We start from the raw sequence: 230,686 nt of genomic DNA on the forward strand, positions 1-230,686 counted from the left end.
AATAATCCCGCACGACCCACCATTATGTCGTAAGCAGTACCGCATTACAGCGGGTCGTTAGCTCAGTTGGTAGAGCAGTTGACTTTTAATCAATTGGTCGCAGGTTCGAATCCCGCACGACCCACCATTATTCTCTCAATCAATCTCTTCTCTCTTCTCTCTTCTCTCTTCTCTCTTCTCTCTTCTCTCTTCTCTCTTGTTCATCTTGCTCAAAAGTCTTTTTATCCTCTTCTTATTCTCAAGATAAACCCTATAATCTTCTAATATCTCCTCTACCACTCAAATTCTCACTTCATTTTTAACTCTATTAAACATTTTTGCCATTATCAGACAAAAACGAGCGACTTTCTGCTGAATATTGAGTATTTTGTTTAGGATAAAAAACAAACCAATCTTGCTGGCAGCCTGAAGTATTCAATGGCTCCACAATCACTGGCAATAGAGATGTGAGCGATGAGCGAAACTTTTGATGTGAATGCGGCTATTTATCCTTTCCCACCGCGGCCTGTCCCGCTGGATGTGGATCAAAAAGCCTTTTACCGGGCGAAAATCAAAACACTGCTAAAGCAGCGCGATGCCGTGTTAGTCGCTCACTACTATACCGACCCCGAGATTCAGGCTTTAGCCGAGGAAACTGGCGGCTGTGTTGCTGATTCCCTTGAAATGGCAAGATTTGGCAATAACCACCCAGCATCGACCTTGCTAGTCGCTGGCGTGCGTTTTATGGGGGAAACTGCCAAAATACTGAATCCAGAAAAACAAGTATTAATGCCGACTCTCAATGCTGAATGTTCCTTGGATTTAGGTTGCCCGGCTGATGAGTTTGCCGCATTTTGCGACAGCCATCCTGATCGCACCGTTGTGGTGTATGCCAATACTTCGGCAGCGGTAAAAGCCAGAGCGGATTGGGTGGTCACCTCCAGTATTGCCGTTGAGTTGATTGAGCATCTGGATAGTTTGGGCGAGAAAATAATCTGGGCGCCCGATCGCCATCTTGGCAGCTACGTACAGAAGAAGAGTGGTGCAGATGTACTGTGCTGGCAGGGGGCGTGTATCGTCCATGACGAATTTAAAACCCAAGCACTGGCCCGGATGAAGGCATTACATCCCGATGCTGCTGTATTGGTTCACCCAGAGTCACCACAGGCCGTTGTCGACATGGCCGATGCTGTTGGCTCGACCAGTCAATTGATTCAGGCGGCAAGAACACTGCCACAGAAAAAGCTGATTGTGGCAACTGACCGGGGTATTTTTTACAAGATGCAGCAGGCCTGCCCGGATAAAGAGTTATTTGAAGCACCGACTGCCGGTGAAGGAGCAACATGCCGAAGCTGCGCACATTGCCCATGGATGGCGATGAATGGCCTCAAAGCGATTGCTGAGGGGCTGGAGCAGGGTGGTGTGATGCATGAGATACATGTTGATGAAGAATTGCGTCAGCAGGCACTGATTCCCTTGAATCGCATGTTGGATTTTGCCAACCAACTCAAATTACAGATTAAAGGCAATGCCTGATAGTAAAGAGCACGTAATAACCTTAATACTCCGCTAATGACACCCAAAGATCTTGGCGTTGCAGGACGGCAGCGAATTATCCTGTAGCTTCAAGTACGAAGGGTAGTAGACAAAAGGACTGCCAGATGGATTTCTTCAGTACAAGCAACATATTGGTGCATATTCCGCTGGGGGCGGGGGGCTATGACCTTTCTTGGATAGAGGCCATTGGGACACTATTTGGGTTGTTGTGTATCTGGTTTGCCAGCAAAGAAAAAATCATCAACTATTTGTTTGGTTTGATTAACGTGACACTGTTCGCGGTGATTTTCTTCCAGATCCAGCTTTATGCCAGTTTATTACTCCAGTTGTTCTTCTTCGTGGCCAATATTTATGGTTGGTATGCCTGGAGCAAACAAACACCCGATAACCAGGCTGAATTGAAAATTAGGTGGTTGTCCTTGCCGAAAGCATTGGCCTGGGGAGCGGTTTGTGTTGCCGGTATCGCCTTGATGACACTGCATATTGATACGGTTTTTGCCTGGCTTACCCGTGCGGCGGTGACGGTAATGCAAAGCTTGGGTGCTAATGTGCAAATGCCCGAATTGCAGCCAGATGCCTTCCCATTCTGGGACTCCACCATGATGGTCTTATCGATTGTGGCGATGATCCTGATGACGCGCAAATATGTTGAAAACTGGCTGATTTGGGTGGTGATTGATGTTATCAGTGTGGCAATTTTCGCCTATCAAGGTGTCTATGCCATGGCGCTGGAATATGTATTACTGACGTTGATTGCGCTGAATGGCTCTTGGCTGTGGATCAAGAGTGCGGCGCGGAATCATTCACGCCCACTGTCCAACCAAAGTTAGCAATATCTCAGTTCAATAGATTTTGCTTGAAAGTATTGTCAGGCGAGCTTCTGTCAGTGGTTAGCCACCGCAGAATACTCGCCTGATTGGCTTTCACCTTCAATGATGGTGATGGTGGTGCCCCTCGGTGCTGATGGTCTGATTGATGGCACAATCTGGGGCTCTACAGTGCTGATATTCCATCTGAATGGTGGCGTGGCCAATATTGTAATGGTGCAGTAAGTAATGCTGGATACGTTGCAATAGCTCATCATTATCTTGTGGCGGGATCACTTGTACATGCAGTGTCATGAGCCGCTGATCGCCGACTTGCCATAAATGGATGTGATGGGCATCCCGCACTTCATATATATTGGTGCATAAGTCTTTGCGCAGTTTGTTGATATCAATTTCTTGTGGCGCGCCTTCCAAGAGTTCGTGAAAACTCTCTTTCAACAACCGCCAGGCACTGCGCAGCACCAGGACGGAGACCAAGACCGAGAGAATCGGGTCAATTGGTGTCCAGCCGGTGGTGAGGATAACCCCCGCCGCGACAATAGCTCCTACAGAGCCTAATAAGTCGCCAAGTACGTGTAAGGCTGCGGCTCGCACATTGATATTTTTTTCTTCCTCTCCCCTATGAAGTATCCAGAAGCAGAAAATATTCGCGAATAACCCGAAGATGGCGATGATTAACATCGGAATTCCCATGACTTCATGGGGAGAAAAGAAGCGACGAACGGCTTCCCAAACAATCAATACCACGATCAATAATAATGCTGCCGCATTAACAAAAGCCGCCAGAGTCGTCAGGCGTAAATAGCCAAAGGTATGGCGAGAATCAGGTTTTCTCTGTGAGAAGTGCACAGCCATCAATGCGATAAAGAGTGCGGCAGAATCTGTCAGCATATGCCCGGCATCAGCCAATAGGGCCAATGAGCCAGATAGCCAGCCTCCAATCGCCTCTACCACCATAAATACCGTGGTGACAGCGAAGGCGACCAGCAACCGCTGACTATTGCTGTTCTGCGGGAAAAACGATGATGCAGCCATATTTATCCTTTGACCATATTTCATAAAGCGCGAGCACAGAACCAGAACTCCTTGGTATATGTTAACTCTGATAGGATTTCATTCAAAGATTGATAAGCATTATAGATTAATGCCAGGTTACTGTTTTTCTGTGCTGATACTCGAATGCGATAAAGTAGATTTACAGCGGTCAATTCACCCGCTAGATTGGTTTAGTTAGATTGCTTAAAATAATGGTTGTGCGATGACCGTCAGAGACTTAATGGAAGAGCTATGAATTACCTGAATGATGACCTACGGATTAATGAAATTAAGGAACTCCTGCCACCTGTTGCTTTGTTAGAGAAGTTTCCGGCCAGTCATAATGCCGCTGAAACTGTCGCCAAGAGTCGCACTGCTATTCACAACATTTTGCGCGCTCAAGATGACCGCCTGCTGGTGGTGATTGGCCCATGCTCGATTCATGACACTCAGGCAGCAAAAGAGTATGCAGCTCGTTTACTGACGCTGCGTGAAGAGCTGCAAGGTGAGCTGGAAGTGGTGATGCGGGTATATTTTGAAAAACCGCGTACTACGGTAGGTTGGAAAGGTCTGATTAACGATCCGCATATGGATGGTAGTTACGATATCAATGATGGTTTGCGTATTGCACGTAAGTTGCTGTTAGACATCAATGATAGTGGATTACCGGCCGCGGGTGAGTTCTTGGATATGATTACCCCGCAATATTTGGCTGACTTGATGAGTTGGGGAGCTATCGGTGCTCGGACGACGGAATCTCAGGTTCACCGTGAGCTGGCTTCTGGCCTGTCTTGTCCGGTGGGTTTCAAAAATGGCACCGATGGCACCATTAAAGTGGCTATTGATGCGATCAATGCTGCCAGTGCACCGCACTGTTTCCTGTCAGTAACCAAATGGGGTCACTCGGCGATTGTTAATACCGCGGGTAACGATGATTGCCATATCATTCTGCGCGGCGGCAAAGAGCCAAACTACAGCAGCGCGCATGTTGCTGAAGTCAAAGCAGGGCTGAGCAAAGCAGGTCTGGAACCACAAATTATGATTGATTTCAGCCATGCCAACAGCAGCAAGCAGTTTAAAAAGCAGATGGAAGTGGGGACCGACGTGTGCCGTCAGATTGCTCAAGGCGAAAAGTCTATTATGGGCGTGATGATCGAAAGTCATCTGGTGGAAGGTAACCAGAATCTGGAAAGTGGCGAGCCACTGACCTACGGCAAGAGCGTCACTGATGCCTGTATTGGCTGGGAAGATACCGAAGTATTGCTGCGTCAGTTGTCGAACGCGGTGAAAGCTCGTCGTCAGTAAGCTCTCGTGCGAGTTATTTAACCTGACCGACAAAGAGAAACCCCCGACATTAATGATGTACGGGGGTTTTTTACGGGTGCTAATCAGCAATAATTACTTAGCTTTACCCTGATTGGCAACAGCAGCGGCTTTCGCGGCGATCTCTTCTGCGTTACCCAAATAGTAGTGCTTGATTGGTTTGAAGTTTTCATCAAACTCATACACCAATGGCACGCCTGTTGGGATGTTCAACTCAAGAATTTCTTCTTCGTTCAGGTTATCCAGATATTTTACCAAAGCACGTAGAGAGTTACCGTGGGCGGCGATAATGACACGCTCACCACTGGCAATACGTGGTTTGATAACTTCTTCCCAGTAAGGGATAACACGTTCAATAGTCAACGCCAGGCTTTCAGTGGTTGGCAGCTCAGCATCGGTTAATTTTGCATAACGTGGATCATGGCCAGGGAAGCGCTCATCGCTTTTCTCCAGCGCAGGAGGCGTGATAGCAAAACCACGACGCCACAATTTAACTTGGTCATCACCGTATTTTGCGGCAGTCTCTGATTTATCCAGACCTTGCAGAGCGCCATAATGACGTTCATTCAGTTTCCAGGTTTTTTCGGTTGGCAACCAAGCTTGGTCCAACTCATCGAGAATGCTCCACAGAGTGTGGATTGCGCGTTTCAGTACTGAGGTGTAGGCGAAATCAAAAGTGAAACCTTCATCTTTCAACAGCTGACCAGCGGCTTTTGCTTCAGTACGGCCTTTTTCAGACAAATCAACATCATACCAGCCAGTGAAGCGGTTTTCGTTGTTCCATTGACTCTCGCCGTGACGTACCAGAACCAGCTTTGTTACTGCCATAGTTCGAACTCCTCAAATAACTAATTTATTCAATGATAACTATTATCATTATATTGCGGGATTGCCGCAGACAGCAATCGTTTGTGTTTAACCATAGCCAATTTTTTATCGTAAGGTAAGGCCGCAGGTCAAATCGATTTAATTGCATCCGAGTGTTTTCGCCAATGTACCTTCTTGGGACTTAATTATTTGGGCGATATCGGTGGGCAAGTTTGGCCAGATAGTCAGCTGGGGATTTGTTTTTGCTTCGATGGTATTAACGGTAACTTGATAATCGCAAAAATTAGCAGATTTACCGGTATTCTGATCCATCAGAAATGCAGCATACTGGCCTTTATCTGGGGATGTACCGATAAAAATGATCTTCCAGTACCCACTAGGGATCGCAACAGATGGTTTCGCTGGCAGTGTTCCTATATTGCGTTCAAATAGCGGGCCGGTTACTGAGTAAACCGCTGTAACATTCAAATCGTTAGCCAACGCGCGTTCCTTATCTTCGAGCTTAGCCCATGCACCTTGGTTTAAGATTGCTTTTTGTGGGGTAATATTTGATAAATAATTAAGCGCCTTCGAATCCACGTTGCCAGCGAGTGAGCTAAGTGGAGCCTGATGCCCACGATCAACGGCCAATTTTTGATTAGCACTGGTATAATCTGCCGGTGCTAGTGTGTCTGAACTTGGCAAGTCGGGGTCTTGTGCCCATTGGCGTTTGTGTTTACTCGCCTGACTATTTTTTGTGACTTTATAGGCTACCCAATTTGCAAATTTGGTATCACTGTTATTATTAAGCGTATATACATTACGGATAATTGTTTGACTACTGCCACCGGTTGGGCAGCCGACAAGACAATTATCAATAGCCGCAGTAGCCAAAATTTGTTCTGAAACAACAGGCGCTGATAGTGTGGTTTTGGGCGCTGTAGATTGATCTGTTGCTGTACATGCAGTCAATAAAATAACAGGTAAAAGTTTAATTATATTCAGTTTCATTATTTATTCCTTTTGCTAATTTAATTTCATGGATAAAATTAAATGAAATATATATTGTAAATATGAAAATGGTTATAAAAATAATTAAAAACTTATAACAACTTTGTAATTATATAAGGCCAGTAATGGCGATGTTTAAAATTCAATGTGTATAATCTACTTAAATAAAACTGATGTCCGTTTCTTTATAAAAGTAAATATATTGTTTTTTCACTTTATTCCTGAGAAGACTTTATTAACGGCCTCATCACTATTTAGTTTAATTAATGATGCGTGAAGCTCACTGCAAATATAAGTGATATATTCATATTCAATAGTATCTGTTAATGTAGATAAAAGACTCCAATTAATCACTATGGGTTGCAATGTTGGCTGGAAGCCTGTGGCAAAATCGCTGTTTTTATCTGTGTTGACTGAGGTTAACACAACAGCCTCTACACCAAAAAACTTGGTTAATTTGTGAAGCGTTTGTCTGGATATAGGTTTTCCACATTCAGCCCTTTTTAGTGTTGCGATGGATACATAGCACTTTAAGCTCAAACTTTGCTCAGAGAGCCTCTCTTGGCTCAATTTTTTTTTAATCTTAGGCGTTTAAGTTCTGTAGCATTTATCTGTACACCACTGTTTGACATATCACTAACCTCAACCAATAAATTTAATGAAAAATAATCTATTCATGTCCCTCGGTAGAGTAGTTTAAATAAAGTATTCCCATAAAAACTATAATACTAAAGGGGTGCATGAATAGATTAATGTAATAATTTAAATATAACAATGAATATACTCAATAAAATATTCAACTATATTGGATGAAATTCCATTTTCTTTTAACTTAACTAAGTGGATGAAAATATAAGGTGCACAATTTAATAATTGCGCACCTTAATTATTAGCCTAATACACCTGCAAGCGCACCCTGACCCGCTTTTTTCAGAACACTCAATACTGAGTCCCAAAATGCTGGGTTAACACCGGCCATTTTTGCTTCGGCAATACGATTAGAACGATTGACACTTTGAGCTTGGATTGGAAGTTTCATATTTATTTCCTTCATATTTTTATGTGGTGGTGAATTTAATCACCGGATTATCGCCGTCGGATGACGACAAATATTTAAATAGGGAGTGCGTTAGTCTTAATAGACATACCAACTGCGTAATGTTCCGATTGTTACTGGCATAATATCGCTTACATCGATTGTGTAGCGATATAACTTGCGGGCAGTAGTTAATCTTTCTTTAGGGTTGAAGAATTCTAAGACCACATCCCAACAGTCTGAGTCAGGACGACTTACTGGGCTTACCGCTGCACTTATCGTATTAAGAAATAGGGATTCCTTATAGGCATCGTCAAAAACTTCACGCATTTGGTAGGCATTGGTTGCCGCATAATTAATTGCACGTTCATGGGAGTCATAACCGCGATTACGTAATTCGTAGTAAATACGGTTAATAAAGTTCATCAATTCATCTGTTTTTGATGTAGCTAGGGTATCTTTCCCCATGACTAATTCGGCTAAGTCACGAGATTTCCAATTGAACATGCCGCGTAATACCGGGCTAACGGTTGGAATGACTTGTCCATTAAAGAGGCGTGTTTCCCCAGTAATTATTCCTGATACGGAAACACGTTCCACTCCCTCTTCTTCTTGATCATTCAAGAAGTTAACTATTCGTGCATATTCCAATACGGCAAACTGTGAATCGGGTTTTATGGCATAAACAGGAATACCATCAACTTTTAATACCCAAATTAAGGCATCGGATTGTTCAATATTGTCCCCTGCGACCAGATGTTTTGCCATCTGTTGCGGATCAAAAGGATGACCTTGCCCATTACCCATAACCTGAGTGAAATAATCTAATCGAGCTTCCGTACCAAAGTCATAACCGATGGTTCCAATCAAAAAAACCTTTTCCTGACTACGAACATGGCGCGCATCAAAGTCAGCCTGTGGTTTCACTCTATTTATGGGAGAATGAACATAGTTATTGGCTGCTGAATCATTAATTTTTGGCAAAGTTAAACTCGAGCTTTGTGGCTGAGTAGATAAGTTTGACTCGTTAAAGATATAACTCTCATTTTCTTCAGTTGCGGGAGTTATTATGCTTTCTGGTGCAGGGTATAAATCAGTTGATGATGGGATAATAATGCTATCTTCAGTTGACATAATGGCATTCCTATTTTGTGGGTAGAGTATTAACTCTTGTTGTACTCGCTGGAGCAACGATGAAATATTAAGGCGATGTAACGTGAATATCTGACGATCTAAAGCCGGTGACTGCAATTTCGTTGCGGTTTCAAATAACAATTTACTTACCACCTCTGCAGCCTGAATATTTCCATGCAATGATAGCGCTCGCATAATTAATGCTGAAAATCCGGTGATAATAGGTGCGGCAAAACTACTACCAGAAACTAGAGAAATATTGCTATCTGTTATAGCTACGGGTATTGATATCCCAGGTGCTAACAACATTTTTTTACGTAGTTTATGACCAAAATTATTAAATTTGGCTGGATATCCATCTTTATCACAAGCACCGACGGCTAATACTGAATCTAAAGAGGCAGGTAATGACTCCTGGTTAACACCTTCATTTCCTACTGCTGAAATAATCAGTATTCCAGCTTGCTGGCAACGATTTACCGCCTTCCGTAAGTCATCAGAGCCACGACCATTTACCGACAATGATGAGCCACTAATATTAATAATATGGCACCCTTGCAGGCGAGCTTCATTAATTGCTTTGGCAAGTGTTAACTCGGAACATCCCTGTAATTTCCCCTGTGAGTCCTCATGGAATACGGGAATATTGTAAACTTCAATATTTTCAGCAATCCCTACACTTTTTCCTCCTACAATGCTGCATACAGCAGTACCGTGTGTAGTTTGTTTTTCCTCACTCACATATGAATAGTAAATATTCATATGGTTTAGTAGCGGATGGTTTTTTTCTATTAAACCATCGATAATTCCGACTTTAATATTTTTTCCTGACTGACCTAAATTCTTAAGAGTGTTAAGATTAGATTCGTCTAAGAAAATGTCATTGTTTGTATTTTTAGCCCCGGTCATTTAAAGCCTCAAATGTTTTTCTTTGCGTTGATAATAATCCTAACTTAATATTTTATTTATGTAGTATCAGTTTGGTATCAGTTTAATAATTTATATTTGATTGATATCTAAGTGGTTTTCAATAAATGAGAGTGCTTTATACATTAGTAATTTTTACTTTTTATGACTGGCAAGGATAAATATCGAGGTCACAGGCTGGAGTTACTAAGAACAAGCAACAAAAAACGGGGGTAGTAAAATGATATATGGAGCACTAAAGGTTCCATATATATCCATCATCTTTCAAGCTATAGCGGTATTGGTTGTCATCACACACCCAATTCATTGAGTTATCTCAACTCCTTGGGTGTGTTCTGTTGCCGTATACAACTCGAACTCTATCGGGTATAGATAAATGCGTGGTTATTACAGGGAGTTAAGCCGCTTTTTTCAGGCAAGTGCTCATAAAGGTTTTGCGGGCATCACCTTTTAACTCTTTGGTGGCCGCTTCCCCGTTACAGCTCTTCATTTTTTGCTGCTGCGGTGTCAGCGCTTTTTCATCAGGATGAACCTGTGCTTTTAGGCACTGACTCATGAATTTCTTCCGGTCATCACCTTTTAGTGATTGAGTTGTCGCTTGCTGATTACAATCGGTCATTTTTTTCTGCTGGGCAGCTTGCGCGGGTGAGGGCATTTTAGCCGTCTCTGCTGCCATCACATTGGCACTCAGCAATAATCCGGCAGCGAGCAACCATAGGGGAGTTAGACGCATATGAGTTCCTTTTATTGGGGCACTGTTTATATAAGGAAAGTTGGATTCTGCAAGGCGTCTGTGCGGCTGCCTGACAGATGCTGTTAAGCGTAGTCGGCAGCCGTAAATAAAAACAGTTATAACGCAATAAAGTGATAAACGGTGGTTGCGTGGTAGGTTTTCCCCGGTTTTAGCCAACAATCGGGTTGCGGCCATTCAGGGTGGTTGGGGCTATCGGGCAGAAATTCACTTTCCAATGCGACGCCGGTGTAGCTGGCGTAAGTTCCGCCATCGCGTGAGGGGGTACCACCCAAGAAATTGCCGCTATACAACTGCAATGCCGGTGCAGTGGTATAAACACTCATCTGGACCTGATTATCTGATGACCACAAATGAGCTGCCGGGCTCTCGGTGGCACCACAGGTACGATGCAGCAGATAGGCATGGTCATAACCTTTCACCCGTTGCTGGCAGCGGTCTTGCAGGAAGTCGCGAGCTAAGGTTTTCGCTTGGCGAAAATCCATGCCCGTTTTTTCCACGTTAGCCAACCCTCCGGTCGGAATTCCGTCACTATCAACGGGCAAGTATCTGTCGGCAAACAACTGCAACCGGTGTGTCCGCACATCATGTCCTTCACCATCAAGGTTAAAGTAAGCATGATTGGTCAGATTCACCGGGCAGGTTTTGTCGGTCTGTGCCTGATAGTGGATTTCTAATCGGTTATCTTCGGTTAAGAGATATTGGACTTCGGCAGTGAGATTACCAGGGAAACCCTGGTCGCCATCAGGAGAATACAGTTGATAAGTGACCTGTTTTTCATCCTGTTTAACCTTTTTCCAGCGCCGGGCATGGAACCCTTCAAGGCCACCATGCAGTTGGTTAACGCCTTGATTGGGAATCAGATGAAGGATTTCGCCGTCCACCGTGATTTGTGCATTAGCAATGCGATTAGCATAGCGGCCAACGGTTGCCCCAAGATAGGCCGCTTGATGCAGATAGTCAGTGGGGGTCTGGCAGCCCAGCAGTAACTCGCGTTTTTCTCCCCCTTTGAGTGGCAATATTGCAGACAGCCAGGTTGCGCCCCAATCCATCAGCGTCACACTCATGCCTGCTTTATTATACAATTCGGTCAATTCAAAGGGGTGACCATCCGGTGCTAACTGGTCAACACTGCTTAATGATGCAGCGCCGTTTTTCAGCATAAACCCGCTCCTTGTGAAGCCTGACAGACGTAGAAGGTTTCTGTTCGCCCGTCGCTGTACTTCGGATATTCCCGCGCCACAGCAGCACGAACTTGTTCGACCAGCGACGTTGGCATTAGTGCGACAATACAACCACCAAAACCACCGCCAGTCATTCGAACACCACCTTGCTCCCCAATAACGGATTTCACAATATCTACCAAGTGGTCGATCGGCGGAACTGTGATCTCAAAATCATCACGCATTGAAATATGAGACTCGTGCATCAGTTGCCCCATCAATTTCAAATCTCCGCGCGCCAGTGCATCTGCCGCAGCCAGAGTACGTTCATTTTCAGTAATAACATGGCGAGCGCGTTTAGCTACCACGGGATCGAGCTCATCTTGAATAGAGAAAAACAGGTTAGGATCAACATCGCGTAACGCTTTTACACCAAAGAAACGGGCTGCAGTTTCACATTGCTGGCGACGGGTGTTGTACTCGCTATCAACTAGACCTCGCTTCACATTGGAGTTAATAATGACCACCGCCACATTGTCTGGCATAGGTACTGCGCGAGTTTCAAGGGTGCGACAGTCAATGAGTAGTGCGTGGCCTTGCTCGCCCAGTGCTGAAATCAACTGATCCATAATGCCGCAGTTGCAGCCGACAAATTGGTTCTCAGCCTCTTGCCCATTCAGCGCCAACTCTACGCCACTCAGGGGAAGTTGGTAGAGCGATTGTAACGCCTGACCCACCGCCACTTCTAAGGAGGCGGAAGAGCTTAAACCGGCTCCTTGTGGCACATTGCCACTGATCACCAGATCAGCACCGCCAAAATCGGCATGGCGTAATTGCAAATGTTTGACCACGCCACGCACATAATCGGCCCAACGGTACTCTGGATGCGGGACGATGGGCGCATCGAGCGAGAATATATCTTGCTGATTCTCATAATCAGCCGCAATAACACGAATCTGGCGGTCATCACGTTTGCCGCAACTGATTACGGTTTCATAATCAATGGCGCAAGGTAGGACAAAACCATCATTGTAGTCCGTATGTTCGCCAATGAGATTGACGCGACCCGGCGCTTTAATGGTGATCTCAGGTTCATGATGAAACTGTTGACGGAAAATGGCTTGGGTATGCTGCTTTAAACTCATTAGTTGACTCCAGCTTCTCGATAATGAACATCACTTACTGCCCGCAGGTGTTCAGCCGCCTGTTCTGCTGTAAGGTCTCGCTGGGTTTCAGCCAGCATTTCATAGCCCACCATAAATTTCCGTACCGATGCCGAGCGCAGCAGTGGCGGATAAAAATGTGCGTGTAACTGCCAATGCGTATTGTCATCCGAGTTATAAGGTGCGCCGTGCCATCCCATTGAATAAGGGAATGAGCATGAGAACAAATTGTCGTAGCGGCTGGTCAGTTTTTTCAATGCAATAGCCAGATTGCCGCGTTGTTCAGTGGACAATGCCTCTAGCCGCAGGACATGAGTTTTTGGCAGCAGCAAAGTTTCAAATGGCCATGCCGCCCAGTAGGGCACTACCGCCAGCCAGTGTTCGGTTTCAACCACGACTCGGCTCCCGTCGCGGCGCTCACGATCAACATAGTCGAGCAGCATCGGTGATTGATGCTGCTGAAAATATTGCTGTTGCAAGCGGTCTTCGCGCGCGGCTTCATTCGGTAAGAAGCTATTCGCCCATATTTGCCCATGAGGATGCGGATTTGAGCAACCCATTGCCGCGCCTTTATTTTCAAACACTTGTACCCATGGATAGGTTTTACCCAATTCGGCACTTTGCTGTTGCCAGGTTTGGATGACGTGCTCCAACGCCGGTACTGTCAGTTGCGGCAAGGTTTTGCTGTGATCCGGTGAGAAACAGATGACTCGGCTGGTACCACGCGCACTTTGACTGCGCATCAGTGGGTCATGACTTTGCGGTGCATCAGGCGTGTCGGGCATCAGTGCCGCAAAGTCATTGGTAAACACATAGGTTGACGGGTAGTCAGGGTTCACATCACCGGTCACTCGTGTATTGCCTGGGCATAAGAAGCAATCAGGGTCATGTGCCGGTAAATTCTCGGTGGCTGGCGCTTCCTGCTGGCCTTGCCAGGGGCGTTTGGCTCGATGTGGCGATACCAGCACCCACTGATCGCTCAGCGGGTTATATCTGCGATGTGGATGATCCACAGGGTTAAAATCAGTCATAAAAATACCTTAATCGGGATAGCCCTGAGGATTATTGGATTGCCAGCGCCAGGTATCTGCCGCCATTTCATCAAGTGAGCGACTGACCCGCCAATCCAGTTGTTCTGCCGCCTTGGTGGGATCTGCCCAATAAGCCGGGAGGTCGCCCTCACGACGTGGGGCAAAATGGTAGGCTAGCGGTTTGCCGCAAGCTTTGCTGAATGCCTCGACCACTTGTAAAACACTGTGACCGACGCCAGCACCAAGATTGAAAATATGTACCCTGGGCTGATTATGTAGCTTTTTCATGGCAGCAACATGGCCGTCAGCTAAATCAACCACATGAATATAATCACGCACCCCAGTGCCATCTGGCGTTGGATAGTCATTGCCGAAGATGGACAAAGATTCACGACGGCCCACCGCCACTTGTGCAATAAATGGCATCAGGTTATTCGGGATACCCTGTGGGTCTTCCCCCATCAACCCCGACGGATGTGCGCCAACCGGATTGAAATAGCGTAAAATGGTCATATTCCACTGTGGATCAGACAGTTGCACATCTTGCAAAATTTGCTCAACCATCAATTTGCTCTGGCCATATGGGCTAGAAGGTGTGCCAGTCGGGAAACTTTCAACATAAGGAATCTGTGGTTGATCACCATAGACCGTAGCAGAAGAGCTAAAGATAAAGTTTTTGACTTGCGCGGCGCGCATGGCCTCCAACAATACTAAGGTGCCATAAACATTATTATCGTAATATTCCAATGGTTTACTGACCGATTCACCCACCGCCTTTAAACCCGCGAAATGAATGACGGCATGAATAGGATGAGTGGCAAATATTTTGTCGAGCAGTGCGCGATCGCGAACATCCCCCTGATAAAGTTCAGGAGTGTAGCCGGTCAAACGGTTGATCCGAGCTAATACGCTGGATTTGCTGTTGCAAAGGTTGTCGAGGATCACTGGCTTATAGCCAGCTTCAATCAATTGCACACAGGTATGGCTACCAATGTAACCGCTACCACCTGTTACCAGAACGTACATAAAAGACTCCTCGAATGACTTTTGTTTAAGAAATATAGCATGCCATTATGTGAGAAAAGGTGATCTGCGCTCAATAATGGAATCGTTTACAGTTAAATTATTTCTAGCTTAATCTCTGTGAGAGCCTAAAGACAGGGGAATGAATAAGGATAGGTAAAAAAGCGTAGAAATCTCAGGCATGACAATGATAACTGAAGTGGTAGCGTTCTCATCCATCAATTTAGCAGGAATGTCCTATCCCCTGCGTCCTTGGCACTACAGAGTTGTTAGCTGCTCTTACTCACCCGAATCACTGACTTGAGTCAGCTCATCGGGATGAGTTCGTTGGCTGCCTAGCTGTAGCACCAATGACTTTGGGGATATCTTCGTCCTTGTCGCCAGAGTTGTTAGCTGCTCTTACTCACCCGAATCACTGACTTGAGTCGGATCATTAAAGATTAATGCGCCACATAAAGTGGATAGGTAAAGAACAGCAGATGCATCAGGTTCAGGCCGAAATGGAATGCGACGGCAACCCACAAACGGCCACTCCACAACCACGCCAGACCATAAATCACCCCAGCGAGTGCCGCGAACACCATTAACAGCGGGCCTCCAGCAACATGCGCGGCGCCAAAGAGTAACGCGGTGAGCAGCAGTGCCGGATAGTTCCCAATACATTGGCTTAAACGCTGTTGCAAATAACCACGGAAAAGTGCTTCTTCAGCCAGACAAACAAAGAAAACATTGGCGATAACAAAAGAGCCAAACCATGCCGGAGTGTGCATCTCAATTTTCAAGCCACCTAAGGCGACGGCCAGCAGAAGTAAAGCCGGCACGCTGACTATCAAGCTAATCCAGCCAAGTTTACTGACTGATAGCTGCTTTTTGGCGACAAACAATGTCGGTAGGCATGCGAGCAGGATAAAGGGCACCAGTGCCTTATCCAAATTGTAATACATGCTAAAGGCCGCACTGAGTGGCCCGACATTCACTTTATCCAATACTTTTAGATTGTTAAATCCGGGTACCAGATGCAGGAATAAGGCAATGGCAGCTAACACCAAGAGCAATTCTAGGCCAGCGGCCAACCATTTTCGTTGGCGATATTTTTTCAGCAGTAGGGCAACAATCAACGTTAGCAGTAAGAATGCTGCTGATGGCAGTGTCAGAACACCATGATAAAGCGCCATCGATAAGGAAAGAGCCAAGAGAAACAGGGAGAGTACCCGGTTAATTGATAAGAAAAGCAGTGATGCAGCTAGTACGCCCCACATAAGTCATCCCTTTACTATTAAGTCCATATTCTAAGCCAGCTAATATAAAGCGCTTATCCATCGTCAGCATCAATCATGGCTGACAGTGGGAATAGTAGCATAGGCTAATGCCAATGACTCTCAGCTCAGTTGAGAAAAACTCTCATTGTTTTCCAGAATAATATAATGATATATATTTTTAAGTCATATTTAATGATGGCATTCTTCTTGCTGGTAGCGATAAATGTCGCCATCAGGAACAAAAGTTAAACGATGGGTAATACAGTGCGGCGCATCTTCTGCATGGTGCGAGACAAACAACAGTTGAGTGTCACCTTCGCCAATCATCACATCAATAAAACGCCGTACTAACAAACGGTTAAGCGGGTCTAAACCTTGCAATGGCTCATCAAGAATCAATAACGCAGGGTGCTTAACCAGCGCTCTGGCGATCAATGCCAGCCGTTGTTGGCCCCAGGATAAACTATGGAAAGGCTGGTCTGCCGTGTTGGCAGAAAAGCCAAGCAAAGCAAGCCATTGATCAGCAAGCTGTTGTTGTCGATCAGATACCGCCTGATAAATACCAATAGAGTCAAAGAAACCCGATAAAATCACCGTGCGCAGGTTAGTACTGACCCGATAATCCAAATGCAGGCTGCTGCTGACATAACCGATATGGCGCTTGATATCCCAGATGGTTTCACCACTTCCCCGGCGGCGGCCAAATAAGGTCAGGTCATTGCTATAACCTTGCGGATGGTCGCCGGTAATTAGACTGAGTAAGGTTGATTTCCCCGCACCATTCTGGCCGATAATCTGCCAGTGTTCGCCGGGGTTAACCTGCCAGTTCAGATGGTGCAAAATAGGGCGGTCATTGTACTCGACAACCCCATTACGTAAAATAATCAGGGGATTATCTTGAGGTAAGCGAACTTGCTGCTGTGGGTCTTCGGCTTCTGGTAGCTGTAGCCCATCAAGATTTTCACTGTGCGCGAGTTGAGCAATTAGAGCTTCGGACAGGATCTGCTGGCGCGGGCCGGTGTGGGTTAAGTGGCAATCTGCCAGCACGCCGACCTGCTGCACAAAATCAGGAATATCATCAAAACGGTTAAGCACTAAAACCAGCGTGACACCTTGCGCTGAAAGAGTAGACAACATTTCTGCCAACTGAGCGCGAGCGGAGACATCCAGACCATCAAAGGGTTCATCCAGAATCAGCAAGTCGGGTTGTGGCATCAATGCTTGGCACAACAAAGTCTTGCGCGTTTCACCGGTAGAGAGATATTTAAAACGGCGTGACAGTAAGTGACTAATGCCAAATTGAGCCGCCAGTTGCTGACACCGTACTAAATTGCTTACTTCTTCCTGAATAATTTCAGCTGTTGTGCGCCCGGTATCGTCTTCATCAGCACTGAGTAAATCGGTGTTATTACGCTGCCATTCTTCACTGACCAACTGCTGAAGTTGCTCGAATGATAAACGTATAGCATGGTTGAAATTACTCTGGCGGGTGCCAGTCAGCAGGGTTAGTTCCCCTGATAACGCTTTGGCGAGCGCTGATTTCCCACTGCCGTTGGCTCCGACAAATGCCCAACTATCGCCAGATTGTCCCTTATCACCAGAAAGAATACGTAACTCAGGTAAAGTGAGTGTCCGGGTGTCACTCAGGCGAAAACAACCTTGCGATATTTGCAATTCAGACATCATCTTTCCCATATTTTGCAACACAATAATAGTGTTAGGGATATGCGGAAAGGCAAAAAAAGTCAACAGGTAAATATCCTGTTAACATTAAGTATTTTTAGCTGATTGGCTAGCAAAGTGTTGCGATAATAACCCTATCTGCATTGAACTGCGCAATAACATTACTGCCAACGCGCAGATTCAGTTTATGCAATTCACTGTTGTTTTGTGTCGAACAAATATGGGCTCCCCCCGTCAGGACCACGATAACTTCGCTATGTTCATTACCCGGCTCAATACTGGCAACTTTTCCGGGCAGGGAGTTATCTGCAGCTCCCGCCAGTGCTTGGTCTGTGATCAGCTTTATCCACGGTGCCTTGATCAGGGCCAACACTTCCTTACCTGCGGAAAGCTGGAGCCGATCGGCACTTTGTTGGGTTAGGGCGGCAGATAAACGGGTTTTACCATCAGATAGCAGAATATTGATATGCTGCTGAACTTGCTGATGGTCGCGCTCAATCACAGTACCGAAAAATTGATTCCGGGCACTTGTTTGCAGTGAAAAACGTGAAATGGCGGCCAGTAAGCTGTCCAGCGGCATGGAATCATCTTGCAGAGTATCAAAGGCCTTCTGCTGGATTTTTTCAAGCAAATCATAAAGCTGAATCAAGCGCTCACCATAGCGTGTCAGAGAGGCACCGCCACCGCCTTTGCCGCCAGTTGAGCGTTCAACTAGGGTGTCTTCGGCCAATGTATTCATTTCATTAATGGCGTCCCAGGCACTTTTATAGCTAATCCCAGCCAGTTTTGCCCCCTGACTGATAGAGCCTGTGTTCTGTATTTGTTTCAGTAATGAAATGCGTCGAGGATCGGCAAACAGTCGCTGCTGAAGTTTTAGAGTGAGTAGGATTTCGGCCTGCATATTTTTTGCTCCAGCGGGAAACGGTTATTGTGACTTAACGGCCTGTGTATATCCAATCAACGGCAAGTACGCGAGATTGAGTCATAAACCGCACGTTTGGCAGGTTACATTCTTTTATTGTTGGTTAAAATAACCGAGCTCATTCATTGCTGATATAATTTACAGTGAATACATAATGTTTATTGTGATAACGTGGGTTATCGCTGTTTAAGTAGTAAACTGAGAGGCTGGCATGTTAGAACTATTGAAAAGTCTGCTCTTTGCTGTGGTCATGGTTCCCGTGGTGATGGCAGTGATTTTGGGCTTAATCTATGGGCTGGGTGAAGTGTTTAACGTCATTTCCAAAACCGGCCATAGTAAAGAACGTTCCTAATTAATTAGGTCTGCAGTATCCGATTTCTGAATGCCTGGCGCACAAACGCTGGGCATTTTCGTCTCTGTGTTTCATTTCTTCATACGATTTCCATAACTCAAGAAAGCTCACATCTTGCCGATAAACTGCATGACCTGCCGATAATGTTGCGTTATATTTCAAAGTATATAACGATGTCATTAACCCGGAGAACAACATGAAGAATCAATACGGAAAAGTGAGTAAGTGGATAGCAAGTGCAGCATTGCTGGCAACTTTTTCCGGCACGACGATGGCTGCCGAAAACATGACGGTTTTTGCGGCGGCTTCGCTGACCAATGCGCTACAAGACATCGCCGAGCAGTATAAAAAAGAGAAGCAGGTTGATGTAGTTTCTTCCTTTGCCTCATCTTCAACCTTGGCTCGTCAGATTGAGCAGGGTGCACCCGCGGATCTGTTTATTTCAGCTGACCAGCAATGGATGGATTATGCGATTGATAAGCAACAAATAGTTGCTAATACGCGCTATACTTTGCTAGGTAACGAACTCGTCTTGATTGCACCGCTAGACAGTAAAATTGATAAAATTGAAATTGATAAAAAAACTGACTGGAAGACATTGCTGGACGGCGGCCGTTTGGCTGTCGGCGATCCTGACCACGTCCCAGCTGGGATTTATGCCAAAGAAGCACTACAGAGTTTAGGTGCTTGGGAAACACTCGCGCCGGTAATGGCTCGTGCTGATAACGTACGTAATGCCATGACACTGGTTGAGCGCTCAGAAGCACCATTGGGTATTGTTTATGGTTCAGATGCTGTAGCCAGTAAGAAAGTGAAAGTTGTTGGGATATTCCCGGAAGCAAGTCATAAACCGGTTGAATACCCAATGGCAATTGTTAAGGGCCATGAAAATCCTACCGTTACTGCTTTCTATGATTATCTGAAAACCCCAGCAGCGGCCGTTATTTTCAAAAATTATGGATTTACCCCACGCTAATGATATTGAGCGAGTATGAGTGGCAGGCAATTATTCTTAGCCTGAAGGTTTCTGGTGTTGCTGTGGTATGGAGCCTGCCATTAGGTATTCTGATGGCATGGATTCTAGTGCGCTGCCGCTTCCCCGGTAAGTCTTTGTTAGATAGCATTATTCATTTGCCATTGGTATTGCCCCCAGTGGTCATCGGCTATTTGTTACTGGTGAGTATGGGCCGGCGCGGCTTTATTGGTGAATGGCTGTATAGCTGGTTTGGTATTAACTTCAGTTTCAGTTGGCGCGGTGCAGCGCTAGCCTCGGCGGTGGTGGCTTTCCCGCTAATGGTCAGGGCCATTCGTCTGGCGTTGGAGGCTGTTGATACCCGCCTGGAGCTTGCGGCACGAACCTTAGGCGCAAGCCCGTGGCGGGTGTTTTTCACCATTACGCTGCCACTCTCTTTACCGGGGGTCATTGCCGGTACCGTATTGTCGTTTGCCCGTTCACTGGGCGAATTTGGTGCGACCATCACCTTCGTGTCGAACATTCCCGGTGAAACGCGCACCATTCCATTGGCGATGTATACCTTGATTCAAACACCGGGAGCGGAGGCCGCTGCGGGGCGTCTGTGTGTTATTGCAATTATTCTTTCACTGGTTTCTCTGCTGTTGTCTGAGTGGCTGGCTCGTTGGGGCAAAAAACGCATGGGGGCACCATGCTAGAGTTAGATTTCAGTCAACAACTGGGTGACTTGCATTTGCAAGTGTCCACTAATTTACCGGCACAGGGTATCACCGCGATTTTTGGTTTGTCTGGCGCGGGTAAGACCTCGTTAATCAATGTGATTGGTGGCCTGACCCGCCCACAGCAAGGCAAAGTGGTGCTTAATGGTCGGGTGTTGGTGGATGCAGAACGGCAGATTTATCTGCCACCGGAAAAGCGGCGAGTGGGTTACGTGTTTCAGGATGCCCGTCTGTTTCCCCATTATAGTGTGATCGGCAATTTGCAGTACGGTATGAACCCGTCAATGCGCGGGCAGTTTGATACTATCGTGGGGTTGTTGGGAATCGAGCCACTGTTACGGCGTTTTCCATTAACACTTTCTGGTGGTGAAAAGCAGCGAGTGGCGATTGGCCGTGCATTGTTGACAGCACCGGAGCTGTTGCTGATGGATGAACCATTAGCTTCACTGGACTTGCCGCGCAAGCGGGAGTTGCTGCCTTATCTGGAGCGGCTGGGGAAAGATGTTAATACCCCCATTCTGTATGTCAGCCACAGCATGGATGAGATTTTGCGCTTGGCTGATCGAGTGGTGGTGATGGATGCCGGTAAAGTTCGGGCTGTCGGCGAGTTAGAAGAAGTGTGGGCCAGTAGTGCATTACGTCCGTGGTTGCAGCGCGAAGAACCCAGCAGCGTATTACGGGTGAGTGTGATTGGTCACCATGACCGTTATGCAATGACGGCACTGGCTTTAGGCGATCAGCGTTTATGGGTAGGTAAGCTGGATGCCCAAGAGGGTGACTCAATGCGTATCCGCATCAATGCTGCGGATGTTTCATTGGTATTACAGCCGCCACAAAATAGCAGTATCCGTAATATCTTGCCGGTAAAAATAGCTGAGTGTCTTGAGGTTGATGGGCAGATTGATGTCAAACTTGCGATTGGCGATCAATGGCTGTGGGCGCGAATTACGCCATGGGCTAGAGATGAGCTAGGGCTGAAACCCGGCCAATGGGTCTATGCGCAGATAAAAAGTGTGTCGTTTAATCGCCAGAACTAGCCTTGACATCCACGTGGCCGAAGAAACAAAAAAGCGCCTTTAATTGAGGCGCTTTTTATCGCTAACTCACAGAATATATTGGCGAATGACAGCGGCAATACCCGGTTGCTCGTTATCCGCAATCACTAAGTCAGCTCGCTGCTTAATGGCATCGTCGCTGTTACCCATCGCGACACCCAAGCCTGCACTTTCCAACATACTTAAGTCGTTAAAGTTGTCACCAAAAGCAATCACATCTTTCATACTCATTCCTTGAGTCTCAACCCACTGTTGTAGGCGATTCCCTTTGCTATTCCCCGCCTGAGCAATATCCACCTGATCGTGCCATGACCATTCACAAGCCAGCCCCATTTCATTTTCTACCATGGTAGCAAAAGCTTTTAGCTGCTTAATATCGGCATGGGATGTGGCAAACTTCCAGATGGCAGTGGCACTGTGGGCGGCATCCAGCAAGCTATCGACATGCAGAAGCGTCGGGCGTTGTGCTGGCGGCAATGACTCAGCCCAGCTAAGGGAACGCATAACATGCCCACTGGTTTGCTGATAAAGCATGGCATCATCCACATACATCAGCCCATGAATATGGGTTTGTTCCAGCAGTTGCAAGACCTGAACCGCCTGCTGAGGTTGTAACGGATTGGCATCCAACACTTTCTTAGCATGATAATCATAAATGTAGGTGCCGTTACAACAGATAGCAGGAGTGTCGAGCTGTAGCGCCTGATAGAACGGATGAATCGCCACATGATGGCGGCCAGTGACCACCACCACTTTCACGCCTTCAGCACGAGCTTGCGCTAATGCAGATAAGGACTCCGGCAGAATACGTTTCTTGCTATCTAACAGTGTGCCGTCCAGATCCAATGCAATTATACGGTATGTCATAGTGACCCTAATTCTAAGTATGAAAATAATATGTTTGAATAGTATTTTCTGATAATACACCGGATAGAGGGCTGATTAAACCAGCTCAGCACGGGTTGATATCGTGAGCATCTTCCTAAAAAGCGGGCAACGCTGTTCTCTTGATACTCAGATAATATAGGAAAGCCTTTAAATATGATTAAGTTTCAGGGAACTATTATAAATAAACCATAAATGACATATCAGAATTTTTAATGAATTTTTTAGATGATCTTAATCAACTAATCGTCATTTTTGTTGAGAGTCGTAATGCGTAAAGTTAAGTCAATTTATTGAATTTAAATTAAATAAATTTAAATTAATTTATTTGTAGGAATATTCATACGAGTTGTGGTTATGGGTTCTTACATAATTATCTTGTCAGTTAGTGATATGTTTATTTTGAAAATATAAAGATTTATGTTTTTTTAGAAAAATAAACATATGGAAGTTCTAATAAGAATTTCACAAAAATTAAAATATTTAGATTGTTTTAAATTTTGCACTGAATAACCAGGACATTAATATGAAAAATTCACCAGCTAGAATTTTTAAAAAGAAAAGAATAACGATTATCATTTCACTAGCGATGGGCTTATTTAGTGCCCAAAGTTTTGCTGGATGTAATTTAACCATATGTACCGACTATACTTTTTGGGAAAATGGGATTTTTGGAGACAATTACTCTATTACCAATACATTAGATTTAGTCTCCAGTCCGACTAATGCCGTTGTCGGGTTATATAAGAACCAGGCCGGTGAGATGAAATTTGGTAATAATCTGTACATCCATGTATCGGGTAACAAAGCGGATGCAATACAAGTAAAATCAGGAGCGCCTGCGAATAATCCGGCCATCATTACTGTTGGAAATGGTGCCACTATTTATGCATTAGGGGCTTCGGGTGACGGCATCAATGCCGGTAACAATAACGGGTCAAGCCTAATTACCTTGGGTAGTGATGCGGCAATCTTCGCTAAATATGGTATTGGTGTACGTGCCAACCTCACCAATACCGCAGGGCAATATAATAATATTGTCTTGGGCGACAGGGCTGTCATCACAACCGAAGGCTCTGGGGCGAACTCTATGGATGGTTTGGGTTACGGTGTTTATGCGGGTAACCGTGAAATAGGGGATTCTGGGCAAACAGGATCGGCCAGTGTGACTCTCGGTAAAGATAGCTCAATTAAAACTTCTGGTAATGCAGCGGATGGTGTTTTTGCCAATAAAAGTGGTGTGGTGAATTTAGGTGATGGCACCAGTGTGGTAACCACGGGTAATAATGCCAACGGTTTAAAAGCCAGTGTCGGGAGTTTAACTAATACCCGTGGCGGTATCATTAATATACTGGGTGGCCTGGCAATTAACGCGAGTGGCACTAATTCGAATGCCATGTACGCGACAGGTGTGGGTTCAGAAATAAAGTCTTATGATGCGGTTAATAATCAATCAACTACCGGTATTTTTCATATTGATGGCAATATTCTGGCAGAGAAAGGCGGCTTAATTGACTTGAGCCTTGCTGAAGGTTCTGTTTTTAATGGAGCAACTAAAAGTCTTGGTAGTACCAGCAACAATAATGGCACCATTAATTTGGCAATGAGTGGTAATTCCAGTATCTGGAATATGTCAGGTGATTCAAGTTTGACCACCTTGAATTTAGCCAATGGTGCCATTGTTAATTATGTTGATAACAGTCCTACCTTTAAAACGCTGACGGTAACCGGCAATTATCACAGTGATGGCGGCTATATCTATTTTAATACCGCGCTGAATGACGACGCTTCTGAAACCGATAAACTCTTAATCGAGGGCAATACCTCAGGAACCACTTACGTCGTAGTGAGAAATGCGGGTGGGATGGGTAATGAAACCCTAGAAGGTATTGAGTTAATTCGAGTCAATGGCGATTCTGATGGAGACTTTATCCAATCAGGGCGTATTGTCGCTGGCGCTTATGACTACAGCCTGAATCGTGGGCAGGATAGCAGTTTAGGCCGCAGCCATAATGGTAATAGCAGCCACTGGTATTTAACTAATGCTGCTGCACCGATTGATCCACCAGATCCTACTGACCCACCAGATCCTACTGACCCACCAGATCCTACTGACCCAACAGATCCGGGTGTGGATGAGCCAGGGCAGAAAGTTGAGCGCCCGGAAGCCAGCGGTTACTCCGCCAACCTGGCCGCCGCAAATAATATGTTTGTCACTCGTTTGCATGACCGTTTGGGAGAAACTCAATATATCGATGCCTTAACCGGTGAGCAGAAAGTCACTAGCTTGTGGATGCGTAATGAGGGCGGGCATACTCGTTCCAGAGACAGTCATGATCAACTCGGTACCCAGAGTAATCGCTATGTGCTGCAACTGGGGGGCGATATTGCTCAGTGGAGCAATAATGATTTAGACCGTTTCCATCTGGGTATCATGGGCGGCTATGGTAACAGCAAAAGCCGGACCGAATCCCGCTTATCGGGTTACAGTGCTCGCTCTTCTGTAGAGGGTTATAGCCTTGGGATATATGGCACTTGGTATGCCAATGAAGCCGACAAATCAGGCTTATATGTAGATAGCTGGGCGCAATACAGTTGGTTTAATAACACCGTTAATGGTCAGGATCTGGCCAGTGAAAGCTATAAATCTAGCGGTGTTACCGCCTCTATCGAGACCGGTTATACCGTTAAAGTAGGCGAAAGCCTGAACAGCAGTTACTTTATCCAGCCGAAAGCTCAGGTGGTGTGGATGGGCGTGAAAGCTGATTCTCATAAAGAAGATAATGGCACCAACGTTTCAGGTATTGGTGATGGAAATATCCAAACCCGCCTTGGGGTGAAAGCTTTTATGCAGGGTTACAGCAGCCAGGATAAAGGCAAGGAACGGGTATTCCAGCCATTTGTTGAAGCTAACTGGATCCACAATACCAAAGATTTTGGCACTGTAATGGATAATGTCACTGTCAAACAAGCGGGGGCCGCCAATATCGCTGAACTGAAACTGGGCGTCGAGGGTCAGCTCAGTAAGCGGCTTAATTTGTGGGGTAATGTTGGCCAGCAGATTGGCAATAAAGGCTACAGCGACACCAGCGCGATGTTGGGCGTGAAATACAACTTCTGATCATCTTAATTTAAGGGAGCAATCATCACGATTGCTCCTTTTTTTCGTCTATTTTCTCCTCTCTTTCATTATTAACTCCCCTGAGTGCGGATAAAAAAGCAGGATAAGTTTAATCAGCACGATGGCAGGCTGTTGTTATGTCTGTTCAGTCAGGTAAGCTAGGCTAAAATGATCAGTTAATGAAAAATATTTGGCGACGGGATTCTTTGGCTACAAAAGACAAGTTTTCCCGGACAGCGTTGCCCAACAGGCTCGACTAAGGAGTAAAGATGAAGCAAGTGGTTTACGTGGCAAGTCCAGACAGTCAGCAGATTCACGTCTGGCAATTAGATTCTGCTGGTAAATTAACCTTACTGCAAACAGTGGACGTGCCAGGTCAGGTGCAGCCAATGACAATCAACCCGAACCAGCGCCATCTCTATGTTGGGGTTCGTCCTGATTTTGGTATTGTCAGCTACAACATTAGTGATGAAGGGACTTTGACCGCCGCCGGTATGGCACCTCTGCCGGGTAGCCCGACCCACATTGGCACTGATTTACAAGGTCGTTTCCTGTTCTCTGCTTCTTATAGTTTCAACTGCGTCAGCATCAGTCCTATTGACGAGCATGGTGTGGTACAAGCACCTATTCAGCAATTAGATGGTCTGCCAGCACCTCACTCGGCAAATATTGACCCAACTAATCAGATTCTGTTGGTGCCTTGCCTGAAAGAAGACAAAGTGCGGTTATTTGATTTGAGTGTTGATGGCAAATTGACGCCACATGCGCAGGCGGATATCACGGTTGCCGCAGGGGCTGGCCCACGTCATATGGCTTTCCATCCCAACCATCAGGTTGCTTATTGCGTGAATGAGCTCAATAGCTCGGTCGATGTCTACCAAATCACGAATAATGGGCAGAATTATCAGTTAATCCAAACACTGGATGCAATGCCTGCTGATTTCACGGACACCCGTTGGGCGGCAGATATTCATATCACGCCAAATGGACGTCATCTCTATATCAGCGACCGTACTGCCAGCTTGCTGGGTATTTTCAGTGTCTCTGATGATGGGCGTGAGATTGCTCTGGTAGGGCATCATCCTACTGAAGCACAGCCGCGCGGCTTTAATATTGACCACAGTGGCAACTTCCTGATCGCATCCGGTCAAAAATCTGATCACATTGAAGTCTATCGTATCGACCAGAACCGTGGCCAACTGACCACCTTGGGCCGCTATCCGGTAGGTAAAGGCCCAATGTGGGTGAGTATCGGTATGCCAAAAGCGTAAAAAATAACGTCATATTGGTGACAATGTTACCAGACGGGGAAATGTACCTAATGGGTCGTAACGGCGTGAGCCGTCGGAGTGCCCATCGGTGCAGTTGCCCCGTCAGTCTCGGACTCTTTGCAGCCATATTTTTAGCGCTGACCTACCGCCGCAGTCACGGCATCAGTGAGCCGGGCTAGCGCCTGTGGTGAGATAATATAAGGCGGCATCAGGTAAATAAGCTTACCAAAGGGCCGGATCCACACCCCGTGTTTGACAAAGCCGCGCTGCAGATGGGCGACGTTAACTGCTTCTTTCATTTCAACGACGCCGATAGCCCCCAATACCCGCACATCAGCGACCGCTCTGTGTGTTGCCAGTGGCAGTAATGCTTGCTGTAATTGACTTTCTATCGCTGCAACCTGCTGTTGCCAGTGATTCTCAGCCAACAAACTCAGGCTGGCAGAGGCGACAGCACAAGCCAGTGGATTGGCCATAAATGTTGGCCCGTGCATAAAGCACCCGGCAGCACCGTTACTGATAGTTTCTGCCACATTTCGGGTTGTCAAAGTGGCTGATAACGTCAGATAGCCGCCAGTCAGCGCCTTACCCAGACAGAGAATATCCGGCACCACCTCGGCATGTTCACAAGCAAACAGCTTGCCGGTACGACCAAAACCGGTAGCGATTTCATCGGCGATCAACAAAATATTATGTTGATCGCATAATGCCCGAACCTCACGCAGATAAGCGGGGTGATAGATGCGCATTCCGCCCGCACCTTGCACTATTGGCTCCAAAATCACGGCTGCAATCTCGCTGGAGTGCTGGGTTATCATCGCGGCAAAATCCGTGATGTCTTCAGGGTTCCAAGGCTGGTCAAATCGGCATTGTGGCGCGGTAGCAAATAGATTTTCGGCCAGATAACCCCGATACAAACTGTGCATTGAATTCTGTGGGTCACAAACCGACATCGCACCAAAGGTGTCGCCGTGGTAACCATGACGTAGCGTTAAAATTCGCGACCGGGGTTCCCCTTTTGCTTGCCAATATTGCAATGCCATTTTCAGCGCCACTTCTACCGCCACCGAGCCAGAATCTGCTAAAAACACACATTCCAGCACAGCAGGAGTGATATCGACTAACTGCTTACAGAGTTTGACTGCCGGTGGATGGGTTATGCCGCCAAACATGACATGCGACATCGTATCCAACTGCTGGTGTGCAGCCTGGTTGAGTGCTGGGTGATTGTAACCATGAATGGCGGCCCACCATGACGACATACCATCAATCAAGCGCCGCCCATCTGCCAGTTGTAACTCAACCCCCTCGGCGGCCACTACCGGATAGCAGGGGAGCGGGTCAGTCATTGAGGTGTAGGGATGCCAGATATGGCGTTGGTCAAAAGCCAGGTCAGAAGGTGTCATGGAGATCTGTTGTAAACCAAATTGATGCAAGAATGGTTGACAGTATATCGAGTTTATTTACACTGACGACACTTTTTTCTCTTCCTTGGAGAAGCCGTAATGGCAAATTATATTCGCTGGACAGTGGGGCAAGCCCAGGCCCTGTTTGAAAAACCGTTGTTGGACTTACTGTTTGAAGCACAGCAAATCCATCGTCAGCATTTTGATCCGCGCCAGGTGCAAGTGAGCACACTGTTGTCGATTAAAACCGGTGCTTGCCCAGAAGATTGCAAATATTGCCCGCAAAGTTCCCGCTATAAAACCGGGCTGGAAAGTGAGCGACTCATGCAGGTTGAGCAAGTATTGGAGTCAGCGAAAAAAGCCAAAGCCGCCGGTTCGACCCGCTTTTGCATGGGGGCTGCCTGGAAAAATCCCCATGAGCGCGATATGCCTTATCTGGAAAAAATGGTGGAAGGTGTCAAAGCGATGGGCATGGAAACTTGCATGACGCTCGGTACACTGGATAAGCAACAAGCTCATCGTCTGGCAGACGCCGGGCTGGACTATTACAACCATAATCTGGACACCTCGCCAGAGTTCTACGGCAGTATTGTTACCACCCGCAGTTATCAGGAGCGGCTCGATACGCTCAGCGAAGTCCGTGATGCCGGTATCAAAGTGTGCTCTGGAGGGATTGTCGGGTTAGGGGAAACAGTACGTGACCGCGCCGGATTATTGGTTGAACTGGCGAACTTACCGAAGCCGCCGGAAAGTGTGCCGATCAATATGCTGGTGAAAGTGAAAGGCACGCCGCTGGAAAATAACGAGGATGTGGATGCCTTTGAGTTCATTCGTACTATTGCGGTAGCCCGAATCATGATGCCAACCTCTTATGTGCGGCTTTCCGCCGGGCGTGAGCAAATGAATGAGCAGACTCAGGCCATGTGCTTTATGGCGGGGGCTAACTCCATCTTCTACGGCTGCAAACTACTGACCACACCCAATCCGGAAGAAGATAAAGATTTGCAGTTGTTCCGCAAGTTGGGGCTGAACCCGCAACAGACAGCAACGGATAAAGGTGATCACGAGCAGCAGCAAGTGTTGACCGAGCAATTATTGCATGCTGACAGTGCTCAATTTTATAACGCGGCAGTCTGATGAGTTGGCAAAACAAGATAGAAAGTGGTCTGCAACAGCGGCGCGAGGCCTCGGCTTATCGTGCTCGTCAAGTGAATGACCGCGCCAATGGGCGTTGGCTGCAATTAGCTGGGCAAGGTTATCTTAACTTTTCCAGCAATGATTATTTGGGGCTCAGTCAGGATCCCGATGTGATTTCTGCCTGGCAGCAAGGGGCATCGCGCTATGGTGTGGGTAGCGGCGGCTCCGGCCATGTCACCGGCTATAGTCAGCCACATGCTCAACTGGAACAGCAGCTTGCTGACTGGTTGGGTTATCCACGCGCCTTATTATTTATCTCCGGTTATGCTGCGAATCAAGGGGTTCTGGCGGCCTTAGCTGGCGCAGATGACCGAATCTTGGCGGATAAACTCAGTCATGCTTCTTTGCTGGAAGCGGCAGCGCACTCTCCCGCCCAATTGCGACGTTTCGCCCATAATCAAGCCGATTCACTACAAAACCTGCTCAATAAGCCCTGTTCTGGGCAAACTTTGGTGATTACCGAGGGGGTTTTTAGTATGGATGGCGACAGTGCACCATTGGCTGCTTTGCAGCAACACACTGCTGCTGCCGGGAGTTGGTTATTAGTCGACGATGCACATGGTATTGGCGTCCGCGGTGATGCGGGTCGCGGCAGTTGTTGGGATCAAGGGGTTAAACCTGAACTGCTAGTGGTCACTTTTGGTAAAGCATTTGGCCTAAGTGGCGCGGCAGTGTTGTGTCAGGAACCGGTGGCCGAATACTTGCTGCAATATGCACGTCACCTGATTTACAGCACGGCGATGCCGCCGGCTCAGGCCTGTGCCTTACAAGCCGCATTAGTACGTATTCAACAAGGTGATGATTTACGCCAGCAACTCCAACAGCGTATTGCACAATTTCGTCGCGGTGCAGCCGAGTTACCACTGCAATTAGGGGTATCTGAAACGGCCATTCAGCCACTGTTGGTGGGGGATAATCAGCAAACTTTAGCATTGGCAGAGCAACTGCGAGCTGCGGGTCTATGGGTGACGGCTATCCGCCCACCGACGGTTCCACCGGGGGGAGCCAGGTTGCGTATTACTTTGAGTGCCGCTCACCAAAGTGATGATATTGACCGATTATTGGAGGTGCTTCATGGCATATGCCACTGAAAATTTGCACTCGATGTGGGTCAATAAACCAAAAGCGAATAAATCAATAATCAATAAACCGGCGATTGCTGCGGCATTCAGTCGGGCGGCGGGTAGCTACGATACCGCGGCTGACTTGCAGCGCGAAGCGGGTGATATTTTGCTGGCATTGGGGGCGCAACATCCTGGTAGGTCAGTGCTGGATGCCGGGTGTGGTACCGGTCATTTTAGCCGCCGGTGGCGCGAGCTGGGCAAACATGTCATTGCACTGGATCTGGCGGCGGGCATGCTCGTGCATGCTCGGCAACAGCAGGCGGCTGACGACTATCTGCTGGGTGATATTGAATATATTCCACTACCGGATCACTGCGTTGATATCTGTTTTAGCAATTTAGTGGTGCAGTGGTGCGCTGATTTGCCGCTGGCGCTGGCTGAACTGCATCGGGTCACTCGACCGGGAGGCGTGATTTTATTTTCTACTCTGGCAAGTGGCTCTCTTGATGAGTTGGGGCAGGCGTGGCAGCAGGTTGATGGTAAACGGCATGTGAACGATTTTCTTTCATTTCAGCATATTAGCGCTGCTTGTCAAGGGTATCGACATACTTTGACACCGCAGTTACACCAACAGCAGTTTCCTGATGTCATCACACTTATGCGCTCGCTACAGGGCATTGGCGCCACGCATTTGCATCAGGGGCGTGAGGCGGGGTTAAGTGGTCGCCAACGCCTGATGGCGCTGCAACGAGCTTATAGCACGCAATCTGGCTACTACCCGCTAAGTTACCATCTAGTTTATGGGGTTATTTATCGTGACTAAACGTTGGTTTATTACCGGCACGGATACTGATGTCGGTAAAACTGTTGCTAGCTGTGCATTACTGCAAGCCGCGGCACTGATGGGCTACCATACCGCAGGGTATAAACCGGTGGCATCGGGTAGCCAGATGACGGCTGATGGTTTACGCAATAGTGATGCTTTGGCATTACAGGCTAATAGCACCGAAGTGTTGAGTTATTCGCAGGTCAATCCGCTGACCTTGCTAGAAGCGACCTCACCACATATAGCTAGCCTCAGTGAAGGGTGCGAGATTCATTTGTCTACTTTATCGCAAGGCTTACGACAGCTTGAACAAACCGCGGATTGGGTACTGGTTGAAGGGGCTGGGGGATGGTTTACACCGCTTTCGCCACAAGCGACTTTTGCCGATTGGGTACAGCAGGAGCAATTGCCGGTCATTATGGTTGTTGGGGTAAAGCTGGGGTGCATTAATCATGCTTTACTGACGGCTTTGGCTATCCAGCAGGCAGGGTTGACTCTGGCAGGGTGGGTGGCTAATGAGGTTATCCCTGCCGGGTCGCGGCAAACTGAATATTTGGCAACATTGATACGGATGATAAACGCGCCATTACTGGGGGTTATCCCGCATCTGACAGATCTTGTTGCATCTCCAGTAACGGAGCTCCGTGATCTGGGGTGTTATTTGGATTTGAGCTTACTGACGAGCGAAAAGATAAGTTCTGTGAATTGAAGGTGAGATGAGTTAAAGGTAATAGAGAAAATAGGGGCTAATTGAGACGATTAGCCCTTTAATATAGGAACGGATCCACCAGTGCGAAGAGCGCTGTAAGCCATATCAACTGGCCAAATGCTCAATAATCATATTCTCGTCCAATTGATCTAATGTCCCTTGTGCCACATTTCTCCCTCCTGCCATTAGGCAGAACCTGTCGGCAACGTGTTGAATAAAAGGTAACCGGTGCTCAACCAGTAATATTGTCATACCCAGGCTACGGCTGAGTTGGTACAAGATATTGCCGATATCTTCACTGAGTGGCGGTAATGTACCGCTTCCCGGTTCATCAAGAATAAGCAGCTCTGGCTCGGCAACCAGTGCTCTGGCGATAGCCAACTGTTGTTGCTGATTCCGAGTGAGTTCCCCGCCGCGCTGGCTGCGTTTGTCATATAACAGGGGGAATAAATCAAAAACCCAACCGGGAATATGATGTGATTTATGTCGCCCTGCTAACACGGCGATCAGCATATTTTCCTCGACACTCAATTGAGAGAAGATTTGCTGTCCTTGTGGCACATAGCCAATGCCTAGCGCATTGCGCCCCTCCACCGGCTGTTGTAGCAAGTTCTGTGGCGGTTCATGGTTAGGCTGCCAGATCATGGTGCCACTCTTAATTGGCAGGTGCCCCATGATGCAATTAATTAACGTGGTTTTACCTACGCCGTTGCGGCCAATCAGGCAAGTACATTGGCCACGAGGAAGCTCCAGATTGATATCCCATAAGATATGATTCTGGCCATAGTATTGATTTACAGCGGTTAAACTCAGCATCAGTGCTTCTCCTCAGTCGATCTCAGTAGTTCACAGGTATCCCGGTGTTCTGTAACGGCTAGTGAAGGATTAACCAGCAAATCTGCATACTTGATAGCGGCAGTACAGCATAAAACACCACGTCTCTAGCGGATGGTTGTTAGTGTAAATTGAGGTAAAGTTGGCTAATTGAGGCATAAAATGGCTTCAACCGGCTATTTTTACCCCTTATCATCCCGCTTATAGGGAATTCTTAGCCAAAAGACGCTATGCACTGCTTTAGCGCATTTCCCTTTTATTACTCTGTTTCCCAGAAATATAAAGCAACTCTTGGGCCAAGTTGCCTTGGCCCCAGTCAAAATGTGTATGTTAACGGACTGTAAATGGTTTTAACGCAATAGGGTCTCTTAAAACGGCTAAGGCGATAGCAGGAAACAGCGGTGAACAGTACTTCGTTGCACTTAAGCAGTGCTATAACGAAAATAATGGTGCAGCAAAAATAGAATCGTCAAAAGTGGTTGAGTGGCAGTACATGAAGACCAACTTTATAGAATTAGCAAATAGTATGCTTAGTACTTATTGAAATATGCGGTGAAATAAAAATGTAAAAAAAACACTAAAAAAGCCAGTTTGTTTATATTTCTTCGTTAAGCGGTGCTTTTCGCCAACACGCGGCCTTCATGGGCTTGGATGAGTTATCCACCATTCCTGTGGATAACCTTGTGCATTAGCGATAGAAAACTAATGACAAGCGAGAGCGGACGCGGCTTTGGCTCCTGTTGTCTGGATTCTCTACTTTTTAATAATTATGTTATTTATCAATTAATTAATTAAAATCAAGCGTTCGGAAATTATAACTTTGATGGATGGATGATCTTTAATCAATTAACCATCAATAATGTGTTTATGTTAATGCTTGGGGATAAAAACGCTTTTAGAGTGCAAATGTAAGTAACATGTCACTGTAACGATGCAAGCAAGGTTGCTGTTGAGCAAATTAAGACATTTTAGTGTTTGAAGCTGGTTTTATATCCAGTATCATGGCGGTGGCAAAAATCTATGGGGCTTTCATAATTAGCCTCCTGACAGTGTGCATTTCTCGGGCGGGTAGCAAATTCATGAGTAAACCATTCAAACTACATTCTGAGTTTAAACCAGCAGGTGATCAGCCTGAGGCCATTCGTAAACTGGAAGAAGGGCTGGAAAATGGTTTGGCCCATCAGACACTGTTGGGGGTTACGGGGTCGGGCAAAACCTTTACAGTGGCGAATGTGATTGCCGACTTGAATCGTCCAACAATGGTATTAGCGCCGAATAAAACATTGGCGGCCCAACTTTATGGCGAGATGAAAGAGTTCTTTCCCGAGAATGCGGTGGAATATTTTGTCTCCTACTATGATTACTATCAGCCCGAAGCCTATGTCCCAAGTTCTGATACCTTTATCGAGAAAGACTCCTCGGTAAACGAGCATATCGAGCAGATGCGGCTCTCTGCGACCAAAGCATTATTGGAGCGGCGGGATGTGGTGGTGGTAGCCTCGGTCTCTGCTATTTATGGCTTGGGTGACCCTGATTTATACCTGAAAATGATGCTACATCTGACCAAGGGGATGATTATTGATCAACGCTCAATTTTGCGTCGCTTATCAGAGCTGCAATACAGCCGTAATGATCAGGTATTTCAGCGCGGTACTTTCCGTGTACGCGGTGAGGTGATTGATATCTTCCCCGCAGAGTCTGATGAGTGGGCGCTGCGGGTTGAGTTGTTTGATGAAGAGGTTGAACGGCTATCAATATTTGACCCGTTAACAGGCCAGTTACAGCATGAAGTTCCACGTTTTACTGTTTATCCTAAGACTCACTATGTTACCCCGCGAGAGCGTATTTTGCAGGCGATGGAGGAGATCAAAGTTGAGCTGGCAGAGCGGCGTAAAGTGTTGCTTGCCAATAATAAGTTGTTGGAAGAACAGCGGCTTACCCAGCGAACTCAGTTTGACCTTGAAATGATGAATGAGCTGGGCTATTGCTCTGGCATTGAAAACTACTCGCGCTATCTTTCTGGCCGTGGGCCGGGTGAAGCGCCACCAACACTATTCGACTATCTGCCAGCCGACGGTTTGCTGATTGTTGATGAGTCCCACGTCACGATTCCGCAAATCGGCGGTATGTACAAAGGTGACCGGTCGCGTAAAGAAACATTGGTGGAATATGGTTTTCGGCTGCCATCAGCGTTGGACAACCGTCCAATGCGCTTTGAAGAATTTGAGGCATTAGCCCCTCAGACTATCTATGTTTCAGCGACTCCGGGCAAATATGAGCTAGAGAAATCCGGTGGTGAGGTTGTTGATCAGGTGGTTCGTCCGACTGGCTTACTTGATCCACTGATTGAAGTTCGCCCGGTCGCAACACAGGTGGATGATTTGCTATCCGAAATCCGCATTCGTGCCGCGATTAACGAGCGCGTATTGGTCACCACATTGACCAAACGTATGGCCGAAGACTTGACGGAGTATCTGGAGGAGCATGGTGCCCGTGTACGTTATCTGCATTCCGATATTGATACCGTTGAGCGAGTAGAGATTATTCGTGATTTACGTTTGGGTGAATTTGATGTGCTGGTAGGCATCAACTTGCTGCGAGAAGGGCTGGATATGCCAGAGGTTTCACTGGTTGCCATTTTGGATGCTGATAAAGAAGGTTTCTTGCGCTCTGAACGTTCCTTAATTCAGACAATTGGTCGTGCGGCACGCAATCTCAATGGTAAAGCGATTCTCTACGGCGACAGAATCACGGCCTCGATGGAAAAAGCCATTGGCGAAACCGAGCGGCGGCGGGCAAAACAGCAAGCTTACAATGAAGAGCGCGGCATTATTCCACAGGGGCTCAACAAGAAGATTGGCGATATTCTGCAACTGGGCCAGCCTTCTATGCGGGGTAAAGGCAAAGGGCGGGGTGGTAAAGTGGCCGATACCAATAACTACCAATCACTGCCGCCTAAAGCGCTTGATCAGAAAATCCGTGAGCTTGAAGCGAAAATGTACACTCACGCACAGAATCTTGAGTTTGAACAAGCAGCTGAATTGCGTGACCAGGTTCATCAGTTGCGCCAGCAGTTTATTGCAATATCTTGATGGTCAGCGGCTCACTTTGTGAGTCCGCAGAATGATGGATATGAAAAATTAAGAATTTCTGCTTGTCGCATCAACCGAACCTGATTAAGGTGTGCGGCTGATAAAATCGTCATCGAATAATGCGCGAGATAAATAATGAGCGACCACTTATCCAAAGATCCATTGCACGGTATTACATTGGAGCAGTTACTGACCAAGTTGGTGGAGCACTATGGTTGGGAAGAACTGGCATACCGCATCCAGATCAACTGTTTCATTAGCGATCCCAGCATTAAATCTAGCCTGAAATTTTTACGCCGCACGCCATGGGCGCGGGCCAAAGTAGAAGCGTTATACATCCATATGAATAACAATGCAGCTCTGCAAGAACAGGCCAAAAAGTAATCTTTTTAGCTCATCGATGCCGAAGCTGTGCTTGCGCCACCAAGTTGTTGCAATGTCGTTTCCAGAGCCTGACGCAGTAATTCGCGGTCATGGCGGTAAGGGATATCTTTGGCTTCCAGGGGTTGCTGGACGATAATCCTGTCCGTTACACCTCTGATATCAATACGCGGGCTTACGATTGCCGCATCAATAATTTTTCGGCCAATTTTACTTTCCATTATTGCCAGTTTTTCGTGTAACGACAACGCTGCCGCCGCCACACTGAGCTCACGTCCCAGATTACCAATATAAATCATGCTGGCAGAACTACGTCGCAAGGCTTGAGTTAAATCATCCAGCAGTAACAGTGGCATTAGACTGGTTAAAAAACTGCCCGGTCCTATCAAAATAACATCGGCCTGGCTAATAGCCTCAACCGCTTCCTTTGTTGCGTGGACATGGGGCGACAGCAGCATCTCTTGCGGCATATGTGCCAATTGATCAATATTCACTTCACCGTAAACCGGATGCCCTTCATGATCAATTGCCAGTAAGTCTACCGGTTGCTCTGACATCGGGATCAACCAGGCATCCACTTTCAGCAAGCTGCGCACCAGATTGATGGCTTCAATAGGCCGAATGCTAAGATGGTCCAGCGCTTTGAGCATTAAATTGCCTAGATTATGACCGGCTAACTCGCCATTACCGGTAAAACGGTATTCAAACATGGCGGAGGCTACGCTGGGTTCAGTTATCAATTGATTCAGGCAGTTTCGGGTGTCCCCCCAGGCAATACCGCCCTCCGAACGGCGTATACGGCCGGTCGAACCGCCATTATCGGTCGTGGTCACAATTCCGGTGAGACGAGAGCCTAAAGGGGAAAGAGCAGACATTACCCTTCCCAGACCATGGCCCCCACCTAATGCAACCACTCGATCGAGATCCGCTAACGTGCGATTTCGCATATTTTTCCTGTCTGTCTAAATAGTATCGCCTGGCTCTAATAGCGTAGCTAATAGTGAAATTGCTGCATAAGTTAACGGATTTGCCGTTAAAACGCGATAAAAGCCATGATTTTCGTGATTTTAAACAAAGTATTGGGTGCGGATTGAAATAAGCTCAATAACAGTGATTTTTGTTTCATAAGTCGCTGTATATTAAAATATATAACGTAAAAACAGTGATTGGCTATCTGGTCGTTTTAGCGTTAGAATCTCTAGGAAAAGTGAGGTTTTTAGCGACTGAGTGTCGCGATAATTTTTACTTTTTAACCATGGTTCAGTAAGTTGTTGGAAAGACAGTTACTGAACATAAACTCCTAGCCTTAGTGTCTACGTTGTTGTGTTTTTCTAACAATATGATGCTCTGGCCGTGGCTTTAAGCCACCAGGGTGCGAGGTAGAAATGCCTGCATCTCCCGTATTTGGAAAGGTGTTATGGTACAACTGACTGATGCGTTTGCGCGCAAGTTCTATTATTTGCGCCTATCAATTACCGATGTGTGCAATTTTCGTTGCACTTATTGCCTGCCCGATGGCTATCGCCCGGACGGATTAAAAAGTTTTCTAAGCCTTGATGAGATAAGCCGCATCAGCCGCGCTTTTGCTTTGCTGGGTACAGAAAAGATCCGTCTGACCGGTGGTGAGCCCTCCATGCGCCGCGATTTTACCGATATTATTGCCACAATCCGGCAAAATCCTGCGATCCGTACCTTGGCAGTGACTACCAATGGCTACCGTTTAGCGCGTGATGCTGCCCAATGGCGAGAGGCCGGACTGACGGCAATCAATGTCAGTGTTGATAGCCTTGATCCCCGGCAGTTCCATACCATTACCGGGCAAGATAAATTTCATCAGGTCATGCAAGGCATCGATGCGGCTTTTGATGCCGGTTTTGAGAAAGTCAAAATCAATGCTGTGCTGATGCGGGATGTTAATGATCGCAATCTAAGTGCATTCCTTCACTGGATAAAATCCAGACCTATCCAACTGCGATTTATCGAACTGATGGAGACCGGTGAGGGGGGCAATCTATTTCGTAAACACCATGTTTCCGGTGACACTATTCGCCAGCAATTACTCCAGCAAGGTTGGCAACAGCAAGATCGCGCGCGCAGTGATGGTCCCGCTCAGGTATTCCATCACCCAGACTATCTGGGGGAAGTGGGGCTGATCATGCCTTATGAGAAAAACTTCTGTGCCAGTTGTAACCGTCTACGTGTTTCAGCATTGGGAAATCTGCATCTGTGTTTATTTGGCGAGCAAGGCATTACATTGCGCGATCTGTTAAGCAGTGATGACCAGCAACATGAGTTGATGGCGCGGATTCAGAGTGCATTGCAAACCAAGAAACAAACCCATTTCTTGCATCAAGGTAATAGCGGCATTACGCAGAATTTATCTTTTATTGGTGGCTGATAGCTTACATCGGTAAGCGATTCGGGTGTACGAGGGCAGTTAACCTCTGCAACGTCAAGCGTGAGGAGAAATTCCCAAAGTTATTGGCGTTACAGGTAGGCCGCAAGCGAATAAATCCCGATGAGCTTACATCGGTAAGTGATTCGGGTGCATGAGTGCAGCTAACACCCCTGCAACGTCAAGAACGAAGGGAATAGGAATATTATGACCCAACTAACGCACATTAATGCCGCTGGCGAAGCCCATATGGTGGATGTTTCTACCAAAGCTGAAACCGTACGCGAAGCGCGTGCGGAAGCTTTTGTTGAAATGCACGCCGCGACATTGGCGATGATTATTGATGGCAGCCATCATAAGGGCGATGTGTTTGCCACTGCCCGAATTGCCGGGATTCAGGCGGCCAAACGAACCTGGGAATTGATCCCATTGTGCCACCCTCTACTGCTGACCAAAGTGGAAGTTCAACTGGAAGCACAGCCAGAGCATAACCGAGTCCGTATTGAGTCCTGCTGCCGTCTAACCGGTAAAACTGGGGTAGAGATGGAAGCTCTGACAGCGGCGTCTGTTGCCGCGCTGACAATTTATGATATGTGCAAAGCGGTACAAAAAGACATGATAATTGGCCCGGTTCGCCTGTTAGCAAAAAGTGGCGGCAAATCCGGTGATTTTAAGGTGAATTCATGATTGAGATTCTATTTTTTGCTCAAGTTCGTGAGCTGGTAGGTACTGACCGTCTGCAATTGGCTGCGGAATTTCCAACAGTCGATGCTCTGCGACAATCCCTGAGTCAACGGGGGGAGCGCTGGCAGTTGGCGCTAGAAGAGGGCAAATTACTCACTGCGGTGAATCAATCGTTGGTTAATGCGCAGCACCCACTGGTTGCGGGCGATGAAGTGGCTTTCTTCCCACCGGTCACTGGGGGCTGATGATGGAGAATACCCGTATTCGTGTTGGACCTGAGTTATTCAATGTTGGTGATGAATATAATTGGTTGTCGCAATGTGATGAAGACGGTGCAGTGGTGACCTTTACGGGCAAAGTTCGTAATCATAACCTGGGTGCTAATGTTAGTGCTTTGACACTGGAGCATTACCCAGGAATGACAGAAAAAGCGCTGGGTGAAATTATTGGCGAAGCGCGCAGCCGCTGGCCATTACAGCGCGTTTCTGTTATCCATCGGGTGGGGCCGCTATTCCCCGGCGATGAGATTGTCTTTGTCGGTGTGACCAGTGCTCACCGCAGCATGGCCTTTGAGTCGGCAGAATTTATTATGGACTATCTGAAAACGCGGGCACCTTTCTGGAAACGGGAAGCGACTACCGAGGGCGAGCGTTGGGTCGAATCACGGGACAGCGACCATACTGCTGCCAAGCGTTGGTAAACTGTACGTAAACCCGTGTAAAGATTGCTCCTAAATGCCTATTTTTACTCCCTTGTTTACTGTATTTCTGTGGTACCCTTAAAGAGTCGGTGGGTTGTCAGTAGATAGCCTGTTTCATTATTTTATGCATAAGGTAACTACCATGGATCGCTATCCACGCTCTAATGGTTCAATTGTCGAACGTGCCAACTCTGGCATTCAGGCATATATGGCGCAGGTATACGGCTGGATGACCTGTGGTCTGTTATTAACGGCGGTTGTCGCTTGGTACGCAGCGAATACTCCTGCGGTACTTAACTTTATCTTTTCCAGCCAGATCACCTTTTTTGGACTGATTATTGTTCAGTTGGGTCTGGTATTTGTTATTTCTGGGATGGTAAATCGCCTCAGCGGTACGATGGCAACCAGCTTGTTTATGCTGTATTCGGCATTAACCGGGCTGACTATCTCTAGTATTTTCATCATGTATACCAGTTCCTCTATTGCCAGCACATTCTTGATTGCTGCTGGTATGTTTGGTGCCATGAGTTTCTACGGCTATACCACCAAACGTGATTTAAGTGGTATGGGCAGCATGTTGTTTATGGGCCTGATCGGTATTGTGTTGGCCTCTATTGTTAATATTTGGCTGAAGAGCACGGCGCTTATGTGGGCAGTGACCTACATCGGTGTGTTGGTGTTTGTCGGTTTGACTGCTTACGATACCCAGAAGTTGAAAAATATGGGTGCGCAGTTAGATGCCAATGATAAAGATGGGTTCCGTAAATACTCCATCGTGGGTGCATTGACCCTGTATCTTGATTTCATTAACTTGTTCCTGATGCTGCTGCGGATTTTCGGCAACCGTCGTTAATTTTACCTCTATAAGGGGTACGATAAGGCAGATTTGCCCACCGTACGCTGCTTAAATTAGGTTGTGTAGTTTGAAATGATAAAGGACACCAAATTGGTGTCCTTTTTGTTTTTTGGCATTGAGGTCGGGTTTGGGCTGGAATGGGGTTAGTAATGTGATTTGGTTGATATTTCACGCTACCTAATTTCCAATGTTGCTACCGAGTAAGCTGGCCCTTCTGCACCCAAGCAAACCGGTTATAAATCTTTAAGCTATTTTCCGTCTGAACATGCCATATGCAACACTTCCCGTGGTGGCGGTAATAACCAGCAGCGGCCATAAGCTGTGCCAGATAATATCGAAGCTGGCATCCTTGAGATAAATCTGTTTAGTGATGTCAGTAAAGTGGCGGATGGGATTGATCCAAGTGATATTTTGCAGCCAGATTGGCATGTTCTCCACCGGTGAGACATAACCCGAAAGCAGAATCGCGGGCATCATAAACACAAACACGCCGATGAATGCTTGCTGCTGAGTTGAACATAACGATGAAATCAGTAAACCAAAACCGACTAAAGAGAGGCCATAGAGCAGCATGGTGCCGTAAAATAGCGCCAGCGAACCCGCAAAGGGAATTTGGTAGAAAAATATACCGATAAACAACACGATAGTGGCTTGGAAGGTGGCAACAATCAGTGCAGGCACCGCTTTGCCGATAAAAATTTGCCAGGTAGTTAACGGAGAAACTAATAGCTGTTCCAGCGTACCTTGTTCCCGTTCACGCGCCACAGATAACGACGTTACGATCAGCACGCCAATCGTAGTAATCATCGCAATCAATGATGGCACAACAAACCATTTGTAGTTCAAATTTGGGTTATACCAATTGCGGATAACTAACTCACTGTTGTTGGGTTTGATTTGGCCGCTAGTCAGTTCCAGTTGGTAATCTTGTACAATCTGTTGAATGTAATTTGCGGCTATCTGGGCACTGTTAGAATTACGTCCATCCAGCACCAGCTGCAATTGCGTAGTTTTGCCATTGGCTAAATCAGCACTGAACTGCTCTGGGAAGCGGATCAGCAGCAGCGCTTTCTGGTTATCAATAACTGGCCGGATCTCTTGTGGGCTGTGTAGCAGCAGTACATGAGAGAATGCTTCAGCTTTGGCAAAACGTTGGGTGAGTTCTACTGAGGCTTTACCACTGTCTTCACTGTAAATGGCGATGGTGGCATTGGTAACTTCCAACGTGGCAGCGAATGGGAATAAGATCACCTGCAATATCACTGGCATGATTAATATTGCACGGGTCTGCGGTTCACGTAGCAGCGATTGCAACTCTTTAATAATCAATGTATAGAGGCGATGAAACATATTTTACTCTCTTCCTTTAATCTAACCTGCGATGTGTTTTCCACGCCGTCAGACCAATAAATACCGCGGCGGAGGCTACCAGGAACAGCAAGTTAATCACCAGAACGGTACCGATATTTCCCGCCAGAAATAGGGTTTGCAGGCTGCTGACGAAATAGCGGGCAGGAATGATATAAGTCACGGCGCGCACAATTGCGGGCATGCTATCAATTTCAAAAATAAAGCCCGAAAGCATGACCGCCGGTAAGAATGCTGCATTCAGCGCTATCATGGCGGCATTGAACTGATTACGTGTGATAGTCGAAATCAGCAGCCCCATCCCCAGTGTGCTGGCTAAAAATAGGCTGGTTATGACAAATAATATCCACAATGAACCGCGATAAGGCACGCCGAGGATAAACACCGACACTGCCATACAGAGCGTCATGGCAACCATACCAAGGACGTAATAGGGAATTAGCTTTGATAACAGCAATTCACTGCGTGTGACCTGAGTTGATAGCAGTGCCTCCATCGTGCCGCGTTCCCATTCACGGGCAATCACCAGTGACGTCAGGATAGCCCCAATTACCGTCATAATAATGGTGATGGCCCCAGGAATGATAAAATGACGGCTGATGGCGGCAGGGTTAAACCAATAACGGACCTGGATTTCAATCAGCGGATCATTGGTTTGCCCCAAATTTTGCGCCTGTTGCTGCTGCCAGATTTGCCATACTCCTTGGGCATAACCCTGCACAAAGTTAGCGGTATTAGGCTCACTGCCGTCAGTAATCACTTGAATCGGTGCTTTGCTCTCTGGCCGTGCGAGTTGCTCGGCAAAATCATTAGGGATCACAATCAATCCGCGGATTTTACCGGCTTGCATTGCCTGAATCAGAGCTTGACGGTTATTACTGATTTGCGGGGAAATATATGGCGAGCTGGCAAATGCGTTGGCCAAGTCTTGTGCCGGTTTGCTCTGTTGTTCCATTAAAATGCCGACATGCAGTTTGCTGGAATCCAGGTTAATACCATAGCCAAAAATAAACAGTAACAACAATGGGATAACAAAAGCGATCAACCCGCTGCTGGGGTCACGCAAAATCTGCCGGGTCTCTTTACGGCATAAGGCACGCAGGCGACGCCACGAAAATCCGGTGTCCTGATAAACCTCGCCCTCATTTTCCGCTAGTTTATTGACGGGCAATTTATCGATAGGTAATCGCGACGGCTCGGTCATGGCTGTTGCTCCTCATCACTTTGTTGGTCATAGCGTTGAACCAACCCGATAAATGCTTCTTCCATGGATGGGTTAAGATTTTCATCAGTGGCGACTTGCTGCTTGAGCTCATCTGGCGTGCCAGCAGCAATAATTTTACCTCGATAAACCAGTCCGATACGGTCACAGTATTCGGCCTCATCCATAAAGTGGGTGGTGACCATCACAGTCACCCCTTTATCTACCATCCCATTGATATGCAGCCAGAACTCACGGCGAGTGAGTGGGTCAACCCCCGACGTGGGCTCATCAAGAAACAGAATGTCTGGCTCATGCATTAAAGCGCAGGCCAGCGCCAGTCGCTGTTTAAACCCCAGAGGTAGGGAGTCCGGTGTTTGCTTGAGAATGGGGGTGAAATTAAAGGCCGACGTCATATCTGCTATTTTATCGCGCTGGATTTTACCTTGCAGGCCATAAACACCGGAGAAAAATTTCAAATTCTGTTCAACGGTCAGGTTGCCATACAGCGAGAATTTCTGCGCCATATAACCCAAATGTTGCCGTGCTTTACCTGAGCTGGTCTTCAGATCCATATCCAATACTAATGCTTTACCCGAGCTTGGTACCAGCAAGCCACACATCATTTTAAACGTCGTTGATTTACCCGCGCCATTCGGCCCAAGTAAGCCAAATATTTCACCGCGTTTTACCTGAAAGTTGACATGATCAGTGGCGGCGAAATCACCAAATTTCTTGGTTAACTCTTGGGCCTCAATCACCGTCTCATCATGACTGCCTGCAACTTTAGGCATTATTTTTGCCAGTGCGGATTCACTGGCAGGGCCGCCGCCTAAGAGATCGATAAAGGCATCTTCAAAACGCGGCTCCGCCTCCATCACTTCGGCATTGGGCTGATTTAATAGGGACTGAACTTGGCTGTGATCTACATCTGGCTTGAGGATCAGCCGCACATATTTCCCCTGAATCACCCCATCACTCACTTGAGGTAGCGTCAAAGCATGCTGCAACAGTTTGCGGTTGGTTCCTGTTTGGGCTGCAACCAAAATCGTTCGGCCACTCATGCGCTGAGTCAGGTTTTGCGGCGCGCCGCTATATAGCAATTTACCTTCGTTGAGCAGCAATACTTCGCGGCACTGTTCTGCTTCATCAAGATAGGATGTGCTCCACAAGATAAGCATGCCGTCACTGGCCAACTCATGCACCATGCGCCATAACTCCCGGCGTGAGATAGGGTCAACCCCCACACCTGGTTCATCCAATAGTAACACTTTGGGTTGGCCAACCAAGGTACAGGCCAATCCTAACTTCTGTTTCATCCCCCCGGAGAGCTTGCCTGCTAGCCGCTCGGTAAAGCGGGTCAAATCCGTAAACGTTAGCAACCGCTCAAAGGTTTGGCGGCGTTCTTCACCCGTCACACCACGCAGATCAGCATACAGCGTCAGATTCTCCATTACTGTTAAATCTTCATATAAACCAAACTTTTGCGGCATGTATCCAAGAATTGAATGTAACTGGCGATCATTTTCCAATGGGTCCAGACCGACGACGGTCATCTTGCCGTGGCTGGGTTTTAGCAAGCCTGCCAACATGCGTAATAATGTGGTTTTACCGGCACCATCCGGCCCAACCAAACCGGTGACCGCACCACTGCGGATCTCCGTCGTTAGGCTAGCAACGGCAGGATTCTCCAGTCCGGGGAAGGATTTTTCGACTCCTTCCAAAGTAATAAGATGCTGGATTCCATTCATAACTCATGCCGCCTTAAGGTTGTGCAAAACGGACGGTGACTGGCATACCTTGTCGCAGTGACTCATCTGCATCCGTGATGATAATGCGCAAGCGATAAACCAGGTCGGTACGTAAGTCCGGAGTTTCCACACTTTTCGGGGTAAATTCGGCAGTCGGCGATACGAAGCCGATTTTGCCGTGATAAGGCTTGTTTGGGCGACCATCGGTAAAGATCTCAACTTCCGTGCCTGGAATGGCTTGGTTGAGGTGAGGTTCACTCACATAAGCGCGAACCCAGACCGGATCGGTCAGCGAGAGGGTAAAGACGGTATTGCTGGCAGATAAAATGGTGCCAGGTTCAACCGCGCGAGTGAGCACGGTACCTGAGGATGGGGAAAGCAGGGTTGTGTCTTGTAGATTCAGTTGAGCCTGCGCCAGCTCGGCTTCGCTCTGAGCCAGATTGGCCTCGGCCTGAGCAATTTCCTGTGGGCGATTACCACTTAAATATTGCGCTAGCTTATCTTTTGATGCCTGTAGATTTGCCTGCGCTTGATTCCGTGCGGTACGGGCATTCTCTAACTCGTTGGCGGAGGTCGCTTTATTTGCCCATAACCCTTGCTGGCGTTTGAGGAAGCTATCAGCATAACTGAATGCGGCTTCGCGCTGAGAAACCTCTGATTTGACTTGAGCAATCTCTTCTTCCCGATACCCGGCTTTCAGTAAAGCCAGCTGCGCTTGGGCACTTTGCACATTAGCCTGAGCCTGCTTGAGGGCGTTGAGATAAGGGCCATCATCCAGTTTACCCAGTTCTTGCCCCGGCTGAATTTTATCCCCTTCATCGACTGACAGCGACGCCAGACGGCCAGCCACTCGAAAGCCCAAATTTACGGTACGGATATCAACATTGCCGTACAACGTCAACGATGCATCATGCTGCTGACGATAATAACTCCATCCGTAACCTATCGCCGCTAATAACGCGACAATCACGACGGCCACTATAATCTTCTTGCGATTCATAATGCTCCCTATCTGTTACTGATATTGATGCCATCACTCTAATGTTTTGGCCCGCAGCCCGTAGAGAAGCAGGTCAATATGTTCGATAAGTACTTGATTAATTAACTCACTTTCAGCTTTACCAATATCCAGCCATCCCGCTTGTCGGCGGATCGTCTCACGGCCCATACGAAAAGCCAGAACTTCGCCGATTAATGCATGAGTATGAAGAATGGTTTTTGTGGCATTAGCATCAGCGCCAATAAATGCGGCCAGTAGTTGATTCAGTTTTTGGTGCAATGGCGCAATAACCTGGGTATGTATAAGCAGGTATGCATCACTGGGAGAGAGCTGCTCGCGTGCCATTATTTTGCTGATATTCAGCGTTTCTGGTTGCGTCATTAAATGACTGAATTCTAGTAATCCACGGCGGATATAATGTAGCTGTTGTTCTGGATTTTGCTCTTGGGGGGGGAGCTGGAGAAACTGATCAATCTCCTGAGCCAGTGGCGCGAAGGCCTGCTTAATAAAATCCGCAATCTGTTGCGCGACAGCCAGATATAAACCTTCTTTGGAATTGAAATAGTAGGTAATTGCGGCAATATTCTGCTCTGCCCGCTGGGCAATTTCGCGGGTGGTTGCTCCTTTCAGGCCCTGCTCGCCGAACAGTTCGGTCGCGGCTTGTATTAACTGCTGACGGGCTTGTTCACCACGGGGCGTGGTCGGTATTGGTGGTGCTGAAGAATGAGACATAGGCTCCATATCCAATGAATATCATTTTCGTTAATATTAAATAGATAGCCAAATAATTAATCAATCATATGATTAACTTTAGGTCACTGTCATGGGTATGTAAAGTTACGGTGAGCAGAAGCCCTTTTTTTGTGATCTGAAGCGGGTTAATCATCAGTAATAAATCATTATTCCTGATGATTACGCTAATAAAAATCTTAAGAAACGTGTAAATATCCCTTTTCTTGCTAAACATCTGCTATAATCAGCCGCAATGGTGCACTGCAGTTTGTGCCAATCCTCGTGGTAATGCCTCAATTCATACCTCGTCTGATAATCTTCCCTTGAAACTGCACCTGACGATATCGTCGGGATTGGGAAGATCTGGAGCTTTTCGTAATATGTCATTTGATTCTCTCGGCCTAAACGCCGACATCCTGCGTGCTGTTGAAGAGCAGGGCTATCTTGTGCCGACGCCAATTCAGCGTCAGGCAATCCCTGTGGTACTGGAAGGCCGTGATTTAATGGCCAGTGCGCAAACCGGTACCGGTAAAACCGCTGGTTTCACCTTGCCGCTGTTGCAACTACTGAGTCAGAACCAACAGCCAATTAAAGGCCGTCGTCCGGTACGTGCGTTGATTTTGACGCCAACCCGCGAGCTGGCTGCGCAGATTGACGAAAACGTACAGAGTTACAGCAAATACCTGAAGCTGCGTTCGCTGGTGGTATTTGGTGGCGTTAGCATTAACCCACAGATGATGAAATTGCGTGGTGGTGTTGATATCTTGGTCGCAACCCCTGGCCGTCTGCTGGATCTGGAACACCAGAATGCTGTTGATCTGTCCAAGATTGAGATTTTGGTATTGGACGAAGCTGACCGCATGCTGGATATGGGCTTTATTCACGATATCCGTCGTGTCTTGGCAAAACTGCCAGCCAAACGCCAGAATCTGCTGTTCTCTGCGACTTTCTCTGATGAAATTAAAGGCTTGGCTAGCAAATTGTTGCACAATCCTGCTTCAGTTGAAGTGGCTCGTCGTAACACAGCTTCTGAGCAAATTGCACAAAGTGTTCATTTTGTAGATAAAAACCGCAAACGCGAATTATTGTCTCAGATGATTGGCGAAGGTAATTGGCAGCAAGTCTTGGTGTTTAACCGCACCAAGCACGGCGCTAACCATTTAGCTGAGCAATTGAATAAAGACGGCATTACTGCTGCAGCAATTCACGGTAATAAGAGCCAAGGGGCGCGTACTCGTGCACTGGCTGATTTTAAAGACGGCAAAATTCGCGTATTGGTTGCGACTGATATCGCCGCTCGTGGTTTGGACATCGATCAGTTACCTCATGTAGTTAACTATGAGTTGCCAAACGTACCGGAAGATTACGTGCACCGTATTGGTCGTACTGGCCGCGCCGAACGTACCGGTGAAGCGATCTCTTTGGTTTGTGTTGATGAACACAAACTGCTGCGTGATATTGAGCGTTTGTTGAAACGTGAAATTCCACGTATCGCACTGGATGGCTATGAGCCGGACCCAAGCATTAAAGCAGATCCGATTCAAAATGGCCGTCAAGGCCGTGGTGCGCAACGTCCAGGTATGGGCCGTGGTAGCAACGCAGGTCGTCCGCAAAATGGTGGTGGTGCAGCCAGTCGCGGTGATAGCCGTAACAGCCGCCCACGCAGCCAGGCTGACGGCCAACGTCGCCCGGCAGGCCCATCTTCACGTGGTCGTAGCCGTAATCCCGGCGAATAAGTCATAAAGTATTCGCTGATGAAACCGCTTCTTTGGAGGCGGTTTTTTTTCATTTGAATCTCCTGATGACAGGGTTTTCTCTTGTTTTAAGCCTCGCTTCACCCGTATCATTGCCGGTCTTTTTTATCATTATACTGTATGGAATTTATTGCCATTGGGCGGGGATGTTATGGCGCGGATAAGAGGTCAAGGTAATTAGCATGCGGGTAATACTGGCACCGATGGAAGGTGTATTAGACTCACTGGTGCGTGAACTTCTCAGTGAAGTAAATGATTATGATCTTTGCATCACCGAATTTCTACGGGTGGTCGATCAACTATTGCCAGCAAAATCCTTCTACCGACTATGCCCTGAGCTTCACCAACAGAGCCGGACGTCATCTGGTACTCCGGTGCGTATCCAATTGTTAGGCCAGTACCCACAATGGCTGGCAGAAAACGCTGCTCGTGCTGTCGAACTAGGATCTTACGGCGTAGATTTAAACTGCGGCTGCCCGTCAAAACTGGTTAACGGCAGTGGGGGTGGGGCTACCTTGCTCAAAGACCCTGAATTGATTTATCAAGGTGCTAAAGCCATGCGCGAAGCGGTACCGGCTCATCTGCCCGTTACAGTAAAAATTCGGTTAGGCTGGGATTCTGGTGATCGGCAATTTGAGATTGCCGATGCGGTACAGCAAGCCGGTGCCACTGAGTTGGCAGTACATGGTCGTACGAAAGATGATGGTTATCAGGCGGACCGCATCAATTGGCCGGCAATCGGCGAGATCCGTCAGCGCCTGACGATACCAGTAATTGCCAATGGTGAGATTTGGGATTACCACAGTGCCCAACAGTGCATGAAAGTGACTGGCTGTGATGCCGTGATGCTTGGGCGGGGGGCACTCAATGTGCCAAATCTAAGCCGAGTTGTGAAGTATAACGAACCACGCATGGCGTGGCCGGAAGTGGTCAAACTGCTACAAAAATATGTGCAGTTAGAGAAACAGGGTGATACCGGCTTGTATCATGTTGCCCGCATCAAACAGTGGTTAGGTTATTTACGTAAAGAATATGCCGAAGCAACTGACTTATTTAGTGAAATCCGTGCATTAAAAACCTCGAAAGATATTGCGCTGGCTATTTTGCGAGTGTGAATTCACTACTCTTTATTGTGAACCATAAAAATCCTAACCCTAAATATACCTTAAACAAGAATGGTTATTCTTTTGATTTGATTTAAGTATCGCGTTTATAGTGTGCTCGCATTTTAAATGCAGTATCTCGTTAGGCGAGGCTCCTATACAAACACAGGTTACTGATCTGACGACGTCCAGAGACGCCCAAGGTTAGGACAGGTTATATCGGATTAAGGTATAACCCAAAGTAACTTCTGAGAAATCAGATACGTTGTATAGTGCTAAAACTTAGACACGGAGATAGCCATAGAGCACTCTCTAATCTGGTTACGCCCCTATGTGAGGACTGTTTAGTTGATTAATAACAGTAATAGGGTCATTTATGAGTTCACATTTCGACTTAGCATTGCAAAAGCAGCATCCATTCAATCCAGGTGAAGATAAAGAATCTACTTTAGGCGCTTATATGAGCGATGCCTATATTACGGTATCGGCTGATATGTCAGTCGCTGAAGCTAAAGCCTATTTCTTGCAAAATATCTCAGATAATGAAATACCGACACAATTGTTGGTGACAAATAATAATCAGCATTTGCTTGGGTTACTCTCGGTTAAGAATTTGCTGACGGAAGAGCAGCAAGATATAAAAATCTTTCAGATTATTAATCAGAGCTATTTCTTCGTATCTCCAGATCAAGACCGTCATGAAGCAGTAGGCTTATTGGCCAAATGTGGCTTAGATATTGTTCCAGTATTAAATCACGGCAAATTAATGGGAGTATTACGGGCACAAGAGATTGCTGAATTGATTGAGGATGAAAACACGGAAGATGCTCAACGGCAGGGGGCAAGCATGCCTCTTGATGAGCCTTATTTACAAACCAGCCCTGTGACATTATGGCGCAAGCGAGTGGTTTGGCTATTACTGCTATTTGTCGCAGAAGCTTATACCGGCACAGTATTAAAAGCTTTTGAGGAACAACTGGAAGCAGCCATCGCCTTAGCATTCTTTATCCCCCTATTAATAGGGACTGGCGGTAACAGTGGTACACAAATTACCTCGACCTTGGTGCGGGCCATGGCACTTGGAGAAGTCAGCCTGCGTAATATTGGTGCCGTAATGCGCAAAGAAGTTTCCACTTCTCTTATGGTGGCAACGACCATTGGTCTGGCCGCTTGGATCCGTGCCTGGTTCCTGGGCGTGGGGATGGAAGTGACTATCGTGGTAAGCTTAACGGTAGTCGCAATCACGGTGTGGAGTGCCATCGTCTCTTCCATTATTCCGATGGTATTAAAGCGCTTATCTATAGACCCTGCTGTGGTTTCAGCGCCATTCATTGCTACCTTTATTGATGGCACCGGTCTGATTATTTACTTTGAAATAGCTCAGTTAGTGATGACTGATTTAGCATAATGTAGATAATAAGGCGCTGTAAGCGCCTTTTTTAATGCCTATCCCACAAACTATTTTCTTTTGCGGCCAATAAATTTGGCGATACCCAGTAGAAAAATTGCTCCCACAAGAATCAATAATGCATCGACCCAGAAGGTCAGTGAGGCTAGATTTTCATCATGAATATCAGCTAAACCTGCGGCGACTAAAAATACTCCGAAGAGAATACCAAAAATTGTTGTTCCCATATAAACACCTATAAATTAGTTTTATCTAAAAATTTATGTTGGCAATTATAGGATAATATTTAATCGGTGGCTTTTCTTTCTTTGATAAATGTTTACTAATGGGTAGCAATTAGGCAGCTTTAATCTTTGTAACAATCATTTTGAGAATGAATGGTGCGTAGTGTATTACTGTAATTTATAATGCGCCGGATCAATCACAATGGCTCCCGACAACCTATTTAAGCTGACCAACATGAATGTAAAAATTCGATTTTCACTATTAAGTTTCTTGCTTTTATCTACCTGTATCAGTGTCGTTCCTTTAGCTTCGGCCAGTGGTACGTCCGGTGAAGTTAAAGGGAAAGCCCCTCTGGAGTTGGCGTCGGGTAGTGCGATGGTGATTGATTTACAAACAAATAAAGTTATTTATTCCAATAATGCGGATGAGGTGGTGCCGATTGCATCAATCACCAAATTAATGACTGCCATGGTGGTATTGGATGCCAAATTGCCTCTTGATGAGATTATTTCAGTCGATATTCATCAAACTAAAGAGATGAAAGGGGTCTATTCCCGGGTGCGGGTAAACAGTGAGATCAGCCGTAAAGATATGTTACTGCTAGCGCTTATGTCGTCGGAAAATCGTGCTGCGGCAAGCTTGGCTCACCATTATCCCGGCGGCTATAACGCATTTATTAAAGCAATGAATGCGAAAGCTAAATCATTGGGAATGACTAAAACTCGCTATGTGGAGCCAACAGGTTTGTCGATTGGTAATGTCTCGACGGCTCGTGACCTGACCAAATTACTGGTAGCAACCAAACAATATCCCTTGATTGGTCAGTTGAGTACCACAACCGAGAAAATGGCTACTTTCCGTGATCCTAACTATACCCTGCCATTTCGTAATACTAACCATTTGGTTTATAACGACAAATGGAATATCCAGTTAACTAAAACCGGCTTTACCAATCAAGCTGGGCACTGTCTGGCAATGCGTACTGTTATTGGCCATCGTCCGGTAGCACTGGTTGTTTTGGATGCTTTTGGCAAATATACCCATTTCGCGGATGCAAACCGCCTGCGTAGTTGGATAGAGACCGGTAAGGCTGCACCTATTCCGGGTGCTGCGAAAAGTTATCGTCAGCAAAAAGACACTCAAGGGCGCTTGGCTCAGGTGTCAGAATAAGAGCATTAATCGAATAGCAGAATTTACTGATGGCCTGTAAATTCTGCTGAGTAGTGCTGGGCTGGTTGTACTCACTTCACATAATAGTATTAAAAAATCAGTTTAAACACGCCAGTAATGGTTAGTAGCCCGACAATAAAAATTATCGCAATAATCCACAGTATTATTTTCATTTTATCTCCCAGATTCCAAAGCAAACATCGATATTTGCCAGTAGTACCAACCTCTGTTGGTGTCAGACTATGACTATAGTTTGTCTGACAGAATTCAGGCGATTTTCCGCTGGAATTAGGATAATGCTTAGAGTATTGCGCTATTGGCAATTCTATGTACGACATAGTTATTTTTTCTGCCAACCTTTCAGTTTTGAGGTTTTGCCAATTCCGGGATTAAAACTGTTGGTTGGGTCTATCTGCCGATAAAACGCTTTTAATGCGGGTTTTGCGATATAGAGATGCCCGACATTATGCTCGGCTGGGTACTCCGCCCCTTTGTCATTCAGCAGTGCCAGCATCTTCTCTTTTAGTGCGTGTGTATCGATACCTTTCTTCACGATATAGTCTTGATGGAAGACATGGCATAAGAAATGCCCATAGTAGAGTTTAGCAACCATGCATTGGTCTATTTCTGGCGGCAAGGTCTCAAACCACTGTTCTTCGTTACGGCGCAAAGCAATATCCAACGCCAATATATCTTCTACTTTATCGGCATGAACGGCGTGATAACGTACAGCAGCACCTGCTGCGGCAAAGCGGTGTAAAAATGCTTTTTTGCCTTCGTCAGCCGTACAAGTAATAAAGTTACCTTCCGCAGTAGCAAAAAAATCTTTCAGGAATTGCTGCGCTTCAGGAATGCCTCCACCGGACATTTTTAGCATCAAATGGTGTTCATATTTACTGCGGTAAGTCTTCAGGCGTTTTGGTAAATGATTGGGTAGAACCTGACTGACACCTTGCATTATCCGGTCAGTCAAATGGTCGATGAGAAAAGGTACTTTGCTTAAGCGAGCATCAATTTTACCTTTTAAAGTAAAGAAGCGAGGCATGTTATTGGTGCCCATATTGTTGATCATCACAAATGTATCCTTGCCATACACTTCCGCGATATCAAAAATATCGCGATGCATATATTCGCCCGCGACAGGCAAATGCTTGAAGTCACGCAAAATAGCTCGGCGTAATTGTGTTAATACTTGAGTTTGATTGGTTCCGATATAAAAGACTTGTTGCTGTTTCTCGCTAGGGAAGGTATCCAGTCGAACTGCAAAGACGGCTAATTTACCGGCACACCCCGAGGCTTCAAATAGGCGTCTTGGGTCGGCATTAAAACGGGAGGGAGTGGGGGCATCAATATCTCTCACCCGGGTAGCATATTCATGGTCAGAAGCTTGCTGTGTACCTTGGTCAATATCACTGTCACGATATTGACCGCGATCCAGTCGTTGCAAAATTTCTTCCGGCGTATTACCTAGATTGATGCCCAAGTGATTGATGAGTTGTAACTCTCCTTGCGCATCAATTTGCGCGAACAATGCCATCTCGGTGTATGCCGGCCCTCTTTGAACCAATGAACCTCCCGAATTATTACAAATACCGCCCACAACGGAAGCGCCAATACACGAAGAGCCAATCACTGAGTGGGGCTCACGGTCATAAGGTTTTAAACGTTTTTCCAATTGGTTCAGAGTACTGCCGGGGAAACCAATCACTTGCTTACCGTCATTCAGCAATTGAATTTGATTCAGGCGCAAGGTATTCAATATGACAATGGGTCGGTCATAATCATCCCCACTAGGGGTAGAACCCTCTGTTAGCCCGGTATTTGCCGCTTGCATGATAACAATAGTATCGGCGGCCACGCAGGCCTGTAGTAACTGCCATTGCTGCAATAAAGTAGACGGAAATACTACCGCAAGGGCAGAGCCGGCCCCTGAACGAAAACCGGTACGGTAACGCTCGGTTTGCCGTTCGCCAGTGAGCAAGTAGCGGACCCCCACAATATGTCGCAACTGGGTCAGTAAGGTTTGCGTTTTTTCATCACTGAATTGATTCATTCGTGCAGCTCCCTTTCATTGCATTTACTTTTATAGTGTTGGTCGCACCTACGTTCAGGGCTCTATGACACTGTTATTATGGTGCAATGATGTAACCATGAGGGGAGGCAGGCTTTCTTAATAAATCCTTTGTTTTGTGAAAAACCTCACATTATCACCCCTTAAATCTCACCTAATTTTCGTCATTCAGTGGTTTAAACATTACTAACACTAATGATTAAATGAAAGACACGCAGCCGATGGGATAGATATTGTATTTAATGGATAGATAATAATCTTGATCATTGCATGATGAGGTATAGGATCGAGCGTAATAAAATCACTGATTAGTAAGGCATTTTATGAGTGAACATTTTGTTGGTAAATATGAGGTGGAGCTGAAGTTCCATGTATCGAACATTTCTCAATTACATGAGCAGTTAGCAATACATCAAGCCACAGTATTTGCTAGCAATAATCATGAAAAAGATATCTATCTAGAAGCTAACGGTGGTGATTTAGCTGCGAAACAGATCAGCATGGTTTTGCGGGAAATGCACCCCTCTGGTATTCGTTTATGGATAGTCAAAGGGCCGGGAACGGAGCGATGTGAAGCCAGTAAAATTGAAGATATTGGCAAGGTACAAAGTATGTTAGCAACACTAGGGTATCAGCCAGCATTTATACTAGAAAAACAGCGCAGTATTTATTTTGTCGGGAAATTTCACGTTACGGTTGATAACCTGGCGGAAATCGGTGATTTTGCTGAAATAGCCATCATGACTGATGATGCCACTATTCTTGATAGCCTAAAGACGGAATGCCGGGATTTAGCTGATAAGCTCGGATTATTGCCAGCACAACAAGAAAGCCGTTCATACCGGCAGTTACTCGGTTTTTAGCGCTGATGCCGCCGCATTGGCCGCGATCTATCCCACGGCCATGCAGGTTTACTTTTTCATCAAAGATTTCAAATTGGCAAATGGGTTATGGGTGGCAACTCCTTGATCATTCTGCGCATCATCACCGGCAATTACCGTCGAGCCATAAAGGTCTGCTTCGGTATATTTAGAATGTTCGTGATCATGGCAAAAAAGGCACAACATCTCCCAATTGCTGCCATCTTCTGGATTATTGCTGTGATCGTGGTCAATATGGTGAACCGTCAACTCTCGGAGGTTAGAATAGACAAATTCACGTGAACATTTACCGCAAACCCACGGAAAAATCTTCAGTGCTTTCTCTCTATAACCACTTTCCAGACGGGCGTAATTCTTCGGTATATATGCCATAGGTGAACCTTCAATTCTGCAATAAATAATTGTCTTATTTTAGCGTGAAAGTCGGCACTAGACTATCAACTGTTTGTTATTAATACTCAGATGATATCCGATCATTTAAAGCAATAGTCGCAGGAACACATTGAATCAATTATAGAAATACATAGTCCAGTTATTCCTAGTGATGTTAAGAATTTTTGAGACTTTTGCTGATGATTTAAAGGGATAACTCGTTTTACACTATCGTTATGTTTTAGTATCAGCATGTTTTACATTATCCAATAGACAGTTATTAGCATGAGATTATACGTATCCCGCTAATAGACTTATTTTACGGCAGGCAATGCAGTGTGTTTAACCTAAAATCCTTTGCCGAAACAGTTGAGGCGATATGAAAGAATCTGAGGTGCTGGCTGAAGTCAGTAATGAAAACCAAACATTAATCGCCGTGGTGCAACAAGACCAGCGGGTGGTGTACTTCTATATTTATCCGCAAGAGGCATTTGAAGAACGTTTTCCGGTGCGTGCTTGCTGGGTGAGAAATCTGGTTGCGGCCCCTTTATTGGCAGATAATGCTGCCCTTGAACAAGGATTGGCTCCGCGATTAGCCGCAGAGTTTTGTCGTAATGTGGCCGGTGAAGCTGAACTTGATGCACAATTTATTACCATAGTCTGGTCAGAAAGTGATGATGGCGCTGCATTATGGTACCAGGGGCAACTGCTGGCGATTATTCCTGGCTGGAGTTTGTATATTGATCACTCGGTTTGTTATTCAGCCAGTTGTATTAAAGATAACCCCCTGACTTTACCTTTGGGTTCAGCCTCAACCAATGCCCAATATGCTCAGGCGCAGAAGACACGTCAATTCTGGCGGACTTGGCAACAAGAGGAAGGTAATCCTTGGCCTGCATTACAGGCGGAATATATTCAGTGCTACGAACAACACTTTGGCCCGTCACTGAAATATTACGCCATCGACCAAGGAACGTGGCCGCCAATGGCAATATCTCAGCATGAAAAGGATGGAATATACTATTTTCTGACATTGGGTGTCAGTATTCGTCCGCAACCTTGGGTTGAAATATTGTTCAATGATGATGCGGCAAAATATCGACGTCTTGAAATGGCCATAGCCATTGATAGTCAATATGTGAATGAGGACAACGCTATCCACATGGCAAGTTCGCTGGCTGGATTTGCGCATGTTCCTTGGAACAAAATAACCTGGTTAGGGGAAGGCCACACGTTGGAGTCGTCCGTGGCTCCTAAAGGGTATGAAGGCTATATTTTATCATCAGAGCTTTATGCTGATGCAGACACTCTTATATTGCCTCTCCAGCAGGATGATCCTGTCAATATATATTGGGCTAGCCCCGTTTTTGCCAGTGAAAGGGAGGCTGCGCATGCGGTGCCAAATGGTGGATATGATTTGCTAAAAAAACTACAGAAAAATGGGGTAAACCATATTTTCACACCACGCGAACCTATTATTTAATTTTGTGCTGAACATTGCTGGTCTGATTTGCAGATTTTGTTATTCAGGTCTTAACTTAATAATGACAGAGGTTTTGAGTCAGTAAACTTGAAACCACAATGTTCGCTTGAGATGCTGTGGCTTGCTGTATAGTCAAATCAGCTGTTAGTGAAAATTAATTTTATGGAGGTTTTATGGGCATACTATCTTGGATTATTTTTGGTCTGATTGCCGGTATTTTGGCTAAATGGATTATGCCAGGAGAGGATGGTGGTGGTTTTATTATGACTATAATCCTTGGTGTGGTAGGTGCTCTGGTTGGGGGCTATATTAGTACCTTCTTTGGTATGGGCAAAGTTGATGGGTTTAACATTGGTAGCTTTGTCGTGGCAGTCATCGGTTCACTGGTCGTACTGTTTGTCTACAGAAAATTAAGAAGTTAGACTCAATTGATATGCTTATTACCATGATTTTAACAGCCATCGGTAAAGCCAATAAGCATTAATCAAGAAAACATCTCCTCAGCAAGATACTGTTCTAATAAAATATCAGAAAGGTGGCTATTTTTTGTCACCTTTCTCTCATAAAACCATCATCAATATGCAATAGAAATATTCGTTAATAGCTCATGACTACAGGCAATCTGAGAGACATGACATGGGCCAGGCATTGCGTAAATTCACTGTGGCTGATTATCCAGCTGCGGTGCAAGAACCACGTAAGAAGGTACTTGCCGTTAAAGGTTTAGTTAAAGCATACAAATCACAACACCGAGTGTTGGATGATATCAACTTTGAGCTTCATGCCGGTGAATTTGTAGCGATAATTGGCCGTTCTGGTGCTGGAAAATCCACATTACTGCATGTTTTAAATGGCACCATTCCCAGTAGCGCCGGTGAGATCATTAATTACCATGATAATGGTGATACGCAGAATATTGCTGAATTGACAACAAAACAGATGAGAAAGTGGCGCGCTCAATGCGGCATGATTTTTCAGGATTTCTGCTTAGTTCCACGTCTTGATGTTATTACCAATGTTTTATTAGGCCGTCTTAGTTATACCTCGACAGTGAAATCATTTTTTAAAATATTTGCTGAGCAGGATAGAGCCAGAGCCATTGAATTACTGCAATGGCTCAATATGCTACCTCATGCTTTGCAGCGTGCAGAGAATCTCTCTGGTGGCCAAATGCAGCGTGTTGCTATTTGTCGCGCCATGATGCAAAACCCAAAAATATTATTAGCTGATGAGCCGGTCGCTTCTTTGGATCCAAAGAATACCACCCGAATAATGAATACATTACAGAAAATAAGCGAAAATGATATTGCGGTGGTCGTCAACTTACACTCTGTCGAACTAGTCAAAGATTATTGTACGAGAGTTATAGGTATTGCTCATGGACAAATTGTTTTTGATGGACACCCATCAATGCTGAATGACACTATTATTCAAGAAATTTATAGTGATGAATCATCTGATATTTTGCATTAATTCCCATTTATCCCTCTACCAGAATAGGTTAATTTAATGAAGAAAGTACTTTGTTTTACCTCATTAGTGGCAAGTATGATGGTATTTAATGCCACAGCAGCGGATGCACCAAAAGAAATTAATCTGGGTATTCTTGGTGGGCAGAATGCGACACAGCAAATTGGCGATAATATGTGTGTCAAAGAATTTTTGGATAAAGAATTAAACGTAAAAACAAATCTGCATAATGCATCTGACTACTCCGGGGTTATTCAAGGATTATTGGGCGGGAAGATTGACTTAGTATTAAGTATGTCCCCCTCTTCCTTTGCTTCTGTATATATTAAAGATCCTAAAGCTGTTGATATCGTAGGTATTGCGATTGACGATACAGACAAATCACGCGGTTATCACTCAGTGGTAGTGGTAAAGGCCGATAGTCCTTATCAGAAAATTGAAGACTTGAAGGGTAAAGCATTTGGTTTTGCTGATCCGGACTCAACTTCAGGATTTTTGATCCCGAACCAAAGCTTCAAACAGAAATTGGGTGGAACACCAGACAATAAATATAACGATTTCTTCTCCAGCGTGACATTCTCCGGTGGTCATGAACAAGATATTCTGGGTGTTATAAACGGTCAATTTGATGGCGCAGTGACTTGGGCCTCTATGATCGGTGATTATAATACAGGTTATACCAGCGGTGCATTCACGCGTATGATCCGTATGGATCACCCAGATTTAATGAAACAAATTCGTATTATCTGGCAGTCACCACTGATTCCGAATGGCCCTATTTTGGTCCGTAGTGCATTGCCTGCTGAATTTAAAGCGCAGCTAGTGGCCGCAGTTAAAAAACTGGATAAAGAAGAACACGGTTGTTTCATTAAAGCGGTGGGTGGCAAACAGCATATCGGTGAAACATCATTGAGTGAGTATCAAACTATTATTGATATGAAGCGTGAGTTAACCAAAGGCGGCCGTTAAGTCGGTTCTGCAGATAAAATATACCCTGCGCATTCGAAGTTGCAGGGTATCGCTCTGGCTAGCTGGAGCTATTGCTTTGAGGTGGTAGCTAATTTTGAACACAGACTTTAACCATTACTATCAGCGGATTCGCACTAAGCAAAAACGTGAAACGTTGATTTGGTCATTGACGCTGGCAATTATCTATCTTGGCGCTGGCAGTATTGCTGAGTTTAATTTACATACTGTATTTATTTCTATTCCGAATTTTTTTGATTATCTGGCCGAAACTATACCTGTGCTCCATTGGCATAATTTGTTTGCAGATGGTCATACGGAGGGTTCTTTTGCTTATTGGGGTTATCGCTTACCCATTCAATTACCGTTGATTTGGGAGACTCTGCAATTAGCATTAGCCTCGACAATCTTGTCAGTTATCATTGCCATTATTTTTGCCTTTTTGGCTGCAAATAATACCCAAAGCCCTGCTTGGTTGCGATTATCAATCCGCACATTTGTTGCGTTTTTACGTACTATGCCGGAATTAGCCTGGGCGGTGATGTTTGTCATGGCGTTTGGTATTGGGGCTATTCCTGGTTTTTTAGCTTTGGCGTTACACACTATTGGCAGCTTAACCAAGCTGTTTTATGAATCACTGGAAACCGCATCGGATAAACCGGTGCGCGGCTTGGCAGCTTGTGGGGCTGGAAAATTACAGCGAATGCGTTTTGCGCTGTGGCCACAGGTAAAACCCATATTTCTCTCTTATAGCTTTATGCGTCTGGAAATTAACTTTCGCCAATCGACAATTTTAGGGTTGGTGGGTGCCGGGGGTATTGGGCAAGAGTTAATGACCTCAATAAAACTCGATCGCTATGATCAGGTCAGCATGACATTGTTGCTGATTATTATTGTGGTCTCATTGTTGGATTACACATCCGGTAAATTACGCAAGCGAGTTGTGGAAGGAACTTCATAATGTTGACTCATCATCTAACCGCAGGTCAGCTATCAACGCTAAAACAACAGCATCCACAAATTTTCTTACAACAAAAACATTATATTAGATGGGTCACAATGATTGGTGTTGGTGTTTTTTTGTATTACCTTTTTTTCTTCAAAACTTTTGGGGTTCCGTGGCAAACATTTGCTAATGGCAGCCAGCAAATAAGCCGCTATTTTTTGCGTATGTTTGTTTGGCATGATTTTATTAATTGGCCATTTAAATATTATTTTAGTCAGATTTTTATTACCTTAGCAATTGTTTTTGCCGGGACACTCACGGCCACATGCATTGCTTTACCCCTATCATTTCTGGCAGCACGAAATGTGATGTCAACGCCAAGTTTACGTATTATTTCATTTGTAGTGCGCCGTTTTCTGGATATTTTCCGTGGAATAGACATGGCTATTTGGGGACTGATTTTTGTTCGAGCTGTGGGAATGGGGCCGCTTGCCGGGGTGCTAGCGATTATCATGCAAGATATGGGGTTACTGGGTAAACTCTATGCCGAAGGGCATGAAGCCGTAGATAAGTCACCTAATCGTGGCCTTACTGCCATGGGAGCCAATGCCTTACAGAAGCAGCGTTTTGGTATTTTTACTCAATCTTTTCCAACCTTTTTGGCTCTAAGCCTTTATCAAATTGAATCTAATACTCGCTCAGCTGCGGTGTTGGGTTTTGTCGGAGCAGGGGGGATTGGTTTAGTATATGCCGAGAATATGAGGCTATGGAACTGGGACGTAGTGATGTTTATTACATTAATAATGGTGGTTATTGTGATGGTCATGGATAAAATCTCCGCAACATTACGGCGGAAATATATTCTAGGTGAGGAAATTTCACTTTATCATCCAACCAATAATATTAATTCTAAAGCTTAATGTATCTCTTTATTTTAATGCTATATATTCTAGCCATTATTAAATAAAAATAACACGAACTTTTTTTAGCTTTTATTTTTACTATGTTGCCTGTTTTTATCACAAACCAGATTTGCATTGAGAAGATCGGCGTTGATCTATACAATACTGCCCGCTAGACGTTAAAGAAGCGTTTTGTTTTTCTTGCGATATTCGCACACGTCTAATCTACATAATAGGAATAGGGCAGTAATATGATCAACAACGATGTGCTTCGTAGTGTTCGCTATATGCTTAACGTTAACGATACCAAGATAACAGAAATCATTAAGCTGGCTGATTTTGAAGTGAACAATGCGGATGTCGTTAATTTTCTTAAGAAAGAAGATGAAGCCGGTTATCAGGATTGCCCTGATCTGGTGATGGCACATTTCCTTAATGGCCTGATTTTCTTTCGGCGTGGTAAAGATGACAAGTTCCCGGCACCCGCGGTAGAGCCAGTCATTACTAACAATATCGTGCTCAAAAAACTGCGTGTTGCATTTGAGTTGAAGGACACCGACATGCACGATGTGTTTAATGCTGTTGAATTTCCAGTGTCTAAACCTGAGCTAAATGCCTTGTTCCGTAAAGAAGGGAGCAAAAATTTCCGCCCTTGCGGTGATCAGGTGCTGCGTTATTTCCTAAAAGGTCTGACATTGCGGATACGTGGTCCTAAAAAGTAAAATTAAATATACCGGTCATCTCTCAAATTACAACTGTGTTGGCTGTTCGTTGAAATCTTTTGGGGATGTGTCGGCATAGCTGAGCAATATAAAAACAGGAATGGCAATTGGCTATTCCTGTTTTTCGTTAATTAGCCGCATAATCACTGTTAACTTCTGAATTAACCCATTCCAGCTTGTTCATCGTAGTACCTTATTTCTCCCCTCTGTTGCACTATATATGCTCGTATGTTGCGCATTAATGGTGCAGACAATTAGGTTATATATCCGGCTATTTAACCAAAATATCTATAATCTTCAATTAAATTAATAATATATAAAACTGGCATGGCGATTGCGCAGAGTAAATCCAATCTTGTGTGTTTTACTCAACGACCAGAGGTTAACGCTATGCAACATCGTAACTTAGTTAAGGTTTTTGCACTTTCGGCTTCGGTTATCAGTATGGGAGTGGCATTTGGCTCATTGGCTGCTGATACCATTAAAGTCGGTATTTTGCACTCGTTGTCCGGCACTATGGCTATCTCTGAAACACCATTGAAAGATATGGCTTTGATGAGCATCGATGATATCAATGCTCATGGTGGTGTATTGGGTAAAAAACTGGAGCCGGTTATTGTTGACCCGGCATCTAACTGGCCGTTATTTGCCGAAAAAGCACGGCAATTATTAACACAAGATAAAGTTGCTGTTGTATTCGGGGCTTGGACTTCGGTTTCACGTAAATCAGTACTGCCAGTATTTGAAGAATTAAATGGCTTACTGTTCTATCCGGTGCAATACGAAGGTGAAGAAATGTCGCCGAATGTTTTCTATACCGGAGCAGCACCAAACCAACAAGCTATTCCTGCAGTAGAATATTTATTAAGTGAAGATGGCGGTGCAGCGAAACGCTTTATTTTGTTGGGCACTGATTATGTCTATCCGCGAACCACGAATAAAATTCTGCGCGCCTTCCTGCATACCAAAGGTATTCAAGACAAAGATATTGAGGAGATTTATACCCCATTTGGTTATAGCGATTACCAAACTATCGTTGGCAATATTAAGAAATTCTCCGCTGATGGAAAAACAGCGGTTATTTCTACCATCAACGGTGATTCAAATGTTCCTTTCTATAAAGAATTAGCCAATCAGGGTATTAAAGCGACCGATGTACCGGTCATTGCTTTCTCTGTCGGCGAAGAAGAGTTACGTGGCATTGATACCAAGCCATTGGTGGGGAATCTTGCCGCCTGGAATTATTTCCAATCAGTAGATAATCCGACTAACAAGAAATTCGTTGAACAATGGAAAGCTTATGCCAAAGCACACAACTTGCCGAATGCGGATACCGCAGTGACCAATGACCCGATGGAGGCGACTTGGGTTGGCATGCATATGTGGGCTCAAGCGGCAGAGAAAGCCAAATCAATCGATGCTGATAAAGTTCGTGCTGCTATGGCCGGTCAGACATATCCGGCACCATCAGGTTTTACGTTAACCATGGATAAAACTAATCACCATTTACATAAACCGGTGATGATTGGCGAAATTGAAGCTAACGGGCAGTTCAATGTGGTGTGGCAAACCGACGCTCCCATCCGCGCACAGCCGTGGAGTCCATTCATCGCAGGCAATGACAAAAAGCCGGACCATCCCGTTAAAAGCACTCAGTAAGGGTAACTCTCCGAAGCCGGGTTTAGCTGGCTTCGGAACCTTTTCGCCAAATATCAGTAATGTGTGGGCCTATGAAATCATTAATTTCTGTTTGGGGTAACACAGCTCATTATCTGCTTCGGCTGTTGATTGGTTTATTAATGGGTACGTCAGCACTGGCAACCGCAGGGCCAGCCCACGACTTTGTTGCAGCCAATCGTTCACAGCAAGCCACTATGTTGCAGCAATGGGCAACAGAACCAGATGCTAGCCGGCTACCATTATTGCAGGCGCTGAAACAAGAAGTGTTGGTTGTTGATGGTGCAGGGCAAGCTTTCGTCCAAAATAATCAGGTTTTCACACCGCTAGACGGTAAATTACCACCCACGGATACACCGAAAAAAATCTGGCTCAATAACCGCTTACGTATTCTCATTGCTAATGCATTGGCGGCCCAACGGTTAGTCAGTGAAGATGAATCAGTGCGTTTGCAAGCGGCTCTGGAATTACAGCAACAGGCGCAAAGCGATCAACTGCCGTTGCTGAATCAGCGCCTGAAATTGGAGACTGACCATAAAGTTAAAGAGGCATTGAATATTGCGCTGGCTAATTTACAGCTCACCGACAGCAATCCTATGGTGCGGTTGAATGCAGTGCAATTACTGGGGCAATCTGGTTCCCCCCAAACCCAGTCACGATTACAAAACTTAACGGATATTCATGTAGAGCCTGATGAGCATGTGCGTGCCGCAGCCGCCAGTAGTTTAAAGCAGGTGCAAAACCGGCTAATGGTGGGGGATATTATCGGGCAGGTATTCAGTGGGCTATCACTGGGTTCAATCTTATTGTTGGCGGCACTAGGGTTAGCTATTACTTATGGTTTATTGGGTGTCATCAACATGGCTCACGGTGAAATGCTTATGCTGGGAGCTTACTCTGCTTATTTGGTGCAATCCTTATTTCAACACGTTGCCCCGCACTGGCTGGCTCTCTATCCCTTGATTGCTTTACCTGTCGCTTTCTTTATTACCGCTGGAATTGGTATGGCTTTAGAGCGAACCGTAATTCGGCATCTCTATGGTCGGCCATTAGAAACACTGCTGGCGACTTGGGGTATCAGCCTCATGTTGATCCAGAGTGTGCGGATGATTTTTGGTGCCCAAAATTTAGAAGTTGCTAACCCCGCATGGCTGTCTGGCGGAGTACAGATTTTACCGAGTTTGGTTTTACCGTGGAATCGCATTGCGGTTATTGCTTTCGTCGTGATTGTGTTGCTGCTCACATGGTTGCTACTAAATAAAACGCGTCTCGGATTACAGGTGCGCGCCGTGACTCAGAATCGTGCAATGGCCGCTTGTTGCGGGGTGGCAACAGGAAGAGTTGATATGTTGGCATTTGGACTGGGTTCTGGCATTGCCGGTTTAGGTGGTGTTGCTTTATCGCAACTGGGGAATGTCGGCCCGGAATTAGGGCAGGGATATATCATCGACTCTTTCTTGGTGGTAGTGCTCGGCGGTGTTGGGCAACTGGCTGGCAGTGTTGTTGCTGCGTTGGGATTGGGTATGTTGAATAAAATTCTGGAACCGCAGATTGGCGCAGTACTAGGCAAGATATTGATTTTAGTGCTGATCATTTTGTTTATTCAAAAACGTCCCCAGGGTCTGTTTGCCCTTAAGGGCAGGGTGAGTGACTAATGAATCAACCTCTGACCATAGCCTTGACGCAGAAAGCTCCCACTCTCAGCTTATCGCTGGGTGCTTTTGTGGTTATTTTACTGATTATTCTGCCTTTTCTGGCATTGCTGCCAGTAGATAGTCCCTTAGCAATCTCGACATATACCTTAACCCTGATGGGTAAAATTCTGTGCTATGCGGTAGTCGCAATTGCGTTAGATCTGGTGTGGGGTTATGCCGGATTACTGTCACTGGGCCATGGTTTATTTTTCGCGCTCGGTGGTTATGCCATGGGGATGTATTTGATGCGTCAGGCGGCTGGTGATGGTTTGCCTGCTTTCATGTCTTTCTTGTCATGGAACGAGTTGCCATGGTTTTGGAGTGGCAGTCAATATTTTGTCTGGGCATTATGTCTGATTGTATTAGTACCAGGTTTGTTGGCTTTTATTTTTGGCTACTTTGCTTTTCGCTCAAAAATAAAAGGCGTCTATTTTTCCATCATGACACAGGCACTAACCTATGCGGGAATGCTGCTGTTCTTCCGCAATGAAACCGGTTTTGGTGGCAACAATGGCTTTACTGGTTTTACTACCTTGCTAGGTTTCCCTGTATCGGCAACATCTACTCGTATCGCTCTCTTTCTTGCCACACTCGTACTGCTAATCGCCAGTTTAGTACTGGGTTTTGCATTAGCACGGACCAAGTTTGGCCGGGTATTGACGGCGGTACGTGATGCTGAAAATAGGCTGACATTTTGTGGTTATGATCCTAAAGGTTTCAAGCTGTTTGTCTGGACACTCTCTGCCGTGCTTTGCGCTTTAGCCGGTGCGTTATATGTGCCACAGGTTGGTATTATCAATCCCAGTGAAATGTCGCCAACGAACTCTATTGAGGCCGCAATTTGGGTAGCACTTGGTGGGCGCGGGACGCTGATTGGCCCGGTTCTGGGGGCGGGAATCGTCAATGGTGCAAAAAGTTGGTTCACTATGGCAATGCCGGAATATTGGCAATTCTTCCTCGGCTTAATATTTATTCTGGTTACCTTGTTCTTGCCTAAAGGTGTTATTGGGTTATTGCGGCGGGGGAAAGATAAATGAGCCGATTTCAAATTACTGAACAACTGATTTATCCCGAATTCATCGATCAAGAGCCGAGTGTTATCCAGCACGCGGCGGACAAGTATCGCCAACAGCGGGATCCCGTACTGACACTGGAAGATATCAATGTCAGTTTTGATGGTTTTCATGCACTACGAAATCTTTCATTGCAAATCGGGGTAGGAGAATTACGTTGTGTTATTGGCCCGAATGGTGCCGGTAAAACGACATTAATGGACGTTATCACCGGTAAAACGCGCCCGCAGAGCGGCAAAATGATGTATGACCAGCATCATGATCTCTTGACGATGAATACGATTGAAATTGCGCAAGCAGGAATTGGCCGGAAATTTCAAAAACCAACGGTATTTGAAGCATTAACTGTCTTTGAAAATCTTGAATTGGCACAGAAAAACACCAAAACGGTTTGGGCAAGTTTGCGCGCCAGATTGAATAGTGAACAGCGGGACCAAATTGATGAAACACTTGCTATGTTGCGTTTAAGTGATATGCGACAGAGGCCCGCGGGTTTGCTCTCTCATGGTCAAAAGCAGTTTCTTGAAATTGGTATGTTGTTAGTACAAGACCCGCACCTATTGTTATTGGATGAACCCGCTGCAGGCATGACGGATGCTGAAACCGCTTATACCGCGGAGCTATTTAATCAATTGGCTGGCAAACATTCATTGATGGTAGTGGAACATGATATGGGATTTGTCGAGACGATTGCCGATCATGTTACCGTGTTGCATCAAGGGCAAGTGCTGGCTGAAGGTTCGTTGGCAGAAGTGCAGGCTAATGAGCAAGTTATCGAAGTTTATTTAGGTCGTTGAGTCATTCAAACTCTCCTCATTGGGGGACAAAACTGCGGTGAAATATGGCTTGATTTAGAATGAGTTAGTCAACGAGATGGCTCTTACGACTAATATTTATCTGGATAATTTAAGGGCAATATATGCTTCAAGTTAATGAACTCGACCAATACTATGGGGGCAGTCATATCTTGCGCGGCTTGTCATTTGAGGCTGCGGTAGGTGAGGTGACCTGTTTATTAGGCCGAAATGGTGTTGGTAAAACGACGTTGCTCAAGTGTTTGATGGGGTTGGTGCCAGTTAAGAATGGCAGCATTACTTGGGAAGGTAAGAATATTAGTCACCAGTCGTCGCATCTGCGGGTAAAAGGCGGTATCGCCTATGTGCCGCAAGGGCGAGAAATATTTCCTCGTTTAACAGTAGAAGAGAATATCCTGTTAGGGCTTTCGCGTTTTCCTGGCTCACAAAGTAAAGCGGTGCCAGAGCATATTTATCAACTCTTTCCTGTATTACAGGAGATGAAGTACCGCCGTGGTGGGGATTTATCCGGCGGGCAACAGCAGCAACTGGCAATTGGTCGGGCTTTGGCTTGCCAACCGCGTTTGTTAATTCTTGATGAACCTACAGAGGGAATTCAACCCTCAGTTATTAAAGAGATTGGGTTAGTCATCAAAAAACTGGCCGCACAAGGGGATATGGCTATCTTGCTGGTCGAGCAATTCTATGATTTTGCGGCAGAATTGGCGGATAACTATTTAGTGATGTCTCGCGGAAAAATTATCCAGCGAGGACTGGGCGCCGATATGGAGCTTGACGGCGTCCGTGGCCTGGTCGCCATTTAAACTATAAGTTAATTGAAGATATAAGTTATGTTATGGCAGCTGAGTACTGTCAATAGGCAGCGAATCAGAGGCACCCCATTCAGCCCAAGAGCCATCATACAATGATACCGACGATGCATTTGCTTCTGTTAGTCCCAGAGCAACTACTGCGGCGGTAACGCCAGAACCACAACTGGTAATGATGGGTTTGGTTAAGTCGACACCATGGACTGCAAAAATGCTTGCCAATGCTTGTGGTGATTTCAGATTGCCATTTTCGACCATGCTCCCCCAGGGAATATTAATACTGCCTGGAATACGGCCTAAACGTAGGCCTGGGCGAGGTTCGGGTTCTTGTGCCTTAAATCTTCCCGTAGGGCGCGCATCTATAATCTGTATTTCTTTATTTCCTAGAGCCACTAAAACCTGATTAACGTTTTTGACCGCAGCGGTATTGAATGTTGCATTGAATGTCTGCGGTATGGGATTCACAGGTCCACTCTCTAATGCGAATCCTGCTTGCTGCCATCCACCGATACCACTGGCCAATATACGTACGTTTTTTGCACCAAATGTACGAAATGTCCACCAAACTCGTGGCGCAGAAAATAGGTTTCCGTCATCGTAAATGATCAAGGTATGCTGCTCATTGACCCCTAATTGACCAACCATTTCGCTGAAGGCTTGAGGAGATGGCAACATATGAGGTAAATCGGTGCTGTGATCTGCTATTGCGTCAATATCAAAATAAACCGCTCCGGGAATATGCCCCTGCTCAAATTCAGCTCGAATATCTCTCTTAGGTATCAATCCCGGTGGGGACATTCTGGCATCCAGAATAATGATTTTGTCATCATGAATATTTTCGGCCAGCCACTGTGGTGTTACCAAGAAAGGTGAGTTCATAGAAAATTACCTGTCGAAATTATAAAGGAGCGACTCAGTGAGTGCTTCATCGTGGCACTTACTATATAACGAAATTACAGTATTTAAACCTCGAGTTATTAGCGATGCGTAATGCTTCGCAAATTCTGAAATTTATTATTCACTACGTTACATAAAGAAAATAAATAATTTATTACATCCATTTTGGCTCTTAGCAATGTGAGCTAAGTACTGAGATTTATGCTTTGTTTATGCAAATTTTCATGGGCCCAACAATAATTTTCGTAGCATCTCGCAAAAAGAGTTTTTCATTCCATTATTGCCTTGATGATGAAATTTTAATTTCGTATAACCGTTGACAAGCAAAGTCCATAGCGGGGACTTCATCTTAAACTGGCAAGGGGAATAGAATGCAAAAGGTTCGAATTGGCCTCATTGGTACCGGTTATATCGGTCGCTGTCATGCCATTGCTTACGCACAGGTTGCGACTGTTTTTCCTTTAAAGGGGTCGCCAGTATTAGAAATGTTGGCTGAAGTAACACCTGAATTGGCTCAGTTGCGGGCCACAGAGTTTGGTTTCTCCCGTTCCACTGCCAATTGGCGCGAGTTGGTTGCTGACCCAGATATTGATGTGGTGGATATATGTGCGCCAAATTTCTTACATAAAGAAATGGCATTAGCCGCCATTAGCCACGGTAAACATGTTTATTCAGAGAAACCGTTGGCACTTAATGCCGCAGATGCCAAAGAGATGGTTGAAGCAGCAAGGGCAAAGGGCGTAAAAACCCTGGTAGGGTTCAATTATATGAAAAACCCGACCAGCCAATTGGCGCGTGAGATTATTACGAATGGCGAGATTGGTGATGTTGTACATTTTTACGGTACACATAATGAAGATTATCTTGCTGATCCGCGGACACCATTAGATTGGCACTGTACTAAAGCACAGGCGGGACTTGGAGCATTAGGGGATTTGGCCGCACACATTGTCAATATGGCTCATTATCTGGTGGGTGATATTCTCAGCGTATGTGGCGATATGCAGACTGTCATAAAGCAGCGCCCTGACCCACAAAACCCATCAGTGCTGCGAGCTGTGGAGAATGAGGATCAGGCCAGTGCGCTGGTACGTTTCGCTAATGGTGCGATGGGAACAATAGAAACATCACGTATTGCTTGTGGCCGCAAAATGGGGCTGACATATGTGGTCACGGGAACGAAAGGTACAATCAGCTATTCTCAGGAGCGTATGGCGGAATTACAGCTCTATCGCCATGATGACCCTCAGTCCAGGCAAGGGTTTAAAACATTGCTTACCGGGCCGCAACACCCAGATTATGCTGCTTTCTGTATCAGTGCAGGGCATGGCATTGGATTTAATGATCAAAAAACAGTTGAGATCCGCGATTTGATTAACGGAATTGCAGCTGGAGATCGCATGTGGCCGGACTTCGAAGAGGGCTGGAACGTTTCCAAAGTATTAGATGCTATTGCTGTTTCAGCCCAAGAGCTGCGTTGGGTAGAGGTTTAGATAGACAGTTTTTAGATATACAAAGCGCTTTAAGTTAGTTAGCAGTAGATATTATTAAGCTGATACTGGCCCGAATTATGCCAAGAATGAGTCTTAATATGCCTACTGCTGATAGCAAAATTAGCCACTACGTGGCGGGGGCTTCTTATTATCTTAATGAACAGCAACGGGCACGAGTAAAACAGCTATCTCGTTCTTGGATGTGGCGTCTGGAGCTGCCTACCTGGGCACTGATTGGGGTTATTTACACTGGTTGGTTTGCTTGCGTCATCTATTGGCAACAATTAGGTACAGTATTGGGTAGCGTGTTACTAATCTTGTTGAGCACGTGGTACATGTCGCTACAGCATGAGTTGATTCACGGTCACCCAACTCGTTGGCGGTGGGTAAATCAGCTATTGGGAACTTTGCCGCTAGCGATATGGTATCCCTATGGCCTCTATCGTGACTCTCATATCCAACATCATAAGAATGAGGACTTAACGCATCCGGAAAAAGATCCAGAGTGCTATTACTACACAGCAGAACAGTGGCGACATTTTCCCTCACTGTTCAAAAGCATCATTCGAATCAGTAATACCTTTATTGGCCGATTAGTTGTGGGGCCAGCATTGGATATCATCGATACTATCCGCAGTGCAAGCCGCGCTTTTATTACTGGAGATCGTCCAGCCATCATCATGTGGTTAGTCCATTTTGGACTACTTAGCTTATTGCTGTACTGGATGGTGGGGTATGGTATCTCTGTAATGTTCACTATTTTAGTGATTGGTTATTCGGCACTTAGCCTGACTAAGGTAAGATCATTTTTTGAACATCGTGCAGCAGAGAATAGTGCGGCACGTTCAACGTTGAATGAAGCTGCATGGCCTTGGCGTCTACTATTTCTAAACCTCAATTATCATCTGGTCCATCATGATTTACCTACTTTGCCATGGTATGGTTTGCGCCAGATTTATCTGGAAAGTCGTGTTCAATATCAGCATCGAAGCGAGCAATTTGTCGTAAACGGCTATACTCAATGGCTTGAGACATTTGCTTTTACTGCCTTAGAAATTGAAATTCACCCTTTTTACGAGAGTGAAAATAAAACGCCAATAAGCGAACTCCTCCATAAGAGGGGTAACCGCGCTGATAGACAGACTGACTCTTCTCAAGTCGCGCGTTAGTGCAATAAAACGTAGCACTCATTCTGACGACAAAACCTACAAGCACTTTTCAGTTACTCACAATTTACTGTTGTTATATACAGCTATTTGTGTAATCTTAATTGAAGATTTTGCTGAAAAAAACATTTTAAATACTTAGCTATCATACTGTTATACATAAAATAGAGTATTTTATTAAGCTGATGTGTTGTAAATAATATATTTAATATCAATTGGTTATTTGGTTTGTTTTGGACTAAATCTAATATGGTTACTGATTTGTTAATGACTGAGAATTACACCGCTTGCTGAGATTCATGTTTTACAGACATTAGCGATTTAACTTTTTTCTAACCCTTGGGCACATAGAGGTAAAACATGGCAAAGACCTTAACCCGTAGCCGAGTTTTTGCGTTGGCAGCAATAATGCTGGCTATAACTGGTGGTGTCTCTCAAGCGGCAGATACCGTCCGTGTTGGCTCAAAAATTGATACTGAAGGCTCATTATTGGGCAACATTATTGTGCAGGTTCTTGATGCTAATGGGATTAAAACAACCAATAAATCACAGTTAGGTACTACCAAAGTGGTGCGTGGCGCTATCACTGCTGGGGAGATCGATATTTACCCTGAATATACCGGTAATGGTGCCTTTTTCTTCTCTGATGAAAAAGATCCTGCCTGGAAGAATGCCAAAGCAGGCTATGAAAAAGTAAAAGCATTGGATTATGAGAAGAATAAACTGGTATGGCTTTCACCAGCCCCGGCAAATAATACCTGGACTATTGCGGTGCGTCAGGATTTAGCTAAAACCAATAGTTTGAAAACATTGGATGATTTAGGCAAGTGGATTAATACAGGAGGTAAGTTCAAACTGGCCGCTTCGGCAGAGTTTATTGAACGACCCGATGCTTTACCTGCTTTCCAACAAGCATATGGTTTTAAATTGAATCAAGATCAGTTGTTATCGTTAGCGGGTGGGGACACCGCAGTAACAATTAAAGCTGCTGCAGAACAAACTTCCGGTGTTAATGCAGCCATGGCTTATGGTACTGATGGTCCGGTAGCTGCTTTGGGATTACAGACACTGGAAGATACGAAAGGCGTGCAGCCTATTTATGCACCAACGCCAATAATCCGCGAGGCCACGCTTAAAGCACATCCAAACATACCTGCTTTACTTGACCCGGTATTTGCCACACTCGATGGTCCAACGTTACAAAAACTAAATGCCCGTATCGCGGTAGAGGGGCAGGATGCAAAAAAAGTTGCAGCCAATTATCTGAAAGAAAAAGGGTTCGTTAAAGGATAGCGATGAATATTCGAGTGGTGCTATAACATTCTGCTTTATAGCGCCATCAAATAAACAGGTAATCGGCTATGGCGACAAAGATTATCTGTCATGGAGATGGATTTTTATGACTGTAAGAAACAGAGTCCTACTGGTACTGGCGATATTGTTAGTTTTATCGGGGATAGGGCTTTCTTTTGTCAGTCATGCGCCTAATCGGTTGATCTCAGGGCAGGGGATCTCCTTGTTATCGCTAATAATAGGACCGGTTTGGTGGATGTTATTTCCTATATTGATACTGTTTATCTTTGTTTTTTGTAAACAAAGTGCGGTGTTGTATTGGTTTACAGTATTAGTGGCTGAAGTATTGTTATTCGCTCTGCTACTGCTGGCAGGTACAGCAGCGAGCCAACTTGCTGGGAGTGACGATAGTCTTGCTCGTACATCGCTTGGCGGCGGATTTTGGCTGATGAGTGGGATGTGCATATTGATTGCTGTCGATAGCTTGTCTCATGCCGTTGTAAACCCGGTTTGGCGCAGTTTGGCGAATGTCTTGCTGGTTCTACCGGTTGTGATATTGCTGGTGGCTGGGCAACTCGATCAATTATCTTTGATGAAAGAGTACGTAAATCGGCAAGATGTGTTTGATGATGCATTATGGCAACACCTGCAGATTCTGCTGACAACGCTGATACCCGCCGTAATTTTGGGCATATCCCTCGGTTTATTCTGTTTTCGTTCTCATCGCTTTCAAGGCGCTATTTTCTCAACGTTGAATATTATTCAAACCATTCCATCAATTGCCTTATTTGGGCTGCTCATAGCACCTCTGGCGGGGTTAGCTACGGCCATTCCGTGGTTGGCTGAGCATGGCGTTAGTGGTATTGGGTTAGCTCCGGCAATTGTCGCGTTGGTGCTATATGCCCTATTACCGCTAGTGCGCAATGTGGTTGCTGGCTTAGAAGCGGTTCCTGACAGTGTTGTTGAGTCGGCCCGAGGTATGGGGATGACCCGCAGTCAATTATTCTTTCGGGTGCAAATACCCATTGCAATGCCACTGATCTTATCCGGTATCCGTATTATTGCAGTGCAGACAGTAGGGCTGGCTGTTGTTGCCGCATTGATTGGTGCCGGTGGATTGGGGGCAATAGTGTTTCAAGGTCTGCTTAGCAGTGCTTTGGATTTAGTACTGTTGGGTGTCATACCCGTGATAGTGATGGCGGTAGTCGTTGATTCGCTGTTTAAATTCATCATTATTTTTATGGATACTTCACACCGATGATTCATTTCCATCAGGTCAGTAAATATTTTGCCGGTAAACGGGCAGTAGATAACCTCTCGCTACAAATTGCGAAAGGGGAGTTTACTGTACTGATTGGTACTTCTGGTTCAGGAAAGTCGACCACACTAAAAATGATTAATCGGCTTATCGAGCATGATGAGGGGAAGATCCATTTTGCTGGTGAAGAAATCCGTAATTATAAGCCAGAAGATTTGCGACGGCGGATGGGTTATGCCATCCAATCTATAGGTCTGTTTCCTCACTGGACGGTTGAGCGCAATATTGCCACTGTGCCACAGTTGCTGAAATGGCATCCGGATCGCATCCGCCAGCGAGTTATTGAGCTGTTAGAGTTGTTGCATCTGGATCCAGAGCAATTTCTACATCGTTACCCTCATCAATTGTCTGGGGGGCAGCAGCAGCGGGTTGGTGTTGCCCGAGCTTTAGCCGCAGACCCCGAAGTATTGTTGATGGATGAGCCCTTTGGAGCATTAGATCCAGTGACTCGCTCGGCATTGCAATTCGAAATTACGCGTATTCACCAACTGTCTGGCCGGACTATTGTGCTGGTCACTCATGATATTGATGAGGCTTTAAGTCTGGCTGATCGCATAGTTTTGATGGATGAGGGGAGAGTTATCCAGCAAGGAACACCTCTTGAAATGTTAACTCAGCCAGCGAATGGCTTTGTTCGTGATTTCTTTGGCCGAAGTGATCTCGGTATTAAATTGTTATCACTTGGGTGGGCCGAGCAACGAGTCAGGCGTGGTGAGACTCTGGTAGGGCAGCCAATACTGGCTACGACCAGCCTGCGTGAGGCTCTTTCCCTGTTCGTTTCCCGCCAGACAGATAAATTGCCAGTGGCTGATGAACACGGGCAGTCATTGGGGGTGCTCTATTTTGCTGATCTCATTGCGGATACAGATAAGGGGGGAGTGTGAAACTGACTGCGACCAAAACCAAGGGTCTCAATAGTGCCTATTCAGGGCGAGTAAAGTCAGGCCTATTGTCTTGCTTAAAAGACCCTCTTTACTGGGCATTACTATTATTGGTCGGTTTGGTTTTTGGAATGACTTCCCTGCAAGGTCTTTTCTCAACATTATTCCCTGATCTCGATCGGCCTATTTATCTGCAAGATACCTTTTGGTCACTGGTCATTGCCCATGTTTTGTTGGTGTTCATTTCCAGTGTTATCGCCATCTTTATTGGCGTAAGTGCGGGTATCGCGGTGACTCGCCCAGCAGGAAAAGAGTTTCGCTCAGTTGTGGAAACAGTTGTTGCGATGGGGCAGACATTTCCACCGGTTGCAGTACTCGCTATTGCTGTACCGGTTATGGGGTTTAGTGAAAAACCGGCCATTATTGCTTTAGTACTCTATGGCTTACTACCTATTTTGCAAGGGTCTATTACCGGTATTGAATCAGTTTCCCGAGATATCCGCGAGGTCGCCCAAGGCGTAGGAATGAGTACCAGGCAGATTTTGTGGCGGGTCGAATTACCATTAGCGGCACCAGTGATTGTGGCGGGTATTCGAACATCCGTCATTATTAATATTGGTACTGCTGCTATTGCTTCAACGGTAGGAACAAAAACCTTAGGCTCTCCAATTATTATTGGGCTCAGTGGTTTCAATACGGCTTACGTGATTCAAGGTGCAGCTGTCGTCGCCTTATTGGCGATTATTACGGATATGATTTTTTCCCGCTGGAATAGGCGATTATTACGCTGGCGGGAATTACAGTCTCTCCCGGTAGTTAAAAATGATTGAGTAAAAAACAATTGAGTTAAAAAAACGGATGCTTTGGGTTTCTGGTGTTATTCATAGTGGGTATTTATGCTAATTTCACTCCCCATGTATGGTGTTCTGCCGCAAGATGCACAGACCTATTGGCAACTATTATCTCGGCAATTGCACTGTTATGGCGTGGTTGGAATATGCGAGCAACTGGTTTGGCCCTCGAATTTACTACAACATTGGCGAGATCCTAATCTACTTCTGAGTCAGACTTGCGGTTTTCCTCTGGTGACTTTATTAGAACAACAAGTGCAATTGGTTGGTGTATTCAGCTACCAATCACCTTATTGTTCAGGAGAGTATTACCGCAGTTTAGTGGTCGTTCGTGAGGATGAAGAAGGTCAGAAACTGGCCGATTTTCGTGGTCGGAGAGTTGCCTATAACAGTATCGACTCACAATCTGGCTACAATGCATTACGTGCCTTAATCGCCCCGTTGGCAGTTAACGGGCGTTTCTTTTCTTATGGAATTGCCTCAGGTGGGCATTATCGTTCAATCGACATGATTAAACAGCATCAGGCCGACATCGCCGCAATAGATTGTGTGAGCTTCGCATTGCTACAACGAGCTAACCCTTCAGCTGTTGCTGGGTTAAAAATTATCTCGCAAACAGAGGCCGCTCCTGGCTTGCCACTCATTACCTCGTTATCGACATCTGAGGAACAGCTCCTCCTAATACGTCAGGCTATCAGTGCCACAGTCAATTCTCCGGTAGCTATTGCTGCTAAAAATCCGCTACTGATCACCGGCTTCAGTGTGTTGCCTTGGTCAGCCTATGACGTAATTAAGCGGATGCAAACAAAGGCTTTTGCACTTGGCGTCACGACACTTTAAGACCAATGGAGGGCTGTGTGACAAGACATTTACTGATATGAAAATCAATAAAACGGATAAATTACAAGCAGCGGCATTGGGTTATCCCCTATCCGCCGGGTATTCCAATGGTGATGACTGGCGAAAGTTTTGGTCGTGATGATGAACTCAAGTTGTTGTCTATTCGCGGCCTCGCGTGTTGAGGTCTGTATTGCCCAAGTTTGAGAATATTTTGGAAGGAACCGAACAGAAGAATAGGCGATACTATACTTGGGCTCTGAAACAATAGTTCTTGGCAGAATATAAATACTTATTAATGAAACCGATGAGTGCATAAATTGGTCGTGAAGCTCCGACTTATGCACTTTTCGCAAATCATTTTTGCCGCTTATAATATTAATCTCGCCGCTTATAGCAATTTGAAACGGCTAGGAATTTATAGCAGCGATGCTGCAGTTGGTTGCGCGCTTATGGTGATTCCTGACCATTGTTGGACAAACCCGCAGGGCCAATATCAGACAATGGGCTGGATTCAGTGGTTTCAGTTTCATGCGGGGTGGTTGAACGAGTATAAATGTTCAGCCCAGCCAGAAAAACGCCGCCTAACGAACTCAGAGCCATTACCGCAATCAGGATAATGAGTGCCTTTCTCAGCATAATTATTTTCACTTTTTATCTAAACAGCGTGAATTATAGCCCGTTCAGTCAATGAAACAACCATGTTGCATTCTTGCTATGTAGAGATTAACGAGTTTTAAACAGAAATTTCCCCAGAGTGACCAATACCACAGCAGAAACTATGACGGCTAATGCACAAAACTCAGTGGTTGATAAACTCTCGCCAGCAAAGCCAATACCTAGCAATACGGCGACCACCGGGTTTACATAGGCGTAACTGGTGGCTACAGCGGGGCGAACATTTTTTAGTAAAAACATATAAGCGCTGATGGCGAGCATAGACCCGAAAACGATCAGATAAAGTAATGAGAGTATCCCTCCCATTGACGGCATCTGGTTCAGCTCTTCACCACTGAGTGTGCTGGCAAGCAATAGAACCACCCCTGCAACCAGCATCTGCGCCGCTCCGGACATCGCCCCACTGGGTAACGCCAGACGTGAACTCCAGACTGAGCCAAATGCCCAACTAGCTGAAGCCAGTAATATCAGCATTGCACCTACTGGGTTGCCTAATAGGTTACTGCCGGTGTTAAGTAATATGATACCAACCAACCCGAGAGCAATCCCCGCCCATTCTAGTTTTGTGTTGCGCATACCCCATAACATACTGAAACACAAAGTGAATAGTGGAACGGTTGCCACCATCACTGCGGCAATACCAGAAGGAACATGCTGGTGTTCAGCGACGGTGACCAGCCCATTACCGATAGCCAATAATAAGATACCGATAGCACTGGCACCCATCCATTGCCGTAATGTGGGTAAGGCGTGACCACGAATAGCAAGGAAGCTGAACAGCAATATCCCGGCAATTAAGTAACGTAATCCAGCCATCATCAAAGGGGGCCAGCTTTCGACCCCGATACGAATGACCAGATAAGTTGAACCCCAGACAAAGTATAAGGTGAACAATGAACCGACTAGCAACCACAGGTTACGACTATTTTGCTTCAGCATAGTTATTCAATAGGAAAGGAGCGATAAAACACAGATGCACCAGTAAACATGAGAATAGTGATCGTTAGCAAAGCTTTTTATTATTTTTTTTCATTTTGATTTTTTGACTAAATTTTGCGCTAAAACAGAGAGTTATTCTTTCTAATGGCAATAGTTAGGTTAATAAACAGTGACAAACCCTATGCTTATCGGGAAAGCTAAAAGTGCGTGAGGCATGATGCATAAAATGATTGTGGTTATCAGACAAGGTAGAGGATTTATGAGGGCTTTATCAATGGACAGCCAGCCATATATTCACACGGTGAGTCTGGCACTGTCTTACTTTGTGCTGGCGATGTTGCTACTTCTCTGTGGGAGGCCGGCGGCCAATGCCACACAGAGTGACTATGCTTTCTTATCTGCCCGTGCATTGCTGCATAATCAGCAGGTCATAGCGCAAGAGAAAGAGATGAAGCAAGAGTCGATACCGACAGAAACTTGGCAAGCTTATCAGCAGCTATTGCAGCAGGCAGATAAAATGCTGAAACGGCCCGACTTTAGTGTGATGGATAAAAATAGCCTGCCACCCAGTGGCTCTAAACATGATTATCTTAGTCTGGGGGCTTACTGGTGGCCGGATAACCAAAAAAGTGATGGGTTACCTTGGATACGTAAAGATGGGCAGATTAATCCTGCCAGCAAAAATGCAGAAAGTGATGGCGTGCGTTTGGCTGATTTCACTGCTCAGGTACAAACACTGACATTGGCTTGGTATTTTTCCGGCCAACAGAAGTATGCAGATAAAGCCATCAGCCTAATTAGAACCTGGTTTATTGCTCCGCAAACCCGGATGAACCCGAATCTCAATTTTGCGCAAGGTGTGCCGGGGATTGCTGCCGGGCGAGGAGCCGGAGTTTTGGATGGACGCTACTTTGCCACCCGCATTGTCGATTCACTGATTATGTTACAGCAGAATAAGCACTGGACGATGCAAGATGAAAAGCAGATGCAGCAGTGGATGACTGATTATCTGGCGTGGTTGCGTCACAGTCCGGCAGGTAAAAAAGAGGCTGCAGCACAGAATAACCATGGTAACTGGTATGCGGTGCAAGTGGCAGGAATAGCCTGGTATCTACAACAACCGCAAGTGGTGGTTGAGATGGCTCAATTGCTGAAAACCAAGTTGGACACTCAATTAGCGCCGGATGGTTCACAACCTTTGGAACTGGCACGGACCCGCTCTTTCCATTACAGCTATTTTAGTTTGCAGGCGGCTATACTGATGGCCCAACTGGCAGATAAGGTCCATGTTGACTTATGGCATTATCAAACTCCTCAAGGCAGTGGTTTGATTAAAGCGCTTGATTTTATGGCCCCTTTTTCTGATGAGCACAAAGAATGGCCCTATCACAGCCTCGATAACATGGGTGTCCGGCTAGTGCCACTTATGGTTAAGGCTGATAAAGCGCTAGGTGAGAATCGCTATCAACACTGGATTCAACAAGCTGATTTTTCACAGAAAATGGGTAAAACAGGTGCCAAACGAAATGGTACAGAAGCAGAAGCGTTGCGCGATGTTGGGTTATTGTCAGTTCCTACTAATAAATAACTATATTATTTATAAAAAATAAAACCGGGAGTTATCTCCCGGCAAAAAATAAAAAATGGCTACACCTAATAAAATTGACAAGTTACGATGAAGTATTCAAATAATGAGGATAATATCGATGTATATTACTTAGAATTGATAAACCAGCCCGACAGCAACAACGTTGTCTGTATTTAACTTCAGCTTGTTATCATCATTAAGTTGGTTGATTTTATAATCAACATAGGTAGACATATTTTTATTGAAGTAATAATAAGCGCCAATATCAACATATTTAACTAAATCTGCATCACCAATGCCTTCGATATCTTTACCTTTAGACTGAATATAAGCCAAAGAAGGTTTTAAACCAAAATCGAACAGATATTGTGCGACTAACTCAACGTTTTGAGTTTTATTAGCAAAACCACTCACGCTGGTCGACACATTATTAATCACTGCAGTACCAGAAATAGGTGTCATATTACGGGTTTCAGCATAGGTTGCCCCCAAATAAACACCGTTATCATCATATTTCAGACCGGTAGTCCAGGCATCTGCTTTATCACCTTTACCAAAGTTACCGTTCTTCTGAGCAGTAGTACGGTTAGATGAAGAATAGGCCGCACCCGCACTCACACCGGCACCAATTTCATAACTGGAAGACAAACCGAAGCCGTCGCCATTTTGTTTGGCGGCATCTGCACGGCCATTGGCGCTATCAGACTCGCTGCCATTCTTACCTTGGTATTGCAGAGAAAATTTCAGGCCATCAACTAAACCGAAGAAATCTGTATTGCGGTAAGTGGCCACGCCAGTTGTACGGCCAGTCAAGAAGTTATCGGTTCTGGTGTAGCTGTCATTACCGAACTCTGGCAACATATCAGTCCAAGCGGCGATATCATATAGCACGCCATAGTTACGACCATAATCGATTGAACCTAACTTTCCATAACGTAAACCAGCAAACGCTAGGCGTGTTTTATTATCTTTTGTTTCTTGGCTTTCTGCATAGTTAGCCGCAATGTTATATTCCCACTGACCGTAACCGGTCAATTGGTCAGTAATTTGGGTCGCACCTTTAAAACCAAAGCGAACGTAAGATTTATCACCATCACTTTTATTATTATCAGAGAAGTAATGCAGTGCTTTTACTTTTCCATATAAATCAAGTTTGTTACCGTCTTTATTATAAATTTCTGCTGCATGTGAGGTGGTGGCAACTAATAAAGCGGGTACCAAGATCGCCAGAATATTACGTTTCATATTTTTGCCCTGTTTCTCTTATTAAAAAAGACGCGAGTAGTAGAATTTTTTGCTGTATTCAATATCTATCTGAATTCATCCAGCGCAGAATTTTTACCGCATCTGTGTGATACATTTATGACAAATCATAAATAACTGCGACATTACGTAAATTTCATCCCACTGCCATTGGCGCAAGAGGAAAATTTCAGCTATTGCATTGGTGCTTTCGGGCTGACGTGAGCGTTGTGGTGTGGGACAATAGGGCAACATTCAGTTTAGATAAGATATGCATGGCGTTGTCCCCGGCAGTAAAAGAACAAATTAGTCAGTGGTATAAGGCGCTTTCGCAGCAGATTCCGGATTTTATTCCTCGCGCACCACAGCGTCAGATGATCGCCGAAGTAGCGAAAACGCTGGCGGGCGATGCGGGTCGTCATTTGGCTATTGAAGCGCCGACGGGTGTTGGCAAAACACTGTCTTATCTGATCCCCGGCATTGCCGTTGGCCGCGCAGAGAGTAAGCCGCTGGTGGTTAGCACGGCAAACGTGGCACTACAGGATCAGATTTACAGCAAAGATTTGCCGCTGCTGAAGAAAATTATTCCTGACCTCAAGTTCACCGGTGCTTTTGGGCGCGGGCGGTATGTTTGTCCGCGTAATCTGGCGGCAATGTGCACGGATGTGTCCGGCCAAGGGGATTTATCACTGTTTCTTGGTGATGAGCTTGCCCCGGTTAATGGTGAAGAGCAGGCGACTTGTCTAACACTTTCTAAGTCATTAAATAACCATTCCTGGGACGGGCTGCGCGACCATCATAAGTTATCGCTCAGTGACAGTTTATGGGCCAAATTGAGTACGGATAAAGCCAACTGCCTTGGGCGTAATTGCCACTATTTTCGTGAGTGTCCGTTCTTTATTGCTCGCAAAGAGATTGAAAGTGCCGATGTGGTAGTCGCCAACCATGCATTAGTGATGGCGGCACTGGAAACAGAGTCGGTACTGCCCAATCCGAAAGAGTTGCTGTTAGTCCTAGATGAAGGCCACCATTTACCGGATGTTGCACGGGATGCATTGGAAATTGAAGGTGAAATTACCGCCGTTTTTGCCAATATGCAGCTAGATATGATTGTGCGTCTGGTGGACCAATGCATGGTGCAATACCGGCCTAAAAATCCGCCGGGCTTATCGAATCCTGAACGTTTGAAAGATCATTGCGAACAGTTGCGCGAGCTGATGTTGAGTGTCGAGCTACAAGTCAGTCAGCTGTTACCTGCTGATGGTAGCCCTGCGGTGTACCGTTTTGAAATGGGTGAATTGCCGGGTAGTTTGACGGAAGATTGCGCTAAATTATTCAAACTGACGGATGCTTTGCGTGGTTTAGCCGAGTTTGTGCTCAATGATTTGAGTGAGCAGACCGGCAAGCACGATATTGTGCGGCTGCATCGTGCCATTTTGCAGATGAGCCGATCGTTGGGCTATCTGGAGGCAATGAGTAAACTCTGGCGGTTAGCGGCAATGGCAAAAGCCTCAAATGCACCGATTTCCAAGTGGGTAACCCGTGATTATCGCGAAAACCAAACACATCTCTATTTTCACTGCGTGGGAATTCGCGTTAGTGATCAGCTCGATAAAATGTTATGGCGCAAAGTCCCCCATGTGATTGTGACCTCAGCCACCTTACGTTCGCTCAATAGTTTTGCACGTTTACAGGAACTCAGTGGCTTGAGTGAAAAAGCCGGTGATCGGTTTGAAACATTGTCATCACCGTTTAATCATATCGAGCAAGGGAAGCTCATTATTCCCAAAATGCGCCACGAGCCGACCATGGCGCATGAAGCTGAACATTTGGCTGAAATGGCGCAATTCTTCCGCGCGCAACACGCCAGCGGGCGACATAAAGGCATGTTGATTCTGTTTAGCAGCCATCGGGCGATGCAAACTTTCCTCAGTCATGTCACGGATCTGCGGTTGATGTTATTGGTTCAAGGGGATCAACCGCGCTATCGGCTGGTCGAAGAGCACCGTAAACGAGTGAATAGTGGTACCGCCAGCGTCTTGATTGGTTTGCAATCCTTTGCCGAAGGGTTAGATCTGAAAGGTGAATTGTTGACTCAGGTTCATATTCATAAGATTTCATTCCCGCCTATCGACAGCCCAGTGATCCTGACGGAAGGTGAATGGCTAAAGTCACTGAATCGTTACCCATTTGAAGTGCAAAGCTTACCAAGCGCTTCGTTCAACTTAATTCAGCAGGTTGGGCGCTTGATTCGCAGTAATGCCTGCTATGGTGAAATTGTTATTTATGACCGGCGTTTATTGACCAAGGGTTATGGTTCGCGCTTATTAGCAGCGCTACCGGTTTTCCCTATTGAACAGCCGGATATGCCTGAGGGCGCGATAGCTCCGGCTAAAATCGTCAAGGCACCCGCTAAAACTGGAGTGAAAAAAGGGCGGCGCAAGCGGGCTGTTTAATCACAGCTGTTAACGAATCATCCAGTTAAAACAGTATTTGATCTGAAATCTTTCCCGATAAGCATAAATTCAGTGACTAAGATTATATAAGCCGTTGGTGAGCTGAACCTAACAAGTCAAGCCAAGCAGTACCTCCGGCGTAAATTGCTGGTTATTGGTTGGCGGTAACGCTGACTGTTATCGATATGTTTAACGGGCAGGGTGAAGCAGAATGAAACAGCTAATGGCAGAGTTTATTGGCACTTTCTGGCTGGTGTTAGGCGGGTGTGGTAGTGCGGTATTGGCTGCAATGTTCCCGGTAGCAGGTATTGGATTTCTCGGTGTGGCGTTGGCGTTCGGGCTAACTGTTGTCACCATGGCTTACGCCTTGGGGCATATATCGGGTGCGCATTTTAACCCAGCGGTGTCTCTCGGTTTATGGGTCGGAGGTCGTTTCTCCGGCGCACAATTAGTTCCCTATATTGTGGCGCAGGTACTGGGAGGATTGGCGGGGGCGGCCATTTTGTATTTAATCGCCAGTGGCAAAGCGGGTTTCGATGTCAGCGCCGGGTTTGCCAGCAATGGTTTTGGTGTACGCTCACCGGGGGGGTATAGCTTGCAAGCCGTATTAGTGGCGGAAGTCGTTTTAACCATGGGTTTTGTCATGGTTATTATGGGCGCGACGGATAAAGGTTCGCATCCCGCCGCTGCGCCACTTGCTATCGGGCTATGCCTTACACTGATTCATCTGATCAGTATTCCAGTCGATAATACCTCGGTAAATCCGGCGCGCAGTACCGGTGTGGCTATTTTTGCCGGTGGTATTGCCTTGCAGCAACTATGGGTATTTTGGTTGGCACCTCTGGTCGGAGGGGCCTTAGGCGGTGCTATTTACCGAGTGCTATTTAGCCCTCCGGAAGAATTGAATCGCCCATAGTGATATACAGGTCACTGCTGTGGTTCCACCGTTGTGACCTATTTCCCTCGACAATTTATGGCCAATCCCATCAATCCCGCCTGACTAAAAGGCTACGGGTTGCCATTGATGCACTGGTTGAAGCTTTTACCCCGCAGATTTCCTGGCAATAAATCCTTCTTACAGTTATGACTATCAGTGATAAAGTTTAAGCATATTTAGCCTGATTTATATTTACCGAATACCGACAGGGGAAACACCGCACCATGGATTTCAGCAAAATTATCAAAGAGATTGGGCGTGGTAAGAATCATGCCCGCGATCTGGATCAGGCGACGGCCTATGAACTGTATAAAGCGATGTTGGCAGGGCAGGTACCGGCATTGGAGTTGGGTGGTATCCTGATTGCATTGCGCATTAAAGGTGAGTCTGAACAGGAAATCTTAGGTTTCTATCAGGCGATGCAAGAGCAGGTTATGTCACTGCGAGCGCCGCAGGGGCGTCCATTACCGGTAGTGATCCCCAGCTACAATGGGGCCCGCAAACAAGCTAACCTGACCCCGCTACTGGCATTGCTGCTTTCCCGTCTTGGCCTGCCGGTGGTGGTGCATGGGGTAACCGAGGATAGTAGCCGGGTGACCAGTGCCGAGATTTTCCAGCAACTGAATATCCCATGGTCACTCGACTCCGTTGCGGCCCAACAGCGTCTAAACCAAGGTTTGCCGGTGTTTATCCCGGTATCGGCATTATCAGCTCAATTAGATGCACAGTTACAACAACGCTGGCGTATGGGTGTCAGAAATAGCAGTCATACGCTGGCAAAACTGGCAAGCCCCTTTATTCATGATAAAGCGCTACGTCTGGCCAGTGTTTCTCACCCTGAGTACATGCAAAAAGTGGGGGGGTTCTTCCAGACGATCAACGCGCCAGCTCTGTTACAGCAAGGCACTGAAGGGGAGGTTTATGCCAATCCATTACGTTGCCCACCTATTCATTATATTAATAATGGTGAACAGCAAATTTTATTGGATCGCCAACCAGAACCGGCTGAGCTTGTATTACCTGATTCGAAAGATGCGGCGGTAACGGCCGGTTGGGTTGCTAGCTGTCTGGCGGGTGAGTTGCCGATCCCTGATGCTATCCAAAAGCAGCTGGCATGTTGTTTGGTGGCAATCGGGCAGGCAGAAACGGTTGAGCACGCATTGCAACAGATTAAAATCGCCTGAATATTCAGCTCAGCATCACGAGCAATATAATAGATAAATAACCTGTAGTTATTATATTGGGTTATTTATCTATTTTTTTACTGTTCTAAAACGTGCTGAAAATTTTTCAAAATTCTGCTTTTCAGTATGAGATTTTCTATTTTTATATCTCCCAGCGTATTTTCCTCAATAAAATAATTTCTTCTAACGATACCCCAGCGAATCAGTGTTTATGACCAATAAATATATTTTTCACCCTGTTAATTGAGAATTTAAAGGGTATTTGCTTTTTTAATCAATTAAGTCGGTTTTTTGCCTCATTTTTATGTGTTTTCACCTCAAAATAATCGGTATTTGTTGTCTGTACTGACAGTGCTAGACTGAAAAAATGCTATTGATTTTCTTACCCGAATATTGCTGAAAAGGAATGCTATGCAACAGGCTTTGAACTACTTTAATGCTCTGAACAAAGATTATCTGGCAGTCCATCAAGCCAAAGAAGATCTTTTCTGGCAGAGCTATATGGGGCTGGGTGGTGTTGATATTGCACAGCAATTCTCTGCGGCAGAAACGGCCTACAAACGTTTTATCGCCCAAAGTCATCGCCTAAAAGAGTTGCGAGACTTGATAACCTCTCTGGAAAGTCAGCCTGCTGGCACAGAGCGCGATGTATTGGTACATGGGTTACAGGGGTGGTACCGCTTTTTTGATTGTAATGCTATTGAAGATCCCAACACACAAGCTCTGCTTGATGAGATTATTGCTGCTGAATCAGATCTTTATCAGCGGCGTAAAACTTTTACCCTGACACATCTCAATACTGCTGGTGAGCGGGTTGCTGCTTCGTTAGGTGAACTTTTGACCAACCAGGGCACGAATGAAAACGCCGAATGTCGCCACAGCTCACATTTGGCTCTGCGTGAGCTGGAACAATGGCTATTGCATAATGGTTTACCGGAGTTAATCAATTTACGTAATCGGTTTGCGCGGCAAATGGGTTATCGCAATTACTTTGATTACAAGGTAAATAAAACCGAGCGTATGACGCCAGAGCAGTTGTTTACTATTTTGGACCGCTTTGAAGAGCAGACGCGTGACGCCAACCAGCGCAGCTTGCAGCAATTAGCCGCAGAAAAAGGCCCGGAGACACTGGAACCGTGGAATATTCGCTATGCCAGCAGTGGTGATGTTACCCGCCAATTAGACCCTTATTTCCCATTTTCTGAGTCACTTGATCGCTGGATCAATAGCTTTAAACGGCTGCATATTGGTTTTCGTGGCGCACAGATGAATTTGGATCTGTTGGTTCGGCCGGGGAAATACGAAAATGGCTTTATGCATGGCCCGATCCCCCCTTTTGTCGACCAAGGGAAATGGATACCAGCGCGGATCAACTTCACTAGTTTGGCCAAACCCGACCAGGTCGGAAGTGGTGCCTCAGGGCTGAATACCTTATTTCATGAAGGTGGGCACGCGGCGCATTTCGCCAATATTGTGCAAAACGCACCCTGTTTCTCACAAGAATTTCCGCCCACATCCATGGCTTATGCCGAAACCCAATCTATGTTCTGCGATAGCCTGCTCGACGATGCCGATTGGCTAAAACGTTATGCCAAAAACAGTGCCGATGAACCCGTTCCTGATGCCTTGATTCAAGAAAGTATTCAGGCACGGCAACCGATGCGTGCTTTTAATGAGCGACATATCTTGTTGGTTCCTTATTTTGAATGGCAGCTTTATCAGTGGGATGATGCACAGCGCACGCCGCAGGCCATGACGCAATTAGCCAGAGATATTGAGTTAAAAATTCTAGGGGTGAGTGGTAGCCCACGGCCGACATTGGCTATTCCTCACTTATTATCGATGGAGTCAGCGTGCTCCTATCAAGGATATTTGCTGGCACTGATGGCCGTTGAGCAGACAAGAGCATTCTTCCTTAAACGTGATGGTTATTTAACGGATAACCCGGCCATCGGCCCGAGTCTGGCCCAACATTATTGGCGGCCCGGCAACAGTGTCAGCCATGACGAGACATTGCGCAGTCTGACTGGAGAGGGTTTTAACCCAGATTATCTGGCAAAAGTGTGTAATCAAACAGTTGAAGAGGCCTGGCTGGTGGCACAGAACACTATTGAACAGGCCGCTACGCGACCGCAACCCGCGGCAGACTTTGACTTAAATGTCACTTTGCGGATAGTAGATGGCGATAAACTGTTGGCTGATAATCAGCAGGGTGATGAGGCGATGTGCCGTGCATTTGCTAAAGCAATAAATGCACTGCTTGATTAAATGCGAGTTTGGTATTTTGTAAGCAAAAAAAGCCCATCAAGCACTGATTAACACAGTACTGATGGGCTTTTTCTTTTTCAGCAGTGATGCTGGCAGGGTGAAGAGGTTAATGCTGCTAACACTGCTGTAAATTCAAAGAGTAAAAAGAAATTAGTTATAAATAACCGCAGTACCGTGCATCAAGTTATTACCTGTTGCTGAAGTGATGGTGAAGGCTTTAGCACCGGCAGCATCTGCTTTTTCTGCCAGTTGCGCTTTCAGACTGCTCAAATCAGTTACACCACCAACAGAGACCACACCGACTTGTTCCAATTTAGCTGCATCTTGGCTGTTAACGTATTCTGCGGCAAAACTACCGAAAGACAAAGTAGAGAGGGCGATAACTGCAACAAAATTTTTGATGTTTTTCATGGTATATTCCTATTCGGTTTTAAGGTTGAAAGGGCACTCCCTTTCGATAAAAGCTATATTACACCCTTGTTGTAATTTTAAAACCGGATAGAATTGAGTAAATTATTCAATATATTTGAATGTTTATTGTCGAGGCTGTATCCCTTCGGGTCGCAGTAAGTCAAAGCGTAAATCATCGCAGACTTGGTAATAAGTGCTGGGGCCGCCGCCACGTAAAATGGGTTGTGCCGCCATTGCTTGATAAATCCCCTCGGCATTAATTAATTCACGATGAATATGTACGGCAATCACTTCGCCTAGCACTAGCCAGTTATCAATCGTTACCCCTGCGGCATTCTTAAGCTGTATACATTGCGTCAATTTACATTCGAAATTTACCGGGCTTTCTGCCACACAATCGACATTGACGCGGTGAGCCACCCTCGGTGTCAAGCCAGCAAATAGAAATTCATCTTGCTCCACAGGCAGGGTGGCCGAGCTGTTATTCATGGCCATCGCCAGTGGGCGGGTAGCCAAATTCCAGACAAACTCGCCAGTCTCGACGATATTGGCGACACTATCCTTCCAGCCACTACTGGAAAAACCAATAATCGGTGGGCGGTCACTAAAACAATTAAAAAAACTATAGGGAGCGAGATTACGTTGTCCCGCACGATTCACAGAAGATATCCATCCAATGGGACGTGGGCCAATAATGGATTTCAGAGGATCATGAGCCATGCCATGACCAGTAGCGGGTTCGTAGTAATAATAATTTTCAGTACTCATACATTCCTACCATTGCACAATGGTCACATGAGGCCAAAACCGGCTAATTCGTCAGCTATTTTGGCTAGAAATAAATGGGCTAGCGGCGAGCCGTCTCTTTAGCTGCCCGCCCGCTGAACGTTAATTTATGCTATCTTACGCGCCAGAAAATGCCTACCAGAGAGTCAGTACGATGGAAAACAAAAAAGTATTCCCGAAAGAAAAAAGTGGATTGCACCCTAGAAATCGTCATCGCTCGCGTTATGACTTTGACGCACTTTCAGTGAGTTGCCCAGAATTAATCCCTTTTTTGGCCCCAACTGCCTACGGTGATATTTCTATCGATTTCGCTGATCCTTTAGCAGTGAAAATGTTAAACAAAGCCCTGTTAAAACATTTTTATGGCATTGAATATTGGGATATTCCAGCTGACTTCTTGTGCCCGCCAATTCCGGGGCGGGCTGATTATGTGCATCATTTGGCCGATTTATTAGCCAGTTGTAATAATGGCGTGATCCCGCAGGGCAAAAATATTGCGTTGCTGGATATCGGTGTCGGGGCTAACTGTATTTACCCCATTATTGGTCAGCGAGAATATGGCTGGCGCTTTACCGGGACTGACATTGATTCGCAAGCACTTAGCGCGGCAAAAATGGTGGTCTCCATGAACCCGACACTGAAAAATACCTTGCGGCTTAAGCACCAGAAAGACCCAAAAGCTATCTTTGAGGGAATTCTGGCATTAAATGAACGCTACGATGCCACCTTGTGTAATCCGCCGTTTCATGGCTCTGCAGAAGAGGCCGCAGCTACCACTCGCCGCAAGCTGCACAAATTAGGTAAAGGCGAAGTCGCGTTCAAGCCTGTGCAAAACTTTGGTGGTAAAAATAGTGAGCTATGGTGTGAGGGGGGTGAAGAAGGATTCGTTAGCCGCATGGTGGTGGAAAGCGCAACCAAGGCGAAGAACTGCTTCTGGTTTACCTCATTGATTTCCAAGAAAACCACCTTGCCCGCTATTTATCATGCTCTGCGTTATGCGAATGCAGTAGAAGTTCGAACCATTGATATGGCTCAGGGGCAGAAAGTGAGCCGATTTGTTGCGTGGACATTCCTGACGCCAGAAGAGCAAGCCGCTTGGAAAGCTGAGCGTTGGACCCTGCGCCCTTGACTGTGCAGCGGTGCTGGCTGCACTCGCTTAGTTGAATAATTTACTTATGTAAGTTTATGACTTGCTGCCGACTTACTTTAGGCTAAGCTGATTAAGATAACTCTTAGTCAGGCAGGATAAGCTGGCAAGTCATAGTGATAGTTTAATTTTTAGTTGGCTTTTAATTTCATTAATTCATATACCTCATCGTCCAGGGTGAAGAATAAACCCCAAAGAGCTCTAAAGACTCTTTGGGGTTTATTTGGTACGCATGTTGATAAGCATATTGCTAATTAGCGGCTCTATCATTCGCCATAAGGACTGACTTATGTTGTTTAACTTCAGCTCATCTCATGCCTCTCCGCGCGCAGAACTCACATCAATTGATAATGCTGTCCCTATGATTATTTTTAAGCCCGATGGAACAGTAAAACATGCTAATTCATTATTTTTACAGGCTATGGGATATCAGCAAGATGAGGTAGTCGGCAAACATCATAAATTATTTTGTGAACCGCATTATGTGCTGAGTGATGCCTATCGCCGTCATTGGCAATTACTCAATGAAGGGCGGCCGATTACCGATAATATTAAGCGTATTCGTAAAGATGGCAGCATTATTTGGTTGCAGGGAACCTACACTCCAGTCCTTGATAGTCAAGGTCGAGTGGTTGAGATAATCAAACTTGCCAGTGATGTTACCGAGCGAATTTTACAATCTCAGGAACATCAGAGTTTGCTCGCGGCACTTAATCGTTCAATGGGGATGATTACCTTTACTCCGCAAGGCACGATTTTAGATGCCAATGATAACCTGCTAAAAGTTATTGGTTATTCCTTGGCTGATATTCAGCATAAACCCCATCAGATGTTATGTACTGCTGAATTTGCTCACTCGGATGAATACCGTAAGCATTGGCAACGTTTAGCTCGAGGGGAGTTTATTATCGGGCGTTTTGAACGGGTAAACAGCCGTGGTGAACGAGTATGGTTGGAGGCGAGTTATAACCCGATTATGGATAACGAGGGGCAAATATTTAAAGTTGTCAAAATTGCTCAGGATATTACGCCACTAATGTTGCAACAGGAGTATGAGGAAAACCTGATCCGTGATGTGCATCATTTGTCATTAACCACCGACCGCTCAGCATCACAGGGAGCCGAGATTGTTCAGCAGGCGGTGCGAGGTATGCAGGAAGTCGAGTCTATTGCCCGTGAAACATCTGATGTGGTCAGTGACTTAGGCCGCTGTTCGAAAGAGATTGGCACCATTGTAGAAGCTATTCGCAAAATCTCTTCGCAAACTAACTTACTGGCGATTAATGCTTCGATTGAAGCCGCTCATGCCGGTGAGCATGGTAAAGGTTTTTCTGTGGTAGCAAGCGAGGTGCGCATGCTGGCTGAGAGGTCACGTAAGGCGGCGACGGAAATCGAGCACATGACAAAGACGATTCAAAATGGCGTCATGGCGGCCATTAAAGGTATGGATGTTTGTCTTGAACATGCGGGGGGCGGGGTAACACTAACGCAAGATGCCGGTGAGGTCATCAATCAGGTCAATATTGGGATGCAAGATGTTGTGAAGTTGATGGCGGCATTTGCTCAGGTGAAGAATCAGCAGAGCCTGATATGACAGGGTGGATGCCGACAAAATAAAACACTGGCGTGTACCTCAGCGTACCCGCCAGTGTTGTTTTACAACTCACCCCCCATTAAGACACGTGTTGCAGGAATTCCCGTAAACGTTCGCTGGGTGGATTAGAAATCAAGCTATCCGGGTCACCATCTTGTGCCACTCGGCCTTTATCAATAAAGATCAGGCGAGAGGCGACTTTCTGTGCGAAACCAACTTCATGGGTCACGATGACCATGGTCATGCCTTCTTCGGCCAAATCTTTCATTACCCCCAAGACTTCATGACGTAATTCCGGATCCAGCGCAGAGGTGGGCTCATCAAATAGCATCAGCTTCGGTTTTACCGCCAGTGCACGGGCGATAGCGACACGCTGCTGTTGGCCACCAGAGAGCTCCGCCGGGTAATGATGTGCGCGCTCTTCCAGCCCGACCTTGGTTAATAACTCCATGGCGAGTTTATTGGCCGCTTCTTTAGAAGCCTTACGCACCCGGATCGGGCCAAATGCCACGTTTTCCAGTGCTGTCAGATGCGGGAACAGATAAAACTGCTGGAACACCATCCCCGCTTCTTGGCGAATCAGGCGTTCATCAACTTTGGGGTCATTCACATCCAGACCATCGACAATCAATTGACCGCTGGTAATAACTTCCAGCTTATTGATACAACGCAGTAGGGTCGATTTGCCCGAACCGGAAGGACCAATAATCACCACCACTTCTCCCTTGGTGATATTCAGATTGATGTCGTGGAGCACCTGGGTTTTACCAAAGTGTTTGGAGACGTTTTTAAATTCAATCATATGATTTTCAGTTTTCTTTCTAACCGGCGCAGAACAAAGCTCAGAGCCAAGGTAATTATCAGGTAGATCACCGCCACCGCACTCCATATCTCCATGGCGCGGAAGTTACCGGCAATAATTTCCTGACCCTGACGAGTCAGTTCGGCCACGCCAATCACAATAAACAGTGAGGTGTCTTTGATGCTGACGATCCATTGGTTACCTAATGGTGGCAACATGCGGCGCAAAGCCAAAGGTGCAATCACATAACGCAAGGTATCGCGCTTGGATAAACCCAGCGCCAGACCAGCTTCACGGAAGCCATTATGGATTGATAGCACGGCACCACGGGTGATTTCCGCGATATAGGCACCTGAGTTAATAATGATCGTCACAACGGCTGCTGAGAAGGGGTCGATGCGCACGGGCATCATCATCGGCAATGCAAAGTAGATGAACATTACCTGCACCACAATGGGCGTGCCACGGATCAGCTCAATAAAGACTAATGCGATATTTCTGCTCAGCCAACCGCCATAGGCGCGGGCAAAACCTGCTATAACCCCAATAATCAGGCCGCCAAGCAACCCCAGGACCGAAATCCATAGGGTTAACTTGGCGCCTTCAAGCAGGATTGGGATGGCGGGCCAAATAGCGCTCCATTCAAACTGCATGGATATTCTCCTGGTCTAAAAACGGCAAAAATAAATTACTTAGGTTCTACGCCGAACCATTTTTTATAGATTGCAGCGTAAGTGCCGTCTTCTTTCAGAGACTTCAGTGCAGCATTAACTTTTTCGCGCAGATCGCTGCCTTGTGGGAAGGCTACACCGTACTGTTGAGCTTTAATGGACTCGCCCACCGCTTTGAACTGACCATTACCGGCCGTTTTGATGAAGTAAAGGATGTTTGGCGTGTCATGCAAAACGGCATCAGCACGGCCAGTACCTAACTCCAGATAGGCGTTATCGATATTCGGGAATTGGCGTAGGTCTTTGGTTTTAATGTTAGCTTTAGCGTAATCAACAGAACCGGTGCCGCTTTTTACTGCCAGCACTTTGCCCGCCAAGTCTGCTTCACCTTTGATGTCGTTATTATCCGCTTTTACCATTACCAGCAGGCCGCTGTTGTAATAGCCATCAGAGAAATCGACTGCTTTTTTACGTTCGTCGGTGATAGTGATGCCAGCCAGTGCCAGATCAACGTTTTTGGTTTGCAACGCAGGAATGATGCCACTGAAATCCATAGGTTTCAGGGTGTACTTCAGATCCAGTTTTTTCGCGATGGCATCCCATAAATCGATATCGAAACCGACATATTTATCCCCTTGTTTGAACTCAAAAGGAACGAAAGCGGTGTCTGTTGCAACAATTAGTTCTTTCTCTGCGGCGTGGGAGCTAACGGCAAAGGCCAGCGTGAGTGCGGCCAATGAAACTTTGACAAGTGACTTCATAAGTGGGAGTTCCTTTGTGCTTTTGTGGATATACCCTTGGTTCTTGGTATCGCAGTCAATCTGCAATGCCAATAGCTTGAGGCATGGAGATCCATTTTTATATTTCAGGATGCAATATGAAAAGATCGTGCCAGAAATGCAAGTTATTTAAAAACAAAGAGATTTCTCAAAGTAATTTGCAAGCGAATACTTAGCCAACACTTATTGCACCAATGTGACCCACCAAAATAGTGCATGGCTGTCATTTTGGTGCAACTCATCTATTATTTACTTATTATTAACTCGGTAGGCAATAATAAACAATCGCTAATCAACATTAATGTAACAGTATTGTTAACTGCATCGGATTTTTGTGCGAAAAGGGTGCAGCGAGGGAGCTATCTGAGTTGACTATCTTTGCTACCACGGCGGTTATAGCCGGCATGGTTCGCTTGATGTTTATCTAATTCATTTTGGCAGGTTAGACAATATTTAACGCCAGCCAGTGCTTTACGCCGGGCTTCTGGAATTGTTTGCCCACACTCCAGGCAATATATTTCGCTCTCACCTTTGCCAAGAGCTTGTCGGGCGCGCTGGACTGCGTCTTCAAGGGTGGAGTCAATTTGATCTTGTACTGCGCCGTCTCCGGCCCATCCACTTGCCATATGACCTCCATGAACAGAGCCGGATCATGACCGGCCCTGTCTCGATTCTATCACTTCGAATCTACCGGGTAATGGGTAGGGAATTACTCAATATTAGCTTCGATAAACCACAGGAATTTATCCAGATCACGGGATGCGGCAGTGAACATATCGGCGCTATCTTCGTCTTTAACTTCAGATATTGCTTTGCGGATAAAGTTTGCGACGACCCCATAGCGATCTGCTAACTCTTTCAGGTGCTCTTGCACACTATGAATATTGGTCGGATAGCTCTTCAGTGGTGTTCTGTCCGTCACTAACTGGGCAGTACCCAGCGCAACCCCGCCTAATTGTACGGCGCGTTCTGCAAAGGTATCCAAGTGATCATTAATGGCAGCGCGGAAGCCATCCAACATCTCATGGACTGCAATAAAATTGGCACCGCGCATATTCCAGTGAGCTTGTTTGGTGATAAGCGATAAGTCGATAAACTGAATGACCATCTCGTTTAGCAGTTTAATCGTCAGCGCTTTAGTATGCTCATCAACGTCATTACGTGTGTAGATGAGTTCGGAAGATTTTGCTTTTACCAGTTTTGCTGTACTCATAATAGGTATCCCTTTATTGAGTTGATTGCCAATTCCTTCATCGGCAATAAGTATAACAAAGATATTTAACTTTGTAGGTTAGATAGTGCCTATCAATTAAATAGCTCATTTCAGAGAGTGTTTGAAAATGTAATTTTGTGTTTCTTTACTAAAATAGAACCGTCGCTCTTGTTGTGTTTAATCGGTAATGTCTATCTATTTGATTTGTAAATATTTTATTATTTAAGTGGCTTTAGGTTATTTATGATGGTTATTTTATACTGAAGATAAGCTGAAGGCGTTGTTAATTAATAAATTGGGGTGATGAATTGTCAATAACTAACAAAGTAATGATATGAAGATTTAATAGTTTCCTTCTGGACTATTTTGTTGCTATTTTATCAATATGTTATGCCGGTTAACTTATTTAACCAGCATACTTAAGCGGCTATTATGTCGCGCGGGCAACAATAAACAAGCGTGGAAACGCGAGTAAGCGCCGACCATCCACTTGCTGCGGGTACTTGGCATCAATGATGGCTAGATAATCCTGTAAAAAATCCAATCGCATAGCCTCAGAAAGTGGCTCAAGGAAAGGCCGCAAGCCGGTCGATCGCAGCCAATCCACAATCGCCTGTGCCGAGGGCATCGGGTGGTAATAGGTAGTGCGCCAGATATCGACCTGCTCAGCATGTGGTGCCAGCAAATCATAATATTGATTGGCGGTGAGCACTTTTGCCCGAATCGCCCCCGCCTCTCGTAGTGTTTGTTGCCACGGGCCGTTTTCTGCTACCTCACGCATGGCTCTATGGCTGGGTTCATCCAGGTTATCGGGCATTTGAACCGCCAGGATGCCACCGGGCGAAAGTTTGGCAAATAAAGAGGGGAAGAGTTGCTGGTGGTCGGTTAACCACTGCAATGATGCATTGGCATAAATGAGATCTTGTGGCTGTGAAGGTTGCCATTGGCGGATATCTGCTGCGAGAAAAATGCAATCAGGTAGGCGTTGCTGTGCACTGAGCAACATGGCACTTGAGTTATCAACGCCGACCAACTGACTGTGGGGAAATCGCTGGTGCAGCAATTGAGTGGAGTTACCCGGCCCGCAGCCTAAATCAGTGATACGTTGCGGTGCATCAGCAGCAATATGTGCCAGCAGATCATGAGCAGGGCGAGTGCGTTCGGCTTCAAATTGGCGGTATAAATCAGGATCCCAGTCTTGCATGCATGGCCTCCGGTAGCGAAAAAGTGGAGTAATGGGGGAGTCACCGCCGCTATCACTCCCATAACCTCATGTCTTAACACGGTAAAGAGCAAGAATATTTTACAGATTCTGTAATGGCCCGCTAAACAATACCGCTCCAGTTGGTTGACCAGTAGGTGATCCGCCGTGAGGCTCCAGACTGATTGCCAGTAATGAGTTCCCACTTAATTGATTTTCAGCTAGCGTCAGTTGTGTTGAGCCATGGGTATTGAGTAAACCCAGAGAATGAGGTTTTTCACCCGCAGGAATGCTCCATAATTCAAGGCTATTGTTGTCGCTTACCGCAATAGGGTTCAGTGGAGTGAGTGTCAAACTGCGGGTCGATTTCTCAAGACTGACAACCCATTGACCACTTTGCTGACTATTTGACAACACCGCCACCGGTATGGCCGCCGGGGGTTCTACCAACAAACGTGGTATCACTAGCATGGCCGCAAGACCAGCGGCTACAGCCCAGCCGACATAAGACCAACGGTTTCGTTTGATATGGCGTACATTTATCGGTGGTAATTGTAATTCCAGCCGTTTCCAAACGCGCTCAGGTGGTTCTAATGGAGCTAGCTGGTTATCCAATTGAGTCAATAGGCTTTGCCAACTGGCAACATCTGCCGCCAGTCGTGGCTCACGGTGAACTCTTCGTTCAAAACGCATCCGGGCCAGTCCGCGCAGGGTTCCCAGCGCATACTCTGCAGCCAGTGCTGAGTCATATTCGCGTCTGTTTTTCATAAACCTACACAGTCCTTTAGGTGGTCCAGTGCACGACGTATCCAGCTTTTTATCGTACCGAGTGGTTGTTGTAAATGAACCGAGATTTCCCCATGAGAAAGCCCTTGGTAATAGGCCAGCATAATACTTTGGCGTTGCTCTGCTGACAGATGTGCCAGACAGCCAGCTAATTGCTTAGCCTCACTGTCTTGCTGCAATTGTGCCAGGGGCGTCAGAGCGTCATCAGTTAGATTATCTGTATCGTCATCGTCCAGAGTTTGCAGGCGATTATCACTGCCTCGCATCAGGTCGATAGCCCGATTGCGTACGATATGAGTTAACCACGTCAGCGGCGCACTGAGTTGCGCATTGTAATTCCCCGCACGGTTCCAAACCGTGAGAAAGCTGTCGTGTAAAACTTCTTCTGCTCGGGCAGGATTGCGGAGCATTCGTAAAGCGACCGCGAATAATCGGGGGGAGGTGAGTCGGTAAAGCTTTTCAAAAGCGGACTGATCGCCTTGAGCGATGGCATCTATCAGTCCTATCTGTTGTTCCAGCGAACATTCATTCATGTGCCAATCCCTAAAAAATCCGTCAGGTGCAGTGAGACACTGCACCCAGTATAGACGGGTTTTATTTAGGCATCAGAACCGTATCAATAACATTGATAACACCATTTTTCTGTTGTACATCATAGGTGCTGATATTAGCGATATTACCTTTAGCATCTTTGAGTTGAATATTATGTGGGCCGTTATTCATAATCCATAGTGGCTGGCCGTTGACTGTTTTCAGTTCAGCAGATCCTCCACCGGCTTTAATTTTACTTTCTAGCTGCTTCATATCGTACTTCCCAGCCACCACGTGATACGTCAGGATTTGGGTGAGCATGGCCTTGTTTTCTGGCTTGACCAAATTTTCAACCGTACCTGCTGGCAATTTTGCGAAGGCGGCGTCAGTGGGCGCGAACACAGTAAAGGGGCCGGGACCTTGTAGGGTATCAACTAACCCGGCAGCTTTCACCGCGGCAACCAAAGTGGTGTGATCTTTCGAGTTCACCGCATTCTCAATAATGTTTTTGCTTGGGTACATTGAAGCGCCACCCACCATGACAGTGTCTGACATCATGGCGGCCATTGAAACACTGCTGAACACTAAGGAAGCACAGATAGCGGTACGAATAAGCGTTTTCATAATGTATTCCTTTTAGGGGAGTTGAGGTGAAGTCTTGCCTCACATCTACCTATACGAATCAGCCTGGTGTTTTGGATGCAAAAAAAATGAAAAATAATCAATAAAAAACGCCAACCCGTGAAATGACTGGGTTGGCGTGTAGTCGATTAAAGTTTTACTAGGGGAAAATAGAGGTTCAGTGCTGGTCAGGGACGAGTCGTCGATGCATAACATAGGCATCAACATAACCCAATTCGCTATGGTTAAACGCCTCTGGCAGGGTGGCAATGATTTCAAAACCTAACTTTTGCCACAGTGTAATTGCCAGAGTGTTGGTGCTGACCACAAAGTTAAACTGCATTGCCCGATACCCTAGAGCGGTTGCCTGTTCAATGCAATGGATGCCCAGCGCTTTACCGATCCCCAAACCGCGGGCTTGCCCGTCAACCATAAATGAAGCATTGGCAACATGGGAGCCTAGGTCGCGTTGGTTATCAATTAATTTATACATGCCAACAATACGTTGCTCATGCAGTGCGACAAAACAGCGAACACCGGGAGCAAACCAGTAATCATAGGCATCTTGTTCGGGCGTTTCTGGAGTGAATACATAAGTGTCACCACGACGGATTACCGCCTGAAACAGCGGCCATATTTGGGCAAAATCTTCGGGTGTTGCTATTCTGATTTCCATACAAGGGCTCATATTCAAGCAACCTGATCAATGTGTGGCTTGGGTTTAATCGTCAAAGTTGCGCCGATAGACGCGCTGATAATTGATGCCAGTGCCAACCATTGAATCAATGTCAGATGTTCATTTAAAAATACCAGTCCCGAAATTGCTGCTAATGCCGGTTCCAAGCTCATTAATGTACCAAATGTACGAGTAGGAAGACGAGTTAGCGCCACCATCTCAAGTGAGTATGGCAATGCGGTAGACAGAATCGCGACTGCCAGGGCAACAGGTAAGATTGCTGGAGCAAACAGTGCTAAGCCATTGTAAGCCACACCAATTGGGCAGAAAACCAGTGCGGCAATCAAAGAGCCAACTGCCACGGTTCCTGGCCCATGATCGCCCCCGGCTTTCTGGCCTGAAACGATATACAAAGCCCAACAAGCCCCTGCCCCTAGAGCACAAGCCGCCCCAAATAAATCAATGGTGCCAATGCTATTTCCTAAGGGCAAGAGGAACCACAGACCAAGAATGGCTAAACCGACCCAGATAAAATCGACCGGACGGCGCGACGCTAACATGGCGACTGCCAGAGGTCCGGTAAATTCCAGAGCAACGGCAATGCCTAATGGCACCGTTTTTAACGACAGATAGAACAGGAAATTCATGCCACCTAATGTCACCCCGTAGATAAGCAAAGGTAAGCGGCGACCCGCCTCAAATCGCATCCGCCAAGGTTTAAAAATAACAAACAGTATCAGCGTACCGATACCAAGGCGTAGGGAGGTTATCCCTTGAGCACCGACTACCGGGAACAGACTTTTTGCCAAAGATGCACCGCTTTGTATTGAGATCATGGCGATTATCAGCAAGAAAATCGGGAGAAGTGGCAATGAATGTTTGGATGAAGGAGATAAAGACATCCTTTTGAGCCTCAAAAAAAGTATTAGGTATCAATGTCAACCAGTGTAAATGAAATGTCAGTGAAGTGTTTGAAAATAACCACAGGCTATAAATAGGGAATAGGAAAGAGCAAAAAAATAATTATTTTTTTCCGAGTTGCTGTTTTTTAACGCTATTTCTGTCGCTAATTTGAGCATGAAAATTAAGAATAGTCTGGAATGGCTTTTGGTGATGAAGGTCACAAAAGAGAGTGGTATAGTGAAAAATCGTAAAGGTATTAGCAAGATGGAAGATGCTTGAAATTCTTTGTTACACCAAATAATTACTTAGACAATCATTATCAGGCAGAGTTTATAACTGTTTATTGTTATAATTTGATGGTGTTTTTGTTTCATCTAAAAATTTGCGTCTTTCGAGGTGGTTATGAATAAAATTACATGTCTTTCAGCTGTAGCAGCTTGTGTATTAGCGGTAACTGCAGGTTCAGCTTTTGCAGGTCAAAGCACCGTTTCTGGTGGTTATGCCCAGAGCGATTACCAAGGTGTTGCTAACAAATCTTCAGGTTTCAACCTGAAATATCGTTACGAGTGGAGTGATTCTCAACTGGGTTACATCACCTCTTTCACTCACACTGAAAAAAGCAGCTTCGGTGATAGCGCCTCTGTTTATAACAAAGCACAATACAATGCAATCACCGGTGGTCCAGCTTACCGTATCAACGATTGGGCTAGTGTTTATGGTTTAGTTGGTGTGGGTTATGGCCGTTTCAGCCAGAACTTCCCAACTGCTGCTAGCAATAAAAACAGCACCAGCGATTACGGTTTTACTTACGGCGCAGGTATGCAGTTTAACCCAATGCAAAATGTTGCCCTGGACGTTTCTTACGAGCAGAGCCGCATTCGCAATGTTGATATTGGCACTTGGGTTGCAGGTGTAGGTTACACTTTCTAAGTCACTGCTTAGGATTATCAGCATGGACCTTTAACAGTGCCATGCCGAACTTGATAAAAATCCGCTCTTGAGCGGATTTTTTTTCGCCGGTAATAATGAAATTAAGAAGCTGTAAGCGGTTTTAGCGGTACAACATTTTGGGTCGGGATAAAAACTATTTGACCGCGTTGGCAGCATCAGCAATCAAATCGATAATTTGCTGCGGGTGCGAGAGATGGGCGGTATGGCTAGAGGGGAATTCAATGACTTTTTGTGCCTGAATGCGTTCGGCAAATCCGCGTTGTGTTTCGACTGGCAGCATTCTGTCTTCTGTTGAAATCTGATACCAACAAGGTTTTACTCGCCAGGCTGGCTGGGCAGATTTATCGGTAAAAGCGCGGGCAGCTAAAGGTTTTTGCACCAAAGCCATCACCAGTGCTTCATTTTCATCGAAATCCTGACACATATTCTCATGGAATTTGTCGGTATCGATCCATAAAAAGCCATTGTCATCTGGACGAATATACGCCGCACCAGCAGGAGCTTCACGCAAAGCAAAAGTGCTTGATAAGCTTTCACCGGCATCTGGGGCAAACGCGGAGAGATAAACCATCCCGACCACATTTGGTAGGTGCCCGACTTGGGTAATCACCATCCCACCGTAAGAGTGACCGACTAATAAGGTTGGGCCATATAGCGCGGTGGTTTGCTTAATAGTGCGTTCCACATCATCAGCCAATGATGTTAGCGGATTTTGGATAGCAATAACTCGATGTCCCATTGCATGTAAGGCGGGAATAATATATCGCCATTGTGAGCCATCAGCCCACGCGCCATGCACTAATAGAATATTTAGTTTTGCCGCCATATATCCCCCTGAACAGGTATTATCGTAAGGCGAGCATAATATATCTATGCCGCAATGGTATTATTGACGAATAACAAATTCTACTCATTTACAGCTGTTAATTAAAACGCTTACGCTCGGTTATATGTTATTAAAATTAATAAAATCTGTTATTAGATATAAAGTATAAAGCTTTGGTGGTACATCGCTTTAAGATAAATACTAAAATGAGATAGCAATGCTCCGATAAGTACGATATAAAATTCTTTATAACGAAAAATATTTTACATTAAATAATAAAAAACAAGAGATTAAACAAGTTTTATATTCGTAATTCCATGGGTTATTTACTGGTAAAAATGGAATAATATGACACACTACTTATAGCTTTGATTGACTTTCATATCTCTAAATGGTGATTAATACATCAAGCTAAAAAATGAAATAAATAATATAAAACAATAGATTGCTATAAAAATAGGTTGTAATCATGACAATACTCAGTGAACCGGTAGCTTCTATGCAGCATGATACTCAACTCGAACAGCAGATTTTACGACGTTCGATCTTTTGTACTTTATTTATTGCCAGCATGGGGATCATTTTCGGTATTGTGTGCGGTTCGATGTCGATTATTTTCGATGGTATGTTCTCTGCTTTAGATGCAGGCATGTGCAGTTTATCTTTGTTGGTTTCACGATTACTGGGCCAGCCAAATAGTCGGCGTTTTCAATATGGCTTCTGGCACGTAGAACCTCTGGTCTTGGCCTTTAATGGTAGCCTACTGGCGTTGCTTTGTCTGTATGCCTTTGTTAATGCTATTAAAGGTATTATTGATGGTGGGCGGGAATTAGATCTGGGTTGGGCAATTGTTTATGCCCTGGTGGTCAGCACCTTCTGTTTTACTATTTTCTTAAAGCAGCGACGTTTAAATAAACGCGTTAAGTCTGAATTAATCGCGTTGGATACCAAAAGTTGGCTGATGTCGGCTTGTATTAGTTCTGCTTTATTAGTGGCTTTTTTACTTTCCTGGAGCATGGAAGGGACCCGCTATGAGCATTGGATTGTTTATACTGACCCTGGCGTATTGGCACTGTTAACCTTGATTTTGATTCCTGTTCCGATAAAAACAGTTATATCGGCCGTCCGTGAAGTCTTACAAATGACACCAGATACATTGGATGCTTCGATGGAGACCTTAATGGACAAATTAATGGCGAAGTACAACTTTGTTGATTATTCACATTATGCAACTCGTATTGGCCGAGGGTTGTTCGTTGAAATTCATGTGGTTATCCCGCCTGAAATGGAAGACAGCGGAGTATCCTATTTTGACAAAATACGCGATGAAATCTCTCATGCGATTGGTGAGTCGGGCCCACACCGCTGGTTAACTATTTCCTTTACCCGTAATGCGAAGTGGTTATAGCAAAAAAGTAGTGGGTAAGGTGACGTAACATTAACTAACTTGGATAATGAATAAGATGATTGTTAAACGCCATGTAAAACTTAACCCTATTGATGCGCCACCACGATTTAATGCTATCGCCAAAATAGCGATAAGTGATAGCACCATTGCTGCTCGTAAAGCTAAAGTTATCAATAACATGATACAGGCTAATATCGACTATTTACTTGTATATGCTGATAAAGAGCATGGGGGGAATTTTGAATATCTGACCGGATTTATCCCCCGATTTGAAGAAGCTGCTCTGGTGTTACATGTTTCAGGGGAAGTCTATTTATTGCTGGGCAACGAGAACTTAAAGTTGTCGCAATATGCAAGGATCAGCAATACAGCAATTCATATCCCCTATTTTTCACTGCCAAATCAGCCAATGGAAAACCGTAAGACGCTAGTTGAGTTACTGGCTGATAGTGGCATTAAGCAAGCTAAAAAGGTCGGTGTTGCCGGGTGGAAACTGTTTACCAGTCAGTTGGACGATAATAACCAGCTATTTGATATTCCTTATTTTCTTCTGGATGCAATTAAACAATCTGTTTCATCTGAAACGGCAATTACCAATGCCACAAACCTATTTATTGGCAGTGATATAGCGGCCAGAGTGACGAACAATGCTAATGAATTAGCACATTATGAATATGGCGCTAATCTAGCATCTAACTGTGTTATTAATGCCTTAGCGGCGGTAGACGTCGGCATAACAGAAAAGCAACTTGGCAGCCTATTGGCTGATGAGGGGCAGCCTAATACTGTTATAATCATTGCTGCCACGGGCGAGCGCTTTGAACAGGCGAATTTGTACCCTGGAGATAAAGCAATACAACTTGGCGATAAGATATCTTTGACTACCGGTTTTAAAGGCGGCCTGAGCAGTAGAACCGGTTATGCGGTTCACCATGCTGATGAATTGCCAGCGGCACAAAGAGACTATCTTGATAAAGTGGCTATTCCTTATTACGCCACGGTTGTGACTTGGCTGGAAAATATTCGCATTGGCATGCTGGGTAAAGAGATGTATGCGCTAGTTGAAACTGTTTTCCCTAAGGCGCAATACCACTGGTCATTAAATCCAGGCCATTTAACCGCAGATGAAGAGTGGCTTTGCTCGCCGATTTATTCTGGTTCAGAAGAGAAAATCCGCAGTGGGATGCTATTCCAAATTGATATTATTCCTGCGGTAAAAGGCTATGCTGGAGTGAGTGCAGAAGATTGTATTGCACTCGCCGACCAACCGTTGCGCGATGAACTGGCGGCCCATTACCCTGAGGTTTGGCAAAGAATACAACAGCGCCGTGCTTACCTTAGCAACACACTGAATATTCATCTCAGTGAAGAAATACTCCCGATGTCTAATACCCTGGGGTATCTACGACCTTTCTTGTTGGATAAGTACAGTGCTCTGCAATGCAGCAAGGATGCAACACACTGAAGTTGGCATCTTCCATCACAGGGGCTATTTAGCCCCTGTGATGCGTAATAAACCGAGCGATACTGCAGCCTATTACCCGATTTATCCCCCCTGTTGAGATTTCATGCAAACTGGAGGCGATACTCTTGCCATCTTGTGGCATAATGCGCGCCGAATCACATTTTCTAGTATTCTTGAATACCCCTATTCAGTAATCCAATCGAGAGCGAGCTCTGTGCTAAGTACTAACAATATCACCATGCAATTCGGCAGCAAGCCGCTGTTTGAAAACATTTCAGTAAAATTCGGCGGCGGTAATCGCTATGGTCTGATCGGTGCTAATGGTTGTGGTAAATCCACATTCATGAAAATCCTTGGTGGTGATCTGGTGCCAAGCGCCGGTAACGTCTTCCTAGACCCGAATGAGCGTCTGGGTAAATTACGTCAGGATCAATTCGCCTTTGAAAACAACACAGTGCTGGACACCGTTATTATGGGTCACGGCGAGTTGTGGGAAGTCAAGGAAGAGCGCGATCGCATTTACGCCATGGCTGAAATGAGCGAAGAAGATGGCTATAAAGTAGCTGATCTGGAAGTTGCCTATGGTGAAATGGATGGTTACAGCGCAGAAGCCCGTGCCGGTGAATTGTTGCTTGGCGTCGGTATTCCGGTTGAACAGCATTATGGTTTGATGAGCGAAATTGCACCCGGCTGGAAATTGCGTGTATTGTTGGCGCAGGCTCTGTTCTCTGACCCGGAAATTCTGTTACTTGACGAACCTACCAACAACTTGGATATCGATACTATCCGCTGGTTGGAGCAAGTGCTGAACGAGCGTAACAGCACCATGATCATTATTTCCCATGACCGTCACTTCCTGAATATGGTGTGTACCCACATGGCGGATCTGGATTATGGCGAATTGCGTGTTTATCCGGGTAACTATGACGAATATATGACCGCGGCGACTCAAGCCCGCGAGCGTCTGTTATCTGATAACGCCAAGAAGAAAGCCCAGATCTCAGAGCTGCAATCTTTCGTTAGCCGCTTTAGCGCCAATGCTTCTAAATCCAAGCAGGCAACTTCCCGCGCCCGTCAGATTGATAAAATCCAGCTTGATGAAGTGAAGGCCTCCAGCCGCCAGAACCCGTTTATCCGCTTTGATCAGGATAAAAAACTGTTCCGTAATGCGCTGGAAGTTGAAATGTTGACCAAAGGTTTTGATAACGGTCCACTGTTTAAAAACCTGAATTTGCGCCTGGAAGTGGGTGAGAAAGTCGCTATCCTCGGGCCAAACGGTATTGGTAAATCTACTTTGCTGAAAACCTTAGTTGGCGATTATGAGGCAGATACCGGCACGGTAAAATGGTCTGAAAACAGTAAGATTGGTTACTACGCACAGGATCACGCCAACGAGTTTGAGATTGACCTGACGGTATTTGACTGGATGAGTCAGTGGAAACAGGAAAAAGACGACGAACAGGCTGTGCGCAGCGTGTTGGGCCGTTTGCTGTTTAGCCAAGATGATATCAAGAAGAAGGTTAAGGTACTGTCTGGTGGCGAAAAAGGGCGGATGTTGTTTGGTAAGCTGATGATGCAGCGCCCTAATATTCTGGTAATGGATGAGCCAACCAACCATTTGGATATGGAATCCATCGAATCTCTCAACATGGCATTGGAAATGTACGAAGGCACCTTGATTTTCGTATCCCATGACCGTGAGTTCGTCAGTTCTCTGGCGACGCGTGTAATTGAAATGACACCGAAAAAATTGATCGACTTTACTGGTAACTACGAAGATTATCTGCGTAGCCAAGGTATTCAGTCCTGATTATTTGACTGAGTGTTAATAAGAAAGCTGATGCCCTGCATCAGCTTTTTTTTGCTTTAATACTCAGTGATTGCGAAGCTACGCTTTGCTGCAAACCTCACAATTGGCATCTTTTGCCAGCTTCATACTGCGGAACTCGCCCGTCATGGCATCGTACATCAGAATTCGGCCCGATATAATTTGCCCATAATTAGCCAGTAATTTTATGGTTTCCATCGCTTGTAGATTGCCAATAATGCCCACCAGTGGAGCCATGACCCCGGCCTCAACGCAGGTTAGGGCGTTATCACCAAACAGCCGGCTTAAGCAGCGATAACAAGGCTGGTTTTCCTGATAGGTAAATACACTAACTTGCCCTTCCATGCGGATTGCCGCACCAGAAACCAGTGGCTTATGCTGTGTATAACAGAGGCGATTAAGTTGTTCGCGGCTGGCGACATTATCTGTGCAATCCAATACTAACTGATGCTTAGCTATCACTGCGGAGAGCTGCTCATCATCTAACTGCGCATCAATGGTTTCCAGTTTCACTTCGGAATTCATCTCTGACAGTGTCAGTGCCGCAGAAGCCACTTTAGACATGCCGATGCGGCTATCGCGATGCAGAATTTGCCGCTGCAGGTTAGAAAGGGAAACAGTATCAAAATCCAGCAGTGTAAGATGGCCGACACCTGCCACCACCAGATATTGTGCTGCTGCGCACCCAAGGCCACCTAAACCAACAACTAATACCTTAGCTGCATTGAGTTTTTCCTGACCATCAAAATCAAAACCGCGCAGGACGATTTGCCGGTTATAACGTAGGGTTTGTGCATCGGAAAGTTCAGGCAACATGTCGGCCTCTCAGCAATTGATTGTTCAATGATTCACTAACTCAAGAGCCCATTAAATAACTCGATCTCAACGCTTTCACCGATGGCTACCGAGCCACGTTCCCGTTCCAGGACAATAAAACAGTTACCTTGGCTGAATGAACTGAAAACGTGAGAACCTTGATGACCGGTGGTGCGCACTTGCAGTTCACCATCGGCATTAGTGGAGACAACACCGCGCTGGAAGTCTAATCGGCCCGGCGTTTTTTTCAATTTTGTGGTTGTTTTCGCCTTCAATCGTAATGGCGGATGCCACTCTGAATGACCCGATAATTTAGCGATGAGCGGTTGTACCAACTGATAAAATGTTAGGGCCGCAGAGACAGGGTTACCAGGCAAGCCGCAGAACCAGGCATTTTTCAACTTGCCAAAAGCAAAAGGTTTACCGGGCTTTATGGCTAACTTCCAAAAACCAATATCTCCCAACTCATCTAGCATCTGCTTGGTATAATCGGCTTCACCCACTGAAACGCCACCACTACTAATGACTAAGTCAGCGGCAGCATCAGCTTGCTCGAAAGCTTTGCGCAAGGCTTGTTGGTCATCAGGGATGACACCGAGATCAATAATTTGGCAACCGAGTTGCAGCAGCATTAAGCGCACAGCGAAACGGTTAGTATCATAAATCTGGCCTTCACCTAAGGGTTGCCCGACCGCTTGTAACTCATCACCGGTTGAGAAAATAGCAACTTTCAATGCACGGAATACCGTCACCTCCGCAATACCTAATGATGCCAATAGCGGCAGTTGTGGCACACCTAATCTTACTCCAGCAGGGAAAACGGCGGCACCTTGTTGGATATCTTCACCCGCCAGACGGATATTTTGCCCTGGATGTACATTGCCACTAAATATGACCCCTTGCTCACTCACCGTCGCCTGTTCTTGCATGATGACGGCGTCGGCACCTGCGGGAATTGGCGCGCCAGTCATGATTCGGACACAAGTATTGGCTGGCCACTCATCGTTAAATGGTGCGCCTGCAAAAGCCTTACCGGCCACCGGCAATGGCATTGTGCTGCTAAGCTCATTACAGCGTACAGCATAACCGTCCATGGCTGAATTAGCGAAAGGTGGCACGGCAATGGGTGATGCAATGGCACAAGCTGTGATACGCCCCGCAGCATCAGTGAGTGCGACAGTTTCTGTGGTCTGTAATGGCGTGACCTGTGACAGCATTTTAGTCAGTGCTTGTTCCAGAGAGAGTAAATCCGAGGTATTACAGTGATCCATGCTGAACTCCGTGGTCTGAGGGCATCGTTGCAAAGAGACAATGGGTGCAGGGATGCCTACCAAATAAGAGAGCTATTATGGCAGAGATTGCCATGCGGGTGAATTGATGGAAGGCAAAGAGACTTAGACTGATACTGTCTTAATCAGCAATATTCTTTTTATTAGCAGTGGCCCTTATCAGGCGAAATAGGAGGGGATATGGATTTTCAAAAAATTCTGAAATTCTGGTTTAAAGAGATGGATCAAGCTCTGTGGTTTAAAAAAGACGAGGATTTCGACGCCTATTTACGTCAGCATTTTGGTTCGGTCTGGCAGGCAGCCTCAAAAGGCGAACTGGCTCACTGGCGATGTCATATTGAAGGGCGCTTGGCCGAAATATTAATATTAGATCAATTTAGTCGAAATATGTTTCGCGATTTACCGACGTCTTTCTCTTGTGATGGTATGGCACTGGTATTGGCGCAGGAGGCCGTTAGCAGCGGTCAGGTAGAGCAGTTATCGGAGACACAACGCGGCTTTCTCTATTTGCCCTTTATGCATTCAGAATCAGCATTAATTCATCAGCAAGCATTAGCACTTTATACGGAGTTAGGTAATGAGCTCCAACTGGACTATGAGCTGCGCCATAAAGCGATTATTGATCGTTTTGGCCGATATCCACATCGCAATCATATTCTCGGGCGTGTATCTAGCGCGGAGGAACAAGCCTTTTTGTTACAGCCTGGCTCGGCATTTTAGCTTGCAGAGCTAAAGCATGATGGCTTGGGTATATTCCGCCCCTTTTTCGACGGGCGGAATATTATCTATTATGCCCATTTTTGTCGTTAATCTCGCAAAAAAACTCTAATTACACTGACCTTATTACATATTTATGCCATTGACATCACAGCGGAAAATGAGGTTTTTCCTAAACTGCTGTCAGGGATAGAACTCCAATTGAAACGATATTGTTACCAATATATAACAACATAACAATATATAAATGAGAGTTCAGCGCCTGCATATACTTGGAGCCAGGTTTATGTCGGTATGGACGTCCCACCAGATGACGGAAACATCAATATGGCAGACACAACATCAGTAGATGCGGCATCGACGGAAAGTACAGCAATAGCCACGCATTCAGCTCGGCTAACGGAACAAGCGGATACCCGGCAGAGAATTCGGGCCATTGTTGGTGCTTCTTCGGGTAATTTGGTTGAATGGTTCGACTTCTACATTTATTCATTCTGCGCGCTTTACTTTGCGCCCCTTTTTTTTCCTAACGATAATCCTACGACCCAGTTAGTCCAAACTGCAGGGGTTTTTGCCGCGGGTTTTTTGATGCGCCCAATTGGCGGTTGGTTATTTGGATATATTGCCGATAAACATGGCCGTAAGCTTTCGATGCTAATTTCGGTCTATATGATGTGTGCGGGCTCATTAATGATTGCCTGCTTACCTACTTATGCTTCAATTGGTAGCCTGGCCCCCATTTTGTTATTAGTTGCACGTCTGTTTCAAGGGCTATCTGTTGGCGGAGAATATGGTACTAGCGCCACATACATGAGTGAAGTTGCGGTGAAAGGGCGCAAAGGTTTTTATGCTTCTTTCCAATATGTCACGTTAATTGGCGGTCAATTATTGGCATTATTAGTGCTGGTTTTATTACAGCAGACCCTGCCATCGGAAGTATTACATAGTTGGGGATGGCGTATTCCTTTCGTATTGGGGGCATTACTGGCCGTGGTAGCACTTTACTTACGGCGCTCGCTCAATGAAACTTCGGATGAAAAGACGCGCAATAAAAAAGATGCAGGTAGTTTAAAAGGGCTATGGAAGAACCGCCGTGCTTTTATTATGGTATTAGGTTTTACTGCTGGTGGTTCGCTCTCTTTTTATACTTATACCACCTATATGCAAAAATATTTGGTCAATACCGCCGGAATGGATGTGAAAACTGCCAGCTTAGTCATGACTGCAGCATTGTTTATTTTTATGATAATACAACCATTATTTGGTGCACTATCTGACCGTATTAGCCGGCGAACCTCCATGCTGACTTTTGCTTTATTATCAATGCTGCTCACTGTGCCAATTTTGCATGCACTAAAAGGTGTCACTAGCCCTTATATTGCTTTTGCACTGATTGTCACTGCCCTAATTATTGTTAGCTTCTATACCTCTATTGGCGGATTACTGAAAGCAGAAATGTTTCCACCCGAAGTTCGGGCTTTAGGTGTTGGCTTATCCTATGCCGTCGCCAATGCTATATTTGGCGGCAGTGCTGAATATGTGGCGTTATCACTCAAGTCATTTGATATGGAAAGCAGCTTTTTTTGGTATGTCTCGGCAATGTGTTTCTTAACTTTCCTGGTTTCCTTACGTTTACACCGTAAAGGACAAGAAGTTGAACTATAGACGGCATAATTGCTGCTAATAGTATTTTACTACTGAGGTCGCAATCTTGTGGCTTCAGTAGATACTGGCGATATAATTCTGGATGGTTGCCAGCAAATTTCCCGTACCACAGCATGCATCATTATATCCTTCAGTGTGTCTACGATTAATAACTCGGTCATGGGGGCAACCACCATGGCAAATAGAAAACCACGGGCAATGATGCATTTTTTTAGTAGCCTCATTTTCCTCGTTGATGGCTTGTTGATTATGTGTTGAGTGCGCTAGCAGGTCTGCTAAGTCAGTAGATAATAATGAACCATAAATACTATTTTTATCTCCAACATACTTATCGCAAGGAGAGACGTCCCCATTGGGTTCGAGAGTAATAATTTCTTGTGAGCAATTACCAGACCAATAGCAGGCAGCTGGTTTTTGGCTAGGGTTTCTTAGCACCTTGATAAAGTCGTCAAAAACAGCAATATGTATTTTTTCTTGGTAATCTCTTACCCAAATAGTAAACAGTACTGAGAGGAAATGAATAAACTCGGCATAAGTGATAAAGTTATAGCCAACATATTCACCTTTAACCAACCGATTATCTGGAACGATATTGAGGAACTCAATACAATTTAGTTCGATTGAAATAAAATAGTCTAGCATTTCTCTTATATCAGTTTGATATATATCTCGATCAACAACAATGAGTGCGCCATATAAAATGTTATGCTGGCGAAGTTTTTTTATCCCTTGTGCCACGCGTTCAGATGTTCCTTTCCCTCGATAGTCGATTCTCCGTTTATCATTTATCGTTGGGACTCCATCAAGACTAATTCCGACATTCATACCAATACCTTGGATGAATTTCAACCACTCGTTGGATATATTAACTAAGTTTGACTGCATTGTGTTTGTTATATATTGCTCTGGCCGTTTAAATTGCTGCTGCAACCAAATAAGCTTTTTAAAAAAAGAAGGTTTTAACAGTGTGACTTCTCCTCCATGCCATACAAATTCAAATCTGTTTACATTCGGAATGGCAAGGAGTTGGCGTACAGTATGAACCAATGTATGAAATGAAACCGTCTGATTGGGACCTTCAGCCCATGAGTGACAATAAGTACAGCGCAGGTTACATAAACGCGTTGCCTTCAGCACAATAACTAACTTTTCTGCCTTAATGGCTTTTGCTGAAATACTTTTACTTATTTCTTCATTATATATTTCTAGCTCATCAGTATCTAATAATTGATTGGCTGGGATCTTTCCTATAAGCAAAGCTGATAAGGCTTTATATTCGCAGCTTTCAAGTTTTTTTAAGTTTTGTGAATTTATATTATTAATATCAATGCAATCAATGTTTTTAATTGGTATCTTATTCTCCATAATGTATTCCTATCTTGTCATGTGAAATTGCCGTCTTTCATATTAACTATTTTTTTCCCATATGCAGATGCTTCATCTGAATGTGTCACCATAATAATAGTAGTGCCTTTTTTATTAATATTTTTCAATTGTTGAAGGACCATATGAGCGTTTTTACTATCCAAATTCCCAGTTGGTTCATCAGCTAAAAGTAATGCGGGTTTGGATACCATTGCTCTAGCTATTGCTACGCGTTGTTGCTGGCCACCAGATAATTGTATTGGTTTATGGTCTCTCCGATTCTCAATGTCGAAAATAGTTAATACTTGATCTACTCGTTCAATGCGCTCTTTCTTATTGATTCCACGATATTTAAGAGGTAATGCAATATTATCAAAGACGGATAGATGGGCGATAAGATTAAATGATTGAAAAATATATCCTATGAGTGTTCTTCTCAGCAGGATTTTTTGTGAGTAGTTCAACTTGGAAACATCTTTTCCAGCCAAAGTAAGAGAACCACTATCTAGATTATCAAACATACCAATAATATTGAGTAGTGTCGATTTACCTGACCCTGATGGCCCCATGATGGAAACAAAGTCACCTTTCTCTACAGAAAAATCAAGATGATTAAGAACCTTGGTTTTTATTGTCTTAGTAATGTAACATTTCTGAGCGTTTTGTATATTTATCATGTTATTTAAACTCAATGATAGCATATTCTTTATTATTGGTTTTAGGAGGTACAATAATTTGTTGTCCTGCTATTAATCCTGCTGTAATTTCTGTTTTTATAGCACTTCTTCGTCTGATTTCAACGTAAGATTTAATAGCTTGATCCTTTTCTGGTTGATAGATATAGATAAATTCGTTCCCACCTTTATCTGAAATGATACTTTCTGCAGGTACCAATAAAACATTGTTGTCCTCATCGTTTAGTGAGATTTTTATTTCAATTGACTGTCCCCTTTTTAGCGGGACAGGACTCTGCTGATATGGTATTAGTTTTGCTTTAAATTTACCATTTTCAACAATGGTTGATACTGACTCAATGAGTAATGGAATATCTTGGCCATTTATTTGTGAAACTATCTGGCTCTGTGGGATTATTTTATCTAGATAGTACTCACTGAAATAAACATTGAAATAATAAGACTGTAAGTTATCTATTACAGCAATTTTCTCGCCAGGTTTTATTTGCTGACCTAATTCAATATCTAAAACAGATAAGGTTCCATCAATAGGTGCCGTTATCACTAACTGGTCCATACCATTTTCAATCATTTTCATCATCCTCTCAAGCAGGGAAATAGAATTATCAATACTTCTTAATTGTGAGGGGAATGACGCTCTATTCTTAGAATCATGTACCCGTAGTATATCAATTTTTGCTTGCCAGTTTTTTAATATGCCAACCTGGTATTCTAATTCTGATTTTGCAATCATTGATTTTTTGTCAAGTTCTCGGTGTCTATTTAAATCTTTAGAGATTATAGCAATTTGGTGTTCAGCTTCTTGTAAGCTGATCTTTGTATCTCGATTATCTTGTTCCAGTTGTATTTTCATATTACGCAGGTTATTTATTTTTTCAACAATGGTGGCTATTCTGGATGTTGCTTCCAGCATAAAGTCATAGTTTGATAAATTAGCAATAACATCACCTTTTGCAACAGTATCAAAGGCCTGTTTTGTAATATTAATAACTTTCCCCCCTCGCTCACTTGATACAATTATACTTTCCTTTGGTACAGTAATCGCTCGGGTAATGAGCAGGTCTTGATAAACTTCTGGTTTTATTGTGTGAAAAATAACATCGTCTCGAGATATGAGTAAGGTTTGTTGCTTTGTAGATAAGTAATAAACAGAATAAACACCTGAAATAAATAACAGCAACACGCAAAAAATGATTAATTTAGCATTTTTATTTATAGATGCTTTTTTTTCTATTTTTATATCCATAATGTTTATTTATTATTCCCTATATTCAGTGTGTTACTGCTGAAAAACAACGTCATGGTCATGACAATAATTATTGCTAAAATAAAACTAATAAGTGCACAAGTAGCATAGATATAGGAAATACTACTGACTAAACTATACTGATCCAACCAACGATGTAATAATAAAAAACTTATAGGAAGTGATACTCCAACAGATATAACTATAGGGATTAGGTTCTGTTGTATAAAGAAGATAATGTTTGTATAAACGGAGCCTCCAATTGACGTCATTATCTCCAATGTTTTACCAAGGCGTTTTGTCTCAGAGGTGCTGATTATTATTGTACTAATAAAAATTAATATGATTGATAGTAAGGTAACTCGACTAATGGTTTCCTGCATGAGTATGCTATTGTTGAAGTACTCTTTATGCAAGTTGCTGACTAATTTTATTTGCTCAGGATTAACACTATAGTGCTGCAATAGTTTTATTATAACTTCTAGATCCCGTATATTACTGAATTTTATTGCGCCATAACGTTGAACATCTTTTTCAATGAAAATAAGTAATGGTGGTGGAGTGTTTTCATGGTCTGCAAGATAAAAATCATCGACTATCCTTAGGATTCTCACCGGTTGCTGTACACCATTTTTTTTTATATAGAATAAATTATTTAATACTTGCTCATAAGAATACAACCCCATTAATGATAAAAAAGACTTAGTGACAATAGCATGGAATATATTATCATGCTCACTCGGTAAGATAGGGGACTCTCTCCCTGCCAGTGTTTTTATGTCCCAAGTTTTAATAAAGTGTTTATTTACATTAAGCGTATTTACTGTGACTAATTTGTCTTTTTCTTGCTGGTTATGATGAAATACCGAGACGTTATTTCTCGACATGTCAAATGGCCGCCAACTGCTCATTGCAAGATTGCTTGCGTAAAGTTCTTTTTTTAACTTATCTTGCAAGCTATTTGCTGAGACATGAGATTTTAACTCGTCGCTTAGTGGGAATGTCACTATATTCTCTGTTTCATAACCAAAGTTATTATTTTGCATGAAACGTGTTTGTGTCATTATGCCTGCCCATAAGTAAATTATGATCCCAGCAATAATAAGCTGTATACAAAACATCAGGCTGTATATGTTATGAGTATGAGATTGCTGAGTGTTATAGGTATTATAAGGGCGAGAAAGGGTGAGTAAAAATAAAAAATGCGCAAGTAAAATAGCAATGTATGTAGCGGCTAATGTAATAGAGAATGCTGTTGAAAAATCTTGACTGCCATGAGTAAAGATTAACTCTCTGACCCCATCCGAAAGTTGTATTAGAGCAGCTAAAATGAAAAGAACCAATACCAGCATAAATGCAGTTTGTAATGTTGCGATGATAAATGACTCACAGATGAGTTGATAATAGGATGCCCCTACGGCTTTTTTGACATAAAAACTATTTCTCTTATTCGCATTAATTACATTGTTAATATTGAAGAAATTCATAGTTGTAGTTAAAAAAACAAATAAACCGGAGGCATATAAAATAGTTAAATACGCTGATGAAATCACTATACTGATCTCATCTGGTAATGCATTATCGTAATGAATATCGGTAATGTTACGAGTAGACAATTGGATGAACTCTTCCGGGCTAAAAGGGGCTCCTGGAAGTTGGGGGGCGTACTGACTAATATATGAGTTAAGTTGCTTAATATTAGGCACTGTACCGGGTTGCATCGTAATAAATACATAAGCGTGTGTATCATACCAATCATGTCTTTTATCTTGATAACCATCTATAATTTCAGGGGCGAATGCTATGATTGCTTTAGTTTTAAAACGACTCGATTTATTGAATTCAACCATTTCCTTGATGATGAACTGCCCTTTATCCCCTAATGTAATGACATGCCCTTGTGGATTGTCCAGATGAAGATATTGGCGGTTGAACTCTGGAGTGATAATAATTTCATTACGTGCCAGATATGGAATTTTTTGTTGGAAAGGATTTAAGGTGTCAAAAAAATTGACGCTCACTGCATAAATATCTACATCTGAATGGGTTCTATCATTGATCTGCAAATGAGTTAAAATACGAATAATGGAGTTTACAGACTTGATGTTTTTGTCATTCTCTAACACAGAAATAAGAGGTAAGGGGACTTGCGCTGATTTAATTCTATCTCCATTAGGCAGATTAAACCGTGTTTCTATTCGATAGATATCTTTATAGTCACTATGCTGCTTTTCAATACGAAAATCAGTTAAATAAAGAAGTAACACTAAAAATGATGAGATTAGCCCAATGGCTGTTACTATTATAGCTAACAGGCTCGATATTGGGCTTAGCTTCAAATCATTGAAAAATTCACTTGTCAGCATAGGGAAATATCTCACTGGTTTTAATAAAATCTAGTGATGTTATTACTATTAAGATGATGTTGTGCTACTGCATCAGTATTGAAGTAACTTACATTCTTTATTCAAATTATATTGACTGTCTATTGCGGTTAAGATGCTAACGAAAGCATCTTAACCGGCAGGTATTAAATGTTCCCATTGTATAATCTATTGTTGTGTAAAGCTTTTTGACCAGTTCCATGCGGTTATTTTATTATCTGAATCGCTATTTTTTAGACTTTCAATTTCATGGTCATTTATAGATAGTGAACTATTTTTAAACGATTCCTCTAATGATTCCAATTTAGTTTTTAGTGTTATTAAATGCGTATTACCTGTTTTTTTATCTGGTTGATGTGAAGTATGCATATAATTCTCCATTTAAATAATTCCTTTTAGATGCAACAAAACACAGGTCAGTGTTGAGCCATTTATTTGTAATTCTTTTTTTAGACTTTATCAATGTTTTTTGTGTCTGAGATTTTTATCGTCATTAATTAGTTTCATTATTGTTTTATTCTTTATTAGATATGTTTGTAACTGAAGTAATTACATATTTTTTATTAAATAAAAAGCCCCAAGAGGGGCTTATCATATTTACTATAGATAATTGAGTTAGTTACATCAGTTATGGATGTAAATACTCTGCGTGGAAACGCAAGTGATCTTCAATAAAGGTCGCTATGGTGAAATAGCTGTGGTCATAACCTGGTTGAATACGCAGAGTGAGCGGCCAATCTCGCTGACGTGCCAGCTCAGCCAGTTTTGCTGGTTGTAGCTGGTCGGCAAGGAACTGATCACCGTCACCTTGATCAACTAACATCGGTAGCTGAGTTTGTGCATGAGTCAGTAAATGGCAGCTATCATATTGCAGCCATTGGCTCTCATCGATGCCCAAATAAGCAGTAAAGGCTTTACGGCCCCAAGGTACCTGACAGGGGTTGACGATTGGTGCAAAAGCGGAAGCAGACTTATATTGTTGCGGGTTCCGCAGTGCCAACATCAGTGCTCCGTGACCGCCCATTGAGTGGCCACAGATAGATTGCTGCGCACTGACGCTAAAATGCTGGCGGATCAAGGCGGGCAATTCCTGACTGATGTAATCATACATTTGGAAATTTTCAGACCATGGTGCTTGTGTTGCATTCAGATAAAAACCTGCACCTTGACCCAAATCATAACTGTCGTCATTGGGGACGTTATCACCACGCGGACTGGTATCCGGCATGACTAAGACCAGCCCTAACTCAGCAGCAACCCGCTGCGCGCCTGCTTTCAATGTGAAGTTTTCATCATTACAGGTTAGACCCGACAGCCAGTAAAGCACGGGAGGAGGGTTATCATCCCGTGGCGGTGGCAGATAGATGCTGAAGGTCATATTGCAATTCAGGCTGCTGGCAGCGTGGCGATAGCGTTGTTGCCATCCACCAAACATCCGGTGCTCTTCGAGAAGTTCAAGTGACGTATTCATGCGTTGTCTGCCTCCTTGCCCTATTTATCTTGTGAAGATTGATCGAAATGAATCACGGTGCGGATGGATTTGCCTTCATGCATCAAATCAAAGGCTTCATTGATTTGGTCCAGACCCATGGTATGAGTAATAAAGTCATTCAGGGCAAATTTGCCATCCAGATATTGCTGCACGATGCCCGGTAATTCTGAACGACCTTTTACACCACCGAATGCCGAACCCCGCCAGACCCGGCCAGTGACTAACTGGAATGGGCGAGTTGAGATCTCTTCACCGGCACCAGCGACACCAATAATCACGGATTCGCCCCAGCCTTTATGACAGCACTCTAACGCTGAGCGCATGACATTGACGTTACCGATACATTCAAATGAGAAATCTACGCCACCATCGGTCAGCTCGACAATCACCTCTTGGATAGGTTTATCATAGTCTTTCGGGTTGATCAGGTCAGTCGCACCCAGTTTGCGGGCCAGCTCGAATTTGCTGGTATTAAGATCGATCCCGATGATGCGGCTGGCGCCTGCCATTTGCGCACCAATGACCGCAGACAGGCCAATGCCACCCAAGCCGAAGATAGCGACGGTATCGCCAGGTTTGACTTTAGCTGTATTGATAACAGCCCCCATGCCGGTAGTGACACCACAACCTAACAAGCAAACTTCTTCTAAGGGGGCTTCCTTATTGATTTTTGCCAGTGATATTTCTGGCACAACAGTCAATTCAGAGAATGTTGAGGTCCCCATATAGTGGAAGATGGGTTGACCATTTTTAGAAAAACGCGTGGTGCCATCGGGCATTAAACCTTTACCTTGCGTGCTGCGAATCGCCTGACACAAGTTAGTTTTACCTGAGCGACAGAATTTACATTCACCACATTCCGGGGTGTACAGAGGAATGACGTGGTCACCCACAGCAACGCTGGTCACACCTTCACCAATCGCCTCTACAATCCCGCCACCTTCATGGCCTAGGATCGCCGGGAATACCCCTTCGGGATCTTTGCCGGATAATGTGTAGGCATCAGTGTGGCATACCCCACTGGCGACAATCCGTACGAGCACTTCGCCTTTTTGTGGTGGCATCAAATCCACTTCTTCAACAGATAGTGGCTGGTTTGGCCCCCATGCGACTGCGGCGCGGGTTTTAATCATCTCCATGGTGTTGCTCCTATAGCTTCTGAGTGATGAGTGTTATATAAATATATTATTTATGTATCATATATGTTGCGATCAACGATTTGCGATGAACGCACGTCAGTATGGTATGAATTATGACCGTAAATTGAGGTTCTGCCTTCCCAATCACGGCGTTTCAATTTGCTCAATGATCAGCTCTTTAAGTGCGCGGACATTGGGGCTAAAAGCATCTTTACGCCAAATCAGCCAGGTAGCGGTATTAGCAATATCGGGTGGCAGTTGATGGATTTGTACCCGCTGATGCCCTGGTAACAGGGCCAATACCGAGTGTGGGATCAGTGCTAATCCGGCACCACTGGCGACACAGGCCAGCATGGCATGGTAGGACTGGATTTCCATAATATGCCCAGGCAATACGCCAGCCTGACGAAACCAACTTTCCAGCCGTAGGCGGTATGAGCAACTGGGGCGAAAGGCAAATAGCGTTTCATCCACAGCATCGCGGGCTTGCGTAATAGGCGGATGATCCAGACAGGAAATGATCACCAGTTGTTCGTCGAAAGAGCGGCAACCGTGGAGCTCATCATGCTGCACCGGGCCATCAACCAATGCAGTTGCCAAGGTACCGGCACGGACTTGTTCAATGATTTCGCCCGATGTACCGGTAATGAGTGATAACGAAACCTTAGGGTAACGCTGGTGATAAGCCGCTAACAAGCCTGGTAACCGAGTGGCTGCGGTGCTTTCCATCGAGCCAAGCGGGAAGTTACCCGCCGGTTCACCAGCATGAGTAATGCGCATTGCCTCTTCGCTCAACGCCAGAATCCGGTTGGCATAGCAGAGAAAATTATGGCCCATCGGTGACAGGCGCAAGCGCTGCTTTTCACGGATAAACAGATCTGCTCCCAGCTCTATTTCAAGCTGGCGTAGGCGTGTCGTCAAATTTGAAGGGACGCGGTGCATTTGCTCCGCTGCACGGGCAACGGAACCGGTTTCTGCTACGCAGCAAAACATGCGCAGCTGAGTCAGATCCATAATCGTTCTCTTTTTGTGATGAACTTAGTGAGAATTATTCATTTTTTGTGATTCTAATGCTCAGGCATGATATTGGCAACTTTCTTTTAACAGACTGGCAGAGTAATCCGCTGACAGAGCAATGAACGGGCAGGGCAGATGGCATTAAGAATTGCATTAAGTGGTTTTCTAGCGCTTGTGGTGGCGATGGGGATTGGGCGTTTTGCCTTCACCCCACAAGTACCGCTGATGATTGCAGAGCATCAATTCACACTGACTGGTGCTGGGTTGGTGGCGGCTTTTAACTATCTGGGCTATCTGTTTGGTGCCTTTGACGCTATGCGTGCCAGTCGTCATGTTGAACGCCGTTTATGGCTAGGGCTGTGGGGCGCGGTAATCTTAACGCTGCTATCTGCTGCCGTCGAGGGGGCGTGGTGGCATGGAATGGTGCGCTTTGCTATTGGTTGGGCCAGCGGTTGGTCGATGGTGCTGATTGCTGCTTGGACAAATGAACGGCTGGCGCACTTTGGTCGTCCGGCATTGAGTGCGGCAGTTTTTGCCGGGCCAGGGGCGGGTATCTTCATTAGCGGTATGTTGGCTGTTCTCATTCATCGCTATGGTTTATCTGCCGCTGAAGCTTGGCTGGTGTATGGCGTATTGGCGCTGATTATCATTGCAGCTATCAGTATTAATCTGCCGCGCAGTGGGGAGTTGCATCGCCCCCATATCGCCGCAGTTCCACTGAGGTTAACTCCAGCACTGAGGCGTTTGGTATGGAGCTACAGTCTGGCCGGGTTTGGTTATATCCTCCCGGCGACATTTTTATCGCAAATGGCCACAGCCCGTTTCCCTGAAAGCCTCTTTGCCCAGTTTGTTTGGCCCGTTTTCGGTGGGGCCGCAGTAATAGGTATCACCATTGGTATTCTGACTCGCCATTGTCTGACTTCGCAAACACGGCTGGCATTGACGCTATGGATTCAGGCATTGGGTGTGTTATGTGCCGAACTGGTGCCGGGGGTAAGTGGCTTGGCGTTAGGTGCGTTACTGACCGGCGGAGGGTTCCTCTGTGTTGTTCAGCTTTCCTTGCAACATGGTCGCGAACTGGCCCCGGAACACACACGCTATATGGCCGGTTTACTGACTACCGGCTATGCCGTTGGGCAACTGGTTGGCCCAATATTATCTGCGATATCAACGGCGTTGACTCACCGACTGGAACCTGCACTGTATGTGGCTGTAGTCGCACTGATTATTGCGGGTGGTTTAGTGATTAAAACCCCAACTCGCGCTCGGGAAACTCTTACTGGTTGAATGTGGGTAAGGGACTGGCAGAGAGGCGACTCTTTCATCATGATATAAAGAACCACCGCAGATGAATAACAATCACTGGATAATCGTTTTGCTCTCAACTAAAGTGGGGAGCAAAATCTGAACGTGATCTACATCATGTTTATTTCGCTCAGATACGTACGCCTGTTGGAGAAAAGAATGTCATCGCTGAGTAAAGAAGCTGAGCTGGTTCATGAAGCACTGCTGGCCCGTGGGCTTGAAACCCCATTGCGTAAACAAGAATTAGATGCCGAAACGCGCAAAACTCGGATTCAGGAGCATATGACGCAAGTCATGCAATTGTTGAATCTTGATTTATCTGACGATAGTTTGGCCGACACGCCAAGACGTATTGCCAAGATGTATGTTGATGAGATTTTCTCCGGACTGGATTACGAAAATTTCCCCAAAATTACCCTGATCGAAAATAAAATGAAGGTCGATGAAATGGTAACGGTGCGGGATATCACCCTGACCAGTACCTGCGAACATCATTTTGTGACCATCGATGGTAAAGCGACAGTGGCTTATATTCCGAAAGATAGCGTGATTGGTTTATCCAAAATCAACCGTATCGTGCAATTTTTCGCCCAGCGACCACAAGTGCAAGAGCGACTGACTCAGCAAATTTTGCTGGCGTTGCAAACGTTGTTGGGGACTAATAATGTCGCAGTTTCTATTGATGCAGTGCATTATTGCGTGAAAGCGCGTGGTATCCGTGATGCCACCAGTGCAACCACCACAACATCATTAGGCGGATTATTCAAATCCAGCCAGAATACCCGCCAGGAATTCCTGCGTGCGGTACGTCACAACGGCTAATTAGCCTTTTGCCAGAGCGGGCATCAATGGGTGCCCTCATACAGGATGTCGGGTATGCGTCAACGCATCGCAACGCTAGACAGTGCGCGAGGTCTGGCCATTCTTGGCATTCTTCTGCTTAATATTAGTGCTTTCGGTCTGCCAAAAGCCGCTTACCTTAATCCTGCTTATCTTGGTCTTCCCTCGGTATCTGACAGCTGGACATGGGCCATTCTTGATGTTGTGGCTCAAGCAAAGTTTTTGTCTATTTTCGCTATTTTATTTGGCGCGGGTCTTGAGCTATTACTTAAACGGGGTAAGGGCTGGATACGGGCGCGACTTTCTCTGCTGTTATTATTGGGATTAATTCACGGTATCTTCTTCTGGGATGGCGATATTCTTTTGGCCTATGGCTTGATTGGTTTGGTGTGCTGGCGAATGATTCGTGATGCTAAAGATGCCACCAGCCTATTGCGCACGGGGGCTGTGATGTACTTGCTGGGAGTCGCAGTATTGCTCCTGCTGGGGTTTATTACTGGTGGGGAGCCGGGGCGTTTCTGGCAGCCGGGGCCTGCGGATCTGCAATATGAACAGTTCTGGAAGTTACAGGGCGGGATCGAGGCCTGGAAAAATCGTCTAGACCTGTTGTCATCCAATTTGATTGCCATCGGGGCGCAATATGGCTGGGAGCTGGCAGGTTCGATGCTATTTGGCGCTGGATTAATGCGTTGTGGCTGGTTACGCGGACAATTCAGCTTGCGTCATTACCGGCTTCTCGCTGCATGTTTGATACCGCTTTCATTAATTATCCAAATACCCGGAGTGGCGATGCAATGGGCAGTTGGCTGGGACTATCGCTGGACGGGATTTTTGCTACAAGTCCCTCGTGAGCTAGGCGCTCCATTGCAGGCTGTGGGGTATTTGGCGCTACTTTATGGCTTCTGGCCGACTTTATCGGGTTGGCGAGTCAGCCACTGGTTAGCGCAGGTTGGCCGGATGGCACTGAGCAACTACTTTCTGCAGACACTGTTATGCACGCTGCTTTTCTATCATTTCGGTTTATACCAACAACTTGATCGCTTGCAATTATTAGCCATCGTCCCATTAGTTTGGCTGTGTAACATTCTTTTCTCCTTGTTATGGTTACATTATTTTGCTCAAGGGCCGGTTGAGTGGCTCTGGCGAAAATTGACCGCTTATGCCTGTGGTCAATCGTTACAACCTCGCAACACTAAGCTTTAAATAGGTCCACAAAGTCAAAATGATGGGGCGGTTGCAAATTTGTATGTAAACGTTTTCTTTCTTGTGACGTATTTCACGTGGCAATTTCAACAAACTGGGTAGGATAGGCCACCTGCCATGCTGGATTGTCTGCAACAGATGTTTGCAACCTAAGTATGGTGACTTATTTATAAAATAAGATTCACAGGATAAGGTCATGGCCATTCTGCATTCAGCTGGAAACAATATTACCATTCGCGATGTGGCCTCTCGGGCAGGCGTTTCGCTGGCCACGGTATCCAGAGTCCTCAATAACAGTGCCGCTATCCGGCCAGAAACCCGTGCCGCAGTATTAAAAGCAGTCGCTGAACTGGGCTATCGCCCGAATGCCAATGCACAAGCGCTCGCCACTCAAAGCAGTGACACTGTTGGTGTGGTTGTCATGGATGTCTCTGACCCTTTTTTTGGCGCACTCGTGAAAGCGGTAGACACTGTTGCTCAGCGGCATCAAAAATATGTGTTGATTGGTAACAGCTACCATCAGGCTGATAAAGAGCGTCATGCCATTGAGGTATTACTGCGTCAGCGGTGTAACGCACTGGTAGTTCATGCTAAAGCATTGAGTGACGGTGAGTTAATTGCCTTTTTGCAGCAGGTTCCCGGTATGGTTCTGATTAATAGAATTATTCCTGGGTTTGAGCATCGTTGTGTAGGATTAGACAATGTTAGCGGTGCGCAAATGGCATGTCGCTTGTTGCTCAAGCAAGGCCATCACCGTATTGGTTTTCTCGGCTCAAATCACCCGATTGACGATGTTCTTCAGCGCCAGATCGGATACCTGAATGCACTTGAGGGGGCCGGTATCACAGGGCCTGAAAGTTGGCGCGCCTATAGTACTCCCGATTTAGTGGGGGGAGAGAGGGCGATGATTGACTTACTGGGGCGCAATTTGCAACTCAGTGCGGTGTTTGCTTACAACGATTCAATGGCGGCTGGCGCTCTCGCAGTCTTGAAAGAAAACGGTATCAGCGTCCCTGAGCAGTTTTCGCTGGTGGGCTTCGATGATATCCCCATCGCACGTTACACCAGCCCCAAGCTGACAACAGTTCGTTATCCTATTGTTTCTATGGCAACTTTAGCTACCGAGCTGGCGCTTGAAGGCGCGAGTCATGCCCCAGACCCTCACGCTGCCTACTGTTTTAAGCCTACCCTGGTGCCCCGACATTCTGTCGCAATTTGTGGTGTCGCTCACTAGTTACGTATTTATTCTTGTGTAACCGTTTTCAATCTGTGAGAAAATTCACAGATTCTTAACAACGGGCCGTCTATGCTCTAGTTGTTTTCTACCTGAATGTATCAATATGTCATCGGTTACCGGATAAAAAAACACACGGTAGCGGGTTTTAGAATAGCGATTTACAAACACAAGTTCCGCAAACGACGAGTTTGTAAGTGACATGGTTTTTGACGACTCAGGCAGCTTTTCGGAGTGGAGTGTGCTCAAGGACGATAGAGATTCAGTGTCAGCGGCTTTGAACGATGGGTTTTTCTCACGTTAAGGCGATGGTGTTATCACCCTGTACTACCCTACATAAACCCGGAGATATAAATGAATAAGAAGGTTTTCACATTAGCGACTCTGGTTGCCAGCATGATGTTCGGCGCGGCGGCTCAAGCTGATACCCGTATTGGTGTCACTATTTATAAATACGATGACAACTTTATGTCCGTGGTCCGTAAAGCTATCGAGAAAGATGCTAAAGCATCTCCTGACGTTACCTTGCTGATGAATGACTCTCAGAATGACCAATCGAAGCAAAACGATCAAATCGACGTGTTGCTGGCTAAGGGTGTAAAAGCATTGGCAATCAACTTGGTTGACCCAGCAGCTGCACCGGTTGTTATTGATAAAGCGCGCGCAAACGATGTTCCGATTGTTTTCTATAACAAAGAACCTTCACGTAAAGCGCTGGATAGTTATGACAAAGCTTACTATGTAGGGACTGACTCTAAAGAATCCGGCGTGATTCAGGGTGAGTTGATTGCTAAACACTGGCAAGCCAACCCAGCATGGGATCTGAACAAAGACGGCAAAATCCAATTTGTACTACTGAAAGGCGAACCCGGCCATCCAGACGCTGAAGCACGTACCACTTACGTCATTAAGACTCTGAATGAAAAAGGTATTCCGACACAACAATTGCAGTTAGATACCGCAATGTGGGATACCGCACAAGCTAAAGATAAGATGGATGCTTGGTTATCTGGTCCTAACGCAAACAAAATTGAAGTGGTTATTGCTAACAACGATGCGATGGCAATGGGCGCAGTTGAAGCATTGAAAGCGCATAACAAAACCAGTATTCCAGTCTTTGGTGTTGATGCCTTACCAGAAGCTTTAGCCATGGTGAAATCAGGTCAAATGGCCGGTACTGTTCTGAACGATGCGAACAATCAGGCAAAAGCGACCTTCGATCTGGCTAAAAACCTGGCTGCGGGTAAACCTGCGGCTGAAGGGACAACCTGGAAAATTGACAACAAAATCGTACGTATCCCGTATGTAGGTGTTGATAAAGATAACCTGGCTGAATTTACTAAGTAACAGCAGATATACCCTTTGTCGAGCACGAAGGGCCGAGATTTAACTATTAACCTTCTGGCCCCAATATTGGGTAACCGGCAGCGGGGCGGAAGGTTTTTTTGCATTAATCCTTATTTTAGAGCATGCGCTGTTCTGTGGGTTGAATATATATTCAGCAGAGTCAGTTGCGGTTCTTAGCCAGGTACAACTATGGCCGATATTAATACAGCAGAACCCCGCGAGTGGTTGCTGGAAATGAGCAATATTAATAAATCATTTCCAGGCGTAAAGGCGTTAGATAACGTAAATCTTAAAGTGCGGCCAAGTTCTATCCATGCATTAATGGGAGAAAATGGTGCAGGTAAGTCAACGCTATTAAAATGTCTGTTTGGTATCTATAAAAAAGACTCCGGGAGTATTATCTTTCAGGGGCAAGAAATAGAATTTAAAAGTTCTAAGGAAGCATTAGAGCATGGTGTCTCCATGGTGCATCAGGAATTAAACCTGGTATTGCAACGAACTGTAATGGACAACATGTGGTTGGGGCGTTATCCAACTAAAGGTATTTTTGTCGATCAAGATAAAATGTACAAAGATACCAAAGCTATCTTCGATGAATTGGACATTGAGATTGACCCTCGCGATAAAGTTGCCACATTATCCGTATCTCAAATGCAAATGATCGAGATTGCCAAAGCATTCTCATACAATGCCAAAATTGTCATTATGGATGAGCCAACTTCTTCATTAACAGAGAAAGAAGTTAATCATCTATTTACGATTATCCGCAAATTGAAAGAGCGTGGCTGCGGCATTGTTTATATCTCCCACAAGATGGAAGAGATATTTCAGTTGTGCGACGAAATTACTATTTTGCGTGATGGGCAGTGGATTACCACTCAGCCGCTGGAAGGGCTGACGATGGATCAAATCATCTCAATGATGGTAGGCCGCTCGCTAAGCCAACGTTTCCCTGACCGCCTTAACAAGCCGGGTGAAGTCATTCTGGAAGTGAAGAATCTGACCTCACTGCGCCAACCTTCTATCCGTGATGTCTCCTTTGATTTACATAAAGGTGAGATTTTAGGTATTGCCGGATTGGTGGGGGCTAAACGCACCGATATTGTTGAAACCTTATTTGGTATTCGTGAAAAAGTTGCCGGTACCATTAAATTGCATGGCAAGAGTATTAATAACCACAGCGCCAATGAAGCTATCAATCATGGTTTTGCACTGGTGACCGAAGAGCGCCGTTCAACCGGGATTTATGCTTATCTTGATGTGGGTTTTAATTCCCTGATATCGAATATCCGCAACTATAAAAATAAATTTGGGCTGCTGGATAATACGCGCATGAAAAGTGATACCCAATGGGTTATCGATGCAATGCGGGTAAAAACTCCCGGTCATCGAACCAGTATTGGCTCATTATCTGGCGGTAATCAGCAAAAGGTTATTATTGGCCGCTGGCTACTAACTCAGCCAGAAATATTAATGTTGGATGAACCGACTCGAGGTATTGATGTCGGTGCTAAGTTTGAAATCTATCAGTTAATGACTGAACTAGCGAAGAAAGACAAAGGGATTATTATTATTTCCTCTGAAATGCCTGAGCTATTAGGGATCACTGACAGAATTTTGGTAATGAGTAATGGTCAGGTTGCGGGAATTGTTGAAACCAAACAAACCACGCAGAATGAAATATTACGTCTTGCATCCTTGCATCTCTAATCTAGTCAAAGGTTCTTATTATGAATGCGTTAAATAAGAAAAGCATGCTCACTTACCTTAAAGAGAGCGGGATTTATGTAGTATTATTCGTATTACTGGCAATAATTATTGTCAAGGACCCGACATTTTTAAGTCTAATGAACTTAAGTAATATTCTAACCCAATCTTCGGTTCGTATTATTATTGCACTCGGTGTTGCGGGGCTGATTGTGACCCAAGGGACTGACCTGTCAGCAGGACGTCAGGTGGGGTTAGCGGCAGTGGTGGCCGCCACTATGTTGCAAGCCATGGATAACGTTAATAAAGTTTTCCCTGATTTACATACTGTGCCGATCCCTGTTGTTATCTTAACCGTTTGCTTGATTGGGGCGATTATTGGTTTGGTTAACGGCATTATCATTGCGTACCTGAATGTGACGCCATTTATTACCACATTGGGCACGATGATTATCGTTTACGGCATCAACTCCCTGTATTACGACTTTGTTGGTGCATCACCGATTGCCGGTTTTGACCCAGCCTTCTCGACTTTCGCCCAAGGGTTCTTACGATTTGGTGATTTTAAACTGTCCTATATTACCTTCTATGCATTGATCGCTATTGGTTTTGTTTGGGTACTATGGAACAAAACTCGCTTTGGTAAGAATATCTTCGCCATCGGTGGTAATCCGGAAGCGGCAAAAGTGTCTGGCGTCAATGTGCCACTAAATCTCATCATGATTTATGCTTTGTCCGGTGTGTTCTATGCATTCGGCGGTATGTTAGAAGCGGGCCGTATCGGTAGTGCGACTAATAACCTCGGCTTTATGTATGAGTTAGATGCGATCGCCGCTTGCGTGGTAGGCGGGGTATCATTCAGTGGTGGTGTGGGTACGGTTATCGGTGTTGTCACTGGGGTAATCATCTTTACCGTTATTAACTACGGGCTGACTTATATCGGTGTTAACCCGTACTGGCAATATATTATCAAGGGCGCGATCATTATCTTTGCGGTAGCACTGGACTCACTGAAATACGCTAAGAAAAAATAATCCGCAGTTAAAGTGCAGATAAAAAGAAAAGCCAGTCAGGGATAACCCGGCTGGCTTTTCCATTATTGCTGTCACTGTGATTAAAGTCATTTCGTCAAAATTGTCGATATAAACAGCAGTATAGATTTAATGGGCCGGATGACGCAGATAGATAATCCAGTAGGTCAACCCTACCAATAGCCCGCCACCAATGATATTACCGATAGTCACTGGAATAAGATTATCGATGATAAAATTAGACATCGTCAGAGAGGTAAATTGGTCAGGTGTGGCATTGATGGAATGCCAGAATTCGGGGGATGCAAAATCACGAATCACAATAGCCAAGGGGATCAAAAACATATTAGCGATACTGTGCTCAAATCCACTGGCAACAAACATGCCAATGGGTAACAGCATCACCACGATTTTGTCAGTCAAAGTATGTCCAGAGTAGCTCATCCAGACCGCCAAACAGACCATCAAATTAGCCAGAATACCTAAACATACCGCTTCAACAAAAGTATGGTGTAATTTGTGATCGGCAGTTTGCAACACATTGAGGCCCCATAAACCATTTGCTGCCGTATGCTGACCGGCAAACCAAATCAGCGCGACAAAGAATAGAGCACCAACTAAATTACCGAAATAGACGTTAATCCAATTGTAGATTAATTGCCGCCAACTGATCTTACCGCTGGCCTTTGCCACTACAATAAGTACGGTAGACGTGAATAAATCAGCACCGCAGATAATAACCAAAATAAGGCCGAGGGAAAAACAGAGCCCACCGACCAGCTTTGCCAAGCCAAAGGCCACACCAGCAGTACCGGTAGTTGCAGTAATGTAGAAGACGAAAGCAATAGAGATAAAAACACCAGCAGTCATGGCTAAATAAAAAGTGGTTGCCGGGTTTTTGGTGGCTTTATATATACCGACTTGCTCTGCAAGCTTTGCCATATCAACCGGAAGTCGTAGGTCAAAGGGATTTTCAATACTCATTGATAACTCCTTGTTGCTTATTTTAATGTTGAGGGAAGTGGTGAATCGAAAATTGAATAATGACTTTCCTAACGGTAATTTCATGCATTTTTCGTACCATCCATTCTGCGAGGATTTTTATGGTTTATTTCTCTATTACTTGTATGACTCGATATTTACGCTGCTCATTGGTGGGGGATTTCGCTATATAATTAATTGTATATCGAAGGGGGGTTGGCGAGTTGAAAGTGGATAGCTGTAACTACGTGTAACTTAATGTTTTATTTGATTTTGGTGTGAATGAGACGTGATTTCACCCGTCAGAAAGAAGACATAAATTTTGGTAAAATAGTTTGTTATTCCAGATCAAGCTTATCGCTGGTTAATATATATTTGTTCATTTCAATACTTTAAAGTAACTATCATCCATTTTTTTGGGCTTAATGACTTTGGGTATATATGGATAGCGCAAAAAAACAACCCCGTCCCACATTGGCTCAAGTCTGGCAAGATACATTGTTTCAGGTGTCTAAAAAATTATTACTATTGCGGGATATAACCGATCTAGTTAATGAACTCAGGAAACTCTCTTTTTCTGTGGTCCGTTTCCAACGTGTCAATTTATTACTGCTAAACCCACTGTATAACCAAATGTCACTTTATACCCATGATGAGGTGACTGACAGGGTGGTGGGAACACAAAATATCTTGTTTGCCGAAGGCCCCGGCGGGGTAGCCTGGCAGCAACAGACGCCTTTGCAAACTGATCCTAACCGTATGCAAAGGGAGTTTTTAGCTGTTTGCGACTTAGCGCCTTATCAGCAATTGCATTCTGGCTGCCATTTCCCCTTAGGCCATAATAATCATTGGTCGGGCTGTGTTGAGTTTATTAAAACCGATGACAGTGAGTTTGATGAACAGGCCGTGACATTTTTGGGATTGCTGGCCGAGGTGGTAGCCATCGCGGTTGATAATATTACTGAAATAAACCGAGCATTCTCTGAACGTGAACAGCTACGTTTCGAACGAGATCACTTCCGGATATTAGTGGATGTCACCAACACCGTTATTTCAAAACTAGAACTGGATGTCTTGGCGGCGGAAGTCTCTAAAGAAATACACCGTTTTTTCAAAATTGATTACATCGGCCTGGCAATATGCGGTACCCATAAGGACAAAAATAAGCTGAATGTTTTTTCGAGCCGTTATCAGGCCGGTAAAGCGGTGCAGCATCAGCAGGCATGGGTAGACATGACGGGGACATTAGCCGGGCAAGCTTTACAGAGTCGGGAATTATTACTGGTTAATCTGGCGGATATTTCTTTCTTGGCACCGGATGACAAACAACTGGCCAATATGCTGGACGATGGTTTACAGGTAGTTTGCCTATTACCGCTGTTTTTCGGTCATAAGATGTTGGGAATATTAAAACTGGCGCAATGCCAGAGTGATATTTTCACTGACAGCAATCTCAAACTGTTACGACAAATCGCCGCCCGCATTGCTATTGCGGTCGATAATGCTCTGGCTTACAACGAAATTACTCGCCTGAAAGATTCATTGGTAAATGAAAATCTCTATCTGACTGATCAAATTATTCATAATGAAGAGTTTGGTGAGATCATCGGGCAAAGTGCAGGGATTAAAGCCGTGCTGGAGCAGGTTGAAATGGTGGCTTCCAGTGATTGTACTGTGCTGATTCTTGGTGAAACCGGCACCGGTAAAGAGTTAATTGCTCGTGCAATTCATAATCTAAGTACCCGTAAGAATAAACGTATGGTGAAAATGAACTGTGCGGCTATCCCCTCGGGATTAATGGAAAGTGACCTATTTGGCCATGAAAAGGGCGCTTATACCGGAGCTTCCTCACAACGTATTGGCCGATTTGAAATGGCTGATGGTGGCACGTTATTTCTTGATGAAGTCGGCGATATTCCCCTTGAACTGCAACCCAAACTCCTGCGGGTATTACAAGAGCGAGAAATAGAGCGCTTGGGTGGCAGTAAAATTATTCCGGTTGATGTTCGACTCATTGCCGCCACTAATCGTGATTTAAAATTGATGATGGTGAATCGGGAATATCGCAGTGACCTCTATTATCGGCTCAATGTTTTTCCTATTGTTATCCCGCCATTGCGCGAGCGTCCTGAAGATATCCCCTTATTGGTAAAGTTCTTTACTCAGAAAATAGCCAAACGTATGAATCGCACTATCGATACCATTCCGGGCGAAACTCTGCGATTGCTCAGCCGTTTGCCATGGCCGGGTAATATACGTGAACTGGAAAATGTGATTGAGCGTGCGGTAATACTCAGCCGTGGAACCACATTGAATTTGCAGTTACAAGAACTGGAATATCATTTATCACCACTAGAAGTTGCCAAACCGGTGTCAGAAAAACCGGTTCACAAAGCACTGTTACCAGAGAGCGAAGAACCGGAGTTTTCAGAGTCAGAACGTATGAGAATTATTCGGATATTACGTGAAACTAACGGCGTGGTTGCTGGCCCTAAAGGGGCGGCAATTAAACTGGGGTTGAAACGTACTACTCTGTTATCGCGCATGCAGCGCCTCGGAATATCAGTAAAAAGTATTGAAGACGAAGACAGCTTGATGTGAAAAGTAATGGAATACGACTTAAATAAATATTCCACCCTCATGCACTGTGCCACCGCTTTGCCAGTCTGGATAGGCTCAGACTGGCAAAATACAGTCGTTATTCATCCATTAACTGACTTCGGCTTCTCTACGTAGCCGCGCCTTCAACTGGCTATACTCCTGTTGTACATAATTTTCTGCCCAGGTCTGATCTGCGATGGGCTCCAGTTTTACGGCACAATACTTGTATTCCGGTGTCTTGGATATTGGGTCTAAATGATCAAGGGTCAATTCATTACAGGCACCAATCCACCACTGATAAGTCATATACACTGCACCGACATTGATGCGCTCACTGACTGAGACTCGAGTGATAACTTTGCCGCGGCGCGATTCAACCCAGACCAATTGCTGATCTTTCAAATGCATTTTATTGGCATCTTGTGGGCTGATTTGCACATAACCTGGCTCATCGGCCAAGGTCTGTAGTGCTGAACAGTTTCCGGTCATAGAGCGGCAAGAGTAGTGGCCGACTTCGCGAACAGTACAGAGCACCAGTGGATATTCCTCATCCACTTGTTCCATAGGTGCCCGCCATTCGCTGGCAAATAACAATCCTTTACCGCCGGGGCGGTCGAATTTGTTACCAGCATATAACCATGGCGTGCCGGGGCTGTCCTCTGTGGTACAAGGCCAGGGAATATAACCTAAACCGGCCATTTTCTCGTAGGTTGCGCCATAATATAGCGGGCACAATTCGCGTAGTTCATCCCAAATTTCTTGGGTATTATTATATTTCATCGGATAACCGAGGGCGGTCGCCATCAGGCTGATAATTTCCCAGTCCGGTTTGACATCACCTTGTGGATCAACCGCTTTCTCAAAGCGTTGGAAACCGCGGTCGGCGGCCGAGTAAACCCCCTCATGCTCGCCCCACGAAGTCGCAGGGAAAATCACATCTGCCTCGGCGGCGGTTTTTGTCATAAAGATGTCCTGCACAATCAGCAGTTCTAACTCGCTGAAGGCTTCGCGCATCATCGACAAATCCGGTTCAGTTTGCAGTGGATCTTCACCCATCACATAGTTGGCTTTGATTTTGCCTTCTTTCACTTTGTGCGGAACATCGGTCAATGAGTAGCCAATTTTGCCAGACAGAGAAGGAACTCCCCAAGCTTTGGCAAATTTTTCTAATGTTGCCGGGTCGGTAACAGCTTGATATCCCGGATACATATTCGGCAATGCCCCCATATCGCAGGCACCTTGCACGTTATTTTGCCCGCGAACTGGGCCAACGCCGACATTGGGCCGCCCGAGATTGCCGGTGAGCAAGGCCAAGCCAGATAATCCCTTCACGACATCCACGCCCTGTCCCCATTGGGTCACCCCCATGCCCCACAAAATAGTGGCAGACGGTGCGGCGGCATAGATACGCATAGCTTGGCGGATGGTTTGTGCTGACAATCCGGTAATGCTTTCGACATATTCTGGGGTATATTTGGCGACAATTTCGCGATATTCGTCAAACCCTTCGGTATAACGCGAAACATAATCTTTATCGTATAACTCTTCGGTGATGAGCACGTTGGCGAAGGCATTAACCAGCGCCATATTCGAGCCATTTTTCAGCGGTAGCCAGAGATCGGCAATACGTGCGGTTTCGATATGTCGGGGGTCGCAAACAATGACTTTAGCGCCTTTCTCTTTCGCTTTGAGTATGCGCCGTGCCACGATAGGGTGGGAGTCGGCGGCGTTATAACCAAACACTAGAATACATTTGGTATCTTCAATCTCGCAGATGGAATTGCTCATTGCGCCGTTACCCAGAGTGACTTGCAGCCCCGCCACTGATGGGCCATGACATACACGAGCACAGCAATCGATATTGTTACTGCCGGTGACTGCGCGGGCAAATTTCTGCATCACATAGTTGGTTTCATTGCCCGGCCCACGGGAAGATCCGGTGTGCATAATGGCTTCCGGGCCATACTTTTCTTTAATTTCCCTTAGCTTGCTACTGGCAAATTCTATAGCTTCATCCCAAGAGACCGCTTCCAGTTTGCCGCCTTTTTGACGGCGGATCATCGGCTGTTTTAAGCGTGGTGTCAGCAATTTGGTGTCATTAAGAAAATCCCAGCCATAGTAGCCTTTCAGACACAATTCGCCCTGATTAGTGACGCCATTCGCGCCTTCAGCACCGACAACCTTGCCGTTTTCAACCAGCAAATTTATTTTGCAGCCGGAGCCGCAGTAGGGACAGACAGTGAGTGCTTTATGCATGTTAATTATCCTTCGTTCTTGGAGTCGCAGCGGGGTTAGCTGCTCTCGTCACCCGAATCACTGACAGTCAGCTCTGCGGGATTTGCTCAATTGCTGCCTTGCTGCAAAGCCAATGATTTGATTTATGGGCCATTAGTGATTGCAGCCGTGTCGACTAGAAATACATCTCGTTGGCTTCATCCAGCGCAGCACGCATCTGCTTCTTGCGTAGCATGGCCTGCATGGTGTCACTGCCAATCATATGCAGCGCCTGAGTTGGGCAAACAGAAATACAGGCCGGGCCTGCCGCGTGGCCTTCACATAAATCGCATTTCTGTGCTTCTGCCTTCAGACAAAAACCTTGCGATAGGCCGTTGAATATGACCTCGACCTGCTTGGTCACCACATTCATGGCCCCATACGGGCAGGCAACGACGCAGGTTTTGCAGCCAATGCATTTCTCCTGCAACACTTGGATGCTGTCAGCTGCCCGAACAATTGCACCGTTTGGGCAAACATTGGCGCAAGGTGCATCTTCACAGTGACGACACATAATGGTGGTACTGACATTTAGCCCTTTGACCACTTTTAACCGTGGGGCAAAATTGGCCTTGGTCATGGCATCCAGCTTGCCACCGTTATGTGCCAGCACGCAGGCCACCTCACAGGTGCGGCAACCAATGCACTTTTTTGGGTCTGCAATTATGAACCGGTTCATTGCTTAATCTCCTTACCCTTCATCTTTCAAGTTGCAGCCGTGTTAGCTGCATTCGTTCACCCGAATCACTGACTTGGGTCAACTCATCGGGATTCACTTATTTGCCGCCTTTCTGTGTTTTGAAACCTATTGGGTACTCATAGCGTTCTGGTAGATTCGCTCTCGGGTGAGCAAAATGGACCATGACCTAACATCGATATTCACCTACACATTTCATGGTTTATTGCATGGTTTATGCCAAGTTAACGGCAGTGAGTGAAAATGAGGTAAAGCCATTGTTTTATAATGAGTTATTCAAGTTTCATCAGAATGGGAATGAAAGGGAGAACTGTCGGTAGATGTGACGTCGGCAAATTTGACGACGCCACACCGTCACTCAATTAAAGGTGATGAAAACCGCCGTCACCTTGCCAGTCAGGTAATTGCTGATACAGAGTTTCCACCGCCTGCTTGACGACATCGGTCATGGGGAAATAAAACGCCACCAGTGTGGGTTGGATACCGACGAACAGCACCTCGTGGATATCTTCCTTTAGCTGATCGATAAGAAAATTGAGTGGCAAATTATGGGTGCTCATGATGAACATTTCGGCAATCCGCTCTGGATCAATAATACGAATTTCCCCTGGCGACAGTTCCATATCGGCGGCATCGACAATAATGAGCCGTGTCGGTTGTAAAGCACGAATGCGATGGACGACATTCTCGGGGGTTGAACCGCCATCAATCACTTGCCAATCGGCTAATGGTTGCTGGGTCATGCGCTCGGCCAATAGCGGGCCAGCACCATCATCGCCCATCATGCTGTTACCAACCGTTAATACCAAGTTAGTGATTGCGCCTGAATTGAGCGCTCTGTTCTGCATAGTCATGGGCGACGTTTCACCATGAGATAAATTGCTGGTTCCTGTTCAATATCGTACAGGGTTTGTAACAGTTGTTGGCTCCATGGCTGGTGCAACGACTCCGGGTTTTGTGCCAGTGGAGCAAACGCGTGGGCCAGTAATTGGGTATGAGTGCTGTCGATGGTGATTTCACCAAATTTCAGCAAACCGGCCATCTTACGGCGGGCTTCCCCTTCCGGTAACTGGCTAAACCACTGTTCATACTCTGCCAGCGGGCACTCCATAATGGCTTTCAGGCAATCAATCACGCCAACATGGTGACCGATAGCCAGTGAGTAATACATCACTTGCTGCGCCTGCTCGGGCATATCGTCATCACTGTCGAGAAATTTCTGATTCAGGGCATAAAAAATAACTTTAGCGGACATCAATCTGCCCTCCGGCCAGTTGCATCAGGGTGATTTGTTGCAGGTTGGCAAATATTTCACTTAACCGGGGGTCATCTTGCTGATTAAGGTAAATCTGGCAGCGCAGTTCTAACTCCTGCAGGGGCTGATTAGCCAGCAGTGACAAAAAGTTGTCGGTGATTTCTCGCCCCTGACGATAACCGGCCATACGGCGGGCCTCGCGCTCTAATAATACCCTTAGGCTGAGTGGCGCATCAGGGTGAATCAATGCCGCGCGTTCACCGCTAGCTTCCTGATGGTCCTCGCCTTTTAGTTTTTGCTCCAGCAAGCCCAGTGCTACAGCAAAGCCATAAATGGTGGCGGCGGGAGTGGGGGGGCAGCCGGGAATATACACATCAATGGGCACAATGGTGTCACTCCCACCCCAGACACAATATAGGTCGTGGAAGATACCGCCACCGCAGCCACATGCGCCATAAGAGACACAAATTTTGGGGTCCGGTGCGGACTCATAGGCCCGTAGCGCCGGGGTGCGCATGGCGCGAGTCACGGCACCGGTGAACAGCAGAATATCGGCATGGCGTGGTGAAGCCACCACTTTGATACCAAATCGTTCGGTGTCGAATAGTGGTGTAATGGCGGCGAAAATCTCGATTTCACAACCGTTGCAACCACCACAATCCACCCGATAAACATAGGCCGAGCGCCTAATATCCTTCAGCAGTTTGCTTTTTAACTGTGCAACCGCAGGATCAAGGGCGACTGGTTGGCTGACATGGTGGCCCCAAGCCGGTTTTAATGAATGTGGCTGATTCATAGGTTGCTCTCCCCATCCTGGCGTATCGGGTTGTCCACAGAAATATTATTTTTAGGCAATATATTGTTTTTAAGCAGAATATTGTCATTTCCGACAATATTTTCCTTTCGTTTACACTCAGGGCAGGTTTCAAAGTGGGGCCGCTGCTGTTCAATATCCTCAGCATTCATCCCGGAGTGAATCAGCAGCGCCATGACGTAATCCACTTCTTTTTGGGGGGCAAAGGGTTCTTGGCACTGTCGACAATGGGCGAGGGTAAAACTGGCGCGCTGATATAAATCTGCTTTATTGAACACCGCCAACTCAAACTCTTGAGACAACACAATGGCCCGCGTTGGGCAAACTTCCTCACAACGACCACAAAAAATGCAGCGCCCAAGGAAGAGTTGCCACTGGCGTGTACCATTGACGATATCGGTTTCCATCGTCAGCGCGTTGGCAGGGCAAGCCATGGTACAGGCTCCGCAGGCAATGCATTGTTCGGCATCATATTGTGGCTTGCCGCGAAATCCAGAGCTAACCTCAAGTGGCTTGAACGGATATTTCACCGTGGTATCGCCGACTTTCAGGATGGTTTTAAACAGTTTGAACATTCTTCATCCCTCTATTTAAGCGGCGAATGGGTGCGCTCAATGCCATAACGCTCGATCTCTTTGTAGGGCACGGTGACGGATTTCTGCTTGCGCACATCCACCAAAGTCACGCGGTCGGTACAGGAGTAGCAAGGATCGAGGCTACCGATAATCAGTGGCGCGTCGGAAACGGTATTGCCGCGCAGCATATAGCGCAGTACCGGCCAATTGGCGTAAGTTGCTGCCCGGCAGCGCCAGCGGAACAGTTTTTGATTATCACCGGTCATACTCCAGTGGACATCTTCACCGCGCGGCGCCTCTGAGAATCCGAGAGCAAACTTGTATGGCTGATAGTGGACTTTCTCTTCCAGCAGCGGCCCTCCGGGCATGTGGTTCAGACCATATTCAATCATGACTAATGAGTCGAAGAATTCACGCACCCGCACCAGCAGGCGAGAGTGCACATCACAGCCCTCAAGGCTAAACAGCTCTTTAGGAATATTGGCATAGTTGGCATAAGGGTGGTCGTGGCGCATATCACGGGCAAAACCACTGGCACGAATCATTGGACCAACCGGACTGAAATCGCGGGCCACTTTGCGGTCCAACATGCCAACCCCGACAGTGCGTTGCTCAATATTGGCGGTGCTCATCAGCATGTCGACCAGCTCACTGATATCCGCGCGCATCTCAGCCACCAATTGCAGGGTTTTGAGGCGATCGGCTTTCAGGATATCGCGGCGCACTCCGCCAATCAGATTCAGGCCGTAGGTTTTACGCGCGCCGGTGAGCATCTCGGCGATGGTCATGGCTTTCTCGCGTACTCGGAAGAACTGCATAAAGCCGGTATCAAAACCAACAAAGTGGCAGGACAAACCGATATTGAGCAGGTGGCTGTGCAGCCGCTCCACTTCTAGCAAAATGGTGCGGATCATCTGCGCCCGTGGCGGCACGATAATACCTAACGCATTTTCAATGGATGAGGTGTAAGCCACACTGTGGGTGAAGCCACAAATGCCGCAGATACGATCCGAAAGGAAAGTGACATCGTTATAACCCATGCGGGTTTCTGCCAGTTTTTCCATGCCACGATGGACATAAAACAGGCGGTAATCGGCATCGATAATATCTTCGCCATCGACAAATAAGCGGAAGTGGCCTGGCTCATCGGAAGTGATATGCATGGGGCCAATCGGCACCACCCGGCTGCTGCTACCCGCTTCGTTTTCAAACTGATAAGTTTCAGTATCGCTGGTGGGTGTTGGGCGCTGTCGATAATCCATAGTGTCTTTGCGCAGAGGGTAGAGATCATCCGGCCAATCGTCGGGTAGGACTAAACGGCGCTCATCGGGCAGGCCAACCGGCTGTAGGCCATACATATCCCGTACTTCGCGCTCGCCCCAAACCGCGGCCGGGACTCGAGGGGTAACCGATGGGAACTCAGGCCGTTCCGGGCTGATGAGTGCTTTGACTATCACCCAACATTTGTCGCCATAGTGTTTGCCGGTATCAATGCCGTATTGTTCGCGGCCTTCCATCGACAGCACATAATAAATAGCAAAATAGCCATTTAAACTGCGTTCATCATTGCCGAATAGCACCGACAACCAGCCACCTTGCTGGTAATAAAGGTGTTCAACCACATCGGGCAGGCTATTTAACTTGATGGTAATGGTCAGCTGATTATCGGTCTGCCACTCTTCATCGAGGATCGCCGCTGGAAACTGTTCACGCAGGCGAGCCACATAGGCGGCCCCCAGTTTTTCACCGCAGTGTGGCTTCCCTGAAACCGGAATAGCTGAAATAGGCGTTTCGTGAGTCACGTTACATCTCCTGACGAGTCGGGGTGAATGGCAGAGCGGTGTGCGTTTCTGCGACGGAATTAATAGGTTGAGCCGGGGAAATCTCCGGTATGAATGACAGATGCTCCCACGGCAAAATAAACGGTTGATGAATGGCGTCGCGGCTGTGGTCATTGAGGACAATTTGCGCCGCATCAGTCAGTAAGCGGGTTACTGGTGAGGGAATATGGACCCCAAGCAGCAGCATCAACAGTAATAAAATAACCATGGGGGCGGTGGTGAGAATGCCCAGCTCACCTTTGCTGACCGCCGCTGGAGGGGTACCCAGCACAGTGCTGGCTATCATGCGCACCAAACCTGCCAGTACCAGTGTAAGCAGTAATAGCAACACAATGACCAGCGTGATATGCCCAGCTTTAATCGCGGCGACAACCACCATGAATTCACTAATAAACACGTTAAAAGGTGGCATCCCAGCCAGCGCTAGCGCGCCGCCCGCCAGCAATACCGCAGTGAGTGGCGCAACACGAATAATGCCTTTTATCGCTCCCATATCCCTGGTGCCATATTTCAGTAGCACGTTACCGGAACCACAGAACAGTAAGGTTTTTGCCAGACTGTGATTCAGGGTATGGAATAGGGCGGCCAAAACCCCCAGCGGCCCACCAATACCTAGCGCCACGGCGATTAAACCCATGTTTTCGACACTGGAGTAGGCCAGCAAGCGCTTCATATCGCGCTGCGCCAGAATAAAGAATGCGGAGACGGCAACTGACATCATGCCAAATACCAGTAACAGCATTTGCGGGAAATGCGGCCCGATAGCGGCACTGATAATGATGTAATAGCGGATAATCACCAGCAGCGCGCAGTTGAGCAATACAGCGGAAAGTAGAGCACTGGTGGGGCTTGGCGCTTCACTATGGGCATCCGGCAACCAAGAGTGCATCGGGAACAGACCGGTTTTGGTGCCAAAGCCAATCAGAATAAAGACAAAGGCCAGATGCATCAGGCTAGGGTCCAGTTCTTTGGCGTGTTCAGCTACCACCGTCCAGAAAATGGCGCTGCTCGGATCAGCCAGAACATTGGCGGCATTGGCATAGACCAGCACTGTGCCGTATAGCCCGAATGCCACCCCGACAGTACAAATAATAATGTACTTCCAGGCCGCTTCCAGCGACGAGCGCTGACCATATAAACCGACCAAAAAGGCGGAGCTAAGGGTGGTGGCCTCGATGCCGACCCACATCAAAATCAGGTTATTACTGGTGACGACCAGCAGCATGGTGAACAGGAATAGATGGAAAAAGCCATAATAGCTGCACAGCGTACTAACGGTTATTTCGCCATTATTGACTTCATGGCGCATATAGCCGAGGGAATAGAGGCCGGTGATAAAGCCGATAACCCCGAGAATGGCGAGAAACAGGGCACTGAGGCTATCGATATGCAGCCAGTTATGGGCGACCAGAATCTCCCCGCCCAGCGCGACTCGACAGACCACCGTCAAGGCCACCACCAGCAATAAAGTGATGCCGGTAAAATGCACCCAAGTGGTCGCCATTCGTGCCGAACTCCCCAGGAATCGGCAAGCAAATGCCAACAGCGAGGCTATCAGAGGTATCGCCAGCAGTAACAACAGCAGGTCAGTATTGCTCATTTCATTACCCCTTTAGCGCCGTCAGTTGTTTAACATCCAGCGTGTGCAGTGTGCGGTAAATTTTTCGCGCCATTAGCGTCATCACCACCACTGCGAAAATGGCATCGGTAGCAATGCCAATCTCTACCAACTCTGGCGCGCGGAAGGCCAACAGCGCCAACATCAAGTGAGCACCATTTTCCATCAGGCAGTAGCCGAAAATGTTTTTTAGAATATTGCGCTGGGTGACGATACACAGTAGGCCAATCAGGAAATGCCCAAGCGAAACAGCCAGCGCGGGCTTCAGCGCACTGACCATCGGTAACTGCACCGGCTCAACCACGAAGTAGCTCAGTAAGATAATGATGGCAGCGATAAAGATTAGCGTGGCGGTGCCAATGACACCGCCGTTGGCTTTGGGGTCTTCCATCTGACGAAAGGCGCGATACATAATCCACGGTACCAACACCACTTTGGTGATAAAGGCGGTCAGCGACCACAGATACAGTTCATGAGCATGTAATGTTTCCGCCAATACCAGAAAAATCAGCACCAATACCAGCGATTGCAAGGCGTAAAACAGTGCCGATGTGGCGGGCTTTTTAGCAATGATTACCAGCAGCGAGGTAATGATCAGCAGCCCTGCAAGATTGTTGACGACCATGTTGTTGACAAAAAGTGTTCCGGTCATTTTTGACTCCCTTATCCAAGCCAGGCGACGGCAATAAAGCTTGAGCACACTGACATAATCACCAGAATGACCAGTACACCCTGCATCGCCAATGGCAGTGGTTTGGCACTGGCGACCTCTTCTGAAGGTTTACCGGGTACGGTTTTTCCGAACCAGTACAGGAACCAGCCGAAGCTGGCCACCGACTCAATCAGTGCCAGCACCAGTAGGGGTATCAGCAGCCAATGTTCATGAGAGAGTGAGAAGCCCGCGGCGAAAATAGGGAATTTGCTAAAGAAGCCATTGAATGGTGGCACCCCGGTAATGGCCAGCGCAGCGACGCAGAACCCCACCCCCAAGAGTGGCATTTTCCCCATGATGCCTTTGAGTTTGGGTAGCATGCGGGTACCGCAGCTGTAACTCAGGGCACCCGCGACCAAGAAGAACAGACTCTTGGCGAATGCATGGTTGAAGATGTAGGCAATGCCGCCATCAAAGGCCAATTTCGAACCATAGATAGCCAAAGAGAGTGCAAAGAAAATGTAGGACAGTTGGGTGATGGTGGAGTAGGCCAATAGCCGCTTCATATCTTTTTGCGGCAGATACATAAAGAAGCCATAAATCAGAGTGATAACTGCCATCACCATACCCACAGTGCCAATAATCTGTGGCACGTCACCGGCAGAGTAAATGGCGCGAGCAAAGATATAGACACCGACCTTAACCATTGACGCGGCGTGCAGATAAGAACTGACCGGCGTGGGTGCCTCCATCGCGTCTGGCAACCAAATATGCAACGGTAACTGGGCCGATTTCCCCCAGGCTGCAAACAAGATGCCGCCAAACACGATGATTTTGGTGGTGTGGTCCAGTTGCGCCAGTGCCGTCAGGGCAAAAGTACCGGTATTCACCAGCAGTACCGCCGCGGCTAAATACAGACCGATGGCGGCAACATGGGTGACCAGCAAGGCTTTGAGTGCTGAGCGCAGTGATTTTTGGCTCTGGTAATAACCAATCAATCCCCACGAGCAGCCGCCAGTGATTTCGAAGAAGAATAACTGACCCAGCAGAGTGGATGACAATACCAGCCCGGCCATTGCGCCGATGAATACTAGTAACAATGCATAGTAGCGGTTAGTACCTTCGTGCGGATGTTCGCGGTTCTCTAGGGTCAGATAGCCGGTGGAATAGAGGCTAACCAACAAGCCGAGGAATACCACGGCGAAAGCAATCAAGGTACTGATTCGGTCGATGGTGATACCGAACAGCGCCATATCACCGTAATGAATTAGACCAACCGTGACGTCAATCTTTCCGCCAGTGAGATAGACATAAGCCAGTAGCACAGTACCCAAGGTTGCCAGCAGCGCAAAGAAGGTACAGGACCACTTCGCCATACGCTGCGGTAAACAGGCCGTCAGGATAGCACCCGCAAACGGGAGCAATGTGGTGGCAAGGGCTGTGTTTACAAGGACTGTATTCATAAGAGCCAGGTTCTCCATGATGGGGTTATTAGCTCCTTAAAGACCAGTGAGATAGAAAACCAGAGCAAGGGCGGCGACGCCAAACCCCAGCCAGGTAACACGAGAGGTCAACAGGAAGCGCCCACGGGCGATGCTGTTTTCCACCAAGGAGGCGAGGACAAATATCACCACCAATTTGATAACACTGGCCAATAGCGCCCATAGCAGACCCGGCCCACTGAGCACCGCCAGTTTGCCGAAGGGAATAAACACGCCAAGGAACAGTTGCGCCACCACCACTTGCTTTAGGCTAATGCCCCATTTGACTAACCCCAGTGAGGCGCCAGAATATTCAGTCAGTGGCCCTTCTTGCAGCTCTTGCTCCGCCTCGGCAACATCGAATGGGATTTTGCCCATCTCGATAAAGACCGCGAACCCACAGGCCAGCAGCGCCAGAGCGGTAGCAGTCGGCGACTGCCAGTGCCCTTGGGACAGCGCGATACTGATGGTGCCGATATTGGTGGAGCCGGCAATCAGCCCGACCACCAGCAGTGACAGAATTAATGTCGGCTCGACCAACACGCCGAGTGTCAACTCGCGGCTGGCACCTATCCCGGCGAAAATACTGCCGCTATCCAGACCCGCCAGTGAGAAGAAGAAGCGGAACAGCGCAAACAGATAGAGCAGGGCTATCAAGTCACCTGCCACGCCAAAGGGGGATTCCAGCGTGAAAATCGGCAGCGCCATGGCAATCAACAGCATGCTACCTAACAACACATAGGGCATCAGGCGGAAGATAATCCCGGCATTGGCCGGGGCCACATCTTGCCGCTTTAGCAGCTTGGCTAAGTCACGATACTCTTGCAGAATGCCCGGCCCACGGCGCGAGTGCATTCTGGCTTTCACCATGCGCGAAATCCCCGACATCAGCGGTGCTAGCGCCAGCATGATCAGCGCTTGCCCGATGGCAAAAGCAATCATAGAGACCGCAGGCATATCAGTAGTTGGCATTGCTTGTCTCCTCAAATAGCCGCGACAATCAGCAGGATCACCAATGCGGCGACCACATACAGACAGTAGAGGCGGAAATCACCCTGTTGCAGCCATTGAATTCGCTGACTGAGCCATTGGATCAGGCGGATAATCGGGGCCACCACTTTGTCGTCCCATACCGGCTCCACGCGGCCTGCGCTGCTCACTGAGCTCTCTAGTGCGCGTTGCATCATCGGGGCGGGGTCCAGTGTTTTACGGATGCGATAGAGCGGAGCAAACATCATCCGCAGTGGTTGTGTAAAACCGCCCGCTGAAACTGTCATGGCTTGTTCATAGGCGTAACCGCAAGCCCAGGGATCGCCACCATGGCGAAACGCCAGCCGGCTGCCTCGATACAGGCTGGCGACCAGTAAAATCACCAGAGGCAAGATGAGTAAGCCGCAGAAAATATAGAGGGTGGACAGCATGGCCTGAGAGCTGTGTTGCGGGAACAATACGGCCCCTTGCGCCACCTGCAAGGCGGGCACTGGCGCAGTGGTTATCAGGCTGGTGGCGATACGGGCAATGACTGGAGCAACATGAGTTGCACCTATCCCTAATGTCAGGCAGAGCAATGCCAGCAACAGCATGGCAACGGTCATTGGCCAAGGGACTTCCCGTGCCAGAGCGGCTTTTTCTGTGCGGGGCAGGCCACAGAAACTGATGCCGTAAACTTTCACAAAGCACATGGCGGCTAGCGCACCGGTGATGGCCAGCATCACGATGGCAATCGGCCCGGCCAGACGAATGATAAAGTTGCCGTCTTTGGTCATGGTAAACAGTGATTGGTACGTGAACCATTCACTGACAAAACCATTGAAAGGCGGCAGAGCTGAAATCGCCATACATCCCACCAGAAATGCCAGTGCGGTATAAGGCATCATTCTGGCCAGCCCGCCCATCTTTTCCATGTCTTTAGTATGCAGGCGGTAAATGACGGCCCCGGCCCCCAAGAACAGCAGCCCTTTGAATATCGCATGGTTAAGCAGATGATACAGAGCCCCGAGCAGGCCAAGGGCTGCTAATACTGGCTGGTGGCTGGCAATACCTATCATGCCGACACCGACGCCCATCAAGATAATGCCGATATTTTCAACGGTGTGATAAGCCAGCAGTCGTTTGATATCGTGCTCGGCCAGCGCATATAGCACGCCGAGCACCGACGACACAGCACCAAACCCCAGCACCACCACGCCCCACCACAATTGGCTGGCACCGAGCAAATCAATGCCCACTTTGATAATGCCGAAAATACCAATTTTGACCATGACGCCAGACATCAGGGCTGAAGCATGAGACGGGGCCGCAGGGTGGGCGCGCGGTAGCCAGCCGTGCAGCGGCAGCATCCCGGCTTTGGCACCGAAGCCAAAGAAGGCCAGCAAGAAGATAATCGAGGCCATGAGCGGCTGCGGATGGGTTTGGCGGAAAGCCGCAAACTCCAGACTGCCGCTTTGGCGATACAGTAGGAAGAATGCAATCATAATCAGCACCGAACCGGCGTGGGCAATCAAGAAGTAAAGCAGGCCAGCACTGATGGCATCGTCGTCCTGATCGGAGATCACCAGGAAGTAAGAGGCCAACGACATCATTTCGAAGAAAATAATAAAGTAGAATGCGTTATCCACCACCACCAATGCCACCATTGAGGCGATGAATAGGTTCATAAACACACCCATTGCCCAAGCCCCACGACCTTTGTATTCCTGCACATAAGCCAGTGAATACAGAGCGGTTATGACGACCAATAGTGAGATAACCATCAGCATAAATGCTGCCAATGGATCAAGACGTAAACTGAATGCCGCGAAAGGGAATGGCCCGGCAGTGACAAAGGTTATAACGTCGCCTCCAAGCAGTGTGGGGGCAGCAGCCAATAGGCCAGCAACCCCGCCCAGTAGTGAAGCCAGCCCAGCGGCATAGATTGCCAGCGTTTCGCGCCGTGCTAGCAGCAAGGAGAGTAGTGCGCCAGCCAGATAGAGCAGTAAGGAGAGCCACAATAGCTCAAGGGAATTCATCATCTTTTCTGCTCCTCGTGAGAGAGGGGGGATGAGGTGTCCACGACCATAAAGGGCAGGTCGTTGGCAAACCCACTGGCTGCAGCCAGACGTTTAGCTTGATTGGCCTGTTCAATACTGTGCTCATCAACCAGCATCAAGGCGTTAGTCGGACAGACCCGCACACACTCCGGCCCTTGTGGTTGGAAGCTACATAAATCACATTTCACCGCGACAGTGCGCACTCCGGCATTCCAGGCAAGGAACGGGTTCATATTGGCCGGACTGAAGGGAACATCGGACAGTTCAGTCATCGAAATATATTCAGGAAAAGTTTCCGGCACCGCTAATGGCTTGCTACCCGCAGGGGTAATCGCGCCAAATGGACAAGCCAGGCCACAGAGTTTGCAACCGATGCAGGTGGTTTCATCCAATTCGACCGCGTTATTGGTCAGGGTGATGGCATTGACTGGGCAAACCCGTGCGCACCATGCATCTTCACAGTGGCGACAAAGAATGGGGGCCGTCACTCTGCTGTTACGCATAACGCTCAATCTGGGATGCTCTTGTAAACCTTTGGCTTTATGCACTTGGCTGCAAGCAGCCATGCAGGTATTGCATCCAATACAAAGCCTCGGTTCCGCAATCACAAAGCGGTTCATGGCCATACCCTCCGGGACAAAAATCTGGTGACAGTCAGGCAGATAGAAATCATTTCCCAGCTCTAAAGCATATTCTGTGCCAGTACCGCAGTTACCGAGGCGAAAGAGTGGTGAAGGCCCGCCAGCCGTGCATTAGAGAATCCGCGGATAGTGCGGTGAGATTTAAAAGGCAGCAAAAACAGAGTGGTTGGCATGGTTAAGTGTCGACATTAGTGACGAAATCCCGCCGCGTTACTGACACTTCGACAGTGATTTTTCATCGCTGGAGTTCGTTACGGATGATTTTAAATTAATAATGTTATTTATCAATTGATTAAGTTGAATATCTCATAAGTAAAACACACGGGATTGCTGGCACTATCTTTGCATTGTTTTTACCAGAGATATCAACACAGGAATCACAGTCATGCATGAGATTACCTTGTGCCAAAACGCGATTGCCATGATGGAGCAGCAAGCTCGGTTACATGGCGCGCAGAGAATTACCGGAGTTTGGTTAGAAACCGGGGCATTTTCTTGTGTCGAACCGCAAGCATTGGCGTTCTGTTTTGAGTTAGTGTGCCGTGGCACGCTAGCAGAGGGGTGCGTTTTGCATCTTAGTCAACAGCAGTCGCAGGTGTGGTGCCATGACTGCCAACAGAATGTGAACTTACTGAGCAATAAAGTGACGCGCTGCCCACAGTGTGCTGGGAGTCATTTGCGCATGGGGGAAAATGATGACGGCGTGATGATTAAACGGCTGGAGGTGGAATGAATTTATTAACATTATGCCCAAATGTGGCAGGAGTCAGACTATGTGCATAGGCATTCCTGGGAAAATTGTGGCGCTGGATGAGACTCAGCCGGGTACTGCTTGGGTGGATGTCTGTGGTGTGCGGCGTTCAGTCAATATTATGCTGGTGGCGGCAGATGAGTCGAGTAGCTCAGCCTTAATCGGCCATTGGGTTTTGGTTCATGTAGGATTTGCCATGAGTCGGCTGGATGAAGATGAGGCACTGGAAACATTACAGTTATTACAGGCGATGGGCGAAGTTGAAACTGATGTGAGGAGTTTTTTGGGGCAACGGGGATAAGTCGTTTGGGGCATTATTTCGGTTGATATTGGGCTCGTGCTCGATGCAAATACAGTGTCTCAACCGAGTAACAGGGCTGGCAGCCCTCTTGCCTGCCCACTCAGGTCGTAATCTTTGTTGGTAATATCCTGATTGCGCCTAACGTCAAGAGCAAAACTACGGACTTTTCTGTTTCTCTTCTGCCAGCCGGTGTTCCAGTTCGACCAGTTGTTCTGGTGAAACGGCTGGATAGCCCTGTGCATCATCGGGGATGACGTGGATTGCCGGAATAGGGATTAATGGCCCAAGGAAGCGAGGTTCACGTTTCAAAATATAGAGGTCAGTAAGTGCGCCGAGGCGGGCAAAAATCTCGCGTACCCGGACATTGAGCATATCTTTCGGTGATGGCACGGCAAAACACTGTGCTTGAATCCCCATATGTAAGGCAATAAACAGCGCCCGTTCACAATGAAAACGCTGAGTAATGATAATAAAATCATTAGTATCAAAGACTTTTCGGGTGCGAACAATGGAGTCGAGGGTACGGAAACCGGCGTAATCCAGTACGATATCAGAGGGAGCGACTCCAGCAGCTATCAAATCACGCCGCATGGTCATCGGCTCATTGTAACTTTGCAGGGCATTATCGCCACTGAGCAGTAAATAACTGACTTTGCCACTGTTATAAGCGTTTATCGCGCCCTGGATGCGATATTGATAAAACTGATTAATACCACCAGTGCGATAATATTTGGCAGTACCTAGAACCACACCAACCTGCCGGTGGGGCAAACCTTGTAGCTCATCATAGATGAAAGGAGCAGTTTTCCAGCTAATCCAGCGATCGAGCGCAATAGCTGTCACCATCAGCAACCCCGCGATGATAATTAAGCTAATAATCAGGCGTTTCCACATTCTTAGGCCTTCGATGCATTCAATTCACTGTGATATTTGCAAGGCTACTGTACCTGTCGTTGCTGCGCAAGCCCTTCTACCCTTCGTCCTTGACGCTACAGCGGCGTTAGCTGCACTCACTCACCCAAATCACTGACTGAGGTCAGCTCATCGGGATGAGTTTGCTGGCTGCCTTGCTGCAACGCCAATGACTTTGGGTTATTTTTCTGCTCCTTGACGCTACAGCGGCGTTAGCTGCATTCACTCACCCGAATCACTGACTGAGATCAGCTCATCGGGATGAGTTTGCTGGCTGCCTTGATGCAACGCCAATGACTTTGGGTTATTTTTCTGCTCCTTGACGCTACAGCGGTGTTAGCTGCACTCACTCACCCGAATCACTGACTGAGGTAAGCTCATCGGGATGAGTTTGCTGGCTGCCTTGCTGTAATGCCAATGACTTTGGGGATTATCTCTTGAGTTATAAGTGTTTGAGAGACTGACTGATAGATTATCCGGCCCATATCTAAGTACGAGCCGGATAATATTTAGAACGAAGTGCGTTTATAGCTGCGGTATTGTGGCTGCCAATAGTTATGTTCGATGGCTTTTGCCAAGGCCTCTTCAGAAGTCACAATAGCTACCCCTTGCAACTGGGCGGCTTTACCTACCTGCATGGCGATACTCTTCGATACAGCTTGAATATCGTCGATATTCGGCAACAGCGCACCTTCACCGTTCCGTGCCAACGGTGAACATTCTGCTAATGCACGACTAGCTGCCATCAACATACCGTCAGTGACGCGCTTGGCTCCTGATGCCAACACACCCAAACCAATACCTGGGAAGATATACGAGTTATTGCATTGAGCTATTGGGTAGATTCTGTCTTTATAATTGACAGGTGGGAATGGGCTGCCGGTGGCAACCAGAGCTGCGCCTTCTGTCCAGTTGATAATATCTTCTGGCCGCGCTTCAACGCGTGATGTCGGGTTAGACAATGGCATCACGATAGGGCGCGCGCAGTGTTTATGCATTTCACGAATCAATTCTTCGGTAAACAACCCCGGCTGACCAGAAACACCAATGAGAACAGTAGGCTTGGCATTACGGACTACATCTAGTAGAGAGATAGCATCACTCGCCAGATTCCAGCTTTGCAGTGCATCACTTTTTTGCACCAATTTACTCTGGAAATCCAATAAATTAGGCAGTTTGTCAGTTAACAAGCCGAAGCGGTCGACCATAAAGACTCGTGCCCGCGCTTGCTCTTCACTCAGACCTTCCGAAATCATTTGCGCGATAATTTGTTCTGCAATACCGCAACCGGCTGATCCAGCACCGAGGAACGTCACTGTCTGGTCGCGCAACTGGCTACCTGCAGCATGGCTGGCCGCAATCAGGCTACCGAGAGTCACTGCTGCCGTTCCCTGAATATCATCATTAAAACAGCACAGCTCTTCGCGATAGCGGTTCAGCAGTGGGGTTGCGTTATTCTGAGCAAAGTCTTCAAATTGCAACAACACATTGGGCCAACGACGTTTCACAGCCTGAATGAATTCATCAACAAAAGCATAGTATTCGTCGCCTGAAATACGCGGGTGACGCCAGCCCATATACAGCGGGTCATTGAGCCGCTGCGGGTTATTGGTGCCAACATCCAATACCACCGGTAAAGTATAAGCTGGGCTGATACCACCGCACGCGGTATACAGAGACAGTTTACCAATGGGGATCCCCATGCCCCCTATACCCTGGTCACCAAGACCGAGAATGCGCTCACCGTCAGTCACAACAATAACTTTCACGTTCTGTTTGGTGGCATTTTGTAGCATGTCATCAATGTGTTCGCGGTTCGGATAAGAGATAAATAACCCGCGTGCCCGGCGATAAATATCGGAGAAATGCTCGCAAGCTTCACCCACTGTTGGCGTGTAAATAATAGGCATCATCTCACTGAGATGGGCATCCAGTAGGCGGTAAAACAGAGTCTCGTTGGTATCTTGAATATTACGCAGATAAATATGCTTATCGTCGTCGTTTTTGAAATCCTGATACTGGCGGTAAGCACGCTCAGCCTGTTCTTCGATGGTTTCAACCGCTTCTGGTAATAAACCGTGTAAATTGAAGTGGCTGCGCTCAGCATTCGTGAAGGCGCTGCCTTTGTTCAACAGCGGGAATTCTAATAGGATGGGGCCAGCGTAGGGGATGTACAGAGGGCGCTTACTTTCGTATTCAAGTTCCATGAGTTTCACTCTTAAACGTTATCAAGTCGTTGCCCCGATCCTAAAAGATAAGAAAGATATGTACAGCTTTTGTTAGTTAAATATGTCGGTTACCGGCAAAAGTGCGAGTTAACTTGCAGATTTGGCTGCTTATTTGCTGGATGCGGACTGATTGACGGTCAACTCCATTCGCTGACCATGTGAGACTTTCAATATGTTGCCATCGGGATCGGCAAAATAGCACGATGGCAAAAGGGCGGCAGTGGTCGGTTATCTACACCACCTCCATTCCCTTTTGTGCAGGTATGGCATGGGCGCAATGAGGGTAAAAGTGGCTACTGCTGGTTACGTTGACAAATCAGTGATAGTGCAAGGCAATAACCGGGGCTAATTATGTCACCCCGGTTGGGGGCGATTTAATTAAAATGTCACTCGTTTTACATCTGTGCAGCCCAGTGCCGCCAGTGTTGACTGGGTTGCATCCCATTGAGTCAGCATAGGTTTACGGCCTTCAACCAGTACTGCGCGGCGGATAGCACCGCAATCTTTGCCAGAAAGATTGGCCAGAATCAATGCTGCTTGTAGCGGTGGGAGGCTTGGATTAAATGCCGCATTCTCGGCATAGCGACCGGTATACAGCGAACCGTCAGCCGCTTCTAGCGCCACACCGCTGTGAGACTGGCTGTATGGGGCATGGCTATGGTTTGCACCATCCAGTGCAGCTTGAGTCAGGGCATCGGTCTGGGCCACTTTATAGCCGTGGTCAACCGGGTCCATCAGCAAAGTGGTGATAGCCAAATCTTTCGGGCCGAAAGAGTCAGGTAGATATTGCCCCAGTGTTGATGCTGGGCGGCCCGGCAGATGAATATGCAGGCCAGTTCCGCTGTTCAGTTCATTCATAAACTGACGGCAATGGCCGCACGGTGTGTAATTGACGGTAATAGAGACCAAACTGGCCTCACCACGTAGCCAGGCATGTGTCACAGCACACTGCTCGGCATGAATAGTTTGTTGCAGCGCTACGCCACCAAATTCCATATTGGCACCGAAATAGAGATTACCGCTGATACCCCGAGCAATGGCCCCAACCATAAAATGGGACACCGGTGTTAATGCGCAAGCTGCGGCCAATGGCAACAACGCAAATGCCAGCGCATCGTCATCTAACCCACTGATGCTTTTCACTGTTTTCACTTGTTCTGCTGTCAGCATGGCAGCGAAATCGTTTGCGCTCAAAATCGGTTCAAGTGCGGTTTGCAGTGAGGTGGGCAACTGAGCCCAAGGGGCGTGAAAACGTGCTTGCATAGGGTTCTCTCCAATAGTAACGGGATACTATTCTAGGCAGCTTAATGCTTTCTTGGTGTGATGAAGATCTCGTTATATATGAAATTTATGCAAGTAAAATCCCAAATGAGAGATGTATCTCAAATTTATACCCCTGTGTCGGTGATTTTAGCCAAACAAATGCAACAGTACCGGGAACAGGAATGGGGCCAGCAGCGAGGTAATAATCCCACAGATGACCAGTGCCAGCGAGCTGAATGCGCCTTCCTGAAAGTCCAGTTCCGCACAGCGGGCAGTGCCAAGGGCATGCGAAGCGGTACCCATTGCCAAGCCGCGTGCGGCTTTGGTGTTGATTTTTAATATATTCAACAAGCTGTGGCCAAATACCGCCCCCAGAATACCGACAAAAATAACACATACTGCACTGATGGCTGGCAAACCATTAATGGATTCGGCAACCGCCATAGCAATAGGGGTGGTGACGGATTTAGGTAATACCGAGGCGGCAATCTCTGGGGTTGCTCCCATCCATAGGGCCACCGCGGTACCGGAGACCATCGCGGTAATACTACCAATAAAACAGATGCTTATGATCGATTTCCAGCGAGCGCGAATTTGGTGTATCTGCTCGTACAGCGGGAAAGCTAATGCCACCACCGCCGGTTGCAGCAGATCATTGAGTATTTTGCTGCCGGCAAAATAGTGGGCATAGGGCATATGCGTAACCAGCAGCAATGGGATGATAACAACCATTGATATCAATAGTGGGTTAAGCAGCGGCATTTTCAGCCAGCGAGCTAGGCGGCGCGCGCTGAAAAACACGATTAATGTCAGTGGCAGTGACCACCATAAGTTGCTAATCATTTGTCCTCCTCGGTATGGGTCGGAGAACCAATCACTTTGCGTTCACGATGGACATATTGTGAGCTATAAGCCACCACCAGCATCACAATCAAGGTACTGACAAAGCAGGAGACGACGATCGGGCCGAATTGTTTGGTCAGTTGGTCGTAATATTGCATCACACCGACACCGATTGGAACAAACAGCAGGGCCATATAGCGGATCAGCAGGTGGCAACCGGGTTTTACCCATGTTGACGGCAAAATCTGTGAGGCGAGTAGGGCAAACAGAATCAGCATGCCGATAATGCTGCCTGGAATGGTGATAGGCAGCAGCAGGGCGATGGCTTTACCTGCCCATAAACACAGATAGATAATGGCGAAAGCTCGCAGGTACTGCCAGCAAAGTGAAGTCACGTTGCGCATAAGAAAGATCCTGAGTGACGGAATGCATTCATCATACAATTAACTGTGGTTATGTGCTAGCAATCACATTATGAATAATTTTAATGGAAATATGCCAATCATCACTCGCTCTTGTGGCCCTAAGCCAGATCAGAGCGACTACATTTGGCTGCACTCTCTTGCTTTTTAGCCAACTGGTAACCGCGATAGAAAAATATCAGCCCTAGAAGAGCGGCGATAATTAGCATATAGAACATCATCTGTGGTGCTGCATAAGCGAGTAAGAAACCACAGAGCACCGGGTTAGCGGCACCTCCTAACTGGCCGAGGTTTTGTACCCCATAATAACTGCCTTTGAGATTTGCAGGAGCAATAAAATCGATAAACATGTATTCGACCGGGATAACAATAATTTCGCCCAATGAGAATATTGCCATTGCCAGCATCCATAGTGGAATTGAGTCCTGAGCCGCCATAAACCCGAACAAGCCAATAATGAAGAACAAGGTGCCCAGCACCAGCCAGCGCATTAAGTTTTGCTGATTCATACGTCGGCTTAATAAGTATTGCAGGGTAATCACAATAGTCGCATTCACGGTCATCACCGCGCCAATCACCTGATAGGCAAATTTAGCATCGGAAACCGTAATCAAATATTGGGATAAATAACCAGAGAACTGGCCAAAGACAATGGCGCTGAGCATGCTGCCGAGAGTGAAGTAAATCAATCGCTTATCATGACGCAGTATACGGAATGTTTGGCGAAAATCAGGCACGGGCTCCGCGGGGGTCCGTTCAGCGACCGACATGTCAGTGCTGTCTATTCTAAATTTCAATACGATAACCACCGACAATGCCAGTAGGCCCGAAATAATAAACGGTGCTTGCGGGCCGATGCCCACCACCAATACCCCCAACGCTGGGCCGATCGCCCAACCGACATTGACCAGGGTGTAGTTAGCTGAAAAGGCTCTGATTCGCTCATTGACTGGCAACCAATCGGCAAAACAAGCTTTAATCGCGATGCTGTAAACTGAATATGCCGAGTGCAGCAGGGCCAGAATCAGGATGATCCAGGCTGGGTGCTCAATCCATGGCAGGGTAAAAAAGGTCACCGAAAATAGCCCGACAGCCAGCAGAATCAACTGTTTTCTATTAAAATTATCGACCAGATAGCCGCCATAAAGGCTGGTGAAAATACCCAGTGTCAAACTGGCCCCCAATACCAACCCAACCTTATCTGGTGCTAGCTGGAAATGCTCTGCCAGATAGATAGTGATAAAGGGCAGGGTGACGGCTCGCCCTATGGTCAAGACCAGCGACGCAATTAGCAGGTTGGTAACACGCGATGGAAAACCTTTCATGGTATTTTCTTATTTTGATTATTGGGCATACATGCTTTTTTTCAATCAAAAGAATGACTCACGTAGCATGACGACAAGGCGGCTCAGCCAATTACAGTAGACTATTACGATGAGAAAGAGAGGGGGTAGGAGGAAAAAATTTTCGCAAACAGCAGATCGACCTATGTCGACCTGCTTTTAATAGATAATTAACCTAAATATTCGATGATTGAGAGACCACCGTTATAGTCGGTGCTGTAGATAATCCCTTGTGCATCAACAAACACATCACATGACTGAATAACTTGCGGGCGTCCGGGCCGTTTATCCATCATTTTTTCAGGTGCAGCGGGGACTAGAGCCCCGGTTTCCTTGGGTTGATAAGGATTGCTGATATCATAAGCACGCACGCCGGCATTTTGATAGGTGGCAAAAATTAATGATGAGCTGACAAAACTGCCTGGCCGATTTTCATGCAGATTATGTGGGCCAAAATGAGCGCCTTTTTTCACATAATCTTGCTCATCCGGCACTGGGAACGTCGAGATACTCACTGGATTCGCTGGCTCGCGAATATCGAACAGCCAAATGTGCTTCTCACCATCTTCCTGATTATCCAATACTGCCTCATCCAGTACGACTAATAAGTCGCGGTCGGGTAGTGGCAGGGCTGTGTGGGTACCGCCACCAAAGGGGGGGCTCCAGTTGCGATGGCTAATCAGCTTTGGCTCATGACGGTCACTGACGTCCAATAGCGTCAAGCCACCATCACGCCAACTGCCATAAGCGGTGTCGCCACTGATAATGGCATGATGCAGCGCATAGCGTTTACCTTCAGGCCAGCTTGCTTGTTCTCCGGCGGCGGTATGCATACCGGGCAAAGCGTAGCGGCCAGCCACTAGCGGTTTTTGCGGATTAGCCAGATCAATGGTCAGAAAGATATAATCACTGTAGCCATCTAACAATGCGGAAACATAAGCCCAGCGCCCACCGACATACCAGATGCGATGAATACCAATGCCATCAAGTGGCAGGAAACTAATCTCGCGCGGTCTATCTGGTGTCGAAATATCAAAAATACGCAGCCCGGCACTCCAACTGCGGCCTTCCTGACGGGTACTGACGGTCTGCGCCACCGAGCGAGTGTAATACACTTTCTCTTCGGCAAAACTGGCATCAGCGAACAGATCTCGGGCATTAATCACCAAGAGCAAGTCGTCATGAGCCTGTAAATGCACATTCCAGGTATTGGCGGGGGCGGCAATAAAACCGGCTGGACGTGGGTTTTTTGCATCTCGCACATCAATAATAGATACACCTTGCGACACCATATGGCCGACATAAGCATAGCCGCGGTGCACCATAACCTGCACCCCATCGGGTTTTCCACCTTGTGAGCTATGACCAATCAGCCGCATATTGCGGCTGTATTCCGGTGTCGGCAAGTAACCTTGCTTTGCCATCTATTTCACTCCAAATCAATTGATCCTATTGGTTTTTACTGGCCGTTCTTTGCAGCCAGAGTGGCAAACCAAGGTGAGTTGAAATCATCTGATTGGCCCCAGCCTGGAATGATTTTACTCAAACCGGCAACGTTGACCGGGCCGGGTTGGCTGGCGAGCAAGGCTTGTGGAATTGATGCTGCACGGAACTCATAACTGGCTGGTGTCTCTTCACCAGCAATTTTCTTGGCAATGAGGCGCAAGTTAACGGCACCAATCAGCTTAGGATCAACCGCCACACTGACTTTCCACGGGCTATTGGCTTCACGCATCAATTGCAAATCCTGATTTGAGATATCAATGCTGTACAGTTTGATTTCAGTGCGGCCATTTTCTTGTAAGGCTTTATAGGCACCTTGAGTAAAGGCATCCCAAGTCCCCCAGATAGCGTCGATTTTCCCTTTCGGATACTTCGCCAATACTGCACCTACTTTGTTCGCGGTATCACCTTGAACATCGGAAGAGACGGCACCGATAGATTCAAGTTCATGAATGCCAGGATTCTGTTTCAGCAATGCCTGATAAGCAGCCTGACGACGCTCCATAGGAGGGAAACCGGCTACCCAGAGTTTGATAATATTGGCATTGCCATTGAAATCTTTGATTAATTGACCAAAAGATTCATTGGTCAGAGAAGCATCATCCTGCTGGGTGACCGTCAGGCCGGGAATATCGCCCTGAATGGCGGTGTCAAACACCGATACCGCAATACCACTGGCGGCAATACGTTTAACTAACTCAGTCGAGTAAGGGTCGCGGCCCTGAGAAAGAATGATGCCGTCATATTTCTGGCTAATAGCCTGATTAACGAAGTCTTGGAAGCGCGCATCATCGCCGTTACTTAAGAACGTATCTACTTTGAAACCCAGCTTTTTGCCTTCTTTCAATACACCGGACAGGAACTGTGTTGTGTTGTCATCGGAACCCAAATTACGGATCACCGCAATTTTAATCTGCCCTTGATGCTTAGCGATAGCCTCTGGGATTGGAGCGACAGTGGCGGTGCTTGCTGCGAATACCGGCAGTGCCGTCAGTAGGCTCAAGGCCAGTAAAGGGGAAGCAATATTTTTCATCCGGAACTCCGTCATGGTGTCGATAAGGTATGCAATGTTGGGTGTTTTTTCGTTGTTATAGCTATCTTTGTGTCTAGACGTCTATCTGTCTCTGTACAGCATCATAACCATAACTATTTTGATAAGGAATTAACTTTGTTATAAATTTTTGGATCGCGTTATATCGTTTAGTTTGGATAGTGCAAATAAGCAGCAAGGGATAGGGGACAAACAGTCTGTTATTACAATGGAAGCCAATATAAACTAATAACCTTTTATAATGAATGGTTTATATATGATCTTATGCTTACTATAAAAAATATTATAATTATTATTTTATTTCGTTACTAACCAAGTACTGATATTCTAAATAGCACTGAGGAATAATAATAAAGGCTAATAGCCATAACCGACGTGAAGCTTTTACGATTCTCAATATTTAAAGGATTAAAATCACCATGGGTAAAATTAGCAACCTATGTAAATTCAGAAAGGATGCTGCCGATGAGGCACAACTGAATTTGAGGTATATTATTAATACTGCGGTTAGTGATAGCGCCTCTTGTCGCTATATGTCTCGCTGTGAGTTTCTATTTCTATTTATCCGTTATTTATTAACGTTAATGGTGACTGTTCTTTTAGTATCGATATTGTTTCCCGATTTGATTGATGAAATTATATCACTGTCACTATTATCTTTTTTTCCTATACTTTCATTGGTCTTGCTATTACCTTGTTCATATCGTTTAGCCAGCCAAAGATTAAGCCCATATTTACTGATTTTTCACCTTCTTCCTCTTGGACACTATTTTTTCTCCGGCCTATTCCCGTGGCTCTTATCTATTGTCTTTTTACTTTACCTGGTATTTATCAATATCTACGACATAAAACCACCTGAATGTGAGCGAAGAAAACAGCTAGCTTCAGTCTTGCCTGATGAGTATCCATTTGGGTTAACTCTGGTTTGTTTTAGTTTGTTATATCTAAGTTTTTTCCTGTTGATTGAGTTGGATGATGCCATTATTTCACTCATGGTATTGTCGTGGATTTTCTTTTTATTGGCTAAATGGCACTGGCCTGTTGTGATATTAAATACGTTGGGGGCGATTGGTGTTTTTTGGTTTTTCTCTTCTGGTTTTGTGGAAATAAAGCATCATAAGAATATTATTATTAATGCCCTGATTAAAATATCTCTGTTGGATAATATTTTATTTTTTATTTTCTCACTAAGTTTATTTATCAATATGCTTTTTTGGTTGGAAGCCTGGCTACGTGACCGGCAACCTCAAGCGACAAAAGAGTAAGGTTATTGATGAGATAAACTGTTAGATATAATAGAAATGCTGGTCAAATTATCCTTGACCAGCATTTGAGGGAGCGAATTTATTTCACTTGCATGCCGGGTTGGGCACCATTATCCGGGCTGAGTAGGAAGATATCGCTACCGCCAGGACCTGCAGCCATGACCATGCCTTCTGAAATACCAAAGCGCATTTTACGTGGAGCCAGGTTTGCCACCATCACCGTAAGACGGCCTTCTAGTACTTTAGGGTCAGGGTAAGCTGAACGGATACCAGAGAAGACCTGACGGGTTTCGCCACCGAGATCCAGCTTCAGTTTCAATAATTTATCTGAACCTTCGACAAAGTCTGCTTGCTGAATCAGCGCGATGCGCATATCCACTTTAGCAAAGTCATCAAAACTGATAGTTTCTTGAAGCGGGTCATCGGCTAATGGGCCTGTAGCCACCACTGCCGGTGCCATATCTTCTTTAGAAGAGGCGACCATTTCGTTCACCTTGTCCAAATCAATACGGTTAAACAGAGCCTTAAAGGCATTAATCTGATGGCCCAACAACGGTTGCTCAATGCTATCCCAGGTCAATTCGGTATTGAGGAAAGCCTCAGTACGTTCTGTCAGGGATGGCAATACCGGCTTGAGATAGGTCATCAGAACACGGAACAGGTTGATGCCCATGGAGCAGATAGCATGCAAATCGCTATCGCGGCCTTCTTCTTTTGCCACAACCCAAGGTGCCTGCTCATCAACATAACGGTTGGCAACATCCGCCAGTGCCATGATTTCACGAATTGCTTTACCTGATTCACGGTTGTTATAAGCCTCCGCAATACTGGCGGCAGCATCGGTAAAGGTTTTATACAGCGCGGGATCGGCCAGCTGGTCGGCTAACTTGCCAGCAAAACGTTTGTTGATAAAGCCGGCATTGCGGGATGCCAGATTCACGACTTTGTTAACGATATCGGCGTTAACTCGCTGGACGAAATCTTCCAGATTCAAGTCAATATCATCAATGCGCGAAGAGAGCTTGGCAGCATAATAATAACGCAAGCAATCAGCATCCAGATGTTTCAGATAAGTGCTCGCTTTAATAAATGTGCCGCGGGATTTCGACATTTTCGCGCCGTTTACCGTGACATAGCCATGGACAAATATATTGGTCGGTTTGCGGAAATGGCTGCCTTCCAAGATGGCTGGCCAGAACAGGCTATGGAAGTAAACAATGTCTTTACCAATGAAGTGGTAAAGGTCGGTTGTCGAGCCTTCACGCCAGAATTCGTCAAAATCCAAATCGCCGCGTTTGTCACACAGGTTTTTAAATGCGCCCATGTAACCTATAGGGGCATCCAGCCAGACATAGAAATATTTACCTGTTGCATCCGGGACTTCAAAACCGAAGTAAGGAGCATCGCGGGTGATATCCCACTGTTGCAGACCCGATTCAAACCATTCCTGCATTTTGTTGGCAACTTGTTCTTGCAGTGCGCCGGAACGTGTCCAGGCTTGCAACATATCGCTGAAAGCAGGCAGGTCGAAGAAGAAGTGTTCAGATTCACGCATCACCGGTGTGGCACCGGAAACCGCAGATTTTGGATCGATAAGTTCAGTTGGGCTATAGGTTGCGCCACAAACCTCACAGTTATCGCCATATTGGTCGGGTGATTTGCACTTCGGACAGGTGCCTTTCACAAAACGGTCAGGCAGGAACATCCCTTTCTCAGGATCATAGAGCTGAGAAATGGTGCGATTCTTAATATAGCCGTTAGCTTTTAGGCGGCGGTATATCAGGCTCGACAGTTCACGGTTTTCATCACTGTGGGTTGAGTGATAGTTATCATAACTGATAGCGAAACCGGCGAAATCCTGTTGGTGCTCCTGGCTCATTTCGGCAATCATCTGCTCCGGTTCGATACCCAGTTGCTGAGCTTTCAGCATGATCGGGGTGCCGTGGGCATCATCTGCACAGATAAAATGAACCTGGTTGCCGCGCATTCGCTGGAAACGGACCCAGATATCTGCCTGGATGTGCTCGAGCATATGACCGAGATGAATAGAACCGTTAGCGTATGGTAGCGCGCACGTCACCAATATTTTTTTCGCGACTTGAGCCATAGTGGGAAATTGCTTTCTTTATGTGGATTAAAGGGTCTTTGATGTTAACCGATAAGCGGGTTTGTCGCTAGGGTAAGGCAACCTACAGGCTGCCTTAAGTCATAACAGGTTCATTTTGGCCGGTTTTCAGCACATTTGGTTATTAATGCCATTAATATCACTAACACCAGACGGCAGGGTTATGCGATTGGTCTCGGTTTTCTCTCTATTCGACGCACACAGGTGTTGCTGAGTTCTGGTACACTATTAGAGGTTAATAACGATAAATTTAAGGAGCTGGGATGAGCCCAAAATCCCCCGAGCAGACTACCGCTGACCTGCTGCAATCAAAAATTTCAAAGGTTCTTGCTGCCTTTACTCACCCAACCTTGCAAAAGGATCTCAACACCCTGCGTGCTATCCACCACTGTGCCTTGCTAGACAATGTGCTGCATATCGAGCTGGTGATGCCTTTTGCCTGGCAGTTTGGTTTTGACCTATTAAAAGAGTCAGTCAGCGCAGAGTTGCTGGCAGTGACCGGTGCCAAAGCTATTGACTGGAAGCTTTCTCATAATATTACGACGCTAAAGCGTGCCAATGATCAGCCTGGTGTGAAAGGTGTGCGCAATATTCTGGCTGTCAGTTCCGGTAAAGGTGGAGTGGGGAAATCCAGTACCGCCGTTAATCTGGCACTGGCATTGGCAGAAGAGGGGGCAAAAGTCGGTATTCTGGATGCTGATATTTATGGCCCTTCCATTCCAAATATGCTGGGCACCATGAATCAGCGGCCAACTTCTCCTGATGGCAAGCACATGGCACCTATTATGGCCCATGGAATTGCCACTAACTCGATTGGTTATCTGGTTACTGACGAGAATGCCATGGTATGGCGTGGCCCAATGGCCAGTAAGGCATTGATGCAGATGCTACAAGATACCTTATGGCCAGACTTGGATTATCTGGTGATTGATATGCCACCGGGTACGGGTGATATTCAGCTGACATTGTCGCAGAACATTCCGGTGACTGGCGCGTTAGTGGTCACTACTCCACAGGATATCGCCTTGATTGATGCCATGAAGGGCATTGTAATGTTTGAAAAAGTGCATGTGCCGGTGTTGGGTATCGTCGAAAATATGAGCATGCATATTTGCAGTAATTGTGGCCACTTGGAGCCGATTTTTGGCACTGGCGGCGCGGAAAAGCTGGCGCAGAAATATCATTGCAAGTTGCTGGGCCAAATTCCTCTGCATATCTCGCTGCGTGAAGATCTCGACCGTGGTGAGCCCACCGTTGTCAGCCACCCGGATAGCGAATTTGCGGATATTTACCGCCAACTGGCTGCCAATGTTGCAGCGGAAATGTACTGGCAGGGTGAAGCTATTCCAACTGAAATTTCATTCCGCGCTGTTTAGCCGTCACATTTATGATACCCAAACTAATGGGTATAGCAGGTAGGCGGCAAACAAGAACCTCCCGATGAGCTGACACCGGTCAGTGATTCGGGTGTTCGAGAGCAGCCAACACCGCTGCAACTTCAAGTATGCAGGGTATAGCACTGGCATCAGGCCGGTTAACTCCTTATAATTGCCGCGCCCGAAGCACCTTGCGTGCTTCGTCTCCCCTCACACTTAGTAATCAGGTCTTTAATTTTATGACTGACAAAGCACATCAGTGCGTCATTATCGGGATAGCGGGTGCCTCAGCCTCCGGAAAAAGTCTTATCGCGAGTACGCTGTATCGTGAATTACGCGAACAGGTTGGTGATCAACATATTGGCGTCATTCCAGAGGATGGCTATTACAAAGACCAGAGTCACCTATCGATGGAAGAGCGGGTCAAGACCAACTATGACCATCCTAGCGCCATGGATCACAACTTATTACTGGAACATCTGCAATCGCTAAAAGCGGGCAAGTCTGTTGAACTGCCACTTTACAGCTACACTGAGCACACCCGTAAAAAAGAAACCGTCCATTTAGAGCCGAAGAAAGTGATTATTCTGGAAGGGATCTTGCTGTTGACTGATATCCGCCTGCGTCAGGAGATGAACTTCTCAATCTTCGTTGATACCCCATTGGATATCTGCTTGATGCGACGTATGAAACGTGATGTTAATGAACGTGGTCGTTCAATGGATTCAGTGATGGCGCAATACCAGAAAACTGTGCGCCCAATGTTCCTGCAATTTATCGAACCCTCCAAGCAATATGCTGACATTATTGTTCCTCGTGGCGGCAAGAACCGAATTGCGATCGATATTCTAAAAGCGAAAATCAGCCAGTTCTTTGAGTAATGTTCGTCTGGACCTTTGCTTATTAATATGGCAGCTTTCATAGTATGCAAGCTGTAACATGCGAATTTAAATGGAGATTTAAGCGATGAGACTGTGCGATCGTGACATAGAAGCTTGGCTGGACAGCGGCAAATTGGGCATTGACCCCCGCCCGCCAGTAGAACGTATTAATGGGGCCACAGTCGACGTCCGCTTAGGCAACCAATTTCGCGTGTTCCGCGGCCACACCGCAGCATTCATTGATTTAAGCGGCCCGAAAGATGAAGTCAGCGCAGCCCTTGAACGAGTCATGAGCGATGAAATCAATCTGCCTGAAGGGGAGGCATTCTTCCTGCATCCCGGAGAACTGGCGCTGGCTGTCACGTTGGAGTCAGTCACTATTCCGGACGATCTGGTCGGCTGGCTTGATGGCCGTTCCTCTCTGGCTCGCCTTGGGTTAATGGTGCATGTGACTGCACACCGGATAGATCCCGGTTGGCAAGGCAGGATTGTGCTGGAGTTCTATAATTCAGGTAAGTTGCCATTGGCACTGCGTCCGGGGATGTTAATTGGCGCGCTGAGTTTTGAGCCACTCTCTGGACCGGCAGCCCGTCCTTACAATAGCCGTCAGGATGCAAAATATCGTGGTCAACAAGGTGCCGTAGCCAGTCGTATAGATAAAGACTAGCCATTTTTCTCGCTGAGATTTTAGCCTGTTTGGGCTTTATCGCTTGTTTGGACAAGAGGATGTCATGAGACGATTACTAACGACGTTAATTATCCTGCTCGTTGTATTAGTTGCGGGTATGAGCGCATTGGTATTGCTAGTAAATCCTAATGACTTTCGGGCGTACATGGTCAAACAAGTTGAACGGAAAAGTGGTTATCAACTGCAACTTGAAGGTGATTTACGTTGGCATGTCTGGCCGCAACTTAGCATTATTGCTGGCCGGACGGCACTAACCGCTCCCGGTGCTACCGCGCCCGTGGTCAGTGCTGAAAATATGCGTCTTGATGTCAAACTCTGGCCGCTACTGTCGCATCAGCTTGATATTAAACAGGTGATGTTAAAAGGGGCGGTTATCCGCTTAACCCCTGACAGTGAAATTCAACAACAGCCGGGGGCACCGGTTGCACCACGTGGCAATGCACCGGTTGATGAGCATCGGGCCTGGAAACTCGATATCAATAAAGTCCAGGTTGCGGATAGCTTGCTGATTTGGCAACGAACAGACAATGATCAAGTCAATGTTCGCGATATTAATCTTGAACTGCAACAAGACTCGCAGCGGCAAGTCCATATCACTCTTTCTGGCCGTGTTAACCGAAATCAACGGGATGTCAGTTTCTCGATGGCCGCTGATGCCGATATGGGCCGTTACCCACAGCTTTTCAGCGCCAATATCAACCAATTTACTTATAAATTGGAAGGGGCGGATATCCCCGTTGCTGGTGTGAGCGGGGAGGGGGCATTACAAGCCAGTTATCAGAGTGATATTCAGCAATTATTGCTGAATAAGCTGAGTTTCTCGGCGAATGACAACCAGTTAACTGGGAGTGCTAAAGCCACATTGGGTGACGTACCTGACTATGTCATCAATCTGGCAGCTGACAATCTTAACTTGGATACTATCTTCGGTTGGGAGCCTAAAAACACGGCGAATAGTCAAGACGTGGTGAAACAACCCGGCGTAACCGCACCGGTTATTGCGGTTCAGGCTGATGATGATGTTGGGCAGGATTTACGGGCATTACGTGACTTTACTGCACAAATTAAACTCACTGCGAATAATTTGGTTTATCGCGCCATCAACGTCAGCCAACTAAATTTGCAAGCATCAAACCAACGCGGTGATGTACAAATCACTCACTTAACTGGCAATGCCTTAGGGGGGGATTTCTCTCTACCGGGGTCGCTGGATGTGACGGGTAAGAAGGTGTTAGCTGCGGTTAACCCGGTGATAAATAATATGGAATTGGGCCCGGTGTTATTGGCCGCAAGTTTGCCGCAGATGATGACCGGTAAATTCTCCATGAAAGCGCAGTTGTCTGGTGATGGCATCGATGCTGAGGCATTCAACCACCGCTGGAAAGGGGACGCACAGTTCAGTATGAATGGTGCGCAGTTACAGGGACTTAATATTCAACAGCTTATCCAGCAGGCTGTGACTCGCAGCTCCAGCGATGTCAAAGGTCAGGAGCGCTATGAGCGCTACACCGAGGTTAAACAACTGCAAGCGAAACTGACCCTGAATAGAGGGAAAGTTGACGTAAGTAGCCTCAGTGCTGACTCAACCTTGATCGCCATTAAAGGTCGTGGGGAACTCAATTTAGCACAGCAGCAATCTGACATGAATTTGTCCGTACGAGTGATGCAAGGCTGGAGTGGAGAAGATAACTTGGTTAAGTTTTTGCAAAATACTGATATTCCACTGCGTATTTATGGGCCGTGGACTCAGCTTAGTTATCAATTGAATGTTGAACAGCTTTTGCGTAATGAATTACAGCAACGTGCGAAAAAAGCACTTAACGACTGGGCTGAACGTAATCAAGAGAATCGCGCGCGTAAGGACATTAGAAAGCTTATTGATAAGCTTTAACTTGTCTATCTCCTCCGATAAGTCGAGAGATTCATCGGAGGTAATGACCTTTCTTTGTTACCTTTCTGTTGTTGTATTGATCACCAACCTCACCTGTTTAAACATAAAATCCTCTCACCGGCTCACAAACTAATATTTGTTTCTAAAATCTCGGCTAATAATTGATAGATGTCATAAACTCACCGGCTGACTTTGGGCAGAGTGCAGAGCTAATTCTGTATATTTACAAGAAAAATCTTAATACAACATCCAGCAACAAATGATAATGCCCAAGCACATGGTGTTGCAGGTAGCCAACAAGCTAATCCTCTGCGGCTTTATGGACGAAGGGAATATTCGGTGAGAGAGGGTATATGTTAGATCTTTTGATTGGGATTGTAGTGGCCGTCGGTGTGGGTCGCTATATTATTAAAGGCTATTCTGCCACTGGTGTACTAATGGTGGGTGGCCTGCTGCTATTAATTATCAGTGCTTTGATGGGCAAGAGCGTGTTACCGGCCAGCGCAACCTCAACCGGTTGGCGCGCGACGGACATTGTCGAGTATGTCAAAATTCTGCTGATGAGCCGTGGTGGCGATCTCGGCATGATGATCATGATGTTATGCGGTTTTGCCGCGTATATGACACATATCGGCGCAAATGATGTGGTGGTTAAGTTAGCATCTAAACCATTACAGATGATTAACTCCCCTTATTTATTGATGGTTGCGGCTTACATCATTGCCTGCTTGATGTCTTTAGCGGTGTCATCGGCCACTGGGTTAGGTGTGCTATTGATGGCCACATTGTTCCCAGTGATGGTTAACGTCGGTATCAGTCGTGGAGCGGCGGCGGCAATTTGTGCCTCACCTGCGGCGATTATTCTGGCCCCGACTTCTGGTGACGTCGTGTTGGCGGCACAAGCCTCTGAAATGCCATTGGTTGATTTTGCATTTAAAACCACGTTACCTATCTCCATTGCGGCTATCGTCTGCATGGCGATTGCTCACTTTTTCTGGCAGCGTTATCTGGATAATAAGAGCCAGGAAAAGCATGAGATGATGGATGTCAACGACATCACCACCAATGCGCCCGGTTTTTATGCCATCTTGCCATTTACCCCTATTCTCGGCGTGTTGATATTTGATGGTAAATGGGGGCCAGAGCTACACATCATCACAGTCTTGGTTATCTGTATGCTAATTGCCGCTGTGATTGAATTCTTACGTAGCTTCAATGCCAAATCTGTATTTAGCGGCCTTGAGGTTGCTTATCGTGGTATGGCCGATGCATTTGCGACTGTGGTGATGTTGTTGGTCGCTGCGGGGGTATTTGCACAGGGATTGAGTACTGTTGGTTTTATCAGCGGTCTAATTGGATTAGCGCAATCTTTTGGTACCGGTGGCATTATTATGATGCTGGTACTGGTGGTGATTACGATGCTGGCAGCAATGACCACAGGCTCAGGTAATGCACCATTTTATGCGTTTGTGGAATTGATTCCGAAACTTGCTGCTCAAATGGGAATAAATCCAGCCTATCTGGTTATCCCTATGCTTCAAGCCTCGAATTTAGGGCGTACTTTATCCCCAGTTTCAGGTGTTGTGGTTGCCGTTGCAGGTATGGCAAAAATATCACCTTTCGAAGTGGTGAAACGAACCTCAGTACCGGTTCTGGTCGGGTTAATTGTGGTGATTGTGGCAACTGAGATTTTGGTGCCAGTACACTTATAATATCAATATGAATCGATAAAAAAGCCGGGGGCGATATGCCACCCGGCTTTATTTTTGATGACTTACTGGGCCAATTTTAGCCGTCTGAATTTACACCGCAGGCCAGTTACACTTCATAATCAGGATCTGGCACTTTCAACGGCGTTATTTTGACCTTTAATATACGGTGACTGCTCACTTCTAAAGGTTCAAAAAGATAGTCACCAATCTTCAACTGATCGCCAACCTGAGGTATCCGCTGGGTATATTCCATCAATAATCCAGCCAGGGTGTGATACTCGCGTTTATCATCAATTGGCAATGGTATGTAGAGCACTAAATCTTCCAGTGGCATATAGCCGTTCGCAATCCAACAACCCTCTTCAGTTTGCTGAATATCGTGGCGGGCATCTAATTCTTCACCAGCTACTGGCAGATTACCTGCAATGGTCTCCATCACGTCGGTTAGGGTGACAACCCCTTCGATGGAACCAAACTCGTCAACCACAAAGGCGAAATGCGTTTGTGCCTGGCGGAATTGCTCAAGCGCCATCAACAGCGAAACTTGCTCAGGGAAAATCAACGGCTGACGAATCAATGCCCGTAAATCGAGTTTCTCATCTGATAATTGCTGTCTCAGCAAATCAATTACGTGAATAACACCCAAAGGTTCATCTGTCGAGCTATCCTCGGTGACAACGATTCGGGTGTGCAGATTTTTTGTCAGCAATTGGGTCAGTTTTTCAGGTGGATCATTAAGGTCCAGATATTCAACATCATGGCGTGATGTCATGATGCTACTGACCGTACGTTGGGCCAACCCTAACACCCGCTCTATCATCCGGCGCTCTTGCTCATTGAACACCTCCTGACCCGTGCTGGTATTATCCGCAATCAGATTAGCTGTATGGTTATCCAATTCAGCCTCTTCATGTTTGCCACTTAGCATTCGCAACACGGCTTCTGCGGTCCTTTCACGCAATGGACGTACAGTCGACAGAAAACGACGGCGGTTAAATTGCGCAAACTGATTCAGTGACTCAATGATGACTGAGAAACCAATTGCTGCGTACAGATAACCTTTCGGAATATGGTAGCCAAAGCCCTCGGCCACCAAACTGAAGCCGATCATCAGTAAGAAACTCAAACAGAGAATCACAATGGTTGGATGTGCATTCACAAAGCGAGTCAACGACTTACTGGCTAACAGCATCAAACCAATGGCAATACAGACGGCAGCCATCATGACGGCGAGGTGATCTACCATACCGACGGCAGTAATCACCGAATCGAGAGAGAAGATGGCATCTAACACCACAATCTGAGCCACTACTGGCCAGAAGCGTGCACCTTTACGTTGTTGGTTTTGTTGATGATCTTTTCCTTCAAGGCGTTCATTGAGCTCCATCGTGGCTTTAAATAGCAGGAATACCCCCCCGATGAGCATAATCAGGTCACGCGCACTGAATGAGTGCTCGGAAATAGTGACCAAAGGCGCTGTCAATGTCGCCAACCACGAGATACTGGCCAACAGCACCAGACGCATCAAAAGTGCACACAGTAGACCTGTGACTCGGGCCTTATCCCGCAGATGGCGGGGCAGTTTTTCCGCCAAAATGGCAATAAATATCAGGTTGTCAATACCTAACACAATTTCGAGCACAACTAGCGTCGCCAGCCCTGCCCAAATAGTAGGATCTGCGATCCACTCCATATATCTAACTTCACCTTTTATTTTTACGGCTTATGCCGCCAAAGCGAATAATGGGCGCATAACATGAAATTTTCAAATTTAAATATAAGAAATAGATGATATTGCCGACCCAAGAATACAGGTACAGAAAATAAGCGTAAATCTGTAACCTTTTGAAATAAATGGTTAAATAAAAAATAAAACATTGAGGAAATAAACAAGACTAACAGACATTTCCTAGTTAAATTTAATGATATATAATAGATAATCAGTAGAAACAATTATGTGAGCATAATTTGCTCAACAGAGCCATACATTTATAATATTAGTTATACATGCGAAATGTTCTGGATATGATCTAGTAGCTATTGGTAGCTGTGAAGCCAAGGGCGGTAGCGTTGTTAAATCAATTAAGTATGCTGATTATTATTTCATATGAAATGATTACCGTTCTCATTTGAAATGTGGCATTTCTAGTAGTATGCAACTTTATAGTGATAAGGATATAGGATGTTACTTCCGGTGATTATGGCGGGTGGAACGGGTAGTCGTCTGTGGCCGATGTCAAGAGAGCTTTATCCTAAGCAGTTTTTACGCTTGCATGGGGTAAATTCAATGCTGCAGGAGACTGTAAATCGCCTGGAGGGGATTTCTGTTAGAGAGCCGGTCGTCATTTGTAATGAAGAGCATCGTTTCTTAGTGGCCGAACAGTTGCGGCAAATAAATAAACTGTCACACAATATAATATTAGAGCCTGTCGGACGGAATACGGCTCCTGCCATTGCGTTAGCTGCACTAAACGCTGTCTCCCAAGGTGACGATCCAATAATGTTAGTGTTGGCCGCGGATCACATCATTAATGACTGTGATGCTTTCCATCAAGCCGTGACCAAGGCTATCCCGTTTGCTAAGAAAGACAGTTTGGTCACCTTCGGAATTGTTCCAACAGGCCCAGAAACGGGCTATGGCTATATACAGCGTGGTGAAGCGACTGTTACTGATATCTCTGAAGCTTTCAAAGTTGAGCGTTTTGTCGAAAAGCCTAATTTAAAAACTGCAGAGCAGTATATTAATTCTGGTGAGTACTATTGGAATAGCGGTATGTTTATGTTCCGCGCTAAGCGATATATTCAAGAATTAGAAAAGTTCAGACCTGATATTCTCGATGCCTGCAAAGCGGCGATGAAGGATTCGGACTCGGACAAGGATTTTATTACTATCGATAAAGATAAGTTCAGTGTCTGTCCAGATGAGTCTATTGATTATGCTGTGATGGAGCAAACTAATAGCGCGGTGGTGGTACCGCTTGATGCGGGCTGGAGCGATGTTGGCTCCTGGTCTGCACTATGGGATGTGAGTAACAAAGATAAGTCAGGTAATGCTGTTACCGGCGACACATTCCTACATGATACCCAAAATTGCTACATTAATACTGATGAAAAATTAGTTGCTGCGGTAGGAGTCGATAACTTAGTCATTGTCAGTACTAAAGATGCCGTGTTGGTAGTAGATAAATCTAAGGTGCAAGACGTTAAAAAAATTGTTGAACATCTTAAGTTGAAAAAACGCAGTGAATATCGCCGCCATAGGGAAACATATCGCCCTTGGGGACGGAGCGATATCATTGTTAATGAACAGCGCTTTAATGTTAACCGCATCACGGTCAAACCTGGTGGGGCATTTTCTATGCAGATGCATCATCATCGAGCAGAACATTGGATTGTGTTATCCGGCACTGCAAAAGTGACCATCGCGGACAAGACATTCTTAATTACTGAGAATCAGTCAACTTTTATTCCCATTGGTTCCCTCCATATGCTAGAAAATCCAGGTAAAATTCCACTTGAACTCATTGAGGTTCAGTCAGGTTCCTACTTAGGTGATGATGATATTATCAGAATTAAAGACCACTATGGCCGTTGCTGATTTCGAGGGAACAATGAATACCTTAACGTGTTTTAAAGCTTATGATATCCGTGGTCAATTAGGCACAGAACTGAATGAGGATATTGCTTACCGTATTGGCCGAGCTTTTGGTGAATATTTAAAGCCCAAAACTATTGTTGTCGGTGGCGATGTCCGGTTAACCAGTGAAGCATTAAAAATGGCATTGGCCGAAGGGCTGATGGATGCTGGTAGTGATATCTTAGATATTGGTTTAAGCGGGACTGAAGAGATTTACTTCGCTACGTTTCATTTAGGTGTGGATGGCGGAATCGAAGTGACTGCGAGTCATAATCCGATGAACTACAACGGTATGAAGTTGGTTCGAGAAGATGCTAAGCCTATTAGCGGTGACACTGGTCTACATGATATCCAAAGACTCGCAGAAGAAAATAATTTCGCAGTACCAGATCAAAGTAAAAGAGGAAGTTATAAGAAGATCTCGATACTCAATGAATACGTAGATCATCTGATGGGTTATATCGATTTTAAAAACTTTACCAGGCCTTTGAAACTCGTAATTAATTCCGGCAATGGCGCGGCCGGACATGTTATCGATGAAATTGAAAAACGCTTCGTTGCTGCACACCTTCCCATCGAATTAGTCAAAGTTCACCATCATCCTGATGGCCATTTCCCAAATGGTATTCCTAACCCTCTACTGCCTGAGTGCCGAGCTGATACAGAGAAATCTGTTATTGAGTCTGGTGCAGATATCGGGATCGCATTTGATGGGGATTTTGACCGCTGCTTCCTATTTGATGAAAGTGGAGAGTTTATTGAAGGCTACTATATTGTAGGCCTCTTAGGCGAAGCTTTCTTACAGAAAGAAAAGGGAGCAAAAATAATTCATGACCCGCGGTTAACCTGGAATACGGTCGACATTATCTCTAAAGCTGGCGGCATTCCTGTTATGTCTAAGACGGGCCATGCTTTTATCAAGGAAAGAATGCGTAAAGAAGATGCAATATACGGTGGAGAAATGAGTGCGCATCACTATTTTCGCGATTTTGCATACTGCGATAGCGGAATGATTCCATGGCTGTTAGTGGCTGAATTACTTAGCGTTAAAAACAAATCTTTAAGCCAATTGGTTGGTGATCGTATGCGTGCATTTCCTGCTTCAGGTGAAATTAACCGTAAACTAACAGATGCAAAAAGCCGTATTGCTCAAATTAGAGCTATTTACGAACCGGATGCTGTCAATGTTGATTTCACCGATGGTATCAGTATTGAATACAGTGACTGGCGATTTAATCTAAGAACTTCAAATACAGAGCCAGTAGTACGTCTAAATGTTGAGTCAATAGGAAATACAGTATTGATGAATAATAAGACCAAAGAGATTTTAGAATTGTTGGCAGGGGAGTAATTGTGAAAGAGATGCTATTGGCTATTTATCGCTATAGAGGCTTTATTTTAGGTAGTGTGCAACGTGAATTTCAGGCAAAATACCAAAAAAGTATGCTAGGTGCTACATGGCTTGTTTTACAGCCACTGTCAATGATTCTAGTATACACTTTAGTCTTTTCTCAGGTAATGAAAGCTCGCTTACCAGGTGATGTAGGGACATTTTCCTACAGCATATATCTATGTATCGGTATTATTACATGGGGGCTTTTTGCTGAGATAGTAGGGCGGGGACAGAATGTTTTTATTGAAAATGCTGGTTTATTGAAAAAGCTAAATTTCCCTAAGATATGTTTACCCATTATTGTTGTATTGTCCGCACTTATTAATTTTATTATTATATTTTCATTGTTTGTTGTTTTTTTGATTGTAACTGGTAATTTCCATCCTATTTCTATAATAGTCTTAATTATACCTCTTGTAATTCAAGTGTTATTTGCAACAGGGCTTGGCATTTCTCTAGGCGTAATAAACGTATTCTTTAGAGATGTTGGTCAATTTGTAACAGTGCTACTTCAGTTTTGGTTTTGGTTCACTCCTATTGTCTATGTAATGAGTACTTTACCAAAAGGTGCACAATCCTTATTAAGGTTTAATCCTATGGCTGTCTTAGTTGATAATTATCAACAAATAATTATAAAGCAGCATATGCCCAATTGGTCTGCATTATGGCCTGTAGCGACAATAGCTGTTTTCCTCTGTATTTTGGGTATGTATCTATTTAGAAAACATTCAGCAGATATGGTGGATGAATTGTAATGGGAAGCATCACTGTCACTAATATAGGTAAAGCCTACAAAAATTACCCTACACGTTTTGGTCGATTGATTGAATGGATATCACCAGTAAAAATAATACGACATACCTTAACATGGGTTCTCCGGGATATTAGTTTCACTGTTAGGCCGGGCGAGGCTATAGGATTAATAGGTATTAATGGTGCCGGGAAGAGTACTTTACTAAAACTGATTACTGGAACGGCTCATCCAACAACAGGTTCAATCAAGTTGACTGGTCGTGTTGCCGCATTACTTGAGTTGGGGATTGGTTTTCATCCGGACTTTTCTGGCAGGCAGAATGTATATATGTCTGGACAACTCTTAGGTCTGACGGTTGCAGAAATTGAACGATTGATGCCAGAGATAGAAGCATTTGCTGAGATCGGAGAATATATCGATCAACCAGTACGGGTATATTCCAGTGGTATGCAAATGCGTCTTGCTTTTAGTGTAGCTACAGCGATAAGGCCGGATATCCTTATTGTCGATGAAGCATTATCAGTAGGTGATGCCTATTTCCAGCATAAAAGTTTTGAAAGAATTCGAGAGTATCGTAAGCAAGGTACTACATTACTACTTGTTTCACACGATAAAGCGGCAATTCAATCCATTTGTGATAGGGCTATTCTGCTAAATGCAGGGACTATTTTAATGGAAGGGAAACCCGAAGCCGTGATGGATTATTATAATGCTATGCTAGCTGCGAAGGATACTTCTTCAGTTAAACAAACAGAAAGTCCAGATGGTTTAATACAAACAGTATCGGGCTCTGGGGATGCATCTATAATAGATATTGGCCTTTATAACAATGAAGGTGTAAGAACTGAGGTTTTTAATGTTGGTGAGCTAGCAAATTTATGTATTAAAGTTGGCATTGCATCAGATATTCCAGAAATAGTATTGGGATATATGATAAAAGATCGTTTAGGGCAAGTGATGTATGGAACAAACACCTATCATTTAGATAAAGAAATTAAGAGTTTAACAAGTGGGCAAATAATATCGTTTAATTTCTTATTTCCAATGAATCTAGGCGAAGGCAGTTATTCTATAGCCGTTGCATTACATGAGCAAGATACTCATATTCATAAGAATTATGAATGGCGAGATTTGGCCCTGATATTTGATATAATAAATATAGACAAAACATCTTTTGTAGGTGTTTCATGGTTAGAACCAGAGGTTAATTACATTTATGAAAGATAGTTTTTATAGTGAATTTGAAAAAAAATACCGTGGTTCAAGAGAATTAATCAAATCTCGATTGGTAGCTTACCGTGATTTTTATCTACCACTAGCCGAAATTTATCCAAATAGTAACACCTGCGATCTGGGTTGTGGGAGAGGAGAATGGCTTGAATTACTTAATGAGGCAGGCTTTAAGACTGAAGGGATAGATTTAGATGAAGGAATGCTTTCTTATTGTCGTGATCTAAATCTTAATGTACGACAACAAGATGTAATCCAGTATTTACAGAGCTTAGATGATAACTCCGTTTCATTAGTTTCATCTTTTCATCTTGTAGAACATATAGGTTTTGAAAATGTGAAACTTCTTGTCCAAGAGGCATTACGTATACTCAAGCCTGGCGGATTGTTAATTATTGAAACACCAAATTGTGAAAATATAATTGTTAGTACCAATACTTTTTATTTAGACCCAACTCACATTATGCCAATACCAAACAAACTACTTAGTTTTCTGACTAATTATTTTGGATTTAAACGCAGTAAAGTTATAAGGCTTCAGGGACGAACTGATATAACGACTCCAGAGTCACTTCAATTGATAGATATTTTCACAGTTGTAGGACAGGACTATGGTTTAGTTGCACAAAAAGATGGTCCAAAAGACATTCTTGATAAATTTGATAATATTTATAATAAAGAATTTGGTTCTGATCTTGATATGGCTATAAATAAGTTCAGCATGCATCTTAACCATGCATTTAAGATGCGAGATGATAAAATAAATGAACTTTCCCTTAGATTAATAAATGAGAAAAATGCATTAGAATTGAAGCTGATGGAGAGTCATGAACAAATAAAAGCGATATACTCAAGTGCTTCTTGGAAAATAACAGCACCACTTAGATTGCTGAAAAAAGCAGTAATATTTATTTTACCTTCAACATTGATTCAGCAGAGTAAAAAAATAATTAAATCAGGAATTCAGAAGGTTATCTATTTTATTTCACAGCGACCTAACCTAAGAAGAAAAATAGTATTTATAACGAAAAAAGTTAGGCTCTATCCAAAATTAAAAAGTATTTATTATCGCCTTAATATGAAATCTAGCTCAACTATAAAGCGTACATCCCAACAGGGAAGTGAACTGTTATCTCCTCGCGCAAATGAAATTTACACACAACTTATTAAGAGAAAAAATAATAAAGATTCAATAGATATATAAAATTGAATTTTATTATAATACTTACAATTCTGTCGTTTAAATTTAATTATAGTTAAGAATAATAAGGTAGATATTAATGCGTATAGCAATTGATATGCAAGGAGTTCAGGTTTTAGGTCCAGAGAATGAAAAATCTTTGGAAATAATAAATATTATAAAGAAAGTTATAAAATTATCTCAAGATGATACTGTAATATTAGTATTGAATGGAATGCTATCTGATTCTATATCATTCATTCGTGACGAATTTTATGGTTTTTTATCACAAGATAAGATTAAAGTGTGGGACTCTTTAATTAAAGCAGATGGTAAAGAAAAAGAAGTTAGAAATGAATTAGCTTGTAATATTAGAGAGTTATTTATTTTAAATTTGAATGTTGATGTATTATTAATAACTTCTTTCTTTGAGGGATTTGATGATAATGCTGTAATCCGCATCAATAAATCCGCATTAAATATACCTACTGCAGTTCTACTAGCTAACGAGTTAAATTATAACATTTATTCTAGTCAAGAATATAAAAAATGGCTTCAAACAAATAAAGAAAATCTGTTAAGCGCTGATGTTATTTTTAAATCTGAAAATTTTATGTATCATGATTCATTTTCTACAGAAGAAATCGATACAATAAACATCATAGAGCTATTGCTGACATCCCATCTAGAGTCAGCAATAATCATTTGTGATAATTTAAGATCTCTATTTTATGAAAATAATAAATTAAAAGCAGAGGGACCAGTAAAAAAATTGCGTCTTGCTTATATTTCACCCTTACCACCAGATAGGTGTGGGATAAGTGATTATAGTGCTGAACTTTTACCTGAGTTGGCTCGTTATTACTCTATTGATGTTATTTATGAGCAGGCTGAAGAGATTACTGACCCTTGGGTTTTATCTAACTGTACTATTTTAAATAGCAATGAATTCCGTAATAACTATAAAAATTATGATAGAGTTTTATACCATTTTGGTAACTCTCCTTTTCATGTGCATATGATTCCATTACTTATGGAGATCCCCGGTGTTATTGTCTTACATGATTTTTTCATCCCTGATTTGATATTGAATTTAAGCCTAACTATTAATAATAATCCTTATGGTTTGGTTTCTGAAATATTGTACTCACATGGTTGGTCTGCAGTTATAGAATATTATCGCAATAGTGATAATAATGATTTCATGAGAAATTACCCATGTAATTTGAGAGTATTGCAAAAGGCTCTAGGTGTCATTTACCATTCGGATGTTTCAAAGCGTTTAGTATCATTTTATTATGGTTCTGATACATCAAATGATTGGTTCTCGATTCCTCTTTTAAGAACGACGGCTAATAATGATTATATTAATAAATCTATTTCTCGTGATAAATTAGATATTCGAGATAATGAGTTTGTAGTTTGTAGCTTCGGATTTTTAGGCTTACATAAACTCAATCACAGATTATTAAATGCTTGGTTAGCATCTCCAATGGCTAATGATTCTTCGTGTAGATTGGTTTTTGTAGGAGAAAGTCTGGATCAAGATTACAATCTTGTCCTCGAAAAAATAATTAACAGAAATGATAGAGTTAGTATTACAGGCTGGACAGATCAAACTGCATATAAATTATGGCTATCTTCAGCTGATGTCTGTGTTCAATTACGTGATTTATCACGTGGTGAGACATCTGCAGCTGTGCTTGATTGCTTAAATTATGGTGTGGCAACAATTGTAAATGCTAATGGGTCAATGGCTGATTTACCTGATAATGCTGTGTGGAAGTTACCTGAAAAATTTTATGATGAAGAACTTATAGAAGCTTTGACCGTATTATATAGAGATAAAAAAGCTCGAGATGAATTAGGTCGTTCAGGTTCGGAATTGTTACATACACAACATACTCCAGTGAAATGTGCAGAAAAGTATATGCATGCGATTGAGAGTTCTTATAAAACAGAAACTGCAAATTTATGTGATTTAATCAAGAAGATAATTCAAAAACCACAGTTACTTACTAATCAATTAGTTCCTGATGTTGCAACAGTTCTGGCCCGAAATTTCCCACCTAAACCACGCCATAAACAGTTATTAGTAGATGTGTCTGCACTCGTAATTGTTGATTTAAGAACTGGAATACAAAGAGTTGTTCGTGCACTTTTAAAACAATTTATTTCAAATCCGCCAGATGGATATGTGGTGGATGCTATCTATGCCTCTGCTGGTAAGCCAGGATATAGATATGCTCGTAAGTTTACCTGCGAATTACTAGGAATACCGGATGACTTTGTGAATGACGAAGTTGTAGATGTCTGGAGTGATGATCTTTTTTTAGGTCTCGATTTCAATTCTGGCATTGTGTTTGAACAACAAAACTCTTTAAAAGAATGGTATGATAGAGGCGTAAAAATATATTTCATGGTATATGATATTTTACCCGTTTTACAGCCAAACGTTTTTCCGGAGAATGAAAATGCTTTATTTCATCGTTGGCTGAATATAATTACAGAATTTACTGGTGTCGTGTGTATTTCAGAAACTGTAAGTAAAGAGTTGCGGTGCTGGATTAAAAAAAATAAAGTTGAAAAAATAAAAAGTCTTGATATAAACTGGTTCCATCTAGGTGCTGATTTGAATAATTCTTGCCCTTCCCAAGGAATGCCTAAACGTTCTAGTTTTATTCTTACTCAATTAGGATTACGTAAATCATTTTTGACAGTTAGCACAATAGAACCACGCAAAGGACATTCTCAAACACTCGCTGCATTTGAATTACTTTGGAATAAAGGGGTAGATATAAATTTAGTTATTGTAGGCAAGCAAGGTTGGATGGTTGAACCGTTTATAGAAAAATTACATTCTCACCCTGAATTAAATAAGCGATTGTTCTGGCTTGAAGGTATTAGCGATGAATTTCTCGAAAATATATACAAAAAATGTGATTGCTTAATATCTGCTAGCCAAGGTGAGGGTTTTGGTTTACCCCTTATTGAGGCAGCACAACATAACTTGCCTATAATAGCTCGAGATATTCCTGTTTTTAGAGAGGTCGCTGATGATAATGCGTTGTATTTTTCAGGACTAGATCCTGATGATTTAGCAATTGTAATACAGGACTGGCTCGTACTTTATGATATGAACAAAATACCCAACTCGAATAAAATTAAGTGGCAAACGTGGGAACAGAGTGCGCAACAGTTGTTAGATGTTCTAATTACGGAAAACGAACAACTAGTGAATAGTTAAATAAATTGAATGTGGATAATTTTATGAATATGAAAACTGCAATTATTACCGGTATCACTGGCCAAGATGGTGCATATCTTGCGGAATTGTTACTTGAGAAAGGCTATAAAGTTTATGGTACTTATCGTCGTACCAGTTCTGTTAATTTCTGGCGCATTGAAGAGTTAGGTATTGATAAATATCCTAATCTACACTTAGTGGAATATGACCTGACCGATCTTTCTGCCAGTATTCGTTTGTTACAAACTACACAAGCAACTGAAGTGTACAACTTAGCAGCTCAAAGCTTTGTTGGTGTTTCTTTTGACCAACCAGCAACAACGGCGGAAATTACTGGCCTTGGTCCGTTGAACTTATTAGAAGCTATTCGTATTGTTAACACCAAAATTCGTTTTTACCAGGCATCTACCTCTGAGATGTTTGGTAAAGTTCAGGCGATTCCACAAATTGAAGAAACCCCATTCTATCCGCGTAGCCCTTATGGCGTAGCTAAATTGTACGCGCACTGGATGACGATTAACTATCGTGAAAGTTATGGCATTTTTGGTTGCAGCGGTATTCTTTTTAATCATGAATCGCCATTGCGCGGACGCGAATTTGTTACCCGTAAAATTACAGACTCAGTCGCAAAAATTAAATTAGGTAAATTGGATATTCTTGAATTAGGGAATATGGATGCCAAACGCGATTGGGGCTTTGCTAAAGAATATGTAGAAGGTATGTGGCGTATGCTGCAAGCCGATGTGCCTGATACTTTTGTTCTGGCTACTAATCGCACAGAAACTGTACGTGATTTTGTCTCGATGGCATTTAAAGCAGCTGGTTTTAATTTGCGTTTTGAAGGGAAAGATGAACATGAAGTCGGGATCGATACTGTAACAGGAAAAACCTTAGTTAAAGTGAATCCTAAGTTCTACCGTCCAGCAGAGGTTGAGTTGTTGATTGGTAATCCACAAAAAGCAAAAGACGTACTTGGATGGGAACCAAAAACGACATTAGAAGAACTCTGTCAGATGATGGTAGAAGAAGATCTTCGCCGTAATAAACAAGGTTTCTCATTCTGATGTCAATAAATGGCAAGCGTGCCCTGATCACCGGTATTCAGGGATTTACCGGCCATTATATGGCAGCGGAATTATCCGCTGCCGGTTACCGGGTATTTGGTTTAGGTTCTCAGCCTTCAAATGATCTTGACTATTTTCAAGTGGATCTACTGGATATTGATGGACTAACCTCGATCATTAAACAGGTGGAGCCACACATTGTTGTCCACCTCGCTGCTATTGCTTTTGTTGGACATGGTAATCCTGCCGCTTTTTATGATGTCAATGTTGTTGGAACTCGAAATTTGTTGGCGGCACTAAGCACTGTTGCTGACAATATTGAATCTGTTTTGCTTGCTAGTAGCGCCAATGTTTATGGTAATACACAAGCAGGTATGTTGAGTGAAACAACAATAGTGAATCCAGCGAATGATTATGCTGTCAGTAAGTTAGCTATGGAGTATATGGCTAAACTCTGGTCTGAAAAATTACCAATTATCATAGTTCGCCCATTTAATTATACTGGAGTAGGGCAATCAGATAATTTCTTGTTGCCTAAGATAGTTTCTCATTTTAAGCGTAAAGCGAGTGAAATTGAATTAGGTAATTTGGATGTATGGCGTGACTTTACCGATGTAAGAGCTCTAGTTAAAGCTTATTTGGGACTCTTACTAGCCAAACCTATTGGTGAAACTGTCAACGTTTGTTCTGGTAGAACCCATTCATTACGTGAAGTTATTAACCTATGTGAAAAAATAGCTTCACATAGTTTATCTATCCATGTAAATCCCGCTTTTGTTCGTGCTAATGAAGTAAAAACGCTATGTGGAGATTCCACAAAATTACAGAGTATTGTTGATGGGTGGAATACTCCACCATTGGAAGAGACTCTGCGTTGGATGCTGGAAGATAAATAATGAGAGTTATTTTTGGTACTGATCCTATTAAATATCCTTTGACTGGAATTGGTCGCTATACTTATGAACTAGCTAGACAGTTGCAGGGTAATGATGAAATTTCAGATTTTCTTTTCTTGCAAGGAAGAACGATATCTCCAAATTTACCTTCTATTAATGTTAAGTCGAGTGCGACTTCAGGGGTAAAGACTTTTGTCAAAAATAGTGCACTTGCTAGTGAGTTATATCGCCTTTCTGCTCCTTGGTTAAAGAGTTTAGCTTTAAGACCCTATAATAGTTTCATTTATCATAGTCCAAATTTTTACCTGCCTCCTCGAGTTCCTAATGCGGTTGCTACTTTTCATGATCTTTCAATTTTTACTTGGTCAAAATGTCACCCAGAAAATCGTGTCCGCTATATGCAAAAAGAGTTATTATTAACGTTAAAAAGGGCAAAAATTTTAATCACAGACTCTGAATTTACTCGTAAAGAGCTAGCAGAGTATTTTGATTATCCTATTGAGAAGATAGTTTCTGCGCCATTAGCGAGCAGTGGTGATTTTTATCCTCGTGAATATGCTTCTTTACAAAGTCTAATGGATCGTTTGAACTTGATTGCAGGTCAGTACACGCTATTTACGGGAACAATTGAACCAAGAAAAAATATTGTAACTTTGCTTGATGCTTATGAGCGCCTTCCTTTGGAACTACGTTCACGATATCCATTGGTAATTTGTGGTTTTTCAGGCTGGAATAGCGAAGCTTTGCACCGTCGCTTTGAACTGGCCGCAGAGCAAGGTTGGTTATTATATCTTGGCTATCTAAGTTCAGAAGATCTACCCTTACTTTTCTCTGGTGCAAGAACATTTTTATTTCCTTCGTTATATGAAGGATTTGGATTACCGGTTCTTGAAGCTATGGCATCAGGTGTACCTGTTGTTTGTTCCAATGCTGCCTCATTACCTGAAGTTTTAGGTGAGTCCGGCCTAATGTGTGATGCACTGGATATTGAGGGATTGACTACCGCTATTATTAAAAGCTTGGAAGATGAGAATTGGCGTAGTCTATCAATTGAATCAGCTCTTTCCAGAGCGAAAACATTTTCATGGGCTAGATGCGCCCAGAAAACAATAGAAGCTTATAAGCAGGTATAACAATATAATGCTAAAAGTTCTACATTTTTATAAAACATATTATCCGGATTCATTTGGTGGCATTGAGCAAGTTATTTTTCAATTATGCGAAGGTGGCTCAGATAGAGGTGTGGACTCTACAGTGCTTTCTTTAAGTAAACGAGGTCAAATTGTTAACCAGAAAATAAAATCGCATACGGCATATTGTTCTCCAATAAATTTTGAAGCAGCATCGACGCCTTTTTCTTTTCAAGCATTCAAGGATTTTAAAAAGCTAGCTCAACAGGCAGATATTATCCACTATCATTTTCCATTTCCTTTTATGGATATGCTTCATTTTTTATCTGGTATTAAAAAACCTACAGTTGTTAGTTACCATTCTGACATTGTTAAACAGAAAAATATATTAAAGCTATATGCACCGCTAATGAACAAATTCCTTGGCGACGTTTCACATATTGTGGCTGCTTCACCTAATTATGTGGCGACTAGTGTAACGCTAAAGAGATTTTCACATAAAGTCAGTGTTATCCCTTATGGTCTTGATGAGAATTCTTATCCATTACCTGAAACTGATCGGCTTGAGTTTTGGAAGAATAAATTTGGTTCCCGTTTCTTCCTATTTGTTGGGGCTTTCCGCTATTATAAGGGCTTACATATTCTTATTGAAGCGGCTAAGAAATCAACTTATCCGATAGTTATCGTTGGTGCTGGGCCGATTGAGGCTGAATTAAAAAGACAAGTAAAAGAACTCAAAATTGAAAATATTTATTTTATAGGTGCCGTATCTGATGAAGATAAAACCGCGCTATTGACACTTTGTTACGCAGTTGTTTTTCCTTCTCATTTACGTTCCGAAGCTTTTGGCATCACTCTATTAGAGGGGGCTATGTATGGTAAACCTTTAATCTCAAGCGAGATAGGAACGGGCACGACATTTATTAATATTGATCAACAGACGGGATTAGTTGTCCCTCCATCAGATCCAATTGCATTGAGAACCGCGATGGATCAGTTATGGGATAATATTGAGTTATCTGAGGAGTTTGGTCGTAACGCACGAAATCGTTATTTAGAGAATTTTACTTCTGAGAAAATGGTTTCAAGCTATATAGATTTATATAATAAAATAATTGATAGATAATATCTGATTATTGCACTTTTATTATTTAAGAGAGTGATGTTTTTTAATAGCATGTATCTTATCAACTCTTTTAGTGATTACAACCGCATGAAATATTTACTTATATTTAAAAAATGTTATCAGGAACTTTCTGATGTAAGCTTTGTTGCAGAAAAATTAATAATGAGCCATCTGAGTTTATTCCGCTAAGTTCACAGAATCAATACCACTAGATTTAACTATTTAAAGTTGAAGAGGTCATAGTAATGAAATGTTTGAAAGCAGTCATTCCTGTCGCCGGACTTGGCACCCGCATGTTGCCAGCGACCAAGGCGATTCCGAAAGAAATGCTGCCAGTGGTCGATAAGCCCCTGATTCAATATATCGTGAATGAATGTGTTGCTGCTGGGGTCAAAGAGATCGTGTTGGTAAGCCATTCATCAAAGAATGCGATAGAAAACCATTTCGATACATCATTTGAATTGGAAGCGGCACTGGAATCTCGGGTTAAGCGGCAGTTATTAAAAGAGATTAAAAATATTTGCCCGCCGGACGTTACTATCATGCAAGTGCGTCAGGGTCATGCCAAAGGGTTGGGGCATGCCGTACTTTGTGCTCAATCCATGGTGGGTGACAATCCGTTTATTGTGTTGTTGCCGGATGTTTTGCTTGATGATTCAACGGCTGATTTGTCTAAAGAAAATCTTGCCAAGATGATTCAGCGTTTTGAGGAAACTGGACGTAGCCAGATTATGGTGGAGCCAGTACCCCAATCTGATGTTTCTAAATACGGTATCGCGGATTGCGGCCACGTCGACTTAGCGCCGGGGGAAAGTACGCTAATGACGGCTGTTGTTGAGAAGCCTTCCGTCGCTGATGCTCCGTCTAACCTTGCTGTGGTTGGGCGCTATGTGTTGTCTAAAGATATCTGGCCATTGCTGAAGAAAACGCCTCGAGGTGCAGGTGATGAGATTCAGCTTACCGATGCCATTGCGATGTTAATGGAGCAAGAACCTGTTGAAGCATTCCATATGACGGGTAAATCACATGATTGCGGCGATAAATTAGGTTATATGAAAGCCTTTGTCACTTATGGTGTGCGTCATAATACCGAAGGTGAAAATTTTACAGCCTGGCTGAAGCAGCAAATCAACTAAGATTGGTTTAGCAACTGAATATAAAATTATTTAAATTCGCATGAGAAATCAGTAGGTTAATTATGACCAAGTTGAAAGCAGTAATCCCTGTGGCAGGTTTAGGCATGAGAATGTTGCCAGCGACAAAAGCCATTCCAAAAGAAATGCTACCTATTGTTGATAAACCGTTGATCCAATATGTAGTTAATGAATGTGTTGCTGCCGGTATTAAAGAAATTATCTTGATAACCCACTCATCAAAGAATGCGGTAGAGAACCATTTCGATACTTCTTATGAGCTAGAAGCCATGCTGGAGGCTCGGGTTAAGCGCCAGCTATTGGATGAAGTGCAATCTATCTGCCCGCCAGGTGTGACTATCATGCATATTCGCCAAGGGCATGCTGAAGGTTTGGGCCATGCTGTATTATGTGCTAAGCCACTGGTGGGGGATGAGCCATTTGCCGTGTTGCTGCCGGATGTGCTGATTGATGATGCCAAATCAGACCTGACTCGAGACAATCTTGCCCAATTAGTCAAACGTTTCGAAGAGACGGGAACTAGCCAGGTTTTGGTGCATTCAGTCGAACCCGAGGCATTATCAAATTACTCGGTAATTTCTTGTGAGAAGCCTGAATTGGCTCCCGGTGAAAGCAGCCGAATCAAAGCCATGGTTGAGAAGCCTCAAAGCCCGGCGGACCTGCAATCAAATCTGTCTGCGGTTGGGCGTTATGTGTTATCTGCCGATATCTGGCCGCTATTAGAAAAGACCAAACCGGGAGCATGGGGTCGAATTCAGTTGACCGATGCCATTGATGCTTTGGCTGAGGAAAAACCGGTCGATGCTGTGGCCTTAACCGGACAATCATACAACTGTGGTGAGAAACTTGGTTATATGCAGGCTTATGTTGCTTATGGATTACGTCATCCAAAACAAGGGGCTGAATTTAAAGCTTGGCTGAAAGATTTTCTGGCGTAAGCAAAATTAAAGATAGATGAAAAGCAATCCATGTGATTGCTTTTTTTTTGTACTATTTGCCGTGGTGAATTGAGTCATATGCGCTGTTTACTCAGATAAAGCAAACGAGTGCGGACAGCAACTGGTCAGTTGTGCTATCTATCGCACCAATCACTACCCAGCTGACATAATCCTGAGTTAACATGTTTCCCACATCAAAAACCTGTTGGCCTCAAGGCCGGTAACAGGTGTCATCCTTCAGACAGGAGTTTTTTAATGTCCAAACAACAGATCGGCGTTGTCGGTATGGCGGTGATGGGCCGTAACCTGGCGCTCAACATCGAAAGTCGTGGTTATTCCGTTTCTATTTTTAACCGTTCATCAGACAAAACCGACGAAGTGGTTGCCGAGAATCCAGGTAAAAATCTGGTGCCAAGCTATACCGTTGAAGAGTTTGTTGACTCACTGGAAAAACCGCGCCGTATTCTGCTGATGGTGAAAGCGGGTGAAGCGACTGATAAGACTATTGCTTCACTGACGCCACATCTTGATAAAGGTGACATTCTGATTGATGGTGGCAATACCTACTATAAAGACACCATCCGTCGTAATCGTGAACTTTCTGCACAAGGTTTTAACTTTATCGGTACCGGTGTTTCCGGTGGCGAAGAGGGCGCATTAAAAGGCCCTTCAATTATGCCTGGTGGTCAGAAAGAAGCTTACGAACTAGTGGCACCTATTCTTGAGAAGATTGCTGCTCGTGCTGATGACGGTGAAGCCTGTGTTGCTTATATCGGTGCAGACGGTGCTGGCCATTACGTGAAAATGGTTCACAACGGTATCGAATACGGTGACATGCAGTTGATCGCAGAAGCCTATTCTCTGCTAAAACAGTCTTTGGGTTTGAGCAACGAAGAGCTGGCAAGCACCTTTACGCAGTGGAATAAAGGCGAGCTGAATAGCTACCTGATTGATATCACAAAAGATATCTTCACCAAGAAAGATGAAGATGGTAAATATCTGGTTGATGTGATCCTGGATGAAGCTGCCAATAAAGGCACCGGTAAGTGGACTAGCCAAAGTTCTCTGGACTTGGGTGAGCCATTAACATTGATTACTGAGTCTGTATTTGCCCGCTATTTGTCCTCTCTGAAAGACCAGCGTGTTGCAGCATCTAAAGTGCTGACAGGCCCTAAAGTACAGCCTTTTGCCGGTGATAAAGCTGAATTTATCGAGAAAATCCGTCGCGCGTTGTATCTGGGTAAAATCGTTTCTTACGCACAAGGTTTCTCTCAGCTGAAAGCGGCTTCAGACGAGAATAATTGGGATCTGCACTACGGTGAGATCGCCAAGATTTTCCGTGCCGGTTGTATTATTCGTGCTCAGTTCTTGCAGAAAATCACTGATGCTTACGCAGAAAATGCGGATATTGCTAACTTGCTGTTGGCTCCTTACTTCAAGCAGATCGCTGATGAATACCAGCAAGCGCTGCGTGATGTTGTGTCTTATGCGGTTCAGAACGGTATCCCGACACCAACATTCTCTGCGGCGATTAACTACTACGATAGTTACCGTTCAGCAGTGTTGCCTGCCAACCTGATTCAGGCACAGCGCGACTATTTTGGTGCGCATACTTATAAGCGTACAGATAAAGAAGGTGTATTCCACACCGAATGGCTATAAGTTAACGGCTACTGCGCGTTCGTATTTTGATATTGGGCAGTGCTCGTCATCCTCACGTACTGAGTGTACGTGAGGATGACTGTCCGCAATCAAACTACTTCCGCTCGCTACGCCTTTAGTGGTAAATGCCCTTGAGTACATTGCCTTATGAGTGGTTTACCACAATAAAAATGCCCCGCAGTTAAACCGCTGGGGCATTTTTTTATCCTGCATAAGTGCACCAGAAAATTACTTCTCGTGGCGCTCTCGTAGGCGGCCAATCACTTTACTCAGATCCAAATCCTGATCTTGTAATAACACCAACAGATGGTATATCAAATCTGCGGATTCGTTGGTTAACTCTGCGCGATCATTGACAGTCGCAGCAAGGGCGGTTTCTACCCCTTCTTCCCCCACTTTTTGCGCGATACGTTTAGTACCACTGGCATAGAGTTTGGCGGTGTAAGAGCTGGCCGGGTCTGCTGATTTACGTGATGCTAACAACTGCTCTAATTGATATAGGAAACTCCAGTCGCTGGCCGCTGGCGCGAAGCAACTGTTATTACCCAAATGACAGGTCGGGCCGATAGGGTTAACCAAAATCAACAGCGTGTCATTGTCGCAATCAGGGTAGATATTCACCACATTGAGGAAATGACCAGAGCTTTCGCCCTTAGTCCACAGGCGCTGTTTAGTGCGCGAGAAAAAGGTCACTTTGCCGGTTTCTTCTGTTACTGCCAGCGCTTCCCGATTCATATACCCCATCATCAGAACTTCACCGGATACGGCATGCTGAACGATAGCTGGCATCAGACTGTCGACTTTTTCCCAATCTAGTTGGTTAATTTGTTGTTCGCTTAACACACTCTTATCTCCACGCCTTGTTCAGACAAATACTTTTTCAATTCGCCGATATTAATGATTTGCTTATGAAACACCGAGGCTGCCAGTGCACCATCTACATCGGTATCACGGAATGCTTCAAGAAAGTGCTCAGGTGTTCCGGCACCGCCAGAGGCGATCAGCGGTACATGGCAGATGGCACGCATCTGTCTCAACTGGCGCAAATCATAACCGTTACGTACGCCATCCTGATTCATCATATTCAGCACAATCTCACCGGCCCCACGTAATTGGACTTCTTTGACCCAATCTTCGGTCTGCCAGGTAGTGGCTTTGGTGCGCTTTTCATCACCGGTAAACTGATAAACCTGATAACTATTAGTTTCAGCGTCATACCAAGTATCAATGCCGACAACAATGCATTGTACGCCATAGCGGTCGGCCAGCCGGGTAATTAACGTTGGGTCGGCAAGGGCAGGGGAGTTAATGGAGATCTTATCGGCACCAAAGGTCAGAATCTGACCGGCATCTTCAACACTCTTAATCCCACCGGCAACGCAGAAGGGAATATCAATCACTTCCGCGACACGTGCTACCCAGCTCTTATCGACCACTCGGCCATCGGAGGAGGCAGTGATATCATAAAATACCAGCTCATCTGCGCCTTCTTGTGCATAACGCTGCGCCAGCGGCACGATATCTCCAATGATTTCATGATTACGGAATTGGACACCTTTAACCACTTGGCCATCTTTCACATCCAGACAAGGAATTATACGTTTTGCCAGCATGCGATCGCCTCCTTCACGTTAAATTTTCCGTCCAGCAGCGCGCGGCCCACAATCACACCTTGCACACCACTACCACGTAAGCGGGCGATATCATCCAGACAACCAATACCGCCGGAGGCCTGAAATGCCACTTGCGGATAGCGCTGGCACACTTCCTGATACAGCTCGACATTTGAGCCACTCAAGGTGCCATCACGGGAAATATCCGTGCACAACACATGTTTCAGGCCGAAAGGTAGAAATTGTTCAACAATTTGCTCTAATGTGGCATCGGAGTTTTCCTGCCAGCCACTGATAGCCACTTGCTTGCGACCGGCATCATTAATACGGACATCCAGAGCTAACACAATGGCTTCAGCACCATAGCGCTCAAACCACCGCTGCACCATTTCGGGTTGCTTAACAGCGGTTGAACCGACCACAACGCGTGTCGCGCCAGCTTCCAATAAGGCGATAACATCTTGTTCGTTACGGATACCACCGCCGACTTGTACTGGTACATCAACACCTGCCAGTAACTCGCGCAATAGCGGGATCTGACGAGCTGCGGGATCTTTAGCTCCGGTCAAATCAACCAAATGCAATACTTGAGCGCCTTGCTGTTGGTAATCCTGTAAGCGCGGCAACGGGTGGTTGCCATAGTCGCGCTGCTGGCCGTAATCGCCTTGATGCAAACGCACCACCTTGCCTTCGATCAAATCCAAAGCGGGAATAATCATGGTGCTTACATCTCCAGAAAGTTTTTCAGCAGTTGGGCTCCAGCCGCTCCGGAGCGTTCCGGATGAAACTGCACGCCAAAGAAGTTGTCTTTTTCGACTGCGGCGGTAAACGGCTCGCCGTAATTGGTTTGGGCGATGGTATTTGGGCATATTGGCATTGCATATCCGTGCACAAAGTAGAAATAAGTTCCGTCTGGGATACCACGGAACAGATGATTTCCCGCCTGCGCGGTAATCTGGTTCCAACCCATATGCGGTAGCGGTAAACCGAAGTCCGTCATCTGTTTTACCGGTGTATCAATAATGCCGAGTGTCTCGATACCGCCACTTTCTTCGCTACTGGTTGCCAGCAACTGCATGCCAAGGCAGATACCCAGTACCGGCTGAGTGCAGCTTTTAATTAACTCGATAAGCTCGCGTTGCTTTAATTGATCCATTGCAGCGTGAGCTGTGCCTACACCGGGCAGGAATAGTTTATCGGCGCGCAGCACAATTTCCGGGTCACGGCTAATAACCGGTGCATAACCTAAACGCTGCACCGCATAGGTGACGGAGGAGAGGTTGGCACAACCGGTATCCAGAATCACCACTTCCATCACAGCACTCCTTTGGAGCTTGGCAGGGTGTTACCCTCAACGCGGATCGCCTGGCGCAAGGTGCGGCCAAATACTTTAAATAGACTTTCTACCCGGTGGTGGTCGTTGCGGCCTTTGGTTTTCAGGTGCAAGGTACAAGCCATAGCATAAGAGAGGGAGCGGAAGAAGTGTTCGACCATCTCGGTGCTAAGGTCACCGACACGCTGGTAGTTAAACTCTGCTTTATATTCCAAGTGCGGTCGGCCGGAAATATCCAGCGCACAACGAGCCAGGCATTCATCCATTGGCAGCACAAAACCAAAGCGGCCAATACCGCGTTTGTCACCCAGTGCGTTATTAATGGCTTCGCCTAGTGCCAGTGCGGTATCTTCCACGGTGTGATGATCATCAATATAAAGATCGCCACTGACCTGAATATCCATACGGAAACCGCCGTGAGTGGCAATTTGATCCAGCATATGGTCGAAGAAACCGACACCGGTTTTGATCTTGCTGCCGCCTTCTCTGTCCAGCCAGACATCAACGTCAATCGCTGTTTCTTTGGTGACACGGTTAACGTGAGCATGGCGATCGCGCTGCGTCAGTTGCTTAGCGATTTGTGACCAATTCAAGCCATCACGTTGATAACGTAACCCATTGATGCCCATGTTTTGAGCCAGTTGCAGGTCAGTCTCACGGTCACCAATTACATAGCTATTGGCGCTGTTCATCACACCGTCAGCTAAATAACTTTCAACTAATGCGGTTTTTGGCTTCCGACAAGCACAGTTATCTGCTGGCAAGTGCGGGCAAATTAAAACCTGCTCAAAATTGATCCCCTGAGAGCTAAAAATCTGCATCATCAGGTTGTGCGGCGGATCAAAGGTTTCTTGAGGGAAACTGTTGGTCCCCAAACCATCCTGATTAGTGATCATCACCAAACGATAATCTGCTTTTTGCAGTGCCAGTAATGCTGGGATGACCTCTGGCTCCAGCGCCAGTTTATCCAACCGGTCAACTTGATAGTCTTGCGGTGGTTCAGCAATTAAGGTGCCGTCTCGGTCAATAAAAAGAAATTTCTGGCTCATATCGTTTCCTTACGGATGCTGGAGGTATGGATCTTCTCGGTTTTATTTGTGCTATTGGGGCTATCAACACCGGGCAGGGGAGTCAGCGCCGCAATGACTCGCTCACACTCTTGCCGGGTACCGATAGTAATGCGCAAACAGTTGGATAAACTTGGCTGCTTGTTTTGGTCACGCAAAATAATGCCTTGATCCCACAGGGTCTTGAACACACTGCTGGAAGCGGTGAAGCGGGCCAGTAAATAGTTGCTCTCGCTAGTAAATACCTGTTCAACACAGGCGCAGTCTTGCAGCGCATTTTGTAGCCATTCACGATTGGCTCGGACTTCGTTTACCCGTTGGCGCATTTGCTCAAGGCCCTGCGGACTGAGTGCTTGTGCCGCAATATCAGCAACCGGTGTTGACAATGGGTAGGGCGCAATCACTTTAAGCAGCAGTTGGATGATATCGCTGTTGGCGAGTGTAAAGCCACAACGCAAACCTGCTAATGCAAAGGCTTTCGATAGGGTGCGCAAAATGACTAAATTCGGATAATCTTTTAACCAACTGCTGACGGAGGCTTGCGGGCAGAACTCAATATAGGCTTCATCGATAGCCACGATAGCGCGGCCTTGTGCCAGTTCCAATATTTCACGTAAATCAGCGGGGTTAATTAAATTACCTGTTGGGTTGTTTGGGCTGCAAACGTAAATCAGTTTCACCCGATCCAAACTCTCTTTAATAGCGGGTAAATCTAATTGCCAATCCGCTTTGGCTTGCACCGTACGTCGTTCTACACCAAAGGTTTCGGCACTCACGGCATACATACCATAAGTGGGTGGGCAGAACAGGATGGCATCCTTACCCGGTTCGCAGAAAGCACGAATCAACAGTTCGATACCTTCGTCGGCACCACGGCTAACCAGAACTTGCTCCGTCTCTAGACCGGCGTAAGCGGCATAGCGCTCAATGACCAGCTTGGGTTGGCACTCAGGATAGCGATTAAAAGTTTGCGCAGTGAGTTGGTATTCGCTCGCCAGCGGATATTCATTCGCATTGAGCCACACATCACCATTGCCCCCCAATCGGCGAGCAGACATATAAGGGGTCAGTGCACGGACGTTGGCGCGGGCCAAATCAGTGACATTGGTAGACTTACTCATGCTTGCTCCTTATTGGTGGCTGTCAGGGCAGCGACACGTAGGGTAACGGCGTTTTTATGGGCGGTCAGTTGTTCAGCCTGCGCCAGTGTTTCAATGGTTGATGCCAAACCTAACAGCCCCTGCGGGGTTAGCTGCTGCACCGTCATCCGTTTAACAAAGTCAGCCAATCCCAGGCTGGAATAGGTTGAGGTATAACCATAGGTTGGTAGCACATGATTGGTCCCGGAGGCATAGTCACCGGCTGACTCTGGCGACCAGTCACCCATAAAGACGGAACCGGCATTATCGATTTGATCGATAATATCTTGCGGCTGACGTATTTGCAGAATCAAGTGCTCTGGGCCGTACTCATTGCTGATATCAATGCATTGTTGTAAATCTTTGGTGATGATCAAACGGCTACTTTCCAGTGCCTGGCGAGCGATATCAGCACGCGATAACTGCTTGAGCTGCTCTTCAACGGCAACGGCAACGGCTTGAGCAATCGCCGCATCTGGGGTCAGCAACACGACTTGCGAATCTGGGCCGTGCTCGGCCTGAGACAGCAAATCAGAGGCAATAAAAGCGGGTGTGGCACCGCTATCGGCGATAACCAATACTTCTGACGGGCCTGCTGGCATATCAATCGCTGCGCCGTCTAGCCGTTGGCTGACCTGGCGTTTTGCTTCGGTGACATAAGCATTGCCCGGCCCAAAGATTTTATTCACTTTTGGCACTGACTCACTGCCAAAGGCCATTGCAGCGATGGCTTGTGCCCCACCAATTTGGAATACTTCTTGAATGCCACATAATTGTGCGGCATATAGAATTTCATCGGCAATCGGTGGTGGAGAACATAAAATGACTCGCTGACAGCCGGCAATGCGCGCGGGGGTACCGAGCATGAGCACCGTAGACAGCAATGGTGCCGAGCCACCGGGAATGTATAAGCCGACGGAGGCAATGGGGCGAGTTATCTGTTGGCAGCGCACGCCTGGCTGAGTTTCAACATCCACCACCGGCATTTTCTGCGCATTGTGGAAGATTTCAATATTGCGTACTGCTTGCGCCATCGCTTGCTTGATGTCGTCATTCAGACGCCCAGCGGCAGCAGCTATCTCATCGCTGCTGATGCGGATATCATTAACTTGCACAGTATCAAAGCGTTGACTGAAATCACGTAAAGCACTGTCGCCCTCAGCTTTCACCCGGTCAAGGATTTCGCTAACTGTCGTGGTAATCCTGTCTGAGGCATTAATTGCCGGGCGGCTCAGCAGCGCTTTTTGCTGCTCTTTGCTACATTGCTGCCAGTCGATTAGGGTATTGAAATTCGTCGGCTGCATCGGTTACTCCATCATTTTTTCAATCGGTAATACCAGAATGGAGCTGGCACCCAGCGCCTTCAGTTTTTCCATGGTTTCCCAGAATAACGTTTCGCTACTGACCATGTGCATGGCTACGCGGCTCTTGTCACCCGCCAATGGCAGAATAGTCGGGCGTTCAGCACCTGGCAGCAGGGTAATGATCTCATCCAGACGCTCGCTTGGCGCGTGCATCATAATGTACTTGGATTCACGGGCTTGAATGACGCCCTGAATCCGAGTCATCAAGCGGTCAATGAGTTGCTGTTTATCCGCTGGCATTTCGCCATCACGCTGAATCAGGCAAGCTTTGGAGCGGTAGATGACTTCAACTTCGCGCAGGCCGTTGGCCTCTAACGTGGCACCGGTTGACACCAAATCGCAGATAACATCGGCCAGACCGGCACGTGGTGCCACTTCAACGGAACCATTCAGTAAGCAAGATTTAAAAGTAACGCCTTGTTTATCAAGATATTGCTTTAAAATGTGTGGGTAAGAGGTCGCGATGCGCTTATTTTGCAGGCACTGCGGGCCGGTATACTCGGTATCCAGTGAGGCGGCGAGTGACAGGCGGCAACCACCGAAATCCAGGCGGCGCAAGGTGAAGTAACGTGGGTCTTCACCCTGAGCACGGCGGCTCAGTAACTCTTCTTCCAGCACGTTTTCGCCAATAATGCCCAAGTCAACCACGCCATCCATCACCAGCCCAGGGATATCGTCATCACGCACACGTAGGATATCGATTGGCATATTTTCAGCAAAAGCGATTAGGCGCTGTTGTTGCAAATTGATCTTAATCCCGCAGCGCGATAACAGTTCGTGGCAATCATCACTCAGGCGGCCTGATTTCTGCATCGCAATGCGTAAACGTGTTTTATCTAGCATGGTAATCCTCTTAACTTATTAATTTTTGATTTAATTTTATAAAATCGTGAGCAACAAAAAAGCCCTCGGAAGATAATCTTCCGAGGGCTTTCTCTATTGCGTTCTACCGCCACCTGGAAGATTCGTTAACCGTCTTCCAGCACACATCGGCCTGCAAGACTAGTCAGGATGATGGTGATGATGGTGATTAAATTGAACGCGATTCATAATAGCTTCTCTGTTTAGGCTTTCTGATATAGCCAAAATAGCCATATTCAGGACGTGCCATAATTTATGTCAATCAACGTAAACCATTAAGCGGGTAGGGCGCAACCTTTTTTTCACTGGATGTTTTTATTTCGCTTCGGTGTGGTATGCGCTATCTACCGGTAACGGTTTTATTCTTAGCGAATACCTCTTTATTTACTGTCAGCTTAAGCAGGAAATTGTTACATATGCCTATTACACCGATGAATGAAAATATATCCATAATATTGAGTAATTATTAGCTTACATTACTGAGTGTAGGTTATTAGTATGGGAGTTGTCGGTATTAACCGGTGGAGAGCCATTAAAATGAAAAAAATTGCTATTATCGGATTGGGTTGGTTAGGCCTGCCTTTAGCGCAATCACTGATCCGCCGTGGTATTCAGGTGGTCGGGAGTAAAACGACGCCAGATGGGGTTGAAGCTGTCAGAATGAGCGGGATTGATTGCTATCAATTGCAACTGACTCCCGAACTGATTTGTGAACCGGATGATTTGGCACAATTGATGACGGCAGATGTCCTGATCATCACTTTACCTGCTAGCCGCACTACTGAAGGTGGGGCGCAGTATTTCCAAGCGGTACAAATGGTGGTTGATAGCGCACTGGCTTTTGGGGTGCCGCGTATTATTTTCACCAGTTCAACCTCGGTGTATGGCGAAACCCGTGGTCGCATCAAAGAGAGTTCACCGCTGCAACCGGTCACCACAGCAGGAAAAACACTGGAAGAACTTGAACTCTGGCTGCACCAACTGCCTCATACCTCCGTGGATATTTTACGTCTGGCTGGGCTGGTGGGGGCAGATCGCCATCCGGGGCGTTTCCTGGCCGGGAAAACCAATGTGAAAGGTGGTTCGCAGGGTGTGAATCTGGTGCATCAGGAAGATGTGATATCCGCTATCGAGTTACTGCTTAATTTACCTAAAGGCGGTCATATTTATAATCTTTGTGCGCCTAAGCACCCGCGCAAACGTGACTTTTACCCAGCCTGTGCGCGGGCCTTGCAATTAACGCCGCCCGAATTTGCCCCAGAAGATATTGAAGAGCCAATTCGTGAGATTGATGGCAGTAAGATTTGCAGTGAGTTGGGGTTCGAATATGCTTATCCGGACCCTGAAAGAATGCCGTTAAACTAGCGGGATTAAAGGGAAGCGGTCAGCTTGCCCTTTTTCTCAATACTCACCTAAATATCAGCGTTTTTGATGAATATAGGTCAGTGCCAGGGCCATCGCCAGTACCAGTCCTTTGATGATGTCCATGGCGTAGTAAGGCACTGACAGCATAACCAGCCCATTTTGCAACACACCCAGAATCACGGCACCAATTAAGGTGCCGACAGCATTAGGTTTACCAGAGCCGGCCAGTGAAAAACCAATATAAGCGGCTGCCACGGCATCCATCAGGTAACCGCCACCGGCATTGACTTGTGATGAGCCAATGCGAGATGCCAGCAGAATTCCCCCCAGTGATGCCAAAAGTGACGACAACACATAGGCCAGCACGCGATAGCGCACTGTGCGAATCCCCGCCAGGCGGGCTGCTTCCGGGTTGCCGCCAATGGCATACATCCGTCGGCCATGTTTAGTTAGCGACAAATACAACTGCACCACAATCGTCACGGCTAACATGATAAGCACGATAACCGGCACTTGCCCCAATGCTGAAAACATCTCAGGAATGACGCCTTCCGCCATGTCGCCACTCGGTAGCAACATATTCTGCGTAATAGAGCCACCGTAGCTGTAGGTCATCGCCACGCCCTGAATCACAAACAGACTGGCCAGGGTTGCCAGCATATCGGGGATCTTCAGTACCACAATCAAAAATGCGTTAAACAGCCCCACCAGCGTACAAATCAGTAGCGTCAGAATAATAGCGCCAGTGGTGCCAAAGCCATACCAGACAAACAGCGACACCACGATGGCATTGGCTAACGAAGCGGTCGAACCAACCGATAGGTCAAATCCACCAATCGACAGTGAGATTGACACCCCGATAGCAATCACCGTGACGATGGCTATAGAGCGTAAAATATTGATGATATTGTTCGGGTCGAGAAAGTTATCCGAGGCTAAGCCAAATAACGCGATTAGCGCCACAACGGTGAGTAACATCCCCCATTTGTAGAGAAAATCAAACAATTGGTGACGCCACGGCTGCGCGTCCGGCAGGGGTATTTCTTTACTCACTGAGGGGTTCCTCCGGTTGAAAATAGTAATAATGTTTCTTCGTCGATATCTGCGGCATTCAGCTCAGCGACAATGCGCCCATCCCACAACACACAGATACGATCACATAAGCCGACCAATTCTGAGAATTCACCGGACGCATAAATAATGCCTTTTCCTTGCTGTGCCAATCCGTCAATCAGCGCGAACAGATCCTGTTTGGCTTTGATATCCACCCCTTTGGTTGGCTCATCAAAAATCAACACTTGAGCATTGCCGCGTAGCCACTTGCCGATGGCCACTTTCTGTTGATTACCACCCGATAAACGCGCCAGTTTCTGTTGTGGCGATGAGGTGCGCACCCCAAGGCGCTGAATCAGTTCTTTAGCCCAACTCAACTCTTGGCGGCGGCTGAAAATACTCCAGCGCGAAAAGCTGTCGTCAGCCGCCACACTCAGGTTCATTGGGATACCTTCGTGGATAAAAATGCCTTCCTTGCGACGCTCTTCTGGCACTAGAGCCAGCCCTTGGGCGACGGATCTTTCCGGCGAGCGCGGTTTCCAGGGCTTGCCTTGCAATTCGCCGTGATCAACACGGCTAGGAGTGGCACCAAACAAAGCTTTGCACAATTCAGTTTTGCCTGCGCCGGCCAGCCCGGCAATCCCTAAAATTTCCCCTTCATGTAATCTCAGGGAGATATCGCGCAACTTAAATTGGTCATGTAACCCACTGATGGACAACAGAGTTTTATCACTGAATGCCACCCGCCGTGGTGGGAAAATATCATCCAAGGTGTGACCGAGCATCTTCTCGACAATCTGTTCGCCAGTCAGGTTACCCATGGCATCATGACTGACGCGCTTGCCATCACGTAACACCGTTAATTGGTCGCAAATTTCACGCAACTCATGGATACGGTGTGAAATAAAAACAATCGCCATCCCTTCAGATTGCAAGCGGCGCACCACGCGAAACAGCCGTGCACTCTCTTCTTGGTCCAGTGGCGCAGTGGGTTCGTCTAAAATTAGAAAGCGGCATTGATGGGAAAGGGCGCGAGCCAGCAGCACCTGTTGTTTCTCGGCTAATGTGCAAGCTTCCAGTCGCTGGCGCACATTCAATTTGAGATCAAGTTGCTCAAGTAAAGCTTCAGCCTGACGGTAAAGTTGTGGCCAGTTAAGCAGATGTCCCTGCTCAGCCAATGTATCCAGCATAATATTTTCTGCGACAGACAGAGTGGGGATCAGCGCGACATCAACCTCTTGTTGAACCACATGAATGCCGTGCTGTTTTGCCTGCCGAGGGGAGTGAATATCGATCTGCTGACCATCAATAAAGATCTCACCGCGATAGTGGCTATGGGCACCGGAGAGAATGGCCATCAAGGTTGATTTGCCTGCGCCATTAGCCCCTATTAGTGCATGGGTAGAGCCGCCTTCTAGCGTAAAATCAACTTGTTGCAGGGCATGAAATCCAGAGAACGAGATAGAGATACTCCGCATCTCAAGGCGGGAGGAAGAGGTGCTGGACATAAATTTCTGCAACTGCCCTATAAAGTATTTAACAAACCAGGCAGTCAATAATGCTGCGGTAGCTCTCTTTTTTAACACAGTTTCTATTATTCGCAACAAACTAAAATAGTTAAGGTATATCAAAAAATTATTAAACAATGATGAGTATGCCCTTAAGATGGAAAAACAGTGATGGCATCGCAACGTGCAAAAAATAATGATTTAAAAGGAACAGTGGCATGAGCAGCAACGCAATCCGAGTGCAGGTCGGGCCTGCAAACTATTTCTCTTTTCCAGGAGCTATCGATAAATTGAGTGAATTTTATCCTCAGACGGCACTGGATAATGCACTGTGGATCTACGGTGAGCGTGCATTGGCGGCCGCCAGTGATTATTTGCCTGCGGTCTTCTATAGCCCATATGCCGTGCGCGCTTCATTTTCGACCCATTGCAGTGAGTCTACCGTCGCTGATTTGGTGCAAAAGGCGGGGAGTGACCGCCAGGTTGTGATTGGTATTGGCGGTGGCGCGGTATTGGATACGGCGAAAGTTGTGGCGCGAAAACTGGGATTGCCGCTGGTGGCAATTCCAACTATTGCGGCCACTTGCGCAGCCTGGACACCACTCTCGGTCTGGTATAACGATGCCGGACAAGCGCTGAATTTTGAAATTTTCAAAGATGCCAATCATTTGGTACTGGTTGAACCGCGTATCATTTTACAAGCGCCGGTGGAGTATCTGCTAGCGGGTATCGGCGATACATTGGCAAAATGGTACGAGGCAGTCGTATTGAGCCCACAACCAGAGAAGTTATCACTGACGGTTCGTTTGGGATTGCAAGCCGCGCTGGATATTCGCAATGTCCTGCTAAAACAGAGTGAAGCGGCCTTGCAGGCGGTTAAGCTGTGTGAACTGACGCAAGATTTTCTTGATGTAGTGGATGCCATTATTGCCGGTGGCGGCATGGTTGGCGGGCTGGGCGAGCGTTATACCCGAGTCGCCGCGGCTCATGCCGTACACAATGGGCTAACACTACTGCCACAAACCGAACATTTCCTACATGGAACCAAAGTGGCTTACGGGATTTTGGTTCAGACCGCACTTTTGGAGCAAGATGATGCATTACAGTCACTGATTGCTGCGTTCAATAAATTAGGATTGCCGACGCATCTGGCTGCACTGGATGTGGATATTAATGACCGTGATGCTATTGAGCGCGTAATTGGCCGAATTCTGAAACCGGGAGAATCAATCCATTACCTGCCTGTCGAGTTGAATTCAGACAAAATGTGGGCAGCAATTGAACGGGTGGAAATTGCCGCTCAGCGCTGATACAGCGGGGGAGTAGCCGTTTCGGGGCAGCTAAAATAATATTATCGTTTCAGGCGGTTTAACATCTTGTTTTTTGCTCTCAAGTTAGGGCAAAATACGCACATGCAATAACCGACGTTTAAACGCGTCGGTTATTTTTTTGCATTCGTGTTTTCACTAAATCAAGAGGCCGGACAACGATCCGGATAGATAAACAGGTCCGCGAGCGATTATTCACATACGAAAATCGCCGTTATGAGGAAAGAAAGATGGGGCAATTATTCACACTGGCACCGGTGCCCACCGGTATGCGCTGCACATGCAGCGATTATGGAGCAACAGGTATGACAAATACCCGTTACACCGCTCTCGTTTCCCCACTTACGTATCCCAGGCAGATACGAAGTTTCCCCGTCACCTCTGACCTGCGAGCGACACTTGCAAATTGGGTTAAAGGTATGGGGAGGCTGAATCATGACGCATAATGCTACTGTTGCAGTCGGCACCAATCAAACGGGTGCAAATAACCGTGTTCAACTTAGAAAAACACTGACATTGGTACAAGTGGTGATGATGGGGCTGGCTTATTTACAGCCGATGACCATTTTCGATACTTTTGGCATTGTATCCGGCCTGACTGATGGTCATGTCGCGACTTCTTACGCCATTGCGTTGATTGCGGTGCTGTTCACCGCCATCAGCTATGGCAAATTGGTTAAGCGCTTCCCGTCTGCGGGATCGGCCTATACCTACGCCCAGAAATCCATTAGCCCGAATGTTGGCTTTATGGTGGGTTGGTCATCACTGCTGGACTACTTGTTCATGCCGATGATTAACATTCTGTTGGCAAAAATTTATCTCGAAGCGATTTTCCCTGGTGTGCCATCGTGGATTTTTGTTGGCGCACTGGTCACCCTGATGACGCTGTTTAACCTGCGTGGCATCAACGTGGTGGCAAACTTGAACTCGATCATTGTGGTGGTTCAGGTGGCTATCATGGTGGTCTTCATGGGGCTGTTGATTCATGGTGTTTATCAGGGGGAAGGTGCGGGCACATTGGTTAGCCCACGTCCGTTCTACTCTGAAAATGCCCATTTGGTGCCGATGATAACCGGGGCTACGATACTGTGCTTCTCATTCCTTGGCTTCGACGGCATCAGTTCGCTGTCTGAAGAAACTCCGAATGCCGGTAAAGTGATCCCGAAAGCGATTTTCCTGACGGCGTTAATTGGCGGCATCATCTTTATTGTGGTGTCTTACTTCTTACAACTCTATTTCCCGGACATTTCGCGTTTCAGTGATCCTGATGCGTCACAGCCGGAAATCATGTTGTTTGTGGCTGGTAAATTCTTCCAGTCGGTGATTCTGTGCTTCTCTTGTGTCACGGTATTGGCATCAGGTATGGCAGCACATGCGGGCGTTTCGCGTCTGCTGTATGTGATGGGTCGCGACGGAGTATTCCCGGAGAAAGTATTTGGTTACGTGCATCCTAAATGGCGTACGCCAGCCATCAACGTACTGTTGGTGGGGGCCGTGGCACTGTCCGCTATTTCCTTTGACTTGGTAACGGCAACAGCATTGATTAACTTCGGCGCGCTGGTGGCCTTTACTTTCGTTAACCTGTCGGTGATTTCACAGTTCTACATCCGTGAGCGCCGCAACCGCACGTTCAAGGATCATTTCAGCTACCTGATTCTGCCAATGATTGGCGCAGGGACGGTCGGTGTGCTGTGGATGAATCTGGAAAGCAGCTCAATGACGCTGGGCTTGGTGTGGGGGGCTATTGGCCTGTTGTATATGATCTGGAAAACCCGCGCTTTCCGTCAGGCATTGCCACAATTTAATGGCGAACTGGCACAGTAATAACCTGTTATTGCTGACGAAAAACGGAGCCAACTGGCTCCGTTTTTTATTGTCTGATGTTCATTGGCTGGTGTTAGTACATCAATATCAGCTGACCAAACTTCTGGCATACTCAAATAGGGCTTTCAGCAGTGCCAGCTTCTCTTTATCGTCTTCATATTGGTTGTAGAATTGCTCCAGTTGTAGCACGTAGTCTTGCACTCTCTCTGGGCTAAGTGCCGCACGGCGATGCTCTAACCAGCGTTGTTGCTCACTGTCGGTCAAAGTATTTGGGTAATTGCGGGCGCGGAAACGGAAGAATAATGGCTCCAGCCGCGAGTCTTGGAATGTCAGATCCAGAGCAGGCAGATTTTGCGGCTCAGTTTGCAGAATAATTTTCATGGTAGCGCGGTCAGCATCGCTGAAAAAACCGTTATACAGCTGGGCATCCACATCATCAGAAACCGCAAAAGCCTCAGCCTGCGCAAACAGTGCCACGACTTTTTCGCGGATTTGCGGGTTTTGTCGCAGCAGTTGTAGATTTTCCAGGCAGCGCTGGCGATCAATACCCAATCGCTCGGCATTCTCTGCCAGCAGAGTTTTGGCGGGTGCCAGTACCGGGCATTTATTGATATGCACCAGTTTCAATGGTACTGCGGCATCTCCAGCATTGAGCTTATCGCGGCGGGTATAGAGACGCTCGCGCAGGGTATCGCTATCCAGTGAAAGTAACGGCGACATGTCCCCCGCCAGGTCACACATAATCACTGCATTTTTATTGTCGGGATGCCATGCCAGCGGTGCAACCCAACTGGTATTGCCGCGCGCTGCACCAAACATGCCGGAAACATGAACCAGTGGCGTCATATTTACGATATCAATCAATGCATTTATTTTATGCTTACTACGGTGTTGATATAGGTAATCAAACAGCCGAGGTTGTGCCTGTTTAACCAACTTTGCCATGGCGATGGTAGCGTGCACATCAGACATCGCATCATGGGCGTGTAAATGTTCGACACCATTGGCTTTGGTTAAATGCTCCAATTTGAAGCTCGGCAGGCCATCTTCATTTTCCGGCCAGACAATACCTTCCGGACGCAAGGCATAGCAGGCGCGCATCACATCCAGCAAATCCCAGCGGGAGTTCCCTCCTTGCCAACTATAGGCATAAGGGTCATAAAAATTGCGATAGAAAATATTGCGGCTGACTTCATCATCGAAACGAATATTGTTGTACCCGAGAATGCAGGTGCCGGGCACATTGAATGCCTGGTGAATTTGGCGGGCGAACTCAGCTTCATTGACCCCATTGGCTAAGGCATGTTGCGGGGTAATCCCTGTAATCATCACCGCTTCAGGTTGCGGCAGGTAGTCATCGGCGGGTTTACAGTAAATCACCAGTGGCTCTTCGATGATATTGAAATCCAAATCGGTACGTACCCCAGCGAACTGTGCCGGTCTGTCCAGTGCCGGGCGTTGACCGAAAGTTTCATAATCGTGAATGTAAAAAGTGGGTTGTATGCGGTTGTCTGGCATTGCCTGAATTAGCCTCTTAAATTATGACATGTTCCACGAAATAAATTTTTTTTAAAACAATGCCTTAATAATTGTATTTATGCTCGTTCCTCTTATCTGACATGCATCTTATCAAATAAAGCCAAACTGGCCCACTTGAGCTCTCAGAAGCCATGGTTTGGTAGTAAGAATATTCCTGTTCAATGTTGCATCCAATCCTATATACGTAGCAGTAAAATGCATATTAAATGCATCTAAACGTAGTCTGAATATAAAAATAATATGAATAGATTGATTTATTAACATTATGATTTTTAAGTAATATTACTACACCAGGAAATTTGATATGACTAAAACCTGCGGATATACCACTTTGACTTTTCCAAGAAAAGTCTTGCAGTCATCATCTGATATACAAAAGTATGCTGCACTAAAAAATAGCAAATTGATAATGGCTATTTTTCTTAATACGCTGCTCATCGCAGTATCACCGGCTCGCGCAGCGACCATTGATGGCGGTGACATAGTCACTGTACCCGACACACAACCTTCACCTTGGGATATTATTGGCAACCTTGATATTGGCGGTATTGGTACAGGAACATTAAATATTTTCAATGGCGGCAGCGTAACGAATAGTGGGTATGCCTATATTGGTCAGGTCAATGGCTCTGGAGAAGTTAATATATCAGGGGCAGGTTCATCCTGGAGACAAAATGGCAGCCAGATATTTATCGGTCATGAAGGCTCAGGAGTGCTAAATATTACCGATGGCGGGGTTTTATCCAGCGGTCCTGAAGAAGCTTTCATTAACGATATGGATGGTGTTTATATTGGTAATGAAGTTGGCGTCCATGGTAGCGCTATAGTCTCTGGAGTTGGCTCCAAATTGGATGTTAGCACCGGATATATAGTTGCTGGCCTATACGGTATTGGATCTCTCAATATTACCGATGGTGGTGAGGGGGACAGTCGGCAAGTTCAAATTGGTAGTTATGCAGGTTCTATCGGTACAGCGACGGTATCAGGGGCAGGTTCCGTCTTGAAGAGTAAGGAATTATTCGCTGTTGGTACCAGTGGTACCGGCATACTGAACATCTTGGCCGGTGGTGTTGTTTCAAATAATGGAACTGGTTATATCGGTGCGAATGCAGGAAATGGAAACGTAACGGTCTCAGGGACGGGATCTCAATGGAATAATACCGGCCTCCTCAATATTGCTAATAAAGGCACGGGTGTGCTGAATATCGAAAATGAGGGCGTGGTCTCAAGCTCAGCTGTAAATATTGCTCGGTTGGCTGGCAGTATCGGTACATTAAATATTGGGGCCGCAGCCGGCTCTACCGCGACTGCTGCAGGCACGCTAGATGCTGCATCCATTACCTTTGGTGCCGGTGATGGCCGGATTGTTTTCAACCATACAGATATGTCAGGTACTTATACTTTCGCCCCGGCCATCAGCGGAACAGGCAATATTGATGTGTATAACGGTATCACTCTGATGGATGGTATTAGTGACTATTCTGGTTCGACGACAATCTATGGCGGCACATTGGCAGCCGGAACCACAGGGGCTTTCAGTCGTAATGCGAATTATATCACTGAGAGCGGTGGTACTTTGGACTTGCGTGACTATAGCCAAACGATGGGGAGTTTGAATCACTCCGGTCGCCTAAATTTTGGTAGTGCCCCAGGTACGATTTTAACTCTTGTCGGTGATTATACCGGTAATAATGGCCTGCTGAATTTTAATACTTTACTGAGTGATGACACCTCGGCGACCAATAAACTGGTGGTTGAGGGGGATACCTCCGGCACGACTCTGGTGACGGTAACTAACGCTGGGGGGAGTGGCGCCCATACATTGAACGGGATTGAGCTAATCACGGTGGCAGGCGCTTCTGATGGTGAATTTATTCAAAATGGGCGCATCGTTGCGGGTGCCTATGATTACTTTTTAGAGCGCGGTATTGGTAGCAATGAAGCTAACTGGTATTTGAACAATGCCATGCCGACAGAGGGGCCGGGGACTCCGGGGGAACCTTCGCCAGTGATGACTGAGCGCCCGGAAGCCAGCAGTTACAGTGCCAACTTGGCGGCGGCCAATAACATGTTTGCTACTCGTTTACATGACCGACTAGGTGAAACCCAATATCTTGATGCACTGACGGGTGAGCTGAAAGTCACCAGCATGTGGCTACGTAGCGAAGGCGGGCATAACCGCTCGCGTGATAGTCAGAACCAACTGCGCACCCAAAGTAACCGCTATGTGATGCAACTGGGGGGCGATATTGCGCAGTGGAGCAATGACGGGTTGGATCGTTTCCATTTGGGGGTAATGGCCGGTTATGGCAATAGTAAAAGTACCACCGAATCGCGTTTATCAGGTTATAGCGCCCGAGCCTCTGTAGATGGTTACAGCACCGGTATATATGGCACCTGGTATGCCAATAGCGCGGATAAAACGGGTTTGTATGTGGACAGTTGGGCGCAATACAGCTGGTTTAATAACACTGTCAATGGTCAGGGTTTAGCGGCTGAAGAGTACAAATCCAAGGGTGTGACGGCTTCGGTTGAAAGCGGCTATACCTTTAAAATGGGCGAAAATGCTGCGAAAAACGCGAGCTACTTTATTCAGCCTAAAGCCCAAGTGACTTGGATGGGGGTGAAAGCTGATGACCATAAAGAAGCCAATGGGACGAATGTATCCGGTGAAGGTAACGGCAATATTCAGACTCGCCTTGGGGTGAGAGCCTTTATGAACGGTTATGCGGATCAGGATAAGGGCAAGGATCGCGTGTTCCAGCCGTTCGTCGAAGCTAACTGGATCCATAACACTAAAGATTTTGGCACCACCATGGATGGCATGACGGTGAAGCAAGCGGGAGCTGCCAATATTGGTGAGCTGAAGCTGGGTGTGGAAGGGCAGATTAATAAGAATGTTAATCTGTGGGGCAATGTTGGCCAGCAGGTCGGTAATAAAGGCTACAGTGATACATCAATGATGTTAGGGGTTAAATACAACTTCTGATTGATGCTTCATCGATGATAAAGGGCGCATACGATAACTATGCGTCTTTTTTTTCGAGAAAATATCTCTGTCCATTAATTCGACACTCTGCATTATCAGCGCGATGAAATAGCCTAATTTACCGCGGACTGGTAGGGGACTAACATATTGAGCGCATAAGTTATGAAAAGAGAAAGTGTCAGTAATGAAATGATGCTTATCTTTAAGTTTAAAACGATATTGTATTATTCAAAAAGTGAAACAGGATTATTCAAAATCATAAAGATGAAAAATGTGAGCAATAATAGCTTTCTCTAGTTTAGATAAAGAATTTCTATCTTAAATAGTCACTCTTCAACACAATGGATTTTTGTGGTGGATTTAGGTACATCCATCTCTTTAGCAAAACTCAAAATCAGCTGGCGAATCCAACGGTTAGCCGCATTATTATGTACTCTATGATGCCAAATTAAACGGACATTATATTTTTTGGGTGGGTTTGGTGAAGGGATGATGACCAAGGACGCTGCTTTAACAAAGTGCCGTGCTAAGCGCGTTGGGATAACTGATGTCAGTTCACTGCCTTTCAAGAGAAAAGGAATGCTGGAGAAATAAGGAACACAAATAATATCCGTTTGGCGCGCTTCATCAAACGGTGTCGTGGTAACAACATGCCCGGTTCTTCCGCCTCGAACACTAATAACCACTCGTTTGTACTTTTCAACTTCTTGTGTTGATGGGATGCGACCAACTTTAGCGTAATAGGCCAAGGGATGGCATTTATGCACCACAAAACTAAACGACTCCTCGAATAAATCAGCTTGATGAAAATCAGCGGGTAGCAATGAATCTGAATAAATTGCCATATCTAAAATCCCATTTTCTATTTGGGAAAACAGTGTTTCGGTAATTAACGTAACTTCTATGCACAGCTGAGGGGCGATTTTAACCACTTCATTAATTACCTTGGATAAGATAACAAACATGCCATTATCTACCGCCCCGATACGCACCAAGCCATTCAATCGTTTTGGGTCGAATTGGGCAGGTTCTAACAATTGGTCAAGGTCAAAAAGTGTCGCAACTACTTGTGGAAATAAGCTTTTTGCTCGCTCTGTTGGTTTCATGCCGTAATGCATTCTGATAAATAAATCATCTTTAAATAATTTTCTCAAATGAGCTAATTGCCGACTTGCAGAAGCCTGACTCATACCTAATTTTTCAGATGTTTTAGTCAATGAGCCCGTTTCCATCAGGGTTTTGAAGAAGAATAAGATTTCTGTGTTAAATTTTGGAAACTCCATTGTTAAGATCCTTCTCAGAAAATTTAAGTTCTATACCTATTTATCAAGTCATATTTTCCAGCTGATAATTTAAAATAATAATGCCAGTTACATGTTAATTCTATCCAATAATTTTTATGCAATCTCAAACTGAGATCACCTTTTCCTTTTTTTGAATAATTCTATTCCACTTTGAGTGCATGATTAGAATAACGTTCATACATATAATCACTTCAAGTTAATAAATGAGTATCCATCACCAAAGCCCATACAAGCGTACGACCGAGTAATAGTAATAACAGGCAGAATGGCAAGACCCTATAGAATGTTTAATTTATTTTTACTATTAGCATATAAGGAAGAATTTGTATGATAAAAATAAAACTAAAAAGTATTCTTGTTCCTACCATATTGTTGGCAACTATGGTCGCATTTATGCCGTCAACAGTGCTGGCAATAGGTGGCCCTAGCGGGCCTAAAGTTGACTATCAGGTGCCAGGAAAAATTGGCGAAGTGGTCATGAACCCATACGAAATAGCACCACTGACCGCCATTATTAAGAATGGAGGATATGTTCTTAAAGATGCAACTGTGCGAATTGTACCTAAGGACAAAGGACAGGAAATAAAATATGCTGTTGCTAACAAACATCTCTTAACCCACGGCGGTATTCCTATATTTGGGCTCTATTCTGATTATGTTAATACTGTAGAAGTTGAATACACTCGTATCTTTGGTGAAAAAGTAGAGACACTGAAAGAAACATATCAAATTTATGCTCCGCCAATCTATGTAGAACCTAATGGTTTAGGTGGACAGAAGTCCGCGATGTTTGATACTCAAGTCAATAAAATATCTCCAGAATTTAAAGACAGGCTTTATCTGGTTAATAACTTTTTAGATAAATCAGGTAAAGGAACTCGTGCTGTCTGGAATAACCCAACAGGCGGTGCATTAGAGTGGAACTACTATCCGCAAAACGCCATTATCGATACCAGTGGTGAAATTCGTTGGTATATGTTCGTGCCTTCAATTTATGACCTTAATTCCATCTATAATGCTGGCGTTATGATGGGGTTCAAACAGAATACTGACGGCGCATTAAGCTGGGGATTCGGCCAGCGCTATGTCAAATACGATATTATGGGGCGTGAAGTATTCAACCGTCGTCTACCTGGAAACTATAACGACTACTCCCATTCGATGGACAACTCTCCGAACGGTAACTATTTCTTACGTGTTGCCAGCTCAAACTATAAGCGACCAGATGGCAAAAATGTTAGAACAGTGCGTGACGTTATTATTGAAATTGATGTAAATGGTAATGTGGTTGATGAGTGGCGCTTATTTGAGATATTAGATCCTTATCGTGATATTAACCTGAAAGTACTCGACCAAGGTGCTGTTTGTCTAAATATTGATGCAACCCAGGCAGGTCATACATTAACTAATGAAGAATTAGCAAAACTTGATTCTTCAGATAGTTTTGGCGATATCGTCGGGAGTGGTGCTGGGCGCAACTGGGTACATGTTAATAGTGTTGATCACGACACCGAGGATGACTCCATTATTATCAGTTCACGTCACCAAAGTGCCATTGTTAAAATTGATCGAGATAAGCAAGTTAAATGGATTTTAGGTAGCCCTGAGGGATGGAGTGATAAATATAAGGATAAAATCTTAACGCCTATTGATGATAAAGGTAAGTCCATTAAATGTGGGAACAGTAAGTGCGAAGGTGGCTTTGACTGGGCGTGGACACAGCATACAGCCTTTAAGATCGATAGTATGAGTAAAGGCGATAATATCTATATTAGTACCTTTGATAACGGCGACAGTCGCGGCATGGAACAACCTGCTTTACCAACGATGAAATATAGTCGTGCTGTTATTTACAAAATTGATCAAAAAGCTAAGACAGTGCAACAAATTTGGGAATATGGCAAAGAACGCGGTAATAGTTGGTATAGCCCAGTAACCTCGTTAACAGAATACCAGCAGGATAAAAATTCAGTATTCGTATACTCTGCCACGGCAGGTGCAGAATTCGACCTTTCAACGGGGGCATTCTTGACTTCGCCGAATCCATTTATCAATGAATTTAAATGGAATGCAAAAGAACCTTCCGTCGAAATTCAATTAAAAAATACCACTGGCTATCAAGCTATGCCATTCAGCCTAGAGAAATCTTTTGGGCAATAAGTCATATAGGGCCTTGTCCTTAATGTATTTGGGCAAGGCCTTACAGTGATAAATAACAACAAATACAAGTTACCTTATGAGGAATATAGTGATGCTCAATACTCTTGTGAAAAAAATCACTAAAGGTTTGGTTGTTATATGTGCCATTTTGTCATTCAGTGTAGCGGCATTTACTGAGGGCACAGATTATATCGTACTGGAAAAAGTTATCCCTGATGCACAAGGCACTTTAATCAAAGTTTTTAGTTACGATTGCCCATTCTGTTATCGATACGATAAGGGCGTCACTCCTGTCGTTATGCAACAAGTTAATGATTTTGTTAAATTTGATCCTTTCCATCTTGAAACTAAAGGGAAGTATGGTGTCGTTGCCAGTGAGCTATTTGCCGTATTGATTAATAAAGACCAAGAAAGCGGTGTTTCGCTTCTGGATGATAAATCTTTATTCAAAAAAGCGAAATTTGCTTTTTATAATGCTTATCACGACAAAAAAGAGCGCTGGGATGGTGGTGCTGATGAGTTTTTAAAAACGGGGCTTGATGCAGTAGCTATGAGCAAAGAAGATTTTGAACAGGCCCTGACCGATCCGAAAGTTCAGGCAATGCTCAAGCGCTGGAAAGAATACGCTTATGATGTTGCCAAAATACAAGGGGTTCCCGCTTTTGTGGTAAATGGTAAATATTTGATCCTTACTAAGAGTATTCGTTCGACTGAATCAATGGCGGACCTTATTAAACAATTGGCGAGCCAATAGAGGGGGCGATAATGGGCCTTATCAGAGACTTATTTTCTTCGCCCTCCGAGACTCTTTACCGTTGGCAGAATAAACGATTTCTATGGTTACTCATGGCTGTTGCCATGGGTGGGTTGGTGATTATTGCACACTCGTTTTTCCAAATTTATCTCTATATGAATCCGTGTGAGCAGTGTGTTTATATTCGGTTTGCAATGCTGATAATGGTATTTGGCAGTTTAATTGCGGCCATCAATCCTAAAAACCTTTTACTTAAACTATTTGGTGTTATTTCTTGTTTTTATGGTGCCGTCACTGGCCTGCAATATTCAATAAAACTGAATCGTATTCATCATGCGGTACACGGTGTTGATGATGCTCTGTTTGGCGTGCAGGGCTGCTCAACTGACCCCAGTTTCCCCTTTGGCCTTCCTTTGGCGAAGTGGTCACCGGAGTGGTTTAAACCCACCGGTGATTGCGGTTATGATGCGCCAGTGGTTCCCCTTGATGCTCAGCTAGATAGTGTTCAGAAATGGTTTATCGATATGTATGTTCAAGCTGATGGCTGGTATCTGATTCCAAGTTTGAAATTTATAAATATGGCACAAGCTTGTGCTTTGGCTTTTGGCCTATGCCTTATTATTCTGGTGATTATGATTATTGCTTGGATCATGAAAATCGTCGCTGAAAAAAGAATTATGGCTTAGCAATTCTGAAGCCCAAAAACTAACTGCCTGTGATTAGGCACAGTTCTCGTTGGCAAAGCCCTACTCAAAAGGTTAGGGCTTTAATTAGGAGACAGGTTACGGTTACACGGTTCCTTTACGACTGTTATGGCATAAGGGATTACCTGACAATACTGATCATCGTGGCATTTTGCCTGTGTCGGATAAGGTCCAATATCGAACAAAGTCTCAAGATTTATTTTGAAAAAAATTATGTTTCTATCTAAATGTGCCGATCTAACTCATATTTACCTGCCGTTTACTTAGCTATTCATACAATCCACCTACTGAATATCATTGTAGGACTCATGGTGAAAACACTTCTGTTAACCGGTGCCACAGGTTTCTTGGGCGGCGCAGTATTAGAAAAGCTATTGTTAGAAAACTCAGATTTTAATTACTTATTACTTGTACGGGCTAATACACCGGAGCAGGGTGTCACACGCATTAGAGAGAATCTGGCGAAATTTTATTTACCTAATGCGCTGCTGAATAAAATAAATGCCAGCCATATTTTATTAGGTGATTTAGCGACACCGGACAGCTTTATTAATGATCCGCGGATTGATGCCGTGACGCATGTTATCAACTGCGCGGCTGTGGCGTCATTCGGTAATAACCCACTAATTTGGAAAGTGAATGTTGACGGCACGCTAGCTTTTGGCAAAAGAATGTCGCAAGTGGCCGGTTTAAAAAGATTTATCCATGTGGGTACCGCGATGTCTTGCACGCCAGATGCGGATACCTTGGTCGGTGAACGGATATTATCCGCAGAAGATGATGCGCATTTGGTGGAGTATACCAAATCGAAATCGGCTATTGAGCGCCTGTTCGCTGAGCAATGCCCAACCTTGCCATTGGTCTTTGCCCGGCCTTCAATTGTTGTCGGACATACCCGTTTGGGGTGCCAGCCCTCCAGTAGCATTTTCTGGGTATTCCGCATGGCATTAATGCTGCGCAAGTTTATGTGCTCGTTGGATGACTATATCGACGTTATCCCCGTCGATTATTGCGCGGAGGCTTTATTGTGTATTTTGCAGCATCCAAATTTACCCGAAAATATCTACCATATTTCTGCCGGAGCCACGGACAGTGTCAGTTTTGCTGACATTGATCAGGCGATGTCTTCAGCCGCCAGACAGAAACCGGTGGGTACAGATTATTGCCAGGTAGATTATGGTGCTTTGGTGCAGATGAGAAAGCAGTTAAAAGGGATTTTCGGCCCCTGCAATGAGCGGTTAATGTTGAAAGCGATGCGATTATATGGCTCCTTTGCTATGTTGAATGTACGCTTTAGCAATGAAAGGTTACTGAATTTAGGTATGCCACGTTCACCACGCTTCACTGATTATATTGCCTGTTGTGTAGAGTCCAGCTCTGGCATGACTATCCAGCAACAAATGGCGGTTGATTTTAAATAAGCCGATTTCCCCGTATGGATGCAACCCGCGGGGAAATACACCTTTCTCGTGCCCAGTTATATCGTCCCTTTTTGGCTCAATCAGTGTGATGTCGCGGACAGACAATGTATAGCTGTAGGGTATTATTGAATACTGGGGGAAAAGTGCTGTGCCTGCTGGTAAATGAAATCGGTAAATGCCTGGGCGCAATCAGGCTGGTGGCGGCCCTTTACCGTCACCAAATAGACGGCGCGTTCTAGTGCCAAATCGCGGAATGGAATAATAGCGATATCTTTGTGGCGGAACTGGAACAATGTCAGACCCGTGGTAATACTGACGCCGTAATTAGCAGCAATCAGCCCCATCATTGTCGTGAGCTGCCGTACTTCCATCTGATAGTTGAAGCCCTCACCACCGTCGCACAATCGATCGGTATGTTGACGAATACTGGTTCCTGGGCAAAAACCAATAAAGGGATGCTGACCAATATCAGCAAGATCGACTGTCTCCATTTGTGCTAATGGATGATTACGATGGCACAACAAATAAAACTTATCGGAAAACAACAGCGTTGAATTAAATGTACTTAACGATGGTTGACCCGCCGTAAGTGCCAGATCCGCCTGACCGTCTAACAACGCTTTTAGACAACGATCCCATTGCGTATCTATCATTTTAATACGTGTTTCGGGATGAACGAGGCTATATTTTACCAAGACTTCCGGTAACCATTCGACGGCAATAGAAGGTAATACCGCTAAGGTGACATGGCCCTTATCACCCGCTACGCGCAATTTTATTTCCCCAACGGCATCATCATGGTTTTGCACTAATCGGCGAGCCAGGTCGATAAAATGAATACCGTTGGCATTCAACTGTACCCGACGGGTATCTCGGTCAAATAGACGATAACCGACTTCGTCCTCCAGACCGGCGATTAATGCACTGAATGCGGGTTGCGATAAATTAAAGGTTTTGGCGGCGCGGGTAAAACTGTCAGTTTCACTTAAAATAAGAAATGCCCTTAACTGTTTTATCGATAAATTCATTTCACGCCTTCACCCTTTGCTCAATATACTTAATAGTTTATTCGTTTTACTTTTCACATAAAACTTAGAAAAATCATTTTCATGATCAATAGCACAATTAATCTATTTATATCTTCCTGACAAAAATTAAGGCCATCAAAGAAAACATGAAGTCACGCATGATAATTTTTTCTCCTTAGAAAGTATTAGTTTAACCATCTGTTTTTAATCTGTTTTTCATTTAAAAATAAAACAAATTAATGTATTTGATTAACAAGTAAATCTATTTATCTGTAAATGTTTAAGAGTTATTTAAATGACAAATTGGTAATAATAGGTACCCACATGATAAAAATAACGCAGTCAGAAATTTGATGAGATTAGTATTTTAAGTTTTTCTTTTTTTGTTAATTTGACTCAACCATATGCAACATAACATTAACAGTGACAAACTAATAAATATAAGGAGAGAGGTATGTTGGCGTTAATTGGTGTGCTCACCATTGCCACTTTGTTATTTTTCATCATGTCGAAACGCATGTCACCTCTGGTCGCCCTGATAGTTATTCCTATCATTGGTGCTTTGGTTGCGGGCAGCGGTACAGATACGGCGAAATATATTATTGAGGGAATTACCAAACTGGCTCCAATGGCGGCTATGTTTGTTTTTGCTATCACCTTTTTCGGTGTTATCACCGATGCAGGGATGTTCGATCCTATTATTCGTGGGATCTTGCGTTTTGTCGGTACCAATCCCGTTAAGATTATTATCGGTACCGGTATTTTGGCACTGATCGCCCATCTTGACGGCAATGGGGCCGTCACATTCCTCATTACTATTCCTACCATGCTGCCATTGTTTCATCGGCTAGGGATGGATAAGCGAATTTTAGTGGGGATCACCGCGTTAAGTGCGGGAGTCAACTTTCTGCCCTGGACCGGGCCGATGATTCGAGCCTCGGCTGCGTTAAATATTCCCACCCATGATCTGTTTATCCCGCTGATTCCTGCACAAATTTGCGGCCTGATATTCATGGTCGGAATGGGATGGTATTGGGGTAAGAAAGAAGAAAAACGGCTTGGTATTGCGCATTTCCAAATGGCTGCCGGCGATTTTTCACACAACAAAGAGTTAACTGATCAGGAAAAAACACTGCGCCGGCCTCACTTGTTTTGGTTGAATTTGGCACTGGTTATTGCGGTGATCGGCACGATGGTATTGACCCGAATTTCACCCACTGTGGCTTTTATGGTGGCCCTGACGGTGGCACTGATGATCAACTATCCCAACGTTGAGATGCAGAAAGAACGTATCAATGCCCATGCCAAAGCCGCACTAATGATGGCCAGTATCCTGTTCGCCGCTGGTGCATTCACTGGAATTATGGGAGGCACTGGCATGCTGAAGGCGATGTCAGAGGCTGCGGTTGGCTTTATGCCGGAATCCTTTGCTTCGCACATTCCTTTCATCGTCGGCTTGATTGCTATGCCACTCAGTTTGGTGTTTGACCCTGATTCATACTATTTCGGCATCATGCCGGTGATAGCTCATACCGTGCAATTGATGGGGATCCCAGCCATTCAGGTAGCACAGGCTTCGGTTCTGGGACAAATGACGACCGGTTTTGCGGTTAGCCCACTGACACCAGCTACTTTCCTGCTGGTGAGTCTGGCTGGAGTCGATTTGGCCGATCACCAGAAATTTTCTATCCCAGTCTTATGGGCCGCCAGTGTGATTATGACTTTTGCTGCGGCGATCACCGGTGTGTTCCCATTTTAATACTGCAACACATTGAATTGATAAATACTGAATGTAGTCACTAAGGATTAAGCATGAAGAAGATTAGGATTGGTTCGGGTGCTGGTTATGCCGGTGACCGTATAGAACCTGCAGTTGAATTGGCCGAGAAAGGCGATATCGATTATTTAGTATTCGAATGTCTGGCCGAGAGAACTATTGCCATTGGTCAAAAACAGAAACAGCAAGATGCCAGCAAAGGTTATAACGAATTACTGATCGACCGAATGCGCGCGGTATTACCTATTTGCATGGCTAAGGGTATTCGTATTGTCACCAATATGGGCTCGGCAAATCCCCAAGCTGCAGGGGAGGCCGTTATCGCTGTCGCACGAGAACTCAATTTGCCCAAGATTAAAGTCGCAGTCGTCGGCGGTGATGATGTGTTGGATACCTTGTTGTCGTTGAATCTGGCGCTGGACGAAGCGGGGGGGCCCGTCTTGCAGTCGGGAAAAGAGATCCTGTCGGCTAATGCATATATGGGGGCGGAAGGATTAGTTCAGGCTCTGAATGATAATGCTGACGTGGTAATTGCGGGCCGTGTTGCCGACCCATCGCTGTTTCTGTCAACAATGATTCACGCCTTCGGCTGGGCGACAGATGATTGGGATCGCCTTGGCAAAGGGACTTGCATCGGTCACCTGCTTGAGTGCGGCGGGCAGGTGACTGGTGGCTACTACGCCGACCCAGGATTTAAAGATGTTCCGAATCTGGCGCGGCTTGGTTTTCCTATTGCTGAAGTTAACGCTGAGGGTGACGCTATTATTACCAAGGTTGCCGGTTCAGGTGGTTGTGTCTGTGTCGATACTTGTAAAGAACAATTAATGTATGAAATTCACCGGCCAGATCGTTATCTGACACCAGACGTGGTCGCTGATTTTAGTCATGTTAGCTTCACTCAACAAGATAACGATGTTGTCAGAGTCAGTGGCGCTACGGGGATAGCACGGACTGATACATTGAAGGTATCTGTCGGCTATCAGGACGGTTTTATTGGTGAAGGTGAAATCGCCTATGCTGGACCAGGTGCGGTCACTCGTGGCCAATTAGCGCTGGATATCGTTCGGGAACGTTTTGATATTTGCCGTCTTGAACTATTCGAAACACGTTTTGATCTGATCGGTGTCAATGCATTACATGGTGGCCAACGGTCTCAGTGCAGTGAGCCTTACGAAGTTCGGGCGCGGGTTGCTGCACGTTGTCAGTCACGCCAAGAAGCCGTCAAGGTCGGTAACGAAGTGGAAACACTCTATACCAATGGCCCTGCTGGCGGTGGCGGTGTCATGAAATCGGTAAAAGAGATTCTGGCAATGGATTCGACTTTATTGCCACGAAAATATACTCAAGCGACGGTCATCTATTTGGAGAGTGCCCTATGAAATTACGTGAAATAGCTCATTCTCGTACTGGTGATAAAGGTAATATTTCTAATATTTCTTTAATTGCATATAACGCGAACGATTACGAAAAAATAAAATCAGCCGTCACTGCGGATAAAGTCAAAGATTGGTTTGGCGATATTGTTTTTGGTGATGTTGTTCGCTATGAACTTCCGGCAATCTCAGCACTGAATTTCGTGATGTATAACGCGCTAGGTGGCGGTGTTACTCGCTCTCTGGCGCTAGATATGCACGGAAAAAGCCTCAGTTCAGCGCTGATGGATATGGATATCTGAATTAATTGTCTTTGTAAAATAGTCACGATTATCCGGCAGAAGTCTCTTCTGCCCGGATAGTCGTGGCCTGAAAATGAATAAAGAGATATTTATGAAGAATAAAAACCTCGACGCTGTGCAATTTCGCGCTTTATTACATGATGGCATGTCTATTATGTTTGGCGGTTTTATGGGAATAGGTACACCTGAACATTTGGTCGCGGAAATAATAAAGTCTGGTGTAAAAGATCTGGTCTTGATTGGTAATGACACTGGATTTATCGATACCGGCGTCGGCCCTCTCATTGCTAATGGTCAGGTAAAAAAAGTGATTGCCTCACATATTGGTACTAATCCCGAAACGGGAAAGAAAATGATCAGCGGCGAGCTGGAAGTCGTGTTGGTACCCCAAGGTACACTGGTCGAACAAATTCGCGCAGGTGGTGCGGGTCTTGGTGGTTTCCTCACGCCAACAGGGGTTGGGACGGTGGTCGAGGAGGGCAAGCAAGTCTTAACTCTTGACGGCATTGTCTATCTGCTTGAACGCCCACTACGTGCCGACCTGGCCATACTTGAAGCCGGTCTTGCCGATCAGCAGGGTAATTTGATTTATCATCTGACCGCGCGCAACTTTAATCCATTGATGGCGCTAGCCGCAGATACAGTCGTGGCACAAATCGACACGATTGTATCTGTCGGGGAGTTAAATCCAGAAAATATCGTCACCCCCGGTGCACTGGTTGATCATTTGTATGTGGGAGTCAGCGCATGAATGCCAAAGAACGTATCGCGCGGCGCGTTGCGCTGGAATTACACGATGGTGATGTGGTTAATCTCGGTATTGGTTTACCGACCAAAGTCGCTAATTATCTTCCATCAGATATCAATGTCACCTTTCAATCCGAGAATGGCTTTTTAGGTCTTGGTCCTATCACCGAAGAAAACGCCAAACTGGTCAATGCTGGTGGGCAACTGTGCGGCATGACCCCAGGAGCGGCAATGTTTGACAGTGCCTTCTCCTTTGCTCTGATTCGTGGCGGTCACGTCGATGTTTGCGTTTTGGGTAGCTTACAAGTCGATGAACACGGCAGCTTGGCGAACTGGGTTGTACCGGGGAAAATGGTGCCCGGCATGGGGGGAGCGATGGATCTGGTGGTAGGTGCCAAGCGGGTGATCATCGCGATGGAACATTGTGCTAAAAACGGTGAGGCTAAACTTTTACGTGAATGTACCTATCCACTGACGGCTGTCGCAAAGGTTAGCAAAGTTATCACTGAACTGGGTGTATTCCGCTTTACCAATGGTCAGATGTTCCTTGATGAAATTAGCCCAGACGTGACATTGGAAGAGTTGCGCGCCAAAACTGAGGCGATATTTATTGTCTCTCCAACCCTTTGCCTGATGAAACAGCCGATGGTGGCACAATGAATAATTCTGTCGTGATTGTAAGCGCTAAGCGCACTGCCATCGGTAAGTTTTCCGGCAGCCTTGCAAATACCTCTGCAGTTGCTCTCGGTGCGGCAACTGTGCGGGCGAATTTGTCCGAGCTACCTGAGCATATCCAGATTGATGAAGTTATTCTTGGCAATGTGCTTCAGGCGGGTCTTGGGCAGAATCCGGCGCATCAGGTCACTCGTACTGCGGGACTTAATGACACCATTCCCTCATTAACCATCAATAAAGTTTGTGGCTCAGGGCTAAAAAGTGTGGTGATGGGCGCTCAATCTATTTTGAGTGGTGATAATCAGGTTTGTCTAACTGGCGGCATGGAAAATATGAGTGCCGCGCCGTATTTATTGGAAAAAGCACGTCAGGGCTATCGGATGGGGGATGGCAAACTGATTGATGTGTTGATCCGTGACGGCTTGTGGTGCGCCTTTAATGATTTCCACATGGGGGTCACGGCAGAAAATATTGCCCGTCGTTATCAATTTAGTCGTCAGGAACAAGATCAAGTTGCGGTAGATTCACAGCGTAAGGCCAGTGCAGCCATACAAGCGGGCTATTTCAATGATGAAATTGTGCCGCTGACGCTAATGGTGAAAAAAGAGCCGAGGATTTTCGAGCGTGATGAATTCCTTCGTATTGACACCACGCTAGAGTCTCTTGCGAAATTACGTCCTGCGTTCGAACCTGATGGCACAGTTACCGCAGGCAATGCTTCTGGCATTAACGATGCATCTGCCACTTTGATACTGATGTCAGAACAGGCTGCTCGCGCACAGGGCATAACCCCGCTTGCCCGCATCCGTAGTTGGGCATCTGCCGGGGTTGGCTCTGATGTTATGGGGCTGGGGCCAATACCCGCGACACAAAAAGCGTTGATGAAAGCCGGAATGACTGTTGCAGATCTCGATTTAATTGAAGCTAACGAAGCCTTCGCGGCGCAGTATCTGGCAGTCCAACGTGATTTGGCTCTGGATCCGCAGAAGGTTAATGTCAACGGCGGTGCTATCGCGCTAGGTCACCCAATCGGAGCCAGTGGTGCGCGGATCCTTGTCACGCTAGTACATGCGCTGAGAAATCGAGATAAAACGACGGGGCTGGCAACATTATGCATCGGTGGTGGTCAAGGTATTGCAATGGTTATTGAACGGATTTAAAAACGCGTTGTAGGATACAGAGCAAAAATAGAGAGGGTTTCTGGATGAAGAAACCTTCATTTTTTTATCTCTAAATATGGGCGCCATCATAGAAGAACAGCAAATAGAAACACCGATTTATAGCTATGCTTGTTTGAGTATGGCGTTGACCAAACAGCTTGAGGAAGTAGACTATCTGGCTGATATGCTCCTGATCAGATGATCAATTGAGATTTAAGGCAGATGAAATTTCTGTCTGGCGAGTAAAGCAGGTAAGATAAGCCTATTGAGTCTGGTCACCAGCAATTGAATTTGTGTAAAACTTAAGTGAAGGTGTAAAAATGGATAATGCAATTAAGCCGACTTTCCAGGACGTTTTGGAGTTTGTGCGTATGTTTCGTCGCAAAAACAAGTTGCAGCGTGAAATCGTTGATAACGAAAAGAAAATCCGTGATAACCAAAAACGCGTTCTGTTGCTCGATAACCTGAGTGATTACATCAAGCCAGGCATGAGCATTGAAGAAATTCAGGCCATTATCGCTGATATGCGTACCGCTTACGAAGATCGTGTTGATGAATACACCATCAAAAATGCTGATCTGTCTAAAGAACGTCGTGAGCTGTCGAAAAAACTGAAAGCGATGGGTGAAGTGAAGTAATTTCACTCGCGTTAAACGAAAAGGCTGGTATTGATTACCAGCCTTTTTTGTTGCTTAAAATAGTGTTTAATTTGATGGTTTGTCTGGTCGCAAGAAACGCAGTGCCGGAATATTAACCCCTTTAATAAAGATAAAGGCCAGCAGCAACGAGCCCCACAAGGCCATGGTGATATAGCTACTAACCCCCATAATATTCAGCCCGCTCTCTAGCATTTGCAGTAAGAACAGCGCCAGCACAATGCCGAAAATCTTACCAAACCCGCCATCCGGATTCACGCCACCTAATACCGTGGCCAAAATAGTGATAAGCAACAGTGACTCACCGTAAGATGCTTTAGCCGAGTTCAGTTTTGACATCATCAACAACGCAGCAACGGCGCACAGCAGTGATGAAATCACATACACCCAAATTAGCGTGCGGCGAGTGTTAATTCCGGAGAAAAAGGTGGCTTTTTCATTGGATCCAGACAAATAGATCTGGCGGCCCAAAGGGGTTTTAGCCAGTATTAGCCAGATAATCGCCGCCACAACGATAAACAGGTAGAGCGGCACTGGGACACCGAGAAAATAGCTGCGATCCAGCGCCAGTACATAATTCGGAAAGTTAGAAATAGCCGAGCCTTTGGAGATAAGCACATTCACACCTTTGAGCAAGGTCATGATGCCCAGAGTTGCCAGAATAGGAGATACCCGGACAATCGAGATAAGTATCCCATTAATCAGCCCGACCACTAAGGCGATTGATGCCCCGGCTAACAGCATCAAAATCATTGAACTGAAGGTTGGCTCCAGATGGGTGCAAACCCAGGCCATGACCAGTGCACTGGCATTGGCAGTGGCAATAATGGATAAGTTAATCCCGCCGGTTAGCATGGTGATAGCCATTGCCAGTGTTAATACCCCAGCCACTGGGATTTGTGATGCAATGGACTGGAAGTTAGCTGCAGACCAAAAAACCTGCGGAATTAGCACACTGAATACCACCCCAACCAGCACCAACAGTGCTACCAGCCAGCGTTCGGTATGATCACGTTGAGTTGTTTTCGACATGGTTATATCCCTACCTTATGACGTTGGCCCCAGGCCGTCACACTGATGCTGATGACAATGACCAAACCGATAACCACGGTATGCCAGTACGACGAAATACCCAGTAAATTCAAACCATTTTGCAATATTGCCAGTAAAATCACCCCTAACAAGGTCCCGGTTAGGGTGCCACGCCCGCCGACAATGCTGGTTCCCCCCAGAACGACGGCTGCCAGCACTGTTAGCTCATAACCGAGCAGTGAATCAGGTGCTACCGTCAATACGGTATAGGACTGCACCACACCGGCAATACCGGACAAAAAGCCCATATAACCATAGACAAACAGTTGCAGTTTGAGAATGCTGAAACCCATACGTGATGCCGCTTCCTGATTGCCACCCAGTGCATAAATTTGGCGGCCAATGCTGGTACGAGTCATCAATAGGGCAGTGACAATAATGGTGGTCAATAGCGTCAGAATAGGTAATGAGAGGCCATAGTCATAGCCATCCGCCGCGGTGAACGAGAATAACATTGGCCCATGCTCAAACCATTCTGGATAGGTATACAGCCAGACGCCTCGGCTGAGATACAGCAATAATCCATAGAATATATTCAGCGTAGAAATAGTAATAATGATGGATGGTACGCGCAGGCGGTTAACCAACAGCGCATTTATCAGCCCCAATAATAAGCCAATCCCTCCCGCTAACGCGAAAGCCACCGGGAAATTACCACCAAACTTCACAATTAAGGTCACCATGACATATTGAGAAATAATGGTCATGGCCGGGAATGAAATATCAATACCGCCAGAAATCAATACGATAAATAACCCGCAAGCCAGAATGGTCAACATGGCATAGTTATTTATCAAATCATAAATATTGGCGAGCGTCAGAAAATCCGGGCTGGTGAAAGCAAGATAAGTCGAAATAATCAATATAGTGAAAGCCAACATCACTTCATGGCGTTTCAGTTGTTCTTTATTAAATAGAGCTGATTTAGTCACATCAGGTTTATTAACTGCATGGGGGTTAGCCATTTACTACCTCCGCAATGGCTGCTTCGCTGCTGTTACCTGGCAAAAACTCCTGCACAAGCTGCCCGGACCGCATGACTAAAATACGGTGGCTGTTAAAGTAAGCTTCATCAATTTCATCACAAACCATCAATACCGCGATCCCTCGTGCAGCCAGTGCATTGATAATATTATAAATACCGGCTTTGTTAGCGATATCGACCCCGACGGTCGGAGAGTCGAGGATCAGTATTTGTGGCTCGGTCGCCAGCCATTTGGCAATGGCAATACGCTGTGCATTACCGCCGGATAACGTATTGACCGGCAAGTCACTGTTACCGATTTTGATCGACAGGTGTTTGACCATATCTTCCACCAAGGTGTCGACCCGCTCAGAGCGCATTAGGTGGACAGCATTTTTCAGCCGATGCAAAACGGTGGCGCTGATATTGTCGCGAATGGATTGTTCCATAATCAGCCCAGTGCTCATTCGGTCTTCCGAGACATAGCCGACACCGGCCGCAATAGCATCACGGTTACTGGCAAAAATCATCGGTTTATCATTAATACGAATGGTACCCGACTCCGGCGTGGTTAAACCGAATAGGCTGAGGCACAGTTCGGTGCGGCCAGAACCCAGCAACCCCACCAACGAAACAATTTCGCCGGGGTGCAAAGTCAGTGAAATATTGTGGTATTCATTGCTGCGGGAAAGCTCTTCCACAGCCAGTACCGGCGGGCGGGCAGCGCTATAGGGAGGCAGTACCTGAAAATCAAATTTCATACCGGTCATCAACCAAGCCAGCCGCGCGTTATCTACCTCAGCTGCAGGATAGGTACCGACCCAATCACCATCTTTCAGCACAGTGATACGGTCTGAAATCTCTAATACCTCACTTAACCGGTGACTGACAAATACCACGCAGATATTGCGTGATTTTAGTTCGTGCACCACTCGCAATAAGCCATTAACTTCTTGGCGGGTTAGCGAGGCGGTAGGTTCATCCATAATAATCAGGCGGGCATCTTGCGCCAGAGCGCGGCAAATGGCGACCAACTGTTTTTGGGCAATAGGTAAATTCTCAACCAATTCATCCAGATCAAGATGGGCATCAATGCTATTGATGACGTGCTCGGCTGTCTCCCGCATCTGGCGTTTATTCACCCATAAATGATGGTGATAATGGTTCATGGCGATATTCTCAGCCACCGTCAGGTTTGGGAATAATGACAAATCTTGATAAATAACCTGAATCCCCAGACGAACGGACTCAATTGGTGTCAGGGTCGAATAGGTTTTGCTATCAATAGTCATCGCGGCATCTATATCGGGTTGATAGACGCCAGAAATAATCTTGATCAGTGTCGATTTACCACAACCGTTCTGCCCTGCAAGGCAATGAACCTCACCCGGTAGCAGAGTCATAGCGACCTTATTTAGCGCCTTGACGCCATAAAAAGTTTTACTGATATTTTCCAGGGTAATGAATGGCTGCATACATACATCCTCTTGATTCTGTTGGCTATTAATGGCAGAGCCGGAGACAATCCCCGGCTCTGCGATAACACAAAGAATCAATACAGCGAATCGACGTTATCTTTGGTAACCCGCAGCACATTGTGGAACTGAATCAGACGCTTATCCTGATCAACTTCCGCTTTGCCTACTCCCGGAATTTCCATACCGGTCTCGATCTTTTCACCTTTCAGTACTTTGTCAGCCACGGCTGTCAACGCATAACCGGCAGAGCCTGGGTCATAGGTGACGCCCATAGCGATATCACCACTTTTAACCAGTGAAGCGGCTTGAGATGGAATCATCATGCCGAACACATGCACGTTGTTTTTCGCCCGTTTTTCTTTCACAGCACGACCGGCACCAATCGGGCCTTGTGAACCGAAAGCAACAATGCCTTTCAAGTCACTGTGTGCCTTCATCAAGTCCAGTGTGGTGCGGCGTGAATCATCAATGCTCTCAGCAACAGGCATACGGCTGGTCACTTCAAACATGTCTGGATAGTGTTCTTTCTGATATTTAACGAACAAATCTGCCCACAGATTATGTTGTGGCACGGTCAGGCTACCAACATAAATGACATAACCACCTTTGCCGCCCATAGCTTTCGCCATCTCTTCAACGTTATCTGCGGCGAATTTGGCGTTATCAATGATTTCGATATCCCAGTTGGCGCTTGGCTGTCCCGGTGATTCGTTGGTTAACACCACGATACCGGCCTCACGGGCTTTCTTGAATACCGGCTCCAGCACATCGGCGTCGTTCGGTACAATGCTGATAGCGCTGACTTTTTTGGCAATTAAATCTTCGATGATTTTAACTTGTTGAGGTGCATCGGTGCTGGATGGGCCGACCTGATAGGCTTTGATACCCAGGTCCTTACCGGCATGTTCCACACCTTCACCCATGCGGTTAAACCACGGCATACCTGCGATTTTCGAGATATTGACCACTTCGACTTCTTGCGCCAGTGCGCTACCTGAGCACATCATCATGCTGAGCAGGCTGGCAGCCAGTAAGGTTTTTACACTCAATTTTTTCATCTAAAGCTCCAAGAGCGGGTGTAGGTTGAGGTTATCGTTATTTCCTGCGGTGTAAGTGCAATATTCTTAGTTTTTATTACATGAGTTTTATTTATGTTTTTAAAAAAATGAAGATTTAACAGGAACCAGATTTTACATCTGTACTACATTTCCTGTAGATGGACTCTAATACTCCGGTAGCTATTTTCCCCATATCTTTGAATGCTATTTACATGGACAAAATAGCTGCTTTCCCTGTTTGTGACTGGGGTCATGATTCTGAGGGGCAAGGTAATGAGAATTACAGAAAAATGGTACTCGAAAGGGGAATAACAATGCTATTAACATGGACATTGTCACCTGGTTAAGGCTTGATAGTTTAACTATGACGCAGGACTGAATAGCTGCCTATCTGGCTATCGCACTCCACCGGGTACCATAGTTAATAGGTGTTGGCGTGGATAATTTTGCGTGATGCCGCGTTGCTGTAATTGCCAATATAACTTTTCGACATCATGCCGTTGGCGGTTTAACAGCAAACCGACCACACTGCCGCTGTGGGCTACATTCAGGCCATATAAATCCAGCTCTTCGACTAACTCTAACAAGGCGGCAAAGTCGGGTTTGACTAGCAAGTGCTGGCTAGCTCGAGCACTGAGTGTGGCGGCTTGACCTAACAAGGAGCAATCGTGCTGGCCAGCAGCTTGCGCAAATAATTGCCATGCTTGTTCCAAAGCAGTGGCACTTGCCAACAATGCTGTCTGGCGATCACGGCGATGGTAATCTTCGGTGCTGAGAATATGCGGGCTTTCCAGTAGCAGAATATCTACCTTGGGCTGCCAGTCATAAGAAATTTGCGTGGCGGCGGTTTGGTGGTCAAATAAGGTCAGTTGCTGAAATAAGGTGCTATCCGTGGGTTCAAGGCTAACACATAGCGCGGCCAGCGCGGCCTCATCAAGTGTTTCGCCCAAATGACGCGCGGTGGCCATTGCGGTGGCGGCAATATCTGCGGTACTGCTGGCTAGCCCTTTTGCCACTGGAATGGTGGACTCAAAACTGATGTGCAGGTCACGGGCCATCTCCACGGGCAGCTCGAAATGGGCCAGTACCGCCACCAGCATTTGGCGCATGCGTGGCCGCTCATGTTGACCTGGCACGCCGTTACTGACGGATACGGTGCTGAACCAGTTGACTGGGCAGGAAATCAGCTTCTCGCCACCTAATATCCAGCCCTGAATCAACTCGCCACAGGAGGCCGGGCAACGGGCTTCAGCCATGGCCAAAAACCTGCTGCATGGCGGTGATGAGCTGTTGGTTATCCGCAGCACTTTTAATGGCGACACGGTAGTGGTCGCGTGTCAGACCGGGGTAGTTTGCACAATGGCGGATCAGAATATGGTGCTGTAATAGTGCTTGTTGCAGGTCAATTTCTGGCCTCAGGCAGCGCAGGAAAATATAGTTTGCCGTCCCTTGCCACACCTGCAATGCCGCTATCTGACACAATTCCTGATATAACCAGTTCTGTTGCTGTGCTAGCCATTGATGAGTGGCTTGAATATAAGGTTGGTCATCGAGAATAATCTCACCCGCCAGAGCGGCAAATGCATTGATAGTCCAAGGCTCGCGCTGCTGTTTCATTTGCCGGATACCCGCTAGATCACCACTGAGCAAGTAACCCAAGCGCAGGCCCGGAATAGCAAAAAACTTGGTTAGTGAGCGCAATACATATAAGCGAGGAAAATCAGCTAATTGAGGCGTTAGCCCCGGCGCATCTGGCAGAAAGTCGATAAAAGCTTCGTCGACAATCAGGGCAATCTGCTGTTGATGGCAACACTGCACAATGGCTTGCAATAGCGCAGTATCTGGCATCAGGCCGGTTGGGTTGTTTGGCGTCGCTAGGAATAGACAATCAGGGCGCTGTTTTTCCAAAACGGTGAGTAAACGCTCATCGGGTTGGTAGCCGTCAGCTTCGCTCATATCATAATCGTGAATCTGGCAGCCCATGCGATGGAGGGCGCGGCGGTACTCCGCAAAGCCGGGTGTCAGCAGCATTGCTGTTCGAGGTTGCAGATACTCGACTACCGCATAAATTAATTCGGTGGCGCCATTACCCGCCATGATGTTTTCCGGCAAGCAATGGTGGGCGCGAGCCAGTGCGCTGTGTAATTGGCGATACTCAACATCAGGATAGTGTTCAGCACGTGCTAACTGCTCAACAATGGCAACCTTTAAAGCATCCGGCATTCCCAACGGATTGATATTGGCACTGAAATCAATGATGTTTGCTGCATCAGTCCCGATTTTCAGTGCCATTTCCAGTACATTCCCACCATGCTCACTCATCGCTACATTAAACCCCTATTTAGCTTGTGTGTTCAGAGTATCATACCCTTCGTACTTGAAGCTGTAGGGTTGTTAGCGGTATTTGTCATCCGAATCACTGACTTGTCGTTGGCATGACATAAGTCAGTGATTCGGGATGACCTTAAGGGCTGTCAACCTACAATTCCAATTGCTTTGGGTCTATAAGCGAGGGAATTGAATTTAGCGACAACACTTCCGGTGTGAATGCCAGTATCTCCCGCAGGCGAACCACCTCACCAATAACAATCAGAGCAGGGGCCGATAAACCTTGAGCGGCGACCTGATCTGCCAGCGTGATCAGTGTGCCGCTAGCGACTTGCTGCTGCAGATGGCTGGCGTACATCACCACCGCGGCAGGTGTAGTTGGCGCTTTTCCCCCAGCGATCAATTGTTGGCAAATTGCCGCCAGCTGCGTCATCCCCATCAGGATAACCAGAGTACCTTCCAATTTGGCTAGTGTTGCCCAATCTTGCGGCTCATTACCTTGGCGCAAGTGGCCGGTTATCACATGAAAACCGGAAGCATAGTCCCGGTGAGTCACCGGGATCCCGGCATAGGCCAACCCGCCGATAGCAGAGCTTATCCCCGGTATCACTTCAAATGGAATATGTGCTAGCGCCAGCGCTTCGGCTTCTTCCCCTCCGCGCCCGAACACATAAGGATCTCCGCCTTTGAGTCGCACTACATTTAATCCGCGCTGCGCGCAATCAACCAGAATCTGATTGATCTCTGGCTGCGGGACTAAGTGGTGATTAGGATTTTTGCCCACATTAATCATTTCACAGCCATCTGGGGCTTCAGCCAGCAATTCGGCGCAGACCAAACGGTCATATACCAGAGCTTGAGCCCGACGAATGGCTTGTAATCCCTTTACGGTAATCAGCGCTGCATCCCCTGGCCCTGCGCCCACTAGCCAAACTTTCCCACGTTTCATATTGTTTCTCATTGTATGGCGAGGGCCGGTTGTACCGGCAGATGCAGTGCCACGCGCAGAACATCGCGGGCAATCATTAATTCTTCATTGGTATTGACGATGGCAATTTTTACTGGGGCATGATCCTGCTGGATAAAGAACTGATTTTTTTGGTTTTTCTCTTCATCCAGTTCAATACCAAGAAACGCCAGTTCACGACATATTTGCTGACGGGCAACACGGGCATTTTCGCCAATTCCGCCGGTAAAGATCAGTGCATCGATCCCGCCCAGTTGCACAATATAGCTGCCAATTACAGCACGAATTCGTTCGGCAAATAGCTCAAGAGCAACAGCCGCACGAGGGTTGCCGTTGCTGGCGGCTTGCTCTACATCGCGGTAATCATGCGAGATGCCGGAGATCCCCAATAAACCGGATTGGTTGTTGATCAGATGGTTAATTTCGGCTGCACTTTTCCCTTCAGTTTGCTGAATAAAAGGCAGTATTGAGGGGTCAATATCGCCACTGCGGGTACCCATCATGATACCCGCCTGCGGGGTAAATCCCATGGAGGTATTCACCGAGCGCCCATTACCAATGGCACAAATACTGGAGCCGTTACCTAGGTGGCAGGAAACAATTCGCAACGCTTCCAAGGGCCGCCCCATCCGTTCGGCACAGACCGCGCTGACATATTTATGGCTGGTGCCGTGGAAGCCGTAGCGACGAATACCCAGCTCTTCATAGTAGCGCCACGGCAGCGGGTAGAGATAAGAGGTCTGGCTGAGTGTTTGGTGAAATGCGGTATCAAACACCGCCACGGCGCTGGCATGGGGCAGGGCTTGTTGAAACACGCGGATACCCAAAGCATTAACCGGGTTATGCAATGGGGCCAGAGTGCCAAGTTGTTCAATTTTATCCAGCACTTGCGCAGTGATCAGCACGGAATCGGCAAACGCTTCGCCCCCGTGCGCAACACGATGGCCGACGCCACTGATTTCATCCAGCGAATCAATAATATTGTGTTCAATAAGCGCCTTAAGCAAGTGCTCAGCACCTTGGCGGCAATCAGCTATTGGTAGGGTTTCCCGCCATTTCACATCACCAACCCGTAGGTTAAACACCGCATCATCCATGCCGATGCGCTCGATTAATCCCTGACACAGTACCTGCTCATTACCTTGGCCAGTCTGCTCAGTTAGCATGGAAAACAGCTGAAATTTCAACGAAGAACTGCCGGCGTTAATCGCCATAATCTTACCGGACATTCGACTCTCCAGAATGATTCAAAAATGTCATAAGGTCAGTTAACCCCTCGCCTGTGAGCGCCGAGGTAACAAAAATATGTGGTGCGCCCGCTTGAGTCAGGCAATCCGCCGCCCAGGCCAGTTGGTCAGGGTGGCTGGCGGTGTCGGCTTTGCTGATAATGCCGATTACCGGTCGGTTGAAAACCTGCGCCAACAGGGGGGCGAACCAGCTTTGGGTGGCATCGGCGTTTTGCACCAA

The 230,686-nt window shown here is 45.8% G+C and carries 203 protein-coding genes, 1 tRNA gene, 2 riboswitches and 1 other annotated feature (1 of these 207 cut by a window edge); of the genes, 103 read left to right on the top strand and 101 right to left on the bottom strand.

Annotated elements, in window-relative coordinates; translation table 11 throughout:
- Positions 1-51: 51 nt before the first annotated feature.
- From DJ58_RS02635 to pnuC, 3 genes are all read left to right on the top strand, one after another.
- Positions 52-127: transfer RNA gene (locus DJ58_RS02635), tRNA-Lys, on the top strand.
- A 326-nt stretch (positions 128-453) separates the two neighbouring features.
- The gene (gene nadA / locus DJ58_RS02630) at positions 454-1,515 is read left to right on the top strand and encodes a quinolinate synthase NadA (protein ID WP_004708947.1); all 1,062 of its coding nucleotides are present in this window, start codon (positions 454-456) and stop codon (positions 1,513-1,515) included.
- A 125-nt stretch (positions 1,516-1,640) separates the two neighbouring features.
- Positions 1,641-2,366, top strand: coding sequence for a nicotinamide riboside transporter PnuC (pnuC, locus tag DJ58_RS02625; protein ID WP_032911009.1), 726 nt, complete (start codon positions 1,641-1,643; stop codon positions 2,364-2,366).
- A 99-nt stretch (positions 2,367-2,465) separates the two neighbouring features.
- On the opposite strand, the gene zitB is transcribed toward pnuC, so the two are convergent.
- Positions 2,466-3,398: a CDF family zinc transporter ZitB gene (zitB, locus tag DJ58_RS02620; protein WP_032911010.1), complete on the bottom strand. Its 933-nt coding sequence runs from the start codon at positions 3,396-3,398 to the stop codon at positions 2,466-2,468.
- Between the two features lie 252 nt (positions 3,399-3,650).
- On the opposite strand from zitB, the gene aroG reads away from it, so the two are divergent.
- Positions 3,651-4,703 (top strand): 3-deoxy-7-phosphoheptulonate synthase AroG, encoded by a 1,053-nt coding sequence (aroG, locus tag DJ58_RS02615; RefSeq protein ID WP_004708950.1) that lies wholly within the window; start codon positions 3,651-3,653, stop codon positions 4,701-4,703.
- Positions 4,704-4,796: 93 nt separating this feature from the next.
- On the opposite strand, the gene gpmA is transcribed toward aroG, so the two are convergent.
- From gpmA to modE, 12 genes are all read right to left on the bottom strand, one after another.
- Entirely contained in the window at positions 4,797-5,549 is a 753-nt protein-coding gene (gpmA, locus tag DJ58_RS02610) for a 2,3-diphosphoglycerate-dependent phosphoglycerate mutase (RefSeq protein WP_004708951.1), read from the bottom strand.
- Between the two features lie 138 nt (positions 5,550-5,687).
- Positions 5,688-6,539, bottom strand: coding sequence for a DNA/RNA non-specific endonuclease (locus DJ58_RS02605; protein WP_004708952.1), 852 nt, complete (start codon positions 6,537-6,539; stop codon positions 5,688-5,690).
- Positions 6,540-7,428: 889 nt separating this feature from the next.
- Positions 7,429-7,578: a hypothetical protein gene (locus tag DJ58_RS23700; RefSeq protein WP_004708955.1), complete on the bottom strand. Its 150-nt coding sequence runs from the start codon at positions 7,576-7,578 to the stop codon at positions 7,429-7,431.
- Between the two features lie 96 nt (positions 7,579-7,674).
- Positions 7,675-9,618, bottom strand: coding sequence for a PatA/PatG family cyanobactin maturation protease (locus tag DJ58_RS02600; RefSeq protein WP_032911011.1), 1,944 nt, complete (start codon positions 9,616-9,618; stop codon positions 7,675-7,677).
- Between the two features lie 415 nt (positions 9,619-10,033).
- Positions 10,034-10,369: a PsiF family protein gene (locus DJ58_RS02595; protein ID WP_032911012.1), complete on the bottom strand. Its 336-nt coding sequence runs from the start codon at positions 10,367-10,369 to the stop codon at positions 10,034-10,036.
- Between the two features lie 116 nt (positions 10,370-10,485).
- The gene (gene galM / locus DJ58_RS02590; protein ID WP_032911013.1) at positions 10,486-11,550 is read right to left on the bottom strand and encodes a galactose-1-epimerase; all 1,065 of its coding nucleotides are present in this window, start codon (positions 11,548-11,550) and stop codon (positions 10,486-10,488) included.
- On the bottom strand, positions 11,544-12,695 hold the full coding sequence (gene galK / locus DJ58_RS02585; protein WP_004708965.1) for a galactokinase: 1,152 nt from the start codon (positions 12,693-12,695) through the stop codon (positions 11,544-11,546). The genes galM and galK overlap by 7 nt, the downstream gene beginning before the upstream one ends.
- Entirely contained in the window at positions 12,695-13,744 is a 1,050-nt protein-coding gene (gene galT / locus DJ58_RS02580) for a galactose-1-phosphate uridylyltransferase (protein ID WP_032911014.1), read from the bottom strand. The genes galK and galT overlap by 1 nt, the downstream gene beginning before the upstream one ends.
- Positions 13,745-13,753: 9 nt before the next feature.
- Complete coding sequence (gene galE / locus DJ58_RS02575; RefSeq protein ID WP_004708967.1) at positions 13,754-14,770, bottom strand: UDP-glucose 4-epimerase GalE; 1,017 nt, start codon at positions 14,768-14,770, stop codon at positions 13,754-13,756.
- A gap of 437 nt (positions 14,771-15,207) precedes the next feature.
- Positions 15,208-16,026 carry a CPBP family intramembrane glutamic endopeptidase gene (locus tag DJ58_RS02570; protein ID WP_032911015.1) on the bottom strand — a complete coding sequence of 273 codons (819 nt, stop codon included), beginning with the start codon at positions 16,024-16,026 and terminating at the stop codon, positions 15,208-15,210.
- Between the two features lie 189 nt (positions 16,027-16,215).
- Positions 16,216-17,709 (bottom strand): molybdate ABC transporter ATP-binding protein ModF, encoded by a 1,494-nt coding sequence (modF, locus tag DJ58_RS02565; protein WP_032911055.1) that lies wholly within the window; start codon positions 17,707-17,709, stop codon positions 16,216-16,218.
- A gap of 109 nt (positions 17,710-17,818) precedes the next feature.
- On the bottom strand, positions 17,819-18,610 hold the full coding sequence (gene modE / locus DJ58_RS02560) for a molybdenum-dependent transcriptional regulator (RefSeq protein ID WP_004708973.1): 792 nt from the start codon (positions 18,608-18,610) through the stop codon (positions 17,819-17,821).
- 232 nt (positions 18,611-18,842) lie between these two features.
- Here modE and DJ58_RS02555 point away from each other — a divergent pair, with 232 nt between their 5' ends.
- The 4 genes from DJ58_RS02555 (at position 18,843) to modC (ending at position 21,712) form a co-directional block, all read left to right on the top strand.
- On the top strand, positions 18,843-18,983 hold the full coding sequence (locus tag DJ58_RS02555) for an AcrZ family multidrug efflux pump-associated protein (protein WP_004708974.1): 141 nt from the start codon (positions 18,843-18,845) through the stop codon (positions 18,981-18,983).
- 196 nt (positions 18,984-19,179) lie between these two features.
- Complete coding sequence (modA, locus tag DJ58_RS02550) at positions 19,180-19,959, top strand: molybdate ABC transporter substrate-binding protein (protein WP_004708975.1); 780 nt, start codon at positions 19,180-19,182, stop codon at positions 19,957-19,959.
- Complete coding sequence (gene modB, locus DJ58_RS02545; protein WP_032911016.1) at positions 19,959-20,654, top strand: molybdate ABC transporter permease subunit; 696 nt, start codon at positions 19,959-19,961, stop codon at positions 20,652-20,654. Before modA ends, modB begins: the two co-directional genes overlap by 1 nt.
- Positions 20,648-21,712 carry a molybdenum ABC transporter ATP-binding protein ModC gene (modC, locus tag DJ58_RS02540; RefSeq protein ID WP_032911017.1) on the top strand — a complete coding sequence of 355 codons (1,065 nt, stop codon included), beginning with the start codon at positions 20,648-20,650 and terminating at the stop codon, positions 21,710-21,712. Before modB ends, modC begins: the two co-directional genes overlap by 7 nt.
- Before the next feature lie 66 nt (positions 21,713-21,778).
- Here modC and DJ58_RS02535 read toward each other — a convergent pair whose 3' ends face one another.
- Positions 21,779-22,597, bottom strand: coding sequence for a pyridoxal phosphatase (locus tag DJ58_RS02535; RefSeq protein ID WP_004708980.1), 819 nt, complete (start codon positions 22,595-22,597; stop codon positions 21,779-21,781).
- 607 nt (positions 22,598-23,204) lie between these two features.
- Between DJ58_RS02535 and DJ58_RS02530 the strand changes: the two genes are divergently transcribed.
- Positions 23,205-25,736 (top strand): autotransporter outer membrane beta-barrel domain-containing protein, encoded by a 2,532-nt coding sequence (locus DJ58_RS02530; RefSeq protein ID WP_004708982.1) that lies wholly within the window; start codon positions 23,205-23,207, stop codon positions 25,734-25,736.
- A 269-nt stretch (positions 25,737-26,005) separates the two neighbouring features.
- Positions 26,006-27,007 carry a 6-phosphogluconolactonase gene (gene pgl, locus DJ58_RS02525; RefSeq protein ID WP_004708983.1) on the top strand — a complete coding sequence of 334 codons (1,002 nt, stop codon included), beginning with the start codon at positions 26,006-26,008 and terminating at the stop codon, positions 27,005-27,007.
- Between the two features lie 131 nt (positions 27,008-27,138).
- Here the strand turns inward: pgl and bioA are convergent, their stop codons facing one another.
- Entirely contained in the window at positions 27,139-28,413 is a 1,275-nt protein-coding gene (bioA, locus tag DJ58_RS02520) for an adenosylmethionine--8-amino-7-oxononanoate transaminase (protein ID WP_032911018.1), read from the bottom strand.
- Positions 28,414-28,512: 99 nt separating this feature from the next.
- Here bioA and bioB point away from each other — a divergent pair, with 99 nt between their 5' ends.
- The 4 genes from bioB to bioD are packed head-to-tail and all read left to right on the top strand — an operon-like array spanning position 28,513 to position 32,209.
- Positions 28,513-29,550, top strand: a complete 1,038-nt coding sequence (bioB, locus tag DJ58_RS02515; protein WP_032911019.1) for a biotin synthase BioB — start codon at positions 28,513-28,515, stop codon at positions 29,548-29,550.
- Entirely contained in the window at positions 29,550-30,701 is a 1,152-nt protein-coding gene (gene bioF, locus DJ58_RS02510) for an 8-amino-7-oxononanoate synthase (protein ID WP_004708987.1), read from the top strand. Before bioB ends, bioF begins: the two co-directional genes overlap by 1 nt.
- Complete coding sequence (bioC, locus tag DJ58_RS02505; protein ID WP_032911020.1) at positions 30,685-31,497, top strand: malonyl-ACP O-methyltransferase BioC; 813 nt, start codon at positions 30,685-30,687, stop codon at positions 31,495-31,497. Before bioF ends, bioC begins: the two co-directional genes overlap by 17 nt.
- Positions 31,490-32,209 (top strand): dethiobiotin synthase, encoded by a 720-nt coding sequence (gene bioD / locus DJ58_RS02500; protein ID WP_032911021.1) that lies wholly within the window; start codon positions 31,490-31,492, stop codon positions 32,207-32,209. The genes bioC and bioD overlap by 8 nt, the downstream gene beginning before the upstream one ends.
- A gap of 105 nt (positions 32,210-32,314) precedes the next feature.
- Here bioD and DJ58_RS02495 read toward each other — a convergent pair whose 3' ends face one another.
- On the bottom strand, positions 32,315-33,025 hold the full coding sequence (locus tag DJ58_RS02495) for a branched-chain amino acid ABC transporter ATP-binding protein (RefSeq protein WP_004708991.1): 711 nt from the start codon (positions 33,023-33,025) through the stop codon (positions 32,315-32,317).
- Between the two features lie 1,097 nt (positions 33,026-34,122).
- Here DJ58_RS02495 and uvrB point away from each other — a divergent pair.
- Together uvrB and DJ58_RS02485 are read left to right on the top strand one after the other, a co-directional pair.
- Positions 34,123-36,135, top strand: coding sequence for an excinuclease ABC subunit UvrB (gene uvrB, locus DJ58_RS02490; RefSeq protein WP_032911058.1), 2,013 nt, complete (start codon positions 34,123-34,125; stop codon positions 36,133-36,135).
- 135 nt (positions 36,136-36,270) lie between these two features.
- On the top strand, positions 36,271-36,519 hold the full coding sequence (locus DJ58_RS02485) for a VF530 family protein (protein WP_004708996.1): 249 nt from the start codon (positions 36,271-36,273) through the stop codon (positions 36,517-36,519).
- A gap of 5 nt (positions 36,520-36,524) precedes the next feature.
- Here DJ58_RS02485 and yvcK read toward each other — a convergent pair whose 3' ends face one another.
- The gene (gene yvcK / locus DJ58_RS02480) at positions 36,525-37,463 is read right to left on the bottom strand and encodes a uridine diphosphate-N-acetylglucosamine-binding protein YvcK (RefSeq protein WP_032911022.1); all 939 of its coding nucleotides are present in this window, start codon (positions 37,461-37,463) and stop codon (positions 36,525-36,527) included.
- A gap of 338 nt (positions 37,464-37,801) precedes the next feature.
- Positions 37,802-37,947: riboswitch (molybdenum cofactor riboswitch) on the top strand.
- Between yvcK and moaA the strand changes: the two genes are divergently transcribed.
- The 5 genes from moaA (at position 37,934) to DJ58_RS02455 (ending at position 41,148) form a co-directional block, all read left to right on the top strand.
- Positions 37,934-38,914: a GTP 3',8-cyclase MoaA gene (gene moaA / locus DJ58_RS02475; protein ID WP_004708999.1), complete on the top strand. Its 981-nt coding sequence runs from the start codon at positions 37,934-37,936 to the stop codon at positions 38,912-38,914. It overlaps the preceding riboswitch by 14 nt.
- Positions 38,915-39,118: 204 nt before the next feature.
- Positions 39,119-39,598, top strand: coding sequence for a cyclic pyranopterin monophosphate synthase MoaC (gene moaC / locus DJ58_RS02470; RefSeq protein ID WP_004709001.1), 480 nt, complete (start codon positions 39,119-39,121; stop codon positions 39,596-39,598).
- Complete coding sequence (gene moaD, locus DJ58_RS02465) at positions 39,595-39,840, top strand: molybdopterin synthase sulfur carrier subunit (RefSeq protein ID WP_032911023.1); 246 nt, start codon at positions 39,595-39,597, stop codon at positions 39,838-39,840. Before moaC ends, moaD begins: the two co-directional genes overlap by 4 nt.
- A 2-nt stretch (positions 39,841-39,842) precedes the next feature.
- Positions 39,843-40,295, top strand: coding sequence for a molybdopterin synthase catalytic subunit MoaE (moaE, locus tag DJ58_RS02460; RefSeq protein WP_032911024.1), 453 nt, complete (start codon positions 39,843-39,845; stop codon positions 40,293-40,295).
- 142 nt (positions 40,296-40,437) lie between these two features.
- Positions 40,438-41,148: a Bax inhibitor-1/YccA family protein gene (locus DJ58_RS02455; RefSeq protein WP_004709005.1), complete on the top strand. Its 711-nt coding sequence runs from the start codon at positions 40,438-40,440 to the stop codon at positions 41,146-41,148.
- Between the two features lie 246 nt (positions 41,149-41,394).
- Here DJ58_RS02455 and DJ58_RS02450 read toward each other — a convergent pair whose 3' ends face one another.
- Genes DJ58_RS02450 through DJ58_RS02430 form a run of 5 tightly spaced genes read right to left on the bottom strand, consistent with a single transcriptional unit; the run spans position 41,395 to position 47,212 of the window.
- The gene (locus DJ58_RS02450) at positions 41,395-42,501 is read right to left on the bottom strand and encodes an ABC transporter permease (RefSeq protein ID WP_004709007.1); all 1,107 of its coding nucleotides are present in this window, start codon (positions 42,499-42,501) and stop codon (positions 41,395-41,397) included.
- Between the two features lie 16 nt (positions 42,502-42,517).
- Positions 42,518-43,723 carry an ABC transporter permease gene (locus tag DJ58_RS02445; protein ID WP_032911025.1) on the bottom strand — a complete coding sequence of 402 codons (1,206 nt, stop codon included), beginning with the start codon at positions 43,721-43,723 and terminating at the stop codon, positions 42,518-42,520.
- A complete protein-coding gene (locus DJ58_RS02440; protein ID WP_004709011.1) occupies positions 43,720-45,471 on the bottom strand; it encodes an ATP-binding cassette domain-containing protein in 1,752 nt (583 codons plus the stop codon). The genes DJ58_RS02445 and DJ58_RS02440 overlap by 4 nt, the downstream gene beginning before the upstream one ends.
- Positions 45,472-45,484: 13 nt before the next feature.
- On the bottom strand, positions 45,485-46,471 hold the full coding sequence (gene hlyD, locus DJ58_RS02435) for a secretion protein HlyD (RefSeq protein WP_032911026.1): 987 nt from the start codon (positions 46,469-46,471) through the stop codon (positions 45,485-45,487).
- 33 nt (positions 46,472-46,504) lie between these two features.
- A complete protein-coding gene (locus DJ58_RS02430; protein ID WP_004709016.1) occupies positions 46,505-47,212 on the bottom strand; it encodes a transcriptional regulator in 708 nt (235 codons plus the stop codon).
- 371 nt (positions 47,213-47,583) lie between these two features.
- On the opposite strand from DJ58_RS02430, the gene rhlE reads away from it, so the two are divergent.
- The 3 genes from rhlE to DJ58_RS02415 all read left to right on the top strand — a co-directional run bounded on the left by rhlE (position 47,584) and on the right by DJ58_RS02415 (position 51,468).
- The gene (rhlE, locus tag DJ58_RS02425) at positions 47,584-48,939 is read left to right on the top strand and encodes an ATP-dependent RNA helicase RhlE (RefSeq protein ID WP_004709017.1); all 1,356 of its coding nucleotides are present in this window, start codon (positions 47,584-47,586) and stop codon (positions 48,937-48,939) included.
- Between the two features lie 200 nt (positions 48,940-49,139).
- Positions 49,140-50,072 (top strand): tRNA dihydrouridine(16) synthase DusC, encoded by a 933-nt coding sequence (gene dusC / locus DJ58_RS02420; protein WP_004709019.1) that lies wholly within the window; start codon positions 49,140-49,142, stop codon positions 50,070-50,072.
- A 119-nt stretch (positions 50,073-50,191) separates the two neighbouring features.
- Positions 50,192-50,361, top strand: a riboswitch (M-box (ykoK) riboswitch).
- Between the two features lie 75 nt (positions 50,362-50,436).
- The gene (locus DJ58_RS02415; protein ID WP_004709020.1) at positions 50,437-51,468 is read left to right on the top strand and encodes a magnesium transporter; all 1,032 of its coding nucleotides are present in this window, start codon (positions 50,437-50,439) and stop codon (positions 51,466-51,468) included.
- A 50-nt stretch (positions 51,469-51,518) separates the two neighbouring features.
- On the opposite strand, the gene DJ58_RS23240 is transcribed toward DJ58_RS02415, so the two are convergent.
- Positions 51,519-51,695, bottom strand: coding sequence for a hypothetical protein (locus tag DJ58_RS23240; RefSeq protein WP_004709023.1), 177 nt, complete (start codon positions 51,693-51,695; stop codon positions 51,519-51,521).
- A 232-nt stretch (positions 51,696-51,927) separates the two neighbouring features.
- Here DJ58_RS23240 and pbpG point away from each other — a divergent pair, with 232 nt between their 5' ends.
- Positions 51,928-52,863 (top strand): D-alanyl-D-alanine endopeptidase, encoded by a 936-nt coding sequence (pbpG, locus tag DJ58_RS02405; RefSeq protein ID WP_032911059.1) that lies wholly within the window; start codon positions 51,928-51,930, stop codon positions 52,861-52,863.
- A gap of 89 nt (positions 52,864-52,952) precedes the next feature.
- Here the strand turns inward: pbpG and DJ58_RS24205 are convergent, their stop codons facing one another.
- Both DJ58_RS24205 and dld read right to left on the bottom strand, forming a co-directional pair.
- Positions 52,953-53,201, bottom strand: coding sequence for a small membrane protein YohP (locus DJ58_RS24205; RefSeq protein WP_032913275.1), 249 nt, complete (start codon positions 53,199-53,201; stop codon positions 52,953-52,955).
- Between the two features lie 2 nt (positions 53,202-53,203).
- Positions 53,204-54,916, bottom strand: coding sequence for a D-lactate dehydrogenase (gene dld, locus DJ58_RS02400; protein WP_004709028.1), 1,713 nt, complete (start codon positions 54,914-54,916; stop codon positions 53,204-53,206).
- Between the two features lie 341 nt (positions 54,917-55,257).
- Here dld and DJ58_RS02395 point away from each other — a divergent pair, with 341 nt between their 5' ends.
- Positions 55,258-55,797 (top strand): class IV adenylate cyclase, encoded by a 540-nt coding sequence (locus DJ58_RS02395; RefSeq protein ID WP_004709030.1) that lies wholly within the window; start codon positions 55,258-55,260, stop codon positions 55,795-55,797.
- Positions 55,798-55,845: 48 nt separating this feature from the next.
- Here DJ58_RS02395 and yajD read toward each other — a convergent pair whose 3' ends face one another.
- A complete protein-coding gene (yajD, locus tag DJ58_RS02390; RefSeq protein ID WP_005158894.1) occupies positions 55,846-56,187 on the bottom strand; it encodes an HNH nuclease YajD in 342 nt (113 codons plus the stop codon).
- A gap of 379 nt (positions 56,188-56,566) precedes the next feature.
- Here yajD and DJ58_RS02385 point away from each other — a divergent pair, with 379 nt between their 5' ends.
- The 12 genes from DJ58_RS02385 to urtE all read left to right on the top strand — a co-directional run bounded on the left by DJ58_RS02385 (position 56,567) and on the right by urtE (position 68,738).
- Positions 56,567-57,670 (top strand): suppressor of fused domain protein, encoded by a 1,104-nt coding sequence (locus DJ58_RS02385; RefSeq protein WP_004709033.1) that lies wholly within the window; start codon positions 56,567-56,569, stop codon positions 57,668-57,670.
- Between the two features lie 173 nt (positions 57,671-57,843).
- Positions 57,844-58,092 (top strand): GlsB/YeaQ/YmgE family stress response membrane protein, encoded by a 249-nt coding sequence (locus DJ58_RS02380; protein ID WP_004709035.1) that lies wholly within the window; start codon positions 57,844-57,846, stop codon positions 58,090-58,092.
- Positions 58,093-58,306: 214 nt separating this feature from the next.
- Complete coding sequence (gene phnC / locus DJ58_RS02375) at positions 58,307-59,143, top strand: phosphonate ABC transporter ATP-binding protein (RefSeq protein WP_004709038.1); 837 nt, start codon at positions 58,307-58,309, stop codon at positions 59,141-59,143.
- Positions 59,144-59,179: 36 nt separating this feature from the next.
- Positions 59,180-60,109 carry a phosphonate ABC transporter substrate-binding protein gene (gene phnD / locus DJ58_RS02370; RefSeq protein WP_004709040.1) on the top strand — a complete coding sequence of 310 codons (930 nt, stop codon included), beginning with the start codon at positions 59,180-59,182 and terminating at the stop codon, positions 60,107-60,109.
- A 94-nt stretch (positions 60,110-60,203) separates the two neighbouring features.
- The gene (gene phnE / locus DJ58_RS02365; RefSeq protein ID WP_032911030.1) at positions 60,204-61,067 is read left to right on the top strand and encodes a phosphonate ABC transporter, permease protein PhnE; all 864 of its coding nucleotides are present in this window, start codon (positions 60,204-60,206) and stop codon (positions 61,065-61,067) included.
- Entirely contained in the window at positions 61,067-61,972 is a 906-nt protein-coding gene (gene phnE / locus DJ58_RS02360; RefSeq protein ID WP_004709042.1) for a phosphonate ABC transporter, permease protein PhnE, read from the top strand. The genes phnE (DJ58_RS02365) and phnE (DJ58_RS02360) overlap by 1 nt, the downstream gene beginning before the upstream one ends.
- A gap of 233 nt (positions 61,973-62,205) precedes the next feature.
- Positions 62,206-62,676, top strand: coding sequence for a YehS family protein (locus DJ58_RS02355; protein ID WP_025377712.1), 471 nt, complete (start codon positions 62,206-62,208; stop codon positions 62,674-62,676).
- Positions 62,677-63,066: 390 nt separating this feature from the next.
- The gene (urtA, locus tag DJ58_RS02350; protein ID WP_004709044.1) at positions 63,067-64,335 is read left to right on the top strand and encodes an urea ABC transporter substrate-binding protein; all 1,269 of its coding nucleotides are present in this window, start codon (positions 63,067-63,069) and stop codon (positions 64,333-64,335) included.
- Positions 64,336-64,406: 71 nt separating this feature from the next.
- A complete protein-coding gene (gene urtB / locus DJ58_RS02345; protein WP_004709046.1) occupies positions 64,407-66,008 on the top strand; it encodes an urea ABC transporter permease subunit UrtB in 1,602 nt (533 codons plus the stop codon).
- Positions 66,008-67,084 carry an urea ABC transporter permease subunit UrtC gene (gene urtC / locus DJ58_RS02340; protein ID WP_032911033.1) on the top strand — a complete coding sequence of 359 codons (1,077 nt, stop codon included), beginning with the start codon at positions 66,008-66,010 and terminating at the stop codon, positions 67,082-67,084. The genes urtB and urtC overlap by 1 nt, the downstream gene beginning before the upstream one ends.
- Positions 67,081-67,917 carry an urea ABC transporter ATP-binding protein UrtD gene (gene urtD / locus DJ58_RS02335; protein WP_032911035.1) on the top strand — a complete coding sequence of 279 codons (837 nt, stop codon included), beginning with the start codon at positions 67,081-67,083 and terminating at the stop codon, positions 67,915-67,917. Before urtC ends, urtD begins: the two co-directional genes overlap by 4 nt.
- Positions 67,918-68,039: 122 nt before the next feature.
- On the top strand, positions 68,040-68,738 hold the full coding sequence (urtE, locus tag DJ58_RS02330; RefSeq protein ID WP_004709048.1) for an urea ABC transporter ATP-binding subunit UrtE: 699 nt from the start codon (positions 68,040-68,042) through the stop codon (positions 68,736-68,738).
- 30 nt (positions 68,739-68,768) lie between these two features.
- On the opposite strand, the gene sseA is transcribed toward urtE, so the two are convergent.
- Positions 68,769-69,623, bottom strand: coding sequence for a 3-mercaptopyruvate sulfurtransferase (gene sseA / locus DJ58_RS02325; RefSeq protein ID WP_004709051.1), 855 nt, complete (start codon positions 69,621-69,623; stop codon positions 68,769-68,771).
- A gap of 389 nt (positions 69,624-70,012) precedes the next feature.
- Between sseA and DJ58_RS02320 the strand changes: the two genes are divergently transcribed.
- The 8 genes from DJ58_RS02320 (at position 70,013) to DJ58_RS23955 (ending at position 77,665) form a co-directional block, all read left to right on the top strand.
- Positions 70,013-71,134, top strand: a complete 1,122-nt coding sequence (locus DJ58_RS02320; protein ID WP_004709053.1) for a Gfo/Idh/MocA family protein — start codon at positions 70,013-70,015, stop codon at positions 71,132-71,134.
- Positions 71,135-71,232: 98 nt separating this feature from the next.
- Positions 71,233-72,303 carry a fatty acid desaturase gene (locus DJ58_RS02315; protein WP_032911037.1) on the top strand — a complete coding sequence of 357 codons (1,071 nt, stop codon included), beginning with the start codon at positions 71,233-71,235 and terminating at the stop codon, positions 72,301-72,303.
- Between the two features lie 357 nt (positions 72,304-72,660).
- The gene (gene osmF / locus DJ58_RS02310; RefSeq protein WP_004709056.1) at positions 72,661-73,593 is read left to right on the top strand and encodes a glycine betaine ABC transporter substrate-binding protein OsmF; all 933 of its coding nucleotides are present in this window, start codon (positions 72,661-72,663) and stop codon (positions 73,591-73,593) included.
- Between the two features lie 106 nt (positions 73,594-73,699).
- On the top strand, positions 73,700-74,854 hold the full coding sequence (locus DJ58_RS02305) for an ABC transporter permease (protein WP_032911039.1): 1,155 nt from the start codon (positions 73,700-73,702) through the stop codon (positions 74,852-74,854).
- Positions 74,851-75,795 (top strand): ABC transporter ATP-binding protein, encoded by a 945-nt coding sequence (locus DJ58_RS02300; protein WP_032911041.1) that lies wholly within the window; start codon positions 74,851-74,853, stop codon positions 75,793-75,795. The genes DJ58_RS02305 and DJ58_RS02300 overlap by 4 nt, the downstream gene beginning before the upstream one ends.
- A 128-nt stretch (positions 75,796-75,923) precedes the next feature.
- Positions 75,924-76,622, top strand: coding sequence for an ABC transporter permease (locus DJ58_RS02295; RefSeq protein ID WP_004709062.1), 699 nt, complete (start codon positions 75,924-75,926; stop codon positions 76,620-76,622).
- A gap of 84 nt (positions 76,623-76,706) precedes the next feature.
- Positions 76,707-77,483, top strand: a complete 777-nt coding sequence (locus DJ58_RS02290) for a phosphate/phosphite/phosphonate ABC transporter substrate-binding protein (protein WP_004709065.1) — start codon at positions 76,707-76,709, stop codon at positions 77,481-77,483.
- A 107-nt stretch (positions 77,484-77,590) separates the two neighbouring features.
- Entirely contained in the window at positions 77,591-77,665 is a 75-nt protein-coding gene (locus tag DJ58_RS23955) for a hypothetical protein (RefSeq protein WP_080544634.1), read from the top strand.
- 265 nt (positions 77,666-77,930) lie between these two features.
- Here the strand turns inward: DJ58_RS23955 and DJ58_RS0122030 are convergent, their stop codons facing one another.
- Together DJ58_RS0122030 and yedA are read right to left on the bottom strand one after the other, a co-directional pair.
- The gene (locus DJ58_RS0122030; protein ID WP_025377722.1) at positions 77,931-78,119 is read right to left on the bottom strand and encodes a hypothetical protein; all 189 of its coding nucleotides are present in this window, start codon (positions 78,117-78,119) and stop codon (positions 77,931-77,933) included.
- 87 nt (positions 78,120-78,206) lie between these two features.
- Entirely contained in the window at positions 78,207-79,097 is an 891-nt protein-coding gene (gene yedA, locus DJ58_RS02285) for a drug/metabolite exporter YedA (protein WP_004709068.1), read from the bottom strand.
- A gap of 274 nt (positions 79,098-79,371) precedes the next feature.
- Here yedA and DJ58_RS02280 point away from each other — a divergent pair, with 274 nt between their 5' ends.
- Positions 79,372-80,685 carry an alginate lyase family protein gene (locus DJ58_RS02280; protein ID WP_032913276.1) on the top strand — a complete coding sequence of 438 codons (1,314 nt, stop codon included), beginning with the start codon at positions 79,372-79,374 and terminating at the stop codon, positions 80,683-80,685.
- Positions 80,686-80,814: 129 nt separating this feature from the next.
- Here the strand turns inward: DJ58_RS02280 and ompF2 are convergent, their stop codons facing one another.
- Positions 80,815-81,930 (bottom strand): porin OmpF2, encoded by a 1,116-nt coding sequence (ompF2, locus tag DJ58_RS02275; protein ID WP_004709073.1) that lies wholly within the window; start codon positions 81,928-81,930, stop codon positions 80,815-80,817.
- A 272-nt stretch (positions 81,931-82,202) separates the two neighbouring features.
- Between ompF2 and dinG the strand changes: the two genes are divergently transcribed.
- The 4 genes from dinG (at position 82,203) to DJ58_RS02255 (ending at position 88,772) form a co-directional block, all read left to right on the top strand.
- Positions 82,203-84,383: an ATP-dependent DNA helicase DinG gene (gene dinG / locus DJ58_RS02270; RefSeq protein WP_004709075.1), complete on the top strand. Its 2,181-nt coding sequence runs from the start codon at positions 82,203-82,205 to the stop codon at positions 84,381-84,383.
- Between the two features lie 211 nt (positions 84,384-84,594).
- Entirely contained in the window at positions 84,595-85,299 is a 705-nt protein-coding gene (gene aqpZ / locus DJ58_RS02265; protein ID WP_004709077.1) for an aquaporin Z, read from the top strand.
- Between the two features lie 245 nt (positions 85,300-85,544).
- Positions 85,545-86,504 (top strand): DNA-binding protein YbiB, encoded by a 960-nt coding sequence (ybiB, locus tag DJ58_RS02260; RefSeq protein ID WP_004709078.1) that lies wholly within the window; start codon positions 85,545-85,547, stop codon positions 86,502-86,504.
- A 411-nt stretch (positions 86,505-86,915) separates the two neighbouring features.
- The gene (locus DJ58_RS02255; RefSeq protein WP_004709081.1) at positions 86,916-88,772 is read left to right on the top strand and encodes a M3 family metallopeptidase; all 1,857 of its coding nucleotides are present in this window, start codon (positions 86,916-86,918) and stop codon (positions 88,770-88,772) included.
- Between the two features lie 150 nt (positions 88,773-88,922).
- Here the strand turns inward: DJ58_RS02255 and bhsA are convergent, their stop codons facing one another.
- Positions 88,923-89,183 carry a multiple stress resistance protein BhsA gene (gene bhsA / locus DJ58_RS02250; protein ID WP_004709083.1) on the bottom strand — a complete coding sequence of 87 codons (261 nt, stop codon included), beginning with the start codon at positions 89,181-89,183 and terminating at the stop codon, positions 88,923-88,925.
- A gap of 123 nt (positions 89,184-89,306) precedes the next feature.
- Positions 89,307-89,951: a flavin reductase family protein gene (locus DJ58_RS02245; protein WP_004709086.1), complete on the bottom strand. Its 645-nt coding sequence runs from the start codon at positions 89,949-89,951 to the stop codon at positions 89,307-89,309.
- 172 nt (positions 89,952-90,123) lie between these two features.
- Between DJ58_RS02245 and rlmF the strand changes: the two genes are divergently transcribed.
- Complete coding sequence (rlmF, locus tag DJ58_RS02240) at positions 90,124-91,098, top strand: 23S rRNA (adenine(1618)-N(6))-methyltransferase RlmF (RefSeq protein ID WP_168132513.1); 975 nt, start codon at positions 90,124-90,126, stop codon at positions 91,096-91,098.
- A gap of 307 nt (positions 91,099-91,405) precedes the next feature.
- The gene (locus DJ58_RS02235; protein ID WP_004709089.1) at positions 91,406-92,710 is read left to right on the top strand and encodes a methyl-accepting chemotaxis protein; all 1,305 of its coding nucleotides are present in this window, start codon (positions 91,406-91,408) and stop codon (positions 92,708-92,710) included.
- A 79-nt stretch (positions 92,711-92,789) separates the two neighbouring features.
- On the opposite strand, the gene glnQ is transcribed toward DJ58_RS02235, so the two are convergent.
- From glnQ to rhtA, 11 genes are all read right to left on the bottom strand, one after another.
- Positions 92,790-93,512: a glutamine ABC transporter ATP-binding protein GlnQ gene (gene glnQ / locus DJ58_RS02230; protein WP_032911042.1), complete on the bottom strand. Its 723-nt coding sequence runs from the start codon at positions 93,510-93,512 to the stop codon at positions 92,790-92,792.
- Positions 93,509-94,165 (bottom strand): glutamine ABC transporter permease GlnP, encoded by a 657-nt coding sequence (gene glnP / locus DJ58_RS02225; RefSeq protein ID WP_004709093.1) that lies wholly within the window; start codon positions 94,163-94,165, stop codon positions 93,509-93,511. Before glnP ends, glnQ begins: the two co-directional genes overlap by 4 nt.
- A 35-nt stretch (positions 94,166-94,200) precedes the next feature.
- Positions 94,201-94,944 (bottom strand): glutamine ABC transporter substrate-binding protein GlnH, encoded by a 744-nt coding sequence (glnH, locus tag DJ58_RS02220; RefSeq protein ID WP_004709094.1) that lies wholly within the window; start codon positions 94,942-94,944, stop codon positions 94,201-94,203.
- Positions 94,945-95,321: 377 nt separating this feature from the next.
- Entirely contained in the window at positions 95,322-95,588 is a 267-nt protein-coding gene (locus DJ58_RS02215) for a DksA/TraR family C4-type zinc finger protein (protein WP_004709097.1), read from the bottom strand.
- An 83-nt stretch (positions 95,589-95,671) separates the two neighbouring features.
- Complete coding sequence (dps, locus tag DJ58_RS02210; protein ID WP_004709099.1) at positions 95,672-96,175, bottom strand: DNA starvation/stationary phase protection protein Dps; 504 nt, start codon at positions 96,173-96,175, stop codon at positions 95,672-95,674.
- A gap of 430 nt (positions 96,176-96,605) precedes the next feature.
- Positions 96,606-97,379: a trans-aconitate 2-methyltransferase gene (tam, locus tag DJ58_RS02205; protein ID WP_004709100.1), complete on the bottom strand. Its 774-nt coding sequence runs from the start codon at positions 97,377-97,379 to the stop codon at positions 96,606-96,608.
- 99 nt (positions 97,380-97,478) lie between these two features.
- Complete coding sequence (locus DJ58_RS02200) at positions 97,479-98,144, bottom strand: anti-sigma factor (protein ID WP_032911043.1); 666 nt, start codon at positions 98,142-98,144, stop codon at positions 97,479-97,481.
- On the bottom strand, positions 98,141-98,695 hold the full coding sequence (locus DJ58_RS02195; protein WP_004709104.1) for a sigma-70 family RNA polymerase sigma factor: 555 nt from the start codon (positions 98,693-98,695) through the stop codon (positions 98,141-98,143). The genes DJ58_RS02200 and DJ58_RS02195 overlap by 4 nt, the downstream gene beginning before the upstream one ends.
- 61 nt (positions 98,696-98,756) lie before the next feature.
- Positions 98,757-99,317, bottom strand: a complete 561-nt coding sequence (locus DJ58_RS02190; protein ID WP_004709106.1) for a fasciclin domain-containing protein — start codon at positions 99,315-99,317, stop codon at positions 98,757-98,759.
- Positions 99,318-99,492: 175 nt separating this feature from the next.
- A complete protein-coding gene (locus DJ58_RS02185) occupies positions 99,493-99,990 on the bottom strand; it encodes a GNAT family N-acetyltransferase (RefSeq protein ID WP_004709108.1) in 498 nt (165 codons plus the stop codon).
- Positions 99,991-100,004: 14 nt separating this feature from the next.
- Complete coding sequence (gene rhtA, locus DJ58_RS02180; protein ID WP_032911044.1) at positions 100,005-100,892, bottom strand: threonine/homoserine exporter RhtA; 888 nt, start codon at positions 100,890-100,892, stop codon at positions 100,005-100,007.
- Between the two features lie 403 nt (positions 100,893-101,295).
- Between rhtA and ompX the strand changes: the two genes are divergently transcribed.
- Positions 101,296-101,823, top strand: coding sequence for an outer membrane protein OmpX (gene ompX, locus DJ58_RS02175; RefSeq protein ID WP_004709115.1), 528 nt, complete (start codon positions 101,296-101,298; stop codon positions 101,821-101,823).
- A gap of 154 nt (positions 101,824-101,977) precedes the next feature.
- Here ompX and DJ58_RS02170 read toward each other — a convergent pair whose 3' ends face one another.
- Positions 101,978-102,670, bottom strand: a complete 693-nt coding sequence (locus DJ58_RS02170; RefSeq protein WP_004709117.1) for an alpha/beta fold hydrolase — start codon at positions 102,668-102,670, stop codon at positions 101,978-101,980.
- Positions 102,671-103,139: 469 nt separating this feature from the next.
- On the opposite strand from DJ58_RS02170, the gene DJ58_RS02165 reads away from it, so the two are divergent.
- The 3 genes from DJ58_RS02165 (at position 103,140) to DJ58_RS02155 (ending at position 107,353) form a co-directional block, all read left to right on the top strand.
- A complete protein-coding gene (locus DJ58_RS02165) occupies positions 103,140-104,078 on the top strand; it encodes a cation diffusion facilitator family transporter (RefSeq protein WP_004709119.1) in 939 nt (312 codons plus the stop codon).
- A 46-nt stretch (positions 104,079-104,124) separates the two neighbouring features.
- The gene (locus tag DJ58_RS02160; RefSeq protein ID WP_004709121.1) at positions 104,125-105,543 is read left to right on the top strand and encodes a M24 family metallopeptidase; all 1,419 of its coding nucleotides are present in this window, start codon (positions 104,125-104,127) and stop codon (positions 105,541-105,543) included.
- Positions 105,544-105,757: 214 nt separating this feature from the next.
- Complete coding sequence (locus tag DJ58_RS02155) at positions 105,758-107,353, top strand: ABC-F family ATPase (protein WP_071985036.1); 1,596 nt, start codon at positions 105,758-105,760, stop codon at positions 107,351-107,353.
- Positions 107,354-107,431: 78 nt separating this feature from the next.
- Here DJ58_RS02155 and moeB read toward each other — a convergent pair whose 3' ends face one another.
- The gene (gene moeB / locus DJ58_RS02150) at positions 107,432-108,187 is read right to left on the bottom strand and encodes a molybdopterin-synthase adenylyltransferase MoeB (RefSeq protein ID WP_004709126.1); all 756 of its coding nucleotides are present in this window, start codon (positions 108,185-108,187) and stop codon (positions 107,432-107,434) included.
- Between the two features lie 35 nt (positions 108,188-108,222).
- Positions 108,223-109,458 (bottom strand): molybdopterin molybdotransferase MoeA, encoded by a 1,236-nt coding sequence (gene moeA, locus DJ58_RS02145; RefSeq protein WP_032913277.1) that lies wholly within the window; start codon positions 109,456-109,458, stop codon positions 108,223-108,225.
- A gap of 198 nt (positions 109,459-109,656) precedes the next feature.
- Here moeA and DJ58_RS02140 point away from each other — a divergent pair, with 198 nt between their 5' ends.
- Positions 109,657-110,196 (top strand): DUF924 family protein, encoded by a 540-nt coding sequence (locus DJ58_RS02140; RefSeq protein WP_004709132.1) that lies wholly within the window; start codon positions 109,657-109,659, stop codon positions 110,194-110,196.
- 324 nt (positions 110,197-110,520) lie between these two features.
- The gene (locus tag DJ58_RS02135; RefSeq protein WP_032911045.1) at positions 110,521-111,858 is read left to right on the top strand and encodes an MFS family transporter; all 1,338 of its coding nucleotides are present in this window, start codon (positions 110,521-110,523) and stop codon (positions 111,856-111,858) included.
- 54 nt (positions 111,859-111,912) lie between these two features.
- Here the strand turns inward: DJ58_RS02135 and darE are convergent, their stop codons facing one another.
- The 8 genes from darE to ptrR form a co-directional block, all read right to left on the bottom strand.
- Entirely contained in the window at positions 111,913-113,223 is a 1,311-nt protein-coding gene (gene darE, locus DJ58_RS02130; protein ID WP_004709135.1) for a darobactin maturation radical SAM/SPASM protein DarE, read from the bottom strand.
- 17 nt (positions 113,224-113,240) lie between these two features.
- Complete coding sequence (gene darD, locus DJ58_RS02125) at positions 113,241-113,900, bottom strand: darobactin export ABC transporter ATP-binding protein (RefSeq protein ID WP_032913278.1); 660 nt, start codon at positions 113,898-113,900, stop codon at positions 113,241-113,243.
- Between the two features lies 1 nt (position 113,901).
- Positions 113,902-115,164, bottom strand: a complete 1,263-nt coding sequence (gene darC, locus DJ58_RS02120; protein WP_004709139.1) for a darobactin export ABC transporter periplasmic adaptor subunit — start codon at positions 115,162-115,164, stop codon at positions 113,902-113,904.
- Between the two features lie 5 nt (positions 115,165-115,169).
- The gene (darB, locus tag DJ58_RS02115; protein WP_032913279.1) at positions 115,170-117,530 is read right to left on the bottom strand and encodes a darobactin export ABC transporter permease subunit; all 2,361 of its coding nucleotides are present in this window, start codon (positions 117,528-117,530) and stop codon (positions 115,170-115,172) included.
- A gap of 186 nt (positions 117,531-117,716) precedes the next feature.
- The gene (gene darA / locus DJ58_RS02110; RefSeq protein WP_032911060.1) at positions 117,717-117,917 is read right to left on the bottom strand and encodes a darobactin family peptide antibiotic; all 201 of its coding nucleotides are present in this window, start codon (positions 117,915-117,917) and stop codon (positions 117,717-117,719) included.
- Positions 117,918-118,176: 259 nt separating this feature from the next.
- Positions 118,177-119,019, bottom strand: coding sequence for an S-formylglutathione hydrolase (gene fghA / locus DJ58_RS02105; protein WP_032911046.1), 843 nt, complete (start codon positions 119,017-119,019; stop codon positions 118,177-118,179).
- A gap of 20 nt (positions 119,020-119,039) precedes the next feature.
- A complete protein-coding gene (locus tag DJ58_RS02100; RefSeq protein ID WP_004709147.1) occupies positions 119,040-120,179 on the bottom strand; it encodes an S-(hydroxymethyl)glutathione dehydrogenase/class III alcohol dehydrogenase in 1,140 nt (379 codons plus the stop codon).
- A gap of 144 nt (positions 120,180-120,323) precedes the next feature.
- Positions 120,324-121,193: a putrescine utilization regulator PtrR gene (ptrR, locus tag DJ58_RS02095; protein WP_004709148.1), complete on the bottom strand. Its 870-nt coding sequence runs from the start codon at positions 121,191-121,193 to the stop codon at positions 120,324-120,326.
- Positions 121,194-121,331: 138 nt separating this feature from the next.
- Here ptrR and DJ58_RS02090 point away from each other — a divergent pair, with 138 nt between their 5' ends.
- From DJ58_RS02090 to mglC, 7 genes are all read left to right on the top strand, one after another.
- Positions 121,332-122,483: a YbfB/YjiJ family MFS transporter gene (locus DJ58_RS02090; RefSeq protein WP_004709150.1), complete on the top strand. Its 1,152-nt coding sequence runs from the start codon at positions 121,332-121,334 to the stop codon at positions 122,481-122,483.
- A 177-nt stretch (positions 122,484-122,660) separates the two neighbouring features.
- The gene (folE, locus tag DJ58_RS02085; RefSeq protein WP_004709152.1) at positions 122,661-123,323 is read left to right on the top strand and encodes a GTP cyclohydrolase I FolE; all 663 of its coding nucleotides are present in this window, start codon (positions 122,661-122,663) and stop codon (positions 123,321-123,323) included.
- Between the two features lie 54 nt (positions 123,324-123,377).
- Positions 123,378-124,544 carry a DUF418 domain-containing protein YeiB gene (gene yeiB, locus DJ58_RS02080; RefSeq protein WP_004709153.1) on the top strand — a complete coding sequence of 389 codons (1,167 nt, stop codon included), beginning with the start codon at positions 123,378-123,380 and terminating at the stop codon, positions 124,542-124,544.
- A gap of 196 nt (positions 124,545-124,740) precedes the next feature.
- Positions 124,741-125,778, top strand: coding sequence for an HTH-type transcriptional regulator GalS (galS, locus tag DJ58_RS02075; RefSeq protein ID WP_004709155.1), 1,038 nt, complete (start codon positions 124,741-124,743; stop codon positions 125,776-125,778).
- Positions 125,779-126,132: 354 nt separating this feature from the next.
- Positions 126,133-127,125 carry a galactose/glucose ABC transporter substrate-binding protein MglB gene (mglB, locus tag DJ58_RS02070; protein WP_004709157.1) on the top strand — a complete coding sequence of 331 codons (993 nt, stop codon included), beginning with the start codon at positions 126,133-126,135 and terminating at the stop codon, positions 127,123-127,125.
- A gap of 189 nt (positions 127,126-127,314) precedes the next feature.
- Positions 127,315-128,835 (top strand): galactose/methyl galactoside ABC transporter ATP-binding protein MglA, encoded by a 1,521-nt coding sequence (mglA, locus tag DJ58_RS02065; protein ID WP_004709160.1) that lies wholly within the window; start codon positions 127,315-127,317, stop codon positions 128,833-128,835.
- A gap of 20 nt (positions 128,836-128,855) precedes the next feature.
- Entirely contained in the window at positions 128,856-129,866 is a 1,011-nt protein-coding gene (gene mglC / locus DJ58_RS02060; protein ID WP_004709161.1) for a galactose/methyl galactoside ABC transporter permease MglC, read from the top strand.
- Positions 129,867-129,992: 126 nt separating this feature from the next.
- Here the strand turns inward: mglC and focA are convergent, their stop codons facing one another.
- Positions 129,993-130,847 (bottom strand): formate transporter FocA, encoded by an 855-nt coding sequence (gene focA, locus DJ58_RS02055; protein ID WP_004709163.1) that lies wholly within the window; start codon positions 130,845-130,847, stop codon positions 129,993-129,995.
- A gap of 438 nt (positions 130,848-131,285) precedes the next feature.
- On the opposite strand from focA, the gene flhA reads away from it, so the two are divergent.
- Complete coding sequence (gene flhA / locus DJ58_RS02050) at positions 131,286-133,445, top strand: formate hydrogenlyase transcriptional activator FlhA (RefSeq protein ID WP_004709165.1); 2,160 nt, start codon at positions 131,286-131,288, stop codon at positions 133,443-133,445.
- Between the two features lie 108 nt (positions 133,446-133,553).
- On the opposite strand, the gene fdhF is transcribed toward flhA, so the two are convergent.
- From fdhF to DJ58_RS01985, 13 genes are all read right to left on the bottom strand, one after another.
- Positions 133,554-135,701: a formate dehydrogenase subunit alpha gene (gene fdhF / locus DJ58_RS02045; protein ID WP_004709167.1), complete on the bottom strand. Its 2,148-nt coding sequence runs from the start codon at positions 135,699-135,701 to the stop codon at positions 133,554-133,556.
- Positions 135,702-135,855: 154 nt separating this feature from the next.
- Positions 135,856-136,398 (bottom strand): 4Fe-4S dicluster domain-containing protein, encoded by a 543-nt coding sequence (locus DJ58_RS02040; RefSeq protein WP_032911047.1) that lies wholly within the window; start codon positions 136,396-136,398, stop codon positions 135,856-135,858.
- A gap of 380 nt (positions 136,399-136,778) precedes the next feature.
- Entirely contained in the window at positions 136,779-137,264 is a 486-nt protein-coding gene (gene hycI, locus DJ58_RS02035; protein WP_004709171.1) for a hydrogenase maturation peptidase HycI, read from the bottom strand.
- Positions 137,265-137,266: 2 nt separating this feature from the next.
- Positions 137,267-137,671: a formate hydrogenlyase maturation HycH family protein gene (locus DJ58_RS02030; protein ID WP_032911048.1), complete on the bottom strand. Its 405-nt coding sequence runs from the start codon at positions 137,669-137,671 to the stop codon at positions 137,267-137,269.
- Entirely contained in the window at positions 137,661-138,467 is an 807-nt protein-coding gene (locus tag DJ58_RS02025) for an NADH-quinone oxidoreductase subunit B family protein (protein ID WP_032911049.1), read from the bottom strand. Before DJ58_RS02025 ends, DJ58_RS02030 begins: the two co-directional genes overlap by 11 nt.
- Positions 138,464-139,060: a hydrogenase 4 subunit H gene (gene hyfH / locus DJ58_RS02020; protein ID WP_004709175.1), complete on the bottom strand. Its 597-nt coding sequence runs from the start codon at positions 139,058-139,060 to the stop codon at positions 138,464-138,466. The genes DJ58_RS02025 and hyfH overlap by 4 nt, the downstream gene beginning before the upstream one ends.
- An 11-nt stretch (positions 139,061-139,071) precedes the next feature.
- Entirely contained in the window at positions 139,072-140,862 is a 1,791-nt protein-coding gene (locus DJ58_RS02015; RefSeq protein WP_004709176.1) for a hydrogenase large subunit, read from the bottom strand.
- A 1-nt stretch (position 140,863) separates the two neighbouring features.
- Entirely contained in the window at positions 140,864-142,501 is a 1,638-nt protein-coding gene (locus DJ58_RS02010; RefSeq protein WP_004709177.1) for a hydrogenase 4 subunit F, read from the bottom strand.
- A gap of 4 nt (positions 142,502-142,505) precedes the next feature.
- Positions 142,506-143,171 (bottom strand): hydrogenase 4 membrane subunit, encoded by a 666-nt coding sequence (gene hyfE / locus DJ58_RS02005; RefSeq protein ID WP_032911050.1) that lies wholly within the window; start codon positions 143,169-143,171, stop codon positions 142,506-142,508.
- Positions 143,172-143,182: 11 nt separating this feature from the next.
- Entirely contained in the window at positions 143,183-144,652 is a 1,470-nt protein-coding gene (locus DJ58_RS02000; RefSeq protein ID WP_032911051.1) for a hydrogenase 4 subunit D, read from the bottom strand.
- An 18-nt stretch (positions 144,653-144,670) separates the two neighbouring features.
- Positions 144,671-145,624 (bottom strand): respiratory chain complex I subunit 1 family protein, encoded by a 954-nt coding sequence (locus DJ58_RS01995; protein ID WP_004709183.1) that lies wholly within the window; start codon positions 145,622-145,624, stop codon positions 144,671-144,673.
- Between the two features lie 11 nt (positions 145,625-145,635).
- Positions 145,636-147,663: a hydrogenase 4 subunit B gene (gene hyfB / locus DJ58_RS01990; RefSeq protein WP_080544632.1), complete on the bottom strand. Its 2,028-nt coding sequence runs from the start codon at positions 147,661-147,663 to the stop codon at positions 145,636-145,638.
- Positions 147,660-148,301: a 4Fe-4S dicluster domain-containing protein gene (locus tag DJ58_RS01985; protein ID WP_032911052.1), complete on the bottom strand. Its 642-nt coding sequence runs from the start codon at positions 148,299-148,301 to the stop codon at positions 147,660-147,662. The genes hyfB and DJ58_RS01985 overlap by 4 nt, the downstream gene beginning before the upstream one ends.
- A gap of 406 nt (positions 148,302-148,707) precedes the next feature.
- On the opposite strand from DJ58_RS01985, the gene hypA reads away from it, so the two are divergent.
- Positions 148,708-149,055, top strand: coding sequence for a hydrogenase maturation nickel metallochaperone HypA (gene hypA, locus DJ58_RS01980; protein ID WP_004709189.1), 348 nt, complete (start codon positions 148,708-148,710; stop codon positions 149,053-149,055).
- Between the two features lie 40 nt (positions 149,056-149,095).
- Complete coding sequence (locus DJ58_RS01975; protein WP_032911054.1) at positions 149,096-149,374, top strand: HypC/HybG/HupF family hydrogenase formation chaperone; 279 nt, start codon at positions 149,096-149,098, stop codon at positions 149,372-149,374.
- Positions 149,375-149,530: 156 nt separating this feature from the next.
- Here DJ58_RS01975 and sanA read toward each other — a convergent pair whose 3' ends face one another.
- From sanA to DJ58_RS01935, 8 genes are all read right to left on the bottom strand, one after another.
- Positions 149,531-150,268, bottom strand: a complete 738-nt coding sequence (gene sanA, locus DJ58_RS01970) for an outer membrane permeability protein SanA (protein WP_004709193.1) — start codon at positions 150,266-150,268, stop codon at positions 149,531-149,533.
- Positions 150,269-150,795: 527 nt separating this feature from the next.
- A complete protein-coding gene (locus DJ58_RS01965; RefSeq protein ID WP_004712741.1) occupies positions 150,796-152,493 on the bottom strand; it encodes an NAD-dependent malic enzyme in 1,698 nt (565 codons plus the stop codon).
- 399 nt (positions 152,494-152,892) lie between these two features.
- A complete protein-coding gene (gene cdd / locus DJ58_RS01960) occupies positions 152,893-153,777 on the bottom strand; it encodes a cytidine deaminase (protein ID WP_004712742.1) in 885 nt (294 codons plus the stop codon).
- A 147-nt stretch (positions 153,778-153,924) separates the two neighbouring features.
- Positions 153,925-154,620, bottom strand: coding sequence for a CidB/LrgB family autolysis modulator (locus tag DJ58_RS01955; protein WP_032913280.1), 696 nt, complete (start codon positions 154,618-154,620; stop codon positions 153,925-153,927).
- Positions 154,617-155,024 carry a CidA/LrgA family protein gene (locus tag DJ58_RS01950; protein WP_032911580.1) on the bottom strand — a complete coding sequence of 136 codons (408 nt, stop codon included), beginning with the start codon at positions 155,022-155,024 and terminating at the stop codon, positions 154,617-154,619. The genes DJ58_RS01955 and DJ58_RS01950 overlap by 4 nt, the downstream gene beginning before the upstream one ends.
- 119 nt (positions 155,025-155,143) lie before the next feature.
- Positions 155,144-156,367, bottom strand: a complete 1,224-nt coding sequence (locus DJ58_RS01945; protein ID WP_004711050.1) for an MFS transporter — start codon at positions 156,365-156,367, stop codon at positions 155,144-155,146.
- 188 nt (positions 156,368-156,555) lie between these two features.
- Positions 156,556-157,809, bottom strand: a complete 1,254-nt coding sequence (locus DJ58_RS01940) for an LVIVD repeat-containing protein (RefSeq protein ID WP_004711052.1) — start codon at positions 157,807-157,809, stop codon at positions 156,556-156,558.
- A gap of 35 nt (positions 157,810-157,844) precedes the next feature.
- The gene (locus DJ58_RS01935) at positions 157,845-158,921 is read right to left on the bottom strand and encodes a sugar ABC transporter substrate-binding protein (RefSeq protein WP_004711053.1); all 1,077 of its coding nucleotides are present in this window, start codon (positions 158,919-158,921) and stop codon (positions 157,845-157,847) included.
- A gap of 437 nt (positions 158,922-159,358) precedes the next feature.
- Here DJ58_RS01935 and DJ58_RS01930 point away from each other — a divergent pair, with 437 nt between their 5' ends.
- Complete coding sequence (locus DJ58_RS01930) at positions 159,359-160,204, top strand: hypothetical protein (RefSeq protein ID WP_080725788.1); 846 nt, start codon at positions 159,359-159,361, stop codon at positions 160,202-160,204.
- A gap of 79 nt (positions 160,205-160,283) precedes the next feature.
- Here the strand turns inward: DJ58_RS01930 and metG are convergent, their stop codons facing one another.
- Positions 160,284-162,311, bottom strand: a complete 2,028-nt coding sequence (gene metG, locus DJ58_RS01925; RefSeq protein WP_004711057.1) for a methionine--tRNA ligase — start codon at positions 162,309-162,311, stop codon at positions 160,284-160,286.
- Positions 162,312-162,592: 281 nt separating this feature from the next.
- Between metG and apbC the strand changes: the two genes are divergently transcribed.
- The 5 genes from apbC (at position 162,593) to dcuC (ending at position 168,877) form a co-directional block, all read left to right on the top strand.
- Positions 162,593-163,705, top strand: a complete 1,113-nt coding sequence (apbC, locus tag DJ58_RS01920) for an iron-sulfur cluster carrier protein ApbC (RefSeq protein ID WP_004711058.1) — start codon at positions 162,593-162,595, stop codon at positions 163,703-163,705.
- A 239-nt stretch (positions 163,706-163,944) separates the two neighbouring features.
- The gene (udk, locus tag DJ58_RS01915; protein WP_032911581.1) at positions 163,945-164,586 is read left to right on the top strand and encodes a uridine kinase; all 642 of its coding nucleotides are present in this window, start codon (positions 163,945-163,947) and stop codon (positions 164,584-164,586) included.
- A gap of 85 nt (positions 164,587-164,671) precedes the next feature.
- Positions 164,672-165,253 carry a dCTP deaminase gene (gene dcd, locus DJ58_RS01910; protein ID WP_004711061.1) on the top strand — a complete coding sequence of 194 codons (582 nt, stop codon included), beginning with the start codon at positions 164,672-164,674 and terminating at the stop codon, positions 165,251-165,253.
- Positions 165,254-165,317: 64 nt separating this feature from the next.
- Positions 165,318-167,165, top strand: a complete 1,848-nt coding sequence (asmA, locus tag DJ58_RS01905) for an outer membrane assembly protein AsmA (RefSeq protein ID WP_032911582.1) — start codon at positions 165,318-165,320, stop codon at positions 167,163-167,165.
- A 353-nt stretch (positions 167,166-167,518) separates the two neighbouring features.
- Positions 167,519-168,877: an anaerobic C4-dicarboxylate transporter DcuC gene (gene dcuC / locus DJ58_RS01900; protein WP_004711064.1), complete on the top strand. Its 1,359-nt coding sequence runs from the start codon at positions 167,519-167,521 to the stop codon at positions 168,875-168,877.
- A 106-nt stretch (positions 168,878-168,983) separates the two neighbouring features.
- Here dcuC and DJ58_RS01895 read toward each other — a convergent pair whose 3' ends face one another.
- Complete coding sequence (locus DJ58_RS01895) at positions 168,984-170,570, bottom strand: TerC family protein (RefSeq protein ID WP_032913281.1); 1,587 nt, start codon at positions 170,568-170,570, stop codon at positions 168,984-168,986.
- 489 nt (positions 170,571-171,059) lie between these two features.
- Here DJ58_RS01895 and DJ58_RS01890 point away from each other — a divergent pair, with 489 nt between their 5' ends.
- The 13 genes from DJ58_RS01890 (at position 171,060) to gndA (ending at position 188,288) form a co-directional block, all read left to right on the top strand.
- Positions 171,060-172,475, top strand: coding sequence for a mannose-1-phosphate guanylyltransferase/mannose-6-phosphate isomerase (locus DJ58_RS01890; protein WP_004711070.1), 1,416 nt, complete (start codon positions 171,060-171,062; stop codon positions 172,473-172,475).
- Between the two features lie 13 nt (positions 172,476-172,488).
- A complete protein-coding gene (cpsG, locus tag DJ58_RS01885; RefSeq protein WP_004711071.1) occupies positions 172,489-173,865 on the top strand; it encodes a phosphomannomutase CpsG in 1,377 nt (458 codons plus the stop codon).
- Positions 173,866-173,876: 11 nt separating this feature from the next.
- A complete protein-coding gene (locus DJ58_RS01880; RefSeq protein ID WP_032911609.1) occupies positions 173,877-174,662 on the top strand; it encodes an ABC transporter permease in 786 nt (261 codons plus the stop codon).
- Entirely contained in the window at positions 174,662-175,888 is a 1,227-nt protein-coding gene (locus DJ58_RS01875; protein ID WP_004711074.1) for an ABC transporter ATP-binding protein, read from the top strand. The genes DJ58_RS01880 and DJ58_RS01875 overlap by 1 nt, the downstream gene beginning before the upstream one ends.
- Positions 175,878-177,095: a class I SAM-dependent methyltransferase gene (locus DJ58_RS01870; protein ID WP_226977635.1), complete on the top strand. Its 1,218-nt coding sequence runs from the start codon at positions 175,878-175,880 to the stop codon at positions 177,093-177,095. Before DJ58_RS01875 ends, DJ58_RS01870 begins: the two co-directional genes overlap by 11 nt.
- A 76-nt stretch (positions 177,096-177,171) precedes the next feature.
- Complete coding sequence (locus DJ58_RS01865; protein ID WP_004711078.1) at positions 177,172-180,318, top strand: glycosyltransferase; 3,147 nt, start codon at positions 177,172-177,174, stop codon at positions 180,316-180,318.
- A 29-nt stretch (positions 180,319-180,347) separates the two neighbouring features.
- A complete protein-coding gene (gene gmd / locus DJ58_RS01860; RefSeq protein ID WP_032911611.1) occupies positions 180,348-181,382 on the top strand; it encodes a GDP-mannose 4,6-dehydratase in 1,035 nt (344 codons plus the stop codon).
- Complete coding sequence (locus DJ58_RS01855; protein ID WP_032911583.1) at positions 181,382-182,278, top strand: GDP-mannose 4,6-dehydratase; 897 nt, start codon at positions 181,382-181,384, stop codon at positions 182,276-182,278. Before gmd ends, DJ58_RS01855 begins: the two co-directional genes overlap by 1 nt.
- Positions 182,278-183,411, top strand: coding sequence for a glycosyltransferase family 4 protein (locus DJ58_RS01850; protein WP_004711081.1), 1,134 nt, complete (start codon positions 182,278-182,280; stop codon positions 183,409-183,411). The genes DJ58_RS01855 and DJ58_RS01850 overlap by 1 nt, the downstream gene beginning before the upstream one ends.
- A gap of 7 nt (positions 183,412-183,418) precedes the next feature.
- The gene (locus tag DJ58_RS01845) at positions 183,419-184,534 is read left to right on the top strand and encodes a glycosyltransferase family 4 protein (protein WP_004711083.1); all 1,116 of its coding nucleotides are present in this window, start codon (positions 183,419-183,421) and stop codon (positions 184,532-184,534) included.
- Positions 184,535-184,779: 245 nt separating this feature from the next.
- Positions 184,780-185,670, top strand: coding sequence for a UTP--glucose-1-phosphate uridylyltransferase GalU (gene galU, locus DJ58_RS01840; protein ID WP_004711086.1), 891 nt, complete (start codon positions 184,780-184,782; stop codon positions 185,668-185,670).
- Between the two features lie 62 nt (positions 185,671-185,732).
- The gene (galU, locus tag DJ58_RS01835) at positions 185,733-186,626 is read left to right on the top strand and encodes a UTP--glucose-1-phosphate uridylyltransferase GalU (RefSeq protein WP_004711088.1); all 894 of its coding nucleotides are present in this window, start codon (positions 185,733-185,735) and stop codon (positions 186,624-186,626) included.
- A gap of 255 nt (positions 186,627-186,881) precedes the next feature.
- A complete protein-coding gene (gene gndA / locus DJ58_RS01830; RefSeq protein ID WP_004711090.1) occupies positions 186,882-188,288 on the top strand; it encodes an NADP-dependent phosphogluconate dehydrogenase in 1,407 nt (468 codons plus the stop codon).
- Between the two features lie 228 nt (positions 188,289-188,516).
- On the opposite strand, the gene hisIE is transcribed toward gndA, so the two are convergent.
- From hisIE to hisL, 9 genes are all read right to left on the bottom strand, one after another.
- Positions 188,517-189,131 carry a bifunctional phosphoribosyl-AMP cyclohydrolase/phosphoribosyl-ATP diphosphatase HisIE gene (hisIE, locus tag DJ58_RS01825; RefSeq protein ID WP_032911584.1) on the bottom strand — a complete coding sequence of 205 codons (615 nt, stop codon included), beginning with the start codon at positions 189,129-189,131 and terminating at the stop codon, positions 188,517-188,519.
- Positions 189,125-189,901: an imidazole glycerol phosphate synthase subunit HisF gene (gene hisF, locus DJ58_RS01820; RefSeq protein WP_032911585.1), complete on the bottom strand. Its 777-nt coding sequence runs from the start codon at positions 189,899-189,901 to the stop codon at positions 189,125-189,127. Before hisF ends, hisIE begins: the two co-directional genes overlap by 7 nt.
- Positions 189,883-190,620: a 1-(5-phosphoribosyl)-5-[(5-phosphoribosylamino)methylideneamino]imidazole-4-carboxamide isomerase gene (gene hisA / locus DJ58_RS01815; RefSeq protein ID WP_004711095.1), complete on the bottom strand. Its 738-nt coding sequence runs from the start codon at positions 190,618-190,620 to the stop codon at positions 189,883-189,885. The genes hisF and hisA overlap by 19 nt, the downstream gene beginning before the upstream one ends.
- A 5-nt stretch (positions 190,621-190,625) precedes the next feature.
- Entirely contained in the window at positions 190,626-191,216 is a 591-nt protein-coding gene (gene hisH, locus DJ58_RS01810; protein WP_032911586.1) for an imidazole glycerol phosphate synthase subunit HisH, read from the bottom strand.
- Positions 191,216-192,283 (bottom strand): bifunctional histidinol-phosphatase/imidazoleglycerol-phosphate dehydratase HisB, encoded by a 1,068-nt coding sequence (gene hisB / locus DJ58_RS01805; RefSeq protein WP_032911587.1) that lies wholly within the window; start codon positions 192,281-192,283, stop codon positions 191,216-191,218. The genes hisH and hisB overlap by 1 nt, the downstream gene beginning before the upstream one ends.
- Complete coding sequence (gene hisC / locus DJ58_RS01800; protein WP_032911588.1) at positions 192,280-193,422, bottom strand: histidinol-phosphate transaminase; 1,143 nt, start codon at positions 193,420-193,422, stop codon at positions 192,280-192,282. Before hisC ends, hisB begins: the two co-directional genes overlap by 4 nt.
- Positions 193,419-194,744: a histidinol dehydrogenase gene (gene hisD, locus DJ58_RS01795; protein WP_004711102.1), complete on the bottom strand. Its 1,326-nt coding sequence runs from the start codon at positions 194,742-194,744 to the stop codon at positions 193,419-193,421. The genes hisC and hisD overlap by 4 nt, the downstream gene beginning before the upstream one ends.
- Before the next feature lie 3 nt (positions 194,745-194,747).
- Complete coding sequence (gene hisG / locus DJ58_RS01790) at positions 194,748-195,647, bottom strand: ATP phosphoribosyltransferase (protein ID WP_004388789.1); 900 nt, start codon at positions 195,645-195,647, stop codon at positions 194,748-194,750.
- A gap of 53 nt (positions 195,648-195,700) precedes the next feature.
- Positions 195,701-195,831, bottom strand: a sequence feature (His leader region).
- Complete coding sequence (hisL, locus tag DJ58_RS23555; protein ID WP_002231208.1) at positions 195,807-195,854, bottom strand: his operon leader peptide; 48 nt, start codon at positions 195,852-195,854, stop codon at positions 195,807-195,809. Its footprint overlaps the feature before it by 25 nt.
- A gap of 348 nt (positions 195,855-196,202) precedes the next feature.
- Between hisL and DJ58_RS01785 the strand changes: the two genes are divergently transcribed.
- The gene (locus DJ58_RS01785) at positions 196,203-197,030 is read left to right on the top strand and encodes an SDR family oxidoreductase (protein WP_032911589.1); all 828 of its coding nucleotides are present in this window, start codon (positions 196,203-196,205) and stop codon (positions 197,028-197,030) included.
- Positions 197,031-197,084: 54 nt separating this feature from the next.
- Here the strand turns inward: DJ58_RS01785 and DJ58_RS01780 are convergent, their stop codons facing one another.
- Positions 197,085-198,083 (bottom strand): ABC transporter permease, encoded by a 999-nt coding sequence (locus DJ58_RS01780; RefSeq protein ID WP_032911591.1) that lies wholly within the window; start codon positions 198,081-198,083, stop codon positions 197,085-197,087.
- The gene (locus DJ58_RS01775; RefSeq protein WP_032911612.1) at positions 198,080-199,591 is read right to left on the bottom strand and encodes a sugar ABC transporter ATP-binding protein; all 1,512 of its coding nucleotides are present in this window, start codon (positions 199,589-199,591) and stop codon (positions 198,080-198,082) included. Before DJ58_RS01775 ends, DJ58_RS01780 begins: the two co-directional genes overlap by 4 nt.
- Positions 199,592-199,809: 218 nt before the next feature.
- On the opposite strand from DJ58_RS01775, the gene DJ58_RS01770 reads away from it, so the two are divergent.
- Entirely contained in the window at positions 199,810-200,901 is a 1,092-nt protein-coding gene (locus DJ58_RS01770) for an oxidoreductase (RefSeq protein WP_032911592.1), read from the top strand.
- Between the two features lie 453 nt (positions 200,902-201,354).
- Positions 201,355-202,743, top strand: coding sequence for an APC family permease (locus DJ58_RS01760; protein ID WP_032913282.1), 1,389 nt, complete (start codon positions 201,355-201,357; stop codon positions 202,741-202,743).
- Between the two features lie 87 nt (positions 202,744-202,830).
- Here the strand turns inward: DJ58_RS01760 and sbcB are convergent, their stop codons facing one another.
- Positions 202,831-204,261 (bottom strand): exodeoxyribonuclease I, encoded by a 1,431-nt coding sequence (gene sbcB, locus DJ58_RS01755; RefSeq protein ID WP_004711114.1) that lies wholly within the window; start codon positions 204,259-204,261, stop codon positions 202,831-202,833.
- 430 nt (positions 204,262-204,691) lie between these two features.
- On the opposite strand from sbcB, the gene DJ58_RS01750 reads away from it, so the two are divergent.
- A complete protein-coding gene (locus tag DJ58_RS01750; RefSeq protein ID WP_004711117.1) occupies positions 204,692-207,271 on the top strand; it encodes an autotransporter outer membrane beta-barrel domain-containing protein in 2,580 nt (859 codons plus the stop codon).
- 326 nt (positions 207,272-207,597) lie between these two features.
- Here the strand turns inward: DJ58_RS01750 and DJ58_RS01745 are convergent, their stop codons facing one another.
- A complete protein-coding gene (locus tag DJ58_RS01745; RefSeq protein ID WP_004711121.1) occupies positions 207,598-208,554 on the bottom strand; it encodes a LysR family transcriptional regulator in 957 nt (318 codons plus the stop codon).
- Positions 208,555-208,956: 402 nt separating this feature from the next.
- Between DJ58_RS01745 and DJ58_RS01740 the strand changes: the two genes are divergently transcribed.
- From DJ58_RS01740 to DJ58_RS01725, 4 genes are all read left to right on the top strand, one after another.
- Entirely contained in the window at positions 208,957-210,735 is a 1,779-nt protein-coding gene (locus DJ58_RS01740; RefSeq protein WP_204365712.1) for an aryl-sulfate sulfotransferase, read from the top strand.
- 91 nt (positions 210,736-210,826) lie between these two features.
- Positions 210,827-211,489, top strand: coding sequence for a thiol:disulfide interchange protein DsbA/DsbL (locus DJ58_RS01735; protein ID WP_004711126.1), 663 nt, complete (start codon positions 210,827-210,829; stop codon positions 211,487-211,489).
- Positions 211,490-211,500: 11 nt separating this feature from the next.
- Positions 211,501-212,175, top strand: coding sequence for a protein-disulfide oxidoreductase DsbI (gene dsbI, locus DJ58_RS01730; RefSeq protein WP_032911595.1), 675 nt, complete (start codon positions 211,501-211,503; stop codon positions 212,173-212,175).
- A gap of 329 nt (positions 212,176-212,504) precedes the next feature.
- Entirely contained in the window at positions 212,505-213,614 is a 1,110-nt protein-coding gene (locus tag DJ58_RS01725) for an SDR family oxidoreductase (RefSeq protein ID WP_032911615.1), read from the top strand.
- Between the two features lie 122 nt (positions 213,615-213,736).
- On the opposite strand, the gene DJ58_RS01720 is transcribed toward DJ58_RS01725, so the two are convergent.
- Positions 213,737-214,642: a LysR family transcriptional regulator gene (locus DJ58_RS01720; RefSeq protein WP_004711131.1), complete on the bottom strand. Its 906-nt coding sequence runs from the start codon at positions 214,640-214,642 to the stop codon at positions 213,737-213,739.
- Between the two features lie 454 nt (positions 214,643-215,096).
- Here DJ58_RS01720 and DJ58_RS01715 point away from each other — a divergent pair, with 454 nt between their 5' ends.
- The 7 genes from DJ58_RS01715 to tmaR all read left to right on the top strand — a co-directional run bounded on the left by DJ58_RS01715 (position 215,097) and on the right by tmaR (position 221,314).
- Positions 215,097-216,401: a CitMHS family transporter gene (locus DJ58_RS01715; protein WP_004711134.1), complete on the top strand. Its 1,305-nt coding sequence runs from the start codon at positions 215,097-215,099 to the stop codon at positions 216,399-216,401.
- Positions 216,402-216,454: 53 nt separating this feature from the next.
- Positions 216,455-217,798 carry an acyclic terpene utilization AtuA family protein gene (locus DJ58_RS01710; RefSeq protein ID WP_004711135.1) on the top strand — a complete coding sequence of 448 codons (1,344 nt, stop codon included), beginning with the start codon at positions 216,455-216,457 and terminating at the stop codon, positions 217,796-217,798.
- Positions 217,795-218,094: an AtuA-related protein gene (locus DJ58_RS01705; protein ID WP_032911597.1), complete on the top strand. Its 300-nt coding sequence runs from the start codon at positions 217,795-217,797 to the stop codon at positions 218,092-218,094. Before DJ58_RS01710 ends, DJ58_RS01705 begins: the two co-directional genes overlap by 4 nt.
- A gap of 91 nt (positions 218,095-218,185) precedes the next feature.
- Positions 218,186-218,845 carry an acetate CoA-transferase subunit alpha gene (gene atoD / locus DJ58_RS01700; RefSeq protein WP_032911599.1) on the top strand — a complete coding sequence of 220 codons (660 nt, stop codon included), beginning with the start codon at positions 218,186-218,188 and terminating at the stop codon, positions 218,843-218,845.
- Positions 218,842-219,501, top strand: coding sequence for a 3-oxoacid CoA-transferase subunit B (locus DJ58_RS01695; protein ID WP_032911600.1), 660 nt, complete (start codon positions 218,842-218,844; stop codon positions 219,499-219,501). Before atoD ends, DJ58_RS01695 begins: the two co-directional genes overlap by 4 nt.
- Positions 219,498-220,676, top strand: a complete 1,179-nt coding sequence (locus DJ58_RS01690) for an acetyl-CoA C-acetyltransferase (protein ID WP_032911601.1) — start codon at positions 219,498-219,500, stop codon at positions 220,674-220,676. The genes DJ58_RS01695 and DJ58_RS01690 overlap by 4 nt, the downstream gene beginning before the upstream one ends.
- A 320-nt stretch (positions 220,677-220,996) precedes the next feature.
- Positions 220,997-221,314 (top strand): PTS system regulator TmaR, encoded by a 318-nt coding sequence (tmaR, locus tag DJ58_RS01685; RefSeq protein WP_004711143.1) that lies wholly within the window; start codon positions 220,997-220,999, stop codon positions 221,312-221,314.
- 66 nt (positions 221,315-221,380) lie between these two features.
- Here tmaR and DJ58_RS01680 read toward each other — a convergent pair whose 3' ends face one another.
- The 9 genes from DJ58_RS01680 to DJ58_RS01640 form a co-directional block, all read right to left on the bottom strand.
- The gene (locus DJ58_RS01680) at positions 221,381-222,364 is read right to left on the bottom strand and encodes an ABC transporter permease (RefSeq protein ID WP_004711144.1); all 984 of its coding nucleotides are present in this window, start codon (positions 222,362-222,364) and stop codon (positions 221,381-221,383) included.
- Positions 222,365-222,366: 2 nt separating this feature from the next.
- Positions 222,367-223,389, bottom strand: coding sequence for an ABC transporter permease (locus DJ58_RS01675; protein ID WP_080544659.1), 1,023 nt, complete (start codon positions 223,387-223,389; stop codon positions 222,367-222,369).
- On the bottom strand, positions 223,382-224,863 hold the full coding sequence (locus DJ58_RS01670) for a sugar ABC transporter ATP-binding protein (protein ID WP_004711147.1): 1,482 nt from the start codon (positions 224,861-224,863) through the stop codon (positions 223,382-223,384). The genes DJ58_RS01675 and DJ58_RS01670 overlap by 8 nt, the downstream gene beginning before the upstream one ends.
- A 77-nt stretch (positions 224,864-224,940) precedes the next feature.
- Positions 224,941-225,876, bottom strand: coding sequence for an autoinducer 2 ABC transporter substrate-binding protein (locus DJ58_RS01665; RefSeq protein ID WP_226977672.1), 936 nt, complete (start codon positions 225,874-225,876; stop codon positions 224,941-224,943).
- A 443-nt stretch (positions 225,877-226,319) separates the two neighbouring features.
- Positions 226,320-227,180 carry a GHMP family kinase ATP-binding protein gene (locus tag DJ58_RS01660; protein WP_032911603.1) on the bottom strand — a complete coding sequence of 287 codons (861 nt, stop codon included), beginning with the start codon at positions 227,178-227,180 and terminating at the stop codon, positions 226,320-226,322.
- Positions 227,173-228,246 carry a threonine-phosphate decarboxylase CobD gene (cobD, locus tag DJ58_RS01655; protein ID WP_004711152.1) on the bottom strand — a complete coding sequence of 358 codons (1,074 nt, stop codon included), beginning with the start codon at positions 228,244-228,246 and terminating at the stop codon, positions 227,173-227,175. Before cobD ends, DJ58_RS01660 begins: the two co-directional genes overlap by 8 nt.
- Positions 228,247-228,403: 157 nt before the next feature.
- The gene (cobA, locus tag DJ58_RS01650; protein ID WP_004711153.1) at positions 228,404-229,201 is read right to left on the bottom strand and encodes a uroporphyrinogen-III C-methyltransferase; all 798 of its coding nucleotides are present in this window, start codon (positions 229,199-229,201) and stop codon (positions 228,404-228,406) included.
- Positions 229,202-229,209: 8 nt separating this feature from the next.
- On the bottom strand, positions 229,210-230,448 hold the full coding sequence (locus tag DJ58_RS01645; RefSeq protein WP_032911604.1) for an acetate/propionate family kinase: 1,239 nt from the start codon (positions 230,446-230,448) through the stop codon (positions 229,210-229,212).
- On the bottom strand, positions 230,438-230,686 hold the 3' portion of the coding sequence (locus DJ58_RS01640) for a EutP/PduV family microcompartment system protein (protein ID WP_004711158.1). It continues 204 nt past the right edge of the window; 249 of the gene's 453 nt are visible here — the last part of the coding sequence; its start codon lies beyond the right edge, outside the window — the gene reads right to left on this strand; the stop codon is at positions 230,438-230,440. Before DJ58_RS01640 ends, DJ58_RS01645 begins: the two co-directional genes overlap by 11 nt.

Origin of the sequence: Yersinia frederiksenii ATCC 33641, from assembly GCF_000754805.1 — a bacterium.
GTDB lineage: Bacteria > Pseudomonadota > Gammaproteobacteria > Enterobacterales > Enterobacteriaceae > Yersinia > Yersinia frederiksenii.

Coding starts and splice junctions, on each gene's coding strand:
- DJ58_RS02395 (WP_004709030.1), top strand. CDS start 55,258: ATGAGTGAACATTTTGTTGGTAAATATGAGGTGGAGCTGAAGTTCCAT.
- hycI (WP_004709171.1), bottom strand. CDS start 137,264: ATGCAGAACAGAGCGCTCAATTCAGGCGCAATCACTAACTTGGTATTA.
- DJ58_RS02445 (WP_032911025.1), bottom strand. CDS start 43,723: ATGACCGAGCCGTCGCGATTACCTATCGATAAATTGCCCGTCAATAAA.
- glnH (WP_004709094.1), bottom strand. CDS start 94,944: ATGAAGTCACTTGTCAAAGTTTCATTGGCCGCACTCACGCTGGCCTTT.
- mglC (WP_004709161.1), top strand. CDS start 128,856: ATGAATGCGTTAAATAAGAAAAGCATGCTCACTTACCTTAAAGAGAGC.
- dps (WP_004709099.1), bottom strand. CDS start 96,175: ATGAGTACAGCAAAACTGGTAAAAGCAAAATCTTCCGAACTCATCTAC.
- rhtA (WP_032911044.1), bottom strand. CDS start 100,892: ATGTCTTTATCTCCTTCATCCAAACATTCATTGCCACTTCTCCCGATT.
- dld (WP_004709028.1), bottom strand. CDS start 54,916: ATGAATCAATTCAGTGATGAAAAAACGCAAACCTTACTGACCCAGTTG.
- hisH (WP_032911586.1), bottom strand. CDS start 191,216: ATGGAAGTGGTGATTCTGGATACCGGTTGTGCCAACCTCTCCTCCGTC.
- pbpG (WP_032911059.1), top strand. CDS start 51,928: ATGAATGTAAAAATTCGATTTTCACTATTAAGTTTCTTGCTTTTATCT.
- metG (WP_004711057.1), bottom strand. CDS start 162,311: ATGGCTCAAGTCGCGAAAAAAATATTGGTGACGTGCGCGCTACCATAC.
- DJ58_RS02570 (WP_032911015.1), bottom strand. CDS start 16,026: ATGTGGGGCGTACTAGCTGCATCACTGCTTTTCTTATCAATTAACCGG.
- hisF (WP_032911585.1), bottom strand. CDS start 189,901: ATGCTGGCAAAACGTATAATTCCTTGTCTGGATGTGAAAGATGGCCAA.
- DJ58_RS01715 (WP_004711134.1), top strand. CDS start 215,097: ATGTTGGCGTTAATTGGTGTGCTCACCATTGCCACTTTGTTATTTTTC.
- urtB (WP_004709046.1), top strand. CDS start 64,407: ATGAAATCATTAATTTCTGTTTGGGGTAACACAGCTCATTATCTGCTT.
- phnE (WP_004709042.1), top strand. CDS start 61,067: ATGTTGACTCATCATCTAACCGCAGGTCAGCTATCAACGCTAAAACAA.
- darD (WP_032913278.1), bottom strand. CDS start 113,900: ATGATAAATATACAAAACGCTCAGAAATGTTACATTACTAAGACAATA.
- cobD (WP_004711152.1), bottom strand. CDS start 228,246: ATGAGTGAGCATGGTGGGAATGTACTGGAAATGGCACTGAAAATCGGG.
- moaC (WP_004709001.1), top strand. CDS start 39,119: ATGACCCAACTAACGCACATTAATGCCGCTGGCGAAGCCCATATGGTG.
- DJ58_RS01930 (WP_080725788.1), top strand. CDS start 159,359: ATGGGTAAAATTAGCAACCTATGTAAATTCAGAAAGGATGCTGCCGAT.
- tam (WP_004709100.1), bottom strand. CDS start 97,379: ATGCAAGACTGGGATCCTGATTTATACCGCCAATTTGAAGCCGAACGC.
- DJ58_RS02090 (WP_004709150.1), top strand. CDS start 121,332: ATGGCATTAAGAATTGCATTAAGTGGTTTTCTAGCGCTTGTGGTGGCG.
- DJ58_RS02315 (WP_032911037.1), top strand. CDS start 71,233: ATGCCTACTGCTGATAGCAAAATTAGCCACTACGTGGCGGGGGCTTCT.
- DJ58_RS02495 (WP_004708991.1), bottom strand. CDS start 33,025: ATGCTGAGTTTAACCGCTGTAAATCAATACTATGGCCAGAATCATATC.
- gndA (WP_004711090.1), top strand. CDS start 186,882: ATGTCCAAACAACAGATCGGCGTTGTCGGTATGGCGGTGATGGGCCGT.
- DJ58_RS23700 (WP_004708955.1), bottom strand. CDS start 7,578: ATGAAACTTCCAATCCAAGCTCAAAGTGTCAATCGTTCTAATCGTATT.
- DJ58_RS01770 (WP_032911592.1), top strand. CDS start 199,810: ATGAGCAGCAACGCAATCCGAGTGCAGGTCGGGCCTGCAAACTATTTC.
- DJ58_RS02200 (WP_032911043.1), bottom strand. CDS start 98,144: ATGAAAAACAGACGCGAATATGACTCAGCACTGGCTGCAGAGTATGCG.
- mglB (WP_004709157.1), top strand. CDS start 126,133: ATGAATAAGAAGGTTTTCACATTAGCGACTCTGGTTGCCAGCATGATG.
- DJ58_RS02295 (WP_004709062.1), top strand. CDS start 75,924: ATGACTTCCCTGCAAGGTCTTTTCTCAACATTATTCCCTGATCTCGAT.
- DJ58_RS01935 (WP_004711053.1), bottom strand. CDS start 158,921: ATGAAAAATATTGCTTCCCCTTTACTGGCCTTGAGCCTACTGACGGCA.
- DJ58_RS02415 (WP_004709020.1), top strand. CDS start 50,437: ATGAGTTCACATTTCGACTTAGCATTGCAAAAGCAGCATCCATTCAAT.
- DJ58_RS02485 (WP_004708996.1), top strand. CDS start 36,271: ATGAGCGACCACTTATCCAAAGATCCATTGCACGGTATTACATTGGAG.
- DJ58_RS01985 (WP_032911052.1), bottom strand. CDS start 148,301: ATGAACCGCTTTGTGATTGCGGAACCGAGGCTTTGTATTGGATGCAAT.
- hisD (WP_004711102.1), bottom strand. CDS start 194,744: ATGCAGCCGACGAATTTCAATACCCTAATCGACTGGCAGCAATGTAGC.
- DJ58_RS02280 (WP_032913276.1), top strand. CDS start 79,372: ATGGACAGCCAGCCATATATTCACACGGTGAGTCTGGCACTGTCTTAC.
- urtD (WP_032911035.1), top strand. CDS start 67,081: ATGAGCCGATTTCAAATTACTGAACAACTGATTTATCCCGAATTCATC.
- gmd (WP_032911611.1), top strand. CDS start 180,348: ATGAAAACTGCAATTATTACCGGTATCACTGGCCAAGATGGTGCATAT.
- DJ58_RS02355 (WP_025377712.1), top strand. CDS start 62,206: ATGATCAACAACGATGTGCTTCGTAGTGTTCGCTATATGCTTAACGTT.
- udk (WP_032911581.1), top strand. CDS start 163,945: ATGACTGACAAAGCACATCAGTGCGTCATTATCGGGATAGCGGGTGCC.
- glnP (WP_004709093.1), bottom strand. CDS start 94,165: ATGCAGTTTGAATGGAGCGCTATTTGGCCCGCCATCCCAATCCTGCTT.
- DJ58_RS01705 (WP_032911597.1), top strand. CDS start 217,795: ATGAAATTACGTGAAATAGCTCATTCTCGTACTGGTGATAAAGGTAAT.
- DJ58_RS01995 (WP_004709183.1), bottom strand. CDS start 145,624: ATGCCAACTACTGATATGCCTGCGGTCTCTATGATTGCTTTTGCCATC.
- glnQ (WP_032911042.1), bottom strand. CDS start 93,512: ATGATTGAATTTAAAAACGTCTCCAAACACTTTGGTAAAACCCAGGTG.
- DJ58_RS02235 (WP_004709089.1), top strand. CDS start 91,406: ATGTTGTTTAACTTCAGCTCATCTCATGCCTCTCCGCGCGCAGAACTC.
- DJ58_RS01660 (WP_032911603.1), bottom strand. CDS start 227,180: ATGGCTGAAGCCCGTTGCCCGGCCTCCTGTGGCGAGTTGATTCAGGGC.
- hyfE (WP_032911050.1), bottom strand. CDS start 143,171: ATGACCGGAACACTTTTTGTCAACAACATGGTCGTCAACAATCTTGCA.
- hyfH (WP_004709175.1), bottom strand. CDS start 139,060: ATGTTCAAACTGTTTAAAACCATCCTGAAAGTCGGCGATACCACGGTG.
- DJ58_RS02605 (WP_004708952.1), bottom strand. CDS start 6,539: ATGAAACTGAATATAATTAAACTTTTACCTGTTATTTTATTGACTGCA.
- DJ58_RS01855 (WP_032911583.1), top strand. CDS start 181,382: ATGTCAATAAATGGCAAGCGTGCCCTGATCACCGGTATTCAGGGATTT.
- modB (WP_032911016.1), top strand. CDS start 19,959: ATGATATTGAGCGAGTATGAGTGGCAGGCAATTATTCTTAGCCTGAAG.
- modA (WP_004708975.1), top strand. CDS start 19,180: ATGAAGAATCAATACGGAAAAGTGAGTAAGTGGATAGCAAGTGCAGCA.
- DJ58_RS02430 (WP_004709016.1), bottom strand. CDS start 47,212: ATGGAGCCTATGTCTCATTCTTCAGCACCACCAATACCGACCACGCCC.
- uvrB (WP_032911058.1), top strand. CDS start 34,123: ATGAGTAAACCATTCAAACTACATTCTGAGTTTAAACCAGCAGGTGAT.
- DJ58_RS01955 (WP_032913280.1), bottom strand. CDS start 154,620: ATGATTAGCAACTTATGGTGGTCACTGCCACTGACATTAATCGTGTTT.
- DJ58_RS01785 (WP_032911589.1), top strand. CDS start 196,203: ATGAAAAAAATTGCTATTATCGGATTGGGTTGGTTAGGCCTGCCTTTA.
- DJ58_RS01895 (WP_032913281.1), bottom strand. CDS start 170,570: ATGGAGTGGATCGCAGATCCTACTATTTGGGCAGGGCTGGCGACGCTA.
- hlyD (WP_032911026.1), bottom strand. CDS start 46,471: ATGAATCGCAAGAAGATTATAGTGGCCGTCGTGATTGTCGCGTTATTA.
- DJ58_RS02030 (WP_032911048.1), bottom strand. CDS start 137,671: ATGTCCGCTAAAGTTATTTTTTATGCCCTGAATCAGAAATTTCTCGAC.
- sbcB (WP_004711114.1), bottom strand. CDS start 204,261: ATGCCAGACAACCGCATACAACCCACTTTTTACATTCACGATTATGAA.
- DJ58_RS01735 (WP_004711126.1), top strand. CDS start 210,827: ATGCTCAATACTCTTGTGAAAAAAATCACTAAAGGTTTGGTTGTTATA.
- pnuC (WP_032911009.1), top strand. CDS start 1,641: ATGGATTTCTTCAGTACAAGCAACATATTGGTGCATATTCCGCTGGGG.
- moaA (WP_004708999.1), top strand. CDS start 37,934: ATGGTACAACTGACTGATGCGTTTGCGCGCAAGTTCTATTATTTGCGC.
- DJ58_RS01675 (WP_080544659.1), bottom strand. CDS start 223,389: ATGGCTAACCCCCATGCAGTTAATAAACCTGATGTGACTAAATCAGCT.
- DJ58_RS02440 (WP_004709011.1), bottom strand. CDS start 45,471: ATGAATGGAATCCAGCATCTTATTACTTTGGAAGGAGTCGAAAAATCC.
- urtA (WP_004709044.1), top strand. CDS start 63,067: ATGCAACATCGTAACTTAGTTAAGGTTTTTGCACTTTCGGCTTCGGTT.
- DJ58_RS02255 (WP_004709081.1), top strand. CDS start 86,916: ATGCAACAGGCTTTGAACTACTTTAATGCTCTGAACAAAGATTATCTG.
- DJ58_RS02535 (WP_004708980.1), bottom strand. CDS start 22,597: ATGACATACCGTATAATTGCATTGGATCTGGACGGCACACTGTTAGAT.
- moeA (WP_032913277.1), bottom strand. CDS start 109,458: ATGGATCACTGTAATACCTCGGATTTACTCTCTCTGGAACAAGCACTG.
- ompF2 (WP_004709073.1), bottom strand. CDS start 81,930: ATGAAACGTAATATTCTGGCGATCTTGGTACCCGCTTTATTAGTTGCC.
- bioC (WP_032911020.1), top strand. CDS start 30,685: ATGGCATATGCCACTGAAAATTTGCACTCGATGTGGGTCAATAAACCA.
- hypA (WP_004709189.1), top strand. CDS start 148,708: ATGCATGAGATTACCTTGTGCCAAAACGCGATTGCCATGATGGAGCAG.
- yajD (WP_005158894.1), bottom strand. CDS start 56,187: ATGGCATATATACCGAAGAATTACGCCCGTCTGGAAAGTGGTTATAGA.
- mglA (WP_004709160.1), top strand. CDS start 127,315: ATGGCCGATATTAATACAGCAGAACCCCGCGAGTGGTTGCTGGAAATG.
- dsbI (WP_032911595.1), top strand. CDS start 211,501: ATGGGCCTTATCAGAGACTTATTTTCTTCGCCCTCCGAGACTCTTTAC.
- DJ58_RS02010 (WP_004709177.1), bottom strand. CDS start 142,501: ATGAGCAATACTGACCTGCTGTTGTTACTGCTGGCGATACCTCTGATA.
- urtE (WP_004709048.1), top strand. CDS start 68,040: ATGCTTCAAGTTAATGAACTCGACCAATACTATGGGGGCAGTCATATC.
- DJ58_RS01760 (WP_032913282.1), top strand. CDS start 201,355: ATGACGCATAATGCTACTGTTGCAGTCGGCACCAATCAAACGGGTGCA.
- DJ58_RS01870 (WP_226977635.1), top strand. CDS start 175,878: ATGAAAGATAGTTTTTATAGTGAATTTGAAAAAAAATACCGTGGTTCA.
- DJ58_RS01720 (WP_004711131.1), bottom strand. CDS start 214,642: ATGAATTTATCGATAAAACAGTTAAGGGCATTTCTTATTTTAAGTGAA.
- DJ58_RS01940 (WP_004711052.1), bottom strand. CDS start 157,809: ATGGCAAAGCAAGGTTACTTGCCGACACCGGAATACAGCCGCAATATG.
- cdd (WP_004712742.1), bottom strand. CDS start 153,777: ATGCAAGCACGTTTTCACGCCCCTTGGGCTCAGTTGCCCACCTCACTG.
- DJ58_RS02455 (WP_004709005.1), top strand. CDS start 40,438: ATGGATCGCTATCCACGCTCTAATGGTTCAATTGTCGAACGTGCCAAC.
- modF (WP_032911055.1), bottom strand. CDS start 17,709: ATGTCTGAATTGCAAATATCGCAAGGTTGTTTTCGCCTGAGTGACACC.
- moeB (WP_004709126.1), bottom strand. CDS start 108,187: ATGTTGCCTGAACTTTCCGATGCACAAACCCTACGTTATAACCGGCAA.
- yeiB (WP_004709153.1), top strand. CDS start 123,378: ATGCGTCAACGCATCGCAACGCTAGACAGTGCGCGAGGTCTGGCCATT.
- modE (WP_004708973.1), bottom strand. CDS start 18,610: ATGCAGGCCGAAATCCTACTCACTCTAAAACTTCAGCAGCGACTGTTT.
- aroG (WP_004708950.1), top strand. CDS start 3,651: ATGAATTACCTGAATGATGACCTACGGATTAATGAAATTAAGGAACTC.
- DJ58_RS0122030 (WP_025377722.1), bottom strand. CDS start 78,119: ATGCTGAGAAAGGCACTCATTATCCTGATTGCGGTAATGGCTCTGAGT.
- DJ58_RS01745 (WP_004711121.1), bottom strand. CDS start 208,554: ATGGAGTTTCCAAAATTTAACACAGAAATCTTATTCTTCTTCAAAACC.
- bioA (WP_032911018.1), bottom strand. CDS start 28,413: ATGACACCTTCTGACCTGGCTTTTGACCAACGCCATATCTGGCATCCC.
- fdhF (WP_004709167.1), bottom strand. CDS start 135,701: ATGCATAAAGCACTCACTGTCTGTCCCTACTGCGGCTCCGGCTGCAAA.
- DJ58_RS02140 (WP_004709132.1), top strand. CDS start 109,657: ATGGATTTTCAAAAAATTCTGAAATTCTGGTTTAAAGAGATGGATCAA.
- dinG (WP_004709075.1), top strand. CDS start 82,203: ATGGCGTTGTCCCCGGCAGTAAAAGAACAAATTAGTCAGTGGTATAAG.
- DJ58_RS02450 (WP_004709007.1), bottom strand. CDS start 42,501: ATGTTTCATCGCCTCTATACATTGATTATTAAAGAGTTGCAATCGCTG.
- tmaR (WP_004711143.1), top strand. CDS start 220,997: ATGGATAATGCAATTAAGCCGACTTTCCAGGACGTTTTGGAGTTTGTG.
- cpsG (WP_004711071.1), top strand. CDS start 172,489: ATGAATACCTTAACGTGTTTTAAAGCTTATGATATCCGTGGTCAATTA.
- atoD (WP_032911599.1), top strand. CDS start 218,186: ATGAAGAATAAAAACCTCGACGCTGTGCAATTTCGCGCTTTATTACAT.
- phnC (WP_004709038.1), top strand. CDS start 58,307: ATGGGCCAGGCATTGCGTAAATTCACTGTGGCTGATTATCCAGCTGCG.
- DJ58_RS02215 (WP_004709097.1), bottom strand. CDS start 95,588: ATGGCAAGTGGATGGGCCGGAGACGGCGCAGTACAAGATCAAATTGAC.
- rhlE (WP_004709017.1), top strand. CDS start 47,584: ATGTCATTTGATTCTCTCGGCCTAAACGCCGACATCCTGCGTGCTGTT.
- gpmA (WP_004708951.1), bottom strand. CDS start 5,549: ATGGCAGTAACAAAGCTGGTTCTGGTACGTCACGGCGAGAGTCAATGG.
- DJ58_RS01975 (WP_032911054.1), top strand. CDS start 149,096: ATGTGCATAGGCATTCCTGGGAAAATTGTGGCGCTGGATGAGACTCAG.
- DJ58_RS01945 (WP_004711050.1), bottom strand. CDS start 156,367: ATGAAAGGTTTTCCATCGCGTGTTACCAACCTGCTAATTGCGTCGCTG.
- ptrR (WP_004709148.1), bottom strand. CDS start 121,193: ATGGATCTGACTCAGCTGCGCATGTTTTGCTGCGTAGCAGAAACCGGT.
- DJ58_RS01665 (WP_226977672.1), bottom strand. CDS start 225,876: ATGATGATGTGCTCAGGTAGCGCACTGGCGCAAGAAGTCGAAGTGGTC.
- galM (WP_032911013.1), bottom strand. CDS start 11,550: ATGCTGAAAAACGGCGCTGCATCATTAAGCAGTGTTGACCAGTTAGCA.
- asmA (WP_032911582.1), top strand. CDS start 165,318: ATGAGACGATTACTAACGACGTTAATTATCCTGCTCGTTGTATTAGTT.
- DJ58_RS02195 (WP_004709104.1), bottom strand. CDS start 98,695: ATGAATGAATGTTCGCTGGAACAACAGATAGGACTGATAGATGCCATC.
- DJ58_RS01645 (WP_032911604.1), bottom strand. CDS start 230,448: ATGTCCGGTAAGATTATGGCGATTAACGCCGGCAGTTCTTCGTTGAAA.
- fghA (WP_032911046.1), bottom strand. CDS start 119,019: ATGAATACGTCACTTGAACTTCTCGAAGAGCACCGGATGTTTGGTGGA.
- moaE (WP_032911024.1), top strand. CDS start 39,843: ATGGAGAATACCCGTATTCGTGTTGGACCTGAGTTATTCAATGTTGGT.
- DJ58_RS02530 (WP_004708982.1), top strand. CDS start 23,205: ATGGGCTTATTTAGTGCCCAAAGTTTTGCTGGATGTAATTTAACCATA.
- DJ58_RS02135 (WP_032911045.1), top strand. CDS start 110,521: ATGGCAGACACAACATCAGTAGATGCGGCATCGACGGAAAGTACAGCA.
- DJ58_RS02385 (WP_004709033.1), top strand. CDS start 56,567: ATGAAAGAATCTGAGGTGCTGGCTGAAGTCAGTAATGAAAACCAAACA.
- galS (WP_004709155.1), top strand. CDS start 124,741: ATGGCCATTCTGCATTCAGCTGGAAACAATATTACCATTCGCGATGTG.
- galK (WP_004708965.1), bottom strand. CDS start 12,695: ATGAGTTTAAAGCAGCATACCCAAGCCATTTTCCGTCAACAGTTTCAT.
- DJ58_RS01740 (WP_204365712.1), top strand. CDS start 208,957: ATGGTCGCATTTATGCCGTCAACAGTGCTGGCAATAGGTGGCCCTAGC.
- phnD (WP_004709040.1), top strand. CDS start 59,180: ATGAAGAAAGTACTTTGTTTTACCTCATTAGTGGCAAGTATGATGGTA.
- sanA (WP_004709193.1), bottom strand. CDS start 150,268: ATGTGGAAACGCCTGATTATTAGCTTAATTATCATCGCGGGGTTGCTG.
- apbC (WP_004711058.1), top strand. CDS start 162,593: ATGAGCCCAAAATCCCCCGAGCAGACTACCGCTGACCTGCTGCAATCA.
- dcd (WP_004711061.1), top strand. CDS start 164,672: ATGAGACTGTGCGATCGTGACATAGAAGCTTGGCTGGACAGCGGCAAA.
- hisC (WP_032911588.1), bottom strand. CDS start 193,422: ATGAGTAAGTCTACCAATGTCACTGATTTGGCCCGCGCCAACGTCCGT.
- DJ58_RS01680 (WP_004711144.1), bottom strand. CDS start 222,364: ATGTCGAAAACAACTCAACGTGATCATACCGAACGCTGGCTGGTAGCA.
- bioF (WP_004708987.1), top strand. CDS start 29,550: ATGAGTTGGCAAAACAAGATAGAAAGTGGTCTGCAACAGCGGCGCGAG.
- aqpZ (WP_004709077.1), top strand. CDS start 84,595: ATGAAACAGCTAATGGCAGAGTTTATTGGCACTTTCTGGCTGGTGTTA.
- sseA (WP_004709051.1), bottom strand. CDS start 69,623: ATGAACTCACCTTTCTTGGTAACACCACAGTGGCTGGCCGAAAATATT.
- DJ58_RS01845 (WP_004711083.1), top strand. CDS start 183,419: ATGCTAAAAGTTCTACATTTTTATAAAACATATTATCCGGATTCATTT.
- DJ58_RS01750 (WP_004711117.1), top strand. CDS start 204,692: ATGGCTATTTTTCTTAATACGCTGCTCATCGCAGTATCACCGGCTCGC.
- moaD (WP_032911023.1), top strand. CDS start 39,595: ATGATTGAGATTCTATTTTTTGCTCAAGTTCGTGAGCTGGTAGGTACT.
- DJ58_RS01880 (WP_032911609.1), top strand. CDS start 173,877: ATGCTATTGGCTATTTATCGCTATAGAGGCTTTATTTTAGGTAGTGTG.
- DJ58_RS02320 (WP_004709053.1), top strand. CDS start 70,013: ATGCAAAAGGTTCGAATTGGCCTCATTGGTACCGGTTATATCGGTCGC.
- DJ58_RS01965 (WP_004712741.1), bottom strand. CDS start 152,493: ATGGAACTTGAATACGAAAGTAAGCGCCCTCTGTACATCCCCTACGCT.
- DJ58_RS02160 (WP_004709121.1), top strand. CDS start 104,125: ATGAATAAGATGATTGTTAAACGCCATGTAAAACTTAACCCTATTGAT.
- DJ58_RS01710 (WP_004711135.1), top strand. CDS start 216,455: ATGAAGAAGATTAGGATTGGTTCGGGTGCTGGTTATGCCGGTGACCGT.
- ompX (WP_004709115.1), top strand. CDS start 101,296: ATGAATAAAATTACATGTCTTTCAGCTGTAGCAGCTTGTGTATTAGCG.
- DJ58_RS01875 (WP_004711074.1), top strand. CDS start 174,662: ATGGGAAGCATCACTGTCACTAATATAGGTAAAGCCTACAAAAATTAC.
- osmF (WP_004709056.1), top strand. CDS start 72,661: ATGGCAAAGACCTTAACCCGTAGCCGAGTTTTTGCGTTGGCAGCAATA.
- DJ58_RS02600 (WP_032911011.1), bottom strand. CDS start 9,618: ATGACCGGGGCTAAAAATACAAACAATGACATTTTCTTAGACGAATCT.
- yedA (WP_004709068.1), bottom strand. CDS start 79,097: ATGCTGAAGCAAAATAGTCGTAACCTGTGGTTGCTAGTCGGTTCATTG.
- DJ58_RS02300 (WP_032911041.1), top strand. CDS start 74,851: ATGATTCATTTCCATCAGGTCAGTAAATATTTTGCCGGTAAACGGGCA.
- darE (WP_004709135.1), bottom strand. CDS start 113,223: ATGGAGAATAAGATACCAATTAAAAACATTGATTGCATTGATATTAAT.
- DJ58_RS02290 (WP_004709065.1), top strand. CDS start 76,707: ATGTATGGTGTTCTGCCGCAAGATGCACAGACCTATTGGCAACTATTA.
- darB (WP_032913279.1), bottom strand. CDS start 117,530: ATGCTGACAAGTGAATTTTTCAATGATTTGAAGCTAAGCCCAATATCG.
- hisA (WP_004711095.1), bottom strand. CDS start 190,620: ATGATTATTCCCGCTTTGGATTTGATCGAAGGCAAGGTGGTGCGTTTG.
- flhA (WP_004709165.1), top strand. CDS start 131,286: ATGGATAGCGCAAAAAAACAACCCCGTCCCACATTGGCTCAAGTCTGG.
- DJ58_RS02000 (WP_032911051.1), bottom strand. CDS start 144,652: ATGGAGAACCTGGCTCTTATGAATACAGTCCTTGTAAACACAGCCCTT.
- DJ58_RS02040 (WP_032911047.1), bottom strand. CDS start 136,398: ATGAACCGGTTCATAATTGCAGACCCAAAAAAGTGCATTGGTTGCCGC.
- galE (WP_004708967.1), bottom strand. CDS start 14,770: ATGTACGTTCTGGTAACAGGTGGTAGCGGTTACATTGGTAGCCATACC.
- cobA (WP_004711153.1), bottom strand. CDS start 229,201: ATGAAACGTGGGAAAGTTTGGCTAGTGGGCGCAGGGCCAGGGGATGCA.
- DJ58_RS01865 (WP_004711078.1), top strand. CDS start 177,172: ATGCGTATAGCAATTGATATGCAAGGAGTTCAGGTTTTAGGTCCAGAG.
- DJ58_RS01890 (WP_004711070.1), top strand. CDS start 171,060: ATGTTACTTCCGGTGATTATGGCGGGTGGAACGGGTAGTCGTCTGTGG.
- DJ58_RS02025 (WP_032911049.1), bottom strand. CDS start 138,467: ATGAATCAGCCACATTCATTAAAACCGGCTTGGGGCCACCATGTCAGC.
- nadA (WP_004708947.1), top strand. CDS start 454: ATGAGCGAAACTTTTGATGTGAATGCGGCTATTTATCCTTTCCCACCG.
- zitB (WP_032911010.1), bottom strand. CDS start 3,398: ATGGCTGCATCATCGTTTTTCCCGCAGAACAGCAATAGTCAGCGGTTG.
- focA (WP_004709163.1), bottom strand. CDS start 130,847: ATGAGTATTGAAAATCCCTTTGACCTACGACTTCCGGTTGATATGGCA.
- hisG (WP_004388789.1), bottom strand. CDS start 195,647: ATGCTAGATAAAACACGTTTACGCATTGCGATGCAGAAATCAGGCCGC.
- ybiB (WP_004709078.1), top strand. CDS start 85,545: ATGGATTTCAGCAAAATTATCAAAGAGATTGGGCGTGGTAAGAATCAT.
- DJ58_RS02190 (WP_004709106.1), bottom strand. CDS start 99,317: ATGAAAACGCTTATTCGTACCGCTATCTGTGCTTCCTTAGTGTTCAGC.
- hisB (WP_032911587.1), bottom strand. CDS start 192,283: ATGAGCCAGAAATTTCTTTTTATTGACCGAGACGGCACCTTAATTGCT.
- pgl (WP_004708983.1), top strand. CDS start 26,006: ATGAAGCAAGTGGTTTACGTGGCAAGTCCAGACAGTCAGCAGATTCAC.
- DJ58_RS23240 (WP_004709023.1), bottom strand. CDS start 51,695: ATGGGAACAACAATTTTTGGTATTCTCTTCGGAGTATTTTTAGTCGCC.
- DJ58_RS01690 (WP_032911601.1), top strand. CDS start 219,498: ATGAATAATTCTGTCGTGATTGTAAGCGCTAAGCGCACTGCCATCGGT.
- dcuC (WP_004711064.1), top strand. CDS start 167,519: ATGTTAGATCTTTTGATTGGGATTGTAGTGGCCGTCGGTGTGGGTCGC.
- galU (WP_004711086.1), top strand. CDS start 184,780: ATGAAATGTTTGAAAGCAGTCATTCCTGTCGCCGGACTTGGCACCCGC.
- DJ58_RS02100 (WP_004709147.1), bottom strand. CDS start 120,179: ATGGAGATGATTAAAACCCGCGCCGCAGTCGCATGGGGGCCAAACCAG.
- DJ58_RS02165 (WP_004709119.1), top strand. CDS start 103,140: ATGACAATACTCAGTGAACCGGTAGCTTCTATGCAGCATGATACTCAA.
- DJ58_RS02305 (WP_032911039.1), top strand. CDS start 73,700: ATGACTGTAAGAAACAGAGTCCTACTGGTACTGGCGATATTGTTAGTT.
- DJ58_RS02380 (WP_004709035.1), top strand. CDS start 57,844: ATGGGCATACTATCTTGGATTATTTTTGGTCTGATTGCCGGTATTTTG.
- DJ58_RS02245 (WP_004709086.1), bottom strand. CDS start 89,951: ATGAGTACTGAAAATTATTATTACTACGAACCCGCTACTGGTCATGGC.
- DJ58_RS01950 (WP_032911580.1), bottom strand. CDS start 155,024: ATGCGCAACGTGACTTCACTTTGCTGGCAGTACCTGCGAGCTTTCGCC.
- galU (WP_004711088.1), top strand. CDS start 185,733: ATGACCAAGTTGAAAGCAGTAATCCCTGTGGCAGGTTTAGGCATGAGA.
- dusC (WP_004709019.1), top strand. CDS start 49,140: ATGCGGGTAATACTGGCACCGATGGAAGGTGTATTAGACTCACTGGTG.
- DJ58_RS01695 (WP_032911600.1), top strand. CDS start 218,842: ATGAATGCCAAAGAACGTATCGCGCGGCGCGTTGCGCTGGAATTACAC.
- DJ58_RS01775 (WP_032911612.1), bottom strand. CDS start 199,591: ATGTCCAGCACCTCTTCCTCCCGCCTTGAGATGCGGAGTATCTCTATC.
- darA (WP_032911060.1), bottom strand. CDS start 117,917: ATGCATACTTCACATCAACCAGATAAAAAAACAGGTAATACGCATTTA.
- bhsA (WP_004709083.1), bottom strand. CDS start 89,183: ATGAAAAACATCAAAAATTTTGTTGCAGTTATCGCCCTCTCTACTTTG.
- DJ58_RS02185 (WP_004709108.1), bottom strand. CDS start 99,990: ATGGAAATCAGAATAGCAACACCCGAAGATTTTGCCCAAATATGGCCG.
- darC (WP_004709139.1), bottom strand. CDS start 115,164: ATGGATATAAAAATAGAAAAAAAAGCATCTATAAATAAAAATGCTAAA.
- DJ58_RS02170 (WP_004709117.1), bottom strand. CDS start 102,670: ATGGCGGCAAAACTAAATATTCTATTAGTGCATGGCGCGTGGGCTGAT.
- rlmF (WP_168132513.1), top strand. CDS start 90,124: ATGGAAAACAAAAAAGTATTCCCGAAAGAAAAAAGTGGATTGCACCCT.
- DJ58_RS01670 (WP_004711147.1), bottom strand. CDS start 224,863: ATGCAGCCATTCATTACCCTGGAAAATATCAGTAAAACTTTTTATGGC.
- bioB (WP_032911019.1), top strand. CDS start 28,513: ATGGCAAATTATATTCGCTGGACAGTGGGGCAAGCCCAGGCCCTGTTT.
- galT (WP_032911014.1), bottom strand. CDS start 13,744: ATGACTGATTTTAACCCTGTGGATCATCCACATCGCAGATATAACCCG.
- DJ58_RS02595 (WP_032911012.1), bottom strand. CDS start 10,369: ATGCGTCTAACTCCCCTATGGTTGCTCGCTGCCGGATTATTGCTGAGT.
- DJ58_RS02555 (WP_004708974.1), top strand. CDS start 18,843: ATGTTAGAACTATTGAAAAGTCTGCTCTTTGCTGTGGTCATGGTTCCC.
- hyfB (WP_080544632.1), bottom strand. CDS start 147,663: ATGATGAATTCCCTTGAGCTATTGTGGCTCTCCTTACTGCTCTATCTG.
- DJ58_RS01850 (WP_004711081.1), top strand. CDS start 182,278: ATGAGAGTTATTTTTGGTACTGATCCTATTAAATATCCTTTGACTGGA.
- DJ58_RS24205 (WP_032913275.1), bottom strand. CDS start 53,201: ATGTCGTACATAGAATTGCCAATAGCGCAATACTCTAAGCATTATCCT.
- folE (WP_004709152.1), top strand. CDS start 122,661: ATGTCATCGCTGAGTAAAGAAGCTGAGCTGGTTCATGAAGCACTGCTG.
- modC (WP_032911017.1), top strand. CDS start 20,648: ATGCTAGAGTTAGATTTCAGTCAACAACTGGGTGACTTGCATTTGCAA.
- yvcK (WP_032911022.1), bottom strand. CDS start 37,463: ATGCGAAATCGCACGTTAGCGGATCTCGATCGAGTGGTTGCATTAGGT.
- urtC (WP_032911033.1), top strand. CDS start 66,008: ATGAATCAACCTCTGACCATAGCCTTGACGCAGAAAGCTCCCACTCTC.